This is a genomic window from Ornithinimicrobium flavum (genome assembly GCF_004526345.1).
In the GTDB taxonomy this organism is placed as follows: domain Bacteria; phylum Actinomycetota; class Actinomycetes; order Actinomycetales; family Dermatophilaceae; genus Ornithinicoccus; species Ornithinicoccus flavus.
In genome coordinates, this window is the sequence record NZ_CP038213.1 from 1758771 (window position 1) to 1982795 (window position 224025).

Here is a 224025-nt window from a genome sequence, read left to right on the forward strand (position 1 = left end):
ATCGGCGAGCCGGACGGCTTGCGGCGACGCGACGGCACCAGCGTGTACCGCCACACCGGCAGCGACCACTACACCAGCCTTCGGGTCCTTCAGGCTGAGCAGCGGATCACCTCGGCCGCCGGCCGGAGCGATGGTGCTGCGCTCGCCCGTGAGGACGCTCAGCTCGCGGTGCTCGAGGCGTCCGTGCAGGGCAGGGACCTCAACCGCGGGCAGGCGGACCTGGTCCTGGCGCTGGCCTGCAGCGGTCGCCGGGTGCAGCTCGTCCTGGCCCCGGCAGGCTCCGGGAAGACCACCGCCGTGCGGGTCCTCGCCGACGCATGGCGCGGCCACGTCGGTCCAGTGATCGGACTCGCCCCGTCCGCGGCCGCCGCCACCGTGCTCGCCGAGGCGACCGGCGTACCGTCCGAGACCTTGGCCAAGCTCGTCCACGACCTCGACCACGAGCGCCCCTCGCAGCTGGACGAGGCAATCGGCCCGGACACCCTCGTGGTCGTCGACGAGGCGGGTATGGCGGACACGCTCACCCTGGACCGGGTGATCAGCCACGTCCTGGCCCGGGGCGCCTGCGTCCGTCTCATCGGCGACGACCAGCAGCTGGCCGCCGTCGGTGCCGGCGGAGTGCTCCGCGACATCGCCACCGCCCACGGCGCCGTACGCCTGGATGAGGTGGTCCGGTTCGCCGACCCCGCCGAAGCGCAGGCGTCCCTGGCGTTGCGGGCCGGCGACGCCTCCGCGCTCGGGTTCTACCTGGACCGGGACCGGGTGCACGTCGGGGACCTCGCCACCACCGTCGACGCCGTCTTCACCGCCTGGTCCCGGGACCGCGCCAGCGGACGGGACAGCCTCATGCTCGCACCCACCCGCGAGCTCGTCACCAGCCTCAACACCCGCGCCCGGGCCGCGCGCCTGGGAAACAGCACCCCCGGCCGCCAGGTGGCCCTCGCCGACGGCACGCACGCCTCCGCCGAGGACGTCGTCATCACCCGGCGCAACGACCGCCGGCTGGGCGTCGGGCGCACCGACTGGGTCAAGAACGGTGACCGGTGGACCGTCACCGCCGTCGAAGGACGAGCCCTGCGCGTCCGTAACCTCAGCTCCGGTCTGCGGGCCAGGTTGCCGGCGGGCTACGTCGCCGAGCACGTCGAGCTCGGGTACGCCTCGACCGTCCACACGGCCCAGGGGCTCACCACCGACACTGTCCACGGCATCGCCACCGGCCAGGAGTCTCGGCAGCTGCTCTACACCATGCTCACCCGCGGCCGGAACGAGAACCACGTACATGTCGTGTCGGCCATCGACACCGACGGGCACACCCTGCCGTTGATCGAGACGACCGACCCGGCCACCGCGACCGAGGTCCTGCAGGGCGTGCTCGCACGTGACGGCGCCGCGGTCTCGGCGACCACCGAGAGGGCACGAGCAGCCGACCCGGTGGCGTTGCTCCACGACGCGACAACCAGGTACGAGGACGGGCTCCTCGCCGGCGCCGAGAGACTCCTCGGCCCCGGCTGGGGCGATCACCTGGAGTCTGCCGCCGGCGCCCTGGTCCCAGGCCTGCCTCACGCCCCGGCCTGGCCCAGCCTGCGTGCGCACCTGATGCTCACCCAGGCCGACGGCCGCGACGCCCTCCGGTCGCTCACGGAAGCGTCCACCTACCGGGGGCTCGGCGACGCCCACGACCCTGCCGCAGTCCTGCTCTCGCGTCTGGACCGCGCACCGGCGCTCGGTCCACTCCCGTGGCTGCCCGCCATCCCCAAGCGGTTGGCCACCGACCCCGTCTGGGTCGACTACCTCACCGCCCGCGGGGAACGGGTCCGGGCCCTGGCCGCCCAGGTGCGCCAAGAAACCACCCCCGGGCAACCGTGGGCCGCGCCCCTCGCGCACCACATCAGCCCTGACCTCCTCGCCGACCTCGCCGTGTGGCGGGCCGCCCGAGGCGTCGACCACACCGAATCGCGCCCGGTCGGACCCTTGGACGGCGGGGGAGCGGCCGGCCGGTACGCACGCGGCCTCCTGTGCCGGGTCACCGGCCAGCTGCCCGACGCGCTCCGGCACTGGGAGCGTCTCATCGTCGAGCACGTCGGACACCGGGACTGGTTCACCCCGCAGCTGGCCCAGCGTCTCGACAGACTGCACCGTGCCGGCGTAGACGTACCCGACCGGCTGGAGCAGGCGAGAGCCCAGGGCCCGCTCCCGGACGACGAGGCCACCTCGGCACTATGGTTCCGCATGATCGACCCCCAGCAACAGCCCGCACCGACTTCCCGCAGGACCGAGCCGAAACGGATGCGGATGCGGCCAGAGGATCGCAGTCCTGCCCCCTCCGGTCCCGCCGTGCACGGTCCCAGCCGCTGAGCCCCGGATGTCAGGGGTTGCTGAAGGTGACCGACCGGAAGCCATCCCGCGCGGCCAGTCACAGATCCATGAGCAGCGCAAGCGTCTCGCGCACCTCGCCGAGGACGACCGGCCCGACGTTCCCCGTACGTCCCTGTATGCGCGTCGTGGCGACGGAGCGCACATGCTGGCACTGCGCCGACGAGGGCGCCACCAGCCGGTTGCCCTCGTCGGGATCGATGACCACCTCGGTGCTGCTGTGACGCAGCGTCCGGGGCACATGACGACCTGAAGGACGTTTGGTTCCCCGCAAGACCCGACCCGCGGTCACAACGATGGCCGGCCGCCGGATTCCCGCCCGGCTCCCCGAGGGATTTCCAGGACCTAGTCCGACGACATCACCCGGCGTCAGCACCCAGCCACGCACTCTCTTCGGCCGTGAGGTCAGCCGCCAGGTCGCGCCCCATCGCGTCCTGACGCAGCGCCCGGACCGCGTTGCTCACGGTCTCATCGATCGTCTCGTGGCGCTCGGCCGCGAGCCGGGTCACCCGTGCGTGCGTGTCCCGCCTGATACGGATCGTCGTCGTCTCAGCCATAACATCAGCGTAGTCACCATCACTGGGTCGACCGGCGGAACGCCTCGAGGCCGGCGACGGCCCTGGCTGCCCGGCGGCGGACCGTGCGTGCCGACGCTGCGTAGTCCTCGGCGACGAGCTCGGCCACCGACGGGGTCATCAGCCCGCCCCGGCCCCGTCGTGCAGGTACGTCGAGCCGCGCCGCCTCCCGGGCCACGTCCAAGAGCAGGGCGCGGTCCTCGCGGGTCAGAGCGCCCGCCTGGGCAGCGTCCTCGAGAAGCTCAGCCAGCTCGCGCTCGGGGTCCGGCCCGGTCTCGAGGTCGGGCGCCTCCGGGACCGTCCCCATCGGGACCGTCGAGGCCCAGATGCGGTCGCGACGCAGCGCCGCCTCACCGACACCGAGGTCGGCCATCACCTCGCGCCGGGTCCGGGCCAGCAGCGTGGCCGCGACGCGTCGCGGCGGGTCGCCGCGGTAGGCCCGGACCGTCAGCCACAGCTGTCCGGCGACCAGAGCGTCGATGTCGGGGGAGAGGTCGGCCAGCTGCCGTGCCAGGTTCACGGCTCCCGGGACCAAGAGCCAGGTGGTCACCGAGACCGCTCCCGCGTCGTGCTCGGCCGTGCGCGCGAGTGCCGCCAGCACCGCATCCCTCCCTTCCGGTGCCGTGTGCCACAGCCAGCGCGGCAGGTCGAGCAGGTCCGAGACGACCAACAGCCCCGGTTCGGTCCGGCCCCAGTCATGCCAGTGGTCCCGCGCCCACCGCATGGGCGGTCGCTCGTGGGTGTCCACGCCAAGACAGATCGCTAAGCTCATCGTCGTCTCCTTCCACACCGCGTCGATGTGGCCCAGACGATGACGTGAGTGCGCTCCCGGTTACGTCTCCGGAAGCGTCCCCCCTGCGCTCCCGCCCGCGCCCCCAGACGGCGTCGTCCCGTCTCTCGCTGGGCATGCCCGCGTGACTCTGCTGCCGCCGTTTGCGCAGGTCACGGTGCGTCCCCCCCGACGTCCCTACCAACGTCTCCCCCCTGGTGCGGGCGCGTCTCTGGTCCTTCGTCAGGGCAGCCGTCGCCTGAGCTCCCCTGTTGAGCATCGCCGCAGGTCAGGGCCACGTCTCTGGGAAAGTCGGCTACGTCTCCGGGAAAGTCCCGTGACGTCCCTGGAAAAGTCGGCTACGTCCATGGAAAGTTGATGGAGGCCCGGTAGTGCGGGGCGACTTCGAGCCCTCAGGGCTGGCCCCTCGAGCCGGCGGGAATTCCGCCGGGGCCCTCTTCGTCCGGCGCGGGAGCGGGTCAGCGGTCGATGGAGCCCGTGAGGTCGTGGATCTTGCCGTCGGTCCGACACGCTGCGATGTGTACCATTTATGATACGCTTGCGGGGTTGTTAGAAGGTGAGGCGAATGACCAAGCACACCGCGTTCTGGGACGACCTGAACCGCGACCTCCAGGACCCAGAGTTCCTCCGCGAGTACGTGACGCACTCCGTGCGGATCTCCACCATCGACTCGGTCGTCAACGCCATCGACGCCGCGCGCGAGGCTGCGGGGCTGTCCAAGGCCGAGCTGGCACGGGCCATCCAGAAGGAACCAGCGACCATCCGTCGCCTGCTCTCCTCTGAGAGCGCCAACCCGACCCTGGGCACGCTGGCCGAGGTGGCGGCTGCCCTCGGGCTGCGCATCACCGTCGAACCCATTCCCCGGGCCGAGCGAGGCCTGATCACCCAGCCCTTGCTCGAAGGCCGGACAGCTGACCCGATGAAGCTCGCCGAGCACCTGGACACGCTGCGTGCGCCCAAGCTTCCCGCCTGACGGCCCTTAGATCACGGACCGGGGGTTCCGCTTGCGGTACTCCGCGCCCAGCCTGCGGACCGCGTCGTAGTCGGCATCCGACAACGTCGTCCGGAACGGCTTATCTCGCCCGTCGACGACAACGAGGAGCGGCTTGTCCTTACCCTTGGCGTCGTAGTCCAGGAGGCAGAAGAGCCGGTAGTGGTGACGTCTGGGCCCGTCCATCCGAACCTCGAACCAGCCGCTCATGTCGCCCTTCATCGCCTCCCAGTAGCCGCCGCCGGCGAACCTCTTCGGTGGTGCGGTCGCGACGGCGACCAGGGCGGCTCGCATTTTGGAGCGCACGCCGACCGGGTATGAGTTCAGCGCCTCCCGGCCTGGAGCGCGCTGTTCCGGGTCGTCGTCCTTGTGGCGCCTGAAGAAGACGATCGCATGCGCATCGTCGGACGACGGACCGGTGCGCACCTCGGGTGCCTTCGACATCGGCGTGGGCGCCTTGCGGCGACCACGCCGATCGGGACTCATCACGGAGCCGTCCTGCCGTGCAGCTCGGACAGCCGCCGCGCGATCTCGGCGTCGCGGTCGGCGGCGGCGTGCTGGTAGCGCATCGCCGCGCCTGGGGTGGAGTGACCGAGCCGCCCCATGAGCTCGGCAAGGGTCGCGCCGGTCTGGGCCGCGAGGACCGCGCCGGTATGGCGCAGGTCGTGCCAGCGCAGGTCCGGACGGCCGGCGGCCTTCCTCGCCGGGTAGTAGACCTTGTAGAGCGTGGACGGGGCCATGTGCCGGTCGCTGTCGGCCGCGGCGGGGAAGAGCAGCGCGTCCTTGCCGGTGGCGGTGTGCTGAGACAAATGCGCCTTGACCGTGGCGAGCAGATGTGGCGGGATCGCGACGTCGCGAACGCCCGCATCGCTCTTGGGTGGGCCAATGATGAACTCGCCGGCGACGCGCACGACGGCACGACGGACCTTGACCCGCCCCGTCCGCAGGTCGATGTCACCGCGGCGTAGCTCGGCCAGCTCTCCGAAGCGGAGTGCACACCATGCGGCCAGCAGCGCCATCAGGCGGTAGCGGTCGGGCAACTCCGTGACGATCCTCTCTAGTTCCTGCAGCGTCGCAGGCTCCACGTGGTGGGCCCGCTTCGCGTTTCCGGCACCGCGGATGTGAGCAGGGTTGTACGGGATGAGGGGAGTGGGCCGCACAGACGCGGCTCCGGCGAGGATCGTCCGCAGCAGGCTGTACGCCTGCGCCCTGACCGTGTCCCGGCCCAGAGCGACCTGGTCGTACCAGGCGTTGACGTCCTCGTGCGTGATCCGGTCGATCCGCTCCTCGCCGAACGTCGGATAGATGAACCGCTCCAGCAGCATCCGGTACTGCTGACCGGTCGTCGGGCGCAGCTCGCGGCCCCGGGTGCGGCGGGTCTCCAGCCACAGCTCGGCGTACGCGCGGAACGTCGGGGATTCCCGTCGCCGTGCGCCTTGAGCGGCGGCCTGTGGCGCCCAGACCTCCATCCCGATCTCGGCTCGGCGCGCGGACAGCCAGGCGATGGCGTCGTCCTTCGCGTCGAAGGTCATCGGCGCCCGGTAGAGACGACCGTCTGGCCCGGTGTAGGCAGTCCGGTAGCGCCCCGACCTGAGCCGCTCGACGCGCCCGAACCCACGTCGGGACCGATGGTCGCTGCGAGTCAACTTGTGTCCTCCCAGTATCGCCTTTCGAGGAATATACGAGGAACAACGGCGTCAAAACCTGTCCAGATCCGTCCATATGTGTCCGGCGCTGATATGCCCTCTGACATGCGACTTTATCAGCAAAGTGGACGACTCGAAGGGGTCTGTGGTAGCCCCCGTTCTCAAAAGTTCAAACCCAGTATCGCCCACCAGTACGACAAGGCCCCTGACCTGCGGATTAAGGTCGGGGGCCTTGTCGCTTCTCACTCGTCGTGTCGTCCCCGTGTCGTTCGTGGCGTGGTGCGGCGCCCGGTTGTGGATACGGCCCCGGCTCGACACTGGCCGAATAGCCGTTTCCCTCGCCCAATCACGCATCTTGCGAAGCTGCTCACGGCCGGTCGAGACGCCGCCATGGGCGCCCGGAGTGGCGACGCCCGACACGGCGAGCGGCGTCTGGTACTTCTGCATCGTGTTGGCGAACTCCTCCGCCTCCTGCTGCGAGAGGTCGATCTCATAGTCAGGACGAAAACCAAACTTGACGGCATGCCGGTCCTCGCCCAGCTCCTGACCCTCCATGTCGTGACGTCACCTGTGAGGTCGGCGGGCCGTGAGACCATGGCGCGTCACGACCGCTTTCGGGTGCATGAGCAAGGTACATCCCACGGACACGACACCGGCCGGCCGGCGTCAGTTTGAGTCTCTCGCCCAGGCTTCACGACGCACTGGTCTGAGTACTCGGACGCTGCGTCGGCGTATCGCGGAAGGGCAACTGCCGGCCTATCGCAGCGGTCCCCGCATTCTCCGGGTCGACCCTGAGGACGTCGATCAGTTGATGATTCGCGTTCCGACAGCAGGAGCGAGCCGCGTTTCCGTGTGACCCACTCGTGAGGGGCTGAACTGGGCGCCCCTCCGCCAGCTGGCACGCGCTCCAAGCATCCACATCTCCACGCGCAACGTCCGTTCTTTCGGCACGTGGGCTCACTGACAGGCCCCATGCTGCATCGCGCTGCTGGAAGGCGGCCTTGAGCGGAACGGCGTGGTTTCAGAGCCGTTCCGGCAGGTCGTGGAGATGGATCGAGATCACGGGTCACAGCTTCAAACCCGTAGCCATAGGGCGCAGCCGGCGCACACCATCTTCGTCTCAGATCACACGAGTCCTGATTGTCCCGTTCCAGACTTCTTGGCAGACCGGTTATGAGGGCATGATCGGCGTGACCATGAAGGAGATGAGCCGTGGGACGACCACCTGTGATCCCGGCGGAGCAGAAGACTCGTATCGTGCTCAGCGTTCTGGCTGGCGAGGTCTCGATCGCCGAGGCGGCGCGCAAGGAGAAGGTGTCCGAGCAGTCGATCGGCCGTTGGAAGGCTGACTTCCTCGAAGCGGGACGGACCGCGCTGGCCTCGGGCCGGACCGGGCCCTCGACCCGGGAGGAGCAGCTGGAGGCGGAGGTCACCGAGCTGACCACCGCGCTGGGAGAGGCGCACCTGCAGGCGCGGGTGTGGAAGAAGAGCGCGGAGGGCCGGCTGGGCCCTTCGAGGACCTCGAGGTAATCCGCACCGAGGCGGGGATGCCGACCACGAGGTTCTGCAAGCTGATCGGCGTCCCCGAGCGGACCTACCGCCGCTGGCAGGCGCACGCCCGTGCCGGGCGCCCGCGAGGGGCCCTGGCCCGGCCGGCGCGCCAGGCGTCCTGGGAGGTGGTGACCGGACTGGCGGCCAAGCACGCCGCGTGGGGCCACCGCAAGGTCTGGGCGATGGCTCGTCACTCGGGCCACCGGGTGTCGATGTCGACCACGGCGCGGATCCTCGACGACGCCGGGCTGCTGCTCAAGGCCGACTACCAGCGGGAACGACGCCAGCTCGCCCAGCAGCGCAAGGCCGCGTTCGCCAGGTCCCCGACCGGACCGAACATGGTGTGGCAGTTCGACTTCTCGCCAGTACGAGACCGCCGCTGGCGGGACCTGGCGGTGGCCGGGATCGCGGACTACTGGTCCAAGTACGAGTTCGGGTGGCACTGGTCGCCGACTGCGAACCAGCACGACGCAATCGCCGCGGTGCAGCTGGCCCTGGCCGAGGCCGAGTCGATGCTGCCTGCGGGGTTGGACCTGCTGGAGTACCTCGCCGACCCCGACACCGGTGAGGTCGTGCCCATCACCCTGGTCACCGACAACGGGGGACCGTTCCGCTCGGCACGGTTCGCTGCCTTCATCGAGGCCACCCCGCAGCTGGACCACGTGCGGACCCGGGTGCGCACCCCGGGTCAGAACGGGGTCCGCGAACGAGCGTTCCAGTCGCTGAAGTACGAGCGGCTCTACCGCGAGCAGATCGACGACATGCACGACCTTGTCGCTCACGGTGAGGACTTCCGCGTCGAGTTCAACGCCGTCCGCCCGCACGAGGCCCTGTCCTGGAACCGGCCGCGCGAGGTGCACCTGCGCCTGTCCGACCCCGGAACACCCAACTTTCCCGAGCCGGAAAACCTGCCAAGAACTTGACACGGGACACAGACCTTCCAAGGGGCGAGCAGGACCATCATGGCCAGGTCGTGACGGGTCAGCTTGGAGCGCATCACCCCGACCTCGTGCGTGATGACCGCCGCCGCTTGCTCCGGTCCCGGTTGCCCTGACCAGACCGCTTCGATCAAGCCTCTGCTCGCTACGACGGTGCGCCGGCCGAGCGCTGTGACGCCCACCTGCCGGCCAGGACCGACCAGCAGCTCCAGCCACTGCGGGGGGACGCCGTGTCGCAGCAGGACTTCCGCCACCGGCGCCAACGCGTGCCGCTGATGGAGCCGGGGCGCGCGGGCCTTCAGGAACACACGGGCCAGCCACCTCTCCATGGGCCCGGTGTCCGCGGCCGCGGCCAGCACGGCCACGACCACCAACGTCAAGGCCGCCGGCCCGTAGCGCCCCAGCTGACGGACAGGGTCGCACCAGCCCAGCACCAGCTCCCCGGCCACCAGCCACATCGGGGCACTCATGACGACCGGCACGACCAGCGCGCGCGCCCGTGCCCGCCGCGCCCTGCCCAGTGTCATCCCGCCACCTCCCACATGGCCCACCACCGCGTTGTCGACAGCCGCTTTCGGATCGGTGAGTCCCAGGCGTTCCGTCTCCCGCTTTAAGGGTCATGAACAGCGTGCACGCCGGCACCGACACGGCGCAGGGCTTGTCCACAGGCCGACCCATCCAGGCACTCCTCCCCAGGCGAAGCAGCACCAGGCCCCGCCCCCTCCCGGACCACGTAGCCATGAACCGGATGCCGTCACGAGCGGGACAACACAAGGAGATCGACCACATGAGCGACACGACACCCGAAGCCGCCCGGGTCCTGGTGCACATGCACCAGCTGCTGTGGCAGGCGGGCACCGAGGCCGACCGGCGGGCTCACCAGAGCCGCGACCTGGAAGCGGTGGCACTGGCGAACAACCTGACGTACGCCCGCGACTTGGTGTTCCACCTGGTTCCGGAGTGTTGTCGAGATGCGCTCCTGGACCTGCCGGTTGCGGACGGAGCCGATCCCGTCGAACTGGCCCGTCGGGCGGAGGAGCTGAGCCGGTCGACGCCGGTCCACCGCTATCCCCCCGGCGTCGTGTCGGTCGTCGACCTCCTCATCGAGACGGTGGGGGAGTTCTCATGAGCCGGCGACGCCAGCCCACGATCTACCCGCCCAGCGCCGGAGAGTTGATGGACCGGGCCAACGTCCGGGCCCGCGACCTGCTGTACGAGGCGCCCCATCGGGACGGTCGGGCGATGCTCCGGGCGTGGGGTGAGGTCGTCGAAGGAGCCAGCGAGCTGTGGCACCAGCTTCCGCAACGCTCGGACCTGCCGGGTAGCGGCAGGCAGGTCATCGATCAGCTCGAGCGATCGGCCAGGACGCTTCACCGCTCGGCCGGTGGGGCGATCGATGTTGACCCCACCGTGCGGGAGATCGGCCAGTTGTTCACCGAGGCTGCCGTACTGATCAACCGCAGCGGCGTCTCCGACCGGCGCGGGCCGAACCGGTGGACCGACGCCCAACTGCGCGACTCCTTCGCCGCGCGCGTCAACATCATGCACACCCTCTACGTCGCTTCCCACGCCGTCTCCGTGGGCCTTGCCAAGACCGCATCGGAGGAGCAGGGCGACCCCCGTGTGCGGGTCCACCGGGTCACCGCAGAGGAACTGCGCCACCAGGTCCTCGGCATCGAACAGATCACGCACTCCTACATCGACGGCCATTACCCGCAGGCGCTTGTGGGCAGGCATCGCGAGCCGACGGACGACACCAGGATTCCCGGCGCCATCGCGAGCTGGGACATCCACGCGCAACGGGCACTGACTCGCGAACCTACGACCCATGCGATGACCCGGGTGGCCGGAGCAGCGTTCAGCGCATCCGTGCACGTGCACGCGCTGTGGCGGGCCGCCGTCCAGACTGGACACGTGCACCCTCGAACTCTCGACAACGAGATCAGTCCCGCGCTGGAGACCATGATCGAGAAGTGGGGCGAGGCGCACACCTACTTCCAGCAGCTCACCACCCCCCACGACTCCAGCCCTCTCGCGTTGAGCAAGGCAGGGTGGGAACTGGTGGACTCCATGCGAGAGGTCACCGCGACCAGGCGCATGCCCGCCTCTGTCCAGGACATGAGTGATCGTGTCAACGGGGAGTCTCTGGTGAAGTCGCTCCACCGGTTCCACGCCACGATGAGCGGAGTGGCGGGGGTCTTTCACGAGGCCGCCCGAAACGCCCCGCTCCTGGTCGACGCCAGGGCAGCCAACGACATCGTGCGGGCCGCGCCCGAGGACAATGGTCCGGGCACTCCACCCGTCCAGGACGCCACAGTCGCCCCGCGTGACGTGCTCCACAGACGAGCCATCCCGCTGCCAAGAGCGATCCGGGGTCACGCGGAGGAGGTCGGTCGCCAAGCGGCCGTCGCGTCGCGCGCGGCCCTGCGTTCCACCCTGGCGGCGAGCGACGGCGTACGTGATGCCAAGGTCCTGCCGGTCGGCCGGTCCCGTCCCGAGAAGTCGATCCCCAGGCTGGCCGCTGCTCGGACGAGGGAGCAACAGGGCGCGACACCGAGATCCATGAACGTGGCACCTCTTTACCAGTCCCGGTGAAGACACGGGTCGTGTTGTTGTGGCTGTTCGGAGCTGTCCCTCGAGACGTGTCGGCGGCAAGACGGCTGTCGACGACGGCCTCGCGGTCAAGCCCTGCGATTGCACAGCAGCCGTGCACTGTTGGCGGCTCATCATCAAAGCCCGTCATCGCACGGATGTGAACTGTCACCCAGCTGACACGCGCTGTCCCGTGAAGCCTCCGGCCCAGGTCACGCACGCGCGAAAGAGATTCCCGTCATCTACGTCCTAGAGGCATCGGAAAACTGTGCGACCCCGATAGGACTGGGCTACCGGCGGTCGTCGTGCAGGCGATCTCAGTTGGCAGCGTGGTAGGCGTCCTGAACGTCTTGGGGGATGCGGCCCCGGCTTGACACGTTGTAGCCGTTCTTGCTCGCCCACTCGCGCATCTTGCGAAGTTGCTCACGGTCGGTCGGGGCGGTGGCACGGCCGCTCCCCGGCCGGCGTCGGCCACCGACACGGCGGGCGGCGTCGGTGTACTTCTGGAGGGCGTTGGCAAACTCGTCCGCCTCCTGCTGCGAGAGGTCAATCTCATACTCCGCGCCGAGGAAGCCGAACTTCACGGTGTGGCCTTCCTCGCCCAGCTCCTCGCCGCTCAGATCGGAGACAAGGATGGTCTGCACCTTCTGCGCCACTGTGGCTCCTACTGGCAGTGTGGAAATGAAGCTTGATCATATGCCTCACGGCGATGCTGGCGATGCTGTCGCTGAGTGAGTCACTGCGAAGGCGGTTCGTGCAGGGGGTTGAGGATGCGGTCGAGGAAGCGTCGGGTGCGTTCGTGCTGTGGTCGGGTGAACATCTGCTCGGGGGTTGCCCGTTCGACGATGACTCCCTGGTCCATGAAGAGCACTTCGTCGGCGGCGGCCCGGGCGAAGCTGACCTCATGGGTGACGACGACCATCGTCCACCCCTCGTCGGCGAGCTCCTTGATCACGGCCAGCACTTCCCCGACGAGCTCTGGGTCGAGGGCGGAGGTGGGTTCGTCGAAGAGGAGCAGGCTGGGGCGCAGCGCCAGGGCGCGGACGATGCCGACGCGCTGCTGCTGTCCGCCGGAGAGCTGGAAGGGGTAGACGTCACGCTTGTCCCGTAGCCCGACACGGTCGAGGAGCTGCTCGGCCGCGGCGACGGCCTCGTCCCTGCGCACTCCCTGGACGTGGACCGGTCCCTCGATGACGTTCTCCAGCACGGTGCGGTGGGGGAAGAGGTTGTGCTGCTGGAAGACCATGGCGGAACGGTCGCGCAGGGCCATCCGGTCCCTCTTCGGCAGCGGCCGGGAGAAGTCGAGGTCCGGGCCGCCGGCGAAGGTCAAGGTGCCACCGTCGGGCGTCTCCAGCCCGTTCAGGGACCGCAGCACCGTGGTCTTGCCCGAGCCGCTGGGGCCGATGAGGACCACGACCTCCCCCTTGGTCACGGTGAGGTCGACGGAGCGCAGCACGGACAGCTCACCGAAGCTCTTGCTCAGGCCATGCGCGCGCAGCAACACCTCCTCGCCGCTGGTCGCGGGGCCGCGGGTAGTGGGGTCAGTGGGCGACATAGCGGTCCAACCTCTTCTCCAGTGCGTTCTGCCCGGTGGACAGAGCGAGGCAGAAGACCCAGTAGACCAGGGCGGCCTGCATGTAGAGCAGCATGAACTCCTGGCTGAAGGCGGCGATCTTCTGAGCCTCGCGGAACAGCTCGGTCACCAGGATCAAGGAGGCCAGCGACGTGTCCTTCACCAGGGAGATGAACGTGTTGGACAGCGGGGGCACGGACACCCTGGCCGCCTGCGGCAGGATGACCCGGCGCAGGGTGAGCCGGTGTGACATGCCGGCCATGTACGCCGCCTCCCACTGCCCGCGGGGGACGGACAGGATGGCGGCTCTGATCACCTCGGCGGCATACCCGCCCACGTTCAGGGAGAAGGCGATGACCGCGCTGGGCCAGGGGTCGATGAGCAGACCGAGGGACGGCAGACCGTAGAAGATGACGAACAGCTGCACGAGCAAAGGGGTGCCACGGATCACCGAGATGTAGGCCCGCGCCAGCCCGGAGAGCACCCGGCTGCGGGACATCCGCATCAACGCCACGGCCAGCGCCAGCGCCAGGCCGACGATGAAGGACACGACGGCCAGCGGGATCGTCCCCAGCAGACCGCCGCGCACGATGGGCCACAGCGAGTCGACGAAGAGCGTCCACTCCTGGGTCATGGCCCCTCAGCCCGAGACGTCTTGCCCGAAGTACTTCTCACCCAGCTCGGCGAGGGTGCCGTCGGCCTGCAGCTCGGCCAGCGCCTCGTCGACCGCGGAGACCAACTCCGCTTTGTCCTTGGTGAAGGCGAACGCGTTCACGGAGGCGTCCTCGGTCTCCACAGCAATCTTGATCGGGCTGTCCGGCCGCTCGTTCGTGTAGTCGAGGAAGGTGAGCTTGTCGTTGACCGTGGCGTCCACCCGGCCCTGCTCCAGGAGCGCCACGGCCTGGGCCCAGCCCTCCACGGCCTCGACCTGGGCGCCGTTGCTCTCGGCGACCTCGTACCAGTTGCTGGTCAGCGACTGCGCCGAGGTCTTGCCCTCCAGGTCCTCCAGGCTGGTGATGTCATCGGTGTCCTCGCTGACCACCACCACGCCGGGGGAGACGGTGTAGGGCTCGCTGAACAGGTAGGCCTCTTCCCGCTCGGGGTTGATCGAGACCTGGTTCGCGATCACGTCGAAGCGACCGGCCTCCAGCCCGGCGAAGATCGCGTCCCACTGCGTCTCCTGGAACTGGACCTCTAGGTCGAGACGCTCCGCGACGGCCTCGATCACCTCGACGTCGTAACCGACGAGTTCACCGCTGCCGTCCTCGTGGTACGTGAACGGCCGGTACGTGCCTTCGGTGCCCACGACCAGCACACCCTCCTGCGCCAGGCCCAGCCCGGAACCGTCCCCGGTCTCGGCGGTGCCGCCGCCGCCACTGGTCTGACCTTCGCCGTTTCCTCCCTGCCCGCAGGCGGTAAGGGTCAGCGAAGCGGCAGCGGCGAGGGCGATCAATGTCTTGGTGCTCAAGATGAGGTCCTTCGTAGGAGATCGGGAAGAGGGATCGTGCTGGACGGCACGGGTCACACCTGACCTGAAACCATAGTCATTGCCTTGTTATTGCCACATAGAGCGTTATGTGAAGGAAGTCACGATGCGCCGAAGATCATCAGGAAGGTCAGCGAGATGCCAAGCAAGTTCTCACCCGGGTGCCCGCAGACCACTCCGTAGGACTCCACTCGAGTGATCTGCTCCCCCAGGCAGTAGGCCCGCATCTACCCGAGGAGGGCAGACGCCACGTGGCGCCGGTTCCGGCCCGACCGTGGTGCGCGACAGCGGCGCCGGGGAGGGAGGAAGCGCCGCTACCTCCGTGCCGGTGCCCAGGCTGCCTCTGGCGGTGCGCCCGGTACGGGCTCTATCGTGAGTAGGCTGGGCGCCCGCTCGGCATTCCCAGGGATCTCGGGGCCCGCACACGCCGGGGCAGACAGTCGGATCTGGCCCGCAAGGAGCCACCATGAAGAACCCTTACACCAAGGCTGCCGGCATCGCCGCTGCGGTCACGCTCACGGTCGCGGCCGCGGCACCGTCGGCCATGGCGGACGGTCACACCGCCCCCATCCCGCCGCACGGGCACATCCTCGTCCTCGGGGCGGAGGTGGGCTTCACCGAGGAGGGTCCCGTGCTGCTGGACTACCGCAAGTGCGTGGACGTCGCAGCCAACCAGGCTCTGCCGCTGAACTCCCACCACGAGCACGTGCACTTCGGCCAGGCCGGGATCGCGCTGACCGAGGCAGGGCACGCCTTCGTCCCGGTCGCGCCGGCCTTCGACCTGCCCTGGACCGACTGCGCCTCCTTCCTGGCGATCATGGGCCACTGACGGCCAGGGGGCGGCTCCCCACCGGCCGCAGCGCAGCGGATGGGGAGCCGTCGGCGAGCCCACGGGCGCCCGGATGCTATGGGTCGCACACGTTAGGTGGCCGTCCGGTCCGTCTCGCGAGTGAACGGGTCAGCCCACAGCTTCCCTTGGCGCGTCAAAGAACCCACCTCGACCTAGCGCTCTGATGTCTTGTGACCGGAAGGGGGCACCTTGGTGGTGATTTGCCCAAGGAGTCCAGTGGCGCAGCCCCCTCTCTCCGAGTCATCGGCGAGGGAGGGCCTGCGTCTGGAGGTGTCGTCAAGAGCTGCGAGCTCTGGACGGGGCTGTCAGCGAGTGGTGAAAAGCGGCCGGAAGGTTCGGGTCAGCGCGTCCCGCTGAGGGCGTAGTTGCCGGCCTCGGCCAGAGCCGCGCGGATCTGCTCGGCGCTGAGCTCCTTGGCGCTCGCGACGTGAACCGAGGACTCGCCTCCGGAGATGACGTCGACCTGGACCGAGCTGACGTCCTGGAGGGCCTCGAGCTCGTTGGTCACGGCGGTGGCGCAGTGGCCGCAGGTCATGCCGGTGACGAGATAGGTGGTCTGGACCGGGGAAGTGTCCGCCTCAGAGGTCGCGGCGCCGTTCTCAGTCTGGGTGGAGCAGCACGCGCAGGAGGGCTTCTCCTCGGCGCTGGTCTGCTCAGCGGTCTGGGTGGTGGTGTCGGTTCCGCACATGGTGTCGTCCTTTGCTGGTCGATACGGCTCTCGATCCCGGTTCGGTCCGAGCCGCGGGGATCTTGCTAATGCACCATACCCGAGCCCGGTATGGGTAAGAAGGGTGAACTCAGGCGACGTGCACGCTTCAGCTCACCAGTGCCCGGAGGTGGTGTGCGGCCGGCGCAGATGAGGGGTCAGCTGGGTGTGGAGGACGGCGTGGGCCTGGCGCAGGGCGGGCCCGGTGAGGTCGTTCAGGAGGGTTTCGATGACCCGCTCGTGACTCGCCTGGATCTGCTCGACACAGATCGAGCGGGCGGTGGGGACGTCCCGCCCGATGACGGCGTCGTACAGCTCGTGATGCTCGTGCATCTGCTCGCCGGCGGTGTCCTGGAAGCTCAGGCTTCGGAAGTACAGCCGTTGCAGGTCCTCCATCAGCCGCTCCAGGACCGAGGCCAGTCGTCGGTTGCCGTAGGCGGCCAGGCGTACATGGAACTGCCTGTTCTCCAGGACGAAGCGCTCGTAGGTCTCGCGGTCGCCGTGGTCGTAGGAAGCGTGCGCCAGGTCGTGCAGCGCCTCGAGCTCGGCATCGGTTGCTCGTTCGATGGCCAGCTCGACGGCCGCGGGTTCGAGCAACAGGCGCAGCTCGTGCGCCTCCCGGACGCCGACGGCGGTGATCTCCTGGACCCGGTATCCCTGCCGAGGCCGCACCTCGACCAGCCCTTCGTGGACCAGGCGGGTCAGCGCCTCGCGGATGGGTGTCCGACCGAAACCTGTGTCGGCGGCGAGCTCACCTGCGCGCAGCTCGGTCGAGGGTTCCAGCTCGCAGGTCAGGATCTGCCGCTTGAGCTGCTGGTAGGCGATCTCTCCGGCCGTACCGGCCTTTCCGTGCCATGCTCCGGGCCGACTGTCTCCGTTTCCCATCATTTTCCTCCACGCCCTTGACCGCCCCGCTGAAGCAACCTATTGTCCTGCTGCAACCGGCTGACATACTACTTGATATATCAGAGGAGCGCTTGTGCGCGAGCCGCTGTTGCAACTCTCCGATCTCCGCGTGACGTTCGTGTCCCGAGGCTCGGAGGTCCATGCCGTCCGCGGGGTCGACCTGCGCGTTCACCCCGAAGAGACAGTCGCCGTCGTGGGGGAGTCCGGGTCGGGCAAGAGTGTGACCGTGATGGCGGCCCTGGGCCTGCTGCCGGAAAACGCCGTGGTGGAGGGTCGCGTCACTTTTGCGGGACGTGACCTGGGCAGCGTCCCTGACGTCGACCTGCGCAGGATCCGCGGACGTGAGTGCGGTGTGGTGTTCCAGGACCCGATGTCCTCGCTCAACCCGGTTCAGCGCATCCGCGACCAGATCGCCGAGTCGCTCATCGTGCACATGAAGCAGACACGCAAGCAGGCTTACCTGCGAGCGGTCGACCTTCTGGAGGAAGTCGGTATACCGGACCCGGCGCGTCGGGCGGCCGCCTATCCGCATCAGTTCTCCGGAGGGATGCGCCAGCGCGTCATGATCGCGATGGCGCTGGCGTGTCGGCCGCGGCTCCTGATCGCCGACGAGCCGACGACGGCCCTGGACGTCACGGTCCAGGCGCAGATCACCGACCTGGTGCAGCGGCTGCAGCGCGAGCACGGGATGGCGGTCGTGTGGATCACCCACGATCTGGGTGTGGTCGCGCAGATGGCCGACCAGGTGAGTGTCATGTACGCCGGGCGCATCGTCGAGAGCGGTCCCTGCGCAGAGCTGTACTCAGCTCCTAACCACCCGTACACGGTGGGTCTGTTGACTGCCGTGCCACGGCTGGATGCCGCTCTGGGCAGGGACCTGGTGGAGATCCCCGGTACGCCGCCCGACCCCAAGCACGTCCCGAGCGGATGCTCCTTTGCCCCACGGTGCTTCATGGCGCACGAGGACTGCGTGACCGAGCGGCCTCCGTTGACCACGCGGGCAGGCAGGGCAGCCGCTTGCTGGTACGTCGAGGAGGTGCCGGCCCCCGTGGAACAGGCCGCTGTCGGAGCGCAGGTGGCTCTCGGTACCGGCTCCCACCCCTCGACGACCGCCTCAGAACTGTTGCGGGTCGATGGCCTGAAGGTGCACTTCGGGACCCACGGGAGATGGTTGGGCAAGAGTGCCCCCACCCGAGCGGTCGACGGGGTCGACCTGACGTTGGCCGCGGGCGAGACGCTGGGCCTGGTGGGGAGAGCGGGTCGGGCAAGTCGACGCTGGGCCGGACGGTGGTCGGCATTGAGCGGCCTACCGAGGGCTCGGTCTGCATCGACGGTGTGGACTGCTCGGATGCCTCCGGGGCCGACCTGCGCCGTCTGCGTCGCACGGCTCAGATGGTCTTCCAGGACCCCTCCAGCTCGATGAATCCCGCACTGTCGGTGGCGGAGATCATCCAGGAGCCGTTACGCATCAACGGGATCGGCACCCGCAAGGAGCGCCTGGAACGAAGCCGTGAGCTGCTGCAGCTGGTGGAGCTGCCCGAGAACGCCCTCGTGCGGTACCCGCACGAGTTCAGCGGCGGGCAGCGACAGCGGATCGCCATCGCCCGTGCCCTGGCGCTTGACCCGTCCCTGGTGGTGTGCGACGAGGCGGTGTCTGCGCTCGACGTCTCGGTCCAGGCGCAGATCATCAACCTGTTCGGCAAGCTCAAGCGGGAACTGGATCTCTCGCTGCTGTTCATCGCCCACGACCTGGCGGTGGTCCGGCACATTGCTGACCGCGTGGCGGTGATGTACGCGGGGAGGATCGTGGAGACGGGCACTCGGGCCGACATCTACGACAACCCCCAGCACCCCTACACCCGTGCCCTGCTGGCCGCGGTCCCCGTGGTCGACCCTGCCAGGCGCTCGACCCAGAGCTTCGCGCTCTCCGGCGACCTGCCCAATCCCGCGTCTCCCCCCGCAGGGTGCCGCTTCAGTACCAGATGCCCCTTTGCCGTGCCTGGCCTGTGCGACGTCAAGGAACCACCCCTCGCGTCCTGGGCACCCACCCATGCCGTCGCCTGCCACCTGGCAGGGGACCTCCCGGAAGACACGGGCCTCCCGCGCTCCTCCGACCCGTCCCTAGAGAGAGGAACCACCGATGAGACTGTGTCACTCCCGCGGTAGGGCCACCGTCGTTCTTGCCGCGGTGTCCCTGCTGACGCTCAGCGCGTGCGCCGGCGGCGATGCCGCGTCGTCCGACAACGGTGCGGCTACCGGGTCAGGCACCGCCGCCGACCCAGGTCAGGACGCTGCCGCCAGCGCCGAGCGTCTGCGCGTTGGCATCCTGAGCGAGGAAGGCAACCTGACCCCGTTCACCTACGAGACCGGCACGCCGGGTCTGAACCTGACCATGCTCAGCTACGACTCCCTCATGCAGATCGACACCGAGGGTGCCCCCCAGCCCTGGCTGGCCTCCAGCGTCGAGGCTGACGAAGAGGGCACCACCTACACCGTCCAGCTGGTCGACTCCGCGACCTGGCACGACGGGGAGGCCGTGGACGCCGAGGATGTCGCCTTCTCCATCGACTACTACCAGAACGGGCCGCCCGGTCGGTTCCAGACCGCGCTTCGTCTGGTCGAGTCGGTCCAGGTCGAGGACGAGCACACGCTCACCCTGACCCTGTCGGAGATCAGCCCGTCCTTCGAGCTGCGGACGCTGGCCGACGTGCCGATCCTGCCCCAGCACATCTGGGAGGGCATCGAGGACCCGGACACCGCGCCGTTCGACGAGGAGACGAACGTCGGCAGCGGCCCCTACCGCCTGGTCGACTCCAAGCCCGGCACCAGCTACACCTTCGAGGCGAACCCAGACTACTTCCGCGGTGAGCCGAAGGTGCAGGAGCTCGTCGTTATCAGGTTCGCCGACGACGCCGGCGCCATCGCCGCGCTGCGCTCCGGCGAGGTCGACACCCTCATGCGCACCATCTCCCCGGAGCAGATCAGTTCCCTGGAGGGCAGAGGAGGCCTGGAGGTGCTGCAGGCACCGGAGTACGCGACCACGCTGCTGGCCTACGACACCCAGCGCGCACCCTTCGACGACGTCGAGTTCCGGCGCGCTATCGCCCAGGCGGTCGACGTGGAGCTGCTGGTCAGCGACGTGTACCTCGGGGCTGCGGTTCCGGGCAACCCGGGGTGGGTCCACCCCGACTCCCCGTACTACAACTCCGAGGTCAGCCTCGCCCACGACCCGGAGGCAGCCCAGGCTGCCCTGGAGTCGGCGGGCTACACCGATGGCGACGGTGACGGTGTCCGCGAGGCGGACGGTGCGAACCTCGACCTGGAGCTGCTGGTCCACGGCAACAACGCCTTGCGCCTGCGGGTGGCCGAGCTGCTGTCTACCCAGCTGGAGGCGGTTGGGATCGGCGTCACGGTGTCCGCGGTCGAGGACCAGACCATCATCGACTCGGTGTGGCCCGACTACGACGTCAACCAGGGCCGCGACTACGACATGGCCATCTTCGGCTGGTCGGCCCCGACCCAGGCGGACATCGGGCAGATGGCGGCGCTGGTCTCCAGCGACACCACCGTGGGGAACCTCAACATCACCGGCTTCTCCGACCCGCAGAGCGACGACCTCGCCGAGCAGCTGCTCACGACGGCAGACGAGGACCAGCGGACCGAGGTCGCCCACCAGCTGCAGGCCCGTTTCGCCGAGACCCTGCCGCTTGTGCCGCTGCTCTACGCCAACGGCGCCTACGCCTACCAGTCGGAGGTCTTCGGCGACTGGGTCACCATCACCGGCCAGGGCCCGATGACCAAGCTGTCCTTCATCCCGAGCGACGGCCAGCCGTAACCGGCAGATGACCTCGTCCCGACCCTCGCCCGCCAGCACCCAAGGAGCACAGCCATGAGGGGCAAGAGCAGCACCGCGTCCCGTGCCGGCCAGTACGTCCTGGTCCTCATCGTCGCGGTCTCACTCAACTTCATGCTGCCGCGGATCATGCCCGGCAGTCCCCTGGCATTGCTGGCGGGCGAGGAAGTCGGGCGACTATCGCCCGAGGAACGCGCGCAGGTGATCGCCGATGCAGGCCTTGATCAACCGGTATGGATGCAGTACCTGACGTACTGGAAGAACATCTTCACGCTCGACTTCGGCTACTCCTTCCGCCTTGGCCAGCCCATCAACGAGCTGATCCTGGACCGTCTCCCGTGGACCCTGCTCGTCACGCTGATCGCCCTCGCGGTAGGCGCGGTCATCGGCACCGTGCTCGGCGCGTTCTCCGCGTGGCGGCACGGCCGACCCAGCGACGTAGGACTCCTGAGCGTCATGATCGCCCTGGAGTCCACCCCCTCGTTCTGGCTCGGGATGCTGCTCATCGCATTCTTCGCGGTCCAGCTGGGGTGGCTCCCGTCCTTCGGGGCGGAAACGCCCGCCGCGGGCCTGGACGGACTGGCCCGCCTGGCCGACATCGGCGAGCACGCGATCCTGCCAGTCCTGACCCTGTCCGTGCTGGCCGTGCCCAGCGTCTACCTCACGATGCGGTACTCCATGCTCTCCGTCATGGGGGAGGACTTCATCCGCACGGCCAACGCCAAAGGACTGTCCAGCCGACGCATCCTGTTCCGTCACGTGGCCCGCAACGCCATCATCCCGGTGGTCACCGTGCTCGCGCTGCGCGCCGGCTTCGCCTTCGGGGGCACGGTGATCGTGGAGACCGTCTTCTCCTACCCGGCCTTGGCCGCCTCGTCTTCGACGCGGTGTCCGGGCGCGACTACCCCGTCATGCAGGCCACCTTCCTGGTCTTCACCCTGGCCGTCCTGGCAGCCAACCTCATCGCCGACCTCATCTACCCGCAACTGGACCCGAGGGCCCGCCATGCCTGATGCGAACCTGACCAAGCGCGTCGCTGACCCGCAGCTCTTCGGAGCCCAACCACGCAGCCGCCGCGTGCCCCGCCGCGACTGGTCGCACCTCATCGGCCTCTTCGGCGTGACCATCGTGTCGGTCCTGACCTTCACGGCCCTGTTCGCCCCCTGGCTCGCGCCCTACGACCCGAGCCTGCGGGTCGCTACCCCGTTCAGCCCACCGTCCTCGGCCCACCTGCTCGGCACCAACGACGTCGGACAGGACCTGTTCAGCGAGCTCATCTACGGCACCCGGGTCTCCCTGCTCGTCGGCGTGGTCGCCGCCGGCGCGGCGCTGGTCATCGGCACCACCGCGGGTCTGCTGGGCGGGTTCTTCCCCCGCTTCGGCTCGGTCGTCATGCGCGGCGTTGACGTCGTCCTCATCCTGCCGTTCCTGCCTTTGCTCATCGTGCTGGCGGCCTACCTCGGCCGAAGCCTGACGACGACCATCGCGGTCATCGCTGCCCTGAGCTGGGCACCGACAGCCCGCGTCATCCACGGCCAGGTGATGACCCTGCGGCAGCGCGAGTACGTCTCTGCCGCCCGCGCCATGGGTGCCCGCAGCGGCTACCTGATCTGGCGGCACGTGCTGCCCAAGACCATGCTCCTGGCCATCGGCCAGTTCGTCGCGTCCGTCAGCGGCGCGATCCTCATGGAGTCCTCGCTCAGCTTCCTCGGGCTGGGTGACCCGCTGCAGAAGAGCTGGGGCTCGATCCTGTACTGGGCCCAGGTCCGCGGCGCCTTCCTGACCGAGGCCTGGAAGTGGTGGGTCCTCCCACCCGGGCTGCTCATCATGCTCGCCGCGCTCGGCTTCGCCCTTCTCGGCTTCGCCCTCGAGCACCGCATCAACCCCCGGCTGCGGCGCGGCTGAGCCCCCCAGAACCCCTCACAAATCACAGAGAGAAGGAAAAGTGCGAGTCCTCATGCTGGCCAGCTTCGGCCTGGAGATCGCGGAGTGCGGCGGCGCCCTGGCGCGCGCCCTGAAGAACGGCGACGAGGTCCATGCGGCCGTCCTCATGTGCCGGGAGGAGAGCCAGCCCCAGGTCAGCCAGGCGGCTGCGATCCTCGGGATCAAGGACGTCGAGTACCTGAACATCAGCTCCGGCGACGTGGAGCTGCACGGGGAGGCAAAAACCAAGGTGGTCGGCCTGATCCGCCGTACACGACCCGACATCATCATCATGCAGGACCCCCAGCACGCCCAGCACGACCTGGACCCCGACCGCCGCGTCATCGCCATCCTCTACGCCGAGGCCATGGCCGTGGCCTCCCGGGACTGGCGCATCCAGGAGTGCGGTGGCTATCCGCCGCACCCGGTCCCCACCATCTACTACATGACACCGGAGAACCCCAACTGCGTGGTCGAGATCAGCGACGTCCTGGACCTCAAGCTGCAGGCCGTGGACGTCCTGAGCTCTCAGAACACGTTCAGCGCAGCCCACTGGCGGGCCAGCGCCGCCGACGAGGTGCTCCAGGGGATCGTGCCGGCCTGGAACGGCCAGGACGACGAGAGCCTCGGTAAGGAAGGACAGCGGGTGATCTTCACCGCGCTGGCCCTCTCCCACGGGCTCGCCTCACACTCCGGCGCCACGCTGGGCGAGGCCTACCGCCGGGAGGGCACGTTCGTCATGGACCGGCTGACCGTCTGATGAGCACCCACCCCACCCGAAGCCACAACCACGGGCCGAGAGAGCCCCACGAGCCTGGCCACTCCCACGACCACAGCGGCCACGACCACCCCCACGAGAGCGAACACAGACACGGTTCAGGCCTGCGGGCCCGCATCGCCCACGCTCTGACCCCTCACTCCCACGATCACACCGAGGCGATCCAGACGGCGGAGGAGTCCAGCCGTGACGGGATCCGGGCTGCGTGGATCGGCCTGGCCGGCATGGGCGCGACCGCGCTCATGCAGATCGTCATCGTCGCGATCAGCGGGTCGATCGCGCTGCTGGCCGACACCCTGCACAACGTGGGTCACCTGGCCACCACCATCCCTCTCATCATCGCGTTCAAGCTCGGGCAGCGTCCGGCCACCCGCCGGTACAGCTTCGGGTACCGCAGGGCCGAGGACCTCGTGGGGCTGCTCATCGCCATGGTCATCGCCCTGTCGGCGGCGCTGATCATCTGGGAGTCGGTCCGGGCGCTGACCAACCCTCGCCCGCTGACGAACCTCGGATGGGTCTTCGCTGCCGGCCTGGTCGGGGCCGCCGGCAACGAGCTCGTCGCCTGGTACCGCATCCGGGCCGGGCGCCGCATCGGTTCTGCCGCGCTCATCGCCGAGGGGCAGCACGCCCGCACCGACGGTCTGACCTCCTTGGCGGTCGTCGTCGGCGTCGTCGGGGTCTGGCTCGGGTTTCCCCAGGCGGACGCCATCATCGGTCTGCTCATCGCCGCGGTCATCCTGTGGATCCTCATCAACTCCACCCGGGTGGTGGTGCGCCGCCTCATGGACGGCGTCGACGACGGGACCATCGAAAGCATCGAGACGGTGGTCGTGAGCGTGCCCGGCGTGGAGGCCGTCGACCGGGTGCGCGCACGCTGGAGCGGTCACCGCATGGAGGCCGACGTCAACGTCGCCGTGGACCCGGCCTTAACAGTCGAGGCGGGACACCGTATCGCCCAAGAGGTCCACCACACGCTGCTGCACCAGGTCCCGCACATGGACCACGCCTCGGTCCATCTGAACCCGGCCCGCACTGAGGGCGCGCACGAGCTCACCGATCATCACGTCAGCGCCGAGGCCCGTCGCGCCTACCGTGTCTCGACCCTGGCCGCCGCCGGCCCGCGCGTACCCGGCTCTGGCGACGACACGGACCACATGGCACACCACTGACAGAGCCAGGGCGGGGCGGCATCGGGTGTGTGCCCCAGACCCCGCCCACACTCTATTGGCATCATACCCCCTGGGGGTATAGGGTGGGGCGAACCCGAGAGGACAGACCTATGAGCACCGGTGGTACGAACGAAGAACGAGGCAGGCGCGATGCCTGCCCCGGCGGGGGCCGTCACCAGGCGTGCGAGGCCACGCCAGCCGTGGCTCCTCAGCTCGAGATGGGCAGCTGATGCGGGCGTCCGGCCGGCTTGCGGTCTACGCTGCCACTCTTGCCGGGGTTTTCGCTGTCGCGTTCGCGACCGCCGGTGCGGTCGTCCCGCCGGAGACGGTGAGCTCTTGGTCTTCTGGAACGGGGGACCACGCAGATGACCACGGGCCGCCGCAGCAGCAGGAGGGCCACCCCTCGAGCGCAGACGCAGACGGCCACGGCGAGCAGCGCGCCGCGATGCCGGCCGGGCTCTCCTTGCAGGCAGACGGTTACCGGCTCGCGGCGGTGGACGCGCCCACCACGCCGGGGACTTCGGGGGACCTCACCCTGACCGTGCTCGGTCCGGACGGTGAGCCGGCGACCGACTTCGAGGTCTCGCACGAGCAGGAGCTGCACCTGATCGTGGTGCGCACGGACGGCGGCGAGTTCCGCCACGTGCACCCCGAGGTCGACCCGCGGGGCCGGTGGTCGATCCCCTGGCAGTGGCAGAGCTCCGGCACGTACCGGGTGTACGCCGACTTCGTGCCGCATGAGGCCGAGGCCAGCACGACGCTGAGCGCCCTGGTCCACGTCGCTGGTGACTTCGAGCCTGTGCCCGTCGAGAAGACCTCACGCTCCACCGAGGCCGGCGGCTACCTCGTCACGATCACAGGTGACCTGGCGGCCGGCCGGGCATCGACCCTGACCGTCTCCGTGACACGGGGTGGGCAACCCGTCACCACCCTTGAGCCCTATCTCGGGGCTTACGGCCACCTCGTCGCCCTGCGCGCCGGTGACCTGGCCTACCTGCACGTCCACCCCCACGGACAGGGGCCCGAAGCTGGTGAGACCGCCGGGCCAGAGGTCGTCTTCGAGGCCACGGCGCCCACTGCCGGTCAGTACCTGCTCTACCTGGACTTCAAGGTCGACGGGCAGGTCCACACAGCCGCCTTCGTGCTGGACGCCGACGGTGTGTACCCACCCCCGTCCGCCGAACCCGGACCGGTCGAACCTGTGACTGAGGACGGCCCCGAGAGGACCACTGACGACGCCCACGGCAACGAGCACGACGAGGGAGCCGGACATGACCACGACCAGTGAGCCCATCCAGTCGGGGGTGAGCGTCGAGCTCAAGATCGGCGGCATGACGTGCGCCTCCTGCGCCAACCGCATCGAGAGGAAGCTCAACAAGCTCGACGGTGTCAGTGCCAGCGTCAACTACGCCACGGAGAAGGCGTCGGTCACTGGCCCCGAGGGTCTGGACGTGGCTGACCTCATCGCCGAGGTCGAGAAGACGGGGTACACCGCGACCCTTCCTGCACCGCCCCGGGCGGAGGTGGCGGGCGGGAACGCTGGGGACGCCCCCGACGACCGTGAGCTGCGCAGTCTGCGCCAGCGGGTGATCGGCTCGGCGGTCCTGGCGACCCCGGTCGTCGCGATGGCCATGGTCCCCGCGCTCCAGTTCGACTACTGGGGTTTTGCCTCCCTGGTGCTGGCCGCCCCCGTCGTGGTCTGGCCGGCTGGCCCTTCCACCGGGCGGCCCTGATGAACCTGCGCCATGGCGCGGCGACGATGGACACCCTCATCTCGGTGGGAACGACCGCTGCACTGCTGTGGTCGGTCGTGGCACTCTTCTTCGGCACCGCCGGCCAGCCCGGCGTGGTGCACCCCTTCGAGCTGACGATCTCGCGCTCGGACGGGATGAGCCACATCTACCTCGAGGTCGCCGCCGGAGTCATCACCTTCGTCCTGCTGGGCCGGTACTTCGAGAAGCGCTCCAAGCGCACCGCCGGCGCCGCACTGCGCGCCCTGCTCGAGCTGGGCGCCAAGGACGTGGCCGTGCTGGTCGACGGGCGCGAGCAACGCGTCCCGATCGAGGAGCTGTCCGTGGGCGACGAGTTCGTCGTCCGTCCCGGTGAGAAGATCGCCACCGACGGGGTGGTCACTGCAGGCACCAGCGCCGTCGACGCCTCCATGCTCACCGGGGAGTCGGTGCCGGTGGAGGTCGCCGAGGGCGACCCGGTGACCGGAGCCACCGTGAACGCCGGCGGCCGGCTCGTCGTCCGCGCCACACGGGTCGGCGCGGACACGCAGCTTGCGCAGATGGCCACCCTCGTCGAAGAGGCGCAGTCCGGGAAGGCCGAGATCCAGCGGCTGGCCGACCGCGTCTCCGGAGTGTTCGTCCCGATCGCCATCGCGATCGCCGTGGCCACCCTCGGGGCCTGGATCGGGGCCGGCTTCCCGCTCGCCGCCGGGTTCACCGCAGCTGTTGCCGTGCTCATCATCGCCTGCCCCTGTGCGCTCGGGCTGGCCACACCCACGGCGCTGCTGGTCGGCACCGGCCGCGGCGCCCAGATGGGGGTGCTGATCAAGGGACCGGAGGTGCTCGAGTCGACCAAACGGGTCGACACGATCGTCCTGGACAAGACCGGCACCGTCACCACCGGCAAGATGACGCTGATCGAAGCGCACGCCGAGCAGGGCGTGGACCGCAGCGAGCTGCTCCGCATCGCCGGATCGGTCGAGGACGCCTCCGAGCACCCCATCGCCCAGGCGATCGCCCGCGAGGCCACCGCGGAGGTGGGCGACCTGCCGGTACCCACCTCCTTCGAGAACATCCCGGGGCGCGGCGTCCGTGGCGTCGTCGACGGGCACACCGTGCTGGTCGGGCGGCAGTCGCTGCTCGAGGAAGACGGCCTGCACCTGAGCGCAGACCTGCAGGCGGCAAAGACGAAGGCCGAAACTCAGGGCAGCACAGTCGTCGTGGTCGGCTGGGACGACGCGGCACGAGGCATCCTCATCGTGGCCGACGAGGTCAAACCCACCAGCGCCCAGGCCATCACCCAGTTCCGTCAGCTCGGACTGGAGCCCGTGCTGCTGACCGGTGACAACGCTGCCGTCGCCCGGCAGGTCGCGGCCGAGGTCGGCATCGAGCACGTGATCGCCGAGGTGCTCCCGGCCGACAAGGTCGAGGTCGTTGCTCGGCTGCAGAGCGAGGGCAAGACCGTGGCGATGGTGGGAGACGGCGTCAACGACGCCCCCGCCCTCGCCCAGGCGCACCTGGGCCTGGCGATGGGCACGGGCACCGACGCCGCCATCGAGGCCGCGGACATCACTCTGGTCCGAGGCGACCTGCGCGCGGCCGCCGACGCGATCCGGCTGTCCCGTCGAACGTTGCGCACGATCAAGACCAACCTGTTCTGGGCCTTCGCCTACAACAGCGCCGCGATACCCCTCGCAGCACTCGGGCTGCTCAATCCCATGCTGGCAGGAGCCGCCATGGCCTTCTCCAGCGTCTTCGTCGTCAGCAACAGCCTGCGCCTGCGCAACTTCACCTCTCACGTCGATGAACCAACCGGTCACGGAGCCGCGCGGTAACGTTCGTGGATTACCGAGGATCTGATCGGCCGGCCGCGTACAACGAGCGGACACTCACCCCTGCAGGAGCACAAGCGATCATGCCGACAGAAGCAACTCCAGCCGGTACCGCGGCGCACGGATACATCTCCGACAAGGAGCGATACCTTGCCCGCCTCAGGCGGATCGAGGGCCAGGCACGAGGGCTCCACCGCATGGTCGACGAGGACGCGTACTGCATCGACATCCTGACCCAGGTCAGCGCGCTCACCGCCGCCCTGGAGAACGTCGCCCTCGGCCTGCTGGAGGACCACCTCAAGCACTGTGTCGTGCACGCCGCCAGGACAGGCGGCCCAGAGGCTGAACAGAAGATCGACGAGGCCTCCCGCGCGATCGCGAGACTTGTCAGGTCCTGAAGCCCTATGGGCCGAGTGCTCCGGTCGACGCAGGTCAGGGTCCACCGTCGCGGAGCGTCGTAAGCCACGGCTCGGAACTTGTCAGTACGGCACTCGACCGGAGAGCGCCGATCAGCGGCGCGTAGCTGCCCATGGCGGTGCGGGGAACCCACTCGAGCTCGCGGACGGTGATCGCCAGACAGGAGACCCACGGCCGTCGAGCACGCGGCGCAGCTGCGACGTCCTCAGGGGGATGCCGTGGCCAAGTCCCACCACCCAACACCGGACCGGCCGGTGGTCCCGCCGGTGGCCGCCGCGCAGTGGTGGCCGCGGTACAGCTCGCCGGGGCGCATTCCGGTAAGGAACCCGCGAGTCTCGGGCAGGTGCACGTCTGGGTTGGTCACGATGTCGTCGAAGCGCTCCACCAGCATCGCGTTCGTGAGCACGGGCAGGTCGCAGAGGGGCCCCTCGTCGAGGCCGTGGTGGAACTGCTGGTAGAACATCGAGGTAAACGTCTGGTACGGCCGCATCGGCTGACCCCGGACGCTCCTCAGCCCTCCGACCGCGGGCTCATGGCGATGTCGGTGTGTCGGCGGAGCCATGCTCGTACAGGCACTCCTGCTCGACCTGCAGGATTGAGAAGTCCCGTCGAGGGCCGGTGAACTGGTGTGTGGCGCCTCCTGCTGCACCCGGGCTGTGTCCGCAGCCTCGGTCACCCCGCAGGTGCGCGGAGAAGACCGTCCGCCCGGACGTCGGGCTCCGGGCCTGCCCGTGGTGCAGGTCCTCCACGCCGTTGGTGTCGCTCAGCGCCGTGAGGGCTGCTTCAGATCGAACCCTTCGGTCACGACTCCACCGGACAGCGACCGACAGCAGCACCGAGGTCGGCAGTTCGACCGGCTCGAAGAGCCGCACGGCACCCATCCACAGCAGGTAGCCGGCCATGAGGACCAGGAAGAGCCCGTTGAACAGCGCGCCGAGGATCTCCCCCCGGCTCCACCTGTACGTCTCCCTGGCCGTGGCCGGCCGCTGACTGAGCCGCTGCCCGGCCAGGGCGATGCGCGCACCCCGCCGACGGCGGAGAAGGTGTGGAACGCCGCGGAGATCACCGGATGACCACAGCTCTCCGGTCCTCCTCGGCTTCGGTGTGGGCGCCGTGCGACATCGTCATGAGGGTGACCTCCCTGCATCGGCGTCTCACGCACCGGGTGGACGACCGACCTTGACCAAAACTTCATCATCCGCCTGCTGAAACCGCAACCCGTGCGCAGGAGCCTGGCAGGACCACCACGAGTCGAGGAGCCCGGAAATGACCCAGTTCCCTCATGGTCCCGCGAATGGACCGCGCGACAGCGTCAGCGGCGTCCCGCCGCTGCCGACCGTGACGACACCTCACCACGAGCACCCTGCCCAGGCTCCGCACGGGCACGGCGGGCACGGGTGGGCGATGTGGCTGATGTGCGTGCCCATGCTGCTGATCGTGGGCCTGCTGATCCTCAGCGGCTCAGCAGGGTTCGGTGCCACCGTCTACGCCCTGGCCTGCCTGGGCATGATGGCCGCGATGATGCTGTTCATGCAGCACGGCACCCGCCGATGAACCGCGTCACCGGCGCGCGGGCCACCACCGGGCGGTCCAGGGACCCCGAGCCCGTGCCGCGAGCCACCCTGCTCACCACCACGGCGTGCCACCTGTGCGAGGACGCTCACCGGGAGCTGCGCCGTCGCGCAGAGCGCGGTGAGCTGTTCCTGGAGGTGGTGTCCATGGAGTCGGACGAGGGGCGCGGGCTGGTCGCCACCCACCGACCAGCCATGTTCCCGCTGGTGCTCCTCGACGGCCGCCCGCTGGGTCATGGCCGCCTCTCCAGGCGCCGGCTGGACGCGGCGCTGCGGTTGGGCGAGGTGCGCTGATGGGCACCGAGCTGCTGGCCACGGGCAGCATCCTGGCGGCCTTCTTCGCCGGCGCCGTCGCGCTCTTCGCCCCGTGCTGCATCGTCTTCCTCGCCCCGGCCTACCTCGCCGCGGCGGTGAAGAACAACAGGTGGCGCCTCCTCCCGCTCACCTTCGTGTTCGCCGCCGGGCTCGCCCTCGTCCTGGTGCCCATCACCCTGGGTGTCAGCCTGGTCGCCGGCGCGATCGCGCAGTACCACGTGCAGCTGTACTGGGCCGGCGGGCTGCTGATGATCGCGCTCGGTCTGCTGGCGCTGTCCGGGCGCATGTGGTCGATGCCCTCGGTGCTGCGCGCCCCGGACACCGCCCGGGGGGACTCGGCCACCTTCTTCAGCCTGGGAGTCTTCTCCGGGATCGCCTCCAGCTGCTGCGCCCCGGTCCTGGCCGGCGTGATGACCCTCTCGGCACTCTCCGGCAGCGCCGCCGGCGGCGCGCTGCTCGGTATGGCGTACGTCTTCGGCATGGTGATCCCGCTCTTCGTCATGGCCCTGGTCTGGGACGCAGCCGGGCTGGGGGAGCGCCGCTGGGGCAGGGCGAAGGCCCTGCGGTGGAGGGTCGCAGGGCGGACCCTGCACACCAACACCGTGAACGTGGCCGTCGCACTGGCCTTCGTCGCCATGGGGATCGCCGTGATCTCCCTCGCGGGATCGACCACCATGACCGGCGACGCCACCTGGTTCCAGCGCGTCGCCAGCGACGGGGTCACGCGCACCGCCGAGCAGGTCCTCGGCTGGCTCGCGCCCGTGCCCGAACCCCTGCTCGGTCTGGGGCTGCTCGCCCTCGCCGCGTCGTTCGTCTGGTTCACGCTGCGCGACCGGACACGCAGGACGACCGCGGCCGCCGACGGAACCGCCGACGATGCACCCACGCACCCGTGCCACGAGCACACGAACGCACCAAAGCAAGGAGCGGAGCAACCATGACCACCAAGCAGCAGCAGGCGCGCCGCCAGGCGCACGTCGCCCAGATCCGACTGGAGCAGCGGCGCCAGACGCACACCCAGCAGCGCCGACGGCTCGTGGGACTGGCCGGGCTGCTCGTCCTCGTCACCTTGGTCATCTTCGGCCTGTGGCAGGCGCGGCCCACCACCAACGAGGGCGGCGGCGGCGCAGCGCCGGACTTCACGCTGCCGAGCACGACCGGGCAGACCGTGTCCCTGTCCGACCACCGGGGCCGTCCGGTGATCCTCTACTTCAACGAGGGCGCCGGGTGCGGGTCGTGCACCCAGCAGATGGCCGAGATCGAGAAGAACCCTGGCTTCGCCGACGCCGGCATCGTCGTCCTGCCGATCGTGATGAACACCGCGGCCCAGATCCAGGCCGACCTGGACACGTTCGGCGTGAGCACCCCGTACCTGCTCGACGACGGGACCGTGTCCCAGGCCTACGGCACGCTCGGCAAAGGCATGCACGCCGGGCTCCCCGGACACGGGTTCGTCCTCGTCGACGCGGACGGCGTGCAACGCTGGCAGGGCGACTACCCCTCGATGTGGCTCGACCCCGACGATCTGCTGCGCGATGCCACCTCGCGTCTGTGAGCGCCCGGCGCGCGTGTGACGAAGGTCCTACGTCGGTTCGATGAAGGTTTCCTGAAGGACCCTGTCCTGGCTGGAACGACGCTGCGTGGTCACGTTTACTCATGGGGCACCGTCCCCGACCTCTTGGAGCTGGCCCCGATGACGATCACCCCTCGCCTCCGCCTCGCGACCGGCGCCCTGGCGCTGACCGTGGTCCTCGCCGGGTGCGGCGACTCCACCGAGCCCGCAGGCGGCGGCACCACCGCCGCCTCCACGACGGAAGGTGAGCAGGCCGCCCAGGAGCACGACGAGGCGGACACGATGTTCGCGCAGATGATGATCGTCCACCACGAAGGTGCCGTCGAGATGGCCCAGCTGGCCCAGGAGCAGGCGGTCACGCCGGAGGTGCAGGAGCTGGCCACGCAGATCGAGCAGGCCCAGGGCCCGGAGATCGAGCTCATGCAGTCCTGGCTGCAGCAGTGGGGCGAACCGACCGCCTCCGACGACGACATGGCAGGGATGGGCCACGGCGACTCCAGCGGTATGGAGATGGACGGGATGACCCAGGAGGAGGCGATGGCAGAGCTCCAGGGGCTGTCCGGCGAGGCCTTCGACGCCCGCTTCCTGGAGCTGATGATCGAGCACCACCGCGGCGCCGTCACCATGGCCCAGACCGCCCTGGCCGAGGGACAGCACCCCGACGTGCAGGAACTGGCAGAGCAGGTCGTGACCGACCAGGAGGCCGAGATCGAGCGGATGGAGCAGCTGCACAGGGCACTGTGACCCCCAACCCGGTATGCAGCCGAACCGGTTGCGAGAGGAGGCTGGAGCCATGACGTGGGTATGGACACCCCTGCTCATCACCGGCACCGCGCTGCTGGCCTACACGCTGGCGCGGGTACTCGCCGGCGGCCTCGTTCCCGGACCGAGCGGGGCCGGCGTTCCGGGTCGGTCCCGCAGGGAGCGGACCGAGGACACCGCACCTGCTGATGGGTCGAGCGCCCGGCGGATCCTGGACGAGCGCTACGCCTCCGGCGAGCTGAGCACGGAGGAGTACGAGGAGCGGCGGGCTGTGCTGGCCGGGCGCGAGGAGGAGTCGTGAGACCGGTCACCCGGCGCACGGCGCTGGCGATGGGCAGCCTGGGCCTGGCCGGCACCGTGGTGGGCGGCACGGGCCTGTGGCGTGACCTGACCACGCCCGGGGCGCCGGGAGACCCCGGCGGCGAGCTGGTGGAGCCGGAGGTGCTGGTCAGCAGCGGCGGGCGCCTGGAGGTGAGCCTGCAGGCACGGCTGGGCACGCACGAGGTGGCAGGGCGCCAGGCTCGGACGATGGGCTACAACGGCGGGGTGCCCGGTCCCACCCTGCGGCTGCGCCCCGGGGACCTGCTGCGGATCGAGCTGGACAACCAGCTGGACCACGTGACCAACCTGCATGTGCACGGGCTCCACGTGAGCCCGGAGGGGGCCGGCGACAACGTCTTCGTCGAGATCGCGCCCGGGGAGAGCCGTCAGTACGAGTACCAGCTGCCCGAGGACCACCCGACGGGCGTGTACTGGTACCACCCCCACCACCACGGCAGCGTGGCCGACCAGGTGTTCGCCGGGCTCTACGGCGCCATCGTCGTGGAGGAGGACGACCCGCCGGCCGTCGACCGCGAACGGGTGCTGGTCGTCTCCGACATCACCCTCTCCCAGGACGGGTCCGTCGTCGGCCCCTCGATGCCCGAGCGGATGATGGGCCGTGAGGGTGAGCTGCTCCTGCTCGACGGCCAGGTGGAGCCGGTCCTGACGGCACGGGGGGGCGATCGGGAGCGTTGGCGGGTCGTCAACGCCTGCTCCTCCCGCTTCGTGTCGCTGCGGCTGCCCGGGCAGGACGGGACCGCACGGGTGGTGGGCCGTGACGTCGGCCGCCTGCCCACGCCGGTGGGCCTGGAGGAGGTGGTCCTGGCCCCGGGGAACCGGATGGACCTGCTCGTCGACCTGGCCGAGGGCGAGAGCGAGCTGGTCGCCGTGCCCGTGGACCGCGGCCAGATGATGGGCGGGATGATGGGCAGCGCCGTCGGTCCGGAGGACTCCGAGCGGGTCCTGGCCCGCCTGGAGGTCGGCCGGGGTGGCCGGTCCTCGGCCGGTGAGGCCGGTGAGGCCGGGGACGGCGCCGACGGTGGGTCCGCGAGTCTGCTGGCCGACCTGCGCGACGCGCAGGTCGACCGGCGCCGTGAGCTGACCATGGAGATGTCCATGGGCGGCGGCATGATGGGCGGCGGCCGTGGTCCGGGCGGGATGATGGATCTCACCATCGACGGCCGGTCCTTCGACCCTGACCGCGTCGACCAGCGGGTGCGGCTGGGCACGGTCGAGGAGTGGACCATCGGCAACGTGGGCCCCATGGACCATCCCTTCCACCTGCACGTCTGGCCGATGCAGGTGCTCGACGTCGACGGACAGGCCCCGACGGACCCGCTGTGGCTGGACGTGGTCAACGTCCCGGCCGGCGGCAGTGTCACCGTGCGCGTCCGGTTCGCCGACTTCGGCGGACGGACGGTCTACCACTGCCACATCCTCGACCACGAGGACCTGGGCATGATGGGCACGATCGTGGCCGAGTGACCCTGCGACGTCCGGACCGACCGACCACGAAGGAGAGGAGAGAACGATGATGGGCAACGGCTGGGGAGCAGGTATGGGCTGGATGTGGATCTTCTGGCCCCTGGTCATCCTCGCCACCGTCGCCGTGGTGGCGCTGCTGGTCCGCTCCGGAGGGAGCGAGCGCACTCGCCCACCCGGGCCGGCGGACCACCCGCCGGCCCACGAGGCGGACGAGCCGACCGCGGCCGCAGGGCAGTCCGCGGCGCGCCGGATCCTGGACGAGCGCTACGCCCGCGGGGAGATCGACGAGGAGGACTACCGGACCCGACGTCGACGCCTCGGCGAGCCGGACGCCTGAGAAGCACCTAGCCTGACCGCATACCCCTGCACGTACCCACGAGCCGAGGAGGCACCGCCGATGTCCGAGCACGACCAGAGCCAGCAGACCGAGCAGGACCACCAGCAGCACCAGAAGCACGAGCGGAAGATGTACCTGGTCTTCGCCGCGATGATCACCACCTCGACGGTCACCATGTTCCTGCTGACCTACACCAATGCCTTCACCTGGTCGCACATGACGTTCAGCGAGGAGCGGGTCTACATGGCCCTGCTCATGGGCTCCGCGATGGCCATCATCATGCTCGGCTTCATGTGGGGGATGATGTACAAGAACGTCAAGGTCAACCTCGCGATCATCGCCGGTGCCCTCGTCCTGGGCCTGACCGCCCTGTGGCTCTCCCGCTCCCAGACGCTCGTCGACGACCAGGCCTACATGAACGGGATGATCCCCCACCACTCCATCGCCATCCTCACCAGCGAGCGCGCCGACATCGACGACGTCCGGGTCCGCGAGCTCGCCGACGAGATCATCAAGGCCCAGCGCAGGGAGATCGCCGAGATGAAGTGGCTCGTCGACGACATCGAGAGCAACGGCGAGGTCACCACCGAGCAGGAGGCCCAGCAGCGGCCCGTCCCCGAGTTCGAGGGCACGCCGTGAGAGGCACATCGTGATGGGGGTCGTGACGACCCTCGCCGGGATCGTGGTGATCGGCGTCGGTCTGCACGACATGTTCCACACGCCGCTGCACCCCACGGGTCAGGGGCGCCTGAGCCGGATGGTGCTGGCCGGGATGTGGAAAGTCTCGAAGGCGACCGGGCACCGCCTCGGCTCTACCGTGGGGCCGCTGGCGATGGTTGCGGTCATCCTGGTGTGGGTGCTGCTGCAGCTGCTCGGGTGGGCGTTGATCTACCTGCCGCACGTCCCCGGGGGGTTCATGTACTCCTCCGGGGTGGACCCGGCGGACTATCCCGACGTCGTCGAGGCGGTGTACCTGTCGGCTGTCACGCTGAGCACGCTGGGGTACGGGGACATGGTGGCGACGGACCTGTGGATCCGGACCACTTCCCCTCTGCAGGCCCTGACCGGGTTCGCCCTGCTCACCGCTGCCCTGACGTGGTTCACCCAGACCTATCCACCGCTGTCCCGCCGTCGCGCCCTCGCGCTCGAGCTCAAGGGCCTGGCCGACAGCGGGTGGGCAGACAGCGTTGACGACGCCGACCCCGCCGTGCTCACCCGGGTCCTTGACACCCTCGCGGCGGAGGTGGTCACGGTGGGATCGACTTCGCCCAGCACACCGAGGGCTTCTACTTCCAGGAACGTGACCCCGACCTCGCCCTGGCACGTCAGCTGCCCTACGTCCTGAGACTGCGCGACGCGGCCCTGGCTTCGTCGGAGCCTGTGGTGCGTCGCAGCGGGCGACAGCTGTCGCTGGCGATCGACCAGCTCAGTTCGGAGCTCGACGACAACCTCCTCCGCACCGGTGGTGATGCCAAGAAGGTGTTCGTCGCCTACGCGGCTGACCACCACCACGAACCACGTCTCTGAAAGCCGAGCCCGTCCGGCGGGGGGCGCGTCGTCGGGACGGCCCGCGGGCCCTGCGGGGCCGCCCGCTCGAGGCCGTGCCCGCCCACAGAGACACCCTGCGCACAGGCACGGCGCGCGAGGGACTGCTCAGGCGGTGCTGGTCGGGCGGCCGCCGGGTAGGGCGTACCACTCCCGCAGCCAGGTCTGCATCATCTCGATCTCGCCGAGCTGGACGCTCTTGATCTCCTCGCACTGGGCCAGCAGGTCCTCGTGCTCGGCCCGGTCGAGGCACTTCTCCGCCTCCCGGATCGCACCCCAGTGGTGTCGGATCATCGAGCGCATGAACGCGATCTCGAACTCTTCCCCGTCAAGGTCGTGGAGACGGTGCATCGACTCCATCCCCGTCATGTCGGGCATGTGCTCGAGGCCGTACCAGTCCATGAGCCAGCCCTGCATGGTCTCGATCTCCGCGGTCTGCGTGGCGATGATGGCCTCGCAGGTGGCGATCAGCTCGTCATGGACAGCCTTCTCCAGGCACATCTGACTCATCATGACGGCCATGTGGTGATGGTCGATCATGCCCGTGAGGAAGTCGACCTCGAACCGTTCCGCCTGCTCCGAGCTCGCCGGGCATCCGCGACCGCGGCCGGGGCGGCTGCGACCGCCACACCGGCCACCGGGGCGAGGGCCACAGCCAGGGCGGTCAGGATGGAACCGGTGCGTCGGCGGTTCTGTATCGCAGTCTTCACGTCGTTCTCCTTCTGTACGATGCCCGGTCCTTGTACCGGGCGGGATGGGGTGTCCCGAGAGGAAGTCCGGGCGCTGGAGGTATGAAGCTCCTGCTGGTTCAGCTGAGGCTGGCGAGGAGCTCGGCGCACGCGGTCTCGCAGCGTCGGCAGGTTTCTGCGCACACCCGGCAGTGCTCGTGCATCTGCGCGTGCTGCTCGCACTCCTCGGCGCAGGCCCGACACGCGGTGCGGCAGGCCTCCAGCGCCGCCCGGGTGGTCTCGACGTTGTTCCCGGTCTGCCGGGACAGGACGTTGCCGGTCGCGGCGCAGACGTCGGCGCAGTCCAGGTTCTTGCGGATGCAGGTGACCAGGTCGGCCACCATGTCCTCGGCCAGACACGCATCCGCGCAGGCGGTGCAGGTCTGGGCGCACTCGAAGCACGCCTCGATGCACTCGGCGAGCTTCTCCTGGTCGATCGAGCCGATGTCCTTGGGGTAGGTCTGCAGCATCGTGGTCACGTGGTGGGTCATCGTGTTGCTCCTTCTCTCATGGCCGGCATCGGTGCCGGCGTCTGGATCTGGTGTAGGGCCGGCCGGGAGCTGGCCACCTCCCGACGGTAGACCTGGGGGAGACGGGTCGCGAGCGGAACCGGCCGGTGCGAGGCAGCCGGGTCACAGGGAGAAGGTGGCCCAGAGGGCTCCGGCTCCGATGCCGAGGAGAAGGCTAAGCGCTGCGGTCCCGATCGCAGCGCTGCGCGACCACCGGCCTTCTGTGCCGGCGTCCTGCTGGTGGTGCCCCGCTGTCTCCTGGTGGGTGTAGAGGGGCGCGATCCAGCGCAGGTAGTAGAAGAGGCTGGCGACGGTGTTGACGAGGACGAGCACGGCCAGCCAGGCGTACCCGGCGTCCCAGGCCGCGGCGGTGGTGGTCAACTTTCCGACGAAGACCACGGTGGGCGGGGTGCCGACGAGGCCGAGGAGCGCCACGACCAGGGCTGCGCCCAGCCACGGATGGGCTCTGCCCATGCCCCGGTAGGAGCGCAGCTCGCGCCGCTGGGGGAAGGCGGTGGTGACCGCGAACGCCGAGAGGTTGGTGACGGTGTAGCCGGCGAGGTAGAGCAGCAGCGAGGGCAGGGCGAGGTCGCTGCGTCCGGCGACCGCGACCGGCACGAGCAGGTAGCCGACCTGGCTGACCGTGGACCAGCCCAGCAGGCGTCGCGGGTCGGTCTGCCAGTAGGCGGCGAGGTTGCCCAGCGTCATGCTGGCCACGGCCAGCAGCGCGACCAGCAACGGCCAGGCCAGGGTGTCGGGAAGCAGCTCGACGAGCCGGTATGCCGCGATCACGGCCCCGATCTTGGGCACGGTGGTGAGGAACGCCGCGACGGTCCCGCCGGCACCCTGGGCAGCGTCGGGGACCCAGAAGTGCGCGGGTGCTCCTCCGGCCTTGAACAGCAGCCCGCCCAGCACCGCCCGCCACGACGCCGGCGGCGACCACGCCTGCCGGTGCGTCGGCGAGCCGGTCGGTCAGCTCGGCGTAGGACGTGGTGGCTGTCACGCCGTAGAGGAGCGTGACCCCGGTCAGCAGCAGGATGCCGAAGAGGGCACCCAGCAGGTAGGTCTTCATCGCGGCCTCGGCGCCCAGGGGTGTGCGGGCGATCCCGATCAGGCCGTAGAGGGGGACGCTGGCCAGCAGGAACCCGACGGTGACGACGAGCAGGTCGTTCGCACCGGCCAGGATCAGGGTGCCGGTGGTGGAGAACAGCAGCAGCGCGTAGGTCTCGCTCTCCCGCGGGGTGCCGGCGATCTCGTCGGAGGCCAGCGCCAGCACGACGAGGGTGCCGAGCGCGGCGACGACCCGGGCGACCCCCGTGGTGGTGTCGACCGTGAAGGTGCCTTCCATCGCCACCTGCGCCGGGCCGGGCAGGTCCAGGGCGGCCAGGGCGGCCGCGACCAGCAGGGCGGCCGCGGCGACGGCACGGGTGACCCACTGGCGGGTCCGCGCCAGGAACGACCCGCCCAGCAGGGCCGCGAGCCCACCGAGGAACAGCACGATCTCCGGTGCGAGCAGGGCCGGCCGCATGGCCATGGACTCCACCGCGGTCTACCTCCCGACGAGCTGGACGAGGACCTGCGCCGCGGGCTCGATCACGTCGAGCAGCAGGCGGGGGAGGACCCCGATGAGCAGCGAGAGTGCCAGCAGCGGCCCGATGGCCCACAGCTCGGCGGGACGCAGGTCACCGAAACCGACGGAGGCGCCCTGGGTGGCGCCGGTGAAGATGCGTTGCAGCGCCCGTAGGAACAGGGCGGCGGTGATGAGGATGCCCAGCAGCGCGACCGCGGTGACCGGTGCCGCGGCGATGCTGCCGGTGAAGATCTGGAACTCGGCGATGAAGCCGGACAGGCCGGGCAGGCCGAGCGAGGCGAACGCCCCGACGGCGAACAGCGCCGCGAGCCTGGGGGCACGGTCGGCCAGACCGCCGTAAGCGCCCATGTCGTAGGTGCCGGCCCGCTCCCACATCACGCCGGCGATCAGGAACAGGGCGGCGGTGACCAGGCCGTGGCTGACCATCTGGGTGACGGCACCGGTGACCGCCACGGACCGCGCCTGCACGGTGTCGTCGGCGACGATCCCGGCGGCGCCGACGGCCAGCACGACGTAGCCCATGTGGTTGACCGAGGTGTAGGCGACCATGCGCTTGAAGTCGGTCTGGGCTAGCGCGACCAGGGCGCCGTAGACGACGGAGACGATGCCGACGACGACGATCACCCAGGCCCACGCCCGCCACGCCCCCGGCAGCATCGGCATCGCGATCCGGACGAACCCGTAGGTGCCCATCTTGAGCAGGACGCCGGCCAGGACGGCCGAGCCGATGGCTGGGGCGTCGGTGTGCGCCGGGGGCAGCCAGGTGTGGAACGGCACCGTGGGCGTCTTGACGGCCAGCCCGAGGAGGATCGCGCCCAGCACCCACGCCCCGGCGGTCGAGGACCCCTCCAGCGGGGTCTGCTCGGCCAGCTCCACCATGTCGAAGGTGTGCGGGTCGGCAGCGACGTAGAGGCCGATGAAACCGGCGAGCAGGGCTAGGGAGCCCAGGAAGGTGTAGAGGAAGAACTTCATCGCCGACCGGCCCGCATCCCCGTGTCCCCACCCGGCGATCACGAAGTACATGCCGACGATGGACAGGTCGAAGAAGAGGAAGAACAGGATCAGGTCGGCGGCGACGAAGAGCCCCAGGCTCACGCTCTGCAGGAACAGGAACAGCGCCGCCTGGGTCCTCGGCCGGTCGCCGCTGCGCAGCGCGAAGACCGCGCAGGCCAGGAAGACCACCGTCGTCATCGCCACCAGGGGCAGCGACAGCCCGTCCACCCCGACGTGGTAGCTGCTGTTCACCCCAGGGATCCACTGGGCGCGTTCCTCGAACGCCAGTCGACCTGCGGCCGGTGGCTCGTAGGCCAGCCACAGCGCAGCGACGAGGGCAACGTCTGCGGCGGCCACGGCCACCCAGGCCCACCGTGCCGCCCCGTCGCCCAGCCGTGGCAGGGCCATCAGAGCCAGCGCGGCGGCAAGGGGCAGGAAGACGATCAGACTGAGCACGTTCACCTCACCGTGAGCAGGAGCAGGACGCCGACCGCGAGGACCGCGACGGCCTGGACGTAGTAGTGGTGCAGCTGTCCGCTCTGCGGGCGTCGCGCCAGCCGGCCGAGCTGGCGTACCCGTGCCGCGAGCCGCTCCACGGCGCCGTCGAGCCACCGGTCGTCCGCGCGCCCGGCCCGCTGGGCCGCCTCCATGCTCGCCCGGGAGACGGACTCCACGGCGCCGTCGAGCACCCGGTCGTCGAACCCCGCTGCCCGGCGCGCCAGACCGAGGGCGCCCGCCGCGGACCCGGTCACGGCCCGGTCCAGAGCGTGGTCGTCGAAGTGCGCCGCCGCCTGTGCCAGCGCCAGGGTCGGCCGGACGACGAGAGCCCGGGTCGCCGGCTCCAGACCCAGCCAATCCTGCGCCCACCCGGGGCGGGGCGCTGGATGCCACCAGACGAGCGCCAGCACGGCCAGCGCGATCCCCGCCGAGGTGAGCATCTCCACGAGGGTGGGGTGCAGCGGTTCCTCCCCGAGCGCGCGGGCGAGCGTGTCGCCCACCGGTGGCAGTGCGAGCAGACCGAGGACCAGCGCACCCGCGGCGAGCACGACCATCGGTGCGCGTTCGAGCACTCCGACGCGGCCCGTGCCGCGCTCCTCCTCGTCGAGGTGCCCCTCGACCACGGCGCGCTCCGCGGCAGGGACGGGCCGCCACAGGACGACCAGGATCTTGCCGGCGTAGGCGGCCGACAGGGCGGCGGCGGCCAGTCCCACGGCATACAACCAGGGTGAGCGCGCCAGGGCCGCGGCCAGGACGGCGTCCTTGGTGGCCCACAGGGCCAGGGGTGCGACCCCGGCCAGCGAGAGCACCCCGAGCGTGCTGGCCCACCCCACCAGCGGCCAGCGCCGGCCGACCCCCCGCAGGCCGGTCAGGTGCTTGGTGCCCAGCGCGGTGAGCCAGGCGCCGGCGGCCAGGAACAGCAGCGCCTTGGTGGAGGCGTGCGCCACCAGGTGTGCCGCACCGCCGCCGACCGAGCCCAGCCCGGCGCCCATCACCACGAACCCCAGCTGGGCCGAGGTGGAGGCCGCCAGCAGCTGCTTGAGGTCCGCCTGGGCCAGCGCCACGGCGCCGAGCAGCAGCGCGGTCACCGCGCCGGTCCAGGCCGCGGCCGGGGCGGCCCAGCCCGTGGAGGCGAGCAGCGGCTCGGTGCGCAGCAGCAGGTAGCCGCCCATGGCGACCATCGCGGCCGAGTGCAGCAGCGCACTGACCGGGCTCGGGCCCTCCATCGCCCGGGACAGCCAGAACGAGAACGGCAGCTGGGCCGCCTTGCCCAGGGCCGCGACCAGGACACCGGCCGCCACCACGTGCCGCCACCCCTCGCTGCTCTCAGACAGGTCGGCCAGCGCCAGCCCGGCTCCACCGGCCAGGGCCGCCCCGGCCGCGAGGTAGAGACCGACGTCCGCCGCCCGGGTGGTCACGAAGGCGGTGATCCCCGCGGAAACCCGGTGCTGCTCGCGCCACCAGAACCCGATCAGCGCGAACGACGTCGCGCCCATGACCTCCCAGGCGAACAGCAGCGCGGGCAGCGTCTGCGCGGTGGCGGTCACCAGCGCGCTGGAGGCGAAGACGAGCATGAGCCCGTGGAACCGTGCCCGCGACCGCCGGATCTCACCGGCCGAGAAGAGCAGCACCAGCAGGGTGACGACCGCCACGGTCGGCACGACCAGCGCCGACAGCGCGTCCACACCGAGGGCCAGGTCACTGCCGGCCATGAACGGCATCGACACCTGCGGTCGGGCCAGGGCCACGAGCAGCGAGAGGGCAGTGGTGAGGCCGGCCGTGGCCAGGGACGTGGGCGCCGCGGCACGCTCGAGACGCGAGAGGGCCAGTGCGCCGCCGACGACCGCGGGCAGCAGCACGAGCAGCCAGAGAGCGGCCTGGGCCATCGACGGGCTCATCGGGTCAGGTCCGTGGCCATGTCGGTCACGTCGGCCTGCCGCTCCCGGTGCAGCAGGGTGGCGACCGCGAAGCCCATGGCCATCTCCAGGGTCATCGCCGCGATCACCACCAGGAGCAGGACCTGCCCGGTCGGGGCGGGCGCCAGGAACCACCAGAACCCGGCCGCGGCCAGGATGACCGCGTTGATCATCAGCTCCAGGCCCATCATCACCATCACCACGACCTGCTGGGAGATCGCGCCGTACAGGCCGACGGAGAAGATGGCGGCGGCGATGAGCAGGGTCGCCTCCAGGGTCATCGGCCCACACCTCCCGGCTGGGGGTCCTCGGGGGTGCGCTGCTTGAGGTCGTCGCCGAACCGGTCGTACCGGGTGCGGTGCGCCGCGAGCACGACGCCGGCCACGATGGTGGCGACCATGGCCGGGCTGATCACGGCCATTACGAGCATCTTGGGCCCCATCAGGGCCTCGCCGAGGGCCACGGTGACGTCCGGCGGGGGACTGGCGCGGCGGGTGGGCCAGTCCACCAGGAGGATGCCCGCCGCGAGCACCAGGAAGGTGAGGACCGCTGTCGCGACGGCCGTTCTGTTGCTGTGGACCATGCTCATCGGCATCAGGGCGGGGTTCATGCCCATGAACATGACCATGTAGACGGCCATGACAGCCATCTCCATGACCATCATCAGGACGGTCACCACGCCGACGTAGTTCTGCTGCAGGAAGAGCACCTGCAGGCCCACGGCGATAAAGGACAGTGCGAGCGCGTACGTGGCGCGGGCCATCGAGTCGACGTAGAAGACCGCGGCGCCGCTGATCACGGCGACCAGACCGAGGCCCCAGAAGGCGATGTCTGCGACCACGCTCAGGCCCTCCAGACGGCGATGACGGCGACGAGCAGGTCCTGGACCAGCACGGCCGGGAGCAGCACCATCCAGCCCACCTCCATGAACATGTCGGGCCGGAAGGCCGGCAACCGCCGCTGCAGCCAGACCAGCAAGGAGAGCACGGCCAGGGTCTTGACCAGTACCCACCCCAGTCAGGCAGCAGCGGACCAGCACCTCCGCCGAGGAACATCGGGACCGAGAACGCCGCACCGGCCCCCAACAGGGCGTAGCGACCCGTCTCGAACACCAGCCGGTCCACCCCGGACAGCTCGGCCCGCAGGCCGCCGGCGATGTCGCTGCCCAGCGCCGGGGCGAACGGGCCCCATACCGAGAAGGCCGCGACCCCGAGCAGGTAGACGAGGAAGGCCACCGGCATCCACACCGCGAACCACAGGCCGTCCTGGGCTGCGGCGACCGTGCCCACGTTGAGGCTCTGCGCCGCGATCGCCGGAGCGACTAGCGCAAACATCAGGGGCAGCTCGTAGCCCAGCCCGTGCGCCAGGAAGCGGTAGCCACCGACCAGCGAGTGCGCCGAGTTGGCGCCCCACCCGGTCAGCCACACCAGGGCCCAGACCAGGACGTCCATGGCGTTGAACCACATGACCCCCACGTCCAGGTCGAAGATCGTCCACCGCCCCAGCGGGACCACCGCCACCATCAGCGCAGCCGTGACGATCAGCCCTGCCCCGCCGACGCGCCACAGAAGGGTGTCGGCCTGCACGGTGGTGCGACGTCGTTGCCGCATCAGTCGCGCGGCCTCGCCAAAGGGGCGCGCCGCGCCGCTCGCGCCACCGCCCGGGCCGCCGCTGGAGCGTGCTGACAGGACGCCGTCGAGCATCCCTGCGACGAGGACCAGGGCACCCAGGATGGCCACCGCGGCCAGCGCCCAGCCGGGCGCCACGGTCACGACTGGGGAGTCCGGCACGCCTGGGCTCTGCACCAACGCCAGCTCACCCATGGGCCGCCTCGTGCTGGGCGTGGTGGGCCCGCAGCTCGTGGAGGTCGAGGCTGGCCAGGACCAGACGTGCAGCCGCGAGGTCCAGTCCGACGACCAGCTTCCCCAGGTGCTCGACACGGACAGCCGGGCGGTCGCCGAGTCGGGAGGCCGCTGCCGCACGGTCCACCATGCGGACCAGCCTGTCGTAGGTATCGCCCGCGGAGTCCGCGGGCAGCCCCTGGTGGCGGACCTCCTCCTCGGTCAGCGGACGTAACCCCCTCAACGACCAGCGCAGCAGCCGTGAACGACGCACCCGGCGCTGGAGCCGCTCAAGGCCCCTCAGGTCCACCGGGTCTTCCCCGGCCCCCAGTGCCGCGTCGCGGAGCGTCCGTGCCTGGGCCGCGGCATCCTCCCACCCCGCCAGCGCCAGGAAGGAGACGATGTTGTCGAGCGCGCGGGCCCGGGCGTCGGTCTCGTCGCCGGCCTCGTCCGCGGCGCCGAGGACCTCAGCGCGTGCCTCGGTCACGACGTCGCCCTGCAGCGAGCAGTGCAGCACCAGTCCTGCCGGCCAGTAAGGCAGCACCGGGCCGAGCCGGACCTTCAGGACGTCCATCTCCAGACCGTCCCTGTCCTCCCCGCCCCCCGCCAGAGGGATTCCGCCAGGGGACATGTCCATGCCGTCGTGGCCGCCGTGACCTCCGTGGTCGCCGTGGCCTTCGTGCCCACCGCCTCCACCGTGGCCTCCGTGCCCCTCTGCGTCCTCATGGGCGTCGGGCTCCTCGGGACCTGCAGGGTGCCTGTGGTCTCCCTCGTGGCCGGCATGCTCCTCGTGGCCGGCATGCTCCTCGTGGCCGGCATGCTCCTCGTGGCCGGCATGCTCCTCGTGGCCGGCATGCTCCTCGTGGCCGGCATGCTCCTCGTGGCCGGCATGCTCCTCGTGACCGGCATGACCCTGGTGCTCGCTGTCACCATGACCTGAGTCATCCGCGTCACCCGGCTCAACGTGGTGGTCGTGGCCACCGTGCGCGTGCTGGGCCTGGCTGTCGTGGGGCTGGCGTGCGAGCAGATCGTCTGTCCTGGGTCGGTCCGCCGCGTCGTGCCGGTGGCGGTCGGGGGAGAGAAGGAGTGCGTGTGCCTCGTCAAGGACGGCCGCGACGTCCTCGACGCGAAGGGCCTGGACGGTCACCCGCGGCCCTGGCATCTGATGCCACAACTGGTCGACGGCCTCGCTGAGCCGTGGCCCGGGAGTGCCGCACACGACGAGAACGTCAGCGTCTGCCGGGGAACGGGCCACTTGCCATCCACGCGCGAGCACGGCGTGCTCGGCCACCATGCGCGTGCGTCCCCATCCGGGCACCTCGACCAGCAGGGCGTGCGCGTACCGCGCGGCGACGCGCGAGCTCGCCTCGCTCAGACCCATCGCAGGGCACCTTCCCGCCACGCCCAGAGGACGGCGACGAACAACGCAGCGAGGAAGAGGAACATCTCGACGACCGCCGTGGTGCCGATCTCGGCGACGACGACGGCCCAGGGGTACATGAACAACATCTCGACGTCGAAGGCGAGAAAGAGGAGGGTCGCCAGGTACCACCGCACGTGGTACCGGGACAGCGCGTGCTGCTCGGGAATCCAGCCCGACTCGAACGGGAGCACTTCGAGGGGATCCGGCGTGACCGCCGTCCGACGGTGCAGCCCGTACAGCACAAGCACGGGTACGACGGCGGCGACGGCCATCACGACGACACCCAGGTACATGGACCTCCCTTCGGCGCCCTAGATCCTGCCTGACGGTCGAGCATCTGTCGACCTGGGCGTTTCGCCAACGTCGCGTGCTGGCCCTGGCCGCGCCCGCACGATCGCAGGGGTCTACAGGGTTGGGCCGAGACCACTGTCAGGACCAGCGCCAGGCACCAACCACCGAGAGTGCAACATCGGCGAGGGCGCCGGGGCTGAAGACCGTGCTGACCGGCCCCGCCGGAGTGGCCACACGGACCGGCGGGACCGCGCTGGCCGTTCCAGGGCGAGGCATCGCCTGGAAACGCCTGACCCGTGGGGTGTCGAGGCCCTTCCTGGAGTTCTACAGAAAGGGCATCCGGCCAGGAAAACCATCGCGCAGCTCACCGAAATGGTGCACAAGGATGAGCCCTTGGGCCACCTGGACGTTGCAGCCGGCGACGCGGTGATCCCCATCGGCAGTGCCGTTCCCTTCGCTGAGCTGCGGCGGCGTAGGCCAGCCCGCTGTGCGAAGGTCTTCATCAAAACTCCACCGTTCGGGAAGGCCTCACGCATGTCCGCCTGGTTCTCTGGGGCGGGACAGATGCCTTGGGTGTTGTGGAGGTGTGGAGCATGACCACGCAGACGTACCGGGTGCTCGGTCTGACCTGCGGTGAGTGCCTGGCCCGGATTCTGGACAGCGTGCGCAGCCTGAGCGGTGTGCAGGCGGTCGCCGTGAACCTTGTCGGAGGTGGTGGCCGCGCGCGCCTGAGGGTCGCAGCACGGCATGCTCTTGACACCGAGACCGTCACACGGGCCGTCGAGGGGGCCGGCTTCGTCATGGATGTCGCATCGTCGCGCCGGGCAGCTCCGATGGTCCGAGGCGCGGGAGCAGGCTCATCACCACCGCCGGGGGGTCCGGGGGACCGCCGTCACCCTCCGGGCGTTGATGCGCTGCCCGTCGCTGCGGGACGGCCCTTGTGAGACTGCTGACCGAGGTCCCCTACCCGGACCTGCCATCGTCGTTCGACGTCGGTCCCCTCACGGTGTACTGGTACGGCGTCATGTACGCCGTCGGGTTCCTGCTTGCCTGGGTCCTGGGAACTGTCCTGGCCAGACGAACCGGCTCAGGGTGGAGCGCTGACCAGGTCAGCGACCTGATCCTCTACAGCATCGTCGGTGTCGTCGTGGGCGGCCGCCTCGGGTACACCCTGTTCTACGGGCTCGAGAACGCGGTGGCCGACCCGGTCAGTGTCCTGCGCATCTATGAGGGAGGTATGTCCTTCCACGGGGGTCTGCTGGGCGTGCTGGTGGCGCTGGGGCTTTACGCACGTCGCGCCGGGCGCAGCTTCTTCGCTGTCAGCGACTTCGTGGCACCACTGGTTCCCCCGGGGCTGTTCTTCGGCCGGATCGGTAACTTCATCAACGCAGAGCTGTGGGGAAAGGAGACCGCCGTCCCGTGGGGCATGGTCTTTCCCGGCGCCGGAGGCGAGCCCCGCCACCCCACCATGCTGTACGAGGCCCTTCTCGAAGGTTTGCTCCTGTTCGGCGTCCTGTGGTGGTACACACGTCGCAGCCCCCCGGTTGGTGCTGTCTCGGGTCTGTTCCTCCTGCTCTACGGTGTGGTCCGCGTCCTCGTGGAGTTCCTCCGGGTGCCCGACGCCCACCTGGGTTACCTCGCCCTGGAGTGGGTCACCATGGGCCAGGTGCTCTCGGCGCCCATGGTCGTGGTGGGCGGCTACCTTCTGTGGAGCGCCCACCGGAAGCCGTCAACCATCGACCCACCAGGGGCGGCACGGGACCGTGGGCAGGCGCACCCTGACAAGTCAGTCAAGCGGGTGAGGCACGTTCGCGGGGGGCGCGATGCTGCTCACCGTACGGTCCACAGGAGCAGGGGATGACGGCCGCAGGGCCACCGGTTCCCGGCGACGTCCTGCGAGCGAGAAGGGGCACCGCACCGGGCGGCCGGGCGCTCACCGACGAGGCAAGCAGCGGCGCAGCACGGGCACGGCGCCGGGCACGGCGGGTCGAGGCGCATGGCGTCTCCGCTGCGCCAGGCTGGGTCGCTCGGCTGCTGCTGGGCCTGCTGGGAGGTGTCGCGCTGTGGCTGGCGTTCCCCGGGTATGACGTCTGGTGGCTGGCACCTGTCGGCTGTGCTGCCCTGGCCCTGGCGACCGCCGGCGCGCGACCGTGGGTAGGTGCAGCCGCGGGACTGCTGCTGGGGCTGACCTGGTTCGCCCCGATGTTCACCTGGGCCGCCACCTACGCCGGGGCCCCGGCCTGGCTGGCGATGAGCCTGCTGTCCGCGCTCTACCCGGCAGCGCTGGGGGCGCTGCTGGCCGGGTTGCAACGTGGGGGTGCGGTCCGGCCGGTCGTGGGCGCCGCCGCATGGGTGCTGATGGAGTGGGCCCGCTCGGTGACCCCCTTCGGCGGCTTCCCGTGGGCCAGGCTGGGGTTCAGCCAGGCTGACTCACCGATGCTGGGCGCCGCCAGCGTCGTGGCCGTCACGGGGCTCGGGTTTCTCATCGCCCTGGTCGGCGGCTTGCTGGCCCTGAGCGTGCAGGGGGCCCGAGCCCGCGAGGGCCGCGGCTGGCCGAGGATGGTGACCCCGCTGGGAGCGGCGGTCGTGTTGGTGGTGGCGCCGGCGCTGGTGCCACGCCCGGTCTCGGGGGAGACGCTGACCGTGGCGGCGGTGCAGGGCGACATCCCGGAGGGGTACGACCGGACCCTGTCTGCGGACCCGGGGACCATGCTGGCCCGCTACACCGAGCGCACGGAGGACCTGGCCGCTGGGGTCCGGTCAGGGGCGCTGCCCGCTCCCGACCTGGTGCTGTGGCCCGAGGGCGCCACCGACCTGGATCCCCTCGACCCCGGGGTCGGCCCGGTGGCGGAAGCGCGCATCAGGGTGGCCACGGACGCGGTGGACGCACCGGTGGTGCTCGGCGGCCTCTCCCGCAGGGCAGGGGCGGGCGCCGCGGCGAACATGGTCTTCAGCTACCTGCCCGACCAGGGACTGGACCAGACCTACCGCAAGGTCTACCTGGCGCCGTTCGGCGAGGTGATGCCCCTGCGCCCGCTGGTGCGCCATCTGAGCCCCTGGGTCGACCGCATCGAGGACCTCGTCCCGGGCGAGCGCCCCGGTGTCATGCCGGTTCCGGCGCGTGATGGCCGGCCGGTGGTTCTCGGCCTGGCGGTCTGCTTCGAGGTCGCGGTCGACCGGGCGCTGCGGGACGTGGTGATCGGCGGTGCCGAGCTGCTCGTCGTGCCCACGAGCAACGCCTGGTTCGGTCGGGGCGACCAGTCCGTGCAGCACCTGGCCATCTCGCGGGTGCGAGCCGTGGAGTACGGGCGGTCGGTCGCGCACGTCAGCAACGTCGGTGTCTCCGCCCTGATCGCCCCCGACGGCACCGTCACCGAACGCACGGCCGCCTTCACCGAGGCGACGCTGCTCGCCCGTCTCTCCTTGCGCACCGAAGCCACTCTGGCGGTGAGCACAGGACCGTGGGTCGTCCCCGGCGCCGCCGCCATCGTGGCGCTGGCCGCGGCCCAGCCCCGGAGGTCGCGCCGACAGGACCGAACGGGCACGCACTCGTCATGAGCCCGCCGTGGCGAGGCGTTCGCGGCCCGCGCCTTGCGGTTGGGCTTCCCTTGCTCGCGGGCCACGCACCCCTATCGCGGAAGGGCCGCGGGGTGCCCTGTGCCAATCGTGAGGCGCCTCTCCTGTCCGGCGCCGTACCCAAGCACGAAGGAACCCCAGGCGAGGCGGTCCCCCCGGATGGCGCGCCTACGCCACGCCGGAGTAGGAGTGGAGGCCGGTGATGAGCAGGTTGACCACGGTGTAGTTGATGATGACGCAGAGCATGCCGGTGAGCGCGACGTAGGTGGCTTGCCGCTTGGTCCAGCTGCTGGTGGCGCGCGAGTGCAGGTAGGCGGCGTACACGACCCAGATGACGAAGGTCCAGACCTCCTTGGGGTCCCAGCCCCAGTAGCGGCCCCAGGCGACCTCGGCCCAGATGGCGCCGGTGATGAGGGTGAAAGTCCACAGCGGGAAGGCGAAGATGTGCATCCCGTAGGTCATCGCCTCCAGCTTTTCGGCCTGGGGCAGCGCGGCCAGCCAGCCGCGGACCCGGCTCTTGCGCTCGGCCGCGTCCCGGAGCAGGTAGGTGACCGCGAGCGCGGCGCCGATGACGAACAGCGCGACCGACAGGGTGGCCAGGGTGACGTGGATTGTCAGCCACATGGTGTTGTCGAGGGCGGGCATCAGCTGGGAGGCCTCGGTGTACCAGATCTTGCCTGCGACGAGCACCACCATGACGGGCAGCACCACGAAGGGGCCGAGCCAGAGAAGGGGCCGAGCCAGAGCCGGTCCTGCTTCAGGCTCCAGGTGCAGAAGACGACGAGGGCGAAGGACGCGGCGACGATCGCGAACTCGTACATGTTGCCCAGGGGCCAGCGCTGCACCGACAGCCCGCGCATCAGGGTGCCCGCGAGCACTGCGAAGGTGGCCAGCCAGGTCAGCTGCATCCCCAGGACGCCCCAGCGGCGGGTGACGCCGGCCGGGTGGTCGACAGCCGGTGGCTCGAGCGCGGCGGAGGTCGGCGCGGCGTCGGGGAAGGTCGTCGACCCCTCCGTGCCGGTGCCCGTGCGCACGAGCAGGGCGGTCGGCTGGGGGACCGTGTCGTCGGACCGGCCCTGGCGGGCGGCTCCGGTGACCGCCAGGTGCGCGGAGAAGGAGATGAGAGCCAGGGCCAGCACGGCCAGGCCGGCCCAGATGGCGATGTCGCTGGCCAGCGCCAGCTGCGGGTCGGTCATGGGGTGTCCTCGTCGCTTCCTCGGGTGGGCGGCTGGGGTGGTGGCGGGGCGGTGGCGGTGATGCGGCCGAGGACGTCGTCGACGACGCCCTGCAGGGCAGGGTCGGTACCTTTCGGCAGCCCGCCGACCGTCACCACCACATGACCTCCGCCGACCGGCGTGGGGTTAGCGGGGTCGATGCGGACGTAGATCCGGCGGTGGCGAACACCGAGCATCAGGGCCAGCCCGGCGGCGGCGGTCAGTGCGAGAGCGAGTGCCGGCATCCGACCCGGGTCGTGCCGGACCAGCAGCCCGGCCCATCGGATGACGCCCTCGAGCTCCACGGTGGTTCCGTCGGGCAGCTCGAAGTACTCCCCGGGGCGTAGGAGCATCGCGACCGGGGCACCGTCGGCGTCGGTGATCTGGCTCATCTGCTCGGTGTCGATGGTGAAGACCGACTGGGGCCGGCCGTCGGCGAACAGGTCGCCCTCGAACGCGGTCAGCGCCAGGGCCGGGTCGGCCAGCCCCGGGAAGGAGGAGGTCATGCCGAGCTCGGGGTCGAGCCGGAGGGTGGGCAGGAAGCCACCGACCAGCCCGAGCCCGGGGTCGCGACCGGTGACCTTGATGGCTCCTTCGCTGGCGTAGTTGTTGTCCTGGGGCAGGAACGTCACGGCCTCGGAGTACAGGACCTGCCCGTCCGGGTCGCGGACGGTCACCACGGGCGCGTAGCCGTTGCCGAGCAGGAAGATGGAGTCCCCTCCGACGGAGACGGGATGGTTGACCGCGAACTGCTGCTGCTCGGGGGTGCGTCCGGGGATGTCGACGGTAGCGAGGCCGTCGAAGCGGCGGGGCTGGCCGAACTGGGCACCCTCGGCCTGGGTCTCGAATGCCACGTCGAGCCGGTCGAGCTGCACGGTGAAGGTCGGGATGTCGTCGGTGCTGGCCAGGGGTCCGAGGTTGAGGGTGTCGAAGCTGGCCGGTCCGGCGGTCCACGACTGGCCTTCCTTGATGATGATCTCGCCCCGCCAGCCGAGCAGGTGCCCGGCGGCGAACGCGACGATCACCCCCAGCATGGCGAGGTGGAAGAGCAGGTTGCCGGTCTCCTTCAGGTATCCCTTCTCGCCGGTGACGGACCGGTCACCGGCCCCGGCCGGGCTCAGCCGGTACCCCTTGGCGGTCAGGACGTCCCGGGCCGCCGCCAGAACGGTCTCCGGGGCGCCGGGAACGGTGGCCTCGGCCACGGCGGGCAGCCGGCTCAGGCGCCGTGGTGCCCGTGGTGGCCGGGACCGCAGGGCCCGGGCGTGCTGCGCGGTCCGCGGGACGATGCAGCCGACGAGGCTGATCATCAGGAGCAGGTAGATCGAGGCGAACCACGGGGAGGAGAAGACGTCGAAGAGGAACAGCCGGTCCAGCCAGGGGGCCAGGCCCGGGTGGTCCTCGACGAAGGCCCGTACCCGGACCGGGTCGACCGAACGCTGCGGGAACAGCGAGCCGGGGATGGCGGCGAGGGCGAGCAGCAGCAGCAGCAGGATCGCGGTGCGCATGCTGGTCAGCTGGCGCCAGCCCCAGCGGACCCACCCCAGCGGGCCCAGGCGTGGTCCGCCCATGGTGGTGCGGTCCTTGGGGTAGGCCGGCTCGATCCGCTGCGGCGCCTGGGTGTCGGGCACCTCAGATCACCGTGGTGAAGTTGCCGGTGAGCCGGGTCTGCACCCAGGCCATCGCCTCGGCCCAGACACCGAGGACCATGAGCACGCCCAGCAGGATCAGCAGGACCCCGCCGGCCCGCTGCACGAGCAGGTAGTGGCCGCGCAGCCAGCGCGAGCCACGACTGACCGACCCCATGCCGGCCGCGACCAGGACGAACGGCAGACCGAGGCCGACGCAGTACGCCACGGCGAGCACGACCGCCCGGCCGAGCGCGCCGTCACCGGGCAGGATCGAGGTGCCCAGGGTCTGGATCGCGGCGAGCGCGGGCCCGGTGCAGGCGGAGAAGCCCAGCCCGAAGACGACGCCCAGCAGAGGAGCGCCGGCCAGCCCGGACGCCGGGCGCCAGCGCACGGAGAAACGGGGGGAGACCTGCAGCAGCATGACCAGACCCAGCCCGGACGATGAGGCCGCCCACGCGCAGCAGCAGGTCCTGGTTGGCGGCCAGGACCATCCCGAGGGAGGAGATCACCACGCTCATCGCGATGAACACGACGGAGAACCCGGCCACGAACAGTCCTGAGCCGACGACGGGGCGCCACCGGGGCGGGGCCGGGGTCCGGGGGGCGCCGCCGCTCATGCCGGAGAGGTAGCCGATGTAGCCGGGGACCAGCGGCAGCACGCACGGGCTGGCGAAGGACACGAGGCCGGCCAGGGCCGCGATCGCGGCGGCCAGCAGCAGGGGGCCGGTGAGCACGACCTCACTCATCGCCGGCCTTCGCTGTCGAGCACGTCATCGACCAGGCCGCGCAGGGTGGTGGCGTCGACCGCGCCGCTGACCCGCGCGGCGACCCGTCCCTGCCCGTCCAGGATGATCGTGGAGGGCGTGGCGACCGCCAGCCCGCCCAGCTGGGCGCGGGTGCGCCCGCCGTCGTCCTGCAGGGAGGGGTAGGGGATGCCGTGCCTCTCCTGGAAGGCCAGGGCGCTGGGCACGGAGTCGCGGGAGTTGACGCCGACGAACTGCACCGGCTCACCGGCCTGCTCCAGGTCGGAGGCGACCCGGACCAGGTCCGGTGTCTCCTCGATGCACGGGGCGCACCAGGACCCCCACACGTTGATGACGACCACCTCGCCGTTGTGGTCCGCGGCGGACCACGGGTCCCCCTCGAGCGTGGTGCCCTCCAGCGCCAGCACGCTCCGGCGCTGCTCTGGTGCCAGGGACTCGATGGTGCCGTCGCCGGCCACGTAGCCCTTCTGGTCGCCCTGGCGCATCTGCTCGGAGATGCTTGAGCCGGACTGGCCGCAGGCGGCGAGCAGCAGGGCAGCGGCCGCCACCAGGGCGGCCATCCGCGAGGTCCGTCCCACCGGTGCTCCTCCTTCCCGCGTGGGCAGCCCGGGCACTGCCGAAGGCGTCGCCTCGCCGGTCCCGGCACGCGTGGAGGTCGTTGTCCGGCGCGGGGTTGTGCTGCTCCCCGGGAGGAGCCTGAGGGAACCCGGGTGGCGGTGCTGGCTGCTCATGGTGCCGCCTACCGCAGCTTCAGGGTGGTCAGGCAGGTGGGGGCGTCCGCTCCGGTGGTGATCGGCGTGCTGGCCGTGCGGCCCTCGTGCTCGACCGTGAGGGTGGCCGTCAGGTCGGCCGGGAGCCAGAGCCCGGCGAACCCGTTGTCCTGGGTCCGCACGGTCTGGTCGACCAGGACGGTGCCGTCCGGCTCGCTGACCACCCGGAGGGTGACGTCCTGGTTCGCGAGCTCACCACGGCAGGTGGTGAGGCTGTGGAAGTGGCATTCGTGGGTCTGGTCCAGGTAGGGGGCCACCGAGAGATAGAACGTGTCCTCGGGCAGCGGCAGCCGGGCCTCGCGTCCTTCGCCGTCGGAGAGCAGCACCGCCGCGGGCTGCACCGAGGCGATCAGCCCTGACTGACGCCCGGACACCGGGGTCGCCTCCAGCCGGTCGATGACCTCCCGCGCGTCCAGGCCCGGCAAGCCGTGCGCGGTCAACAGATCCTGCTGGCCCTCGACCGTCGGCGTGGTGGTCGCGGGGGTGCACCCGCTGAGGACCAGCAGGGTCAGGAGTACACCGGCGAGCGGCGGGAAAAGGGATGCTCGAGAACGCATGCGGGCCACCGTAACAACCCCTACCGGGTCGGGGTATGAGGGGTCTGGCCCGGCCGGGGCGGGGCGAGAGGTGTGGTCGCGGTTCCGGTGGCTGTCGTTGCCTGAAACGGAGGTCACAGGTTCTGCAGCAGCTGCTCCATCGTGGCGATCTCGGCCTCCTGGTCGGCGATGATCTTCTCGGCGAGCTCCAGCGCCTGCGGGTTGCGCCCGTCCTCCAGTTCAGCCTGTGCCATCTCGACGGCACCTCGGTGGTGGGCGATCATGAGCTCCAGGAAGCGTCGGTCGAAGTCGGTCCCGGAGAGGGTCTGAAGCTCGGCCATGGCCTCCTGCTGGTTCATCCCGTCCATCTCCATGCCGCCCATGTCCATGTCGCCGTGGTCCATGCCACCGGTCCCGCCCGCGGGGGTGCTCTCCTCGCCCCAGGCGCTGAGCCACGACTTCATCTTCTCGATCTCCGGGCCCTGGGCCGCGGAGATGTCCTCGCCGAGGGCACGCACCTCCTCCGAGCCGGCCTGCTGCACCGCGAGGTCGGCCATCTCGATGGCGCCCTCGTGGTGCACGATCATCATCTGCGCGAAGGTGGTGTCGGCGTCGTTGTGCGCCTCGTCGGTGGCCGTCTGCGTGGTGGCGGGGGCGCCGCCCCCGCCGGCCGTGCCGGATGGCGTGCCGGAGTCCTCGGCGCTCTCACCGCACCCGGCGAGGACGAGGGCCAGGGTGGCGATGGCAGCAGGGAGCAGGGTCTTGGGGCGGTTCATCAGGAGCCTCCGTGTGTGGGCGGGTGACCGTCGCTCCCGACGCCGCCGTGGACGAGGGTTGGGCGGACGGTCCTTTCCCTCCGACGCTAACCGACGGTGGAAGTGCGGCGAGACCGCAACGGGCCGGGCTCGGGACATCTCCATCAAGTCTCCACAGTTCCTCGGTCTCGCGCACGGACAGGCCCGGGGACCTGCGTGCCGGGCAGCCTCGACGAGCCTGAGCAACGGTCGCCGTGTGCGCGTGAGGGGTCGAGGTGTGTGACACGGAACGCCCGGTATGGTGCCCGGATCGTCACACAACCCCCGCCGTCCCTGAGGGTCACGCGGTCTGGGGAACCACGTGGTCCTGCGGCTGTCCGCCGGGGGGCTGCAGCCGCCCGGTGCCCAGGACCAGCGCCCCGCCGACGGCGACGCTGACCAGCGCCCAGAGCTGGGGCTGGGTCAGACCTGCGAGGACCGGGTCGTTGATGCGGACGAACTCCACCGACAGGCGCGCCAGGCCGGACAGGACCAGGTAGGCGCCGAACACCTGGACGGGGGCCCACCGGCGCCCGAGGTAGGCGAGGACCGCGACGATGAGGACGGCGGCGGCGGCCTCGTAGAGGGGGGTCGGGTGCACCGGGACGTCGGTGGGGACGACGCCGTTCGGGAACGCCATGCCCCAGGGCAGGTCCGTGGGGCGGCCGTAGGTCCCGTCCCCCGAAAGGAGGCATCCCAGGCGCCCGATCGCGTAGGCGACGGTGAGAGGGACCGCGACGGCCCCGGCGACGATGCCGCCGGGCAGCTGGTGGCGTCGGATGACGACGAGGGCGGCCGCGGTGCCGCCGAGGAGCCCGCCGTACCACGTGAAGCCCATGCCGCCCAGGTCGTGGAGGCTGATCGAGGGGAGCTGCTCGAGGAGGTAGTAGATCTTCGCGCCGACGAAGCCCCAGACGGTGGACCACAGCACCAGGGCATGTGCGGAGTCCTTGCTCAGGCCCCGTCGCTCGAAGGCCCGGCCGAGCAACCACGCCGCGACCAGCGCAGCTGCCGCCTTGCTGAGGCCGTAGGTCTGCACGTCGAAGCCGAGGATGGTGAACAGCACCGGACGCATCGTGTCTTCTCCCGTCGTGGTCAAACGAAGCTGTGAGCCGCCCGTCTTCACCGGTGGCCACCGCGCCTTCGACGCCATCATCACCGGGTTACACGGAGGTGGGCGGGGCTTTCGGTCGAGATTTGATGAAGACGCACCGCAGGCAGGTGGCGCGAGAAGAAGGTCTGGTCCACCGCGACCGGCGGGCGGTACCGGGATGCCGTGATCGAGGCTCCATCGAATCTCCACCGTCGCGGTGCCGGACCCCGACCATCCTGTGGTTTAGTGGCAGTCAACTGGTACCCCCCCACGGGGGTAGGCGGAGGTGGACGATGGCGGTGACACGGACCTACCGGGTCTGGGGACTGACCTGCGGTGCCTGCCTGGCCGTGGTCCTGGACGCCGTGCGTTCCCTGCCGGGCGTGCGGTCGGCGGCGGTGGACCTTGTCCGCGAGGGCGGGTCCCGGCTCGTCATCACCGCGACGAGGGAACCGCAGGTCGAGACCATCCGTGCCGCGGTGGAGCTAGGAGGGTTCGTCCTGGGCCGGTCCAGAGCCGGACGGGCCGGCTCCGGCTCGTCACCGGGAACCGGCACGGTGAACGGCCAGCCGGCCCTGACCGCCAACGGTCCTGTCGCGACCATGGTCCCCGACGCGGCGTATGCCTGATGGTTCGCGAGCCTGAGGTGGCAGCCACCAGGGCGGTCGTGCCGACGCCTGGGCCGCAGGAGCCCTGCCGTTCGCGACGGGGCGGGGGCGTCACAGGTGCCGACCGAGTTCGAAGACCGAGAAGACAAGAACGGAGACACAGATGAACGTCCAGGTTGCCGTCAACGGTTACGGCGTGATCGGGAAGCGGGTCGCAGACGCGGTGCGGGACATGCCGGACATGGACCTGGTCGGCGTCGCCGACATCGCCACCGACTGGCACGTGCGCACCGCCGCCGGCCTGGGAATCCCGGTGTTCGCCGCGACCCAGGAGACACGCGCCGCGATGCGCAGTGCCGGGGTGGAGGTGGCCGGCACCCTGGATGAGCTGCTGGCCCAGGCCGATGTCGTGGTGGACACCACCCCCAAGAAGGTCGCCGCCACCAACCTGGAGGTCTACCGCTCTGCCGGGGTCAGGGCCGTGTTCCAGGGCGGGGAGTCCCACGCCACCACCGGGCACTCCTTCGTCGCCCAGGCCAACTACGCCACCGCGCTCGGCCGGGACACCACCCGGGTGGTCTCCTGCAACACCACCAGCATCGTGCGCGTGCTCGGCGCGCTGCAGGATGCGGGCCTGCTCGCCCGTGCGCGTGGGGTGCTGATCAGGCGGGCCACCGACCCGGGCCAGTCCCACCAGCGCGGGATCATGAACACCGTGGTCCCCGAGGGTTCCATTCCCTCCCACCAGGGCCCCGACGCCCGTACCGTCCTGCCGGGGCTGGACGTGGTCACCATGGCCGCCAAGGCGGCCCACACCCAGACCCACAACCACTTCTGGACGCTGCAGCTGACCCGCCCGGCCAGCCGGGAAGAGGTCCTGGACGCGCTGCGGGCCGCACCCAGGATCGCGTTCATCCGCATGGCCGACGGCCTGACCGCGTTGAACACCACCGTCGAGCTCATGGGCGACCTGGGCCGGCCCCGCGGTGACATGTGGGAGGTCGCCGTGTGGGAAGACGTCCTGACCGTCGAGGGGGAGGAGGCCTACCTGACCTACCAGGTCAACAACGAGGCCATCGTCATCCCCGAGACCATCGATGCGATCCGGGCACTGGCCGGCACCGTGACCGACGGCGCCACCTCCATCGCGCTGACGGATCAGGTCCTGGGCATGCGCCGGGAGTTCCTGCCCCCCCGGTCCCGGCGACTATGGCCTGAGACACCACGGACGGGTCGGCATCCGGCCGGGGGCGTCCCTGCTTGCACGATCTGTCGGCCACGGGCCGGGAAGGAAGACCAACCATGAAGAATCGGACCACTGTCCTGGAGGTGGGTGGCCTGCACTGGGCCACCTCCGAGCCTGTCATCGAGAAGACGCTGCTGCGCCGCCCCGGCGTGCTCGCCGTCGAGGCCAGCGCCGCCTCCCAGAGCGCGACCGTCACCTACGACCCGGGCACGACGTCGGTGGCCCAGCTGGTGGGCTGGGTCAACGCCTGCGGCTACCACTGCGCCGGGCAGTCCATGCCGGACCACCTGTGCCACCCGATGACCGAACCGGCCCCGACGGCGCCAAACCGGGCACGACGCCCACGAGGGCCACGCCGGGCACAGCAGCCGGGCCGGGCACGAGGCGCACGCTGGGCACGCGGGCCACGGGGGCGGTGAGGAGGCGGACCGCTCCGCGCAGGCGGTGATGGGCCACGGCGGGCACCACGGCGGCGGGTCGATGGAGGACATGGCTCGCGACATGCGCAACCGGTTCCTGGTCGCCCTGGCGCTGGCTGTCCCCATCACGATCTGGTCCCCGCTCGGGCGGGATGTCCTGGGGTTGGACCCGCCGCTGGCGTTCGGGCTGCGCGACGACGTCTTCACCCTGGTCCTGTCGCTGCCGGTGGTCTTCTACTCGGCGTGGATCTTCTTCGACGGCGCCTACCGGGCGCTGCGGGCCAAGACGCTGGACATGATGGTCCTGGTGGCGGTCGCCGTGGGCGCGGGGTGGCTGTACAGCCTGGTCGTCACCCTCACCGGCGGTGGTGAGGTCTTCTACGAGGCGGTCACGGTCCTGACCACCTTCGTGCTCCTGGGGCACTGGCTGGAGATGCGGGCCCGGGGTGGTGCGAACGACGCGGTGCGCACGCTGCTGCAGCTGGCCCCCTCCCGAGCGGTCGTGATCCGGGACGGGCAGCCGGTGGAGGTTCCGACTTCAGAGGTCGTCGTCGGGGACTTGCTGCTGGTGCGGCCGGGGTCGAAGATCCCCACCGACGCGGTGGTGGAGGAAGGTGAGTCCGAGGTCGACGAGTCGATGGTGACCGGGGAGTCCATGCCGGTGGAGAAGGCACCCGGCGCGGAGGTGATCGGCGCGTCGATCAACACCACCGGCACCTTGCGGGCCCGGGCGACCAAGGTCGGGCGGACACCGCGCTGGCGCAGATCGTCAAGATGGTCCAGGAGGCCCAGAACTCCAAGGCCCCCGGTCAACGCCTGGCCGACCGGGCCGCGTTCTGGCTGGTGTTCGTCGCCCTCATCGGCGGCACCCTGACCTTCACCGTGTGGATGCTCGCCGGCGCCGGTGTACCGACCGCGATGCTCTTCGCGATCACCGTGGTGGTCGTCACCTGCCCCGACGCCCTGGGGCTGGCCACCCCGATGGCGATCATGGTCGGCACCGGGCTGGGCGCCCAGCGGGGGGTGCTGTTCAAGAACGCCACCGCCCTGGAGGGGACGGCGAAGATCGACACGGTGGTGATGGACAAGACCGGCACGCTGACCAAGGGCGAACCGGAGGTCACCGACGTCGTCGCGGCAGGCATGAGCGAGGAGGAGATGCTGGCCCTGGTCGCCGCGGTCGAGCGCGAGTCCGAGCACCCGCTGGCCCGGGCCATCGACAACCATGCCGCTTCGCGGGGCGTGCCCGTGCTGCCCGTGAGCGAGTTCCTCAACGTCCCCGGCCACGGCGCCACCGCCATCGTCGACGGACGCCGGGTCCTGGCGGGCAACCTGCGCCTGATGACCGCCGAGAACGTCGACCTCGGCGACCTGGCCGCGAGCCGGGACGAGCTGGCCGCGTCCGGACGCACCGCGGTGCTGGTCGCCGTCGACGGTCGTGCGGTCGGCGTGATCGCCCTGGCCGACGCCGCCCGGGACACCGCTGCCGCAGCCGTCGCCGCCCTGCACGAGTCCGGGATCGAGGTCGTCATGCTCACCGGCGACAACGAGGCCACCGCCCTGCGCATCGCCGACCAGCTCGGCATCGACACCGTCATCGCCGAGGTCCTGCCCGGGGACAAGGCGGAGAAGATCGCCGAGCTGCAGCAGGCCGGAAAGACGGTGGCGATGGTCGGGGACGGCGTCAACGACGCCCCGGCGCTGGCCAAGGCCGACATCGGTATCGCGATCGGCGCCGGGACGGACGTGGCCATCGAGACCGCGGACATCGTCCTGATGCGCTCCGACCCGTTGGACGTCTCCGTGGCCCTGCGCATCGGCAGGGGCACCGTGCGCAAGGAGCGCCAGAACCTGACCTGGGCCATCGGCTACAACGCCATCGCGCTGCCGATCGCCGCCGGGGTGTTCTACCCCGCCTTCGGACTGATGCTGCGCCCGGAGATCGCGGCACTGACGATGTCCGGGTCCACGGTGATCGTCACGATCAACGCCCTGCTGCTCAAGCGGCTCAGGCTGCCCGCGCAGCAGGTCCCCGGGGCACCGCAGCGCGCCGCCAGCGAGCCGGAGCCCACCGCACCGGTCCCGGCCGGCACCCGCTGACCGGGGCCGGCGTGGACGTCCCCGCGGGCACCACAGCTCCTGCCGCTGCGGCGGCCCGAGCGGTGACCGCGGCACCTCGGCGGCCGAAGCCGGTGCGGATGCTGTGGATCACCGCGGCCTGGGGTGCGTGCTTCGTGGCGATCGAGTGGGGCCTGCGCGACGCCCCGCTGCTGTGGTTCGCCGCCCTGCGGGCGGTGGTGGCCGGCGCCGCCCTGCTGGCGCTGGGTGGTCTGCAGCACCGCCCCGGCCCCACCGGTCGGCGGGCCTGGGGGCTCCTGACGGTCCTGGGCCTGGTCAACGTCACGGTCGCCTTCGCCGCCATGTTCGCCGGCGTCGCCGGCGGCGCTGCCGGCACCGCGGCGGTGCTGGCCAACGCCCAACCGCTGCTCATCCTGCTGCCGGCGTGGTGGATGTTCGGCGAGCGGCTGTCCCTGCGCACGGCTGCCGCCCTGGTGGTGGGGTTCGCCGGGCTGGTCCTGGTGGCGCTGCCCGGGGGCGGGGGCCGCGGGGCCGCCCTGTCGCTGCTGGCGGCGGCTGCCGTCACCGCAGGCACCCTGCTCTCCCGCCGACTGGCCGGGCTGGACCTGGTCACCGCCACGGCGTGGCACCTGCTGATCGGCGGGGCGGGCCTGGTGCTGCTGGCCGCGGCCGTGGAGGGCGCGCCGGTGATCTCCTGGACCCCCCGCTTCGTCGTCTCGCTGCTGTTCCTGGCCCTTGTCGGCACCGCGGCGACCACGGTGGCGTGGTTCACCGAGGCCCGCCACAGCCGGCTCGACACGTTGACCGCGTGGACGTTCCTGACGCCCGTCTTCGGCATCGCCCTGGCCTCGCTCGCCCTTGGCGAACGTCCGGGCGGGTGGACCGCCGTCGGCCTGGCTGCGGTGCTCATGGCCATGTGGGCCGCCCTGCACCCACCACGCCGGCCTCCCGCGCCCGCCGTGCGCGTCGCTAGCCCTGAACGCCGCGACGGCGACCGCCGCCCCGGGCGGGCGCACCCGCGGCGGCCCGGGGAGCGCCACCACACCTGAGCCACCGACCGGAGGAGAACCGTGCCACACCCGAGCACGCATCCTGCACCGCGCAGGCAGACGCCGGCCCCGACCGGGGCCGTACCGCCGCAGGAGGCGGTGATCTTCGACCTGGACGCGGTGGTGACGGACACCGCCACGGTGCACGCCGAGGCGTGGCGGGTCATGTTCGACAGCGCCCTGACCGATCCCCGGGCCGGGACAGGAAGCACCGGCGGACCGTTCGACGTCCAGACCGACTACCACCGCTACGTCGACGGGCGTCCCCGCGAGGAGGGCGTGCAGGCCCTCCTGCGCTCCCGCGGCCTCCACCTACCGGTGGGGACGGCCCAGGACCAGCCCGGATCGTGGACGGTGCACGGCCTGGCCGCCCGCAAGGACGAGATCTACCTCGAGCGGCTCCAGAAACAGGGGGAGCGAGCGTTCCCGGGGACGGTGGACCTGCTGCGCCGGCTCAAGGCCGGCGGGGTGCCGGTGGCGCTGGTCGGCGCCAGCCGCCACGCCCGGGCCGTGCTCGCCGCGACCGACCTGCAGGGCCTGTTCGACGTGGTGGTCGACGGCAACGACGCAGCCGAGCATGACCTCCCGGACAGGCCGGACCCGGCCGTGCTCCTGCGGACGGCCCGAGAGCTGGGAGTGGACCCTGGCCGGGTCGCGGTGGTGGACGACGCCGTGGCCGGTGTGCAGGCGGCCCGCCGTGGCGGGTTCGGCCTGGTGGTCGGGGTGGCCAGGGCCGGGCAGCGCGGCGCCCTGGAGGCGGCGGGGGCGCACCTGGTGGTCGAAGACGTCGCCCAGCTGGACCTCGGGGCGTTGCGCGCCGACCCCTGGGTCCTGGTCTACGAGGGCTTCGACCCGGCCCACGAGGGCCACCGGGAGGCGCTGACCACTCTGGGCAACGGCTACCTGGGCACCCGCGGCGCCGCCCCGGAGCGGGCCGCTGACGGCGTGCACTACCCCGGCACCTACCTGGCCGGGGTCTACAACCGGCTCACCTCCACCGTCCACGGTCGACGGATGGAGGACGAGCACATGGTCAACGCCCCGAGCTGGTTGCCGATGGACGTGGCCACGGAGACTGACCGCTGGTGGTCGACCGGCGGCCTGACCACCTCGCAGGAACGGCGCGAGCTGGACCTGCGCGCCGGCGTGCTGACCCGGACCGCGGTGCTCACCGACGGCACGGGACGCCGGCTGCGGCTGACCCAGCGACGCCTGGTCTCCATGGCCCGTCCGCACCTCGCCGCGCTGCAGACCACCCTCGTGGCCGAGGGGTGGGACGGCACCGTGCAGGTGAGGTCGGGCATCGACGCCGCAGTGGTGAACTCCAACGTCGCCGAGTACGCCGCCCTGGCCGACCGCCACCTGCGCACCGCCGCGGTCGAGACGCCGCAGGAGGGCACCCTGCTGGTGGAGGTGCGGACCACCCAGTCCGAGGTGAGGATCGCCACGGCCACCCGCACGGTGGTCACCGGCGCAGGGCCGGGGGGACCGGTGCTGGCTCACCAGGAACGGTACGCCCAGGTGTTCGAGGTCGACCTGCGTGACGGTGACCCCGTCACCGTCGACAAGACGGCCGCCATCTTCACCTCCCGGGACCGGGCCATCGCCTCCCCGCGCCTGGCGGCGCTGGAGGCCCTGGCCACCGTCCCGCGCGGGTTCAGGGACCTGCTGCCCGCGCACGAGGAGGCGTGGGCGAGGGTCTGGGACCGGTGCGGTGTCCAGCTGGAGACCGACGTCCAGACCCAGCTGGTGATCAACCTTCACCTGTTCCACGTGCTGCAGAGCCTGTCGGTGCACACCGCCGAGCTGGACGCCGGGGTGCCGGCCCGCGGACTGCACGGGGAGGGCTACCGGGGGCACGTGTTCTGGGACGAGCTGTTCGTGCTGCCGGTCCTCACAGCCCACCTGCCACAGGTCAGCCGTGGCCTGCTGGACTACCGGTGGCGGCGCCTGGACGCCGCCCGCCGGGCTGCCGACCGGGCGGGCCTGCCCGGGGCGATGTTCCCGTGGCAGTCCGGCAGCGACGGGCGGGAGGAAACCCCCGTCATGCTGTTCAACACCCCTCGGGGCGGTGGATGCCGGACAACTCGCGCCGCCAGCGCCACGTCGGGCTGGCCGTGGCGTTCAACGCCTGGCAGCACTACCAGGCCACCGGGGACGTGGCGTGGCTGGCCCGGCGCGGCGCCGACCTGATCGTGGAGGTCGCGCGGTTCTTCACCGCCCTGGCCACCCACGACGCCGCCACCGACCGCTACCACATCGCCGGGGTGATGGGCCCGGACGAGTACCACGACGGCTACCCGGACGCGCCCGGGGAGGGCCTGACCGACAACGCCTACACCAACGTCCTGACCGCCTGGGTGTGCCGACGTGCCGGGGAGATGCTCTCGATCGTGGCCGGCCACGAGTGCGACGACGTCCGCACCCGGTTGCACGTCCGCCCGGAGGAACCGGCCGCCTGGGACCGGCTCGGCAGGCGCCTGCACGTGCCCTTCCTGCCCGATGGCGTCATCGGACAGTTCGCCGGCTACGAGGACCTGGCCGAGCTGGACTGGGACGGCTACCGGGCCACCTACGGCAACATCGGCCGGCTCGACCTCATCCTGGAGGCAGAGAACGACTCCACCAACCGGTACAAGCTCGCCAAGCAGGCCGACGTGCTGATGCTGGTCTACCTGCTGGGACCCGAGGGCCTGCTCTCGACCCTGGAGCGGCTGGGCTACCCCACGAGCCACCAGCAGCTGGCCCGCACGGTCGAGTACTACCTGGCCCGCACCGCGCACGGCTCCACCCTCAGCCGGGTGGTGCACGCCAGCGTGCTGGCACGGATAGACCCCGGACGCGGGTGGGCCACGTTCCGGGAGGCGCTGGCCGCGGACCTGGACGACACCCAGGGCGGGACCACGCAGGAAGGCATCCACCTGGGCGCCATGGCGGGCACCATCGACATCATCACCCGGGCCTTCGCCGGATACCGCACCGAGGGTGACCGGGTCATCCTCGACCCGCGACTGCCGCACGGACTGGGCGCCGCACGCTTCCAGCTCCAGCACCGAGGCCAACGCCTCCACGTGACCGTGGACCGGGACACCTTGTCCGTCGGCGCCGACGCCTGCGCGGGGCGAGCACAGGTGCACCTGCAGGTCGCGGGCGCACCCGTGGTGGTGCCCAGCGGGCAGACCCGTTCCTGGCCCGCCCGCCCACGTACGTCCGTGCCCAGCACCGGGTCAGGGTGACGTCCGTCCCGGTCACGACCGGGACGGTGACCGTCGAGGCGCCGGCTGCGGGGCGGGTGCCCTGACCCGCTGCGTGCGCAAGGTGCGGCCGTGCTGGGAGCTCTTGGCCAGGTAGGTGCCCAGCACGCCGAGGGCGCCGGCACCAGCGACCACCAGCGGTCCCTGCAGCATCTTCTCCCGCCCGGTGTTGGCGGCCACGATGTGCCCGAGCCCGTCGATCAAGGCGGCGGCGATCATACCTGCGATGACCCGGTTGCCGATGCGGTCGGCCTCCCGGATGGCCTGGTGCAGGTCGGCGGTACGCAGGTGGACGTCGAACCCGCCGCGCTCCAGCACCTCGGCCAGACCGCGAAGGCTTCTCGGAGTCTGAGCCCCGGCGTCCAGCAGGTCGCGTGCCAGTTGAAGGACCCGGTCCACCATGGCGTCGGGGGAGTGGCGTCGCAGGGCGAGGCGTTCGGCATAGGGGGCGACCACGCTGCTGAGCTGGAAGTCCGGATCGAGGCGCCGCCCCAGCCCTTCGGCCATGAGCAGCATCTTGAACAGAAGAGCAGGTCTGTGGGCAGGCGCAGCTGGTGGCGCCGCACCAGCGCCAGGACGTCGGTGATCAGTCCGGTCAGCGCCAGGTCTGCCAACGGCACCCCGCCGAACCGCCCGACAAGGGGCGCCAGCCCGGCGCGCAGGGCTTGCCGGTCGACGCCGGGCGGGTTCCCGACCAGGTCGAGCATCGCCTCCGTGGTCCGGTCCAGGTCTCCTCGCAGAAGGGGAACGAGCAGGGCGATCAGCTGCTCTCGAAGGGCGTCGTCGAGCTCGCCCACCATGCCGAAGTCGATCACGCCCAGGCTGCCGTCGGGTGCGACAAAGAAGTTGCCCGGGTGCGGGTCAGCGTGGAAGAAGCCGTCCTCGAAGACCATCTGGCACAGCACCCCGGTGGCCCGCTCCGCAAGCTCCCGGCGGTCGATGCCGGCCGCGTCGAGGGCCGCCACGTCGTCGATCTTCAGGCCGTGGACGCGTTCGAGGGTCAGGACCCGGGAGGTCGTCGTTTCCCAGAACACCGCCGGGATCTGCACGTGGGGGTCGTCGGCGAAGTTGGTGGCGAACCGCTCGGCGTTGTGGGCCTCTGCGAGGTAGTCCAGCTCGGCGAGCAGTGTCGTGGAGAAGTCCTGCGCGATGCCGACCACGTCGTAGCCGCGGGCTACCTCTGAGTGACGGGCCGCGGTGACGGCGAGGTTCTGCAGGATCTCCAGGTCGGCTCGTACCGTCTCCACCGCCCCTGGCCGGCGGACCTTGACCACGACCTCCGTGCCGGCGAGGCTCGCGGCGTGCGCCTGACCGATCGACGCGCTGGCCAGCGGTGCGTCGTCGAAGCGGTCGAACACTCCCGGGTCGCCCACCTCCTCGGTGAGCGCCTTCAGGATCACCTTGGTCGGCACGGCCGCCGTGTCGTCCTGCAGCTTGGCCAGCTCCACGGTGTACTCGGAGGGCAGCAGGTCGGAGCGGGTCGAGAGGAGCTGGCCGAGCTTGACGAACGTGGGGCCGAGCTGCTCCAGGGCCAGCCGCAGGTGTTCGGGTTGGGTGTACGTGCGCCCCTGCTGGTGCCCGGGAAGGCCGCGGTGGAAAGGAAAGCGCCCCTGCAGCCCCATGGCCCCGATGGTGAACCCGAACCCGTGGACCGACAGGGTCTCCACGATCTCTCGGTACCGGTCCCGTCGCGAACCCACCGGTCACCTCCACGGACGTCCTTCTGGTCGCACCTCTGATCGAGGAGAGGCCCAGCCTACAGACGGGCGAGGAGCGGGGCCTAATCTTCATCAGATCACCACAGAAGAGCCGCCTCGTCCCCGGGTTCAAGAGGGACCCTGAAGGTGTCAAGAGAATGCGCTGTAGCAGCGAGCACACCTGAGCGCGAACGCGCAGGGTTGCGGAAAGAAGGAACCATGATGAACCACAGCGGTGCCGGTCACCTCAAGGGAATGGCCCTGCTCGTCGCAGGAGTGTTCGTCGTCCTGCTGCTGCTCGGCAGGGCACCGGGGGAGGCCCTGCTCCTCGCCGCCGTGCTGTCCTGCCCACTGATGATGGTGCTGATGATGGTCGGCGGCCACGGCGGCCACGGCGGCCACGGCGGTCACGCGGAGCACGGTCCGCAGGACCACGCCGACGACGCGTACCCGCTGGACCAGACGACGCCAGCCGGCGCGCGTCCGGGCACCGAAACCGGACGGCGCACGCACTGACACGCCTACCGCTGACAGGGGTGCGTGCACGGCGACCGGTGGGCGCGCAGCCTTGTCGACGAGCTGCCACCGCTCGCCCGCAGACTGGCGTCCTGCGTCACGGCCTGTGTCCTGTGCGGAAGCTCGCGGTTGTGTCCCGGAATGAACCCTCGGGGGGTATAGTTGTCCCGTAGCGGAAGGAGGTGCCCACCATGGCGCTCGAGGAGACGACCGCGGGCCCGGCAGGTCCCGGGTACGTGAACAACAAGGACGCCCAGCTCAACCGGCTGCGCCGGATCGAGGGTCAGGTCCGCGGGCTGCAGCGGATGGTGGACGCCGACTCGTACTGCATCGACATCCTCACCCAGGTCTCCGCGGCCACGAAAGCGCTCGAGGCGGTGGCCCTCGGCTTGCTCGAGGACCACCTGCGCCACTGCCTCGCGCACGCGAGCAACGACCCGGCACAGCTGGACCAGAAGGTGACCGAGGCCTCCGCGGCCGTCGCCCGGCTCATCCGCTCCTGATCAGACCCAACCCGCAACGACCGAGAGAAGAACCACATGGACACCGCAAGCACCCCCAGTACCCAGCTGCCGATGGCTCAGGCCGGCGGGTGCGCCTGCTGCGCAGCACCCGAGACCAGCCAGGCCACCACCACCGTCCAGGAGGACACGATGAACACCCAGACCTTCGCCGTCACCGGTATGACCTGTGGTCACTGCGCCAGCGCCGTGACCAGCGAGCTGCAGGGCCTGCCCGGCGTCACCGACGTCACCGTCGACCTGGTCGCCGGCGGCACGTCCACGGTCACGGTCGCCAGCGACGCTCCGCTGGCTGAGTCCGACGTCGCAGCCGCCCTCGACGAGGCCGGCGACTACCAGCTCGCCAGCAGTTGAGCACCCCTGCGGCCAACGGGCAGGAAGGAACAGGAGTGGCCACCCAGGTAGGGACGTCGGCCGAGCAGACGCGCGATGTCGAGCTGCTGGTCGGGGGGATGACGTGCGCATCCTGCGCCAGCCGCATCGAGAAGAAGCTGAACAAGCTGCCCGGCGTCACGGCCACCGTGAACTACGCCACCGAGAAGGCCAAGGTCAGCTTCGGTGGAGATGTCGAACCGGCCGACCTGCTCGCCACGGTGGAGGCGGCCGGGTACACCGCCTCCCTTCCGGCCCCGGCCCCTGCGAGGTCCGACGAGGATCAGGCGCCAGGGGCCGGGGACGGTGAGGCCGACGCCTGGCGCCAGCGGCTGCTGGTCTCGGGCGCGTTGACCGTGCCGGTGGTGCTGATGTCGATGGTCCCGGCGCTGCAGTTCGACAACTGGCAGTGGGTGTCCCTGACCCTGGCCTCCCCGGTCGTGGTGTGGGGCGCGCTGCCGTTCCACCGCGCGGCCTGGACCAACGCCCGCCACGGCGCCGCGACGATGGACACCCTGATCTCGGTGGGGGTGACCGCGGCCTACCTGTGGTCGCTGTGGGCGCTGCTGTTCACCCACGCCGGCACGACCGGGATGCGGATGCCGTTCGAGCTGCTGCCCAGCCGCTCTGGCGGCGAGGCGCACATCTACCTGGAGGTCGCGGCCGCGGTCACCACCTTCATCGTCGCCGGCCGCTACCTCGAGGCCCGCGCGAAGCGGGCCTCCGGTGCGGCGCTGCGGGCCTTGCTGGACCTGGGCGCCAAGGAGGTGGCCGTGCTGCGGGACGGCCCGGGCGGGCCCGTGGAGTCGCGGGTGCCGGTCGCCTCCCTCGCGGTCGGCGACCGGTTTGTCGTCCGGCCGGGTGAGAAGATCGCGACGGACGGTGCCGTGGTCAGCGGCACCTCGGCGGTCGACGCCTCCATGCTCACGGGTGAGTCGGTCCCGGTCGAGGTCGGCCCGGACGACAGCGTCGCCGGAGCCACCGTCAACGTTGGCGGGCGGCTGGTCGTCCGGGCCACCCGCGTCGGCTCCGACACGCTGCTGGCGCAGATGGCGCGCCTGGTCGAGGATGCCCAGAACGGCAAGGCCGAGGTGCAGCGCCTGGCCGACCGCATCTCCGCGGTGTTCGTGCCGATCGTGATCGGGCTGTCCCTGGCCACCCTGGTCGCCTGGCTGGTGGCCGGTGCCTCCGCGGCCGCGGCGTTCACCGCCGCCGTGGCCGTGCTGATCATCGCCTGCCCGTGCGCCCTGGGGTTGGCGACGCCCACGGCGCTGCTCGTCGGCACCGGCCGCGGCGCCCAGCTGGGAATCCTCATCAAGGGCCCCCAGATCCTGGAGTCCACCCGCCGGGTCGACACCGTGGTGCTGGACAAGACCGGCACGGTCACCACCGGCCGGATGGGCGTCCTCGGCGTCCACCCCGCTGACGGCGAGTCCGTCGAGGAGGTTCTGGCGCTGGCAGGCGCCTTGGAGGACGCCTCGGAGCACCCCATCGGCCGGGCGGTCGCTGACCACGCCCGGGCCGCCGGGCAGCACCTGGCCCCGGTGCACGACTTCGCCGCGCACGGCGGCAACGGCGTCTCCGGCGTCGTCGAGGGCCGGGGGGTCCTGGCAGGCCGCCGCTCCTGGTTGGCCACCGAGTGGGCGCTGAGCATGCCGGCGGACCTCCTCGAGGCCGCCGAACGGGCCGAGGCCGAGGGGCGCACCCCCGTCTGGGTCGCCTGGGACGGCCAGGTCCGCGCGGTGGTCGTCGTGGCCGACACGATCAAGGATACCTCGACGCAGGCGATCACCGAGCTGCGCCAGCTCGGGCTGCGACCGGTGCTGCTGACCGGCGACAACACCCGGGCGGCCCAGGCCGTGGCGCACGCGGTCGGCATCGCGCCCGGTGACGTGGTCGCCGAGGTGCTGCCGGCCGACAAGGTCGCCGCGGTCAGACGCCTGCAGGACCAGGGCGCGACCGTGGCCATGGTCGGCGACGGGGTCAACGACGCCGCCGCCCTGGCCCAGGCCGACCTGGGACTGGCGATGGGCACGGGCACCGACGCCGCCATCGAGGCCTCCGACCTGACCCTGGTCACCGGTGACCTGCGCGCCGCCGCTGACGCCATCCGCCTGGCCCGGGCCACCCTGCGCACCATCAAGGGCAACCTCTTCTGGGCGTTCGCGTACAACGTCGCAGCCCTGCCGCTCGCGGCGGCCGGCCTGCTCAACCCCCTCATCGCCGGCGCCGCGATGGCGTTCAGCTCGGTGTTTGTGGTCACCAACAGCCTGCGACTACGCCGTTTCGACCCCAGCCGCTGAACCGGGTCGCGACGCGGACACCGGAAGCCGCCCGGCGGACGTGAACTGTGGCGAAGTGATCGCGTCTGCCTCCTCACCGCCATGTGGTTGTGGGTAGGTCATGTCCGTCAGGACGTCTGCCTTGAACCGCCCCGTACCGCCCGGTCTGTCACCCAGCCCTCGCCATCGCGAATGAGCGTGACGCCGGGCGCACACGGCTCTCGTCCTGCTCTCGGCGAGAAGTTCACGCATGTGTCCGTTCGCCGGCGCGTGGCGCCGCGCTCAGGGTCCTGACGTCGCGAGTGGACCGGCGGTGCGGTCCGGGTCGCCGCCGGACGCGAGGAGCGGGCGGGTCGTCACGCCGAGCGCGGGACCGCAGGTGCGCCCTTCCGGCGGATCGGGCTGTATCCGCCGGCCGTCGATCACGGTGATCTGATCGTATTGCGGTCGACCGGAGGCGAGGTTGCGGTAGCTGTACCGGGTGATGCTCATGATCGAGCAGTCCTCGGCGAATCTCAGGACGTCGAAGCTGTAGGGGTGACCCTGCAGCTCACCGGCCGTCTCGGGTTCTTCGTCGTCCGCCGTCCGTGCCTGCTCGGTGAGCGGGGGCAGCCGGAACTGGTTCACGAGACCACCTCCGGTGAACGAGCTGACCTGGATGTGGCCGCGCTCCAGGAGGGGGCTATGCATGTGGCCGCTGAGCCTCGCCGCCCCGGCCTCGACGCGGCGCGCGGAGTAGGGCTGGTGGGCGATGACCAGGTCCGTCGGCTGCAGGCCCTCGGTCACCCCGCGAAAGCGCGCCGCGAGCTGTTCCTGCGCCGCACCGAAGTCCGCGCTTCGCTCGTTGTAGTAACGAGCGTCGTTGAAGCCGCTGACGGAGACGCCGTTGACCTCGACACGCACGAACTGTCCGGCTGTCGGCTCGACCGGCAGCACGTTCGGTACACGCGACACACGCCGCAGCACCGACTCATCCCCCGGGGAGGCGGCATCGTGGTTGCCGCGCACGTAGATGTAAGGCACACCAAGGCTCTCGATCCCTTCGTAGATGCCGGTGAGTACACCCTCCCGCGGCTGCCCGAAATTGAGGAGGTCCCCCAGGTCGATGACCGCGTCGACGCGCTCCCTGGCCACCACCTGACGCATGAGCGGGTACTGGTTCATCCCGTGCACGTCGCTGACGAGCAGGAACGTGGCCGCGACCGTACCTTGGCCGCTGGTCGGCGTGAACTCCTGCCGCAGGGCGTCCGAGAGGGCCAGCAGGTTGCTCACGTAGATCGCGCGCCCTGGTCGGCCCGCCCCGCCAGGTCGGCCAGCACACCGGCGTTGGTCTGTACCAGCGACAGCAGCGACGTTGTCCGGAACGCCGTGACGTTGTCTGAGCGGTACGCCAGGTATGCCGCCGCGCCCGGCCCGACGAGGGCCACCATGGTGGCGGTCGCCGCGGCGGCGGCGACCGTGGCCATGTGGTGGGGCCGCGCTACGGCGTAGGTGAGCAGGACGAGCAGGGAGCTCAGGAGCGCCCCCAGCGCGTAGGTCCACGCCACCTGGCGTACACCACCGTCGATCGCTTCGCGCAGTTCCTCTCGCCCGGGCTGCAGGCGGGGGTGTCGACTCGCCGCCCGGGCAGCAGCTCGGTGACCTCCTGGCGCACCGAGGGACGCGCCCTGAGGCCGGGTGCTGGCAGCGGGCCGTCAAAGGTCAGGACGACGTCGCCGACGACCATCGGCAGCCTCGCGGTGGAGTCCAGCGCGGGCGTCAGCGAGAGGTCAGCCGCGAAGTAGTCCGTCTGCGTGTGAACCGGCCATAGTTGCGTCGCCGTCACGCCGCCCAGGAACGCGACAGCCGCGAGCAATGACAAGGCCAGTGCGCGCCCCACGCTGGCGAGCACGCTGGTCGGCATGCGCGGCCGTCGCTCAGGGGTCGTCATGGACGAGACACCCACCACCGGCGGTGGCGGGCCGGGAACTGGCGCCAGGGCGCGAACTGCCTGACGTCGGCTCGCGGAAGTCGTCCGGGGGCACGTGCAGCGAGCAGGTGCCCCCGGACCCCGTGAGGGTCAGCCGATGCGGCCATACCAGACGTTGTCGGACAGCAGAGGGCCGTAGCGGACGTCGGTGCTGGGGTTGAGGGCTTCGTAGGTCATGCCGTTGCCGGCGTAGATACCGACGTGGTACCAGTCGTTGTAGAAGATGAGGTCGCCGGGCTGAGGGTCGGACACGGGGGTGACGGCGGCCTTCTGCCCGGCGACCGTGCGGGGGATGTCGATGCCGGCCTGCTTGAACACCCACCAGGTGTAGGCGGAGCAGTCGAATGCCTGGGGCGGGGTGCCGTAGAGCACATAGGGGTAGCCGACGTAGCTCGCCGCGATATCGAACAGCGAGCCACCCGCGGGGGTCGGCGCGGCCTGCTGGGTCGGTGCCGGCGCGGCGGGAGTTTCCAGCTGGGCACCGGCGGCCGGCTCCGGCTGCGGAGCGGGCGCGGCCTGCTGCGGCTGGGGGTCCTCCATGGGCTGCTCGGTAGGTGGCGCCGGCGCCACCGGAGCGGCCGGCGCAACGGGCGGGTGCTCGTGCTCGTCCACGATGGTAGTGCCGGTGAAGGAGGAGTGCCCGAGCATCGTCTCGACCGGTTCTGCGTGGTCGGGGGCGCTGCGAGCGATACTGCGGTCGGCGGCCGGCTGGGCCCGCAACTCTGCCAGGGACTGTCCGCCCAGCCGTTGCAGTGCCGGGTCGCGATCGCCGACCATCAGGGCGGCGGCGCCGGTACGGGGGAGCGTGCTGGGCGCACGGTGCTTGCCGGTGGACTTCATGGAACCTCCGGGTCGTGCAGGACGACCTGGTCAGGGACAGGGATCAGGGACAGGGGTGTCCCGCTGCGCGCCGTGGGACACGGGTGCGGCGCGAGCAGCGGGTTCTACGCTGAGCGCTCGACCTTGAGGTCCGGGACTGCTTGTGTTGAGATCTGATGGAGATGCGGGGCTCAGGCGGTGGGGGAGAGGTCCTCGCCCCGGTGGGTCCGCGCGGCGGCCGGAAGGGTCACGCTGAAGGCGGCACCCTGCCCCGGCCCGTCGCTGGTCGCGGTGATGGATCCGCAGTGGGCGTCGACGAGGGCCTTGCTGATGGTCAGCCCGATGCCGGAGCCCGAGCGGTCACGGTCGCGTGCGCTGTCGCCCCGGTAGAACCGTTCGAAGACGTGGGGCAGCTGGGCGGCGGGGATCCCTTCACCGTCGTCACGGACGGTGAGCACCACCTCGGGACCGTCGCGGCGGGCAGCCAGGGACACGGTGCCGCCGGCGGGCGTGTGCCGCAGCGCGTTGCTGAGCAGGTTGGTGAGCACCTGGCCGACCCGGGTGGGGTCGACCTCGACGACTGCCTCGAGTGCGCGGGAGGTCTCCAGCTGCAGGTTCACGCCCTTGGCCGCGTAGGGCTCGCGCAGGGCGTCGGCCGCGGCGGAGAACAGCTCGGCCACCCGGACCGGGCGGCGGTCGAGGAGGAGGCGTCCTTCCTCGGCCTTGGACACCTCGTCGATGTCGTCGGCCAGCCGCGCCAGGCGGGCGGTCTGCTCGGCCAGCACGGCCCTGGCCTCCGGTCCCAGGTCGATGACCCCGTCGGCAAGGCCCTCGTGATAGGCCGCCAGGGTCGCGATCGGGGTGCGCAGCTCGTGCGCGAGGTCGGACAGCAGGCGCCGGCGGGTGTCCTCGACACCTTGCAGGCGGTCGGCCATCACGTTGAAGGCGGCGGCGAGCGTGTCCAGCTCGGTGCCGGAGCCGGCGATGGCCACCCTCACGGCGTAGTGGCCCCGGGCCAGTTCGCGGGCGGCGTGCGTCAGCTCGGCCAGCGGTCGGCGCAGGAGCCGGGCCAGGACCCAGGTGACGGCACCGGCCGCCACGACGGAGATGAGCAGTCCCCAGCCCAGGGAGATCAGCGAGGCGTCCCGGTACGCCAGCTCGATGTGAACGAGCTCGGGGGAGTCGGCGGGGCGACCGGTCTGCAGCAGGTGGCCGTGGAAGATGCGCGGGCCGACCACCGCGGCGACCAGGCCGACCGTCAGGGCACCGGCGAGCAGCACGATCGTCTGGCCGATGAGCAGCCGGGTCGCCAGCCCTTGGTGCATCGCCGGTCGGCGGGGCCCGCTCATCCCTGACCCATGCGGTAGCCGACCCCACGCACGGTGGTGATATACCGGGCCGTCTCCGGGTCGTCGCCGAGCTTGCGGCGCAGATGGGCGATGTGGCTGTCGACCAGGTGCTCGTCCCCGACCCAGCCGCCGCCCCACACCTCCTCGATCAGCTGGCGCCGGGAGAAGGCGCTGCGGGGCCGGGAGGCCAGGGTGATGAGCAGGTCCCGTTGGATCGGGGTCAGGTCGACCCGTTCACCGGCCAGGTGAACCTCGAGGCCGGCCGAGTCGATGTGCAGGTCGCCGAAGACCCAGACCGGCTCGTGGGCGTAGGCGCGGGCCGCGGAACCGGTGCGGGGGCGGCGCAGCACGGCCTGCACGCGCGCGACGAGCTCGCGCACGCTGAACGGCTTGGTCACGTAGTCGTCGGCGCCCACGGACAGGCCGATGAGCCGGTCGACCTCGTCGGTGCGGGCCGTGACGACCAGGATGTAGCAGTCGGAGAAGGTCCGGATCTGCCGGCACACCTCGATGCCGTCCAGCCCCGGCAGGCCGAGGTCGAGCACGACGACGTCGGGGCTGTGCTCGCGCACGACGGCCAGCGCGTCCGGTCCGGTGTGGACCACGGTCGTCTCGTACCCGGCCTTGGACAGATAGGCCGCGACCATGCCGGCCAGGGCGCGCTCGTCCTCGACGACCAGGACCCGGGCGGCCGGGTCGGGGTTGCTTGCAGGTGCCATGCAAGCATCCTCCCGCACCGGCCACCGGCCGCCGACGCCGCGGGGGCCCTGAGGGGCGAGAACTTCACCAAACCTCCATCAACCGTGCGCCGCGCGCCAACCACCGAGGTCAAGACTGCTGGGTAGTGGCAACCGGAGGCAGGAGGTCGACATGCTGACGCACAGCATGGGCTGGGGCATGTGGCTGTTGATGGGTGTGAGCACGGTCGCGTTCTGGGCCCTCGTGCTCCTTGTCGTACGGGCGCTGCTGAACGTACCGTCGGCCGCCTCCCCGGACCCTGCCGGACCCGTCCTGCTGCTGCAGGAGCGCCTGGCCAGGGGAGAGCTCACCCCGGAGCAGTACGAGCAGCACCGTCGCCTCGTGGTCGACGGTCGCTGAGACGTCCCGACCCTTCCTGGAAGGAACCATGACCCGTCCCTCACGACGCCAGCTGCTCATTGCCGGCCTTGGCCTGGGCGCCTCGGCGACCCTGGCCGCCTGCTCCGGGGGCGCCTCGGCGACCTCGCGCCCGGCCGCCGGTTTCGCGCTCCCCGAGCCCGTGGCCCCCACGCCCGGGCAGCCCGTGGTGAGCACCCGCCTGACAGCTGCTCCGGTCACCCTGGACCTGGGCGGCAGGACGGTGCAGACGTGGGCCTACGGCGACTCCGTCCCCGGCACGACGTTGCGGGCGACCGCCGGGGACCTGCTGCGGGTCACCCTGGACAACCAGCTGCCCGCCGACACCACCGTCCACTGGCACGGTGTCCGGCTGCGGCCGCAGGCCGACGGCGTGCCCGGCCTGACGCAGGACCCGGTCGGGACGGGGAAGAGCTTCCTGTACGAGTTCACCGCGCCCGACCCGGGCACCTACTTCTTCCACCCCCACGTCGGCACCCAGCTCGACCGCGGCCTGTACGCGCCCCTGATCATCGACGACCCGGCCGAGCCCGGCGACTACGACCTGGAATGGGTCGTGGTCCTGGACGACTGGATCGACGGCACCGGCACCACCCCCGACGAGGTGCTGGAGCAGCTGGTCGCCGACGGCGCTTCCGGCACCGCCGGCATGGACCACGGGGCGATGACCGGCATGGACCACGGCTCGATGTCAGCAGGACAGGACGGGGCCCCCTGGGGCACCGACACCGGTGACGTGAGCTACCCCCACTACCTCATCAACGGCAGACTGCCCACCGACCCGACGGTCCTGCAGGGCAGGGCCGGGCAGCGGGTGCGGCTGCGCGTCATCAGCGCCGCCTCGGACACCATCTTCGCCGTGGCCCTGGGCGGGCACCGCATGACCCTGACCCACACCGACGGCTGGCCGGTCAGGCCGCAGCAGACCGACGCCTTCTACATCGGCATGGGGGAGCGCTACGACGCGGTCGTCACCCTGGAGCCGGGTGTCTTCCCGCTCGTGGCTCGCCCGGTCGGCCGGAGCACCGGCGGGCAGGGGCTGGCGGTGGTGCGCACCGCCACCGGCGCCGTGCCCGCGGCCGACGTGAGCCCGGGCGAGCTGGACGGGAACGTCCTGACCGCCTCGCAGCTGGAGCCGGACGACGCCGCCCGGCTCCCCGCCAAGGGCCCCGACCTCACCGCGGCGCTGACGCTCGGAGGGTCGATGGCGCCCTACCTCTGGACGATCAACGGCGCCCCGTACGGGCAGAACGAGCCGCTGCGGGTGGCGCCCGGGCAGCGCCTGCGGCTGAACGCGTCGAACATGACGATGATGCCGCACCCGCTGCACCTGCACGGGCACACCTTCGCCCTGCCCAACGGGCTGCGCAAGGACACCCTGCTCATGGCTCCCATGGAGTCCGTGGCGCTCGACCTCGACGCCGACAACCCCGGCGACTGGTTGATCCACTGCCACAACACCTACCACGCCGAGGCCGGGATGATGATCGACCTGAGGTACACATGAGCACCCGCGCGCGGCGCCCGCACCGGGGTCTGGCGGCGGTGGCGGCCGCGGCCCTCGGCCTCGCTCTCGCGGGGTGCGCCCCGACCGCCGACCAAGACTCTTCGGAGACAGGCGCGGGCATCGCGATCACCCACATCCACGCCGCCGTCCGCGACCCGGGCAGCGGCGACCTGTTGCTCGCGACGCACCAGGGCCTCTTCCGTCAGGACGGCGCCGACCTGGTGGCCGTCGGCCCGGTCATGGACCTGATGAGTTTCACCGTCGACGCCGACGGCACCTACTACGCCTCTGGCCACCCCGGCCTGCAGGCGGACCTGCCCGAGCCGCTCGGGCTGATCACCTCCGCAGACCAGGGCACGACCTGGACCGTGGCCTCCCGCGGAGGCGAGTCGGACTTCCATGCCCTGACCGCCTCCGGCAGCACGGTGGCAGGCTACGACGGGACGTTGCGCACCTCCTCCGACCGGCGCACCTGGCGGCAACGCCCGATCGCCGCGCCGCCACGCGCGCTGGCCGCCTCCCCGGACGGGACGCTGCTGGCCACCACGTCGGCAGGGCTGCTGCGCAGCACCGACGACGGTGCCACCTGGAGCACCCTGACACCGCCGGAACCGGCGGTCCTGGTGGCCTGGGCCGACACGAGCACCGTGGTGGCCCTGACCACCGGCGGCAGGATCGCCACGAGCACCGACGCGGGAAAGAGCTGGACCCTGGGAGCGACCGTGCTCGGCGAGGCCGGGGCGCTGTCCGCCGGGCGCACCAGCGAGGGGTCCCTGGAGGTGATCGCCGTGGTCGGCGACACCGTGATCCGCACCCTGGACGAGGGCGCCACCACCGAGGTCCTCGTGGGGTAACCACGCAACATGACGAAGGAGCAGCACCATGAGACACCACGACCACCCCGGCACCGCATACCCGGCCTCACCCGGCCCCCAGGGCCCGCCGCCACCACTGCCGCTGCCCCCGACGGACCGTCCCCGCCAGCGGCACCAGCACGGCTGGCTGATGTGGCTCATGTGCCTGCCGATGCTCGCCCTGGTCGGGGTCCTGCTCCTCACCGGCGCGGTGGGCGCCGGAGGCGTACTCTACGCCCTGGCCTGCGTGGGGATGATGGCGGCCATGATGCTGTGGATGAACCACGGAGGCGGGCCGAGGGACCGTTGAGCGGCTGCACGGCAGGCGCCACATTGCCTGTCCGATCGTGCACCGCCATCGAATCTCCACCGTCCGACCACCGGACGGACAGACGGACCGCTGTATCGTCGAGATACCCCCCGAGGGTATGGATGCCGGCGGGGGACTGTAGGAGCCCGAGAGAGGAAGCACGATCATGGATGTCCTGCTGACAGTGGCCACGGCGGCGGTGCTGACGGTCTTGACCGGCTGGTACTTCTTCGGCCCCAAGAAGTCCCGGCGCGCCGAGCTGGAGGGGGGACGCCAGGTCGTCACGGTGACCGTGAAGGGCGGCTACAGTCCCGACCTGGTCGAGGTCGTCCAGGGCGTGCCCGTCCGCCTGGTCTTCGACCGGCAGGAGAGCGGCGACTGCTCCTCTCGGGTGGTCCTTCCCGACTTCCGGGTCAACGAGATGCTCCCGGCGTACGCCAGCACCACCGTGGACTTCACCCCCCAGCAGACCGGAGACTTCGGGTTCGCCTGCGGGATGAACATGCTCCACGGCACGGTGAGGGTGGTGGCCGGTGACGCAGCCGAGCCGGGGGGTGAGGCGGCCGCGCCCCCTCGCATTGAGGGGGTACCAGAGCCGGCCGCCACCGCGGCTGGGCCGGCGACCGGGTCAGGCGCCGGGCAGGGCGACGACGCGGAAGCGGCCGAGCGGGCCGCGGAGATCGCCGACCTGCGCCGGCGGGTGATCATCGGCACGGTCCTGAGCCTGCCCCTGGTCTTCGCGGTGATGGCGCACGAGGTCTTCGGCGCCACCTGGGTGCCGGACCTGCTGATGAACCGCTGGTTCCAGCTGGCCCTGGTCACGCCCATCTTCTTCTACACGGGTTGGCCGATCCATCGCACCGGCTGGCTGGCCCTGTCCCACCGCACCGCCGAGATGAACTCGCTGATCACGCTGGGCACCATCGCCGCGTACGGGTACAGCCTCGTGGTCACCTTCGTCCCGTGGGTGCTGCCCGACATCGCCCAGGAGGTCTACTACGAGGCCGTCGCCGTCATCATCACGCTCATCCTGCTGGGCCGGCTGATCGAGACCAAGGCCAAGGCCGGCACCGGCGAGGCGATCCGGGCGCTGATGGGCCTGCAGCCGCGGACCGCGCGGGTGGTCCGCGCAGGACAGGAGGTGGAGGTCGGAATCGAGGAGGTCGTCGGCGGCGACGTCGTGGTGGTCCGCCCCGGGGAGAAGCTGCCGGTGGACGGGCAGGTGCTTCAGGGCTCCTCCGCGGTGGATGAGTCGATGGTCACCGGTGAGCCGATCCCGGTCACCAAGACGGTCGGCGACACGGTCATCGGCGCCACGATCAACCAGACGGGTGCGTTCCGGTACACGGCCACCAAGGTCGGCGCCGAGACGATGCTCGCCCAGATCATCCAGCTCGTGCGCCAGGCGCAGGGGTCCAAGGCGCCGATCCAGCGGGTGGTCGACAAGGTCTCCAGCTACTTCGTGCCGGCCGTGATGATGATCGCGATCTGGACCTTCGCTGTCTGGTCGCTCGTCGGCCCGCCGCCGGCCCTGATCTTCGCCCTGGTCGCGACGGTGTCGGTGCTGATCATCGCCTGCCCGTGCGCGCTGGGCCTGGCCACGCCCATGTCGATCACCGTCGGCACCGGCAAGGGCGCCACGAACGGCATCCTGATCCGCTCGGCCGAGGCGCTGGAGAGCGCGCACAAGCTCGACACCGTGGTGCTCGACAAGACGGGCACCATCACCAAGGGCGCCCCCTCGTTGACCGACGTGCTGCCGGCTCAGGGATTCTCACCCCAGGACCTCCTCACCCTGGTCGCCGCCGTCGAGGCATCCTCCGAGCACCCGCTGGCCACCGCCATCGTGACCGGGGCCAAGGAGCGCGGGCTGAGCCTGCCCGAGGCGACCGCCTTCGACTCCATCACCGGCCAGGGCGTGCGCGCGCTGGTAGGCGGCCGGGAGGTGCTGGTCGGCAACGACCGGCTCCTGTCCGCCGCGAGCATCGACGCGGCCGCGCTGCAGACCGACCTGCGACGGCTGGCCCAGGAGGGCAAGACCCCGATGCTGGTCGCGGTCGACGGTCAGGCCGCGGGCGTCATCGGCGTGGCCGACACCGTCAAGGACGGCTCCGTCGAGGCCATCGCGGCCCTGCAGGAGCGCGGCCTCGAGGTCGTCATGATGACCGGTGACAACCGCGACACCGCGGCCGCCATCGCCCGTGCCGTCGGCATCACGCGGGTGCTGGCCGAGGTCATGCCCGAGCACAAGGCCGCCGAGGTCAAGCGTCTGCAGGCGGAGGGCAACGTCGTGGGGATGGTCGGCGACGGCATCAACGACGCCCCGGCGCTGGCCCAGGCGGACGTCGGCTCGGCCATCGGCACCGGGACCGACGTGGCCATCGAGTCCAGCGACATCACCCTCATCTCGGGCAGCCTCGCCGGGCTGGTCACCGCCATCGACCTGTCGAAGGCCACCATGCGGAACATCCGGCAGAACCTGGTCTTCGCCTTCGGCTACAACGCCGTCGGCATCCCGATCGCCGCCGGCGTGCTCTACCCCACCCTCGGGCTGCTGCTCAGCCCGATCATCGCCGCCGCGGCCATGGCCCTCTCCTCGCTGTCCGTGGTCGCCAACGCCAACCGGCTGCGGAGCTTCACGCCCAGAGAGCTCCCCGCCGTCACGCACGTCCCGGCCACCGACCCGGTGGTCGAGCTCGGACACGACCCCACCCAGGAGGACACCATGACCCATCACGAGCAGCACCACGGGCACCAGCGCGAGACCACCGTCACCGACCCGGTGTGCGGCATGAGCATCGACCCGGCCACGGCCGCGGCCACCCGCGAGCACGGCGGCACCACGTTCCACTTCTGCTCCGGGCACTGCGCCACGACCTTCGACGCCGACCCTCACCGGTACGGGCACCCCAGCCCGACACCCTGACCCAAGCCTGGGCCAGGACCGACAGGAGCGGCACAATGACCACCGGCGCCCGCAGCAGCCCCGTCGCGCTCCAGGTGCGCCTGCACCGGATCGAGGGACAGGTCCGCGGCATCAGCGGCATGGTTGCTGACGAAAAGGACTGCATCGACATCCTCACCCAGGTCGCCGCGACGACCCGGGCCCTGCAGGCCGTCGCCCTGCTCCTGCTCGACGAGCACCTGCACCAGTGCCTGCGGCAGTCCGACCCCACCGGGCGGCCCCAGGAGGACCGGGTGGAGCAGGCCTCACGGGCGATCGCCAGGCTCGTGCGCAGCTGAGCAGGCCCGCACCGCCCGGGCTGCGCCTCCGTCCACCGGTGGAGCAGCCCGGGACGTGCCGCACCGGCGGCGCAGGCCCGCGGCCGAAGCGCGATCAGCAGAGGAGAACCCCAGCATGCACGACGCCCACCTGGACACCGCGGACCACCGCCGGGAACGCAGCGCCGGTGCCCTCCGGCGGTTCGTCGTGACAGAGAACTCCGGCGCGGTCGTCCTGCTGCTCGCCACGGTCGCCGCCCTGGTCTGGGCGAACTCACCGTGGCGGGCCGGGTACGAGGCGCTGTGGGCAGCCGAGGCGGGCCTGCACGTCGGACCGGTGAACCTGGTCCACACCCTGCGGGACTGGGTCAACGAGGGCCTGATGGCCATCTTCTTCTTCGTCGCCGGGCTGGAGATCCGGCGCGAGTTCGACGTCGGTGACCTGCGTGAGCGCCGGCGACTGGCGGCGCCGGTGATCGCTGCCCTCGGCGGGATGATCGTGCCCGCGCTGATCTTCGTGGCCCTGAACGCCGGCACCGACTCGGTGCGCGGCTGGGGCATCGTCGTGGGCACCGACACGGCGTTCGCGCTCGGCGTGCTCTCACTGTCACGCGGTGTCTCCGCCCGGGCACGCACGTTCCTGCTGACCCTCGTGGTGATCGACGACGTGATCGCCCTGAGCGTCATCGCCGTCGTGTACACCGAGAGGCTGTCGCTGGCGTGGCTGGCCGGGGCGGTCGCGGCCTTCGCGGCGATCCTGCTCCTGCGCGCCGCCGACGTCCGGGCGCTGCCCTGGTACGCCGGCCTCGCCGTCCTCATGTGGGTGGCGGTGTCCGAGTCGGGGCTGCACGCCACCGTCGCAGGCGTTGCGGCCGGTCTGCTGGCGACGGCGACGTCGCCAGGACGGGAGGAGCTGCGACGGGCCGGGCTCTGGTGGCGACGCTTCCGCATGACGCCCACGCCGCAGATGGCGCACCGCGCCAGCCGCTCCATGGCCCAGGCCGTCTCTCCGAACGACCGGCTGCAACGGATGTTCCATCCCTGGTCCAGCTACGTCATCGTCCCCCTGTTCGCCCTGGCCAACGCCGGCCTGAGCGTGGACACCGCCACGCTCTCGCGCGCGGCGACCTCACCGATCACCCTGGGGATCCTCCTGGGTCTGGTGGTCGGCAAGGCGGCGGGCGTGCTCGGGTCCACCTGGTTGGCAGCCCGCCCGGCCTTCGGCGGCCTGCCGCTGACCGTGCCCTGGTCCTCCCTGGCCGGTATCGGCATGGTCGCCGGCATCGGCTTCACCGTCTCCCTGCTCATCGCCGACATCAGCTTCGACGGGTCCGAGCTGGAGGAGGCCAAGATCGGCATCCTGACCGGGTCCACCCTCGCCGCACTCCTGGGCTGGCTGATCTTCCGGCTCCTGCCCCGGATGCCGGCGCGGGTCCGCACCGCCGGGGCCGGACGGGTGGCAGCTCCCCTTCTCGACCTGGCGGTGCCGCCCGACCCGGCCACCGACCACCGCACCGGCCCCCAGGACGCCGGTGCCGTCATCCTCTGGTACGGCGACTACCAGTGCGCCCACAGCGCGCACGCCCAGGCCGTGGTCGAGCAAGTCCGCCGCGAGCTCCCCGACAGCGTCGACGTCGTCTTCCGGCACCTGCCGCTGGCCGACATCCACCCGCACGCCCAGGTGGCCGCAGAGGCCGCAGAGGCCGCGGCAGTGCAGGGCCGGTTCTGGGCCATGCACGCCGAGCTGTACCGGCAGCACACCGACCTGACCCGCAGCCGCATCCACCAGATCGCCGCCAGCCTGGACCTTGACCTGGAGGCCTTCACCACCGCGCTGGACGCCGGCCTGCACGCATCGCGCGTCGCCCGGGACGTGGCCTCCGCCGACGCCTCCGACGCCGTGGGAACGCCCACGGTCTTCGTCAACGGCAGGCGCTACCGCGGACCCATGGAGCCCGGACCGCTAGCGCAGACGGTCACCGAAGCACTGCTGCTGGTCGCGCCGGCGCGCGGCACGAGCCGCAGCCCGTCGGCGGGCGACCGGACGGCTGAAGCATGACCGAGCACCACCACCATCACGGAGGAGCGACATGAACCAGACCGGCCACGGCACCCACATCCCTGGCGGAGGTGACCGACAAGCACTGGTGATCTCCGGTTGACTCACCGGCATCTACTTCGTCATCGAGCTGGCCGTCGGGCTGTGGTCCGGCTCGGTGGCCGTGATCTCCGATGCGTTCCACACCTTCTCGGCCGTCGGCGGGGTGCTCATCGCCCTCGTCGCGCAGCGGCTGAGCCGACGTCCCGCGACGCGCAGGAGACCTTCGGCTGGGGCCGGGCAGAGATCCTCGGCGCCCTCTTCAACGGCGTGTTCCTGGCCCTGATGGCGGCATACGTGTTCTGGATGGGCGCGATGCGCCTGGCAGACCCGATCGAGCTGCCCACCACCGTGATGCTGTGGGTCGCCGCAGGCGGGCTCCTCACCGAGGTGATCGCCTTCCGGCTCCTCTACCAGCGGCAGAAGACTAACCTCAACATCAAGGGCGCCTTCTGGCACATCCTGCAGACCTTCGTCGGCAGCCTCATCATCATCGTCTCGGCCCTGGTCATCCGCCTCACCGGCTTCCTGGCCATCGACCCGCTTCTCGGCATGGCCTTCGGCGTGGTGCTGCTCTGGGCGTCCTGGACCATCCTGCGCTCAGCGCTGCGCATCCTGCTGCAAGGCACCCCGGACAGCCTGGACCTCGACGCGGTGATCACCGCCCTGAGCCAGGTGCCAGGCGTTCGCGACGTCCACCACGTGCACGCCTGGACCATCACCTCCGGGCGCACCGTCTTCTCGGCGCACCTGCACGTTCCTGAGGCCGAACGCGATGGTGACGCGGTGCTCGAGCAGTCCGCGCGTGTCCTGCGGGACCGGTTCGACGTGTACTTCTCCACCCTGCAGGTCGAGCGGTCCTGCGCCGCCGAGGACGCAGCCGATCTCGACATCACACCTCCGTCCTGACCAGATTTGCGGGGCGACATCAGATCGGCACCGAACCGTCACCTGGGTGATGTGGACGAGGGTTCACGCTGGGGTGATGGCGGTGGCGACCGACCGTCCGTGTGGCTTCTCGGCGGTAGGCCCCGCGCGACCATCCGCCGCGCTGGCGAGGAGGTGCAGATGGACACCAGGTTGCTGCTGAAGGTGCTGGGTCGGCGGCGCGAGCTCGCAGCGCGCGACGGGTGGAGCCCATCTCAGGTGCGCACGTACCAGGCCCGGCGACTGGCGGCGTTGCGTGATCACAGTCAGCTGAGATCTCGGTTCTACCGCGAGTTCCACCGCGGCCTGACGCGGGCGCCGCTGGCTGAGCTGCCGATCCTGACCAAGGCGGTCCTCATGGACCGGTTCGACGACCTCATCACCCGGGGCGACCTGCGGCTGGCTGATGCACGGGCGCACCTGGCCGCCGAGGCCGGCGCGCAGCGGCTCATGGGTCGGTACTACGTCGCAGCCACGGCCGGCACCACGGGCGAGCCGGGCATCTTCGTCTGGGACGTCGAGGAGTGGGCGGAGGTCCTGGCCTCCTACAGTCGCGCCTACGGCTGGGCCGGGGCGTCGGTGCGGCTGACCGGACACACCAGGATGGCGGTGGTCAGCTCGACGGTGCCCTCGCACCAGTCCGCGCTGGTCGGGGCGAGCGTCGACAGCCGGTTCGTCCCGACACTGCGGATCGACTCCGGGGATCCGCTCGAGGACGTCGTCCGGCGGCTCAACCACTTCCGGCCCGACGTTCTGGTGGGTTACGCCAGCATGCTGGGGCTGCTGGCGGGGGAGCAGCGAGCAGGGCGCCTGCACGTGCAGCCGGGGGCCGTGCTCAGCGCGTCGGAGGTGCTGACCGCCGAGGCACGCCGTGACGTGGAGCACGCCTGGAACCGTCGTCCGTTCAACGTGTACGCGGCCACCGAGACCGCAGGCATCGCCGCCGAGTGCGGCCAGCACGCCGGCCTGCACCTCTTCGAGGACCTGGTCATCACCGAGGTCGTCGACGACGAGGGCCGACCGTTCACCCCCGGGGAGTACGGGAGCAGGCTGCTGGTCACCGTCCTGGGCTCGCGCACCCTGCCCCTCATCAGGTACGAGCTCAGCGACTCGGTGCGGATGCTCCCCGCCCCACCGTGCCCGTGCGGCCGGCCCTTCCTGCGCATCGGCGGCGTCCAGGGCAGGGCCGAGGAGGCGCTGCGCCTCCCCGCGGCCCGCGGCGGTGACATCCTCGTCCAGCCCAACGTCGTCCACCGGGCGATGGAGCTGCTGCCCCTCACCGGCTGGCAGGTCGTCCTGGACGACTCCGGGATCACCGTCTACGTCGCAGGTTTGGCCGAGCTTGCCGACACGGGCCAGGTCGCCCGGCGCCTGGCTGACGCGCTCGCCCTGGCGGGCGCTGTCGCACCTCCGGTCCGGGCGGTGCGGGTGCCGGCCGTCTCTCGGACCGCCCTCGGCAAGGCACCGTTGATCCGGTCCGTGCGCGGGGGCGGCGAGCACCCTGGGCGGGGACGGGACAAGGCTGCGGACACCGACTAACGGAATTCCATCCAATCACCACCGGAACGCCCGGTCGTCACCGCCCGGAGGACTCACAGTTGTGGCGGTACGGGCCCCCACCAGGTTGGCCCACGCAACAGGAGGTGTGTCATGGCAGACGAGCGACACGGCAGGACCGGTGATCCCCGCGACGGAGAGCACGGTTGGCCGCGGCGGCGGGCGACCGGCTGGGTGGTGGCCGGTGGACTGGCCATCGCCGTCGGAGGAACGGCGGCGGCTGTCGCGCTCGGGGGGGACGGTGAGACCGCGGGCACCGTGCCGGCGATGCCGGCGGTCGCCCCGGAGTCCGCCGCCGCAACCGTCGCCCCGTCAGCCGCCGCACCGTCCAGCGCGGCGCAGCATGCGGGGATGGTCACCGGAGCGGTGTGGGTGGCCAACGAGGAGGACGCCAGCCTGAGCGTCATCGACGCGGGGACGAACACCGTCGTCACCACGGTCCGCGGGGTGGAGGGGCCGCACAACGTGCAGGTCTCACCCGACAGCGCCAGCGTGTGGGCGGTGAGCGGTCACGACTCGCTCGCCGTCGCGCTCGACGCGCGGTCGCTGGACCTGACCCGCACGGTGACCACCGGCGGGGCGCCCGCCCACGTCGTGATCAGCCCGGACGGACGCACGGCATACACCAGCGACGGCGCCGACGGCACCGTGACCGTGATCGACACGACGTCCGGCGAGGTGGAAGCAACGATCCCGGTGGGTGCCGGGCCGCACGGGCTGCGCCCCAGCCCCGACGGCCGCTGGCTGGTCGTGGCCAACGTGGCGGGCAGCACGCTGAGCGTCATCGACACCAGCACCCGCACCACGGTGGCAGACATCGAGGTCGGCAGGGCGCCGGCACAGGTCGCCTTCTCCCCTGACGGGCGGTTCGTGTACGCCTCGGTCAGCGCCCAGGACGAGGTGGTCAAGGTCGACATGGCCAGCCGCGAGGTCGTCGGCCGGGTCACGGTCGGGGACGGGCCGATCCAGACCTACGTCAGCCCCGACGACCGCTACCTGCTGGCCGCCAACCAGGGCACCGAGGCGGCACCGGGAACGAGCCTGTCGGTCATCGACACCCGGACGTTCACGGTGACGGGGACCGTGGAGACCGGTCAGGGTGCCCACGGGGTCGTGGTCGACCCCTCCGGCCGCCACGCCTACGTCACCAACCTCTACGCCGACGACGTCGCCGTCGTCGACCTGGACGAGCTGGAGGTCGTCGCGCGCGTCCCGGTCGGGGACATGCCCAACGGCATCAGCTTCTCCAGCACGCCCGTACCAGCCCAGGCGCCGGTGACCCTGGACGTGCCGAAGGGTGCTGCCGAGGACGGCGGGGCAACGGACGGCCACGGCGGCCACTAGGGCCCGGAGCCCGGCCGGCCCAGGCCGGCCGGCCCAGCCCGGCCGGCCCAGGCCGGCCGGGCTGGACGCGCCCGCCCAGCGTAGGGGTGGTGGGGGACCGAGCGGCCCCGGGCAGGTCAGTGATGCCCGTCGTGCTCGGCGGGAGTCGTCACCGAGGGCGAAGGAATGGTGGGTGTCGGTGCGGGCGCGTCGGACGCGCCGATGCGCGGACCGATCACGAACGCGGACAGGGCGAACAGGGCGGTGAAGACGGCGACTCCCAGGGCCGGTGCCCACCCGGTGGCGAACCGTGTGCGGAGCCGCCGCAGCAGGGGGATGCTCAGCAGGAGACCCACGACGTAGAGGACGCCGTTGCCCAGCGCACCGGTCAGCAGGGCGGTCCCGGCGATCAGGCCGACGTGGTGCAGCACGTGGGGCACCAGCCCCAGGGCCGCCCCGAAACCGGCGCGGACCGTCGCCCACCAGGTACGGGGCCCTCGACGGGGCGGGGCGGACAGTTCGAGCGCAGACGTTGCCATGACCCCACTGTGCAGGCCCCGCCCGGTCTCCCGACGGCAGTTCTGTGGAGATCCGATGGCGAGCCCCAGCGACGACAGCAAAGCGCCATGAAACGGCCACGGCAGTCGCAGGGCGCGCCTGTGAGGCTGGTCCCGTCATCCCGGTGCAGGAGAGGAACCCCCGTGACCACAGTGCCGCGACCAGTGCAGGTCGCCGTCGTCGAGAACCCCGGCTGCCACTTCTGCGACGACGCGCACGCCGTGCTCGCCGGGCTCGCCCGGGACGGCCACGCGATCCAGGTCACCTCGCTCGACGCACGCGCCGCCGACGGTCAGGCCCTGATGCGCGAGCACCGGGCCGCGATGACGCCGCTGGTGCTGGTCGACGGGTCCTTCTTCAGCCAGGGCAGGCTGCCGCGCCGCAAGCTCCTGCGCCTGCTCGAGGCCTGAGATGGGCGAGCTGCTCACCACCGGCTCCGTCCTGGCGGCCTTCCTCGCCGGCGGGGTGGCGCTCTTCGCCCCCTGCTGCATCGTGTTCCTCGCCCCCAGCTACCTCGCCGCCGCCGTGAAGAACCGGCGGTGGCGGTTGCTGCCGCTGACCTTCCTCTTCGCCGCCGGGCTCGCGCTCGTGCTGGTGCCCATCACCCTGGGCATCAGCCTGGTGGCCTCCGCAGTGGCGAACTACCACACCCCCCTGTACTACGCCGGCGGCGCGCTGATGCTGGCCCTCGCCGCGCTCAGCGTCTCCGGCCGCATGCTCACCCTGCCCGCCTCCCTGCGCGCCCCCGACACCCGAGGCGGTGACGGGCTGAGCTTCTTCAGCCTCGGCGTGTTCTCCGGCATCGCCAGCGCCTGCTGCGCACCCGTGCTGGCCGGCGTCATGACCCTGTCCGCGCTCTCCGGGTCGGCGGTCGGCGGCCTCACCCTGGGTATGGCGTACACGTTCGGCATGGTCTTCCCCCTGTTCCTCATCGCCCTGGGCTGGGACCGCTTCCGGCTCGGCGAGCGCAAGCTGCTGCAGGCACGGGCGATCCGGCTGCGGCTGGGCACCCGCGTGCTGCACACCAACTCGATCAACCTGGTGGTGGCCGCCGGGTTCGCCGCGATGGGCGTCTTCGTCCTCTACCTCGCCGGCACCGGCACGATGACCAGCGGCCCGGGCGTCCAGGTCGCGGCCGGTCGAGGCCTCGCCGGCTTCTTCACCCGGCTGGAGCAGTGGACCTCCCCGGTGCCAGAGCCGGTGCTCGGCCTCGCCGTGCTCGCCCTGGCCGCCGTCTTCGTCGTCGCCACCCTCCGCGACCGCCGCCGACCGGGAGCCGACGCCCCATCGGGCGAGGGCACGGACGGTGCGGACACGGCCGCCCAGGGCCCTGCCGGCGAGGGCTGCCACTCCGGCGCAGCACCACATACCCCAGGCGTCCGCGCAGACGACGCACGCACCTGAAGGAGCCGACGTGTCCACCAGATCAGCCCGTGAGTCCCGACTGGCCCGCATCGCCGACGAGACGCGGTCCGAAGAGCGCCGTCGCCGAGTCCGTCGGTACGGCCTAATCGGCACCGCGCTGGTGCTCGTCGCCGCGGTCGTCACCGCCATGCTGCTGACCTCGCGCCCGGCGTCCACCGAGCTCGCCGACGCCGCGCCGGACTTCACCCTGAGCGACACCGCAGGCGGCACCGTCAGCCTGGATCAGTTCCGCGGTCGCAACGTGGTCCTGTACTTCAACGAGGGAGCCGGCTGCCAGTCCTGCCTCGTGCAGATGGCCGAGATCGAGAAGAACGCGGCGCTGTTCGAGGGTCTCGACATCACCTTCCTGCCGATCGTGATGAACACCCGCGAGCAGATCACCACCGACATGCAGGTCAACGGGGTCCGCACCCCGTTCCTGCTGGACGACGGCCGCGTCTCCCAGGCCTACGGGACCCTGGGCAAGGGCATGCACGCCGGGCTGCCGGGCCACAGCTTCGTCCTCATCGACGGCGAAGGGCAGCGGCGCTGGTACGGGGAGTACCCCTCCATGTGGCTGCCACCGGCCGACCTGCTCGCCCAGCTTCAGAAGTCTCTGTCGGCCTGAGGGCACGGGCGGACACACTCGGGGAAGCGGTCAGGTCCGGTCATCTCTGAGGCGCCTCGCGTAGCTGGGGCCGGTCACGTCGAGGTGAAGGAGCCGAGTCGTCTGGACCCGTCGACGCGCCACCGAACGTGGAACTGGTCCGCGCCGATGCCGATGTTCGGTTCTCTGGAACCGCTCTTGTAGTACACCTGGCCTGGTACGACCGCGCAGACCCCAGGGGCAGGGCGCCGGTCTGACCGCGCGGGGACCTACGACCGCCGCGACACCGCGCAGGTCGCGCACGACCGCTCGCGTTACTCTCCCACCGAGGGAGGACACATGCCGCGCATGTCCGCGATCGAAGCAGCGTTCTGCCGAGCGGCACCCTGGAAGGTGTTCTCGCAGCGGGTCCTCTTGCCGTGGGCGCTGGACGGTCACGTGATCTTCGGCGAGGTCTTGGAGGTCGGCGCGGGGAGCGGGGCCATGGCCGAGGCCGCTGCCCGCAGATTTCCGGAGGCCAGCATCACCGTGACGGACGTCGACGCGGCCATGGTCGCCGATGCGCGCGCCCGGCTTGCCCCCTTACCGAACCTGCGCGTACGGGCCGCAGACATGACCTCGCTGCCGTTCGCCACCGACCGGTTCGACGCAGTCATGTCGAACCTTGTGCTCCACCATGTCATCAGCTGGCGTGACGGTGCGGCCGAAGCCCTGCGGGTCCTCAAGCCCGGCGGTGTGCTTCTGGGGTACGACCTGACCAACACGCTCCTCGCACGGTTCGTGCACCACGCTGACCGATCGCCCCACCGCATGGTCTCCGCCGAGGAGCTCCTCGAGGGGCTGGCCGCTGCCGGCTTCACCGGCGTGAACGTCCAAGAGGCCGCACGGGATCACCTGATGCGGTTCCGCGCCTACAAGCCGGTCCGCACGCGTACGGGTGTCGATGCTCCTTTACCGCCGGGGTGACCCGTTGGCGGGCCTGATCCGCACTGTTCCGGTGCTGCTGCGGTCCTGGGCATCGCAGGCATGGATGGCTTCCCGCGCGCAGACGCGCTGCTCATGCCGGGTCCGGCGGGTAGGTGTCGACGTACGGCTCGGCCGCCTCGATCGGGTCGTGCGCGTCGACACCTCCGACTACTCCGTCGACCCCCGCGCCATCGGTGCCCGGGTCGACGTGGCCGCCGACCTGGACACCGTCCGGGTCCGGCACGCCGGCCGGCTGGTCGCCGAGCACCCACGCCGCTGGGCCCGGAGCATGACGGTGACCGACCCCGCCCACGTCGCCACCGCCGCCGCGCTGCGGCACGACTACCAGCACCCCACCCCAGCAGCACCGGAGGGGGACGCGATGGTGCGGGACCTGGCCGACTACGACCGCGCCTTCGGGCTGGGCGAGGTGAGCCAGCCATGACACCCAAACCCTCCGCCGGGTCTGAGTCGCTCAAGCAGATCACCCACCTGGCCGCCGCGCTGAAGACGCCGAGGATCACCGAGTCCGCCGCCCGCCTGGCCGACCACGCCCGCGACACCGGATGGACCCACGAGGACTACCTGGCCGCGGTCCTGGAACGCGAGGTCGCCGCCCGCAACGCCTCCGGCGCCCGGCTACGGATCCGCGCCGCCGGCTTCGGCGCGGTCAAGACCCTGGACGACTTCGACTTCGACCACCAACCCGGCGCCCGCACCCCCATCCAGGCCCTCGCCTCGGGTGCCTACCTGGCCGAGCACCGCAACGTCGTCCTCCTCGGGCCACCAGGCACCGGCAAGACCCACCTGGCCACCGCCCTGGGCGTCTCCGCCGCCCGCCAAGGGCACCGGGTGCTGTTCGCCACCGCCACCGACTGGGTCACCCGCCTCACCGAGGCCCACGACCGCGGCCGGCTCGCGGCCGAACTGACCCGGCTACGCCGCTACGGGCTGATCATCGTCGACGAGGTCGGCTACCTGCCCTTCGAGCAGGACGCCGCCAACCTCTTCTTCCAGCTCGTCTCCTCCCGCTACGAGCACGCCTCCCTCATCCTCACGTCGAACCTGCCGTTCAGCTCCTGGGCCGGCGTCTTCGGCGACCAGGTCGTCGCCGCCGCGATGATCGACCGCATCGTCCACCACGCCGACGTCATCGCCCTCAAAGGCGCCTCCTACCGCCTCCGCGACCGCGGCGTCGACACCCTGCCCAGCATCAAGGCCGAGCAAGAATCCCTAGACTGAACCCGCTCACTCTTCGACGGGTCTGTCCGATGAACGGTGTTTCTGGCGTTCATCTCAGAGGTTCTCCGCGGCCGGCATGCGGTCGGCGAAGGTGACGGCGAAAGCGTTGAGCGCGGGCTTCCACCGCATGGTCCATCGTGCCTGCCCCGTGCCCTTGGGGTCCAGCCCGCGGGTCACCAGGTAGAGGCACTTCAGGGCGGCCTGCTCGGTCGGGAAGTGCCCGCGCACGGTGACCGCGCGCCGGTACCTGGCGTGCAGGGACTCGATGGCGTTGGTGGAGAACAGCACGCGGCGGATCTCCACGTCGTAGGCCAGGAAGGGGATGAACTCCTCCCACGCTGCTCTCCACATCTTGGGGATGGCTGGGTAGGGCTTGCCCCATTTTTCCTCGAGCTCCTCGAACGCCGCCCACGCCGCCTCGACCGAGGGGGCGGTGTAGATGCGGCGCAGGTCCTTGGACAGCTGGTCCCAGTACTTCCGGCTGGCGTAGCGCAGCGTCGCCCGGATGAGGTGGATCACGCAGGCCTGCACGATCGCCTGCGGGAAGACGGCGTTGACGCTGTCGGGCAGTCCTTTGAGGCCGTCGCAGACGATGAAGAACACGTCCCGCACGCCGCGGTTCTTCAGGTCGGCCAGCACATTCATCCAGAACTTCGCCGACTCACCACCGCCCTGCCCTGCCCACAGCCCGAGGACGTCTCGCCGGCCGTTCAGGTCGACACCGATCGCGGCGTAGAAGGGCTGGTTGCCGACCTGCCCGTCGCGCACCTTGACGTAGATCGCATCGATGAAGATGGCCGCGTACACCGGTTGCAGCGGACGGGAGGACCAGGCGGCCATCTCCTCCAGCACCTTGTCCGTGATCCTCGAGACCGTGTCCTTGCTGATACTGGCGCCGTACACCTCGTGGAAGTGCGCGCTGATCTCACCGGTGGTCAGGCCCTTGGCGAACAGGCTGATCGCGACCGCGTCCACGTCCGAAAGCCGCCGTTGTCGCTTCTTGACGATGACCGGCTCGAACGTGCCGGCCCGGTCCCGCGGGACGGCGATCGTCACCTCCCCGGCGGCGTCAGTGAGGACCGTCTTGGGGCGGGTGCCGTTGCGGATGTTGCCGTTCCCGGCGGTGGGCACCTGGTGCTTCTCGTGGCCGAGGTGCTCGGTCAGCTCCTCCTCCAGCGCGGTCTCCAGGACGGTGGCGGTGATCGACTTGAGCAGCCCGTCCGGGCCGGTCAGGTCCTCACCGCGGGCCCGGGCGGCCTTGACCAGCTCCCGGACCGCCGCCTGTTCTGCCTCGCTGCGCGAGGTCGTCTTCTTCACCTTCTTGGGCATCGAGCTCATGCTCGAGATCTTCTCGGTCATCTCATGACCTTCCCCGCCAGCTGAGCCGGCGCGTCGGGCCAGAAACACCGTTTAGCGGACAGTCCCTCTTCGACCGCCGAAACTGCTCAGTTTTCGAGCGCCGTCGACAGAGGACGGTGATCATGAGGTGTGATCTCAAGACCCATCAACGGTGCATGCGGGTCGAGCGTCTGAAGGAGTGACGAGGGGATGACCACCCACCCAGTGGCGTGGGTGGGTGCGGCTGAGGGAAGGTTAGCTGCCCTAGACGCGTCCAGGCCGTCCCTGGGACAGGCAGGCGGTGCAGTTGCCACTCCGTTGATCACGGACCGCTAATGCGGCTCTTCGTCTTTGAGGGTGGGGTGAGGGCGGCGCGCCGACGCGCTGGGTGAGGCCGGGACGGGGTCGAGGTCCTCGATGATCAGGGGACTTCTACCTCTCCCGATCTCAAGGACCTCGACGTGTCTGAGCCTACGTCGTGCTGCCGCGCCCTGTGCGCCGGCGGCGCGTACTGCCACAACTGCGACCTGCTCGTGGGCCTGGACGGCCTGCACGTGACCGCCGTGCGGCGGGAACCGGACCTGCTCACCGTGACGGTCGAGTCAGCCCCGGTCCCGACCGGGTGCCCGACCTGCGGGACGGTGGCCGAGGCGCACAGCCGACGCGTGGTGCGCCTGGTCGACGCACCCTGCTTCGACACCCCGGTCGTGCTCATCTGGCGCAAGCGCCGCTACCGGTGCCGCGAGGACGCCTGCGAGATGGCCACGTTCACCGAGCAGCTGCCCGACCTGGTCCGCCCGCGCGGCCTCCTGACCACGAGGGCCGCTCGGTGGGCGATCGGAGATCCGCCGAGCACGCCTCGTGCAGGGCATGGCCCGCCAGCTCGGCGTGCGGTGGCGCACCGTCTGGTCCGCGATCAAGCCGATCCTCCGCCGCGGCCGAGGATGAGACCCGCTTCGCCGGTGTGTCCACCTGGGGTCGATGAGCACATCGTGCGCCACGAGGCGCTGTTGTTTCGGATGGAGGTGAGAGACCTGCATCGCCTGGTCGTCGTAGCGGCTGGGTGAAGTTGGCGGCAGCCTGAACCGGGGATCGCCGGGGAGGGTGGGAGCAGCCGCGACGAAGTCAGGGCGGTTCGGCACTACCGGACGGGCCGTGCCTGGTGAACGAGACGGGAAGGTGTACGCAAGGAACCGGTGTTGTGAAGCCTCTTCATCGTCGACCAGCTCGAACCCGGTGGATCTGGGCTGGTGTGCGGTGCGTACCTGCCCCTTGTGGTGGCTGCCAGCCAGGTGGCCGTCGGGGGTGGGGAACTGTCGGGACGGTTGTATGTGTCGGGCCTGGCAGGTCGTGGTGAAGGTCTACGGCGTAGCCACGACGAGACCGCAGGGGCAAAGCCGGGCGCCTCGCCCGTTGACCGAGCAACAGTGAACGTGGGAACCGCCCGTAGTCCGTTCCCCGCCCTCGTGGCGGGGATAGGTCCGATGCCGACCGAAGGGTGCGGGTGGGGCGGAGCCGTCGTAGTACTCCGAGGCCGGGAGAGCCGGTCGCATGGGGAAGGACGGCAGCGAGAGGAAGCAAGGAGGGACTGTGATGTCCGAAGACGCGTCGGTGAACACCGGCGCCGTGATCTGGCCCGAGCATGAGTGGGCGCAGGTGACGGTACGGAGGATGCAGACCAAGCTGCATTGTTGGGCGGTCGGGGACCCCGGCCGCCGGTTCGACGATCTGTACAACCTGGTCTGTGACCCGGCGTTCCTGGTGGTGGCGTGGCAACGCGTCGCGGGGAACAAGGGGTCGCGGACGCCGGGGGTGGACCGGGCCACGTGGCCTGGATCGCTTCCCGGATCGGGGTCGAGGAGTTCCTGAACGCGTCCGCGCGCAGTTACGGGCGCGGACGTTCTGTCCGGTCGAGGTACGTCAGGTGGAGATTCCCAAGGCCAGCGGCAAGGTCCGCAGGCTGGGGATCCCGACCGTGACCGACCGGGTGGTGCAGGCGGCTCTGAACTGGTGCTGGACCGATCTTCGAGGCGGACTTCGCGCCGTGCTCGTACGGTTTCCGCCCGAACCGGCGCGCGCAGGACGCCATCGCCGAGATCCATCACTTCACCACCAAGTCTACCACTGGGTGCTGGAGGCCGACATCGAGGCGTGCTTCGACAGGATCGATCACGTCGCGCTGTTGGACAGGGTCCGAACGCGGATCGGCGACAAGCGCGTGACCAGGCTGGTCAAGTCGTTCCTCAAGGCCGGGGTGATGACCACCACCGGCTCGCGGGAGGCGACGCACACCGGCACCCCGCAGGGCGGGATCTTGTCCCCGTTGCTGGCCAACATCGCCCTGTCCACGCTGGATGATCACTTCATCACCGCGTGGGAGCAACAGATGGGCACCGAGGTCCAGCGGCAGCGCCGCAAGCGACAAGGCAGGCCCAACTACCGTCTGGTCCGGTACGCCGACGACTTCGTCGTCCTGGTCACCGGGCAGCGGGAGCACGCCGAGCAGTTGCGGACGGAGGTGGCAGGCGTGCTGGCCCCGATGGGCCTGCGCCTGTCACCGGAGAAGACCCGTGTGGTCCACATCGAGGACGGGTTCGACTTCCTCGGCTTCAACGTCCGCAGGATGCGGAGGCGAGGGAGCAACAAGTGGTTCGTGTACACCAAGCCCTCGAGAAAGGCGATCGCCTCGATCAAGGGCCGGGTGAAGACCATGACGTACAGAGCGACCCTGCACCACGATCCCGGGTACTTGTTCGAGTACCTGGGCCGGGTGCTGCGAGGGTGGGCCAACTACTTCCGGCACGGCGTGTCCAAAGCGACTTCTCCGCGGTCGACTCCTACACGTGGGAGCGGATCACGGCCTGGTTGCGGGACAAGCACAAGATCGGATGGCCAGAGCTGCGGCGCAGGTTCTGCCTGCCCGGGACCTGGCGGCTCGCCGTCGACGGGCAACGGTTCCGGGGCGCAGCCAGCGTCTCCGTCGTCCGGTACCGCTACCGCGGCTACCGGATCCCGACCCCGTGGACACCGACAGCCACCACCGGCTGAGCAACAACCACCTCGTGGAGAGCCCGGTGCGGTGAAAATCGCACGCCGGGTTCGGCGGGCGGTCCGGGGAAACGGAGCGACAGCAATGCCGCCACCGCGCCCCGGACCGACCCAACTGGCACCACGTCTCCACCAAGCCCGTCGCCGACGGTGGCCGCGGACCGAAGGAGCTGACCGGCATGGTCGACCTGAGCACGGACGAGAACGGGCAGGTCAGGGCACGTCTGCTCGACCTCGTCCAGGGTCGCACCCGGGCCGCCTACGCCGACTGGCTGCAGGCCCGCGGGGAGCAGTTCAGAGCAGCCGTCGACGTCGCGACCCTGGATCCGTTCCAGGGGTACAAGTCCGCGATCGATGAGGAGCTGGCCGATGCGACCGCGGTGCTCGATGCGTTCCACGTCGTCGCTCTCGGCACCAGATGCGTCGATGAGGTGAGGCGTCGGGTGCAGCAGGCCACCACCGGGCACCGCGGCCGCAAGGGCGACCCGCTGTACGGGATCCAGACCATCCTGCGCGCCGGACAGGAGAACCTCACCGACAAGCAGCGTGCCCGGATCGAGCGGGCCTTCGCCGTCCGCGAGGAGCACGACGCCGTCGACCTGGCCTGGCAGTGCGCCCAACAGCTGCGCTCCGCGTACAAGCAGACCGACAAGAGCGAGGGCCGCAAGATCGCCGAGCGCATCGTCGCCTCGTTCCCCTCCTGCCCGATCCCCGAGGTCGCCCGCCTGGGTCGGACCCTGCGCAGGTGGAAGGAAGCGTTCCTGGCCTACTTCACCACCGGCGCCACCAACGGCGGCACCGAGGCCATCAACGGCCTCATCGAGCTCCACCGGCGGATCGCGCGAGGACTGACGAACTTCGAGAACTACCGCCTCCGCATGCTCCTCATCGGCGGAGGGCTGAACCTATGACCCCACCCTCAAAGACGAAGAGCCGCTAATGCGACTCTGCCTCTGCAATCCGGGAAAGCGCTTGAGCGATCTGTGCGTCACGTCCTTGGGCCGCGTGCTGATAGCGCAGTGCGGCCTGAGGGGTGGAATGTCCAAGGCGAGCCATGAGCTCGGCCAGAGTGGCCCCGGTCTGGGCAGCCAAGACGGCTCCTGTGTGGCGCAGGTCGTGCCAGCGTAGGTCGGGTCTGCCGGCGGTCTCCCGCGCGCGGTAGAAGATCCGGTACAGGGTCGATGGTGCGAGATGCGAGTGGCCGTCGGCGGCTGGGAACAGGAGCGTCTCCCGTCCGCCGGTCGTGAGGCGCTCCAGGTGCTCGCTCAGCATCGGGACCAAGTGGGGCGGGATTGCGACGTCTCGGCTGCCCGCTGCCGATTTGGGCGTGCCCACGATGACCTGACCGCCGGTGCGGACTACGCCACGTCTGACGTGGATCACACCGGCCTCGAGGTCGATGTCCTTCTTGCGTAGCTCTATGAGCTCCCCGAACCGGAGTGCGCACCATGACGACAGCAGGACCATCGGGCGGTACTTCTCCGGTATCGCCTGGGTGATGGCCTCGAGCTCGGCGAGTGTCGCAGGGCGGATCTTCTTGGTGCGCTCGGTGCTCCCGGCCCCACGGATGTGGCAGGGGTTCGACGAGATCTTCTCGTCCGTGACCGCGGTCCCCAATATCGTCCGGAGCAGCCCGTACGCGTGCGCTCGGAGGGTAGGCCGAGCCTTGTCCAGCTGCATGTACCACTCGCGCACCATCTCGCTCGTCAATCGCGTCAAGGGCACGCTGCCGAGCTGGGGGAGGATATGTCGGTCAAGGAGTGAACGGTAATGACCGCTGGTACGCGGTTTCAGGTCCCGCTGCTCCATCCAGCGTTCGGAGTACTCGGCTAGCGTAGTGGTCTGCGCTGCCTGCTCGCGAGTGACCCTGAGCCTTGGTGCCACCCATTCATCCCTTGCGATGAGTCGATGCTCACCGGCGAGCCACATCTCGGCGTCGATCTTGGACTCGAAGGTGGTGGGGGCGCTGTGCAGAACTGTGTCGGGCCCGAAGTACCGTGCGCGGAAGCGGCCGCTAGGCAACTTGGCAATCTGCCCGAAGGCTCGGCGCTTCGGCACCTGCCCACCTCCGCCTGCGTGTCGTCTGCGTGTCGTTCAGAAGTGTACGCGTGTCGTTTCGTGTCCACTCCCGGCCAGCGTCACTGGACGGCGTATTCGCAGGTCAGGGGTGGGTTTGTAAGTGTCTGCACGGGTTCCCTGGATGCCCTGGAATCGGTTTCAAACCCAGTATCGCCCACCATTTTGAGAGGGCCTCTGAGCAGCGGAAACGCTGCGCTGAGGCCCTTCTCCATTCCTGGGCGTGCCAGATACGTGCCAGATTGATTCGGTCGAGGGGTTGTCGCCTGCCATGGTCATGGGACCCCCGGCGCGCCCGGCCGGTGGCGCGAGCGGGTCGTCGGTTGTGCTGACGGTGGCCAGGCTCCACCGGTACATCGACGGCAAGCCCGGCGAGCGACTCCTGGACGACCAGGCCACCCTCCGGAAGCAGATCGGGGGCCACCAGCGCGCCACGATCAGCCCCGAGGCCCGCACACTATCGTCGCCCTGGCCGCGGCCCGCCAGCACGGCCTCATCACAGCGGAGTCCGACCGGTGAGCACGACCCACCAGGCACGAGAACGGGGACGGGAACGCTACCCCCGGCCCGACCTGACGGAGACGATCCCGTCGCCTGCGGGCCTATTCCGAGGCGGGCGCCGACTGCCTGTACGCACCGCGCCTGGAGTCGGTCGACCAGGCTCGGGCGATCATCGAGGCGGTGGCCCCGGCGCCGGTCAACCTCCTCGTCAACGCGCCGTTCGTCACCGTCGCCGAGGCCGCCGAGCTCGGCGTGCGCCGGATCAACGTCGGCGGCACGCTCGCCCGCGCCGCCTGGGGCGGGTGGCTCCAGGCCGCGCGCGAGATCGCCGGCGACGTCACGTTCACCGGCTTCCGCGACCTGCCCGACGTCGAGGGTCTGCAACACCGGTAACTGGGCTCGTGCGCTCGTCCGGGTTCGTGTCGTCGCGTCGTGAGACGTAGGCGGCCACGTCGCGGTATGCCGCGGCGCACCTCATCCCACCTCATCGGTGGCCTCTTCCGGGGGCTCCGGCCCGGCCCTGGTCACCCGGTCGGTCCGGGCGGCCAGGGCGGCGCCCGAGGCCGAGGTGACGATCTCCCCGGGCCCGGTGAGCGTGCGGAGGTCGGTCGGCGCGGTTCCGGCGTAGGTGCGGGAGAGCACGCGGTAGGCGGGGGAGCGCAGCGCCAGCAGCGCGGTCGCGACCATGACGAGCCCGGCCGCGAGGAAGACCACCGCGATCCCCCGGGAGACGGGTGTGCCGACGCCGAGGAGAGGCTCCAGCATCTCCCGCCCTCGTGCGGACGCGGCATACGGGATGATCCACCGGTCGGCCAGGGGCGCGACGAGGAAGGCCGTCACGGGGGCGGCCGCCGTCTCCGCCGCCATCGCGAACCCGAAGACCCGCCCCTGACGCTCCAGCGGCACCACCCGTTGCAGCACCGTCTGCTCGGCCGCCTCCACAGCCGGGATGAGGGCCATGTAGAGCAGGATCCCCCCGGCGTAGAGCCACCACCACTCCCGGAGGGTGAAGGCGCTTCCCAGGACGCCCATGGCGACCACGCTGACCAGGAGGGTGCGCACCGGGTTGCGCCCGAGCCCCACCTTCGCGATCACCGCGCCACCGAGGATGAAGCCCAGGGACGTCACTCCCAGCACGGCGCCCCACACCTCGACGGGGAACATCTCCAGCCCGTAGGGGTCCATGAGAGCGATGTAGACCCCGCCGATGAAGTTGTTGAAGGTCGAGAACAGGATGAGCGACATCAGGCCGGCCTGGGCGAGGATGACCCGCAGGGATCCAGCCAGGTCGACCTGGCCGTGACCCTCCGCCCCGGTGGAGGCCGGCTCCCGCTCCTGCGGCATGCGCACGATCAGCAGGTGCCCGAGGCCGATCCCGACGACGACGGTCGCGAGCGCGAGCGTCCAGCCCATGCCGAGGAGACCCACGGAGAGCCCGGACAGGAAGCTCGTGGCCATGAAGGAGATGCCCTGGGCCGTGCCCACCAGGCCGTTGGCCCGGTCCCGTTGCCCGTCGGGGACCAGGATCGTCACGCACGTCGACAGGGCGATGTTGCGCATGTGCTCCACGATGGCGCCGAGCAGGACGAGCACGACCAGCAGCCAGAACCACGGCTGCCCAAGGTCGGTCATCGCCTCGTCCGGGACGACGCGGTAGAGCAGAGCTGCCCCGGTGAAGAAGACGAGCGTCACGATGGTGGACAGCCGCATCACGGTGATCTTGCGGAACCGGTCCACGACCGCGCCCAGCAGGATGCTGCTCACGGAGACGAAGAGCATGTAGGTGCCGCCGATGATGCCGGTGGCGAGCACCGACCTCGTCTCCAGGTAGGCCCAGAAGGTGAGGGCGAACCACAGGAAGCTGGTGGTCAGTCCGGCCACGGCGGTGTTGACGAGGAGGTGCAGGAAGGTGCGTCCCACGAAGGTCGTGCGGCCCATGCCCCAGTGTGACCCCCGGCACCGACGGACCGCACCGATGATCGCGGAGGAGGGACGTTTGTCGGTACCCGGTGCCATGCTGGAGGAGCTCCGGCCCGCCCGGGCCGGAGCCGACGGTCGATGACGACAGGAGCAGATCATGGCGCACGGTGACATCACCCACATCGACATCCCGGTGTCCGACCCCAGCGCCGCCACGGCGTTCTACAGCGGCCTCTTCGGCTGGCAGATCGCCGAGGCGCCGGGGTTCGAGGGCTACCCCATGTGGCAGGCACCCAACAAGATCAGCGGCGGTGGGCTCGCGCCCCGTGAGGGGGACTTCACCCAGCCCCGCTCCTACGTCGAGGTCGACTCGATCGAGCAGGTGCTGGGGAAGGTCGTCGAGCTGGGCGGGGAGGTGGTGATGGACAAGCAGCCGATCAGCGAGACGAGCTGGTGGGCGATCTTCCGCGACCCCGACAGCAACGTGATCGGCCTGTACGAGGGCACGACGGACGTGTGAGCGACCGGGCGGCTCACGTCCCGTCGAGGTCAGGGCGGGAGAAGCTGAACCGGGTGCAGTCGGTCGGGAACGAGAACCACGCCATCGCCCTGGACGGCGAGATGACGCGCAGCCCGCCGCCGTCAGGACCGGCCCACGCGTCGGGGGCGGGGGAGTAGCCGGCGGCGGCATACTTGCCGAAGGCCCGCGCCAGACGCCCACCCAGGTCGTCCGGCTCGGCCCGGGTGGCGTGCGACTCGCCCTCGACGATGACGACCTCCGTGCCGCTCTCGAGGGTGAGCGTCACAGCCGGGTTCCGCTCGACGTTGCGGGTGTGGACGGTGGTGGGTGCCCCGTCGTACCAGAAGCGCCCGTCCAGCCACACCCCCCACCGGGGGACGGAGTGGGGTCGGCCGTCCGGCCGGACGCTGCTGATCCAGTAGTGCAACGAGTCACGCAGCCTGCTCTCCACCTGCGCCCAGGTCAGCAGCCCCTCCGACGTCTCCGGTATGCCGTAGCCGTCGGGGAAGGTCGGGCGCGCCCCGCCGTGGGTGTGTCCATGACTCGACGGTAGACCCGGCCGCCGTCGGGCGGAACCCGGACGCGCGGTCTTGCCACGAGGTGCCGGCAGGGTGGATCGTGACTCATGGCCACGCGGAGGGGGCTCGTCATCGGGGCGAGCGGGTTCGTCGGATCGCACGTCACGCGGCAGCTCGTGGAGCGGGGGGACGACGTCCGCGTGCTGGTGCGCCCGACCAGCTCCACGGTGGCGTTCGACGACCTCCCGGTCGACGTGCGCCGGGCCGAGCTCACCGACGACGCCGCGCTGGTGGACGTGATGGCTGACCGGGAGGTCGTCTTCCACTGCGCCGTGGACGCACGGGCGTGGCTGCGCGACCCCGCGCCGCTGTTCCGCGCCAACGTCGAGGGGCTGAGGCACGTCCTCGAGGCCGCGGTCTCGTCCCGGGTGGAGCGGTTCGTCTACACCAGCACCGTGGGGACGTGCGCGGTACGACCGGGGCCACCGGTGACCGAGGACGAGCCGTGCAACTGGGCCCACCTCGGCGGACCCTACATCCGCGCCCGCCTCCAGGGGGAGGAGATGGTCCTTGCCTACGCCCGGGACCGCGGACTTCCCGCGGTGGTGATGTGCGTGGCCACGACCGTCGGACCTCGCGACCACCGCCCCACACCCCACGGACGGCTCATCGACGAGGCCTCGCGTGGTCGGATCCCCGTCTACGTCCGAGGGGCCGGGCTGGAGATGGTGGGGATCGAGGACGCCGCCCGCGCCCTGCTCCTGGCGGCGGAGCGGGGGCGGGTGGGGGAGCGGTACATCGTGTCCGAGCGGCTGGTCCCGGTGCAGGAGCTCTTCGTGATGGCGGCGCGCGCCGGCGGGGTGCGGCCGCCCCGCGTCGGTCTGCCGCTGAGCCTGATGAAGGGCGTCGGGGCGCTGGGCCCGGTGCTGGCGCTCCTGCTCCGGCGCGACCTCACCCTCACCCCGGCGACGGTGCGCATGATGCACATCTGGACCCCCCTGGACCACGGAAAGGCCGAGCGTGAGCTCGGGTGGCGACCGGCACCTCTGATGGAGTCGGTGCGCGGGGCGGTGGCGTTCGCCCGGGAGCAGGACCGCCGCGCCGGGTCTCACGGTCCTTCGGCCAGCAGCTCCGGGACCGTGACGAAGCCGTAGCCCCGCGCCTGGAGATCGTCGATCACACCGGGCAGCGCGTCGGCGTCCAGGGTCGAGCCGTCCTCCGGGTGCGCGCCGACGTGCATGAGCACCACCTGGCCGGGCCGCAGCGTGTCCAGGACGCGCTGGCGCACGACCGCCGTGGTGATCCCTGCCTCCGTGCCCTGCCAGCCCAGCGTGTCGACGGTCCACCGGACGGGGACGTAGCCGGCCAGGTTGACCACCTCGATGTCCAGCGCGGTGCGGTCGCCGAACGGGAAGCGGAACAGCGGGGCCGTCGCCGTGCCGGTGAGGGCGGAGATCGAGGCGTCGGCGGCGCTCAGCTCCGCGCGGATCTCCTCGTTCGTGGCCAGCGGGAAGGGGGGTGCGTGTCGCTGTGGTTGCCGACGGGGTGGCCGGCGGCGGCGATGGACCGCACCTGGTCGGGGTACGTGCGCGCGAACTGGCCGGTCACGAAGAAGGTGGCCGGCACCCCCTCGTCCGCCAGCGTGCCGAGGATGTCCTGGACCGCGCTGTCGGAGGCGCCGCCGTCGAAGGTGAGGGCGACGACCCGGCGTCCGGTCCCGAAGGCCTCGATGTCCATCCCCCACCAGAGGTCGACGAGGTCGGTGACGGGGGAGGGCGAGGTCCTGGGCGACGGAGCCGGGGCAGGGGGAGAGGGCTCAGGGGGAGTGGGGGTCGGGGTGGTCGGCGCAGGTGTCGTGGGGGAGGGGACGGTCGGGGCCGCCGTGGGACTCTCGCTCGCCGGAGGACCCGGCGTGGGAGCGGGGTCGGTGGTCGTGGTCCCCGGCGGTGAGGTGGTGGTCGGCGCGCTCGGGGGCGTCGGTGCCGAGGTGGTGGCGGCGGAGGTCGTCGGGGCCGCCTCGTCCGGCTCGTCCGTCCCGCACCCGGCGAGGAGCAGCACGATCGCCGCCCCGGCTGCCACCACCCGCGGCGGGCGGACGGTCCTGGGGCGCGGTGACGGCCTCGGGGTGCGCATCGTCGGCCACTCCTTCCGGACGAGCCTTCACCCGGTATGTCGCTCCCGGGCGCCGGAAGGTTCACCCGGGCTGGGTGGCGACGATCACTCCCGCAGGGCGGCGACGAGCTCGTCCTTGGTCATGCTCGAGCGCCCCTCGATCTCCAGCTCGGCCGCCCGGCGACGCAGCTCCTCGACGGTCCACTCCTCGTAGGCCTCGCTCTCCCCACCCCGGCGCGCGACCTCCTCGCGCGAGGTGCGCGCCGCCTCGTTGGAGATCGCCGCGGCCTTGGCCTTCGACATCCCTTCCTCGCGCAGCGCCTCATACATCTCCGGGTCCTTGATGCTGGAACCCGGCCGGTCGTCCTTCTTCTTCTCAGCCATGACCCCACTGTCGTCCCCGGCCGGCACGCCGTCCACCGCAGCGGCCCGCAGGGTGGGCGGCCCGCCCGTCGCACGGCATGATGGCTGGCATGGACGCACCCGTGGTGGTCGAGCAGCTGCACAAGTCCTTCGGCCGCACGCAGGCGCTCGACGGCCTCGACCTGAGGATGGAGCCGGGAGAGGTCCACGGTTTCCTCGGGCCGAACGGCTCCGGCAAGTCGACCACGATCCGGGTGCTGCTCGGCCTGCTCCGGCCGGACGCCGGCCGCGTCAGCCTCCTGGGCGGCGACCCCTGGCGGGAGGCCGCCGAGCTGCACCGGCGTCTCGCCTACGTCCCCGGCGACGTCGACCTGTGGCCGGGGCTCTCCGGCGGCGAGGTCATCGACCTGCTCGGCCGCCTCAGGGGAGGGCTGGACCCGTCCCGCCGGGCGCAGCTGCTGGAGGACTTCGAGCTCGACCCCTCGCGCAAGGCCCGCACCTACTCCAAGGGCAACCGGCAGAAGGTGGCCCTCGTGGCGGCCCTCGCCTCCGATGTCGAGCTCTACGTGATGGACGAGCCCACCGCCGGCCTGGACCCGCTCATGGAGCAGGTCTTCCAGCACTGGGTGCGGCGGCTGAGGCAGGACGGGCGCACCGTGCTGCTCAGCAGTCACATCCTTGCCGAGGTCGAGGCCCTGTGCGACCGGGTCAGCATCATCCGGGCCGGGCGCACCGTGCAGAGCGGCTCCCTCGCCGACCTGCGCCATCTCACCAGCCCCGCGGTCACGGCTCAGACCGACCGCCCGGCGGACGCCCTGGTGCAGGTCCCGGGTGTGAGCGACCTGCAGCTCGAAGACGGCCGGGTGCAGTTCAAGGTCGACACCGACCACCTCCAGGAGGCGGTCACCCAGCTCACCCATCTGGGTCTGCGCTCCCTGCAGGCCCACCCGCCCACCCTGGAGGAGCTCTTCCTCACGCAGTACGGCGACCGGCTCCCGGCCGCGGAGAACGAAGGAGACCCGGACAGCGACGCGACCGGTCCCGGGTGGACACCAGCGCATCCCGTGCGCTGAGGTGGGGCCGTGACTGGAACGCCCGGCCCGCCCCCGCCCGACTCCTCCACCTCCGCAGCGCCGGCGTCACCGTCGTGCTGGAGCTCGCCGACGGCCTGCTCCGGTGGTGCTGCACTGGGGCGCAGACCTCGGCGACCTGTCCCCGGCCGACCTCGAGGCGCTCGCCCGGGCCTCCCGGGCCGCCCGGGGGGACAGCCCGTTCGACGTCGCCGACCGGGTGCCGGTCCTGCCCGAGCACGCCCGCGCCTGGATCGGCCGCCCCGGGGTGGAGGGGTCGCGGCACGGCCGGGACTGGTCGCCGGCGTTCCGCACCACCGAGGAGCCACGGACGGGGACCCGGGCCGACGGCACCCAGCACGTCCTCACCCGCGCGGCCGACCCCGTGGCGGGCCTGTCCGTCGAGCACGAGCTGGAGCTGCATACCGGAGGTCTGCTGCGGCAACGGCTCACCCTCACCAACGACGCCTCCGCGCCCTACGCCGTCGGCGCCGTCCGCCTCACCCTGCCGGTCCCCGAGCGGGCGGGCGAGCTGCTCGACTTCACCGGCCGTCACACGATGGAGCGGGTGCCGCAGCGCGCCCCCTTCGGCGCCGGGGTGCACAGCCGGGAGGTGCGCACCGGACGCACCGGTCTGGACGCCGTCCACCTCCTGTGCGCGGGCGAGCCCGGCTTCAGCTTCCGCCACGGCCAGGTCTGGGCCGTCCACCTGGGGTGGAGCGGGAACCAGACGACCTACGCCGAGCGCCTGCACAACGGCGCGCGCCTCCTCGGCAGCGGCGAGCTGCTCGAGCACGGGGAGGTCGAGCTCGCGGCGGGCGCCGCCCTGACGACCCCCTGGATGTATGCAGCCCACGGGACCGGTCTGGACGAGGTCGCCGCCCGCTTCCACGCCTTCCAGCGGTCCCGCCCACACCATCCCTCGCGCCCGCGTCCCGTGACCCTCAACAGCTGGGAGGCCACCTACTTCGACCACTCCCTGGACCGGCTCACGGCGCTGGCCGACCGGGCCGCCCAGGTCGGCGCCGAGCGCTTCGTGCTCGACGACGGCTGGTTCGGCGGGCGGAGGGACGACACCTCCAGCCTCGGTGACTGGGTGGTCTCCGAGGAGGTCTGGCCCGGGGGTCTCGGCCCGCTGGTGGACCACGTGCGCTCCCTCGGTATGGAGTTCGGCCTGTGGGTCGAGCCGGAGATGGTGTCCGCCGACTCGGACCTGGCGCGGGCGCACCCGGAGTGGCTCTTCAGCGCCGGGGGTCGGCGCGGTCTGGAGTCACGCCAGCAGCACGTCCTCGACCTGGCGCACCCCGGCGCCTACGCCCACGTCCGCGACCAGCTGCGGGACCTGCTGCGCGAGTACGACATCGCCTACCTCAAGTGGGACCACAACCGTTATCTCAACGACGCCGGGCACACCCCGGACGGCGTCCCGGGCGTGCGCGAGCACACCCTGGCGGCCTACCGGCTCATGGACGAGCTCCTCGGGGTCTCGCCCGGGCTGGAGATCGAGTCGTGCGCGGGCGGCGGGGGCCGGGTGGACCTGGGGGTGCTGGGTCGGACCGTGCGCGTGTGGGCCTCGGACTGCATCGACCCCCTGGAGCGCCAGCAGATCCAGCGCGGGACCTTCCTGCTGGTGCCGCCCGAGCTGGTCGGCACCCATGTCGCCTCGGGCCGCTCGCACACCACCGGCCGGCGCCACGACCTGGCCTTCCGGGCCGCCACCGCCCTGTGGGGCCACCTTGGCATCGAGTGGGACCTGTCGGCGTGCACGAGCCAGGAGCTGGATGAGCTCGCCGCCTGGGTCGCCCTGCACAAGGAGCACCGGAGCCTGCTCCACACCGGCAGGGTCGTCAACGGCGACCACCACGACGACGCGACCTGGGTCAGCGGGGTGGTCGCGCAGGACGACTCGGAGGCGCTCTTCCACGTCGTGTCCGTCCGGCGGACGGTCACGACCGGCCCGGACCGGGTGCGGCTGCCCGGGCTCGACCCGGCGCGGCGCTACCGCCTCACGCTGCTGCGCCCCGGTGGACCGCGGTTGGAGGCGGGGCGCGGCGTGGTGCCGTGGGCGGTCGACGGGATCGCGCTGCCCGGCGCGGTCCTGGTCGAGCAGGGTCTCCCCGTGCAGCCCATGCACCCGGAGCACTCACAGGTGTGGCACGTCCGCGAGGAGCGCGGGGCATGACGGACCAGACCTGGGTGGCCCCGCCCGACGACGCCGAGGTCGTGGCCGGGCTCGGGAGATCGTTCGCGGACCTGTTCGGCGGGAAGCCGGACGGGGTCTGGGCGGCGCCCGGCCGGGTCAACCTGATCGGCGAGCACACCGACTACAACGGCGGCTGGTGCCTCCCCCTCGCGCTCGCGCACCGAACCTACGCGGCCGTCCGCCACCGGGGGGACGGTCACCTGCGGGTCGCCTCGCGTCAGATGTCCGGCCTCGGGTATGACGGTCCCGTCCCCGGGGTCCGCCCGCGCGATCCGGGCGGCTGGGTCGCCTACCTCGCGGGGGTGGTCGCCATCCTCGCGGAGCGCGCCGGGCCGGACCGCTGCGGCGTGGATGTGCTCGTGGACGGCCGGGTGCCGCTGGGGGCTGGGCTCTCGTCCTCGGCCGCGCTGTCCTGCTCGGTCGCCGTCGCCCTCCGCGACGTGGTGCCGGGGCTGGCGGACCTGGGGGACGCGGAGCTCGTGGACGTCTGCGTCCGTGCGGAGAACGCCTACGCCGGTGCCGCCACCGGGGGCATGGACCAGACCGTGTCGGTCCGTGCGGTGGACGAGCACCTACTGCTGCTGGACGCCCGGGACGGCACGGTCACCCCGGTCGCGTGGACCCTGCCCGAGCACGAGGTCCTCGTCGTCGACACCCGGGCCTCGCACTCGCTGGCCGACGGGCAGTATGCCGCGCGGCGGGCCACCTGCGAGGCCGCCGCGGCGGCGCTGGGGCTGTCCTCGCTGCGTGAGCTGGGCCCCGGGAACGTCCAGGACCCCGAGGTGGTGGCCCGGCTGGTCGGGGTCCCGCACGGCCGTGAGCGGGTGCGGCACGTCGTCACCGAGAACGAGCGCGTCCTCGACCTGGTGGCCGCGCTCCGGGAGCGCGACGCCCGGGCGGTGGGGGCGCTGATGACCGCCTCGCACCTTTCGCTGCGCGACGACTACGAGGTCTCGTGCCATGAGCTGGACCTCGCCGTCGACGCGGCGCTGGGGGCCGGCGCCGTCGGGGCGCGAATGACCGGAGGCGGGTTCGGGGGCTCGGCGATCGCCCTGGTCCGCCGCGACTCCGTCGACCGGGTCGCCGTTGCGGTGGCGTCGGCCTTCGCGGAGGCGGGCCTCACGGCACCGCACTTCCTGTCGGCCGTGCCGAGCCGACCGGCCGGCCGGGTGCGCTGAGCCGCCCCGGAGGCAGACCGGCCGCGCCGGCGCCCGACCTCAGCCCGCCGCCACCACCTCGGCCGCCTGACGAGCGATCTCCCACTCCTCGTTGGTCGGGATCACGAGCGCGGCCACCCGGCTGTCCGCCGTGCTCACCCTCCCGGTCTCCCCCCGGGGCAGGCCGGTGTTGGCGTCCTCGTCGAGCTCGACCCCGAGGAAGGCCACCCGCTGCAGCACCGCCGCGCGCAGCTCAGGCGTGTGCTCCCCGATGCCCGCGGTGAAGACGATCGCGTCCACGCCACCCAGGACGGCCACGAACGCACCCACGTAGCGCACCAGGCGGTGCACCATGACGTCGAAGGCGAGGAGCGCCTCGGGCTGCCCGGCCTCCCGCGCCGCCACCAGCTCCCGCATGTCGGCCGACCCGGACAGGGCGAGCAGGCCGGACTCCTTGGACAGCGCCCGGTCGAACGCCTCCAGCGTCAGCCCGCCGTTGCGCACGAGGTGGCCGGCGAGGCCGGGGTCCAGGTCACCGCCCCGGGTGCCCATGACCAGCCCCTCGAGCGGGGTGAGGCCCATGGAGGTGTCGACGGAGCGGCCCCCGTCGACGGCGGTGGCGCTGGCGCCGTTGCCCAGGTGGAGCACCACGGTGCGCACCTCCTCCAGGGGCCGGCCGAGCAGTTCGGCGGCCCGGCGCGAAACGTAGGCGTGGGAGGTGCCGTGGAAGCCGTAGCGCCGCACCCGCAGCTCCTCGCGCCACCGTGCGGGGACGGCGTAGGTGTAGGCCTCCGGGGGCATGGTCTGGTGGAAGGCGGTGTCGAAGACCGCCACCTGGGGCACGTCGGGGAAGATGCGACGGGTCGCCGCGATGCCCTGGAGGTTGCCGGGGTTGTGCAGGGGCGCCAGCGGGATGAGCCGCTCGATGGTGGCCAGGACGGCGTCCCCGACGAGGACCGGGTCGGCGAAGTCCGCGCCGCCGTGGACGACCCGGTGCCCCACGGCCACCAGGTCGGCCTCCGACAGGTCGGGGCCGTGCTCGGAGAAGGCCCTGGTCACCAGGGCGATCGCCTGCTCGTGGTCGGGGACGGGGCCCTCCTCGCGCCAGGTGCCCTGCGGCGTCGTGTGCGTGATCACCCCCGTGTCGAGGCCGATCCGCTCGACCAGGCCCTTGGCGGAGGAGACGCCCGTCGCGGGGTCGACCAGCTGGTACTTCACCGACGAGGAGCCCGCGTTGATGACGAGCACGGCCTGCTGCATACCCCTCAGCCCTTCGCCTGGATGCCGGTGATGGCCACCGTGTTGATGATGTCGCGGACGGTGGCACCGCGGGACAGGTCGTTGACGGGGGCGTTGAGGCCCTGGAGCACCGGTCCGACGGCGACGGCGGAGGCGCTGCGCTGCACCGCCTTGTAGGTGTTGTTGCCGGTGTTGAGGTCGGGGAAGATCAGCACCGTGGCCCGGCCCGCGACGGGGGAGTCCTTGAGCTTGGTGCGGGCGACACCGGGGTCGACGGCCGCGTCGTACTGGATCGGCCCCTCCACCAGCAGGTCGGGCTCGCGCTCCCGGACGATGGCGGTCGCCTCGCGCACCTTCTCGACGTCGGCGCCCGACCCGGACCCGCCGGTGCTGTAGGAGAGCATCGCGACGCGGGGGTCGACGCCGAACTGGGCGGCCGTGCGCGCCGAGGAGACGGCGATGTCGGCGAGCTGCTCGGCGGTCGGGTCGGGGTTGATCGCGCAGTCGCCGTAGACGAGCACCCGGTCGGCGAGGCACATGAAGAAGACGCTGCTGACGACGGAGACGTCCGGCGAGGTGCGGATGACCTCCAGCGCCGGCCGGATCGTGTGCGCCGTCGTGGTGATCGAGCCGGAGACCATCCCGTCGGCCTCACCGGCCCGGACCATGAGGGTCCCGAAGTAGGCCCCGTCGGTGACCAGGTCGTGGGCCTGCTCCAGGGTCATGCCCTTGTGGGCGCGCAGCTCGGCGTAGGTCCGGGCGAACCCGTCCCGCAGGGGGCTGGTGCGGGGGTCGACGACCTGTGCCGCGGAGAGGTTGAGACCCAGGGCCGCCGCCCGCTCCCGCACCTGGGCCTCGTCCCCGAGGAGGGTGAGGCGGGCCACCCGGCGGGAGAGCAGGGTGTCGGCGGCCCGGAGGATGCGGTCCTCGCCGCCCTCGGGGAGCACGATGTGGGCGTCGGCGGCACGCGCCCGCCCGACGAGCTGGTGCTCGAACATCAGCGGCGTCACGACCCGGTGACCGCCCGCCACGACCGGCCCACCCACGGGGTCCGCCTCGCCCAGCAGCGCGTCGACCTCGAGGTGCTGGTGGACCAGCGCGCGGGCGTGCTCGATCTTGCGACCCGAGCGGACCGTGATCCGCCCCGTCACCTCGTGCAGCGTCATGGCGGTCGTCATGGTGCCCGTGCCGCAGGAGATGACCGGCAGCTCGACGCCTAGGCCCTCGATCAGCCGGGCGATCTGCTCCGAGGGCCGGAAACCCCCGTTGAGCACGATGCCGGACAGTGCCGGGAAGGTGGAGGAGCGGTGCGCCAAGATCGAGGCCAGGAGCACCTCCTCCCGGTCGCCGGGGCAGATGAGGACGTTGCCCTCGCGCAACCGGTCGAGCACGTGGGGCATGGTCATCGCCGCCACGACCAGCCCGGTGCTCTCCCGGTCCAGCAGCGCCTCGTCGCCAGCGATCAGCTCCCCGTCGACCGAGGCCAGCAGGTCGCGCACCGAGGGGGCGGCCAGCAACGGGTCGTGGGGGGCGGTGAAGACCATCGGCACGGGCATGTCGTCGGCCGTGCCGTCGGCGTCGTCGCTCAGCCGGGTCTCGATGTCGTCCTGCACGTCCTCCACGAGCTCGGGGGGCACGCGGTTGACCACGACCGCCGCCACCTCGGCGTGCCGCACCCTGGCCTCGTGCACCCCCACCAGCACCGCGGTGGCGGTGTCCTCCACCTGCCGCCCGGCGGCGGGGACCACGAGCACGAGCCGGGCACCCAGGTGCGCGGCGATCGCGGCGTTGGTGGCGAACTCCGCCGGCGCGGGCACCCCGGTGAAGTCGGAGCCCACGACCAGCACCGTGTCGTGCTGGGCCGCGAAGGCGTGGAAGCGCTCGACGACCGTGCTGATCGCCGCCTCCGTCCGCAGGTTGACCTCGTCGTAGGTCACCCCGACGGCTTCCTCCGGCGCGGCGGGGGAGGTCGACAACGGGTGGAGCAGCTCGACGATGGGGTCGGGGCCGCGGTCCTGGACGATCGGGCGGAAGACACCGACCCGGCCGCCGCGGGCGCACAGCTCGGCCAGCAGGCCCACGGCGACGGCGGACTTGCCCGAGACGGACTCGGCGGACGCGACATACAGGGTGCGGGTCACGGGCCCCACGATATCGACGTCGTAGATTGCCCCCATGACCCCAGTCCCCCCTGTCCCCAGCCCCGCCCCGCACCAGGAGGTGCGGGTGTGGGTCGACGGCGAGCTGCTCGGTGAGCGGGCCACGGTGGCGGCGCTCGACCACGGCGTCACCGTCGGCGACGGGGTCTTCGAGACCTGCAAGGTGGTCGACGGCACGCCCTTCGCCCTGACCCGCCACCACGCCCGGATGGACCGCTCCCTCGCCGGCCTGGGTCTGGAGCCGCTGGACCGGGGCCGCGTGCAGGAGGGCATCGAGGCGGTCCTGTCCCAGGGGGGTATGCCGTTCGGCCGGCTCCGCTACACCGTCACCGCCGGCGTCGGGCCGCTCGGGAGCGACCGCACCCCTGGTGCCGCGACCTACCTGGTCACCGCCGTCGCGCAGCAGCCGCCGCCGCGGACCACGACGGTCGCGGTGGTCCCGTGGACGCGCAACGAGCGCGGCGCCATGGCGGGGGTGAAGTCGACCTCCTACGCCGAGAACGTCGTGGCGCTGGCCGCGGCCAAGGGTCGGGGTCACACCGAGGCGATCTTCGCCAACACCGCCGGGATGCTGTGCGAGGGCACCGGAAGCAACGTCTTCGTGGTCCACGACGGGGTCGTGCGGACCCCGTCCTTGCGTGGCGGGCCGCTGGCGGGGGTGACCCGGGCGCTGACCATCGAGTGGCTGCGCGAGGAGGGGGTGGAGGTGGTGGAGGAGGACCTGCCTCTGTCCGTGCTCGCCGACGCCGAGGAGGTGTGGGTCACGAGCAGCACCCGCGACGTCTGTGCCGTGACGCAGGTCGACGTGGTGCCGCCGGCCACGCTCCTGACCGGGGAGCAGGTCAGCGTCCCCGGGCTGCACCCCCGGACGCTGGGGGAGGAGCCCGGACCCTTGGCCCGGGTCGCCCAGGACGTCTTCGCCCGTCGGTGCGCGGAGGACCTCGACCCCTGAGCGACGCGCCGAGGGCGGAATTATGTTCTGCCCACGGGGCCGCGTAAGATCGGTAGCCGCGCCAGGCGCGATCCGGACGTGTAGCTCAGTTGGTTAGAGCGTTCGCTTCACACGCGAGAGGTCAGGGGTTCGAGTCCCTTCACGTCCACCCGACTGTTCCTCAGTCACGAGGCCCCTGGCCTGCGGAGACGCAGGCGAGGGGCCTTCTTTGTGTCGCGGGTGTGCCGCGAGCGTGTCGGATACGTGTCGGATGAGGACCGGAGACGGGCCCTCCCACGGGTCGCTGTCGAGTCGGCACTCCCGCCTCCGCCGGGTCCGGGCTCACGCGCCGCGGGGATTGCGATGGCGTTCGAGCTCAGCGAGTCCGCCCAACGACGCCGGCGCGCGGTCAACGGCCGCACCCCGCGACCGCTTCCGCGCCGGTGCGGTCTACGAGAAGAGCAGACTCGTCGCACGCAGCGGCCGCGCCCGATCTGAGGCAGGATGAGCAAGCCCGCCACCGAAGCCGTGCACCACGTCGAGTCGTGGGTGCCCGACATGGACCGCATCACCGCACAGGGGGCTGACTGCTCGGCCCGCTTGGACACGGCCGTTCCAAGGACTGGCCCGAGGCCTCAGCCGGAAGCGTGCCGAGATCTCACCGCCTGGCGACGGGGCCGAGCTCATCTCACACGGATGAATGAATGAAGTCACCCACAGGTCTGGATAGTTCCTCGAGGTCGCTGTACCGTCTGACGAGCGGCGTGGCGACTCGGAAGCAGTCGCGCGAGAAGGGGGTCCAGTGCAAATTTCTGGGAGACACATTCCCTCAGACACGGTGGGTCAGACCGACCACCGGGTGACGAGCACTGATGACACCGCGCTCTCGAACGTGGCGAGAGTTCGTTGGCCGTTGGCAACGGTAGGGCTTTCCCTGGTGCTGAGTGGGTGCGCGCCGAGTTCGGGAACGGGCCCCCAAGGGGTCAGTCCAGAGGTCGCTCCCATCACCCATGATGAGGAGCTGGAACGCCTCGCCGTCCAGTTCGGCCTGGGCCCGGAGGGTCTGCCCCAGGTGGACGTGGTGCGGGAGATCAGTCCCGAGGAGTCCAAAGAGGTGACTGCGGAGTGCATGACCGAGCAGGGCTTTCCGCCGGACCAGGGCGGAGGTCCGATGAGCTGGACCACCCCGGACGGGCAGCTGCTCGGGTTGAACACTGCTCTGTACGTCTGCCAGGCCAAGTACCCAGTGGCCCACCGGTATCGCGAGTCCCTGTCGAGGGAGCAGCTGGAGCTGGTGTACGACCATCAGGTGGAGGTCATGGTCCCCTGCATCCGTGGCCTGGGTTACGACGTGCCGGAGCCACCGACCCCTGAGCGGTTCCTGGAGCGGAACGGCACGTGGGAGGAGCTCGCGCAGCTGGAGCCGCAGGTGGTGCAGGACGCTACCCGGACGGGCCGCTGGGAGTCGTACCAGGACTTCCTGGACGCCTGCCCGCCCATGCCTCCACACGATGTGCTCTACGGAGACTGACGGCTGAGCCTGGGCAGCCGTGCATCGGCGACGCCACGGAGTTGCGGCACCTCAGTCCGTCAGCAAAGCCGGGGGGAAATCGGGGCAACTCGCAATCCAAGCATTCATATGCTCTAACGCATCATCTGCAACCGCAGCTTGGAGCTGCACCTGGAACGTTGACGCATCGACCCATTGAGGGCTATTCATAAAAGCTTCCTGAGATGGCATTTGACCCAACTCAATACCAAACTGCTCCTGCATACAGGGTATCCACACATCGCGTTGATGGCGATACACGACCAGCCAATCCTCGGGCGTTGCGTCCCTTGCGAAGTCGGACTCGAGTGGGTACCGGGCCCTACACATCTCATCGACCCTGAGGAAACCTCATCTTGGGTTTCGGTGAACGGCCCATACTCCAGACTCCCGTCCGGCGCCACCCCCGATGACGGGAAGCCCTCGTCCTCCAAGCAGGACGCAATTGCCGCGGGAAGGTCTTCCTGCGACACGGGTCGGACCACCACTCCCACCCCGGCGGGATTCTCAGTCCCAGAGGCCTCCGACGCCCCCACTCCGCCGTTGGCGGAACATCCGGCCAAGAGCAGAGCCGACAGTATCCACAACTCTCCCCTCATCACGCTGGGCGTGGTAGTAGCCATCTGCTGTCCTCCGTCCGCATAGACACTTCAAATGGTCATTCGCTGACATCGCGCCCCCGCCCTTGCACTACGCGGGTTGCTTTCCCGTGACGTTGCCTGGTCGCCCGGTGCGAGGTCTCAGGGGTAGAGCACCTCATCCGGCGGTCCGGCACAGACGCCGTACAGCGCTTCGTCCATGGTCGCGATGCGTCCAGCCTTGACGTCTGCCCCGGCCTGCTCGGCAACCCGCTCGGTCGGTAGCCATTGCGGGTTGGCGAGAAACGCCTCACGCGTGGGTATCTCGCCGACGTCCCACCCCTGCTGCTCGAAGCACGGCACCGTGTGCTGGACCCACCAGTCGTACAGGACCGAGACGCTCGGTGGTCAACGGCTGGGTGTACTTCTCCTCGACGGGGTACTGCTGCAAGCAGACGTAGTAGGCCAGGTTGAATGACTCCTGCTGGCCCGCAGGAATCTCGATGCCCTCGTCCGGTCCTGACTCGCTCCAACCGGCGTCCTGCAGGCACCCCGTGTACACCTCCTGCGACTCGCGAGGGGTGATATGCCGCACCGGGGCAACTTCGGGTGGTTCGGTAAGCCCAAGATCCGAAGCCAGGCGCGCCTTGTCAGCTCCACCATGCTGAGTGCTGGAAGCACTCGTCGAGTCGGCCAGGGGCTCTGCCGTCACCGGTTGGGTGGGCTGAGAGCAAGCCCCCAGGAACAGGCTCGAGGCCACGACAAGCATGGGCCGCCCCAGTACGGACATGAACGCCACCCTACTCACCCCGGCGAGACGGCGCTGACACGCTCGTCGCACCATGGTCCCACCTAGATCGGAGGGTATGGTTGCCGCCCGGGGGAGGGGGCCGTGATTCACGAGAGTAGGGACGGCAACCAGAGGGCGCCTCATGAACGAGGTCTGGCGGCGTCGGGCGGCGGCGGTGAGGTGCTCGCTCACTGTGGTGGCTCGTGGGACTCGATGGCTTCCATGGCGGTGATTAAGCGCCCAGGTTCTCTGCGCTTTCGCAACCCACCAACTACCTCTCCCGCGCCCTCCTCGAGGCCGGCGGATTTCGACCCTGATTACACCTGGATTGTGCAGAGGCCCCTTGACCCGGCGAGCAGTCGTCGGATACGGTCACGAAACGGTCCTTCAATATCTCGGGCTCAATGAGGAGAACACCATGAAGAGGTATCGCCAGACGAGGAACGCCATCGTCGCGGCCGCCGCTGCCGTGGCCCTCGGCATCTCGATCCCTCTGCCAGCTCTAGCAGACATTAAGACGGGTCCCACCGTGTACTGCCCCTCGGCACGACGGTTGGCGCCTACAGCAGCACATCGACTTCGGAAACCGCCCCTTCGTATCAGACCCATAGTATACCAGCACGAGAGGTGAGGTGCGTACGTACAGCACCTTTACCGCGCCCTCCATCCACTCTTCGTCGTCCCCCTTCCGCAATGCTTCCACGCGGTGGTCATCGGATCGAACTATGTCAACTGGAGCAACCGCTGCGACTGATTCTGTGATGTTCCGCCCTTGTCCACGCGGTGGCTACGTCCTTGACGGTAGCAGTGGCGCTGGGGGCCTGTTCTGGGGCTGGGGTTAGCGCGGTCGACAGCCGTCGGAGTCTCCCGTCGCCATCGAGTCGGAATCTGCGGGGGTGTCGGCTACTGCGGCCACTGCGGACCTCCCAGAAGGGGTTCCGTCCAGCTACCACACGGACATGGCCGCGATCGCCGAGTCGATGGGCCTGGAGATCCGCCAGAGGTCACCCCCGAGCGGGCGGTCACCCCGGCGGATGTTGACGCCACCATGGTGGAGTGCCTTGCTGAGTTCGGATTCCAGGCTGAGTTGACCCCCTCGGGTGGTTACAACTTCGGTTACCACGTCTCGCAGGAGGATGCCGCCGTGCGTGCCGAGTACACCTGTATGGGCCGATATCCCATGGCGGCGCAGTACCGCGAACCGCTGACGGAGCAGCAGTTGAGGGTCTACTACGATTGGCACGTGGACGAGATCTTCCCCTGCATGGTGGACCTGGGGCACCCGGTCCCGGAGCCGCCGAGTTGGGAGGTCTACCGCAGCGAACGGGCTGGCGGCGGAAATCCGTTCTTTTTCGAGAATGCCCTGGATCAGACGACGCTCGTCAAGGATTTACAGGACATCATGACCAACTGCACTTACGTTCCGCCAGACGAGCTTCTCTATCCCCAAGAGTGACCCTTTCCGACGTCACCGTTCGCCGGCGAGCAGCGTGTCGCCGCCGAAGAGGACGGCCGCCCGGCTCGGGCTGGACCCGCCCAGAAGGGCCCGCGCGCGGCGCGGCCCGTGGCCAGCGCGAGGCCACCGCAGCCCTGAGGCCAGTTCCGGCGTGTGGCACCAGGGGGGCAGTTGCCTGCCTTGCACTCGACACCAACAAGCCAATTCGGGAGCGTAGGGACCATCACCTGGCTCTCGCCGCTGGAGCGCCGAGGTGCTCACGCGGAGGGCGTTGTCAGTGACGGCGTGGATCATGGCCTCTTGCCAGACCGCACGGGGGAGCGTACAGTTCTCTGTACAGGAGGTCATGCATGAAGACTATGAGCTACACCGAGTCGCGAGCTCGTTACGCAGAAGTGCTGGACGGGGTCACCAACGACCGTGAAGAGGTCGTCATCACGCGCGCGGGCCACGAGCCGGTCGTCATCGTCTCCCTGGCGGACTACGAGTCGCTGCGCGAGACGGCCTATCTGATGCGCTCACCCACCAACGCGCGTCGGCTGCTGGACGCCATGGAGCGGCTGGAGGCTGGCCGGGGGCAGTTGCGCGAGCTGGTCGAGACGGACTGACCGAGTGCTGCTGGTCTGGGACGAGAACGCCTGGGAGGACTACCTTTGGTGGCAGGCGCAGGACCGCAAGGTGCTCAAACGCATCAACCTGCTTCTGAAGGACGTCCAGCGCAACGGCAACGAGGGGATCGGCAAGCCTGAGGCGCTCAAGCACGACTTTGCCGGCTACTGGTCGCGCCGCATCACCGACGAGCACCGACTCGTGTACAAGATCGCCGGGCCGAGATCCGAGTCGCCGCTTGCCGCTACCACTACGGATAGGCACCGATCGGGCAAGAGCGGATGCCTCGGCGGGCGGAGCGAAACCTGGAGCGACACACACGACGGGCCAGGCGCACCCCCCACCCCGAGCCGGGGCCAGGGTTGACCCGCGCGTTCCCATCCCATAGTGTCGCGCTCTGACGCTGCCATCGTGGGCAACCGTCACCTGGACTAGGGAGGCATCATGCAGGGACAGGGCGGAAGATCGTAGGATCACTTCTGGGGGGATTACTTGTCGTAGGTTTAGCTATTCCAGCATTCGCTGCGCAGAAGGATGGGTACCTCTATCGGATCGACTGCATACAGCCGTCAGACCCCTGGGTGCAGGCCCGGACCTCGGGGACTACCCAGGTGAAAGGCCCGGGACAGAACTTCTATAGAGAGTTTGTCAACGGCACGCAGTATCAGACGCGATATGTGTACGGAACGTACAATGGCGGTTACTGGCATGTGACGACGCCGGCGAATCTCGACTCCAGCAACACGCGTGGCATCTGCCGCAATCCGTGATCGCCAGTGAAACTGAGAACGGCGATATTGGGTGCTGCCGCTCTCCCACTGCTTCTGGGAGCTTGTCTTGCTGGTCCAGAAGGTTCGGGGGAAGCTGGCGCGAACGCCCCTGTCCGCTCCACTGAGGTGAGCAGTGCAGACACTGCTTCCGCACCGGCGCCCGCTACGTCACCCGCGCACGGAGCCGCGCCGAGCGCTCCGGCCGCCCGGCCACGTAATCTGGAGGATCTACAGCGGGCCTGGCTTCAGACCAAGGGCGAATGCCTGCGGGAGGCAGGATTTAGGGCGCAGATGGCTGGGGACGGGCTCGACATTTGGGACCCGCCTCCGGAGCAGCGGGCTGCTTTCGAGAGGCCATCCAGGCGTGCGAAGCCGAGGCGGGCCAGTCCCGGGTGGCGATCCGATGACGCGGGAGGAGCTCGGCACCCTTTATGATCTTCAGCTCCAGGCGAGGGAATGCTTGTTGGCGGGGGGATACCCGGTGACCGATCCAAGCAGTCGTGAGATCTTTATTAGTTTGTACCTCGCGATGTACGAAGGTGGCACCGATATCCAACCTCCGTGGTTCGCCCACGAGGCGACCGATGCCTCGGGAGACCTCTCCGCGCGGGAAGCCTGCCCTGAACCGACCATGGCCGACGTGTACAGGGCGAACGCCTGACCTCCGCTGCCCACCAGGATCAGTTGGACTGGGCGTCTCGAGGCTACCCGTCCTGGCGTCGCCCGCGAATAACCCGGTGCAAGAATTGCGTTCGGAAAGCCCGGTCCGCGGGTCGCGGGCTTACGCAGACCAGGACTGGAGACTCTGCGTATCCGAGTTGGTCGTATCCCCCTGATGAGGGCCCCTCCCGGACGGGCAGATCTTGGAGCCAGTGGAGTCCACCAGAGTGGTGTACGACGACCACGGTGGTGAGTGTGTCCTGCTGATGTAGGCGCGGTCACCGCGTGATCCTTCGAGTGAACCTTCCACAGCACTCTCGAACGGAGCATCACGATGACCGCTCTCCCAGTATCGATCCTGAGGTCTTCCTGCACGAGCAGCTCGCGCAGGCGAGCCCGGACCTGATGCGGCACCTGCTGCAGTCCTTCATCAACACGCTGCTCTCGGGGCAGGCCGACGCGGTCTGCGGCGCCGACTACGGCACCCGCAGCACCGAGCGGACCAACCGGCGTAACGGGTACCGGCACCGCGACCTGGACACGCGTGTGGGCACCCTGGACGTGGCGATCCCCAAGCTGCGCGAGGGATCCTTCTTCCCCGAGTGGCTGCTCGAGCGTCGTAAGCGGGCCGAGGCCGCGCTGACCACGGTGGTCGCGACCTGCTACCTGCTCGGGGTCTCCACCCGGCGGATGGACAAGCTGGTCACCGCGCTGGGCATCACCGGCCTGTCCAAGTCGCAGGTGTCGGTGATGGCGGCCGAGCTCGACGAGCACGTGGAGTCCTTCCGCACCCGGCCCCTGGACGCCGGCCCGTACACGTTCGTGGCCGTCGACGCGCTCGTGCTCAAGGTGCGTGAGGGCGGGCGCGTGGTCAAGGTGTCCGCGCTGGTGGCCACCGGCGTCAACGCCGAGGGCTACCGGGAGATCCTGGGCATCCAGGTCGCCACCGGGGAGACCACGGCCTCCTGGCTGGGCTTCTTGCGCGACCTCGTCGCCCGCGGCCTCACCGCGGCCGGGCCGGTCGGACTGGTCACCTCCGACGCCCACGCCGGCCTGGTCGAGGCCATCGGCGCGACCCTGCCCGGGACCGCGTGGCAGCGGTGCCGCACCCACTACGCAGCCAACCTCATGGCCGCCACGCCCAAGTCGTCCTGGCCGTGGGTCAAGGCGCTGCTGCACAGCGTGTACGACCAGCCCGACGCGCCAGCTGTGCAGGCCCAGTTCGACCGGGTGTTGGACACCCTGGCCGGCAAGCTGCCCGCGGTCGCTGAGCATCTCGAGGATGCCCGTGCCGACATTCTGGCGTTCACCGCCTTCCCCAAGGAGGTGTGGCGCCAGATCTGGTCGAACAACCCCCAGGAGCGCCTCAACCGCGAGATCCGGCGGCGGACCGACGTCGTGGGCATCTTCCCGCACCGTGAGGCAATCATCCGCCTCGTCGGCGCCGTCCTGGCCGAGCAGCACGACGCCTGGGCCGAGCAGCGCCGTTACATCGGCATCGATGTCCTTACCCGCTGCCGACACTCCCTGGCACCCACCACCACCGGACAGGAGGAAACCGCTGCTACCATCCCCGCACTGACGGCCTGATCAACCCCACCCAGGGATCACGGTCGTACACCACTCCACCGGACTTGACCAATCTCCCGGAAGATCACGTGCATAACAAGCAGTAGCGGATGATTCATGTGTCCTTCAGCTGGAGCGTGGCGTGCCCCTAGGATCAGGTCATGTTGAGGAGTAGGTCAGTAGTTGGTTGATCAGTGTGACCAACCCAGCACGCGAACAACAGCAACCGATTAGCGGCTGGTCTGCTGAGGTTGCGTGACGGCGCCCAGAGGGCAACCCCACCGGCAGTGAGCCGATGTTGGGGCTACCGGGGCCTGGTCAACTGGGCCGCGAGGGTACCCGCCGCGAGGCCAAGGCTGGCACCCCGTGGCATGGAGCTGGACCCTCGATACTCGACAAAAGCCTTGAACGGGGGAGTACGTCTACTCATCACCGCTGAAGAGAAGGTCGTCCCCGGGGGACGCGGGACACCGCTGGAAGACGTCGTTGGTCGGCGTCCCGTCCACATCGAAGTACGGCATCCAGTGCCGATCGCTCGTGCTGGCGTCATGAAGCCACACCGCCCGAGAAGGTGGTTCGATGAGATACCCCTCCGCCTGTAGGCAGGGAGTGAGATCGTCTACGTAGTAGTCATACAGTCGTCCAAGTTGATCGTCGTCCAGTGGCCGAAGGTATTGCGCGAGCGGCGGGTAGGAAGCCCAGCACACATACCACGACTCGTTCAGCGCGGGCATCTGATGATCAGGGACAGAAGCCATGACCCCGCCGTCCGGGTCAACCTCGACGGGCCAGCCTCGGTCCTCCATGCACGTCGCTACCAAGTCTGACTGCTCCGCTGGGGCGACCCTGCGGATCACCGCGACGACAGGCGGCTCGCTCAGCCCGTGGAGCTCGGCTAGGCCGCTGCGGTACTGCTCAAGAAATCCTGCATCGGACTCAGGTGCACCCCTAGTAGCTGGATGCTGGGTGTGAGCCCCACGGTCCTGGTCACGAACTGGTGACCGGTCGGCCTCCCAGCGGGCATCCGCCCGTTCGGTGCTCAGGCCTGAGCAGCCAGACAGGAGCAACGTGAAGGCGCAGAGAGCGGCAGCGCCAGTGGAAAGTTTAGAGGCAGCCAGCATAGACAGAGTAGACGTCAATGCTCGCGTATGCCTGCCCTCCAGAGATCCACACACGATCGACATCTTGGAATGCGTTGTTGCGGTATGTCGAACTGTACGGAAATGTCTTTGACGTCGTAATCATGTGACCCCAGTGTTCTTTCTTGGCCGACCCCTTGTCGTATCCAGCGGTATAGACATTGCTGTTCGGGCACGATCTTTGTCCAAAGCCCCATGTATCGGCGTGCACCGTGACCGCACCTCCGACGGCGAGTGCTCCAACCAGCGTCAGTGTCAGCACGCTCCGCGCACAAGACCGCCTCATCTTCGTCGTCTCCTCAGGTGTGGGATTTTCCCCATCATGGGGGGGTGGTCCCGGTGTTGTCAAGGATGCCGTGCCCTTGCGCAAGGCTTGAGGGAATGATGCACTTGCCAATGCCGAGCCATCATCCGGATAGCGAGGAGGGTCATTCCGACATCCTCAAACGGCGAAGTCGCGATGTACGCACCTCCGCGCGCCCCGATCACCCACATATCCCTGATGGGTGCGCGCTCATCGGCGGTACAGCGATGTATCGACCACGCACTTCCGCCTCTCTCGTGTGACTGACGTTGGTCACAGCGAAGGACCAGACGGGGGCCTGGTAGCGCCGTCATGGTGTCGTTGACGCTCGGCTCGTCGCTGACTGGCTTGGAGCCCGTCGCGCGCGGCGTTTGCGGTGGGCGTGGAGGCGACCGGTGACGGCACCGCCAGCCGGTGGATGAGCCGAGTCTGGTGCCTGGCTGCCTGGGGTTCCTTGATGGGCGGACCTGTCGGGCTCGGCTCGGTGGGTGGGATGTCGTGGGCGGCGCGCCAGACGGCGAGGTCGCCGATGAGCTGGCCGTCGACGTCCGGGGGCAGGGTTCGCTGCCAGGGCACCCGGTCGGACGCACCCGCCCGCTGGGCTTCGTCGGCGACGCGCTGCTTGAGGTGGTCGATCCGCTGGGTGAGCCGGTCGAGGTAGGCGCTCGTGCCTGGCTGGTGTCGTAGGGCGGGTGGGATGTCGGGCAGCCACGGCAGTGGCGCATCCCGGTGCGCGGGTGGGGTGGCGCCTGCGATGCGCCAGGTGAGGGCGGCGGCGGGGTCGTCGGCCTTGGTGAGGGACTGCGTGCCGCGGTACCAGGTGGCCTGCTCGATCACGGGGCGGGGCGGGGTCCCGTCGACCCAGTGCAGCGCGAGCTGGCCCCGCAGGTGCGGGTAGGCCGGTTGCCCCGTGAGACCGGGCATCCACTTCTCTAGCGCGTCGTCCAACGCCGCCATCCGTTCGTGTCCGAGGTGGTGCTGGGCCAAGACGGGTAGGGCGTCCTGATAGGCCAGCACCGCCTGGCGCAGCAGGAGGGTGGCGTCACCGTGCTCGACGGTCTTGGCCGACTGTGTGCGGCCGTCGCGGGCGAGGATGTCGGTGAGCACCTGTCGCGGCTCCATGTTCGTGACCGGGACCTCGGGGCCGACACTGTCCAGCGAGGGGGTGGGCGTGGCCAGGTAGAGGTGGTTGGCCTGCCGGCCGCGCGAAAGGGCGACGTACAGGCCCTGACGGCTCTCGGTTCCGGTGAGGACGGTGTGGGTGGTGTCGACGGTGGCGCCCTGGGCGCCGTGGATGGTGCTGGCGTACCCCAGCTGGACGTGCTCGGACACGTACCCGGCCGGCAGGGTGACGTGAGGCCGCGTGCACTGACTGCCGCCGCGGTAACGTTCGACCGTCATGGTGCCGTCGGGATGGAAGGCGAGGAGACGCCATCGGTCACCGTTCTTGACCCAGGACCCGTTGCCGGTCCGCAGCGTGCGGTCGTTGCGGCGGGTGATCACGGTGTCGCCGGCACTGGCGCGGGTGCCGTCAGCCAGGGCCACCTCACGTCCGGGCGGCTGTCCCGTGTTGTCGAGGCGGTCCTGGCGGGCGCGCTGGTTGAGGTCACGGACGGTCTCCCGGGTGGCTGCCAGCAGCAGGCTGGACAACCCAGCGCGCTGGTCGGCCTTCCAGGCGGCGAACGCCGCCTCCATCACGTCCCCGGTGTCTCCGGTGTGGACGCGGTCGTAGTCGAGGTAGTGGTCCAGGGCGGCGGGGTCACCGTCGCGGACGCCGAGGGTGGCCGCGCCCTCGACGGGATCGGTGAACCGGTGCAGCTCGGTCAGCGTGGCGGTGGTGCCGTGCGCGTGGCCCTGCTCGGCCAGGTCGCGGAAGATCCCGCCGGCGGCCACGGCCGACAGCTGCTGGTCGTCCCCGACGAGGCGGACGCTGCCGCCGGCGTCGACGACGTGCCGGACCACGGCCGCCAGGTCGCGGGTGCCCGCCATGCCCGCCTCGTCGATCAGCACCAAGGTTCGGGGGCCGACTGCTCCGCCGACGGTGGTCGGTGGCCGAGCGTCGGTTGACGCCCCTGCCCGGGAGTTGGTGGTCTGGTGGAGGTGCTTGGCGAGGGTGTCGGCGGGGATGCCGGTGGCGCGGCCGAGCTCGTCGGCTGCGACCGCGGTGGGCGCCAGCCCGAGGACGGTCCCGCCGGAGGCCTCCCAGGCCCGGGCGAGCACGCGCAGCGCGGCGGTCTTGCCGGCGCCGGCCGGGGCCAGGGCGACCTGAACCCGGCACCCGCTCGTGGCCAGGGTGCGGACCATCGCCGTCTGCGAACGGTCCAGGCTCGGACCGTCCGCAGACTGGGCGGCCAGGACGGTCTCGACCACGTTCGGGTCGGCCTGGCGGCCGTCGCGGCGCAGCCCCAGGGTGAGTAGCTCGTCCTCGGCGGCCAGGATCGCGCGGGAGGTGTAGGCCTGGCTGCCGTGCACGATGTGGGCGGACTGTCCGTCCGGGCGGCGCAGAACCTCCGGCTCGCCCAGCTTCGGCGGCACACCGACCGGTACTGAGAAGCCCTGCAGCACCCACTTCTCGACCTCATGGGCGTGCTCCTCGAGCCTGTCCAGGGGCACCTGGGCGGTGCGGAGCTGGCGCAGCGTCTCTGCGCGCACGTGCCACACCTGCCACGTCGCCCGCGACCCCTCCAGCACCGACAGGACTCGGGCGGCGAGCACTTGGGGGCGCACGCCCCCACCCCGCCCCGGGCAGAGGCGCCCCTGCTGCGTCTCCACCCGCTGACCTGCGGCAATGGGCTCGTCTCCACCACGCTCCCGGGTGCGTCTCCACCCCGCCCCCACCGCGCTCTCGACGACCTCCTCCGGGCTTCGTCCTGCGGTGGCAAGTGCGGCGTTCGCCTGCTGCCGCCAGGTGACGCGCTGCTCGGCCTCGGAGCGGGGTTCGTGCTTGCCGGGCCGGGTCTCCAGGTTCGCCTGCTGCGCCAGGGCCAATGACTCGACGGTCGTGGGGGTCCGGCCGTGGTCGGCCCGGAAGGTGGCGGCGAGCTCGCGCTGCCGGACCTGGATCGCCTGCCGCCTCGACGACCAGGCACTGAGCAGGGCCGGGTCGATGCCGTCGATCTCCCGCACCGTCCGCTTGCCCTCCGGTGAGGGGCGGTCGACGAAGGAGACCCCGAGCCGGTCGACGAGGCCGGCCTCCAGGTGCGTGTTGTAATGCTCGGAGGCCATCACCTTCGCCTTGAACAGCATCCGCCCGTCCAGGGTCAACCACCGCCCGCCCTCCTCCGGCAGGGACTGGACCTTGTTTGAGACGACCACGTGGGTGTGCAGGTCCGGATCCCCGGTGCGGGAGTCGCGATGGTCGAAAGCCGCCGCCACCAGCCCGGTGACAGGAACCTGGCGGATGCCGCCCTTACCGACCCGGGTGAACGCCACCTCGCGCTCAAGCATCGCCAGCGTCGCGCGGACCGCATCCTGGTGCGCGGCCTCCACCTGTGCCGCGACGTCGGCCGGGGCGAGGGCCCACAGCGCCGAGACCGACTTCACCGGCGAGAACGTCAGGTCGAACCCCGCCACCGGCACCTGCGCCGGCCGCGACGCCTTGACGATAAACTTCGTGAGCTCGGCCTCGTCGACGGGGGCACGGCCGTGCCGCTGCTCGAACGCCTCCCGGGCGACCTGGGTGCGGATCCGCGCCCGCTCCTGCGCCGGGATGGGGGCGTTCCACGCCAGCCCGCGGGAGGTGTTGTGCTCGCTGAACGCGCGGGCCGTCACCTGCCGCAGAGACGTGGCGCCGAAGGTCGGGAACGCTCGCCCCAACGCGCCCCAGCCACGCTCGGCCGCCTCGCGCTCGCCGGAGCGTGGGTGGCGGCCCTCCCCGAACAACAGCTTCATCTGCTCCTCGGTGACCACGTCCCCGACGTTCAAGTCGAGGCTGCCCAGGCCGGTGCCCAGCCACCGCCCGGGCGCCTCGCCCTTCTCCTCGTAGTAGGACGCCAGCCCGGCCTGCCGCTTCTCCGTGGAATCGTGCACGGCGACCTGACGTGTCAGGTAGGTGTACCCGGACCCGGCCGAGAGCTTGTGCATCGTCATCATTTCCACCCCTAAAGCGGACGAGCGCACGCCTGGGTCTCACCCGCGAGCCGAGTGCAGTAGGTGTGTTCTTCGTCTTCGGCTCGACGCTCAGGTCGGCTGCGGGCTCATGTCGTGACGTCGCGGCTGGGGCGGCGCGAGGGGAAGGCGCGCGTCTGGCGGTCGCGGAGGGAGGCGATCAGGTCGGCTGGGCTGACGGTGATGGTTGACGCGCAGTCCATGTCGGTGCGCGGGGGTCCGTGTGATGAGAGTCGGAGCAGATCGATCAGCTGCTGGTTCCCGTTCGGACGGCTATTCGGCCTTGACGTGACGCAGTGGCGTCACGGTGCCGGCGGCTCGTAGCCGGTCGATCTGAGCCTGCAGCCTATCGGCGATGGCGCGGTCGCGTTCGGCGGTCGCCGCCTGGTAGCGCAGCGCCATCGTCGGCGTGGTGTGCCCGAGTCGGTGCTGCATCTCCCGCACGGTTGCCCCCGACTGCGCCCCCAATGTGGCGGCAGTCCTACGTAGGTCGTGCCAGTGAAGTTCCGGCTTGCCGACGACCTCCCGGGCGGCATAGAAGCCGTAGGCACGCTTCCTGTAGTCCTTCCCGCCGCGGTGCTCGACGCGTTCCTCGCGCCCGTACAGCGCCGAGGGGGCGAGCAACTCACCGTCCCGGCCCGGGAAGACGAGCGCTTCACGGCCCCGGACGGGATGCGCCGCCAGGTGATCCCGCAGCGCGTCCACCACCAGTGCCGGCATGGCCACCTCACGCTTGCCGGCAGGGGTCTTCGGGGCGTTCGTGGTCTTGGCCCCTCCGGCACGGACGGCGGTCCTCGCGACGGACACCACGCCTGACTCCAGGTCGACGTCTCGTCGGCGCAGGGCAACGGCCTCGCCGAAGCGCAGCCCGCACAGTCCGCACAGCAGCGTCAGGGCACGATGCTGGGGTGGCATGGCGTCAGCCAGGGCCAGCAGCTCCGCCAGGGTGAGCACCTCGGGCTCTCGTGCGACCGTGGTGCGCCCTCCGGCCTTGATGCGGCAGGGGTTGCGCATGATCAGCTCGTCCTGCTCCGCCTGCGCCATCACGGCGCCTAGGACCTGGTAAGCGTGGGCGCGCGCGGTCGGGGTCCGCTCGCCGTAGGACTGGAACCACGAACGGATCAGGCTCGCCGAGATCTCCGTCAGGGGGGTGCCACCGAAGGCGGGCACGAGATGGCGCTCTATGGCCGTCCGGTAGCTGGCGCGTGTCGTGGCCCTCAGGTCGTGGCGGCCGGCCAGCCATCCCCGGGCGTAGGGGGCGAAGACGCTGCGTCGACGCTCCAGCTCGGCCAGCTCGGCGGCGCGCAGTCTTGACGCAGGCGGCGTCCAGGTGCCCGCGCTGATGAGTCGTCGTTCGTCGGTGAGCCAGGCCTCGGCGTCCATCCGGGTGTCGAAGGTGCTCGGGGCGTTGTGGAGCACGGTGTCCGGCCCGGTGTAACGAGCCCGGTACCGCTTGCTCGGCAGTCGGGTGATCTGACCGAACGACCGCTTGCCCATGTGCCCCTCCGGCCCTGTCGTGTCGGATACGTGTCGGATGAGAGGCTACCAGTGCCCACTTCTGCCCTCCCGTGTCGTCCACTTCTCTGAGGTATAAATGCAGGTCAAACGGGCTTTACTCAGGTGGGGACGTGAAAGACACGCAGAGCGCGACACGCCGCGGATTCTTTTTCGAGTCCCTTCACGTCCACCCTACGCACAAGGCTCGAACCCTTGCCAACGGAAACGTTGGTCGAGGTTCGGGCCTTGTTCACGTCTGCGGCCCAGGTCAGAGCGTTGGCGTTGACCTGCGGATCGAGGAGCATCTCGAAGGGCCGGTTGTGCTCGACGCGCAGCTCGTCGTCCTCGTCGATGAAGACCTTGGTGAAGAACGCCTGGTTGCACAGGCGCCGGTTGGTGTCGTCGCACCTGCGGTAGATGTCGGCGCAGTCGGCGAGCAAGCCGAGCGCGTCGTCGAGGTGGGAGCGGGCGTCTGCGTAGTCACCGAAATGGGCGTCGATGCGACGGGTCACCTGGTCTAGCTCGGCGACGATGCGGTCCTGCTCGCGCTTGAGCACGGAGAGCGGGATCGCGTCTGCGTAGTGCGCCTGCATGAGGCGGTCCTGCTCGCCTTCGAGCCGGTCGCGGTTGGTGGTGAGGCGTTCCAGTTCCTCGGTTTCGGCGGCCATGAGCCGGTCGAACTCGTGGTGGAGCATCCCCGCGAGCGCGTCCTGCTGGGCGGGCGTGATCTGGACGCGGGTGTAGTAATCCTCGACGAGCTTTTCGACGTCCTCTATGAGCATCGCCTGGCGCGTGCAGTCGGTGCGCTTGGAGTGCCGACCGGAGCACACGAAGTAGCAGTACACGTTCCCGTGACGGTTCTTCGCGTTGGACACGATGAGCCGGGAGCCGCACTGGCCGCAGTGGATGGTGCCTTTGAGGTAGTGGCCGTGGACTTGGGTTGCCTCGACGGCGCACTGGTGCGCGGTGAGCACGGACTGGACCTGATACCAGACCTCGGCAGGCACGAGCGCTGGGTGGTTGCCCTTGTAGCGGGTGCCTCGATAGATGACATCGCCCTTGTAGTACGGGTTTGTCAGGAGCCGATGGATGGTGGACACAGCCAGCGGTTTCGCCGGCCGCTTCGGCGTGGGCAGGCTGCGCAGCCCGCGCGAGGTGAGCTCGTCGTGCAGCTGGCTGACACTCCAGTTGCCCGACGCGTACGCCTTGAACGCCCACTCGATCATCGGTGCCCGCTCCGGATCGAGTTCGATGGTGCGGACTTCGCGCCCGAGCTCATCGCGCTTGCGGACGTTCAGGTACCCGATGGGCGCGCGCCCGTTCGTGCCGCCGCCAATGGCCTTCTGGGTCATACCCTTGGCGACCTCGGTGGCGAGGTTGCGGGAGTAGAACTCGGCGATGGTGGACATGATGCCGTGCAGCAGCATCCCCGAGGGTGTCTCGTCGATGTTCTCCGACGCGGACACGAGCATGACCCCGCACTGTTGGAGCGCGAGGTGGATGCTCACGTCGTCGGCGCGGTTCCTGGCGAGCCGGTCGACCTTGTGAACGATGCAGTACGCGACCTTGTTGGCCTTGACGTACTGGATCATCCGCATCAGCTCGGGCCGGTCGGACGACTTGGCCGAGGCTCCCGCGTCGACGAACTCCTCGACGATGCCGGCGCCGAGCTGCTCGGCCTTGCGCCGGGTCGCTTCGCGTTGGGCCGGGATCGAGAAGCCCTCGTCCGTGCCGCCCTTCTCTGCCTGCTCGCGGGTCGAGACCCGCAGGTAGGACACGGCGGCGGCCATTGTCTTGGGCGGGTCGATGAGGCTGGCAGCCGGATCGTCGGCAATGGTGGTCATCGGGGGCTCCCTCTCACGCGGTTCGACCCTCGCGCTCCCACTGTTGGTGGGAGGGGTGTTGATCGTGAGAGCAGCCGGTGATGACTGTGGGGCGAGACCCGATGGTCTCGGTGCGTGTTGCCCGCCGGGCGGCGAGGTTTAGGCCACAACACCCCATCGCGAGGCTTGCACGGTTCATTCTACCGGGCGGCTTCAGAGGCGGCCAGGCCATCCGGTGCCGCCCGGTAGGTGTCGGGCACCCGCACGGCCGCGCGGACCGCGCGGCTCTCGCCGGTCTCCTGCAACGTCAGCCGGATGAGAACCTCGGCGAGCTTGTGCAGGTCGGCGCGTTCGCGGTGGACGGCCCGGACGGAGAACGACCGCTCCTCGTACGGGCGACGGTCGGTCTTCTTGGCATAGCGGCTCATCGGTCTACGGACCCTCGTCGTCGGCCAGGTTGGCGTAGAACTCGTCTTCGGCCTCTTGGCGCTTGCGGACTTGCGTGATGACGAACTCGATGAACTCGGTGTCCCGGTCGGTGAAGGTGAAGTCGTGGATCGTGGGTGCCGGGTCCTCACCGGGCCAAGCCGCTTGCCGGGTCGGGCGGTCACGGTCGCCACGAGTGCCGCAGGCGGTGACCCAATAGCGAAGCCGTTCTCGGGCGTCGGCGAAGTCGCGGTGCCAGCCGAGTGGCGCAGAGCCGTTCTGCTCGGGGTCGTAGGCCGCGAGCCAGTGCAGGTGCAGCGCCGACAGCTCCCAGACCATCTCCGGGTGGTGGTGCCAGAACGGCGGCACCACCGCGACGGTGAGGCCGTAGGTGCGTCGCAGCCAGTCAACCCACCGGTTCAGCGCGAGCCATTCCTGCTCCAGCTCGTGCGCTGTCAGCAGGTTCCAGTTCACGGGGTGAGGCGGCTCGGGCATGTCTGCGTTCGTGACGCGGGGCGGTCCGTCGAAGACGTCCGGCTCATCCATCTCATGCTGATCGTTCATGGTGCTGTGGCTCCCGAACTCACATGCTGACCGGGGCGTGCGCCGCGGTCGCTGCTCGCTGCGTCGGGTCGTACGCCGCTGCGTCCCGGCCGACTCCATTGCGCGGCGTGCGGTCCACCTCGTAGCGGGTTCGCGCGGCGTCATGGCCGATCTTCTTAGCGACGAACTCCTCGCCCTCGATCGCCTGACCGTTGCGCTCGTAGCTGACCGGCCGCGTGTAGCCCTCGGCGACGAAGTTGTCGCCCTGCGCGAAGTTCGCGTGCGCATGCTCAGCGGAACGCCCGAACATCACCAGGTGGTGGTAGGTCGTCTCGGTCTGCGTGAACGATCCGTCGTCCTCGCGGCGGAAGTGCTCCTTGCCGATACGGGCGAAGAACCTGGCGTCTCCCTTGGCCGTCTCGGTGAGCAACGGCTCCGAGGCGATGAAGCCTGACAGCGATTCCTGCGTGTGAATGGCCATGATGGCCTCCTCCTGACTCGGGCGACCAACTGCGTGTGGGTCGCTCTGTCAGGCAGGTGCACCCCGATTCCCAAGCGCCGTCAGGCTGAGGGGCGGTGGCGCAGCAGCGCTTCGAGTTCGTCGCGGTCGCTGCGGAGTTGCGCGGCGTCGGAGCGGGTCGGCCAAGCGCGCAGGTCGGTGACGATGGGCGGCGCAGAGCGCAGCATCATGATGCCCGTACCGAATGGCAGGGTGCGGATACGGTCTGGCGGCAGGATCGGGACGCGGCGGATCGAGCGCTGATTCGAGCGGGTGCCGTGGTCGCCGAGGGTCACGCTGTCGGTGTACTCGTCACGCTCGCCTATGAGAGTGGAGAGGTCTTGGAGGTCTCGGCTGTTGGATGCGCCGCCGAGGATGATCTTGACGATGCTGGCGTCCCAGATCGCGCCGGCCTGGTGTTCGCTCCACCTGTCGCGGGCTTGGGCGAGGGACTGCAAGACCGGCATCGTTGTGATCCCGGTGCCGCCGCCTTCGGCCATGAGGGTCGGCAGTGACGGCAGCGGGGCGAGATTGCCGATCTCGTCGAGCGCGAGGAGCAGTGGCGGGTCGAGCCGTGCTCCGGGTGAGCGGGCGGCGAGTCGGCGGGCCATTTCGATGAGGTCTTCGACGAACGCTGCGACCAGCGATGCGGAGGCTCCTGCTCCGGCACCGGTGGCGAGGAGGTAGAGGGTGCCTTGCTCGGTGAGGAAGGTCTCGGGGTCGAAATGTTCGTGCGGGCCTGGCGTGACGGCATCGAGCACGCGCGGGTCGGCCAGTGCGGCGAGGGCGAGGGAGACGCCTTGCCAGATGCTGTCGCGGGTCTTGGGGTCGGCGTCGATCATCGCGGCCAGGGAGTCGTCCCAGCCCATCGCCGCGTTCGGGTGCGAGTTGAGGATCGCGACGGCCTCCGACGCCGCGCTGGGATCAAGAGTCCACCGGAACAGCTCAACGGGCGAGCGGCCGTCGAGCGGCGGCGTGCAGCAGGCTCTGGAGTGCGGTGCGGGTCTTGCCCTCCCAGAACCCGCCGGACTCGACTCCTCCGGCGGACAGCCCGGTCGCGGCGGCGAGGCCGTTGGCGCGGATCATCGCGGTCAGCGGATCGTCGCAGCCGCGAATGGGTGACCATCGGAGCCCGGCGGGGATGCCTTCGGCGAGGTGTTGGGGGTCGAACACGGCGACCGGTCCGCCCTTGCGGCGTCGTGCGCGGAGGGTCGCGGTGAGGTTGTCGGGTCTCGTGCTGGTGGTGACGACCGCGCCGGGTGCGTCGAGGATCGTGTTGATGACGACGTGCAGGCCCTTGCCTGAGCGGGGTGGGCCGATCAGCAGGATCGAGTCTTCGACCGATGCCCAGACCTTCGTGCCACGGCTGGCACCGAGGAGGTAGCCGACGTCCTGTGGTGCTGGTGTCTGCAAGGAGGGTCGCAGGGTGGCGGCGCGGTGAAGTAACGCTTTCGCGGATGCTGCGGTCTTGACCTCGTGGCTTGTCGCGATCCCGGCGAGTCGGTGCGGGTCGGTCTCGGTCTTCCGCGTGTGGCGGCGTAGCACGATCCACACCCAGACGATCCCGGTGGCGAGTCCGCCGAGCAGTGCCGCGCTGACGAGCCAGTAGGCGACCGGGTTGAGACCGTCGGCACCGAGCGCGGTTGCCGGGTCGCCGGGGTTGAACAGCACGGCGAGTCCCGCCGCTGCGCCGGCGTCTGGCTGGGGTGTGCCGGTGAGGAACGCGGCGACACTGCCACCGGCGCGGAGAACGAGGGCGATCCCGAACATGCCGATCAGCCCAATGAGGGCGGCATTGGTGAGTTCGTCGCCCATGCCTCCGGCTTGCCGCTGGTTCATGTCAGCCGCCGCACCGCGAGCGTGCCCGAGATGCGCCCGAACAGGATCACCTCGTGTGTGCCGTCGGGTAGGTCGTCGAGGTCGATGAGCGTCCGCGCTTCGCCGGTTCCGGTGGCGTCGGTGTGGGAGGCGATCGTCGCGACGGCGACATCCTCGCCAGGCACGAACCCGTGAGCCGTGATCTCAGCCAAGCGCGGCACCCGTCGGGCGTGACGACTCCGGCGAGTCTCCGGCACAGGGTTCTGGGACGGTGCCACGGCGCGTCGTGGCTTGCGGGTGCGGAGGATGTCGGTGAAGACGCTGCCATCGTTCTCGCGCACCTCGACCCGGACCGCGATGGTGCGGTCCTTGGTGATGGCGTCCATGAGCGGCCCGAACGTCGCCCGCGTCCAAGCGCTCCCGTCCGGCGACGCGAACGGTGTTCCATCGACTGTCGCGGTGAGGGTGCCGTCTTCTGCGACGGTGACGAGGACGTGCGGCAACTCGACAGGAGCCGTCGTTTCGTCGTCGCCCGGGCCGGATCGGCGCGGGCCGGTGAGGTTCATCGGCTGGCCGTTCCGACAGTGGTCGGGGTGCCGAGGGTGTGGCGTAGGTGCAGGCTCATACCGGGCAGGTGCGCACGCTACCGCCGCCGAGGTCCGCGCGACCGGTGGGGACCCGCGTCGCCTCACCGACTTGTTCGGGTTGAGTATCGAGGGCACCACCTGCTACGTCGACACCCTCGAACACCCCGACCTGACGACGCCCACGTAGAACTCCGAGAACAGGCCCGATCGTCGGCTAAGCGAAGATGCTGAGGCCGTAGAGCACGAACACGAACAGGTGGGCTGCTCCGTGGAGCGCGGTCATGCGTTTCGAGCTGAAAGTGGTCAGGCTCAGCAGCAGGCTCACCCCGAGCAGGAGCAGATTCACCGGGCTTTCGGCGAGGATCACGGTCTGCCCGGTGAACAAGCCGATCGCGAGCACCACCGGCAGGGTCAGCCCCACGCAGGACACGAGTGCTCCGTGGGCGAGGTTCGTCACCCGTTGCGCTTCACCCATCCAGGCGGCGCGGACGTTGGTGATCGCTTCGGGGAGGAACACGATCATCGCGATGAGGATGCCCGAGAGCGCGATCGGGGCGCCGAGCCGGTCCAGGCCGTCGTCGAGGAAGACGGCCATGTCGTGGGAGAGCAGCACGATCGGGATCACCGTGGCCAGCAGCACGAGCACTCGCGCGATCACCTCGGCTGGTGCTCACGCAGCACGACCGTGGGGGGGGTGACGGCGGGCCGTGGCTTCGTCTCGCCGGTATAGGGCGTCGGGGTGGTGACTTCCTGGAAGTCGGTGTTCTGTGCTCCGGTCTGTCGGTAGAGGAAGAACCCGTAGAGCAGGATCGTGAGGATCAGGATCGGGATCGCCTGTCCCGGCGTGTACGCCCCGCCGGGGCCGATGACCGCGGGGAACGCGAACGCGACGGCGACAAGTACCACCAGAAGCGAGAGGTAGGCGGAGATCCCAGTGGGGTTGACGCGTAGGTTGTCGTGGCGGAGTCCGCCGATGAGGAGGGCGGCGCCGATGACGAGGGTGAGCACGATCATGGTCGCGGCCATGACGGAGTCGCGGGCGATGGTGGCGTGCTCGCCGGGGCCGAGCATGACCGCGGAGATGAGGATGACCTCGATGAGCACGATCGACAGTGTCAGCACGAGGGTGCCGTAGGGGTCGCCGAGGCGGTGTGCGAGGTGTTCGGCCTGGGTGACGACGCCGCCGGCGCAGACGATGATGACGGCCACGATCGCGGCGAGCACCAGGAACAGCACTGGGGTGGGCAGGTGCCCGCTAAGGAGCGGCTGGGCAAGGAGGAGGGATGCGAATGCGGCCCAGCCGAGCATGATCCGGAAGATCACCGACGGGGTAAGAATGGCTCGCAGGGTGGAGGCGTGTGGCACGGGGACGGCCTGTTCTGCAGGGTCGTCCCGGCTCATACTCGTCGCTGCCCGGGTCGTCCCGGCAGCACGTTCCAACCCCACTATTCTAGCCCGCACCCCGATATCCGGCTACTGGCAACCGTCGGCGGACGCACGGAGACGAGCGAGCCGGAGTGGTTGCTGAGATCCGTGCCCGCCCGCCCCGACGTTGAGCCGACAGATGGTGGGTACATCCGCCGCCACTACAACGCTTACATGGCCGAGGCTGGAAATCAGGCGCTCGGGTTCATCATGACCGTCTATCGCCGCCGACTGACCTCCTCGTTCGAAGCGATCAAACGGTCTCTTCGCCGTCGCCTGAGTGTGTTGGAGAACGGCAAGAACCTCGCCGAGCTGCTCACCGACGACGACAACGTAGATGTCGAAGGTTCGCTGTTCGAGCCAGAGGCCTTCGACACGAGAGCCGACCGCCTCCGTGACGAAATCGCAGAGCTCAAGTCGTTCCTCCAAGACCTCGATAGCATCACGGGCGAAGACAGCAAAGCGAGCAAACTTGTTGCCGACGTGACCGAGGCTCTGAACACGTACTCCTCTGTCGTCGTCTTCACCCAGTACGCCGACACGATGGACTACGTCCGCGAGCGGCTTCTCACAGCGGGGTACCGCCGCCTCGGCTGGGGTCTGTCCGATGAACGGTGTTTCTGGCGTTCATCTCAGAGGTTCTCCGCGGCCGGCATGCGGTCGGCGAAGGTGACGGCGAAAGCGTTGAGCGCGGGCTTCCACCGCATGGTCCATCGTGCCTGCCCCGTGCCCTTGGGGTCCAGCCCGCGGGTCACCAGGTAGAGGCACTTCAGGGCGGCCTGTTCGGTCGGGAAGTGCCCGCGCACGGTGACCGCGCGCCGGTACCTGGCGTGCAGGGACTCGATGGCGTTGGTGGAGAACAGCACGCGGCGGATCTCCACGTCGTAGGCCAGGAAGGGGATGAACTCCTCCCACGCTGCTCTCCACATCTTGGGGATGGCTGGGTAGGGCTTGCCCCATTTTTCCTCGAGCTCCTCGAACGCCGCCCACGCCGCCTCGACCGAGGGGGCGGTGTAGATGCGGCGCAGGTCCTTGGACAGCTGGTCCCAGTACTTCCGGCTGGCGTAGCGCAGCGTCGCCCGGATGAGGTGGATCACGCAGGCCTGCACGATCGCCTGCGGGAAGACGGCGTTGACGCTGTCGGGCAGTCCTTTGAGGCCGTCGCAGACGATGAAGAACACGTCGGCCACGCCGCGGTTCTTCAGGTCGGCCAGCACATTCATCCAGAACTTCGCCGACTCACCACCGCCCTGCCCTGCCCACAGCCCGAGGACGTCTCGCCGGCCGTTCAGGTCGACACCGATCGCGGCGTAGAAGGGCTGGTTGCCGACCTGCCCGTCGCGCACCTTGACGTAGATCGCATCGATGAAGATGGCCGCGTACACCGGTTGCAGCGGACGGGAGGACCAGGCGGCCATCTCCTCCAGCACCTTGTCCGTGATCCTCGAGACCGTGTCCTTGCTGATACTGGCGCCGTACACCTCGTGGAAGTGCGCGCTGATCTCACCGGTGGTCAGGCCCTTGGCGAACAGGCTGATCGCGACCGCGTCCACGTCCGAAAGCCGCCGTTGTCGCTTCTTGACGATGACCGGCTCGAACGTGCCGGCCCGGTCCCGCGGGACGGCGATCGTCACCTCCCCGGCGGCGTCAGTGAGGACCGTCTTGGGGCGGGTGCCGTTGCGGATGTTGCCGTTCCCGGCGGTGGGCACCTGGTGCTTCTCGTGGCCGAGGTGCTCGGTCAGCTCCTCCTCCAGCGCGGTCTCCAGGACGGTGGCGGTGATCGACTTGAGCAGCCCGTCCGGGCCGGTCAGGTCCTCACCGCGGGCCCGGGCGGCCTTGACCAGCTCCCGGACCGCCGCCTGTTCTGCCTCGCTGCGCGAGGTCGTCTTCTTCACCTTCTTGGGCATCGAGCTCATGCTCGAGATCTTCTCGGTCATCTCATGACCTTCCCCGCCAGCTGAGCCGGCGCGTCGGGCCAGAAACACCGTTTAGCGGACAGTCCCCTCGGCTGCTACTCGGGCCGAGGTGGGGAGGTCTACAACGTCGAGTCTGGAAGCTGGACCGAGGTTACGAAGTCGGAGATCAAGACCAGGTTCCGCAGTGGCGAGCTTGAAGTCCTCATCGGTACAGACTCCATGAGTGAAGGTCTGAACCTGCAAACGTCCGGGCGACTCATCAACTACGACATGCCCTGGAACCTCATGCGTGTCGAGCAGCGAATCGGGCGCGTCGATCGCATCGGCGCGTCGTACAAGGACATCCGCATCAGCAACTATTTCTACGCTGACACCGTTGAGGAGCAGGTGTACAAGGGCATCGCCGAGGACTATGGCGACTTCACCGACATCGTGGGCGACGCAGCCCCAGTGCTCGCCAATATTGAGAAGGCTATCGAGCGTCTGGCACTGACTGGCCACGCAACGACCACCGAGATTGACTCCGAAGTCGGACAGATTCGCCAGCAGGTCGAGGACATCAAGAGTGAGCCTGTCGGCAACGACGACATGGGCGAACCCGGCGGTGACGGTCGGATCAAGCAGCCGCCAACGCTGGAGGGCGGTACATCTCTGCGAGACCTGGAACGTGTACTCACCGCGAACGGCCTAACCAGTGATGCCTTCGAGCCCGACCCTTCCCGTCCTCGGGTGTATTGGCTCAAGCCTCCGGCGGAAGCACTCTCAGCTCTGTCCTTCCGAAAAGACGATGGCGTGCACGACATCGAGGAATACTTCGACCCGTCGCCGCTCGCCCCGCTGCCGGTGACGTTCGACCGTGCTACATGGGATGAGAGCGACGACGCTGACCTGGTCTTCCTCACCTACGGCACCCCCGAACTATCCGCGCTGCTGCCCGCCGCATCGCACGACGACTAGAGATCGCCCGACCGTCCCGAGAGTTTCAGCGTCCGCAGAGCAGCGACAGCGTGCAGCGGAAGCACTCCGTCGCCGAGCGCGGTGATCTGTTGATTCTGCGTCAGCTGGTCAGTATCGGTGACCCATCCAGTCGGCGGCAGACTCATGAGCCACTCCACGAACGCGGGTGCTGGGCGGGGGCCGTCCGCGTCGGTCAGGAGGGCTGGCGCTGGCGCGGGGCGTCCGGTGATGTGTTCCCACCGGGCGATGGCGTCGGCGTAGCGTCCCCAGCGCTGAACAGTCCGTCGATCAGGGACCACAGCGTCTCCGACTCGGCTCTCCTGCTCGGTGAGCCAGCCGGTCCGTGGAGCGCGAAGTCGATGATCTGGTGCGACAGCGCGATCGTCCCTCGTCTCGCTCGCACCTGGTCGAGAGTCTCTCCGCCGCGCGATGAGTCCGTCGCCAGCGGGGTGCGGAACAGTGCGCCGGGCGAGGGCGAAGATGCGGAAGCGTTGGTGAGGAGCTCCGACAAGGGAAGCCGGTAGGCCGATCCATCGTGCATCCAGCCGCAGGTCGGCCAGATCGCCGAGAACGGCGCCGAGAGCCCGTAGAGGTCGAGCTGCGTTGTCTCCCAGATGCCACGGGTCGGGTTCCATGCCGCGAAGGGTTGCGCCGTCGGGGGTTGCATCGTCCGGGTTGCGTCGGTCATGGTCGTCTCCTTCTGAGGGTGGCCGTATCGCGGGTGAGGACAGCAGCCCGCGGACGTTCTCGATGACGACCCATTCGGGCTGGAGCGCGTCGATGGCCACGGCCATGTGTGCCCAGAGCCCCGAGCGTGTTCCTGGCGCGAGGCCGGCGCGCTTGCCGACGGTGGACACGTCTTGGCAGGGGAACCCGCCGATGAGGATGTCCACGGGCTCGACCCAGCTCCAGTCGATGGTCGTGATGTCGCCGAGGTTCGGCGCGCCGGGCCAGTGGTGGGAGAAGAGGCGGGCGACGGTGGGAGAAGACGCGGGCGACGGGCTCGTTGAGTTCTGAGAACCACACGGTCTTGGCGTTGAATACCTGCTCGACGGCGAGATCGAGGCCGCCGTAGCCGCTGAACAGCGACCCGATCCTGAGTTCTGAGTCGCCGCTGGCGTCGAGGTCGTGCATGAAGTGCGCTCCGGTGACGGTCGTTCCCGGCATCGCCTCGTCACGAAGCTGATGTCGAGCTGGTCACCTGTCAGGTGCACGACACCCACACGCGCCTGCCGCCCGAGGTCCTCTACCTCCGGCCTTCGCTCCAACCGCACTCGGAGGTCAGACCTGGGATTCGCAAGGACACCGTGAACGTCCTGCCGATGGAGAGCTTCGCGGTCGATCTCCAGGCGGACAATCCGGGTGAGTGGTTGGTGCACTGCCACAACATCTATCACGGAGAGCTCGGCATGATGACGGTGCTGTCGTACGTCGCCTGATTCTGCCTGACCACGCACCGCAGGGAACCGCCCCTCGGGTCACGCTTCCCTGTACGTCCAGTCCGGCTGCTTGTCCAGGTACGTCTGGTCGTAGGTGAAGCCCTTTCCCGGTACGTAGTCGACCACCTTCGGCAGCATCAGGTCGTGACGGAGACTGCACTCGCCGTGGAGGTGAGCCCCGAAGTCCTCTGGAAAGGCGTCAAGGATGCTGCCCACGACCACGGACTCCGAAGTCGCCAGTGAACAACGCCCCCCGTTCGGCACCCAGGGCAGGATCGCCGCGATCTCGTCGAGGTCGCGGCGCTCGGCGGAACCGTCGATCAGCCGGGCCAGGTGTTCGGTGACGCGCTGGGACCCGAGCTTGCACGGCGGGCACTGCCCACAGGACTCGACGTGGAGGAAGTGCGAGAACATCCACGCGACCTGTACCATGCACGCGGTGTCGTCGTAGACGATGAAGGCGCCGGAGCCGAGTGCTGACCCGGCTTGGCGCATGGTGTCGAACCCCAGCGGCGTATCCAGTCGGTCGGGCGTGACGAGCGCGTTGGCGAGCCCCGGGAAGACCGCCTTCACACGTCGCCCAGGGCGTGGGCCGCCGGCAACGTCTTCGATGAGTTCCCGGAGCGTCAGCCCCAGCGGCCGCTCGGTCACGCACGGACTTTGCACATCACCGGAGACCGTGAACAGCATGGTGCCAGGGGTGTCGGGGGTGCCGAAGCCGCGGAACCACTCGGGCCCCCGACGCACGATCTGCGTGACGTGGGCCAGCGTCTCCAGGTTGTTGACCACCGTCGGGTTGTGCAGTTCTTGGCCCGAGGTGCCGTAGGCGGGGCCGAAGAGCCCATGAATGTGGGGCGGGAACAGGCGCGGTAGCGGGGGGCCACCCTCGATCACCGACAGCAGTGCCCGCTCCTCGCCGAAGAGGTATTCGTCGGGCCCGAGCACGAGCTCTATGGAGTCGGCCATTCCCGACTGGGCGAGTTCGTCCAAGGCGCGACGGACACGGGCGATCTCCGGTGAGAACGTGCCCTTGACACACAGGTAGGCGCGCTGCGCTCCGATCACGTGCCGCGCGATGGCCAGGCCCTCGATCACCTGGTACGGGTTCATCCGCAGCAGATAGCGGTCCTTGAAGGTGCCGGGCTCGCCCTCGGCGCCGTTGGCGCAGACGAATTTCGTCCCTGCCGCGTCGGCGCGGGCGCCGTCCCACTTGACGGCAGTGGGGAATCCCGCGCCGCCGCGGCCCCGCAGCCCGGCCCGGCGCAGTTCGTCCACGATTGCCTGCGGTTCGATCGCACGGGCTCGCTGGAACGCTTCGCCGCCGCCGCGCTGAAGGTATGCGTCGAGGGACTCCACCGGCTGGCCGCCCGGATCCAGGAGCACCGACGCCTGGCTGGTCACAGTCCACCCCGCTCAGGTCCGCCGGCGTGGCTCAGATGGTCTGCAACGCCGCTCGGCAAGCACGCGGCCACCGCGTCCTGTGAGCGCGCATCCACGCGTTGCCACAGCTCGTCGAGCACGGCACGCACCCGGGCCTGCCCCTCCACGCCGGCCGTGGCGGCGAGCGGGTCGTCACCGCCGAGCGTCTGGTCGGACCCGCCGGTCGTCTCGACCGAGGACATCACCCAACCGAGGAAGACCTCGCTGTCGATGAGGGGATCGGGCGTGCCCGGGCCACATCGTAGGCACCACACCAGATCCTCGGGCACGCAGGCGCAGACCGCGTCGATGTGTTCGGCGGGCAGGACATAGGCCAGCGCCTGAAGCACGCCCTCCAGCAGCCGTTTGCTCTCGCTGGTGGTCCGCAGTCCTGCCCTACGTTGGATCGCGGTCACCAGATCGTGCTCGCTCATCGCAGTTGCTCACCCCTACATGAACTGGTTCTTGAGGCCGTCGAACGCGGCCCGCTCTGTCAGGGATCGGCCGACCAGGGGTCCATCGCGCAGCGCCGGCAGCTGCTCCTCGTACGTGGGCACGCCGTCCTCGCGGTAGATGACACCGATCGGGATCCGGTCGTCCCACTCGACAGCCGCTCGCTCCGCCGCGGCGCGGTCCTGCGGATCGTGCCCCGCGTCGTCCAGCTTGTAGATGCGTTCGCTGTACCACTGGTAGGTGTTGATCCGATTGAAGACGACGCACGGTTGGAGCACGTCGATCAGCGCGTAGCCGCGATGGCTGACGGCCTGTTTGATCACGCCTGCCAGGTGAGTCGGCTCGCCGGCGAACGCCCGCGCCACGAACGTGGCGCCCATTGTGAGCGCGAGCGCGACAGGATTGACCGCCCGCTCGATCACGCCTTCGGGCGACGTGGTCGTCACTCGACCCTGCGGCGTCGTCGGAGAGTACTGGCCCTTCGTCAGGGCGTAGATCTGGTTGTTCTCCACGAGGTGTGTCACGTCGGTGTTGCGCCTCACCGTGTGGATGAAGTGGTTGCCGCCGATGCCGTAGGCGTCACCGTCGCCGTCCACGACCACAACGGTGAGCTGGTGGTTCGCCAGCTTGGCACCCGTCGCTACAGCCAAGGGCCGTCCGTGGAGCGTCTGGAACCCGTTGACGTGCATGTAGTCCGGCAGCTTGCTGCCGCAACCGATGCCTGAGACGACCAGAGTCTCGTGGGGTGCGATCGCCAGGTCCGTCAATGCGTGCTTGACCGCGGCCAGGATGCCGAAGTCGCCGCATCCTGGGCACCACGTCGGCTTGACCCACGTGTCGAAGCTGCTTGCCGTGGCGCTAGACATTGACGCCCACCTCGGTTTCCCGCGGCAGCGGCGGCTCCCCGGAAACCAGGTGGATCTCTTCGGCTCCGGCCAGGGCCTGCTCCACCGCCGTCAGGATTTCCTGCGGGGAGAAGGGACGCCCGTCGTAAGCGAGGATCTGACGGTCCAGCTGCCGCCCCGTCGACATCCGGATCAGCTTGGCGAGCTGGCCCGTGAAGTTCTGCTCGACGCCTATCGTGAGCCCGGCGACGTCCAAGGCGGCAGCGGCCGCCGCCGCCGGGAACGGCCACAGGTCGTGGAACTGCAGCACGGCGGCTGGACGCCCGGTCGCGGTGAACTGGGTGGCCACCTCGCGCGCCGCGCCTACGGTCGACCCCCAGCACACGAGCGTGAGCTCAGGTTCTTCCGGACCGAATCGGCGGGGTGCCCGGATGTCCTCCCGCAGAGCAGCCTGCTCTTTGCGCATCCGCTTGCGCATCATCGCCACCCGCGTGTGCACCTCCTCGGTGATGTGCCCGTCCTGGGTGTGCTCAGTGCTTGCTGCACCGAACACCGCCGCCGGATCACCTGGCAGCGGGCGCGGTGAGACCCCGCTGTCGGTGACCGCGTAGCGGGGATACGTGCCCGGCTCCCAGGCGTGCGCCGTTGCCGTTTTTCCCGCCGACCCGTCTCCGACGGTGCGGTGCGACGTCTCGCCCCCGAGGATCGACGCGGTCCCCGAGGCGACCAGGGCTCCTCGGTCAATGGGTACGGCGTCGAGATCGAATGCCCCCGGCTCGACCGTTTGCAGCGAGCTTGCGAGGAACAGGTCCGAGAGCACGATCACCGGGCACTGGTAGCGCTCGGCGAGGTTGAAGGCGCGCCAGCCGGCCTCGAAGCACTCCTCGACGCTGCCCGGCGCGATCACGATGCGGGGGAACTCCCCGTTGGAGGCATGAAGGGCGAACAGCAGGTCCGCCTGCTCGGTACGTGTGGACAGCCCGGTGGAGGGCCCACCCCGTTGCACGTTGACGACCACCAGGGGTGTCTCGGTGATTCCCGCGAGGCCGAGGGCCTCGGTCATCAGCGAGAAGCCGCCACCCGACGTTGCCGTCATCGCCCGGGCGCCGACGTGCGCCGCGCCGATCGCCATGCACACCGCCGCAATCTCGTCCTCGGCGTGCTTCGTCACCACATCGTGCTCCGCGGCGACGCTCGCCAGGTACTCCACGATCGACGTTGCGGGCGTCATCGGGTACGCGGCCATGAAACGGCACCCTCCGGCGAGGGCGCCGAGGGCGAAGGCGTGGTTTCCGTGCAACAGCATCCGCCGACGCCCATCGCCATGTGGCAGGGGAGACCCGAAGCCGCCGTGCCGCTGCTCGGCGACGCGATGCGCAGCAGCAGCCACTGCCAGGTTCGCGCCGACCACGTCCGCACCCTTCCGCGCGAACGTGTCCCGAGTCACCTCCGAGATCATGTCCAGCGGGACGCCCGTGACCCCGCCGAGCGCACCGAGCGCGGCGGTGCTCATCATCACCCGACTGCCATGGTCCGCGGCGATCCTGGCCAGTGGGACGGGCATCAGACGCAAGTCTCGGGCGCGCAGCTGCTCGGCATCCAGCCGGTACCGGATCCGGTCCTCGAGCCGGAGCGCCTCGTCGTAGAGCACGGCCGCCCCAGGTGGTAGCTGCGCCAGATGGACGTCGATCGTCTCCGGGGTCATCGCCACGAGCAGGTCGGCGGGAGTGCGTTGCGCGAAGATGGGGCGCACGCCAGCGCGGATTTGGTGGAAGTTGTGCCCTCCACGGATCCGTGAACGGTAGTCAGGCGCGGTGAAGACATGAAGTCCGGCGCGTGCCAGCGCCTTGGCGAAGCCCCCGGCGATGGACTCGACACCCTGGCCGGCGTCGCCGCCGATTCGCACGCTGATCTCGTCATCCATCGCGAACGACCCGTGTTCTCGGAGGCTGACGCGTCACGTCGGTTCCCACCAGTCGCCGACTCGCCTCAGTGCTGCGCACAGCAGCCGCCTACGACGGCCGGGCTCCGGTCTGCTTCATCGGCGCCGCGCTCGTCGGAGGGGGTTCCGGTCGGGTTGCCGGTGTCCGTGCAGCAAGAGCCGGATGCCTCGAGATCGGCTGCTACTTCGAACGTCGTCGCCTGTGGGTGCTCGTCCAGGATCTCGGCGAGCCGGGCCTGGGCGAGACGCGCCTGGTCCGTGTTGTGCATCGCCGCGAACGTTTCAGCACTCTCGTGCTCCACGACTGCTGAGTACGACCCGTCGGACCCACGCAGAAGCCGCCGCTGCCGCAGACCCGACGTCTCGCGCAGAGCTTCGTTGGACCAGTTGAACCAGTCCACGAATTCGCCATCGCGCTCAGTCGGGACGGTCGGGAAACGGACCAGTGCTACGAACATGGATCTTCTCCTCTGCAACGGGTCGAGGCCGGTACGTGAGCGACCACCTTCGGTTCCGGACCGTACCGGAACCATGATCACCTTTCAAGGGACAGCGAGAACTGCCCAGGGGCGGTCGTGAGAGCTGCCCGGTGACGGTCAGGAGATCTGCCCGGTGATGGCCATGGGATCTGCCCAATGCTGGCCATCACCGGACCGGGGTGTCAGGCCAACGGCTTCACTCCCCGACCGGACAGGGCCTGGGACAGGCGGACCGACTCGCCGCTGGTCTGGCAGACGTGAGCGTGGTGCAGCAGCCGGTCGACCGTGGCGGTTCGGGCTGACCGTCCTGGGGTCCCTCGGGCCCTTCCTGCTCGGTGCCCAGGCGGTGCTCATGCAGCAGGACCTGGGGTTCGGGGCGGCCCGGCTGGGTCTGGGCGTCAGCGTCTTCTTCGGGGTGGCCGCGCTGAGCACCATCCTGGGGATCGGTGCTTTCACCCGGCTGGGCCGGCGGGTGGGTCTGGTGACCGCCGGAGGCCTCGTGGGTGCCGGCGGACTGTTCATCGCGACCGTCGCCGACGGCTGGTGGGCGCTCGCCCTGGGCATGGCCGTTCTCGGCCTGGCGAACGCCGCGTGCCAGGGCACCGCCAACGCTGCGGTCTCCACCGCACTGCCCCAGCACCGACGCGGTCTGGGCTTCGGGATCAAGCAGAGCGCGGTGCCGCTGGCCATCATGTTCGGGGGGCTGGCCGTGCCCACCACCACGGTGCTCTTCGGCTGGCGCAGCACCTATCTGATCATCGGCCTCGTCGGCCTGGTCGTCGCCCTGGTGGGCCTGCTGCGGCGGGTGCCCGAGCCGGCTCCCGCACCCCGTGGGCGGAGTGGACCGCCGGCCGACAGTGCGCCCGTGCGTCCTCTGGTGATGTGCGGCCTGAGCATGATGTTCGCCAACGCCGGGGCCAACTTCTCGGGTGCCTACCTGGCCAGCTGGGCCTACGGGGTGGGCCTCACGGTGGAGGAGGCCGGGCTGCTGCTCGCGGTCGGAGCCGGCAGTTCGGCCCTGATGAGGGTTCTGGTCGGCCACGGGGCGGACCGCCGCCACGGCCGCAACCTTCCGGTGGTGGCCGGCCTGATGCTCTCGGGGGCCGGGTGCCTGGCGATCCTCGCCGCCGTCCCGCAGGTGTGGACCGTACTGATCTTCGGCTCGCTGGCTTTCGCGGTCGGCTGGTCGTGGCCCGGACTCCTCCTCTACGCGGTGGCGCGACTGGGGCGCGACGCCCCCGCCCAGGCATCCTCCCTGGTGCAGGCCGGGGCCTTCGCCGGCGGGGCCCTCGGTCCGGCGGCCTACGGGCTGGTGGTCGCCCTGATCGGCTTCCAGGCCGGTTGGTTCGTCGCCTCCGCCAGCTTCGTCCTGGCCGCCGTTCTGCTCCTGATCGCCCGCCAAGGGTTCGTGCGTGACCTGCAGGTCCGTCCGCCCAGGACACCCTTCGGCTACGGCGGGGGCCACGACCGACCGCGCTACACCACCAGATCGCCGGACACGTCCCCGTAGGAGAACACGATGCTGATCACCGCCCTCGACCACCTGGTCATGACCTGCTCCGACGTGGACCGGACCATCGACTGGTACACACGGGTGCTGGAGCTGCCCGTCATCACGTACGGTCCCGGCCGGCGCGCCCTCCTCGTCGGGCAGCAGAAGATCAACCTGCGTCCAGCGGTGGGGTCCGACGACTGGCTCACCGGTGCCACCTCCACACCAGGTGACCAGGACCTGTGCTTCCTCACCGACCTCTCGCCCCAGCAGGTGCTGGAACGGCTCGCGGCACTCGGTGTCGAGGTGACGAACGGGCCGATCACGCGCGACGGCGCACGCGGCACCCTCCGTTCCGTCTACTGCCTCGACCCTGACGGCTCGCTCGTCGAGATCTCGTCCTACGAGTGACCGCATCGCCCGCCAGGTCCCCAGGTGGGCGCCCTGGGCCGGTCAGGAGCGAGGGACGCGCGCACCCGCGAGGACGCCGCCGACGAAGGCGGTGACGCAGCCGGCCAGCACGAGGGCGGCGCCAGGCGCATACCGGACCGTCTCGCCCAGGGTCAGCGACGCCAGGAAGAGCACCAGGAGGACGGCGCAGAGTGCCGCGGCCCCTCGGGTCAACCGGCCCGTCGACCCGGTCAGGCCGAAGAGGACCAGCACGGCGAGCAGGATGCTGACCCACCCTGCCCTGACGATGGCGTTGATCGGCGCGAGCAGTCCTTGCTCCTCGAGGAAGGGGCGGGCCCACCGCGCCCGTTGACCCAGAGGTCGTCGAAGGGGGTGAAGTGGGTGACCAGCGCGTCGTAGGTCCACCCGATCCCCGTCGGCGGCGGGACCGTGGTCCACGGGAGCACTGACCCCAGCACCATCGCGACGGCCCCCAGGACGGTCAGGACGGCCCTGATGACGGGCCGCCGGTCGGAGCCGGCCTGCTCGAAGGTGCCGTCCGCCTCCCGGACCGTCTCACCGTTCCACACCGCCACGGTGACCAGCCGTGTGCACGTCTGCCCGACGTCCGGGCGGGGTGCCGTCATCGTGAGGTGCACACCCTCGGTCCGACCCGGAGGCACCTCCACCCGGTCCGCCGACAGCGAGAACCGGACCACCCCCTCGTCGTCGTCCACCGAGAGCTCCACCCACTGGGGTCGCGTGCCGGCCCGGTTGTCGAGGACGACGGTGGCGTGGCCGACCGCACCGTCCTTCACCCGGACGACGGAGGGATCCAACCGAACGGACACGGGCGGGTCCACCACGGGCGCGGAGGAGGTCTGGACGAAGGTGGCGCGGGCCTCGTACTCCGACCGTCCGTCCACCGCCACCACGTTCAGCGTGCGGGTGAGCTGCTCACCCGGCTCCGGCAGCGGTGCGTCCACGCGCAGCCGCGCGGCCACCGCGCCGCCCGGGGGCACCTCCAGGTGCTCCGGGGTGAACCCGAAGCGGGCGGCCAGCTCCGGGTCGCTGCCCGTCAGGTGCACCCGGCGCACCTCGTTGCTCCGACGGTTGTCCACGATCACCCGGAACAGCGCCGTGGTCGAGTCCCTCGCCCGGAGGGTGCTCGGCTCCAGGCGCAGCTGGGGCGGGGCGGCAACGGCACCCACGACCAGGTCGACCCCGACGTCCCGGCGGAGCTCCAGGGCCGACTCGGCCTGGACGCGCAGCCGCAGCCGGGCCCGCTGCACCGGCACCAGGTCCTCCGGTCGGATGCTGAGGTGCACCAGGACCTGCTCGTCCGCTCCGGGCAGCAGCTCCACGCGACCGTCGACGACGACCAGCCAGGGGGGAGCGTTGACGACGGTGACGTCGTAGGCCTGCACGATGGTGGAGGTGTTGACCACCCGCACCGCGGCGGCCGCTGGTGGACCACCGGGGGTCACGACGACCTCCGCCCCCAGGGCCTGCGCCTGCAGGCCCCTGTCCAGGTCCTCCTCATCCTCCGGGCCGGGTCGTCCGGGCAGCCGGAACACCGTCGTCGGGTCCTGCGGCTGCGCCCTGGGTCGATCCTGCGGCGGCCGGGGCCTCGTGCGGTCGTAGCCGGCGCGCGCGTGCTGCGGCACGGGGAACCGTGGCAGGCCGGCATCCTTTCCCGACTCTCCGGCGGCCGCCTCCTCCTGGGCGCCGCCCTCGGGCGAGCTCGGGGGGACCGGCTCGTGCCGGACCCGCTCCGCGACGGGCTCGTCGAGCAGGACCAGGCCCGTGGGCTCGTCCTCGTCGTCCCAGCCCAGGTAGGCGCCGCAGAAGGTGCAGAACTGGGCCCGGCCGGGGTTGCGTTCCCCGCAGACGGTGCACGGCTCGTCGGTCACCATCCACCCCCTCGTGGGCCTTCGCGCATCACGCACCTCCAGGTGTCCGGCACCGACAGCCTGGCAGCCTCGGGCACCGCCCGGCAGGGACCCTCAGCCACCCTCGGGGGCAACGCCACTGGCCCCTTGGGGCACCGCAGGACCCACATTCCCAGGATGCCGTCGGCGGACGCCGTTAGGCTGCGCGGTCATGAGGACGGGCAGCCCGGGATGGCGGATCGGATCGATCTCCGGCGTGCCGGTCTACCTCGGTCGCAGCTGGGTGCTGGTCGCCCTGCTCATGGTGGCCATCTTCGGGCCCACCGTGGACCGGCTCGTGCCGGGCCTCGGTGCGGGGGCGTATGTCGTCGCCCTAATCTTCGCGCTGCTCCTGCTGGTGTCGGTCCTCGTGCACGAGGCCGCCCATGCCGTCGTCGCCCAGCGGGTGGGCTTCAGGGTCTCCAGGATCGTGGCCGACTTCTGGGGCGGGCACACCGCGCACGACGGGGCCGGGGGCACACCGGGGCGCAGCGCGGCGGTCGCGGTCGTCGGGCCCCTGTCGAACGGCGTGCTGGCGGTCCTCGGCTGGTGGCTCTTCAGCGCGCTCGCCTCCCAGCCCCCGGGTATGGCGCCGGGCGAGTTCGGCGGGTCGACGACCAGTGCCGTGCTCTTCCTGCTCGCCTACGCCTTCGCCTGGGCCAACACCTTCGTGGGTGTCTTCAACCTGGTGCCGGGGCTCCCGCTCGACGGCGGCTTCCTCCTGGAGGCCCTGGTCTGGAAGGTCAGCGGCAACCGCCATCTCGGCACCATGGTCGCGGGGTGGGCCGGGCGGATGCTCGTGGTCCTCGTCGCGATCTACGCGCTCCTCCCCGTGCTCCAGGGCCAGCAGGTCTCGCTGACGCGGGTGCTGTGGGCCGTCATCATCGGCGCCTTCCTCTGGCAGGGCGCGAGCCAGGCCGTGACGGTGGGCCGGCACGGGGCGATCTCCTCCCGCCGCACCGTCGGGGAGGCGGCGCTGCGGCCGGGCGTGGTGCCGGCGGACACGCTCCTGGGGTCCGTGCCCTGGCCCGAGCACCCGATCTGGGTCGTGACGGGTGCGGACGGCAGGGCGGACGGCGTGGTGGACCCCCGCTCGCTGCAGCAGGTGCCCGTCGAGGCACGCGCGCGCACGGCGGTGTCCGCGGTCGCCGTCCGCCTCCCTGCGGGCTGGGCCGTCGAGATGGATCCGCAGACCCGCCTGGACACGGTCATCGAGGTCATGCGCTCCAGCGGCTCCGGCGTGGTGGGCCTGCTGGACCCGTCCGGGAGACCGTGGGGGGTCGTCATGGCCGACGCCCTGACCCGGCGCTCGTAGACTGGCCCGGTGACTCCTACCGGCGCCGACCTGCGGCGCGGCCCCTTCCGGCCCGGCGACCGCGTCCAGCTGACCGACCCCAAGGGGCGGCTGCACACCATCACGCTGGAGCCCGGCAAGGACTTCCACACCCACCGGGGCCACCTGCGTCACGACGACCTCATCGGTGCGCCCGACGGCACGGTGGTGCGGCACAGCTCCGGCGCGGAGTACCTCGCCCTGCGCCCCCTGCTCTCCGACTACGTGCTGTCCATGCCCCGCGGCGCCCAGGTGGTCTACCCCAAGGACGCCGGCCAGATCGTCACGTACGCCGACATCTTCCCGGGTGCCACGGTCGTCGAGGCCGGGGTGGGGTCGGGGGCGCTGTCCCTCTCGCTGCTGCGGGCGGTGGGGGACCAGGGCCGTCTCTTCAGCTTCGAGCGGCGGGAGGACTTCGCCGACATCGCCCGCGCCAACGGTCGCGCCTTCTTCGGCGGGGACCATCCTGCCTGGACGATCACCCTGGGCGACCTGGTCGAGATGCTCCCGCAGACCCTCGAGCCGGGTTCGGTCGACCGCGTGGTGCTCGACATGCTCGCCCCGTGGGAGTGCCTGGACGTCGTCGGGGAGGCGCTGGCCCCCGGTGGCGTGCTCATCTGCTACGTCGCCACCGCGACCCAGCTCTCCCGCGTCGCGGAGACGGCCCGCTCGCTCGGGGGCTGGACCGAGCCGCAGGCCTGGGAGTCCCTGGTGCGCGGCTGGCACCTCGAGGGGCTGGCGGTGCGTCCCGAGCACCGGATGCACGGACACACCGGCTTCCTGCTCACCACCCGCCGGCTGGCGCCGGGCACGAGCGCCCCGCTGCGCAAGCGTCGCCCCGCCCCCCCTGGTGCCTACGGGGAGGACTACACGCCCGCCGCCGAGGAGCACTGGTCGGCCGAGGACCTGGGGGAGCGCCCCGTCTCGGACAAGCGGCTGCGGCGCACGCGACGCGACGCCGAGGCGACCGCCCGGCACCGCGTGGAGGGCGAAGCACCGGTCGAGGACGAGCGGTCCTGACCCGGTCCGCACCTGGTCTTGACCGGGTCTTGACCGAATGCAGACCAACTCCTGACCTGCGCCAGACCCGCTCCTGACCTGCGGCTTCGTAGGGTTGCAGGCACCTGGCGACGGCGCCCGGGCGACCACGGCCCGGCCGCGTGCGCGACCTCATACTCGGGGGGTGTCGTCGCTCCGACCCACGAGATGGAGCACCGATGAGACGTCCCCCTGCCCTGGCCGCCTGCCTGGCCGTCCCCCTGTCCGTCGCCCTGCTGATGCCCGGCGGTGCGGCCGCGTCCCCGGACGCGGCGTCCGGGGACACGGCGGAGGGCGCGTCCTTCTTCCTCACCGAGCCCACCGACGCCGACCCGGTGACGGTCGCCGTCGACCTGCTGCGGCTGAAGGCAGGGAGCTACGGCGTGGCCGCCGCCGACCTCGCCGACCTGCAGGTGCTCTCGCAGCACACCTCCGACCACAACGGCGTCACCTACGTCAACCTGGTCCAGCACTACCAGGGCCGCGAGGTCCTGGGGGTGTCGCCACCGTCAGCGTGACCAGGGACGGCGTGGTCCTGCACGCCGCCGAATCGCTCGTCGCCAACCTCCGGGAGGCCGGAGGCGACGTCGTGCTCGACGCGCCCGACGCGCTCGGCGCCGCGGCGGAGGAGCTGGACCTGGCCCCCCGATCCGCCCGGGTGAAGAGCCGCGCCGGAGGGGCCGAGCAGGAGACCGTCCTGTCCGCCGCCGGCGTCTCGGAGCAGGACGTCCCTGCGCGTCTGGTCTGGCAGCCCACCGAGGACGGGCTCCGCCTGGCCTGGGAGGTCGTCATCGACGAGGAGGGCGCCGCCCACCTGTGGCAGGTCACGGTCGACGCGCAGACCGGGGAGACGCTGGAGGTCCAGGACTGGACCGACCACGACCACGCCGGCCACCTGCAGGGACTGGCCCGAGACCCGATGGCCTTCGCCCACACGGCCTCCGTCCAGCTGCCGACCGGGGTCGCCGACCCCGACGAGTACTCCACACCCACCCCGGTCCAGGACGGCTCCAGCTACCGCGTCTTCGCCTTCCCCAAGGAGAGCCCCAACGACGGGGACCGGTCCGTGGTCTCCAACCCCGCCGACGCGGTGGGTTCGCCCTTCGGATGGCACGACACGGACGGGCAGCCGGGCGCCGAGCACACGACCACGCGGGGCAACAACGCGCACGCCTACACCGACCGGGACAACAACGGCGTGCCGGACCCGGGCAGCGACCCGGACGGCGGCGCGTCGCTGAACTTCGACTTCCCGCTGGACCTGGACGAGCACGCCCTCAACCACGCCGACGCGGCGGTCACCAACCTCTTCTACGCCAACAACGTCATCCACGACGTGCTCCACCGCTACGGCTTCGACGAGGCCGCCGGCAACTTCCAGGTCACCAACTACACCGACGAGGGCGTCGGGGGCGACGACGTCCGGGCCGAGGCGATGGACGGCGGCGGCGTCAACAACGCCAACTTCTCCACCCCGGCGCGCGACGGCGGCCGCCCCCGTATGCAGATGTACCTCTGGCCCGGGGCACAGTTCGGCATGCCGAACGGCGTGACCGTGGGCACGGGTGAGGACGCCACGACCTACGACGCCAACTTCGCCTTCTTCACCCCGGCACCGACCAACGCCGGACTGCCCGGTGAGCCGGTCGTCGTGGAGGACAGCTGCTCGGCCTTCGAGGCACCGGGGGCCATCGTCGTCACCGCCCGCACCTCGAGCTGCGCGCCGGCCACGCAGGTCGCCAACGCCGAGGCCGGCGGGGCGCTCGCCGTGGTCATCAGCCACAACCAGCCGACCAACCCCGACAGCCCGGCACCGCCGCGGCTGACGGGGTCGATGGACCCGGCCGTCGGCATCCCGGCCGTGTCGATCACCCAGGAGGATGGCGTCGCCCTGCGGGAGCAGATCGCCGACGGGGCGAGCGCGGCGTCGGTCCACAAGATCTCGACCCACCCCGGCATCCGCGACGGGGACTACGAGAACGGCATCATCATCCACGAGTACGGCCACGGGGTCTCCAACCGGCTCACCGGCGGTCCGAACATCAACTGTCTCTCCGGCCAGGAGCAGATGGGTGAGGGCTGGAGCGACTACCTGGCGATCACCATGCTCATGGACCCCGCCGTCGACCGGCCCGAGCAGGCCCGAGGCATGGGTCCGTACGCGCTCTTCCAGGACGACCGCAGCGGCAACGGCATCCGCCCGCGGCCGTACTCCCGCAACATGGAGATCCAGCCCTTCACCTACGACCGCATCAGGACCGGTGGCTGGCTCGAGGGGGCGACCCTCGCGGCACCCCACGGTGTCGGTCACGCCTGGGCCGCTACGTTGTGGGACCTCAACTGGGACCTCGTCGACAAGCACGGCTTCAGCCCGAACCTCTACACCGAGTGGGACGCGGCCGGCAACACCCGGGCGCTGCAGTACGTCATGGACGGGATGAGCATCCAGGGCTGCCGCCCCGGCTTCGTCGACGGCCGCAACGGCATCATCGCCGCGGCCGAGGCCGTGGGCGGGGAGGACACCTGCAACGTGTGGGCGACCTTCGCGCGCCGTGGCCTGGGCTACAGCGCGGTCCAGGGCACCTCGGCCGACCGCAACGACAACGTCGAGGCCTTCGACGTGCCGCCGACCTGCGAGGCGCCCGGTGAGGGCTTCCTGAGCCCGCTGTCCGACACCGCCCTCAACACGGTCCGGGCCGGGAGCACCACCCCCGTCCGGTTCAACCTCGGTGGCGACCTCGGCGCCGAGCCGCTGCGCGCGGCGCACTCGCCGATGATCCAGGAGATCAGCTGCGACACCAGGGAGCCGATCCAGTACGCCATCACGGTGCCGACCGACACGACCGGCAACCGGGGCCTGAGCTACAGCCGTGGCCAGGACCGCTACCAGTACACCTGGAAGCCGGCGGACTCCCTCGCGGGCAGCTGCCAGCAGATGATCATCACGCTGGAGGACGGCACGCAGCACCGGGCGGACTTCCGCATCACCGGCTGACCCGGCCCGGCCGCCCGACCCCGGCCCCCGTCGACCTCACCACCTGGTGGGGCCGACGGGGGCCACGTCGTGCTCAGGGCTCCACGACCACGCGGATCTCCACCGTCCCGTCCGGCCCGTCCACCCGCACGACGGCCTCGCCCGCCCCGAGGGCGAGCAGGCCGTGCTCGGCATACCCCGGGTCGGCGAAGTGGTCGACGGGCACGAGCTCCACCACGCCGGGGTCCGAGACCTCCGGCGGGGTCGCGTCCCAGGGCGGCGGCAGGCGCAGGGTCGCCTCCTCGCCGGCACGCAGCCGCAGGGTCGCACCGTCGTCGTCGGGGGTGAGCACCGCGCCGGGGCCCAGGTCGGTCGTGCGGTCCTCGGGCATGGTCCCCCCGTCGTCGGTGGTGGTGGCCGGCCCCGACGTGGTCGTGCCGGCACCGTCGGCCGGACCGGCTCCGGTGGTGACCGGGCCGGAGGTCGTGCCGGTGCCGCACCCGGCGAGCGTCGTGACGGCCAGTGCGAGACCGGCGAGCACGACCGTGCCGCGGGGAGCGGGCGGGAGCGTCATACCCTGGGAATCTACCGCCCACCTGAAGGAGGACCGGTGACCCAACCGTCGACCGGCAGCCAGACCAGTGCCACCGAGCGGCACCTGCAGCAGCAGGTCCGCACGCTCACGGGGCGCCTGGCCGAGGCGAAGGCGCACAACGACCAGCTGACGAGCACGCTCACCAGGACGCGGGAGCAGATCGTGGCCCTCCGGGAGGACCTGGACGCGATGGCCGCCCCGCCGTTGTCCTTCGGCCAGGTGCTACGCCTCGTGGGCGACGGCACGGTGGACCTGTCGGTCGCGGGGCGCCGCATCCGGACGAAGGTGTCCTCCGAGGTCGACACCGACGAGCTGCGGCCCGGGCGCGAGGTGTTGCTCAACGAGGCGCAGGCGGTGGTCGCCGTCGCGACCTACGAGCGCGCCGGCGAGGTCGTCATCTGCAAGGAGCTGCTGGACGACGAGCGTGTGGTGGTCGTGGTGCGGGGGGAGGACGAGAGGGTCTGCCGGCGCGCCGGCTCCCTGCGCGAGGAGAAGGTGTGCGTGGGCGACGCCCTCCTCCTAGACACCCGCAACGGTTTCGTCACCGAGCGGATCCCACGACCGGAGGTGGCCGAGCTGGTGCTGGAGGAGGTGCCGGACATCTCCTACGACGACATCGGCGGGCTCACCGGGCAGATCGAGCAGATCCGGGACGCCGTGGAGCTCCCCTTCCTGCACCACGAGCTCTACGAGCAGCACCAGCTGCGGGCTCCGAAGGGCGTGCTGCTCTACGGCCCGCCGGGGTGCGGCAAGACGCTCATCGCCAAGGCGGTCGCGGCCTCCCTGGCCCGGCAGTCGGCGGAGCGACGCGGCACGGGCGACTCCCGCAGCTACTTCCTCAACATCAAAGGTCCCGAGCTGCTCAACAAGTACGTGGGTGAGACCGAGCGGCACATCCGCCTGATCTTCCAGCGGGCCCGCGAGAAGTCGGCCCTCGGCGACCCGGTCGTCGTCTTCTTCGACGAGATGGAGTCGCTCTTCCGCACCCGCGGCTCCGGCGTCTCCTCCGACGTCGAGACCACGATCGTGCCGCAGCTGCTGGCCGAGATCGACGGCGTCGAACGCCTCGACAACGTCATCGTCATCGGCGCCTCCAACCGCGAGGACATGATCGACCCCGCGATCCTGCGGCCCGGCCGCCTCGACGTGAAGATCAAGATCGAGCGCCCCGACGCCGAGGCCGCCCGCGACATCTTCACGAAGTACCTCACCGTCGACGTCCCCCTCCACGCCGACGAGCTGGCCCGGCACGGCGGGAACCGCGAGGCCACGGTGGCGGCGCTCATCGACGGCGTGGTCGGACGGATGTATGCCGTCACCCCCGAGAACGCCTTCCTCGAGGTCACCTACGCCGGTGGTGACCGGGAGGTGCTCTACTTCCGGGACTTCGCGTCCGGCGCGATGATCCACAACATCGTGGACCGGGCCAAGAAGCGCGCGATCAAGGCGTGGCTGACCGACGGGGAGTCGGGCCTGCGGGCCGAACACCTGGACCGGGCCTACCTCGACGAGTTCAAGGAGAACGAGGACCTCCCGAACACCACCAACCCCGACGACTGGGCCCGGATCTCGGGCAAGAAGGGGGAGCGGATCACCTACATCCGCACCCTCGTCGGCGGTGCCGGGGGCGTCTCGCCCGGCCGGTCGGTCGACCCGGGTGCGGGCCAGGGGCGGCACCTGTAGAAGTTTTCCTCGCCTACACTCGTGAACATGCGTTCACGAGGTGGGTCGGACCAGCCGGCCCCGTCCGGTGCTGCCACCACCGCCATCATCCTGGTCCTGGCCCTGTGCGGGACCCTGGTCTCCCTGCAGCAGACCCTGGTCCTGCCGCTGCTGCCGGACTTCCCCGAGATCCTGGGCACGACGAGCGACAACGCGTCCTGGCTGGTGACGGTCACCCTCCTCACCGCGGCCGTGGGCACGCCCATCGTCTCGCGCCTGGCCGACATGTTCGGCAAGCGGCTGATGCTCATCATCTGCATGTGGGCGGTCATCCTCGGCTCCGTCATCGCCGCGCTCAGCCCGAGCCTGCCCCTGGTGATCACCGGGCGCGGCCTCGCCGGCCTCGGCGCCTGCCTGGTGCCGGTCGGCATCAGCATCATGCGCGACCACCTGCCCGCGGACCGGGTGGGCTCCGGCGTCGCGCTCATGTCTGCCACCCTCGGGATCGGGGGAGCAGTCGGTATGCCGCTCGCCGGGGTCATCTACCAGTCCTTCGACTGGCACGCGCTCTTCGTCGTCTCGGGGGGCTTCGCGGTGGTCATGCTGGTGGCCGTCCACCTCGTGGTGCCCGAGTCGCTGGTCAAGACCCGCGGCCGCTTCGACTACGTGGGCGCGGTGCTGCTGTCGGTGGCCCTGACCTGCTTCCTGCTGGCCGTGAGCAAGGCCGGGAGCTGGGGCTGGTTCTCACCCATCACCCTCACCCTGCTCGTCGTGGCCGGTCTGGTCCTGGCCGCGTGGGTCCCCTGGGAGCTGCGCGCCGGGCAGCCCCTCGTGGACATCCGCACCTCGATGCGGCGCACGGTGCTGCTGACCAACACCGCCTCCGTGCTCGTGGGGTTCGCGATGTTCGCCAACTTCCTCACCTCCACCCAGCAGGTGCAGATGCCCCGGGAGACCGGCTACGGCTTCGGGCTGTCGGTCGTGTCGACCGGTCTGGTCATGCTTCCCGCCGGCATCGCCATGGTGCTGATGTCGCCGGTGTCCGCCTCGCTCATCCGCCGCTTCGGGCCGCGGGCGATCCTGATCGCCGGGTCGCTGCTCATGGTCGCCGGCTTCGTGGGGCGGTCCTTCCTCCACGCCTCGGTGGTCGAGGTCATGGTGACCTCCGGCATCGCCTCGATCGGGACGGCGCTGGCCTTCGCCGCGATGCCCACGCTCATCATGCGGGCGGTGCCGATCACGGAGACGGCCTCGGCCAACGGCCTCAACACCCTGCTGCGCTCGATCGGGACCTCGTCGGCCTCGGCCATGGTGGCCGCGGTCTTCGCCGCCTCGATGGTCACCACCGCGAGCGGGGAGGCGGCGCCGACGTTCGCCGCATACCAGCTCATCTTCTGGGCCGGCGCGGCCGCCGCCCTGGGCGGCGCCCTCATCACGGCCTTCATCCGGCGCCCGCAGCGGGTCACCGAGGACGCCCTGCAGCGGCCCGCCCGTGCACCGGCCGGGGAGCGGACGGAGATGAAGCCCCGCTCGGAGCTGCCGGAGCTGCTCGTGCGGGGGCAGGTCGTCGGTCCGCAGGGTCGTCCGCTGCGCCAGGCGGTGGCCACCGTCCTGCAGCCCGACGGCGAGCACGTCGACTGGGGTCGGACGGACAACGAGGGCAGGTTCGCCCTGGCCCTGCCGCACTCGGGGCGCTACCTGCTCGTGGTCTCCGCCGACGGGTGGGCGCCGCAGTCCACCCTGGTCGACCTCGACGACGAGGAGATCGAGCCCTTCACCCTCACCCGGCGCCTGCTGCTCTCGGGTCACGTCCTGGACCGGGGGATGCCGCTGCCCGGCGCCATGGTCTCGCTCATCCGCCACTCGGGGGAGTACGTCGGCACCACCCACGCGGACACCACCGGCACCTACGAGATCGGCCTGCCCCCGCCGGGCCGCTACGTCCTCACGGCGGTCGACCACGTGAGCGGACGGACCCGGTCGCGGGCGCTCACGGTGCACTCCACGTCCGCCACGCTCGACATCGACCTGGAGACGGGGATCCCTCGTCCGGTGGAGCCGAGCGGCTCGATGGGGAGGGTCGAGGCGTGACCACGCCCCAGACCGAGGGGGCCCGGGAACGGCGGGACCTGGTGCTGGTCGCCGCCCGACGGCTCTTCGGGGAGCGCGGGTATGCCGCGGTGACGATCCGTGAGATCGCGGCCGAGGCGGGTGTCTCGCCGGCGCTCGTCATGAAGGTGGGGGGCTCCAAGGAGCAGCTCTTCGCCCTCGCGGCCCCCACCGAGCCCGTCCCGCTCGACCCGGACGTCCCGCTGGCGGGCCTGGGCGAGCTGCTGGTGCGACGCATGGTCGACCGGCGGGCGTCCGAGGCCGCCGAGCCGTGGTTGCGGGCGCTGACCCTGCTCCACAGCGCGCCCGACCCCGCGGCGGCCCGACGGGACTTCCGCGAGCGTTTCCTGGGGCGCTTCCCGCAGGAGGGCGAGGCGGGACGGCATACCGACGAGGTCGCCTGCCTCCTCGTGGGACTCGCCGCCGGGCTGCGTTCCCTCCGGCTCCTGGAGCCGGGGTCGACCGACGAGGAGGCGCTCGTGCGGGAGTACGGCGCCTTCGTCCAGCTGGCCCTGGACCGGATGGACCGGATGGCAGGATCGACGCCATGAGCGTGCGGCGGGTCATGGGGATCGAGACCGAGCTGGGGATCACGAGCAGCCAGGTCGACGCGCGTGGCGTGCCCGTCACCCCCATGGTGCTGTCCGGCCAGGTGGTCCTGGCGTATGCCGCGGCCACCCCTGCCGGGAGCGCGCTCCCCGCGGGGGCCGGGTGGGACTACGCGGACGAGACACCGCTGCGGGACGCCCGCGGCTTTGAGATGGCCCGGGCGTTGGCCCACCGGTCCCAGCTGACCGATCTGGACGACCCCACGATCGCCAACTCGGTGCTGTCCAACGGGGCACGCTTCTACGTCGACCACGCCCACCCCGAGTACTCCTCGCCGGAGGTGACCTCGCCGCTGGCCGCCGTGCGGTGGGACCGGGCGGGGGAGCTCGTGGCGCGGGCGGCGGTGCACCACCTGGCCGAGCAGGGCCTGGACGTCCGGCTCTGGAAGAACAACGTCGACGGCAAGGGCGCCTCCTACGGCACGCACGAGAACTACCTCGTCCCCCGCTCCGTCCCTTTCGACCGGCTCGCGCGCCAGCTGATCCCCTTCCTCGTGGCGCGGCCGGTCATCGCCGGTGCCGGCCGGGTGGGGATCGGGCAGGCGAGCGAGAGACCCGGTTTCCAGCTCTCGCAGCGGGCCGACTACCTCGAGGCCGAGGTGGGTCTGGAGACGACGCTGCGCCGGCCGATCGTCAACACGCGGGACGAGCCGCACGCCACGCCCCACCTCTACCGCCGGCTCCACGTCATCGTCGGGGACGCGACCATGGCCGACGTCACGACCTACCTGGCGATGGGGTCGCTGTCAGCCGTCCTGCGAGTGATCGAGACCCATCCGCAGCTCCTGGAGGGGCTGGCACTGGCGCACCCGGTCGCTGCGGCCCAGACGATCTCGCACGATCCCTCGCTGCGGGCCACGGTCGCGCTCGCCGACGGCAGGACCCTCACCGGGCTGGACCTGCTGGAGGCCCACCTCGAGGCGGTGGAGCACGCCGCCGGGTCGGGGCACGAGGCGTGGGCTGACGACGCCGACGGGGAGTCCGACTCCCACAGTCCGCAGCCCGGCTCCGACGGCTCCGACGGTGGCGGGACCGGCTCGGCCACCGGTGACGTGCTGGCCCGCTGGCGCTCCGTCCTCGACCAGCTGCGGGCCGATCCGCGGGGGCGGCGGAGCAGGTGGAGTGGGTCGCGAAATACGCTCTGCTGCAACGGTTCCGGGAGCGGTCGGGCGCGGGCTGGGACGACCCGCGGATCGCGGCGATGGACATCCAGTGGCACGATCTCGACCCGGCCCGGGGTCTGGCCCAGAAGCTCAGGGCCGCAGGCCGGCTCGAGAGGTTGGTCAGCGACGAGGACATCGCCTCCGCGGTGACGGACCCGCCCGGAGACACCCGCGCCTGGTTCCGGGGCGAGTGCGTCCGCCGTTACGGCCCGCCCGGCGACGTGCGCGCCGCCTCGTGGGACTCGGTCGTCATGGTGGACGAGCGGGGAAGACTGCAGCGAGTGCGCATGGACGACCCGGCACACGGGACGCGCGACGAGGTGGGCGCGCTGCTCGACCGCCACGACCGCAGCGCCTCCCTGCTGCCCGAGCTCGTCGTCGAGGAGGCCTGACGGGCGGGCGGAGCGTCCGGGCCTCGCTGCCGACCACTCGTCGAGCCGTCGCCCCCTTCGCCTCCGTCAGTCGTGCGGGCCGCTGGCGCCGGTGCTCACACGGGTCAGCATCGGGGATCGCTGTCTCTCTGTTATCTATCGGGACATCGGTGACAGTTCTGCATCAGGACATCGGTGACGGTTCTGTCTCATCTGGTGGTGACACTTGTCACCGTCCGGGTGTTGCTGGACTTGGTCGATGCCCAGGAACGAGCCTGTCGATCCCCGCGTCCGTCTCGCGATCACGCAGTGGCCCGAGGACGCGCCTCGCGGGTCGGTGAGCACCTTCTGCATCGAGCACGGCATCTCGCGCAAGACGTTCTACGAGATCCGTCGACGCGCGCTGGTGGAGGGGCCGGCGGCAGCGTTGGAGCCCAGGTCTCGGCGCCCGAGGGCGAGCCCTTCCAGGATCACCGATGAGGTGAAGGAGCAGGCGATCGGGGTGCGGGCAGCGCTGGAACGTTCCGGGCTGGACCACGGGCCGATCAGCGTGCACGACAAGATGCACGCGATGGGCCTGGACCCGGTGCCCTCGACGGCGTCGCTGGCGCGGATCTTCCGCGAGGCTGGGGTCGCGAGGCTGGAGCCGAGGAAGAAGCCGCGCTCGGCGTGGCGACGCTTCGTCTACCCGGCGCCGAACGCGTGCTGGCAGCTGGACGGGACTGAGTACGTGCTGACCGGGGGCCGCCGGTGCGTGATCCTGCAGCTCATCGATGACCACTCCCGTTACGCCCTGGCCTCGCGTGTGGCCTGGGGTGAGACCAGCGAGGCGGCGATCGCGGTCTTTGACAAGGCCGTGGCCGCCCATGGGGTACCGCAGCGGCTGCTCACCGACAACGGGGCCGCGTTGAACCCCACCCGCCAGGGTCACATCGGTCAGCTCGTCGAGCACGCCGCAGTCCTGGGCGTGGAGGCGATCACCGGCAAGCCCGGCAGGCCGACCACCCAGGGCAAGAACGAACGTTTCCACCAGACCCTGTTCCGCTACCTGGACAAGCAACCCCTGGCGCGCACCTTGGAGGAGCTGCAGGCCCAGGTCGATGCCTTCGACCGCATCTACAACACCGAAAGAGGCCACCAGGGGCTGCCCGGGCGGATCACGCCCCAGGCAGCGTGGGAGGCCACACCGAAGGCGGAGCCACCACGTCCCCGACCCTTGCGACCGTTGTTCGAGCGGCCCGACCGGACCCACCGGCCCGCCCCACGCCAGCTCCGCCCGGCCCACCTGCCGCACGGGACCGTCGTGCGCACGCTCAGCTCGAACGGAACCTTCGCCCTCGACTCGGTCACCTACATGGTCACCGCCCTGCACGCGTTCGCCCGCGTGCTGGTCACCACCGACGAGGACCGGGTCATCGTCACCGACACCCATGGGGAGGTCCTGGCCGAGCGGACCCGACCCGCACCCGGCATCAAGTACGTCGGCAACGGACGACGCAGAGGCACCCAGCCCAAGAACCCTCCGTCACCGAAGTCCTGACACATCAACTGTTACCAAAGTCCTGACGCAGAACTGTCACCGATGTCCCGAGACATCACAGGATCGCTGTCTCTCACCTCGGGACTGTCCGCTAAACGGTGTTTCTGGCCCGACGCGCCGGCTCAGCTGGCGGGGAAGGTCATGAGATGACCGAGAAGATCTCGAGCATGAGCTCGATGCCCAAGAAGGTGAAGAAGACGACCTCGCGCAGCGAGGCAGAACAGGCGGCGGTCCGGGAGCTGGTCAAGGCCGCCCGGGCCCGCGGTGAGGACCTGACCGGCCCGGACGGGCTGCTCAAGTCGATCACCGCCACCGTCCTGGAGACCGCGCTGGAGGAGGAGCTGACCGAGCACCTCGGCCACGAGAAGCACCAGGTGCCCACCGCCGGGAACGGCAACATCCGCAACGGCACCCGCCCCAAGACGGTCCTCACTGACGCCGCCGGGGAGGTGACGATCGCCGTCCCGCGGGACCGGGCCGGCACGTTCGAGCCGGTCATCGTCAAGAAGCGACAACGGCGGCTTTCGGACGTGGACGCGGTCGCGATCAGCCTGTTCGCCAAGGGCCTGACCACCGGTGAGATCAGCGCGCACTTCCACGAGGTGTACGGCGCCAGTATCAGCAAGGACACGGTCTCGAGGATCACGGACAAGGTGCTGGAGGAGATGGCCGCCTGGTCCTCCCGTCCGCTGCAACCGGTGTACGCGGCCATCTTCATCGATGCGATCTACGTCAAGGTGCGCGACGGGCAGGTCGGCAACCAGCCCTTCTACGCCGCGATCGGTGTCGACCTGAACGGCCGGCGAGACGTCCTCGGGCTGTGGGCAGGGCAGGGCGGTGGTGAGTCGGCGAAGTTCTGGATGAATGTGCTGGCCGACCTGAAGAACCGCGGCGTGCGGGACGTGTTCTTCATCGTCTGCGACGGCCTCAAAGGACTGCCCGACAGCGTCAACGCCGTCTTCCCGCAGGCGATCGTGCAGGCCTGCGTGATCCACCTCATCCGGGCGACGCTGCGCTACGCCAGCCGGAAGTACTGGGACCAGCTGTCCAAGGACCTGCGCCGCATCTACACCGCCCCCTCGGTCGAGGCGGCGTGGGCGGCGTTCGAGGAGCTCGAGGAAAAATGGGGCAAGCCCTACCCAGCCATCCCCAAGATGTGGAGAGCAGCGTGGGAGGAGTTCATCCCCTTCCTGGCCTACGACGTGGAGATCCGCCGCGTGCTGTTCTCCACCAACGCCATCGAGTCCCTGCACGCCAGGTACCGGCGCGCGGTCACCGTGCGCGGGCACTTCCCGACCGAGCAGGCCGCCCTGAAGTGCCTCTACCTGGTGACCCGCGGGCTGGACCCCAAGGGCACGGGGCAGGCACGATGGACCATGCGGTGGAAGCCCGCGCTCAACGCTTTCGCCGTCACCTTCGCCGACCGCATGCCGGCCGCGGAGAACCTCTGAGATGAACGCCAGAAACACCGTTCATCGGACAGACCCCTCACCTCTTGCGCAGTTCGAACAGGTGTTCTAGTATGGGGTGATCGAGCAGCTCTTGGTGGGGACCGGGGGCGCGGGGGATCTGAGGGGGGTGCGGGGTTTGAGGAAGGAACCGGGGAGGGCGTCGTCCTCCGGTGGGGACTCCGGTACCGGGCCTGGGCCCGTGCCCGCTCCGGCTGCCCGGGAGGTGCTGCGGGCGGCCCTGGTGGGGGTGGGGCTGGACGAGGCCGCGGCGGCGGCGATCGGGGATGCGGCGGTGGTGCTGGGTGCGGTGGGCCGTGGCCGGCGGGTCGATCCCGGCGACCTCAGCTCCGCCGAGGCCAGGACGGCGCAGGGGCCGGGGCCGGATGCCTCCGGGGTGCCGGGGCAGGGTGGGGCCGGGGTGACGGGGTCGGTGGGGGCGTGCCTGGGGGAGGCGGACGTGGCGTTGGCGGCGATGGAGGCGCTCGCGCAGGCCTCGATGCGGCTGGACGCGGCCCTGGTGCTCACGGCGCGCAGCAGTCGACCGCGATCGGGGCGGCGTTGCTGGCGCAGCGGGACGTGGCCGACCCGGGGGAGCTGTCGGTGACCGCGCGGGAGCGGTGGCGGGCCCGGGCCAAGGCCCGCACGGGGCGAGATCGCCCCGGCGATCGGGTGGACCCCGGGGGAGACGGTCCACCTGGTCGCGTTGGCGTGCGCCCCGGCCGCCTTCCGGGCCCCGGTGGTGGACCAGATGGCCGGGGGGTGCTGCCGTGGCGGTTGGCGCGGTCGTTGTGGCGGGCCTGCCAGGGGTTGCCCGTGGCCGAGGCGGTGCACGTGGCCACGGTGATGTGCGGCGACGACCCCGACACGTGCGTGCCGGAACGGTTGACCCCCGAGGGCACCGTGGCGACCGGGCCGTGGGAGCACCGGGCGTTCTACGCCGCGCTGGAGCGGGAGGTCGCCAAGCTCACCCACGCCGACGACACCGACCCGCAGGACCGTGCGGCGGCGCGGGCGGTGCGGGACGCGGCGTGGGCCGGGCGGGGCGTGATCGCCCGGGTCGACCAGGACGGCACCGGCACCCTGACCGTGATCACCTCGGCGTTGTGGGTCGCCGGGATCAAGGACCGCCTGTCCGGGGCCGCCCGCACCGCCCGCGCCGCGGGCGACGGGCGCACCCTGGCCCAGCTGGAGTCCGACATCGCCCGCACCCTGCTCGCCCACGCCACCGTCGGCTTCGCCGACCAACCCCTACCCACCCCGACCACCCCACCCGACCAGGACACCCCCGCCGGCGGTAATGCTCCCGCCGGGGCCGGTGACACCCCCGCTGCCCAGGACGCTCCCGCGGTTCAGGGTGCTGTCGTCGGGGCGGGTCCTGCTGCGCAGGACCTGGCGCGGGCGGGGTGGAGCCCGCAGCTGATCCAGGCCCTGTCCGGGCTGCCGGCGGCCACCCTGCAGGTCATCGTGCCCCTGATCGGGCTGCACGACCCCGCCACCGCGCACACCCTGCCCACCCTGGGCCGCACCAGCACCCGCCCCATTGACCCCGACGGGTCCGGCGGGCCCGGGGACGACTATTCCCTCGGGCGCGACCCTGCCCTCGGGCAGGACCCGGGTGGCGGGCAGGACCCGGGTGGCGGGCACACGGGCCGGCCGGGATGCCCCGGCTGCCTGCCCAGCACCCGCCGCGACCACACCACCCGTGACCGCACCCGGAACCCCGATCCCGAGGAGAGCTCTGCCCACGAGGAAGCCCCTGCTCACCGGGATGGCCCTGCCACCGAGGGCGACTGCGCCCACGGGGAGGACTCTGCCCAGCAGGACGGTGAGGTCCAGGAGGGCGTCTGTGTCTGCGGGGGAGGTGGGGGCGGGCCCGGTGGGGACCCACCGGGCCAGGACCGCACCGGCACGGCCGGAGGCCGCCGGTTGTGGGTGGGAGAGCTGCTCGGCTCGTTCGGCACGTTCGTCTCCCCCGAGCAGGTCCGGGCCCTGGCCCTGGAACCAGGGACCACGATGGCCCGGCTGCTGGTCGACCCCGCCGACGGGCGGTGCGTGGAACGCTCCCTGACCACCTACCGGATGGACGCGGCGATGCGGGCCCAGCTGCTGGCCGCCGACGTGACCTGCCGCGCCCCCGGCTGCACCCGCACCGGCACCGTCTGCCAGGTCGACCACGTCACCGAGTACGGCACCCCCGGCGGGGCCACCGCCGAGACCAACGCCCAGCTGCTGCATACCGGCCACCACGAACCCAAGACCGCCAAGGACTGGGACGCCCACCTCGCCGCCAACCGGGACCTGACCTGGACCAGCCTGCTGGGCCGGATCTACCGCACCCGCGCCTGGGACTACCGCCGCTACCTCACCCTGCTCGTCGACGCCCTGGACACCGTCCACGACACCGCCCCCAGGACCGCGCCGACGAGATCAACCACCAGATCTACCTCGCCCTGACCCACCACGACCTCACCGAACCGCTCAACCCCGGCGACGACGACCCCGAACCCGACCTCATCCGGTACGGCGGATGGGCCCTGATCCAGCTCACCCACCGCGACCCCACCACCGGCCAACGCCTCCCCGGCCCCTCACCCCAGGCCACCACCCACGCCCTGGCCCACCACGCCACCGCCACCCCACCCCCCACCGGCCAGGAGCACACGCCCGCGACCGATACCCGCGGGACCAGCACCGGCGGCCCGGGCACGGGCAGGAGCCGCACGGGCCGGACAAGGGCGGCGGGCAGACGGGCGAGAAGACCAAGGAGCCACCCCGCCGGTGGGGCATGCAGTCCATGGACCGCTCCGGCGACGACAGAGCAGCCGAGGCCGCCTGGCGACTCATGACCGACGAAGACATCCCGCCCTTCTAAGGAGCAGCGATGGGATCGGACGACGGGCACTGCGGCCTGGGGACCTGCGGCCGGGACCTCTCAGGTGCCGCAGAAGGTAAGGTATGCGGCAGCGACGTCGGTGGGGGCCGGCTCGGCATACCGTTCGAGGCCGGGACGCTCCCGGTAGGGATCTGTGACCGCGCCCAGGAGCCGGGTCACGGGCTCCAGGTCTCCCTTCGTGCCGGCGGCCAGAGCCTCCTCGACGAGATGGTTGCGGGGGATGTAGACGGGATTGACGCGATCCATCAGCTCCCCGTCCGGAGCGAGGGTCCGCCAACGGGCCAGCCACCGGTCGAGAGCCGGTCGGTCGAGGACGAGGCTCCGCACAGGTTCGGTGTCCCCACGGGCTGCGACCCCCAGGGATCGGTAGAACGAGGTGTGGTCGACACGGTTGGCCTCGAGGACCTGCAGCAGGTCATCGGCGAGCGTCGAGACGGTCGCGTCGGTCGCGGACCCGTCGAGGCCGAGCTTGCTGCGCATCCCACGGAGCCACGCTCCGGCGTAGGTCTCGGGGAATGCCTCCAGGCACTCCGTGGCCAGCTCGACGGCACGCGACTCGTCGTCGTCCAGCAACGGCAGGAGTGCCTCGGCCAGACGCGCGAGGTTCCACCGGGCGATGACGGGCTGGTTGCCGTAGGCGTAGCGACCCTGGTCGTCGATGGAGCTGTAGACGGTCCTCGGGTCGAAAGCCTCGAGGAAGGCGCAGGGTCCGTAGTCGATGGTCTCTCCGGAGATCGTCGTGTTGTCCGTGTTCATCACCCCGTGGACGAAGCCGACGAGCATCCACCGCGCCACGAGTTCCGCCTGCGACGCGACGACGGAGCGCAGCAGGGCGAGGTAGGGCTGCTCGCTCGGTCCGTCGGGCGGACCATGACGGTCACGGGCGTGGTCGGCCAGGCGCCGCAGCAGCTCGAGGTCTCCGGTCGCCCGGGCGTACTGGAACGTCCCTACCCGGAGATGACTCGACGCGACCCTGCTCAGCACCGCCCCCGGCAGCATCCGCTCCCGGACCACGGGCCGTCCGGTGGCGACCACCGCCAGCGACCGTGTCGTGGGGATGCCGAGCGCGTGCATGGCCTCGCTGACGACATACTCGCGGAGCATCGGACCGACCGCGGCCAGGCCGTCCCCGCCCCGTGCGAACGGGGTGCGCCCCGACCCCTTGAGGTGGAGGTCCCGCAACCGTCCCTCCCGGTCGGTCAGCTCGCCCAGCAGGAGGGCCCGACCGTCCCCCAGCCGGGGGGAGTAGCCGCCGAACTGGTGGCCGGCGTAGGCCTGGGCGACAGGGGACGCCCCCTCGGGGACGAGCCGACCGATGAGCAGGCGCACGCCCTCGGGGCTGCTCAGCCAGCGCGGATCCAGCCCCAGCTCTTCCGCGAGGCCCTCGTTGAGCAGCAGCAGCCGGGGGTCGGGGGCGTCCACGGCCTGCCACGGCACCCCCAGCTCCGGCAGCTCGCGGGCGAAACGGGCCTCGAGCACGACGTCCGGCGGGGTGAGCACACTCATCCTGGCCACGGTACGCCAGCCGTCACCGGGAGGACCGACGGTGAGAGGATGGCCCCATGTCGCAGCAGCAGTTCGACCGCCGTCGGGACGACGCGGGCGGGGACGCCCCGGAGCCGGAGGCGCCGCCGGCCGCACCGGCGGCCCAGAGCGCCGAGCGGGACGCCGCCCTCGACTCGCTCCTGGACGAGATCGACGGGGTCCTGGAGAAGAACGCCTCCGACTTCGTGCACGGCTTCGTGCAGAAGGGCGGGCAGTGAGCCCGCAGGAGGCCTGACCCGTGGACCGGCGGATCATGGGGGTCGAGACCGAGTTCGGGGTCAACGCCACCTTCCGCGGCACCTCGCGGCTCTCCCCCGAGGAGGTGGCCCGCTACCTCTTCCGCAAGGTCGTGGCCTGGGGGCGGTCATCCAACGTCTTCCTGGCCAACGGCTCCCGGCTGTACCTCGACGTCGGATCGCACCCGGAGTACGCCACGGCCGAGTGCGCCGACCTGCTCGACCTGATCGCCCACGACCGGGCGGGGGAGCTCGTCGTCCAGGACCTCGCCGACGACGCGGAGCAGCGGCTCGCCGAGGAGGGTTTCGACGCGACCGTCTACGTCCTCAAGAACAACGTCGACTCCCGCGGCAACTCCTACGGGTCCCACGAGAACTACCTGATCGAGCGGAAGGGTCGGCTCGAGCGCATCACCGACACCCTCGTGCCGTTCCTGGTCACACGTCAGCTGGTGACGGGCGCCGGCCGGCTGCACGTGGTGGGGGAGCGGGCCACCTACCTCGTCTCCCAGCGTGCCGACCACATGTGGGAGGGGCTCTCCTCGGCGACCACCCGCTCGCGCCCGATCATCAACACCCGCGACGAGCCGCACGCCGACCCCGAGAAGCACCGCCGCCTGCACGTCATCGTCGGCGACTCCACGATGAGCCAGACGACGACCCTCATGCGGTTCGGCATGACCGACCTGGTCCTGCGCATGCTCGAGGCGGGGACGATCGTGCCCGACCTCACCCTGGCCAACCCGATCCAGGCGATCCGCGACGTGAGCCGCGACCGCACCGGGCGCCGCCCGATCCCTCTCGCGGACGGCACCACGATCACCGCCCTGGGTATGCAGCAGCGCCTGCTGGAGCTGGCCACCCGGCACGCGCAGGGGGCCGGCATCGCCGAGGTGCCGCCCTTCCGGGACGTGCTGGAGCTGTGGGGACGCACCCTGCAGGCGGTCGAGAGCGAGCAGCTGCACCTCGTCGACACCGAGATCGAGTGGGTGATGAAGAAGAAGCTGCTCGACCGGTATGCCGAGCGGCACGGTCTCGCGCCGCACGACGAGCGGCTGCAGCAGCTGGACCTGGCCTGGCACGACGTGCATCCGCAGCGCGGTCTGGTGCGCCTGCTGGAGCGGGCCGGGCAGGCACGCACACTGGTCGACGACGCGCGGATCCAGCGCGCCATGAGCGAGCCCCCGCAGACCCGGGCCAAGCTGCGCGGCGACTTCGTCCGTGCCGCCCAGGAGCACCGCCGCGACTTCACCGTGGACTGGGTGCACCTCAAGCTCAATGACGTCGCCGCCCGCACGGTCATCTGCAAGGACCCCTTCGCCAGCGTCGACCCCAGGGTGGACGAGCTCGTCGAGCACATCCGCACCAGCGGTCCTCCCGGCACCCCGCGCGGCGTCTGATCAGCGTCCTCGGACCCCGGCGGTGCACGGGTCACCCAGAGACGGACGATAGAGTGCGACGGTTTGCACCCCCGAGTAGCAAAGGATGCGCGCGTGCGCTCACCCCGGTTCAGGTTCCTCGCGGCTGCGGCCGCCCCCCTCCTGCTCGTCGTCGCGGCCTGCAGCCCCGGCACCGACGGTGACGACGTCGCCGCCACGAGCGGGGACGACGCGGCCGTGACCTCCGCCGGGCCCGCCGCGAGCCTGGCCGACGTCTCCGTCGAGAAGGACGGCGACACCCCCACCCTCACCTGGGACGGGCAGCCCTTCGCCGAGGGCGACCTGCCCTTCGTCACCTACGAGACCCAGACCGAGCAGGTCGCCGCGGGCGACGGCGACGAGGTGCCGGAGACCGCCGAGGTGGAGGTGCGCTACCTCGCGGTCAACGGGGCCAACGGTGAGCAGATCGTCTCCACGTTCGAGAACGAGGAGACGGTGACGATGGACCTCAACAACGAGTCCCTCTTCCCCGCCTTCCTGGAGAACCTGCCGGGCACCCAGGTCGGGGAGGCGCTGCTGATGGCACTGCCGGCGAGCGAGGCCTTCGGCCCGGCGGGCAACCCGCAGTTCGGCGTCGGCCCCGAGGACACGATGGTGTTCTACCTGGAGATCGAGGAGGCCAACGAGCCCCTGACCCAGGCCGAGGGGGAGCAGGTCGAGCCCGAGGACGGCCTGCCCACCGTCGAGGCGGACGGCCAGAGCCCCGCGCAGATCGACGTCGAGGGCGCCGACGCCCCCGAGGAGCTCGTCGTGCAGCCGCTCATCGAGGGCGAGCGCAAGGAGGTCCAGCCCGGTCAGCTGGTCCGCGTCCACTACACGGGCGTGACGCTCTCGGACGGTGAGCAGTTCGACACCTCCTACGAGCGCGGCGAGCCCTTCGAGTTCCAGGTCGGCGCCGGCCGGGTCATCCCCGGCTGGGAGGAGGGTCTGATCGGCCAGACCGTCGGCTCCCGCGTCCTGCTCGTCATCCCGGCGGCCCAGGCCTACGGCGAGGCCCCCGAGGGTGCCGACGACGCCGGCAGCACCGCGACCGCCGACCCCCAGGCCCACCCGCTCGAGGGTGAGGACCTGGTCTTCGTCGTCGACATCCTCGGCGCCTACTGACCGAGGCGTCCGCGCCACCCGCCCTCACCGCATACCCGAAGGAGACACCCATGACCGACTCCCCGTTCGGCAACGTCAAGAAGGCCAAGCCCGAGATCGACTTCCCGGGTGAGGCCCCGCCCGCCGAGCTCGTGCTCGAGGACATCGAGGTGGGCTCCGGCGCCGAGGCCACGGCCGGCGCCCAGATCTCGGCCCACTACGTGGGTGTCGCCTGGTCCACCGGCGAGGAGTTCGACGCCTCGTGGAACCGCGGCGAGCCGCTCACCTTCACCGTCGGTGTCGGCCAGGTCATCCAGGGCTGGGACCAGGGTCTGCTCGGGATGAAGGTCGGTGGCCGTCGCAAGATCGTCATCCCGCCGCACCTGGGCTACGGCGACCGCGGCGCCGGTGGCGCCATCAAGGGCGGCGAGACGCTGATCTTCGTCGTGGACCTCGTCGAGGTCCGCTGACCCTGGCTTCCGGGCACTCCTGCGCCCCCGTCACCCGTCGCGGTGGCGGGGGCGCAGCACGTGCAGGTCGAGCTCGGTGGACAGCTCCTCGAAGATGCGGGCGCCCCGCACGGAGTTGCCGTGCTCGTCCAGACGCGGGGAGTATGCGGCGATCCCGCCGCGTCCGGGGGAGGCGCCGATGATCCCGCCGCTGATGCCGCTCTTCGCGGGGATGCCGACAGTGGAGACCCAGTCACCCGCGGAGTCGTACATGCCGCAGGTCAGCATGACCGAGAGCACGTGCCGGGCGGCGACGTGGCTCAGCGCCCGGGTCTCGGTCCCCGGGACGAGCCCGTCGTTGGCGAGGGTCCCGGCGATGCGGGCCAGGTCGATCGTGCTCACGGCGATGGAGCACTGCCGGGAGTAGCCGTCCACGACGTCGTGGGGCTCGTCGGGCAGCTCAGCCAGCGCCCGCACCATGTGGGCGATCCCCAGGTTGCGGTCGGCGTTCTCCATCTCCTGGCGGTAGCACTCCTCGTCCAGCTCCAGCTCCCGCCCGGCCATGGTCGACAGCAGCTCGTGGATGCGGGCGTAGCGCTGCTCGGCGTCCGGCCCTCGCACCAGCGAGTGGGCGACGAGCGCGCCGGCGTTGATCATCGGGTTGTCCGGGCGGCGGGACCCCGGGTCCAGGCTGATCCGGTTGAAGGCGTCGCCGGACGGCTCGACGTCGATGTGCCGGAGCACCTCGTCCATCCCGACGTCGTCGACGGCCAGCCCGTAGACGAGAGCCTTGCTCATCGACTGGATGGGGAAGCGGTGCTCCGCGTCCCCGGCGCTGAACGTCTCACCCCCGTTGTCGACGACCGCCACGGCGAGCCGGTCCAGGTCGGCGGTGGCGTGGACCGGCAGCTCGTGGGGCTCGCCCGCGTCATCGTCCCGGACCCGGTCCAGGACGTCCTGCAGGATGGCGGTCACGTCGCGCTGGGTCATGGCGTCAGCCTACGGAGTGCTGCCCCGGCGCAGCCGGAGGACTCCACGAGCGAGACGCCGGCCGCGGCACGGCGGTGGCGCACCGGCAGCGGCGTGCCGTCCGGTGGCTGTGAGATCGGCGACGTCCCCGTCGGCTAGCCGAGGAGCTCCCGTGCGTGGACGCCCGCGACCGCCGCCGCCAGGAAGGCGGCCGGGTCCTCCGCCAGGCCTCGACCCATGGTCGACATCCGGACGGGCGCGTCGGCGAGGGCCTCCAGGATCCCGTCCGTGGCGACCTCGACCAGCCGGAGGTGCGGGGCCCTCCGCACGAGGTCGGACGCCTGCTCCCGGACCAGGGCCAGGCAGTCCCCGAGCCGGGCGTCGTCGGGTGGGACGGGAGCCACGAGGTCGGCGGGGCGGGCCAGGACGCGGCCGAAGGCGGTGCGGCTGTGGTGGGACAGGCCGCGGTGCCGCGGGCGGGCGTCGGCCTGGGAGACCCGGAGCGCGGCGACCGGGCGCCCGCCCAGCACCGCCGCCGCGTTGAGCGCCTCCCCGGCGGCGACGCCGGAGAAGCCCCACCGGGTGCCCGTGCCGAGGTTGCCCGGGCCCTGGGCGACGACGGCCAGGTCAGCCCCCAGGACGTGCCGGGCCGCCAGCAGCGCGGTGTGCACGGTGACGGCCTCGAGGTCGCCGCCGTAGGCCTGGCCGCAGGTGATCGACGCCGACATCCACCTCGCCTCCCGGAGGGCGGCGACAGTCCGGGAGAAGGCCAGGGGCAGCGCGCCTCCGTCGGTCATCACGTAGGCGATCCGGGGGGCCGCGGCACCCCGTCGCGACGCGGCCAGCCGGGCCCCGGCGAGCACGGCCGGGAGGGCGCTGTGCAGGTCGGCGGCCACGACCGGCATACCGTCGAGGGAGTCCGCCTCCTCCAGCACGGCGTGGTGCGCACCCTCCGGGTCGTCGACCCCGAGGACCATCGTCTGCAGCGGGGTGTAGCGCGCCTTGACGAGGTGCCCGGGTCGCTCGGGGTCGGTGGCCCAGCCCGCGGGCCACGCGCCGGGCCGGTCGGGGATCGCCGCCACCAGGGCGTAGCCGCCCGTGCCCAGGCCCCGGTCCAGCGCCGTCGTGTTCAGCAGCACCCGGTCGCCCGCCTCGGGCACCCCGACCACCTCGGTGTAGGAGAGGGCGCGCACGAGGCCGCTGCCGGCGACCTCAACGTCAACCTCGACGACCCCGGACCACCCCTCCCGGACCTCGCGCACCACGCCCTCACGCCACCGGATCACCCGGCAAGGCTAGCGGTGCGGGTCGTCCCGCCACGGCTCCCGGCAGCGGGTAGCCTCGGGGACCATGGCCCGCCCGTCACCGGCCGCCGCGAAGACCGAGCGGCTGCTCAACCTCGTCATCGCGCTGCTGCACACGCGCCAGCCGCTGTCCAAGGCGAGGCTGCGCCAGGCGGTGCCGGACTACGCGCAGGGCGGCGACGAGGCCTTCGAGCGGATGTTCGAGCGGGACAAGGACGAGCTCCGAGCCCTCGGGGTGCCCTTGCGCACCGAGCCCATCGACCCCTTCTTCGACGACGAGCCGGGTTACCGCATCGACCAGCGCGAGTACGCCCTCCCGCAGATCGACTTCGCCCCCGACGAGCTGGCGGTGCTGGGGCTGGCCAGCCGTGCGTGGAGCCAGGCGAGCCTGGCCGGCCCGGCCGCGCAGGCGCTTCGCAAGCTGGAGGCGGCGGGTCTCGTGCGCGACGAGAGCTCGGTCGCGGGCATCGAGCCGCTGCTGCACACCCGCGAGCCGGCCTTCGAGCCGGTGCGCGACGCCGTCCTGTCCCGGACCCCGCTGACCTTCGACTACCGCGGGGGCTCCGGCGACCTGGGGGAGCGGCACGTCCAGCCCTGGGGCCTGACCAGCTGGCACGGCCGGTGGTACCTCACCGCCCACGACCTCGACCGGGACGCCCCGCGGGTCTTCCGCCTCGACCGGATCGGGGATCCCCGGCGGGCCGGCCGGGCGGGCGGGTATGACGTGCCCCCCTCCCACGACGCGGTCACCATGATCCGGTCCTCGGTGGGGGACGACGCTGCGGCCCCCTCCACGACCGCACGGCTGCTCGTGCGGGAGGGTGTCGCGGCCTCGCTGCGCAAGCGGGGGGCGGAGGCCGCCGAGGAGGCGCCGGAGGGGTGGGACCTGGTCGAGGTCCCGACCGGGTCGCTGGTCGCGCTGGCCCAGGAGGTCGCGGCCTACGGGCCGGACGTGCGGGTGGTGGACCCGGCCGAGCTGGGCGAGCTGGTCGCCGAGCGGCTGCGGGCGGTCCTGCTCGCCCACGGGGGCGACCCGGCCCGGGGGGAGGGCGGCCGATGGTGACCTTCGAGAGCGCCACCTCGCGCCTGTCGCGACTGCTGACGATGGTGCCGTGGCTGCTCAACCGGCAGGGGATCGACCTCGCGCGCGCGGCCGTCGAGCTCGGCGTGAGCGAGGAGCAGGTCGTCGACGACCTCCAGCTGCTCTTCGTGTGCGGTCTGCCGGGGCACTACCCCGACGACCTCATCGAGGCCTCGTGGGAGGACGGCCGCGTCTTCGTCGGCAACGTCACGCAGGACACGATCGCCCGCCCGCTGCGGCTCGGCCGGGACGAGGCGCTGGCGCTCATCGTCGCCCTCCGGGCCCTGGCGGCCACGCCCGGTCTGGCGGAGCGGGACGCGATCGACCGGGCGCTGGCCAAGCTCGAGGCGGCCGCCGGGGACGCCGCAGCCTCCGCGGACCAGGTGCGGGTCGACCTGGAGCAGCCCCTGGACCCCGAGCTCGCCGGCCGCATCCGCACGGCGCTGACGCAGGGGCGCCGGCTGCACCTCACCTACACCTCCGCCAGCCGCGACCAGACGACCGAGCGCGACGTGGACCCCCTGCGGGCGCTGTCGGTCGACGGTCGCTGGTACCTCGAGGCGTGGTGCCACCGGGCCCAGGGCCTGCGGACCTTCCGACTCGACAGGGTCGAGGACGCCCGGGTCCTCGACGAGCCCGCCACCCCGCCGTCCGACCTGCCGGACACCGACGTGCGGCCGGGCGTCTTCCGCGGCGCCCCCGACGACCTCGTCGTCACCCTCGAGCTGGCTCCCGCGGCGGCATGGGTCGCCGAGTCGGTCCCCTCCGAGACGGTCGAGGAGCACGAGGACGGCAGCCGCACCATGGTGCTCCGCGTGGCCGACCCGTCCTGGCTGCAGCGGCTGGTCTGGCGCGAGGCCGGAGCGGTGCGCGTCGTGGACCCCCCGGAGCTGGTGCGGGCGGTCCGGGAGGGTGCGGCCCGGGCGCTAGACTGACCAGGTCCCCGTCCACGCGACGGGCGGGGGGTACCGAACCGAGAGCGAGCCGCACCCATGCGCATCCAGATCTGGCACGTCGTCGTCCTGATCGTCGCCTTCGTCCTGCTCTTCGGCTGGAAGAACCTCCCCAACATCGCCCGCTCGATGGGGGAGTCCATGCGGGTCTTCAAGTCCGAGGTCGACCAGATGAAGGACGAGGGGCAGGCGCGCAACGCGGAGAAGACCAGGCCGGCGATCGAGGACGAGGACACCGCCATGCGGGAGTACCGCGAGGCGAACGAGCGCCGTCCCGACGAGCCCCGCGCCTGAGACGGGCCCTCCGAGCCCGGCACCGCACCGTTCCGTGGCGCGCACCCGCACCCGTTCCCGCACCCGCCGGGTCAGGGACCCGGAAGGACGCATGTCCCTGGCCGAGCACCTCCGGGAGCTCCGCAACCGGCTGACCGTCTCCGTGCTGGCGGTCCTCGCGCTGGCCGTCGTCGGCTGGTACTTCTACGACCAGATCTTCGCCTGGGTCAACGCCCCCATCGTCGCCGTCGCGCAGGCCCGCGGCGAGGACGAGGTGATGCTGCGCTTCCAGAACATCACCGAACCCTTCGCCATGCAGCTCCGGGTGGCGGTCTTCAGCGGGATCATCCTGGCCAGCCCGGTGTGGCTGTGGCAGGCGTGGGCCTTCCTCCTGCCCGGCCTGACGCCGAAGGAGCGCAAGGTCTCGCTGGCCTACTTCTTCGTCGCGATCCCGCTCTTCTTCGCCGGTGCCGGCCTGGCCGCCTACACCTTCCCGCGCCTGGTGGCGATCCTGCTCGGCTTCACCCCGGAGGGGGCGGCCAACCTGCCGGGCGCCCAGGACTTCCTGTCCCTGTGGCTCTACTTCATGCTCGCCTTCGGGCTGGCCTTCCTCCTGCCCGTGGTGCTGGTGGGGCTGAACCAGATCGGCATCCTGCCCGCGCGGGCGATGCTGCGCAGCTGGCGGATCACCCTGTTCCTCATCCTCGTCTTCTCCGCCTTCATGACCCCCGACCCGAGCGCCTGGACCATGCTGGCCATGGCCGCCCCTGTCTTCTTCCTCTTCTGGTGCGCGGTGGGCTTCTCCTTCCTCCTCGAGCGGCGGCGGCGCCGCCGCGGGGACGACCCGCGCGACCGCTACGCGGGTCTGTCGCCGGGCGAGGCCACCCCCCTGCCATGAGGTATGCCGTCGCGCGGGGCCGGCGGACGCGCCGCCACCGCGGGGGCACGGCCGCGCTGGGGGCCGCGGCGGCCGCCCGGCTGCGCAGCGCCGGGCACGAGGTCACCGAGGTGGTGACCGACTCCCTGGAGCACGCCCGGGCGCGGTGCGGCGCGCTGGTCGCCGACGGCCTGGACGTGCTGGCGGTGGCCGGTGGCGACGGGGCCGTCAGCCTGGGGGCCGACCTGTGCGCCGTGACGTCCACGGCCCTGGCGATCCTGCCCTCGGGCACCGGCAACGACAGCGCCCGGTCGCTGGGGCTGGTCGGCGGGCAGCAGGGCACGGGCCCGCTGCAGGCGCTCATGGACGACCGCCGGCGGCGGATCGACACCCTGCACGTCCCCGAATTGGACCGGCACGTCCTGGGGTCGGTGCCGGCGGCGCTCGACGCCCGGATCTCGGCCCGCGCCAACGCCTGGCCCCGCCACCTGGGGCCGTTGACCTACACGCTCTCGGCCCTGGTGGAGATCGCACTGCTGCGGCGGCAGCCCCCGCTGCGCTACACCCTGACGGTCGACGACCGGCGCAGCGAGCTGGAGGCGCTGGTGGTCGTCCCGGCCAACCTGCCCTACTTCGGCGGCGGCCTGCCGATCGCCCCGGACGCCGACCCCGCCGACGGCCTGCTCGACCTGGTCGTCATCACCCCGGTGGCGCCGCTGGAGGCGCTGCGGCTGCTGCGGGCCGTCCGCGCCGGTCGGCACGCCGACCACCCGGCCGTGACGATCACCCGGGCCCGGCGGGTGCACCTCGAGGGACCGTCCGACATCGTCGCGCAGGCCGACGGGGACGAGCTGGGCCCGCTCCCGCTGACGGTGCAGGTCAGCCCCTCGTCCCTCCAGGTGGTGGCGCCCCCGCTGACGTAGCCTGGGATCATGTCCAGCCCCGCCGAGCGTTACGCCCGTTCCCGCGAGCGAGGGGCCTGGCAGTCCTCGCCGGCCGGCCGCTTCGCGAGCTCGCTGGACTTCGAGCTGGATCCCTTCCAGCGCGAGGGGATCGTGGCGGTCCAGGAGGGGCACGGGGTCCTCGTGGCCGCGCCGACCGGGGCCGGCAAGACGGTCGTGGGGGAGTTCGCCGTGGCCCTGGGGCTGGAGACCGGGCGCAAGACCTTCTACACGACCCCCATCAAGGCGCTGTCCAACCAGAAATACCACGACCTCGTGGCCCGCCACGGCGTCGGCAACGTCGGCCTGCTGACCGGTGACGCGTCGGTCAACGGCGAGGCGCCGGTGGTCGTCATGACCACCGAGGTGCTGCGCAACATGATGTATGCCGCCTCGCCCACCCTCACCGGGCTCGGCTACGTGGTCATGGACGAGGTGCACTACCTCGCCGACCGCTGGCGCGGTGCGGTCTGGGAGGAGGTCATCATCCACCTCCCCGCCTCGGTGCAGGTCGTCTCGCTGTCGGCGACGGTGAGCAACGCCGAGGAGTTCGGCGACTGGCTGCGCACCGTGCGCGGTGACGACACGCGGGTCATCGTCTCCGAGCACCGGCCGGTGCCCCTGTGGCAGCACATGATGGTCGGCAAGCAGCTCCTCGACCTGTTCGTCACCGACGGCAGCGGGGGAGGGACGGCGGCCCAGGGCGGCACGACGCGGGTCAACCCCCAGCTGCTGGAGCGGATCTCCGGCGCCGAGCGGGCCGCCCAGTCCCAGGGGTGGCGGCGCGAGGACGCCGGCGGTCCGCGGGGCCGTCGGGGGGCACCCCGCGGGCGCTCCCGGGGCACGGACTCCCGCGAACGCGGAGGTCGCGGCGGCACGGCATACCGGGACGACTCCCGGGCGGCGACCGGTTCCCTGCCCGGCGGTGCGCCGACCCGGGCGGAGGTCATCGACCAGCTCGACCGGCACGGCCTCCTGCCGGCGATCACGTTCATCTTCAGCCGGGCGGGGTGCGACGCCGCGGTGCAGCAGCTCCTCGGGCGCGGGGTGCGGCTGATCCCCGAGGAGGAGGGGCAGGCCGTCCGCGACCTCGTCACCCGCCGGGTGGCCGAGGTCGACCCCGCTGACCTGGGGGTCCTCGGCTATCACGACTTCGCCGAGGGGCTGGCCCGCGGGTATGCCGCCCACCACGCCGGGATGCTGCCGCTCTTCCGGGAGATCGTCGAGGAGCTCTTCACCGCCGGGCGCGTCAAGGCGGTCTTTGCCACCGAGACCCTCGCCCTGGGGATCAACATGCCGGCCCGCTCGGTGGTGCTGGAGAAGCTCGTCAAGTTCAACGGCGAGACCCACGCCCCGGTGACGCCCGCGGAGTACACCCAGCTCACCGGCCGCGCCGGGCGGCGCGGCATCGACGTGGAGGGCCATGCGGTCGTGCTGTGGCGCCGCGGGGTGGACCCGATGGACGTCGCCGGGCTGGCCTCCACCCGGACCTACCCGCTGCGCTCCTCCTTCCGGCCCAGCTCCAACATGGCCGTCAACCTGGTCTCGCAGTACGGCCGGGAGCGGGCCCACGAGCTGCTCCAGAGCTCGTTCGCGCAGTTCCAGGCCGACCGCTCGGTGGTCGGCCTGACCACCCAGGTCAGGGAGAACCTCGTCGCGCTCGACGGCTACGCCGAGGCGATGACCTGCGAGCGCGGCGACTTCCGGGAGTACGGCCGGCTGCGGCACGAGCTCTCCGAGCTGGAGAAGATGCAGGCCCGGCGTCTGCAGGCGCAGCGCCGGGCCGACATCGCCAGCGCGTTGGAGGAGCTCGAGCCCGGCCAGGTGATCCAGCTCGACGGGGGACGCAAGGGCTCCATGGCCGTCGTGCTGCGCGGGGCCCGCCGGACGGCGTCCCCGGAGCCGTCGGTCATCACCTCCAACGGGAGCCTGCAGCGGCTGACCGTCGCCGGCTTCCGCGACGTGCCCGAGGTGATCGGCACCCTGCGCGTCCCCGCGCACTTCAACCCGCGCAGTCCCAAGGCGCGCAAGGACCTCGCCTCCGCCCTGCGGGACACCGTCCGCGAGCCCCGGCCCGGCCGGGGCGGGCCGGGAGGAGGGGGGTGAAGGGCCGGGGGTGTCCCCGGGCAGCATCGAGGGTCAGGTGCAGGACCTGCGGGCCCGGATGCGGGCCCACCCCTGCCACAGCTGCCCCGAGCGGGAGGACCACGCGCGGTGGGCGGCACGGTGGTGGTCGCTGCGCAAGGAGACCGACGACCTGCAGCGGGGGTGGCGCACCGGACCAACACCGTGGCCACCACCTTCGAGCGGATCTGCGACCTGCTGAGCTCGATGGGCTACCTCACCGCCGACGGCCGGCACGTCACGCCCGAGGGGAGCACCTGCGGCGCATCTACACCGAGCTCGACCTGGTGGTCGCCGAGGCCGTGCGCCGCGGCGCCTGGCGCCGGCTCACCCCCGCCGACCTGGCGGCCGTGGTCTCGGCGCTCGTGCACGAGGCCCGCTCCGACGAGGTGAGCGACCCGCCCGTGCCCAGCGTCGAGGTGGCCGAGGCGCTCGGCGAGATGGAGGCCATCTGGCGGGAGGTGCAGGCCCGCAAGAGCGAGCACGACCTCACCGGTGACCGCGAGCTCGACCCCGGGATCTCCTGGATGGTCCACCGCTGGGCCTCCGGCCGCGGCCTCGAGGAGGTCCTGCGCGGCGGGGACCTGTCCGCCGGGGACTTCGTGCGCCGTGCGAAGCAGGTGGTCGACCTGCTGGGCCAGATCGCGCACGCCAGCGCCGGCGAGCTGTCGCGGACGGCGCGGGCGGCCTCCGACGCCGTGCTGCGCGGGGTCGTGGCCGCCGACCGTCTCGACTGAGGGCGCACGCCTAGACTCGCGGCATGACCGACGTCGTGATCTGCTCACCCCTGCGGACCCCGGTGGGGGGCTACCTGGGCTCGTTGTCCTCGCTGTCCGCCGCCGAGCTCGGCACCCAGCTGCTCACCGAGCTCCTGCGCCGCACCGGCCTGCAGGACGGGCAGGTCGACGACGTCATCGTCGGCAACGCCAACCCCTCCGGGGAGATCCCGGCGCTCGGCCGGATCCTGGCGCTCAACACCGGCCTGGACCGCGCCCGGGGATGCAGCTGGACCGCCGCTGCGGCTCCGGCCTGCAGGCGGTGCTCACCGCGGCGACCCAGGTCCGGGCCGGCGCCGCGCGCCTGGTCGTGGCGGGCGGCGCGGAGTCGATGAGCCAGGTCGAGCACTACGCCCTGCTGCGCCGGGGGGTCTCCGGCACCGGCGTGGAGCTGGCCGACCGGCTGGCGCGGGCCCGGACCACCGCCGGGGGCACCCACCACCCCATCCCCGGCGGGATGATCGAGACGGCGGAGAACCTCCGCCGCGACTACGGCATCACCCGCGAGGCCCAGGACGAGCTGGCGCTCCGGTCCCACCAGCGGGCCGCCGCGGCCCAGGCGGAGGGCCGCTTCGCCGAGGAGCTGGTCCCCGTCGAGGTGGCCACCCGCCGGGGGACGACGGTGGTCGACACCGACGAGCACGTGCGGCCCGACACCAGCCTGGAGGCCCTCGCGGGTCTCCGGCCGATCCTGGGCCGTCAGGACCCGGAGGCGACCGTGACCGCGGGCAACGCCAGCGGCCAGAACGACGCGGCCGCCCTGTGCGTCGTCACCACCCGCAGCCACGCGGAGAGCCTCGGCCTCACCCCGCTGCTGGCCCTGCGCTCCTGGGCCGTGGCCGGCGTCGCGCCCGAGACGATGGGCATCGGCCCGGTCCCCGCCAGCGCCGAGGCGCTGGCCCGGGCCGGTCTCTCCCTGGACGACATGGACCTCATCGAGCTCAACGAGGCCTTCGCGGCGCAGGCCCTGGCCGTCCTGGCCGAGTGGGGCATGGGCGACCCCTCCACCTGGGACCGGCTCAACGTCAACGGCTCGGGGATCTCCCTGGGGCATCCCGTCGGGGCCACCGGTGCCCGCATCCTGGCCACCGTGGCGCACGAGCTGCACCGCCGACAGGGGCGGTACGCCCTGGAGACGATGTGCATCGGTGGCGGGCAGGGCCTCGCCGCCGTCCTGGAACGGGTCGCCTAGGGGAGCACGGTCGATGCGTCTGGGTCGTCGTCACACCGCCGCCGTGATCGTCGGGGTCGCGGGGCTCGCCGGCGCCTTCCTGCTCGTGCCCGACGCCCCGGAGGTGGTGACGGTCTCGCCCGTGCCCGGCGAGGCGGCATACACCTCGGTCCAGGAGGCGGTCGACTCCCTGGGCCCGCGCGGGGGGACCGTGGAGGTGCACGAGGGGACGTATGCCGAGCGGCTCGTGCTGGACGGCCGGCGGGGCGTGTCCGTGCAGGCCCGCACCGGTGACCGGGTGGTGCTGGACGCCACCGGGACCGAGCCCCCCGAGGGCCTGAGCGGGGTCGTGGAGGTCCGGGGCGGAGGTCTGGTCGAGCTGGTCGGCCTGGAGCTGCGGGGCTACCGCACCGAGCGGACGGGCGCTGTCCCCGTGGGTCTGCTGGTGACCGGCAGCGTGGAGGGGTTGACGGTCGAGGACCTGGTCGTGCGCGAGCTGGGGACGACGGCCGGGGCCGGGTCGCAGGCCCACGGGGTCGCGGTCGTCGGCGACGAGCTGCGGGAGGCCACGACCGACCTGGTCCTCACCGGTGCCTACCTGAGCAACCTCTCGCTGGGGGAGGGGGCCGGCATCCTGGTGGACGGCAACGTCATGGGTTGGGAGGTCACCCGCAACCGGGTGCACCAGGTCGACCACGACGGGATCCGGGTGAGCGCCCCCGACGCGGCTCCGGACGCCTCCGCGGAGGACCCCCCGGTGCCACGACCCCGGGACGGGCTGCTGACCGGCAACAGCGTGGTCGACGTCGCCGGGGCGACCAACCTGGCCTACGGCCCGGAGGGCTGCGTGTGCGCCGCCGGCCTCAGCATCGCGGGGGGCCTGGACCTCACGCTCACCGACAACACCGTCTCCCGGGCCGACGTGGGGATCGAGGTGCGCGGCGACGGGACCACCGGGACCACCGAGGGCCTCGACGTCCTGGAGAACGTCGTGGAGGACGCCCGCCACGCGGCCATGGTGATCGGTGCCGACGAGGCCGGTGAGGGAGCCGTCACCCGGGTCCTGGCGAGGGGCAACCACCTGCGGGGAGCCACCACCGAGGTGATGGTCCTCCTGGGTCACGGGCTCGCGGACACGAGGTTCAGCAGCAACGACGTCGTCGTGGCCGAGCCCGGGCCGGTGCTGGTGCAGCTGGCCGGGACGGGGCCGGCGCTGGACCACAACAGCTATGTGGCCCCGTCACCGGTCTTCCGGCTGGGGCAGCGCGAGGTGGGGGAGCTGCGGGCCTGGCAGCTGCTCACCGGCGAGGAGTCGGTCAGCTCGCTGCGCTCGCCGTGACCGTCTCGCCGTGACCGGAGGCCTGGACCAGCAGCCCGGTGCCCCACCCGATCATGCCCACGCACGCCGAGGCGGCGATGTCGCTCAGCCGATGGTGGCCCAGGGTGATGAGCAGCAGGCCCATGACCCCCACCGCCGCGCTGCCCAGGATCAGCACGGCGCCTCGGGCCGACCGGGGGACAACCACCAGCAACGCGCACACCAGGGCCGCCACCGCGGCCGCGTGGCCGCTGGGCAGGGAGTTGGGCAGTGGCCACGGGTCCGCGAGCTGGGGCCGGGGCAGCGCCAGCTTGAGAACCTGCGGCGTGACCAGGCACACCACCGCGCCGGCGCCCGCCCCGAGCGCGGTGCGCCAGCCCCGCCGGAGCCCGGCCAGGCACACGAGCGCGCACAGGACGATCATGACCACCGGGCCGGCGAGCGTCAGCAGGGGCAGCAGCCGCTCCGCCAAGGCGGTGTCGGCCTCCAGCCGCCACAGCACGGCGTTGTCCAGCCGCTGGCCGGAGACGGTGCGCACCGCGAGCAGGTAGAGGCCCAGCAGTCCCGCCGTGCCCCCGGTGATGAGGACCCACGGGAGGGCCGGGGGCGGCAGGTCGTGGTCTGGCATGGCCGGACCAGGGTAGGTCCAGGCGCTGGGAGCAAGGTGGACGGCGCGCCGGACGGGCGGTCGGGTCAGGGTCGGATCCCGAGGGCCTGCAGCAGCCGACCGACGGGGCTGCCCAGGTCGTAGGTCTCGACCAGCTGCTGGAGCGTCTCGGGGTCGGCCAGCTCCCGGGGCAGGGTGAGCGGGACGTCGGCGACCGGGGCGTCGGGGGCCACCAGGACCACGAGCGGAGCGACGTCGAGGTAGGACGCGCCGGCCTCCAGGTTGGCGCGCCGGGCACCCTTGAGGGCCGGGTCCCCGGAGTCCACCGCGGCCCGCAGCGCCTCGAGCGAGCCGTAGTCGCGCAGCAGCTGGGCAGCCGTCTTGTCCCCGATCCCCTTCACCCCCGGCAGCCCGTCGCTGGCGTCGCCGCGCAGCATCGCCATCTCGGCGTACGCCCGACCGGTCGGCACGCCATACCGGGTGCGCAGGTCCTCCTGGGTGATGACCTCGGCGTCCCGCACCCCCGCCTTGGCGGTGTAGATGACGCGGACGGGGGCCTCGTCGTCGACCAGCTGGAAGAGGTCCCGGTCGCCGGTGACGATGTCGACCGGCATCCTGCCCCGGTGCCGCGCTGTGAGGGTGCCGATGACGTCGTCGGCCTCGTAGCCGGGCACCCCCAGCACCGGCAGCCCGAAGGCCTCGAGCGCGCACCGCAGGATCGGGACCTGCACCTCCAGCTCGGCCGGTGCCTCCTCCTTCTCCAGCGACCCCTCGACCAGGCGGTGCGCCTTGTAGGACGGGATCGCCTGCACCCGGAAGTCGGGTCGCCAGTCGTCGTCCCAGCAGCACACCAGGTGGGTGGGGGAGAAGCGCGTGGTCAGGGTGGCCACCATGTCGAGCAGCCCGCGCACGGCGTTGGTCGGGGTGCCGTCCGGCGCGGGCCGCTGCTCCTTCATGCCGAAGAAGGCCCGGAAGTACAGGCTCGCGGTGTCGAGCAGGAGCAGGCGCGCGGGAGGGGTGGGGCTCATGGCGGTCAGCGTAGTCGCGGCCGGCGGGCCCGACTGGGTTACGGTGGCGCCGTGACTGCACGGGAGACCTCGCTGCGCGACCGGCTGCCGTGGATCGCGGTCCTGGTCGCGCTGGGGACGGCTGCCGCCCTGCTCCTCGGGCCGCTGTGGGACGACGCGCGGGGTGAGAACCCCCTGCTGCGTCCGCCCGGGCCCGACTGGGAGGCCATCCTGCGCCTGGGCCTGCCGACGGTGATCGTGGCCGCCTGCTTGGCGCTCGCGCTCATGCTGCCCCGCCGACCCCTCGTCGGGGTCGGGGCGCTGCTCGTGCTCGGGTATGCCGTCGTGCAGGCGCCCGGGGTCATGACGCTGTGGTTCGTCCCCACGCTGCTGCTGGCGGGGGCCGGGTGGCTGGTGGCCTTGCTCGACCGGGGCCGGGGCCGTCGGGAGCCGGGGCGGGTCTAGGCTTCGGCCATGGAGGCGCTCGACCGGCACATCGTCCAGGTCCTGGCCCAGGACGGGCGGATCAGCTTCGCCGACCTCGGCCGGCAGGTCGGGCTGTCCACCTCGGCGGTGCACCAGCGGGTCAAGCGGCTCGAGGAGCGGGGGATCATCACCGGCTACCGGGCCGTCGTCGACTACACCAAGGTCGGTCTTCCGCTCACGGCCCTGATGTCGGTCAAGCCCTTCGACCCCGCCGCCGACGACGACGTCCCCGAGCGGTTGCACGACATCGAGGAGATCGTCGCCTGCTGGTCGGTCGCCGGCGACGAGAACTACGTGCTCCTCCTGCGCGTCGCCCGACCGCAAGACCTCGAGGAGCTCTTCGCCCGCATCCGCCAGCAGGCCTCCGTCTCCACCAACACCACCATCGTGCTGTCCACCCCCTGGGAGGACCGCCTGGGCCGCCTGCCGGACCCGCCCCCGCCCATCTGACCCACCGGCCGCCTCGCGTGGTTGCCCCCAGCCCCACCGGCCGCCTCGCGTGGTTGCCCCCAGCCCCACCGGCCGCCTCGCGTGGTTGCCCCCAGCCCCACCGGCCGCCTCGCGTGGTTGCCCCCAGCCCCACCGGCCGCCTCATGTGGTTGCCCCCAGCCCCACCGGCCGCCTCATGTGGTTGGCGCGGGCACGGCATACCCTGTGGCCGTGGCCAAGAAGAGGCATCCGACCGGCGGCACCCCCGCGACCGTGGCCCTGGACCGCGCCGGAGTCGCGTATGCCGTGCGGGCCTACGAGCACGACCCGGCGGCGCAGTCCTACGGGCTGGAAGCTGCCCAGGCGCTCGGCGTCGAACCTGCTCGCGTGTTTAAGACGCTCCTGGTCGACACCGAACAGGGGCTCGGCGTCGGGATCGTTCCGGTCGACGCGCTGCTCGACCTCAAGGCGATCGCCGCGTCGCTGTCGATGAAGAAGGTGACGATGGCCGACCCGAAGGTTGCCGAACGCACGACGGGTTACGTAGTGGGCGGCATCAGCCCGGTCGGTCAGAAGAAGGCGCTGCCGACGGTGCTCGACGAGTCGGCGACGACCTTCGAGACGATCCTGGTCAGCGGGGGCAAGCGCGGACTGGACATCGAGATCGCGCCGAAGGATCTGCTTCGCGTCACCGGGGGAAGGACGGCGTCGATCGCGCGACGCGGTTAGCCCAACCACACGACGCGGCCAGTGGGCGAGAGGTCAACCACACGGCGCGGCCAGTGGGCGAGAGGTCAACCACACGGCGCGGCCGGTGGGGCAGAGGCCAACCACACGGCGCGGCCAGTGGGCGAGAGGCCAACCACGCGAGGCGGCCAGTGGGGCAGAGACCAACCACACGACGCGGCCAGTGGGGGAGAAGCCAACCACGCGAGGCGGCCGGTGGGGCAGAGACCAACCACACGAGGCGGCCGGTGGGAGGGGTAGCCGTCAGCCCAGCTGGTCGACGGACGCCTGGCGGGAGGCGGCGGCGGCGGCCACGGCCTTCTGCTCGTGCGCCGTGACGTCCTCGCCGTGGATCTCGGTGCTGTGCTGGCGCCACCAATCCTGGCCGCTGGCGGGCAGGGTGTCGATCGGGTCGTAGTAGACGTACTCCGCGCTGGTGACGTCGACGTCCTCGCCCTCGATGGAGGTGCGGTAGTTCTTGCGCCAGTAGGAGATCCCGCGCTCGGTGTCGTAGGTGTCGACCTGGTGGACCCAACGCTTGCCGACGAAGGGCACGTCGCAGACGATCCGCGGGGTGGAGAACCCGGGCAGGTAGCCCAGCAGCGAGTGCTGGAGGTGCTGGGCGTGCGCCAGCGACACCCGCCAGTGCTCGCTGAAGGGGATCATGTCGCACATGTAGAAGTAGTAGGGGGTGATCATCGCGTCGTCGGCCAGCGCGAAGCACAGGTCGAGCAGCTGGTGGCTGTCGTCGTTGACGCCTCGCATGAGCACGCCCTGGTTGCGGACGTCGCGGATGCCCGCGTCGAGCATGGCACGGGAGGCCTGCGCGACGAGCGGCGTCACCGACTGCGCCGCGTTGACGTGCGTGTGGATGGCCAGGCCGACACCGCGAGCCCGGGCCTTGCCCGCCACGCGGGCCACACCCTCGACCACGTCCGGGGCCAACCAGTGCTGCGGCATGCCCATGAGGGCCTTGGTGGCCAGCCGCACGTCGCGGATGTTCTCGATCTCGAGCAGCTGGTCCAGCCACGCCTCGAGGTTCTTCCACGGCATGTTCGCCACGTCGCCGCCCGAGACCACGACGTCGCGGACCGACGGGGTCGACCGCAGGTAGTCCAGGATCGCGGTGTGCCGGTCCACCGGCTTGCCGGCCAGCTTGAGCTTGGTGACGGTCGGCGTGGAGTTGCCGACCAGGTCCATGCGGGTGCAGTGCCCGCAGTACTGCGGGCAGGTCGGCAGCATCTCGGCCAGCACCTTGGTGGGGTAGCGGTGCGTCAGACCCTCCGCCACCCACATGTCGTGCTCGTGCAGGCTGTCACGGGCGGCGTAGGGGTGGTTGGGCCAGTCGGTGCGGCGGTCGCTGAAGACCGGCAGCATGTAGCGCCGCACCGGGTCGGCGTAGAACGCCGCGGTGAACTCGGCGCCCGCCGCCGGCATCCGGCCGTCGGCCCAGGTGACCTCGCTGACCATCGTATTGAGCATCTGCGGGGGGACGAGCATCGACATCGTGGCCCGCTCGGCCTGGTCGCGCTCCAGGTCGGCGTAGAAGTCCTCGGTCAGCAGGTCGCCCATGACGGTGCGCAGCTGGCGGAGGTTCTTCACGCAGCTCACCCGCTGCCACTGCACGTCCGCCCACTGCTCGGCGGTGATCTCGCGCCAGCCGGGGAACCGGGTCCAGTCCGGCTCGACGAGCTCGCGCCGCCGGTAGGCGTAGGGCTGATCGATCTGAGAGGTCATGCGTGACATGCTACGGACATCATCCGGCAGAATGAAAGATCTGCAGGAAGATGTCTTGTCAGAGGCTCGAAAGTGAGGACAGATGACGGCCACGACCGCCCATTCGCCGTTCGGCATCCACCGGGTGCTGGAGCCGCGGGGCGACGCGGTGACCCTGCCGCAGACCGCGCTGCGGCTCGACCCGAGCCCGGACCTCGCGCCCGACGAGGTGCGGGTCGACGTCGAGGTGCTCAACCTCGACGCGGCCTCCTACCGCCAGCTGCGTGACAAGCACACCGGCCCCACCGGCCACGTGCACGGGCACTCCGTCCGCTCCGAGGTCCTGGAGATCATCGAGGACCGCGGCAAGATGCAGAACCCGGTCACCGGGTCCGGCGGGATGCTCATCGGCACCGTCGCGGAGGTGGGTCCGGAGAGCCCGCTCGGCCTGCAGGTGGGTGACCGGGTCGCGACCCTGGTCTCGCTCTCCCTCACCCCGCTGGCGGTCTCCGACCGGCTGGAGCGCTGGGACGGCCTGTCCGAGCGCGTGCCCACCGCCGGTCACGCCATCCTGTTCGGCCGCTCGATCGCCGCGGTCCTCCCCGAGGACATGGACCCCGAGCTGGCCCTCATGGTCATGGACGTCTGCGGGGCGCCGGCCATGGTCCGTCGGGTCGTGCAGGGGTATGCCGCACTCGGCCAGCGGGCGAGCGTGGCCGTCATCGGGGCGGCCGGCAAGTCCGGCTCGCTCTCGCTCGCCGCGGCCCGGGACGCCGGCGGCGGCCGGCTGGTCGGGGTGGTCCCTGTCCAGGGGGAGGCGGACGTGCTGGAGCGCAGCGGCCTCGCCGACCACGTCGTCCTGGCCGACGCGCGCCGGCCGATCGGGCTGAGCGAGGCGCTGGCCGGGGTGGGAGGACCGGTCGACGTCACCGTCGTCTGCGTCGACGTCCCGGGGGCCGAGCAGCCGGCGCTCCTCATCACCAAGCAGGGCGGCACCGTCATCTACTTCTCGATGGCCACCAGCTTCGCCGCGGCGGCCCTCGGGGCCGAGGGGCTGGCCGCCGACGTGACGATGCTCATCGGCAACGGCTACACCCCGGGTCACGCCGACTACGCCGTCGGGCTGGTGCGCGAGGTGCCCGCCGTGCGGCAGATCTTCGAGGACCGGCTCGCCTCCGAGCGCAGGGCCCACGTCCAGGACGGCGGCTCCGTCAGCGGCCACGTGGAGGTGGAGGCATGAGCCCCGCCACCCCGCCCCTGCTCGACCTCGACCCGAAGGTCGTGCGCAAGGCCCGCCGGCTGTCCGAGCGCCTGGGCCGCCCCGTCGTCGACCTGGCGCGCTCGCACACGACGGTCTCGGTGGAACGGGCGACGCTGCGCCTGGCCGGCCTCGCCGGCGCCGACCACGAGCGGGTCCCGTGGGTGAACCACCTCGTCGACGCGGTGCGCGAGCAGGTCGGCCTGGAGCACGGCGTGACCACGCCGGTCTGGGACGCCCTGCGGCGCGAGGAGGCCCCCGACCTGCTCACGCTCGCCCAGAAGGCCTCCACCGGGTCGGTGCGCTTCCGCATACCGGTGCGGAAGGGGGAGCGCAGCCGCGCCCGGCGCGCGGCGACCGCCGCCGTGCGTCCCGGCGTCCGGCAGATCGACCGCCAGCGGGCGGTCCGGGACCGGATGGTCGCCCGGCTGGGCGACCCGCCGCAGCGACCCTGGGTCTACCTCATCGTCGCCACCGGCGACATCTACGAGGACATCCCGCAGGCCCAGGCGGCGGCCCGCGCGGGGGCCGACGTCATCGCGGTCATCCGCTCCACCGGCCAGTCGTTGCTCGACTACGTGCCCGAGGGCGCCACCCGGGAGGGGTTCGCCGGCACCTACGCGACCCAGGAGAACTTCCGCCTCATGCGGGCCGCGCTGGACGAGGTGAGCAAGGAGCTGGGCCGCTACGTGCGGCTCACCAACTACGCCTCCGGGCTGTGCATGCCGGAGATCGCCGCGCTGGCCGGCCTGGAGCGGCTGGACATGATGCTCAACGACTCGATGTACGGCATCCTCTTCCGCGACATCAACCCGATCCGCACCTTCGTGGACCAGCGTTTCTCGCGTCAGGTGCACGCCCGGGCCGGGATCATCATCAACACCGGCGAGGACAACTACCTCACCACCGCCGACGCGGTCGAGGCGGCGCACACGGTGACCGTCAGCCAGCTGATGAACGAGTACTTCGCCCGCGAGGCCGGCCTGCCCGACGAGCTCATGGGCCTGGGCCACGCCTTCGAGATCAACCCGGAGGTGCCGGAGAGCTTCCGGATGGAGCTGGCCCACGCCCTCCTGGCCCGCCAGCTCTTCCCGGACGCGCCCCTGAAGTGGATGCCGCCCACCAAGCACATGACCGGCGACATCTTCATGGGCTACCTGCTGGACGGCTTCTTCAACCTCGTGGCGCCATGACGGGGCAGTCGATCCTGCTGGTCGGCATGATGACCGAGGCGGTCGTGACCCCCTGGCTCTCGGACCGCGACCTGGCGCTGCAGAACGTCCGCTACGTGCAGCGGGCCGCCGGCGGGCTCACCGAGGACTTCCACCCGCCCCGCGACGGCTTCATCCAGACGCGCGCCCGGCAGGTGCTCTCCGAGGCGGTCGACCTGCTCGAGCAGATCCTCGACGACACGCCGGGGGAGGTCGCACGCGGGGTCCCGCTGCTGCAGGCCATCGCCGACGGCACCTTCGGCCACATGAAGCGCCCCGCGGACCGGGGGAAGGGCCTGGACGGGGTGGCCGAGCACGCCGAGGACTACCACAACCCCGTGGTCGAGCTGCTGGAGGAGAAGCCATGAGCCAGGATCCGCCCCTACGGCGACACCACCGGGGACGGGATGGTCCAGGTGTCCTTCACCCTCCCGGTCCCGCACGACAAGCGGGCGGAGGGGCCGCGCTGCAGCTCGCCGGCAAGATGGGCCTGTCCCCCGCCCTGCTGGTGCACGCCAAGGCGGTCGGTCCGGCGCACACCTTCTTCGTCGTCTACGGCTCGGTCACCCACCTGGTCGAGCTGGACAAGGTCCAGGTGCACGAGCGCGACTTCCCCCTACTGGCGGCCAAGGAGATCAACGGGGCCATCAAGAAGGCGCTGCGCCGCCCGCTGGTCGTCGTCGGCGCGTGCATCGGCACGGACGCCCACACCGTGGGGATCGACGCGATCCTCAACATCAAGGGGTTCGCGGGGGAGAAGGGCCTGGAGTACTACTCCGAGATCCGGGTCGTGAACCTCGGGGCCCAGGTGCTCGTGCCCGAGCTGGTGGAGCGGGCCCGGGCCGAGCAGGCCGACGCCGTGCTGGTGTCCCAGGTCGTCACCCAGCGGGACGCGCACATCGCGAACACGACGCAGATGTCCGCCGCCTTCCGGGGCCTACCCCGCCGGGCAGGTCCCGCTGCTCGTCGTGGGCGGCCCCCGCTTCGAGGAGGGGACCGCCCCGGCGCTCGGCGTCGACCGCATCTTCGGCAAGGGCACCACGCCCGCGGAGGTGGCCTCATACCTCGTCCACGCCCTGTGCACCTCGAAGGAGCCCCGATGAGCACGACCCCCGGCACCTCGCACGACCCGGCTGCCCGACCCGCCGCCGTGGGGATGGGCGTCACGCACGCCCGCTACGTGCCCTACTCCCACGCCCACTACGCGGGCAACCTGGTGGACGGCGCCTACAGCCTCGCGCTGTTCGGCGACGTCGCGACGGAGCTGTGCATCCGCACCGACGGGGACGAGGGTCTGTTCGCCAGCTACAGCGACGTGCAGTTCCTCGCTCCCGTGCGGGCGGGGGACTGCCTGGAGGTCAGCGCCGTGCTGGCCCGGGTCGGGAGCCGCTCCCGCGAGATGGACTTCGAGGTGCGGGTGGTCGCGCGTGGCACCCCCGAGGCGGGAGTGTCGGCCGCCGAGGTCCTGGACCCCCCGGTGGTCGCCACCCGGGCCCGCGGCACCGTCGTGGTGCCCCCGGCCGGCTGATCCCGCGGCCCCCACCGGAGCCTTGTGTCGCACCCCGGCGTGTCGCCTCCCGACACGCCGGGGCCGGACACACATCACACCCCGAGGTGCCCGGAGCGAGCGGCGCGGTGACCTGCATACTTGCTGAAAACCGCAGGTCAGGGGGCTGTTGACAGGTCCGGGCCGACGGCCTAAGTTCGTCGAGTCCCTACACCCGCTCCGGCGAGCGGCCAGGGAGCCAGGGCCCCGTGCACCGAGTAGACAACGGGTCCGTGACGTCCGCCCGACGCCCCGGACCCGGCCCCAAAGGTGCCGGGGCCCGGCCGTCTCCCCGGCGTGCCACGGGCCCGGGGCCGCCGCGTACACTGGCCGGGTGCTGCCCCTCCGCCTGCTCCTCGCCGCGCTGGGCGGGGTGGCCCTGCTGCTGGCCTTCCCGGGGTACGACCAGTGGTGGCTGGCCGTCGTCGGTCCGCTGGCCCTGGCCCTGGCCACCGCAGGGGCCCGTCCTGGCACCGGGGTGCTCGCCGGCTTCCTGCTGGGGCTGACCTGGTTCACCCCGATGTTCACCTGGGCCGGCACCTACGCGGGCCCGTGGCCGTGGCTGGCCATGAGTGTCGCCTCCGCCCTCTACCCGGCGGCCCTCGGGGGTCTCCTGGCGCTCCTCCAGCGCGGGGGTGCCGTCCGACCGGTCGTCGGCGCCGGCGCCTGGGTGCTCATGGAATACGCCCGCTCGGTCACCCCGTTCGGCGGCTTCCCCTGGGGGCGGCTGGCCTTCAGCCAGGGCGACTCGCCGATGCTCGGCGCGGTCGCCTGGGTGTCCGTCCTCGGGCTCGGGTTCCTCGTCGCCCTCGTCGGGGGAGTGCTCGCCCGGGCGCTCCAGCTCGGTATGCGGCGCGGCACCCGGTCCCGCGGTCGGGCCGGCCGCGCCGTCGGCCTCGTCGCCCTCGCCGGCGCCCTGGTGCTGGCGCCGCTCCTGCTGCCGCGACCCACGGGCGGGGACACGGTGCGCGTCGCGGCGGTCCAGGGCGAGCTGCCCGACGACTTCACCCGGACCCTCACCGCCGAGCGGGGTGCCCTGCTGGAGCGCTACCTGGACCAGACCGGCGCGCTGGCCGAGGAGGTGGACGCCGGCCTGACCTCGCGGCCGGACCTGGTGCTGTGGCCCGAGGGGGCCAGCGACCTGGACCCCGTCTCGGCCGCCTCGGGGGAGGAGACGGTGGGGCGCATCCAGGAGGTCGTCGACGCGCTGGAGGCGCCGCTGCTCCTGGGCGCAACCTCCCGGACCGAGCAGGGCGCGCCGCGCAACATGGTCTACGGGATCGCCCCCGGGGAGGGGCTGGTGTCGGAGTACCAGAAGGTCTACCTGGCGCCCTTCGGCGAGTTCATGCCGCTGCGTCCCCTGATGCGGCACCTGTCACCGTGGGTGGACCGGATCCCCGACTGGGACGCGGGGGAGGAGGCCGGCGTGGTGCCCGTGACCCTCGCGGACGGCCGACAGCTCGATGTCGGCGTGGCCATCTGCTTCGAGAACGTCATGGACCAGGCCGTGCGGGACCTGGCCCTGGGTGGGGCGCAGCTGGTCGTCGTCCCCACCAGCAACGCCTGGTTCGGGGACGGCCACCAGTCCGTGGAGCACCTGGGGATCTCCCGGGTGCGGGCGGTGGAGCTGGGGCGCTCGGTGGTGCACATCAGCAACGTCGGTGTGTCCGGCCTCATCACCCCACCGGACGGCACGGTGCACGAGAGGACGGAGCTGTTCACCCAGGCGCTCCTGGAGGGGGAGCTCCCGGTCCGGGGGCGATCACCCCCGCGGTGCGGGTCGGGCCCTGGGTGCCGCCGGTGGCGCTGGTCCTGGTGCTGGCCGGGCTGGGAACCGCGTGGCGCCGGGGCGGGGCCGCCCGGGCCGCCGGATAGGCTGGTCCGATGACCTCCCCGGCCCAGGACCCCGCGTCCGCGCCCCCGGACCGCGGCCCGCTGGAGCGGGTTCTGGTCTGCGTGCCGACCTACGACGAACGCTCGTCGCTGCCCCGGGTCGTCGCCCGCATCCGGGCCAGCGTCCCGGGCGCGGACATCCTGGTCCTGGACGACAACAGCCCCGACGGCACCGGTGAGGTGGCCGACGCGCTCGCCGCCGCCGACCCGCACGTCCACGTGCTGCACCGCCCCGGCAAGCAGGGGCTGGGCCCGGCCTACCTCGCGGGGTTCGCCTGGGCGGACCGTCGCGGCTACGACGCGGTCGTCGAGATGGACGCGGACGGCTCGCACCAGCCCGAGCAGCTGCCCTCCCTCCTGGCCGCCGCCCAGGAGAGGAGGGTGCCGACCTGGTGATCGGGTCGCGGTGGGTCCCCGGGGGCTCGGTGCACCGCTGGCCGGCCCGGCGCAAGGCCCTGTCGGTGGGTGCCAACATCTACGCACGTTACGCCCTGGGGATCCCCGTGCGGGACGCCACCGCGGGCTACCGCGTCTACCGGCTCCCGGCGCTGCGCTCGATGGACACCGAGGCCGTCGCCTCGCAGGGCTACTGCTTCCAGATCGACCTCACCGTGCGGGCGATCGAGCGCGGGCTGCGGGTCGTGGAGGTGCCCATCGCCTTCGTGGAGCGGGAGGAGGGCACGTCCAAGATGAACGACGCCATCGTGCGTGAGGCCGTGGTCCGGGTCGGGGTATGGGGCCTCCGCCGGCGTGCGGCGCAGCTGCGGGCGATGCTGGGGGAACAGCGGGCACGCCGCAGCCGTTCACGTTGGCGAGACCTCGAGGAGGCCCGATGACACCGGGGAGCACCGCCCACCGTCCGCCCCGTCGGCGGGGCGTCCTGCGCTGGGTCCTGCTGGCGCTGCTCCTGCTCCCGTTCCTCGAGGTGGCCGTGCTGGTCCTCGTGGGCCGGGCCATCGGCTTCTGGTGGACCTTCGCGCTGGTCGTGGTGCTGGCCGTGGCCGGCCTCGCGCTGGCGCGACGGGAGACGGGTCGGACCTACCGCGCCCTCCAGCAGGCACTCACCTCCGGGCGGATGCCGGGGGACGAGGTCACCGACGCCATCCTGGTCATGGTCGGGGGAGCCCTGCTCGTCCTGCCCGGTTTCGTCAGCGACGTCGTGGGGCTGCTGCTCGTGCTGCCCTTCACGCGTCCCCTCGCCCGACGCCTGCTGCAGCTGATCGTGGCCCAGCGCGCGGTGTCCGCCCTCGGTGCGCAGGGCTCCCGTCCCACCCAGGGGGCTCAGCGTGCTCCCGGGCGGGGCCAGGTCATCGAGGGTGAGGTGGTCTCCGAGACACCGCCCCCCGGCCGCCCCGCCGACGGGACACCTCCGCACCTCGGCCCCTGACCTGCGCGACTGGCCCGCGACGCCGGACCTCGCTACCATGACATGTCCCCCTCCTGGCAGCCGGCCCGTCCACCGGAACGCGCCGGACCGCGCCCCGGGGGGAACACCGGCACGTGCACGGCGTTGAACAACGCAGGGCACGACGCACCATCTGCGAGCCCACGGCACCGACCACCCACCACCCGGATCAGCCGTGTCCCGGGACACGATAGGGAGTGCACACATATGGCAGAGAGGTCCCTGCGCGGAACCAACCTGAGCTGGCTGTCCTTCGAGAGCGACGAGGGCGTCACCTTCAGCGAGCGGGCGATCAGCCGCTACGTCTGCCCGGACGGGCACGTCAGCGAGCTGCCCTTCTCGTCGAGCCGAGATCCCGCCGCTGTGGGAGTGCCGTTGCGGCCTGGACGCCAAGCTGGAGAACGGCCCCGAGCCGGAGCTGAAGGCGACCAAGCCCCAGCGCACCCACTGGGACATGCTGCTGGAGCGTCGCTCCATCCCCGAGCTGGAGGAGCTGCTCGAGGAGCGGCTGGGCGTCCTGCGCGAGATGCGCGGTGAGAGCCCTCCCGCAAGCGCAGCGCCTGAGCGCACCGCATACCCCCCGACGGGCGTCACCTGCACCAGGTGGCGCCCCGTCGTCGTCCCACCGGACGCGCGTTCCTGCCACACCGGACGCGCGTTCCTGCCGGTCAGACCAGGCGCGGCTGCTCGTTGCCGGCCATCTCGATGCCCTTGCGCATGTCCACCCGCGTCAGGATGAGGCCACCGACGACGAAGAACGCGATCGTGACCAGGATGGCCGGCCGGTAGTCGCGGGTCAGCTGGTAGACGAGACCGAACGCCAGGGTGCCGAACCAGCTCGTACCGCGCTCCATCACCTGGTAGAAGCTGAAGAACTCCGACTCCTTGCCCGGTGGACGAGCTGGGAGTAGAGGGACCGGGACAGCGCCTGGGTGCCGCCCATGACCAGTCCGATGCCCACCGCGCAGACCAGCCACACGGTGAACGCCCCCTCGGGCACGAAGTAGGCGAAGCTCACCACCAGGGTCCACAGGACGATGCCGGCGAGGACCGTGCGCCGGGCCCCGACCCGGGAGGCGACGGCACCGAAGAGCAGGGCGCCTCCGAACGCCACGAACTGCACGAGCAGGATCGTGATGATCATCTGGCTGGTCTCGAACTTGAGGGCCTCGATGCCGTAGAGGCTGGCGGAGGCGATGACGGTCTGGATGCCGTCGTTGTAGAAGAGGTAGGCCAGCAGGAAGAGCAGGGTCTGCGGGTAGTGGCGCAGCTCGCGGAAGGTGGAGCCCAGCTGGCGCAGGGTGCCCCCGACCACGCCCGCCGACCGGTCCACGGGGTGGCGGTGGTGCCCACGATGCGCCGCATGCCGAGCACCGGGATGATGGTGAACACCCCCCACCACAGCCCCGCCGATAGCAGGCTGAGCCGGATGGCCATCTCGTAGCTCAGGCCGAGGGACTCGTACGTCGTCATAACGCCGAGGTTGAGCGCCAGCAGCAGGCCGCCGCCCAGGTAGCCGAGCGCCCAGGCGCGGGAGGAGACCCTGTCCCGGTCGTCCGGCTCGGCGACGCGGATGAGCAGCGCGTCGTAGACCACCTGGGAGGCGCCCAGGCACAGGTTGGCCACGACCACCAGGAGCACGCCGAGCTGCCAGTTGCTGCCGGAGAGGAAGAACATGAGGCTGGCGGCGACCGCACCCGTCCAGGCCAGCCCGCCGAGGAGCCGCACCGGGCGGGGGTGCCGGTCGGCGATCGCCCCGACGAAGAGCAGGGCCAGTGCCGAGACGACCGTGGCGACGGTGATGGTGTACGGCGCCAGGGCCCCCACCGCGATGGGCACGCCCAGCACGGACAGGTCGGTGGTGCACTCCGCGCCCGACGGCAGGTCGGGGCAGGCGTCGGCGCGCGCCAGCGCCGTGAGGTAGGGCGAGATGAGGACCGTACCCGTGGTGGTGACGTAGGCGGAGTTGGCCCAGTCGTACCACCCGAAGGCCCGCTGGTGGGCCCGGGTGCGTTCGCGGGAGGGGTCGGCCTTGAGCACCGGGACGGGGGCGGTCATGGGCATGACTGTCCCACACCGGGGGACGCTTCCGGTTGCGGCGCGGCAACGAGCACGGAAAGGTGGAGGGGTATCGCCCGACCACCACCTTCAGGAGGACACATGGGTCTCGGAGACAAGATCTCGAACGCCGCGCAGGATGCCAAGGGCAAGATCAAGGAAGGCACCGGCGACGCGATCGACAACGAGCAGATGGAGGCCGAGGGCAAGATGGACCAGGTCTCGGCCGACGCCAAGCAGGCCGGCGAGAACGTCAAGGACGGGTTCCGCGACGCGACCCGCTGACCTCCGACGAGAAGAGGCACCCACCGCCCGGTGGGTGCCTCTTCCTTGTATGGGGTGTGGGAGGGCTCAGGGGGAGGGCCGGGGCTCGTCCTCCTCGGGCTGCGGCCCGGTGTCCCGGTCGCCGTCCCGCCTCAGGATGGGGGACAGGAGCCGGTCGCGCAGCGAGGTGGCCAGGTCGGTCGTCCGCTCGAACATCGCCACCCGCGCCGCTCCCCGCTCACCCTCGGCCTGGAGGTAGGCACGCTTGGCGCGCATCTGGAACACCGGGGCGGACTGCTCGGCCAGGGCTGCGGCCTGGGCCCCCTCGGGGGTCAGGCTCCTGACCTCCTCGGCGTGCTTCTCGCCGGTGCGCAGGTCCAGCTGCTCGCTGCCGTAGCGGATGACCGAGAGCACGCACGCGATGATCGGCACCGCGAGGAACGCGCCGAGGATGCCCCAGATCGTGCCGCCGGCGGCCACGCCGAGCAGGACGAGCACGGGGTGGATGGACACGGCTCGGCTCTGCACGGTGGGGGAGACGAACGTGGACTCGGCCTGCTGGACGAAGAGGACGACCGCCAGGGTCCACAGCGCGGTCGTGAAGCCCTGCGAGACCAGGGCCACGAGCACGGCCAAGGCCCCCGCCACGACGGCACCCACGATCGGGATGAAGGACAGGAAGAAGGTGATGATCGCCAGGGGGATGGCCAGGGGCACCCCCAGGATGACCAGACCGATGCCGATGAAGACGGCGTCGATCGCCGCCACGATGGCCTGGCCGCGCAGGAAGCCACCGAGCGTGGTCCACACCCGGGTCAGGGCCTCGGTGAGGTGGCGGCCGGCCGTGCGCCCGGTGATCCGCCGCACGAACGGGAGGAAGCCCGGACCGTCCTTGAGGAAGAAGAAGGTGAGCACCAGGGCCAGCAGGAAGGTGGTGACGGCCGAGCCGACCGTCGTGAGGGTCGAGAGGGCGCCCGAGGCCAGGGCGCTGGCCTGGGACTGCAGCCAGGTGGTGACCTGCTCGACATACCCGTCCAGCTGGTCGCTCTGCAGGTTGACCGGGGGGCCCGCCAGCCAGGCGAGGATGGAGTCGAGGCCCTCGCCGGCCTGCGCGGCGACCTCCCGGCTCTGACCGGCCACGGAGGGGCTGATCCCGGCGATGATGGCCGCGAAGACCCCCAGGGCGCCCAGGAGCACCACGACGGAGGCCAGTCCGGCGGGGACCCGGTGGCCGCGCAGCCACCGCACGGGCGGCCACAGCACCGAGCTGATGATGAGGGCCAGCAGGATCGGGAGGACCCCGACCCAGACCTGGGCGATGACGTAGAGGATGACGGCCAGGGCGGCCACGACGAGCAGGAAGCGCCACGACCAGGCGGCGACCCCCCGCAGCCCCTCCAGGATGAGGGCACCACGGTCGACCGTGTCATCACCCTCGGCGTGCAGGTCCTGCTCCCCGGGGTCGCTCACGGTGCCGTCCGGGACGTCGTCGTCCACCGTGCGGGGCGGTTCGGCCTCCGGCGGCGGCCGCTCCTCCTGCGACGGCCGCACCTCGTCCGGCGTCCGCGCCGCCTCGGTGTCGCCGTCGACCGGGTGCGCCCCGGCCCTCGTCTCGTCCTGCATACCGACCTGCCTGACCCCGCTGCCGCCGCCCGTGCCCGTCACGAACGCCCCCAGGGTGTCACGACGCGTCACCGGTCCGCACCGCGAGGCGGAAACCCACCTGCACGGAGCCATCAGGAGGGACCTCCAGGGCGTGGATCCCCGTCGCCGCCACCTCGACGCAGACGAAGTCCCGCCACAGACCGGGCCCGACGTCGTCGACCTCCGCCGCCTGGTCGGGGCCGGGGTTCCACACCACCGTCTGGGTCGTCCCGAACGGGGTGATCGCCATCCGACGGCCACCTCCGTCCAGGAGGACCGGTCGGGGTTCACCGGGGGAGTCGTAGACGTTGTCGGTCTCGCCGCGGAACAGGACGGGGCCCTCCTGCACCCGCCTGCTCCCCGCCACCTTGTCGAGGTAGGGCGCCCCGTCCAGGCCGTGCACCTCGGCGGCGTCCAGGTCCGCCACCGCGAGGTAGGTGTGCAGGGCCACCTCCGCCCGGTACGCGACCGAGCCCGGGTTGTGCACCGACATCCGGAGGGTCACCTCGCCATCACCCAGGGACACCGCGGAACGCAGGCGGAACGGGCCGGGCAGGTGCTCCGCCCCCGGCACGTGGGCGACGTCCTCCGAGCTCAGAGCCCACGCCCACACCTCCCCGTCCTCGGTCGCGGAGGGACGCCAGGTGGCGGTCCGCACGACACCGTGGCTGGGGCGGAGGTCACCCGTCGGCCCGTCGGCGAACCACGGGAAGCAGATCGGCACCCCACCCCGGATGGCTCGGGTCCCGTCCAGCACGGCCCGTGGGCTCAACCAGATCACCGGGCGCCCGTCCAGCTCCCAGGAGGCCAGCGTGGCCCCGTGGTCGTAGGCGACCAGGCGGGACCGGCCGTCCTCGTGGGTGCGGGGCTGCAGGGCGCTCATGGGCCCAGGGTAGACACCCCCACCGACGGGTGGTGCCGCTCGACGGTCGCCGCAGGTCCCGGTCACTCGGTCAGGTCGACCGACCGCAGCGCGCTGGCCTCGACCTCGTAGCGGGAGACGGCGCCCGAGCCGGTGCGGAAGAAGCGGCGACGCAGGGCGCCCTCGACCTGGACCCCCGACCCGTCGGTCAGTCGCAGCGCAGCAGCGCGGGTCCGGGCGGTCCAGCAGGCGACGTCGATGGTGTCGACCTGCCGGCGGGTGCCGGTGCTCCCGGTGGTGTCCCGGGACCGGGCTCTGCGGAGCGGGCGCGGGACGACCACCCGCAGCTGGACCAGGCGGTCGCCGCTGGGCATCTCCCGCTCCGTGGGCTCTCCGCTCACCCGCCCGGTGAGCTGCACCTCGTTGGCCGGTGCCGCCGTCTGCCTGGACATGGACCCGACCGTGCTGCGCCGGCGCCCACTCCGGAAGGGCAGCTCATCCACCTGTGGGCGAGGCGGTGCGCCGGAGCCCCCGGTGTGGACGAGGGTGCACGGCGGGGCTCAGGCCCGCCCGGCCCGTCTCCGGCCGGCGACCTCGAGGAAGGGGGTCAGCAGGTCCGGGTCGTCCACGGCGGTGCGCTGGAGCACGCTGTCGGGGTCGGCGCCCTGCAGGATGCGCTTGACCGGCACCTCCAGACGCTTGCCGGTCCGGGTGTGCGGCAGCGCCGGCACCTGGATGATCTCGTCCGGGACGTGGCGCGGGGACACCCGGTGCCGGATCGCGTCGGTGATGCGGCCCCGCAGCCCGGCGTCCAAGGACGCGGCGTCGGCCAGGACGACGAACAGGGGCATCCAGTACCCCCCGTCCGGCTCCTCGACCCCCAGCACCAGGGACTCGAGCACCCCCTCCACGTCCTCCACGGCGTGGTAGATGTCGGCGCTGCCCATTCGGACACCGTGCCGGTTCAGCGTGGCGTCCGAGCGTCCGTGGATGACCACGCTGTCCCGGTCGGTGATGGTGATCCAGTCCCCGTGCCGCCACACGCCGGGGTAGGTCTCGAAGTAGGACTCGCGGTAGCGCTCCCCGTCGGGGTCGTCCCAGAAGAACACCGGCATCGACGGCAGCGGGCGCGTCATGACCAGCTCGCCGACCTCGCCGCGTAGCGGCCGGCCCTCGGGGTCCCACGCGTCCATCGCCACGCCCAGGTGGCGCACCGAGAGCTCGCCCGGCCACACCGGGACGGTCCGCAGCCCCCCGCAGAAGCCGCTGCAGATGTCGGTGCCGCCGCTGATGGAGTAGACCGGGAGGCCACCGGTGGAGGCCACGGCCCAGGCGTGGGTGGCCGGCCCGATGGGTGCGCCGGTCGTGGCGACGGCACGCAGCGCGGACAGGTCGAGGTCCCGACCGGGCTCGATCCCCGTGGCCCGGGACGCGTCGAGGTAGCCGGGGCTGCAGCCGAAGACGGTCACGCCGTGGTCGGCCGCCAACCGCCACAGGCGGGTGGCGTCGGGATGGTGCGGTGCGCCGTCGACGCAGACGATCGAGGCCCCCGTCGCCAGGGCGGAGGCCTGGATGTTCCACATCACCCAGGACGGGGAGGTGAACCAGAAGAGGCGGTCCCGGGGCCCGAGATCGAGGTGGAGGCCCAGCAGCTTGAGCTGCTCGATCAGGATGCCGCCGTGGGACTGGACGATGCCCTTGGGCCGCCCGGTCGTGCCGGAGGAGAAGAGCACCCAGAGCGGGTCGTCGAAGCCGACCGGCTCGAAGGACGGCTCCGCCTGCCCCGCCACCACCCGGGCCCAGTCGTGCGCCGACACCCCGTCGAGTCGCTCGCCGTCCTCGCCGGACCTGCGGACCATCACCACGTCGGTGACCGTGGGCAGCGAGCCCAGGACCTCCCGGACCGCCGCCCGGCGGTCGACGTCCCGTCCCCCATACCGATAGCCCTCCGCCGCGACGAGCACCGTGGCCTCCAGCGGCCCCAGCCGGTCCACGACGGCCGCGGGGGAGTAGTCCTGACCCACGCTGGACCAGACCGCGCCGACCGAGGCGGTGGCGAGCAGGGCGACCACGGCCTCGGGGACGTTGGGCAGGTAGCCGACGACCCGGTCCCCGCGGCCCACCCCGTGCTCCCGCAGCCACCGCGCCAGGACGGCGACCTCCTGACGGAGCCGACCCCACGTCATACCGGAGGTCGCGCCCGTCTCGTCGACGCCCACGACCGCCACGTCCTGGTCCCGGCCGCGGGACAGGACGTACTGCGCATAGTTGACGCGCACGTCAGGGAACCACGTCGACCCCGGCATGCGCTCCTGCGTCAGGACGCGCCCGTGGTCACCGAAGACGGTGCCCAGCTCGAAGAAGTCCCACACCGCGGCCCAGAACTCCTCCAGCTCGGTCGTGGACCACGTCCACAGCTGGTCGTACGTCGCGAAGCTGCGACCGGTGCGCTCCGCGGCGAATGTCGCGAAGGCCGTCACCCGGGCCTCCGCGACGTCCTCCGCGGTGGGCTCCCACAGGGGAGCGGGGGAGTGGGGGTCGGCTGCCATGTCGTGTTCTCCTTGCACCGTCGGGGCTCGGGCCTAGTCTGGCGACGACCGACCGCCACGCTCGCGACCGACCCGGTCGAAGCGGGGGTCGAGCTCGGGGATGAGCGAGCCGGTGACCTGGTGGTGCGGCCACTCGAGAGTATGTGGTGCGCTCATCGTGACGTAGTTGGGCTGTTCCTTCGCGTGGACGGTGTCCGGGTGCACCGGCACGTGCGCCGCCGGCGGGTTGGCGGTCCACGCCGCGACGAACAGCAGCCAGCGCAGCGCCAGGTTGAGGGTGACCAGCACCGTGGCGACGGCGGCGAAGGTGGACAGCAGCGGGCCGGCGGAGATCGCACCGACCAGGGAGGTGCCACCCACCCGCAGCAGTCCGAAGCCCACGGCGCCCATGACCATGCCCTGCCGCATGTCCTCCCAGGGCACGCGCACCTTGCTCGTCACCCGGATGACCAGCCAGACCAGCAGGGCGTCCAGGACGGCGACGAGGACCAGGGCGGACCCCGCCACCAGCCACCCGGCCACCGAGCTGCGCAGGCCCAGCCAGTCCATGGCCGTGGTCCCCAGGAGGGTCACGGCCGACACGGCCGCGGACGAGGCGAGGAAGGTGAGGGCGATGAGGAAGAAGCCCCAGAGGTCGATGAGCTTGCCCCGGACGAAGCGGAGCGGGGCCCCGCCGAGGCCGAACATCTGGCGCACGGTCCGCCGCAGCCCGGTCATGACCGCCATCGCCGTCCAGACGATGACGACGGTGGACACCGCCGTGGTCCAGCCCCAGCTCCCGTCACGGATGAGCTGGTCGGGCCGGATCAGACCGTCGTTGCCGCCGTCGTCGATGATCCCGGGGATGACCGAGTTGACGACCGCGATGACCTCGCCGACCAGCTCGGGTCGGTCACCGAGGAAGGCCCGCGCGATGTTGACGATGATCGTCAGCGCGGCCGTGAGCGACAGCATCGCCGTGAACGTGACCCCACCGGCGCCGAGGTGCCCCCAGGCCACGACATACCGGAGGGCGGCCCGCACGAGGCGGGGCTGCCGGCCCACGTCGAGCAGGTCGTACCAGCGCTCACGCAGCCGAGCGCGCCGGTCCGGGCTCGGTGGACCGTCGTCCCAGCTTGCCTCGGGGTCCTTGCGCGGCTCAGACATGGGCCCATTGTCACGGCTGGTGGGCGAGACTCGGGGAGGCAGACGTCCCTGCGGGGATGCCGGGGGCCGGTGGGCGTTATGTCAAATAGAAGACGCCTGGCAGCGGCGCGTATACCGAAAACTGCAGATACGGTTCCGCCCATGGACGAGAGCACCGTGCAGCAGGCCTGCATCGACGCCTACCTGTCAGGGGCTGACGCGAGGCCGGATCACCTCGCCTACGGGGCCGTCCTGGTTCTCGCCGGCCTGGCCGACAACGCCGGCCTGGTGGGCGGCATCGGTGAGCTGCTCATCACAGAGTCTCCGGGCGCCATCGTCGATGGTGTGGCGGGCTGCGCGGCTTCGACCTGATCGACGTCGCGGACCTGGTGGAACGCGCCACGGGCGAGTACCGCGCCGTATGCGTCCCACCGGTGAGGAGGAGATCGGCGCGGACGGAAGGATCGACGAGGCGATCACTCGGACGCTGCGGCGGTGAGAGAACGCCGATAAGCAACATTATGTAAAGTGTTGCCAAGATCGCCCTGCTCACGACACAGGCGCCGGTGTCGCCCGCCAAGACGCATGGCAGTACTGCCACCTAATCGGTCAGTTCGGGATTCTGGGCTTCTGTGTCACGGCAAGCGTCAAAGGCTTAACGGTCCCGTGGTCTCTATGTCGTCGATCTCGGCCTCAAGGGCGGTGGAAGCTTCCTCATCGCTCGAAACGGACGCGGCGACAGCTCAGCCTTCGCCATTGACTACGTACAGATCCACGAGACCGGCACCTCCTTAACGACCCAAGTTCGACGCCCGAGCACCGCACCGCCCAGGTCGAGGGCGCGGGTCCGTACCGTGACGCCGAGGGGTTCAAGGAGGCTCTGACGTCCGAGCTTGCTGTGTCACGGGCGCGAGCCGGGCGGCTCCCCCGCGCTCTGGCATGCAGGGACTTGACGGTCCTAGTTTGGGACCGTTAGTGTAAGACGCAGGTCACGGCACCAGGCCACGACCGACTCCCATGAAGGGGCGCATACATGAGCCATCAGTTCACGTCTTGCCCGCAGTGCGCGAGCAATGACATCAAGACCGACATGTTCCGGGTGCGGTGCGGGGGGTGCGGTTGGTCGCTCCAGGACCCCGACCCTCAGTACGAGGCACACGTCCAGGAACTTGGATGGGCGAACATCGAACCCAACACACCAATCATCCGAGCCATCGACGCTCTGCCGCCCGATTTCGGCGCGAGCCTGACAACGACCCGAAGCGCATTCCCGGCGAACCATCCCGTCCACGCCGATTGGCCCTCGCTGACGGCAGCAGAGTTTCGAATCCGCCGAGAGACTTTCGGGCTCAGTGCAGAGTGGCTTGCCGAACGTCTGGGCGTGGCCCTCAAGACCGTCCAGAGATGGGAGAACGGCCACCGACCCATTCCCGACGGGGTCGCGGAGGACATGGATCTGATTTCCACGGCGATGGGTGAGGTCGCGGCACGCAACTGCGCTGAGCACCTGCTCAGGACCGAAGACCCCGTCATGAGTATTCCTCGTGCCGGGACCCATTTCGGGTTCCCCGCCTCCTGGTACCGCGCCTTGGTGGATCAGGTCAGACATCTCCTCATGGCCGAGTATGGCGATCCCGGCCTTGCCGCCGCCACCTTTCGGGTTGTTTACTTCGACGAGGGGGGCGACCAGTCATGACCAGGGTCGAGGGCACGGGTCCGTACCGTGACGTCGAGGGGTTCAAGGAGGCTCTGACGTCGCTGCGATCCATGACCAGGGGCGACGACGCCCGACCGGCTATGCGCTCTCCCGTCCAACTGATCACCCACCTTGCGTGGCGGTCACCGGACGACACCGTCAGCTGGTACGAGAGCAGCACCCCGCAGAGCGTCATGGACTACGCCGACTTCCTCGCGGTGGGCACGGGAACCGTGATCCGTGAGGCCATGGAGGTCGCCCTCAGGCACGCCGAGGCTGCGACCAAGGACGGACAGGCCGAAGGCGTGGCCGTCCTGGCCGGGATCATCCGTCAGCACGGGGCTGACCCCGACGGCACGACCAGCAGACACCCTGGTGCGACTCCGAGGCAGGCACCGAGTCCGCCACTGGGGCGGACCGACCACACGGAGCTGGGGGTTTACGAGGGAGAAGGCTTGGTCGAAGGTGACGATGTCCGCAAGTCTCGAGGGCTGCACCACAGGATCTACCCCTACATGGAGTCCGTGACGCAGTACGCCAACGACCGGGGCAAGGACGTTGGACCCTGGGTAGTCAGGGACAGGTCCACCGCCCTCCGCGCCGAGCGGCGCGGCAGGGGCCGTGCGATGGTCCGCGTGTGGGGCCCGAGCGCGTGGGCCTACGTAAACGATGGGTCGGAGTCAGAGCACGGATGATCGTCCACGTCGTCTCCGCGCTCACCGTCACGGCATGGGTCGCCATGTGGTCATGACCGGGCCGGGGCCAGTCTGAGCGGCAGCGGTGACGGACACGCGCTCAGGCGAAAGCCCCATCCGTCGCGCGAGCGTGAGCGTGGCCCTTCGGCCCTGTGACACTTTCTGTCACTTCTCCATAGGGAACTCCTGGCGACACCACTTGACATCAGCGGTGTAGCGAACGTGACCGGACGGGATCATGACATGTTAAATGGCAGATGATCCGACGGACTTGTGCCAATCAACGCGTCATCTCGGTGTAGAACACTGACGTTTGTATTGGCGGGCGACAGCCGGCTCGGTGCGCACGACTCCCCTCCCCGCTCACACCGGTCGGCTCTCCTCCCGCAGCCGCGGCTCGACGCGCAGCTCGGGCCGGAATCCTGCCTTGTCGGCGTAGAACGCCCGGATGCAGTCCATGTCGGCAGGGACGTCCCCGGTCAGCTCCAGGGTCGGGCCCAGGCCGGTCGTCATGGTGGTGCGGTCGACGTAGCCGAGCGTCACCGGCATACCCGTCTCCCGGGCGATGCGGTAGCAGCCGGACTTCCAGCGGCTGTGGCCCCCACGGGTCCCGTCCTTGGTGACCACGAGGCCGAAGACCTCGCCCGAGCGGATGCGTCCGCACCGGACGCTACGTTAAGCGAGGGTCCGGCACCAGTCGAGATCCCCATCCAGGGGGCCATCATGCGCAAGAAGACCATCGCTGCCGCCGTGATCGCGCTGGCCCTCGCCGCCACGGCGCTCCCCGCGACGGCGGCAGCGCGCGGTCCCGTCGTCAACGGGTACGTGAGCGGCGTCTGAGGTCCTGCGGACGTCACCTGTCCGCCATCTCCCCCATGCTGGGCTCATGAGCGAGCACGCGGGGCCGTTGACGGCGCGAGAGTTCCAGCTGGCGGGGGGCACCGGGGACTGGAGGGTGCTCGGGTCGGGGGCCAGCGCCTGGTATGCCGCCTCCTCCCACCGCGCCGGTGCTGCGCTCGCGGCGGCGGTGACCGAGCTGGATCTCGCCGTAGACCTCGACCTCGACGTCCGGGCCACCGGGGTCCGGGCTCGCCTTCCCCTCGGCCCGCAGGACGGAGGTTTCCGGGCCGAGCATGTCGAGGCCGCCCGCGCCGTGGCGCGGGCGGCCGAGGGTGTCGGCCTCGCGGCCGACCCCACGGTCCTGCAGGACGTCCAGCTGACCTTCGACGTGCTCGACCAGGCGACCGTGAGCGCCTTCTGGGAGGCCGCCCTCGGCTACGTCCAGGTCGGGGACGAGGACGTGATGGACCCCGGTCGGCGCCATCCGCCCATCTGGTTCCAGGACATGGACGCGCCACGACCCCTGCGCAACCGGATCCACCTCGACGCGGTGACGACCCAGCCGGTCGCGGCCGCGACGCTCGGGAGCCTTCGCACCGGGCCGGCCCGGCACGTCGCCGAGCACGGCTACTACGCCACCGTCGCGGACGCCGAGGGCAACGAGGTGGACGTGCTCCCCCTGCCGGAGGGGTCCGACCGCTGGGAGGGGCAGGACACCGAGGACTGGCGGCTGCCGTTCGCGGCGATGGCCTGCTACCCCGTCCCCACGCCCCGAGCGGCCGCGCAGCTCACGGAGGCGGTCGCCGCCCTGGCCGACGAGGCGAACCTGCCCGTCGGGATCGACGTGCGGCCGGGTCTGGTCACGATCGACACCGGCAAGGACCGCTGGGAGATGCACGAGGGCTACCGGCCCCTGGCGGCCAGGATCCAGCAGGCCGCCCGGGACCTGGGTCTGACCGCGGACGTCACGCTCCCCCGCTTCGTCCAGGTGGGCGTCGACGCCGTCGACATCCCCGCGGTCCGATCCTTCTGGCGGGCCGCGCTGGCCTACGAGGAGGACCCTCGCCCCGGTGTCACCGACCTCGTCGACCCGCGTCGGCTCAACGTCGTGCTCTTCCTCCAGGACCTCGACCCGGCCGACGAGGCGCGCCGGAGCCAGCGCAACCGCATACACCTCGACGTCTTCGTCCCCGACGACCGCGTCACCGAGAGGGTGGCCACAGCCGTCGCCGCCGGCGGGCGTGTGGTCCGCGAGGCGGTCGAGGACGGCTGCTGGACGATCGCCGACCCGGAGGGCAACGAGCTCGACATCGCGGTCTCCCCGGGTCGGGAGGAGGCGTGGCGCGCGAGGCAGGAGGCGCTGCGGGCAGACTGACCGGATGGACCTGAGGATCTTCACCGAGCCGCAGCAGGGAGCGACCTACGAGGACCAGCTGCGCCTGGCCCGCACGGCCGAGGACTGCGGCTACTCCGCCTTCTTCCGCTCTGACCACTTCCTCGCGATGGGCCGCGACGGGAGCCCCGGGCCCACGGACTCGTGGATCACCCTCGGCGCCCTGGCGCGCGAGACGAGCACCATCAGGCTGGGCACCCTGGTCACGTCGGTCACCTTCCGGCACCCGGGTCTGCTCGCGGTCGGCGTCGCTCAGGTCGACCAGATGAGCGGGGGCCGGGTCGAGCTGGGACTGGGCGCCGGGTGGTACGCCGAGGAGCACGAGGCCTACGGCGTGCCGTTCCCGGACGCGCGGGGACGTTTCGACCTGCTCGAGGACGCTCTGGAGGTCATCACCGGGATGTGGGGCACCCCGCCGGGTCAGCACTACGACTACGCGGGGCGCACGCTGAGGATCAGCCACTCCCCCGCCCTGCCCAAGCCGGTCCAGGACCCCCGGCCGCCCATCGTCATGGGCGGCGGGGGCAGACGGCGCACCCCCGAGCTGACGGCACGCTTCGCCGACGAGTTCAACATGGCGTTCCCCACGATCGAGGCGACCGTCGCGCAGTACCGCCGGGTCGACGAGGCCTGCCGGGCCGTGGGCCGTGACCCCGCCAGCGTCCTACGCTCGGTCGCGCTCGTGGCCTGCGTCGGTCGCGACGAGGCCGAGCTCCGCCGACGCGCGAAGGCCATCGGCCGCGACCTGGGAGAGCTGCGTGACAACGGCCTGGCCGGCACCCCCTCGGAGGTCGTCGACCGCCTCGGGGTGTGGCGCGAGCGGACCGGCGCCGAGCGGGTCTACCTGCAGATGCTCGACCTGTCCGACCTCGCCCACACCGAGCTCGTCGCCTCCGAGGTCGTGCCGCAGCTGGACGGTGCCCGCCGCCCGCCCACGTAGGGTTCGCCCATGCGGTGGCGAACGATCGAGACCTTCCGGCACGGCGACCGCACCATGCTCGTCCACCGGCCCCCGCACGAGAGCGACACCGGGCCACACTTCGTGCTGGTGCACGGCATCGGCGTCTCGGCGCTCTACCACGCGCGGCTCGCCCGGGCCCTGGCGCCGTCCGGGAGCGTGCACGTCGTCGACCTCCCCGGTTTCGGCCAGGCACCCCGCCCGGGCAGGCCGCTGGGCATCGAGGACCACGCCGGGGTGCTGAACGCCTACGTCCGGACGGCCGGACTCCCCCACCCGCACCTCGTCGGTCACTCGATGGGAACGCAGGTGGTCGTGGAGGCGGCCCTGCAGGAGCCTGACCTGTATGCAGGTGTCGTGGCGATCGGCGGCGTCGTCGACCCCGAGGCGCGGTCTGCGGCCCGCCAGGCCCTGCGGCTCGCCCACGACGTGCTGCGCGAGCCGCCGACGACCAACTGGACGGTTCTGAGCGGCTACGCGAGGACCGGCCTGCGGTGGTATCTCCGGACGCTCCCGGTCATGCTCGACTACCGGACCGAGGAGGCCCTGCCCCGCCTGCGCGTCCCGCTGCTCGTGGTGCGGGGGGACCGCGACCCGATCGCCACCGGGCCCTGGGCCGCACACATGGGCCGCCTGGCGGGCACCCGGGTCGTGGAGATCGAGGGTGCCGCGCACGTCGCGATGCACACCCACCCCGACCAGGTCGCCTCCGCCGTCCTCGAGCACGCCCGGGCGGTGGCCGGGCAGTGTCCGGCGTGAGGGGCTTCGGCGCCCTGCACCGCCACGCGTGGTCGTGGCTGCTGGACTACGGGTATGTCGTGCGCCACCAGGTGGCGGGACTGGTCCGGCGCTCCGACCCGGCCGCCTATCTCGAGGGCCGCTCCCCCACCGCCGCGCCCCCGTCCTGCTGCTGCCCGGCATCTACGAGCGGTGGCAGTTCCTGCGGCCCGTGGCCGACCTGCTGTCGGAGGCCGGTCATCCGGTGCACGTCCTGACCCGGCTGCGGTGGAACACCGCACCGGTCGCCGCGAGCGCCGCCCACGTGGCGGCATACCTGCGGGAGCACGACCTCCGGGACGTCCTGGTCGTCGCCCACAGCAAGGGCGGGCTCATCGGCAAGTACGCCATGCTGCACGAGGACCCCGAGGGCAGGATCGCACGCATGATCGCCATCGCGAGCCCCTTCGCGGGCTCGCTCTACGCCCGGTTCCTCCCGCACCCGCACCTGCGCCCCTTCTCGCCGCGGGACGCGACGGTGCGCTCCCTCGGCGAGCAGGTCGACCTCAACGCCCGGATCACCTCCATATGGGGTGCTTTCGACCCGCACATCCCCGGCGGCAGCCGCCTGCCGCGAGCGGTGAACCTGCCGCTGCGCACGTCCGGTCACTTCCGGATCATCGGCCAGCCCGAGCTGCTCGACGCGGTGGCCCGTGCCGCGGCCGACGTCCCAGGAGCGTCACCCGGCCCTGCCGGGGGCGCCCCGGGGCGGTCACGGCCCGGGATGCGCTCCCGTGCCGCTCGCCCTACCGTCGGACCCATGGACGACATCCTCAGCACCCACCCGGCCAAGGACACCTTCGACCTGCCGCAGCTGCGGGCCGCCATCGAGGCCGCGGCCCGGTGCGCCTCCAGCTGCGCGACGTGCGCGGACGCCTGCCTGCACGGGGACCACGTGGAGCACATGGTCCGCTGCATCGACCTCGACAACCAGTGCGCGGAGATCTGCCGCACGACCGCCGACGTCCTGTCCCGCCCCGGTCCGAACGGCGACTCCTGGGAGGAGATCGTGCGCGCCTGCATCGCCGTCTGTCGCGAGTGCGCGGCGGAGTGTGGCCAGCACGAGCACGACCACTGCCAGATGTGCGCCCGGGACTGCACGGCCTGCGCCGACGCCTGCGAGGCCCTGCTCTCCGTCGCCGACTGACCGGGAACACCGCGGGAACACTCCCTCCCTACGTTCCTCCTACCGGCACGGTGCCGGGGAGGAACCGAGGGAGGACGACATGGACAACTACTCGACCGGGGTGAGGTCGGCGGCGGTCGCGGCGGCGTTGGCGATGACGGGAGTGACGGCGGCGGCCGGCGGCGCAGCAGCGGCCCCGCCGGACCCCTGCACCCGGGGATCCGCCCAGCAGGTCGTCAACGCGGGCATCGTGGCGGCCAACCAGATCCGCGAGGGGCGGACCCACACAGGCATCGTCACCTCATACCGGGAGTGTGCCTACACCCTCTACGAGGACGGGGCCACCTACACCTTCTCCGACGACGACGTCTTCGCCGGGGTGACCGCCTTCACCTGGTGGCGGTGGGAGGAGGAGGACGGGATGACGCGCGACGAGGTCGTGGACATCATTGCGGGGACGGACTACCGCGTGGAGCTGGCGCAGGTCTCGCCCGACGGGACCGTCGGGGACCTCGTCGAGGTCCCAGTCCTGCGGCCTCCGGTGCGGTTCCACCCGATGCTCGGGCAGGGACTGACCGCCTACCAGACGGCCGGGGTTATCCTCGACCTCGACCCCGGCACCTACGTGAGCCGGTTCGAGGCGGTCTTCCCGGACCTCGAGGACGAGATCTTCAGCGCCGAGGTCACCCTGGTGGTGACGGACTGACCGACGGGCGTCGCGCCGGGGTCGGCGCACCCTGCCGTGCCCCCGCCGCGCCGCTAGGCTCGGCCCATGGCTCCGGCGGGGGCCGGTAGGACCCTCGAGGTCCGACTGGTCGGCAGGGTGGCGGTCCGCACCACGGCTGGGTGGCGCGACGACTGGCCGCGCCCGGCTGCCCGTCGCCTCGTAGCCCTCCTGGCTCTCTCCCCCACCCGTTCCGTGCCGCGCGAGGTGGTGGCCGACCGTCTCTTCGGGCACCTGCCGCCGGAGCGGGGGCTGCGCAACGTCTCCAAGGCACTGAGCCAGGCCCGGGTGGTGCTCGGGCCCGGACTGCTCGAGGGAGACTCGGCCACCGTGTGGATCACCGGGTCGGTGCAGGTGCGCACCGACCTTGACTCTGACGTGGCCCTGGCCGAACGCGTCCTGGACGGACGCGCGGGGCCGGTGGAGTGGGCCGATCTGCGGGCGGTGTTGGCGCGTGCCGACCAGCTGCTCTCCGAGGATCTCTACGAGGACTGGGCCCAGGAGCCGCGGCGCAGGCACGAGGCCCTCATCAGCGAGGCCGCGCTCGCCCTCGCCCGCGGCAGCGGCCTGGCCAGCGACTGGGGCCGGGTGCTGACCCTCGAGCCCTGCCACGTCGAGGCCTGGTCGGAGGTGCTGGACGCCGCGGCCGCCCGCGGTGCCTCCGAGCTGGGCATCGCCTGGGAGGAGTGCCGCCTGGTGCACGCCCAGGAGCTGCAGCGGCCCCCACCGCCGGAGTTGCGCCGCCTGGCGGACCGGCTGCGCTCCGGCCCCGGCAGCCCCGCCGCCGTCGACCCCACGGTGGGTCACCGGGACGAGCTGCGGTGGATCGAGGCCCGGCTGCCGACGACGGCCCGGGGCGGCGACAGCTGGGTGCTCTTCGGGCCGGCGGGCATCGGCAAGACCCACCTCCTGCGACGCGCCGTCGACGGTCTGCGCGAGCGCGGCTGCCTCGTGCTGCAGGCCACGTGCGTGAGCGAGGACGCGGGCGGGCCCTTCACCGCGCTCCTCCCGGCCCTCCGTCCGGCGGCACGGGCGGGATCCCACCCCCTGGTCGACGTCCTCGAGCGCGGAGGCTCCGGAGGACCTGAGGGGTGGTCGGCCGTGCGCCTCGCCGACGACGTGGCGGACCTGCTCGACGAATGCGCGGAGCCCCTGGTGCTGGTCGTGGACGACGTGCACTGGGCGCACCCGGCGCTGCGCTCGCTGCTGTCCCGGCTGTGCGCGCTCGTGGCCGGGCGCCGCTGGAGCCTCGTCCTGGCCGGGCGCAGCGACGAGACGGACCACCCGCTGCCGAGCGTGCCCTCCGCGACGTTCGCACTCCGGGTCTCCCCGCTGAGCCCGCAGGACGCCTCCGAGCTGGCACGTCGGCTGCTCTGGGAGAACGACACGGACGACGCGGGGCGCGAGGGGGTGGTCTGCGAGCTGGTCGCGCGCAGCGCCGGCAACCCCTTCTTCCTCATCGAGCTCGCCCGCAGCGCGGGCAGCTCACCCGCCGGCGGCCACGACGTGCCGGAGCGGGTGCAGGAGCTGCTGCGCCGACGGCTGGCCGAGGTGGACGCGTCGTCCAGACACACGCTCGTGCTCGTGGCGCTGTCCGGCGAGCGGGCCACGCTGCCCCTGCTCGCCAGGATGGTCGGCGAGGAGCGAGCCGAGCGGTCGGTCCGGGTGCTGCAGGCGCGCTCGTTGCTGACCTCGGGGCCGTCCGGCCCGCGCCCGATCCACCCCCTGCTCAGGGAGGTGGTCATCGCCGACCTGAGCGCGGTCGAGGCCTGCGCGGCGCACGACCAGCTGGCCGCGGCCCTTGGAGCACTTTCCCGGGAGTCCGGCCGGCCCGACCTGGAGGAGGCCGCGGCCGGCCACACCCTGACGGCCTGGACCGCATACCCCTCCCCCGACCGGGCGCCCGGTGCCGCCGCGGCAGGCCTCGCGGCAGGCGGCCGGGCCCTGCGCTCCTTCGCCCCCGACACGGCGGCCGGCGTGCTGGAGCGAGCCCTGGCCGCCTTCGGGGAGAGCCCGCCCGAGGCTCGGGCCGCTCTGGTGCCGGCCGCGGTGGAGGGCTGGCTCGACCTGGCCCGGTGCCGGGAGCTGCTGGGGAACCCGGTGGGGGCCGAGGAGGCCCTGCGTGCCGGGCTGGCCCTCGCGGACCGGCCGCTGGACCGGGCCCGGTGCTCCCGGCGGCTGGCCGCGCTGCACTACCGCAGCGGGCGGATGGCGGACGCGGCCGGTGTCCTGGAGCTGGCTCTGGCCGAGACCACCGACGACCTGGCCAGGGCGATGCTCGAGACCGAGATCGGCTGGACCCTGCACCGCCGGGGGCGGGCCCGGGAGGCCCTGCCCCTGCTCCGGCGGGCCGCCCAGGTCTTCGAGGACGGCGGCAGCTGGGACCTCGCGGCGTGGGCGCTGGACTACCTGGCCATGACCCACGTCGCCCTGGACGAGCCCGCACAGGGCCTGTCGGTCCTCGACCGGGCCCTGGCCCGCGACGGCGTCGGCCAGGACCACCTGCGGCGTGGTGTCATCGTCATCCACCGAGCGCGGGTGCTCCTCCTGCTCCGGCGGCCCGAGGAGGCCCTGGGGGCGGTGAACGAGGGGATGAGGATCCTGCGGCGCACGCGGGACCGCTACACCCTGAGCGTCGGCTGCCGGATCGCCGCCGACGTCCACGAGACGCTGGGCGACCTGTCGTCCGCCGTGGCCGCGCGCACGGAGGAGATCGCCCTCCTGCGGGGGTCGCACAACGCCCGTCACCTCGCCGTGGCGCACGCGCACCTGGCCAGCCTGCACCGGCGGCAGGGTCGCCACGCCGACAGCCGCACGGCGACGGCCGCCGCCCGGGCCGCGGTGGCGCAGGCCGGCGACGCGGACGTCGAGCAGGCCGTCTCCGCCCGGCTCGGCTCCGGGAACACCGCGGGAACACCCGGCTCCTAGCGTCCGAGGGACCCGGCACGACGCCGGGAGACCAGAAGGAGGAGCCATGAGCATCCAGGAGACGCATCCCGTCCGGCGGGAGCAGTCCGTCGAGGAGACCCGGCGCGTGCTGGACGCCTACACGAGCAGCCACGATCCGTCGTTCATCGCCCCGGACGCGGTCTTCCACGACGTCGCATCCGGGCAGGACCACCTCGGGCGCGAGGCCGTGGCGGGGATGCTGCACCACGTCTACCACGTCGCGCTCGACGCCCGCGCCGAGACGGTCCGGACCACCGTGGGCGAGGGCGTCGCCGTCCTCGAGGCGGCCGTCGTGGGCACCCACACCGGGGACTTCGCGGGGGTCCCCGCGACCGGGCGCGAGGTCCGGATCCCCCTGGTGGTGAGCTACCGCATCGCGGGCGGGCTCGTGCAGGAGGGTCACGTCTACCTGCTGGTCGCCTCCTTCCTGCAGCAGGTCGGGGCCCTCGACGGGGGGCGGGCGTCATGATCGTGCGCCTCGTCGGCACGGCGGTACTCACCTGTGGTCTGGGCCTGGCGCCGGCGGTCCCGGCCGTGGCCGGCCCCGCACCCTCGTGGACGAACGAGCGGCTCCTGCAGTGCGAGGAGGGTGAGGTGCGCACCTTCCTCACACCGGCCGGTTTCGGCAGCCCCTTCCACGTGGTGGGCAGCACCGAGGTCATCGTCCCGAAGTACGTGGAGGTCGTCCTGCCCGGTGGCGAGGGTCCGTTCGTGACGGTGGACGTGCCCGGCTTCGACCCGACGGCCGACGGTGCCGTGCACTGCTGGTACGTCGACCCCGTGGGCCTGCAGGTCGACCTCCGGGGGCTGCGTCGCTAGCTGCCTGCCGGAACAGGCAGCGCCGCGGGTCCGGTGACGGGCCGGGCCCGCGGCTCCCTCATCCCCCGACGGGGTCCTTCCGGTTGGCGGCGAAGGCCACCCGGAGGCGGGCGCGGAAACCGGTGCCCTCCACGTCGAGGTACCACCCCGGTCGCGACTTGATCTCCTGCAGGTGCTGGACCGGGGCCTTGACGCCGAGGTGGGCCTGCTCAGCGGCGATCGCGGCCAGGGCCGCCGCGTCCTTGGCGTTGCGCTGCCCGAGGTACTGCTCGCCCGTGTGCAGGAACAGCTCGGCCCGCGTCTCGCCGGGGAACACCTGGACGTAGTACTGCTTGCGGAAGATGACGTTGTCGGAGAAACCGATGCCGAATCCGTCGCGCTCCCCCACGTAGACGTCGAGCCGGAAGACGATGCCCTGCGAGGTGGACGGGCGGATCCGCCCGTCGATCCACCCCTCCCAGACCAGCCGGTCCGGACCGGCCCACCCCCGGGTGTCGTCACCGCGCTCGGCGAGCGGCTTGCGCAGCTCGGTCGCCAGGTCGGGCAGCTCGTCAGCCAGGTCGCTGCGGCTGAAGGGGCCGTAGCAGTTCTCCGCCTCGGGGCTCTGGTGGAAGAGCTCGAAGTCGACGTACCGGGGCTTGATGCTGACGCCGAAGTAGAACTCGCTCTCCCCGAACCAGTCCTTCCCGCGCGTGATCTGCGCCTCCTCCAGCCACAGGCTCACCTTGTGGGTGCCGTGCAGGAAGCGCATCGCGATCTCGTAGGTCTCGCGGGAGTTGACGATGGAGTCGAGACCGCCGTGGCTCTTGTGCACGAAGGTGCGGGGAGCGCCCGGCAGCTGGGCCGAGGAGTGCTTGACCAGACCGTCGCTGCGGTTGGTCGCCAGCGTCCCCTCGTCCATGAGGCTGGAGAGGCGGTTGAGCACGCTGGCCCCGCCGACGCTGTAGCTGCGGTGGTTGGTGCCGACGACGGTGAGGATCCGCTCCATCGGGAAGACCTTCTCGATCTCCCGGAAGCGGGTGCTCTCCGGGGAGAAGGAGACCAGCTCGTCCGAGCCCTCCCGGGCCCCGGGCAGCGAGGTGACCAGCCAGGCGGGCAGCCGCTGGAAGGCGATCCCCCGGTGCGGGGTGCCGAGGGTCACGATGCGGTGGACCAGGTCGGGCGCGGAACCGGGCCGGTCGGCCTCCATGGCCAGGAGCGCCTCGCGCATCACCAGGCCGCCCATGCTGTGGCACACCAGGTCGACCCCGGTGAAGGAGCCCGGCTCGCGTCGCTCGACCGCCTTGCGGATCAGCCCGATGAGGTGGACCAGGCCCTCGCCGTAGCGCTGCAGCGACCTCGGGGACAGGTCGTAGAAGCGGTAGACCCACAGGGTGCCCTTGGTGGCCTCGGCCAGGACACGCCGGGCCACGTGGTGGTCGATGACGACGGTCCCCTCGGTGTCCTCGGGATCCCAGCCGTCCAGGTCACCGCCGGGCGAGGTCACCGGGGAGGAGTAGTAGCCCACCACGTTGGTGGCGTCCTCGTAGGGATAGTCGCGGGACTTCAGGGCGCGCAGGAGGAAGCCCTCGTAGATGTAGTTGTCCCCGCGCCGCCCGGGGTAGACCGTCCCCTCGTTGAAACCCTGGTAGGCGTTGGCCTGCTCGGCCCCGATGTCCAGCCCCCCGAAACCCCGCACCAGGATCAGCGGCCGGGTGACCACCTCGCTCATCGGACGGGTCCCGTCCGCACCGCTGCTGCCATGACCGCTCCGCCCTCCGACGCGCCTGTCCTGCAGTATGGCGCCGCCACGTCACCCCCGGCAAGGGGTCGTGCCGGCCCGCTCAGGTGGGGTCGTCCGTGACCGCGCCCGCGGTCCGGACTCGCGCCGGCACCTGCTGGGACGCCGCGTAGGCAGGGCCGCGCAGGCGCTCCCAGGCAGGGTGCGTCCAGGTGCCGACGGGTGGGTGGCCGACGGGGTCGTGCCGGCGCGTGCAGTCGTCCTCGGTCCACCCGATCCGCAGCTCGCCCCGCTGGTGCCACGGCCGCCCGGGGGAGGCCACGAGCATCCGGTATGCGGTCGGCGGGCCGTCCGCCGCCCCGCCCCGCCCCACGGGGTCCAGGCGCACCAGCAGGGACCCCCGCGCCGTCTCCAGCGGCAGCAGCGTCGTCAGGGTGCCGTGCCGCCGGGGGCGCCGCAGGACCAGGAGGTGCCGTCCCAGCACGCCCGTCCCGGTCGAGGCGAGGAGCAGGTCACCCGCGCCGGTCCCCTGGAGCCGCAGCGCCAGCCCCTCGACGTCGAGGCCCTCCTGCCGCCCCGTGGCCCTTGACCACCGGACCTGGCACGGGTGCGGGCCGGGGTCGTCGAGCACGGCCACCCCGCTGGTCGGTCCGGGGGCCGTCGTCAGCACCCCGGTCCCGCAGACACCCACCGGGTGCAGGGCACGGGTGCCCCGCAGGCGTGCGGTGAGGCCGAACACGGCGGCGAACGCCGCTCCCCCGGCCCGGGCGAGCAGGTGGTGGCCCATCCGCCCAGGGTAGGCGGCCCGTCAGGTGCGAGCATGTCGGTCATGCTCGACGTCCTGGCCGACACCCCCCTGCTGACGATCATGATCGTCCTCGCGCTCGGCACCCTCGTCGGTCTGGTCCCGTTCGGCCCGGTGCGCTTCGGCCCGGCGGGAGCCCTCTTCGTGGGGCTGGCGGTGGGAGGGCTGGACCCTCGGCTGGGTGAGGGCCTGGCCCTGCTCCAGACGCTCGGTCTGGCCCTGTTCGTCTACACGGTCGGCGTGGCCGCGGGCGCCGGTTTCTTCCGTGACCTGCGGCGGCAGTTGCCCCTCATGGGAGGCGGTGTGCTCGTCCTGGCCGTCGTCGCGGGCGTCGCCGTGGCCGGGGCCCGGGTGCTCGACCTGTCACCCGCCCTGACGGCGGGGGCCTACGCGGGGTCGCTCACCTCCACACCCGCCCTGGCCGCGGCGGCCGCGCAGGCCGGCGGCCAGGAACCGGCCGTGGGCTACGCCATCTCCTACCCGGTCGGCGTGGTCGGGACGATCCTCGTGGTCTCCTGGGTCCTCGCCCGCCGGTGGCCCGCCCCCCGCGACCGGGACGCCGCCGCCGGCGAGGGGCTGGTCGACATCAGCGTTGAGGTGACGCGTCCCGGCCCCGTCGAGGCCGTGCCCGGGTCCCGGGACGGGACGGTGCGCTTCTCCTACCTGCGCCGGGACGGCCGCACCCGGGTGGTCGGTGACGAGCACCTGCTCGTCGGTGACCGGGTCGTGGTCGTCGGCCCGGAGGACGCCGTGCGTCGCGCCGCGGACCACCTCGGCCACCGGGTCGACGAGCACCTGGCCCACGACCGTCGCGAGGTGGACTACCGGCGCTTCCTGGTCTCCCGGCCCGCCGTCGCCGGGCGCACGGTCGGTGAGCTCGACTTCCCGGCCCGGTTCGAGGGGGTGGTCACCCGGGTGCGGCGCGGGGACCTCGACCTGCTGGCCACCGACGACCTGGTGCTGGAGCTGGGCGACCGCGTGCGCGTCGTGGTGCCACGGGGTCGGCTGCGTGACGTCAGCACCTTCCTGGGAGACTCCGAGCGTCGCGTGAGCGAGGTCGACGCCTTCTCCCTGGGGGTGGGCCTCGCGCTCGGCCTGGCGGTCGGCCTGGTCAGCATCCCCCTGCCCGGCGGCGTCACCCTCGCGCTCGGGTCCGCGGCCGGCCCGCTCGTGGTCGGGATGGTGCTCGGTCGCCTGGAGCGCACCGGGCCCCTCGTCTGGGGGTTGCCCGGGCCGGCGAACCTCACGATCCGCCAGCTCGGGCTGCTGCTCTTCCTCGGGGCCACGGGCCTGTCGGCCGGACAGGCCTTCACCTCCGAGGCGTTCACGCTGCTCGGGCTGCGCACGGCGATCCTGGCCGCGGCGGTCGTCGGGACGGGCGCGCTCCTCATGGTCCTCGTGGCCCGCGTCGTGGGCGTCAGCCCGGCCCGGGCCGCCGGAGGTCTGGCCGGTCTCGTCGGGCAGCCGGCCATCCTGGCCTACGCCAACGGCCGCAGCGCCGATGAACGGATCGACTCCGGGTATGCGGCGCTCTTCGCCCTGGGGATCATCGTCAAGATCGTCCTGGTACAGGTGGTGGGCGCCTCCTGACCTGCTACCGCCAGGCGAAGAGGTCGGGCCGGGGAGCGCGGCAGGATCGTCGCGCACCGTCGTCGCACTACTGTGAGGGACCATGGCGACCCTCTTCACCAAGATCATCGACGGCCAGATCCCCGGGCAGCTGGTGTGGAAGGACGACGTCTGCGCCGCCTTCCTCGACATCGAGCCGCTGACCCCGGGGCACGTCCTGGTCGTGACCCGGGAGGAGATCGACCACTGGGTGGATCTCCCGGAGGAGACCCTGGCGCACGTCATGGACGTCGCGGCCACCGTGGGCCGCGCCCAGCAGGCCGCCTTCGGCTCGGCCCGGGTCGGCCTCATCGTGCAGGGCTTCGAGATCCCGCACGCCCACGTGCACGTCTTCCCCGCGAACGACCCGGGGGACTTCGAGCTGTCCCGTCGCCGGGCCCGCTCCCCGCAGGAGGTCGCGGAGGACGCGGACCGCATCCGCCGGGCGCTCCGGGACCAGGGCGCCGGGGCGCACGTGCCCGACGCCGCCACCTGACACCTGTCCCTGTCGCCTGCCCCTGTCACCGGCCCGCCGGGGGTCCGCGGCCGGGACACGCCGCGACCGCAGCCGTCAGCGGCGCCTGCCCGGTGCCACAGTGGTGCGATGGACCGCGACCAGGACGTCCGCGGCGGCGCCGCGCACGACCCACGCCGCGACCCGACCGGTGACGCCTACCACCACGAGATCGACGACCCGCCGGCGTGGGACGACGACACCTACGCGGTGACGGGACCCGTGGAGGCCCACGGGCGGTCGCTCGACCTGGGGCTGCTGCTGCTCCGGCTGGCCGGTCTGCCGCTCGTGCTGCACGGCATCGCCAAGGCCGTGGACATGCCCGCCTTCACCCAGGTGGTGTCCGACAACCTCGTCGGCGGGCAGGCCCCCGACTTCTTCGCCTGGCTGGTCATGCTCTCCCAGGTCGCCCTCCCCCTGCTGGTCGCCATCGGCTTGTTCACGCGTCCGGCCGCCTTCCTGCTGGCGGGCATGATGTCGGCGATCTGGGCCCTCGTGGTCTACCTGGACCGCGACTACACGCTGGTCGGCGCCCAGGGCGAGCTCACCGGGGAGAACGCCCTGCTCTACGTCGGGCTGGCGCTGCCCCTGGTCTTCACCGGCGCCGGCCGGTGGTCGGTGGACGGCCTGCGCACCGGCGGCCGTCCCTGAGCGTCGGAGCCGCGGCCCTAGGCTGACGCCCGTGCAGTGCGACTACTTCGACGCCGGACGGTGCCGCTCGTGCACCCTCATGGGAGTCCCGTACGCCGCACAGCTCGCGTCCGGGCAGCGGCGGGTCGCCGAGACCCTCGAGCGCCACGTGCCGGCCGAGGTCTGGCTGCCGCCGGTCAGCGGCCCCGAGTCGCACTTCCGCAACAAGGCCAAGCTGGTGGTGGGCGGCCGCAAGGGGGCCCCGACCCTCGGCATCCTCGACGACGGGGGCCGTGGGGTCGACCTGCGGCACTGCGGCCTGCACGAGGAGCCGTTGCACCGGGCGATCCTCGCCCTGGCCGACCTGCTTCCCGGATCCGGTCTGACGCCCTACGACGTGCCCTCGCGCCAGGGCGAGCTCAAGCACGTCCTGCTGTCGGTCTCGCCGGACGCCGAGCTCATGGCCCGCTTCGTGCTCCGCTCCCCCGGCCAGCGGGCGCGGGTCGAGGAGCTGTTGGCGCGGCTGCGGACCGCCCTGCCGGGGCTGCGGGTCGCCAGCATCAACCTGCAGCCCGAGCACAAGGCCGTGCTGGAGGGGCCCGAGGAGGTCGTCCTCACCCCGGAGCGGACCCTGCCGATGCGGGTGGGAGCCATGACCCTCCACCTGGGCACCCGCAGCTTCTTCCAGACCAACACGCAGGTGGCCGGGGCGCTCTACGCCCAGGTGGCGCAGTGGGTCGCGGCGGAGCGACCGAGGTCGGTGTGGGACCTGTACTGCGGCGTGGGCGGCTTCGCCCTGGCCTGCGCCACGGCGGCCCCCGGGTGGACCCCTGACGTGCTGGGGGTGGAGGTCTCGGCCGAGGCGGTCGCGAGCGCCCGGCTCGGGGCGGAGCAGCTCGGTCTCACCGACCACGTCCACTTCCGCACCGGTGACGCGACCGCCCAGCTCGACGCGGCCGCCCCGCTCGACGCCGACGCCGGTCCTGATCCTGAGGCGGGCCGCGCGGATCCGCAGACGCTGGTGGTGAACCCACCCCGTCGCGGGATCGGCCCCCGCCTGGCGGGCGCGCTGGAACGGTCCGGGGCGGCGACGGTCGTCTACTCCAGCTGCAACCCGTCGTCCCTGGCCACGGACCTGTCGCGGCTGCCGTCGTGGCGGGTCGAGCGGGCCAGGCTCTTCGACATGTTCCCGCAGACGTCGCACCACGAGGTCGCCGTCCTGCTGCACCGTCGCTGACGGCCCCTGCCCGAGCCTGCGGGCCCTCTGTCATGATGTGGGAGCACGACGACGCCGTCCCCGCAGACACCGAAGGTGGCCCGACACCCATGCCGAACACGTTCGACGCCGTTCCCGAGTCCCGACACGAGCGCAGCGTGGCCTTCCTGCCGCTGGACCAGCCCGCCGAGCGGCTGGAGACCATCATGGAGGAGGCGCAGCTGCACCGCGGGTCGCTGCGGGAGCAGGACGGCTACACGATCCCCTTCCGCGAGGGTGGACAGGTGCGGATCAAGGTGGAGCAGGAGGGCCGGTCCGGCCTCCGCTTCGAGGTCGACGCACCGACGCAGGAGCGCCGGACCTACATCGAGCGCGACATCGTCGAGACCGCCCGCACCCAGCTCGGCGCGCAGACCGACCTGGAGTGGCAGCACTGACCTGGAGCTGAGGGCCGGGCCCGGACCCCTCGGGGACCCCGGCCCCCGTCAGGGCTCGACGATGGGCAGGCCCGAGGTGCGGGCGTGCTCGTCGAACGAGTCGTCCACGGCCACGACCCGCCGCTCCTCGCGGGCCAGCACCGAGGCGGCGATCGAGGAGCGGTAGCCGCTGGCGCAGTGCACCCACACCTCACCCGACGGGACCTCCCCGAGCCGGCCAGGCAGCTGGCCCAGGGGGATGTTGAGCGCCCCGTCGACGTGACCGGAGGCGTACTCCTTCGGGTTGCGCACGTCGAGCACCTCGACCCGGCGATGGTGCCGCACCTGGGCCAGGTCGGCGAAGGTGGCGCGCTCCAGGGTGGACAACGGGTCGTCGGTCCAGTCCTGCGGGCCACCGGTGGCCTGGGCGGCGACCTCGTCGATGCCGATCCGCGCGAGCTCCCGCTGGGCCTCGGCCACCTGCTCCTCGGTCTCGCCGAGCAGGGTGACCGGCGTGCCCCACGGGATCATCCAGCCGAGCCAGGTCGAGAACTGTCCGTCCAGTCCGATGTTGTAGGTGCCGCGGACGAACCCCTGGGCGAAGGCCGTCCGGGTGCGCAGGTCGACCAGCCACTCCCCCGCGGCCAGGCGCGTGCGCAGGACCTCCTTGTCCGCCCTCCCAGGCAGCCCGAGGTCGGCCGGTGCGGGACCGTCGGCGTTGAGCGGCATCATGTGGGCGTAGTAGGCCGGGTAGAGGTCCAGCCCGTCGAGGATCTCCTCGACGTAGGCGTCGACGTCCTTGAGCAGGGCGGGGTTCTGCTGCTTCTCCTGCCCGATGGTCGAGGCGTCGCCCTGGGTCTGGGTCGCCGAGCAGAAGGAGCCGAAA

At 71.2% G+C, this 224025-nt stretch carries 215 protein-coding genes, 1 tRNA gene and 20 pseudogenes (2 of these 236 running past the window's edge); 143 read left to right on the plus strand and 93 right to left on the minus strand.

All coding sequences use genetic code 11. The annotated features are described in order from the left end of the window. Nucleotides 1–2355, plus strand: partial view of a MobF family relaxase gene (gene mobF, locus E3Z34_RS08195; RefSeq protein WP_134773210.1) — the 3' portion only. The gene continues 1458 nt to the left of window position 1, outside the view; the window shows 2355 of its 3813 coding nt (coding positions 1459–3813); its start codon lies off the left edge, out of view; it ends in the stop codon at nt 2353–2355. 58 nt (nt 2356–2413) lie between these two features. Here mobF (E3Z34_RS08195) and E3Z34_RS08200 read toward each other — a convergent pair whose 3' ends face one another. Genes E3Z34_RS08200 through E3Z34_RS17680 form a run of 3 tightly spaced genes read right to left on the minus strand, consistent with a single transcriptional unit; the run spans nt 2414 to nt 3720 of the window. Next, a complete protein-coding gene (locus E3Z34_RS08200) occupies nt 2414–2761 on the minus strand; it encodes a type II toxin-antitoxin system PemK/MazF family toxin (protein ID WP_338043798.1) in 348 nt (115 codons plus the stop codon). Then, complete coding sequence (locus tag E3Z34_RS08205) at nt 2733–2930, minus strand: hypothetical protein (protein WP_134773212.1); 198 nt, start codon at nt 2928–2930, stop codon at nt 2733–2735. The genes E3Z34_RS08200 and E3Z34_RS08205 overlap by 29 nt, the downstream gene beginning before the upstream one ends. A 19-nt stretch (nt 2931–2949) precedes the next feature. Beyond that, nucleotides 2950–3720: a hypothetical protein gene (locus tag E3Z34_RS17680; RefSeq protein WP_158288646.1), complete on the minus strand. Its 771-nt coding sequence runs from the start codon at nt 3718–3720 to the stop codon at nt 2950–2952. 583 nt (nt 3721–4303) lie between these two features. Between E3Z34_RS17680 and E3Z34_RS08210 the strand changes: the two genes are divergently transcribed. Then, nucleotides 4304–4711 carry a helix-turn-helix domain-containing transcriptional regulator gene (locus tag E3Z34_RS08210; protein WP_134773213.1) on the plus strand — a complete coding sequence of 136 codons (408 nt, stop codon included), beginning with the start codon at nt 4304–4306 and terminating at the stop codon, nt 4709–4711. Between the two features lie 6 nt (nt 4712–4717). Here E3Z34_RS08210 and E3Z34_RS08215 read toward each other — a convergent pair whose 3' ends face one another. Genes E3Z34_RS08215 through E3Z34_RS08225 form a run of 3 tightly spaced genes read right to left on the minus strand, consistent with a single transcriptional unit; the run spans nt 4718 to nt 6930 of the window. Next, on the minus strand, nt 4718–5155 hold the full coding sequence (locus E3Z34_RS08215; protein ID WP_134773214.1) for a hypothetical protein: 438 nt from the start codon (nt 5153–5155) through the stop codon (nt 4718–4720). Between the two features lie 59 nt (nt 5156–5214). Next, a complete protein-coding gene (locus E3Z34_RS08220; protein ID WP_134773215.1) occupies nt 5215–6375 on the minus strand; it encodes a tyrosine-type recombinase/integrase in 1161 nt (386 codons plus the stop codon). A 51-nt stretch (nt 6376–6426) separates the two neighbouring features. Continuing rightward, nucleotides 6427–6930 carry an Lsr2 dimerization domain-containing protein gene (locus E3Z34_RS08225; RefSeq protein ID WP_134773216.1) on the minus strand — a complete coding sequence of 168 codons (504 nt, stop codon included), beginning with the start codon at nt 6928–6930 and terminating at the stop codon, nt 6427–6429. 67 nt (nt 6931–6997) lie between these two features. Between E3Z34_RS08225 and E3Z34_RS08230 the strand changes: the two genes are divergently transcribed. The 5 genes from E3Z34_RS08230 to E3Z34_RS08250 all read left to right on the plus strand — a co-directional run bounded on the left by E3Z34_RS08230 (nt 6998) and on the right by E3Z34_RS08250 (nt 11459). Next, on the plus strand, nt 6998–7231 hold the full coding sequence (locus tag E3Z34_RS08230) for a helix-turn-helix transcriptional regulator (RefSeq protein WP_134773217.1): 234 nt from the start codon (nt 6998–7000) through the stop codon (nt 7229–7231). A gap of 401 nt (nt 7232–7632) precedes the next feature. Next, complete coding sequence (locus E3Z34_RS08235; RefSeq protein WP_238695211.1) at nt 7633–7905, plus strand: helix-turn-helix domain-containing protein; 273 nt, start codon at nt 7633–7635, stop codon at nt 7903–7905. Nucleotides 7906–7922: 17 nt separating this feature from the next. Further along, nucleotides 7923–8849: an integrase core domain-containing protein gene (locus E3Z34_RS08240; protein WP_134773219.1), complete on the plus strand. Its 927-nt coding sequence runs from the start codon at nt 7923–7925 to the stop codon at nt 8847–8849. An 802-nt stretch (nt 8850–9651) separates the two neighbouring features. After that, nucleotides 9652–9993, plus strand: a complete 342-nt coding sequence (locus E3Z34_RS08245; RefSeq protein ID WP_134773220.1) for a hypothetical protein — start codon at nt 9652–9654, stop codon at nt 9991–9993. Further along, nucleotides 9990–11459, plus strand: a complete 1470-nt coding sequence (locus tag E3Z34_RS08250) for a hypothetical protein (protein ID WP_134773221.1) — start codon at nt 9990–9992, stop codon at nt 11457–11459. Before E3Z34_RS08245 ends, E3Z34_RS08250 begins: the two co-directional genes overlap by 4 nt. Before the next feature lie 314 nt (nt 11460–11773). On the opposite strand, the gene E3Z34_RS08255 is transcribed toward E3Z34_RS08250, so the two are convergent. The 4 genes from E3Z34_RS08255 to E3Z34_RS08270 form a co-directional block, all read right to left on the minus strand. Then, nucleotides 11774–12112 (minus strand): histone-like nucleoid-structuring protein Lsr2, encoded by a 339-nt coding sequence (locus E3Z34_RS08255; protein ID WP_134773222.1) that lies wholly within the window; start codon nt 12110–12112, stop codon nt 11774–11776. Between the two features lie 80 nt (nt 12113–12192). Continuing rightward, nucleotides 12193–13011: an amino acid ABC transporter ATP-binding protein gene (locus E3Z34_RS08260; protein WP_134773223.1), complete on the minus strand. Its 819-nt coding sequence runs from the start codon at nt 13009–13011 to the stop codon at nt 12193–12195. Further along, complete coding sequence (locus tag E3Z34_RS08265; RefSeq protein WP_058890333.1) at nt 12998–13663, minus strand: amino acid ABC transporter permease; 666 nt, start codon at nt 13661–13663, stop codon at nt 12998–13000. Before E3Z34_RS08265 ends, E3Z34_RS08260 begins: the two co-directional genes overlap by 14 nt. A gap of 6 nt (nt 13664–13669) precedes the next feature. After that, on the minus strand, nt 13670–14497 hold the full coding sequence (locus E3Z34_RS08270) for an amino acid ABC transporter substrate-binding protein (protein WP_058890334.1): 828 nt from the start codon (nt 14495–14497) through the stop codon (nt 13670–13672). Between the two features lie 484 nt (nt 14498–14981). Here E3Z34_RS08270 and E3Z34_RS08275 point away from each other — a divergent pair, with 484 nt between their 5' ends. Continuing rightward, a complete protein-coding gene (locus E3Z34_RS08275) occupies nt 14982–15344 on the plus strand; it encodes a hypothetical protein (protein ID WP_058890335.1) in 363 nt (120 codons plus the stop codon). A gap of 361 nt (nt 15345–15705) precedes the next feature. Here E3Z34_RS08275 and E3Z34_RS08280 read toward each other — a convergent pair whose 3' ends face one another. Further along, nucleotides 15706–16053: a heavy-metal-associated domain-containing protein gene (locus tag E3Z34_RS08280; RefSeq protein ID WP_134773224.1), complete on the minus strand. Its 348-nt coding sequence runs from the start codon at nt 16051–16053 to the stop codon at nt 15706–15708. Nucleotides 16054–16185: 132 nt separating this feature from the next. Next, a complete protein-coding gene (locus E3Z34_RS08285; protein WP_134773225.1) occupies nt 16186–16959 on the minus strand; it encodes a GntR family transcriptional regulator in 774 nt (257 codons plus the stop codon). 211 nt (nt 16960–17170) lie between these two features. On the opposite strand from E3Z34_RS08285, the gene E3Z34_RS18805 reads away from it, so the two are divergent. The 12 genes and pseudogenes from E3Z34_RS18805 (at nt 17171) to E3Z34_RS08330 (ending at nt 28660) form a co-directional block, all read left to right on the plus strand. Continuing rightward, nucleotides 17171–18400 (plus strand): ABC transporter ATP-binding protein, encoded by a 1230-nt coding sequence (locus E3Z34_RS18805; protein ID WP_238695470.1) that lies wholly within the window; start codon nt 17171–17173, stop codon nt 18398–18400. Then, a pseudogene (locus tag E3Z34_RS18810) lies at nt 18286–18570 on the plus strand (ATP-binding cassette domain-containing protein); the annotation flags it as partial. The gene E3Z34_RS18805 and the pseudogene E3Z34_RS18810, both read left to right, overlap by 115 nt. Nucleotides 18571–18765: 195 nt before the next feature. After that, nucleotides 18766–19143 carry an oligopeptide/dipeptide ABC transporter ATP-binding protein gene (locus E3Z34_RS18815; protein WP_238695471.1) on the plus strand — a complete coding sequence of 126 codons (378 nt, stop codon included), beginning with the start codon at nt 18766–18768 and terminating at the stop codon, nt 19141–19143. 22 nt (nt 19144–19165) lie between these two features. After that, on the plus strand, nt 19166–20812 hold the full coding sequence (locus E3Z34_RS08295; RefSeq protein WP_158288647.1) for an ABC transporter substrate-binding protein: 1647 nt from the start codon (nt 19166–19168) through the stop codon (nt 20810–20812). A gap of 147 nt (nt 20813–20959) precedes the next feature. Beyond that, nucleotides 20960–21640 (plus strand): annotated as a pseudogene (locus E3Z34_RS20230) (ABC transporter permease); the annotation flags it as partial. Nucleotides 21641–21741: 101 nt separating this feature from the next. After that, nucleotides 21742–21843: a hypothetical protein gene (locus E3Z34_RS20235; RefSeq protein WP_420818995.1), complete on the plus strand. Its 102-nt coding sequence runs from the start codon at nt 21742–21744 to the stop codon at nt 21841–21843. 130 nt (nt 21844–21973) lie between these two features. Continuing rightward, nucleotides 21974–22735, plus strand: a pseudogene (locus tag E3Z34_RS20240) (ABC transporter permease); the annotation flags it as partial. Nucleotides 22736–22775: 40 nt separating this feature from the next. Next, nucleotides 22776–23513 (plus strand): PIG-L deacetylase family protein, encoded by a 738-nt coding sequence (locus tag E3Z34_RS08310; RefSeq protein ID WP_134773228.1) that lies wholly within the window; start codon nt 22776–22778, stop codon nt 23511–23513. Nucleotides 23514–23755: 242 nt separating this feature from the next. Continuing rightward, nucleotides 23756–24700: a cation diffusion facilitator family transporter gene (locus tag E3Z34_RS08315; protein ID WP_238695417.1), complete on the plus strand. Its 945-nt coding sequence runs from the start codon at nt 23756–23758 to the stop codon at nt 24698–24700. A 445-nt stretch (nt 24701–25145) separates the two neighbouring features. Beyond that, nucleotides 25146–25988 carry a hypothetical protein gene (locus E3Z34_RS08320; protein ID WP_238695418.1) on the plus strand — a complete coding sequence of 281 codons (843 nt, stop codon included), beginning with the start codon at nt 25146–25148 and terminating at the stop codon, nt 25986–25988. Further along, nucleotides 25972–28265 (plus strand): annotated as a pseudogene (locus E3Z34_RS08325) (heavy metal translocating P-type ATPase). Before E3Z34_RS08320 ends, E3Z34_RS08325 begins: the two are co-directional and overlap by 17 nt. Nucleotides 28266–28345: 80 nt before the next feature. Further along, nucleotides 28346–28660 (plus strand): metal-sensitive transcriptional regulator, encoded by a 315-nt coding sequence (locus E3Z34_RS08330; RefSeq protein ID WP_134774819.1) that lies wholly within the window; start codon nt 28346–28348, stop codon nt 28658–28660. 224 nt (nt 28661–28884) lie between these two features. Here E3Z34_RS08330 and E3Z34_RS08335 read toward each other — a convergent pair whose 3' ends face one another. Then, on the minus strand, nt 28885–29142 hold the full coding sequence (locus tag E3Z34_RS08335; RefSeq protein ID WP_134773231.1) for a hypothetical protein: 258 nt from the start codon (nt 29140–29142) through the stop codon (nt 28885–28887). Between the two features lie 67 nt (nt 29143–29209). Further along, nucleotides 29210–29758, minus strand: coding sequence for a cation efflux transmembrane domain-containing protein (locus tag E3Z34_RS08340; protein ID WP_202977092.1), 549 nt, complete (start codon nt 29756–29758; stop codon nt 29210–29212). A gap of 259 nt (nt 29759–30017) precedes the next feature. Here E3Z34_RS08340 and E3Z34_RS08345 point away from each other — a divergent pair, with 259 nt between their 5' ends. From E3Z34_RS08345 to E3Z34_RS18820, 11 genes are all read left to right on the plus strand, one after another. Continuing rightward, nucleotides 30018–30233 carry a hypothetical protein gene (locus E3Z34_RS08345; protein WP_134773232.1) on the plus strand — a complete coding sequence of 72 codons (216 nt, stop codon included), beginning with the start codon at nt 30018–30020 and terminating at the stop codon, nt 30231–30233. Continuing rightward, complete coding sequence (locus E3Z34_RS08350) at nt 30230–30544, plus strand: thioredoxin domain-containing protein (protein WP_202977059.1); 315 nt, start codon at nt 30230–30232, stop codon at nt 30542–30544. The genes E3Z34_RS08345 and E3Z34_RS08350 overlap by 4 nt, the downstream gene beginning before the upstream one ends. Continuing rightward, nucleotides 30544–31506, plus strand: coding sequence for a cytochrome c biogenesis CcdA family protein (locus E3Z34_RS08355; RefSeq protein WP_134773233.1), 963 nt, complete (start codon nt 30544–30546; stop codon nt 31504–31506). The genes E3Z34_RS08350 and E3Z34_RS08355 overlap by 1 nt, the downstream gene beginning before the upstream one ends. Further along, nucleotides 31503–32120 (plus strand): peroxiredoxin family protein, encoded by a 618-nt coding sequence (locus tag E3Z34_RS08360; RefSeq protein ID WP_134773234.1) that lies wholly within the window; start codon nt 31503–31505, stop codon nt 32118–32120. The genes E3Z34_RS08355 and E3Z34_RS08360 overlap by 4 nt, the downstream gene beginning before the upstream one ends. A gap of 138 nt (nt 32121–32258) precedes the next feature. Continuing rightward, a complete protein-coding gene (locus tag E3Z34_RS08365; protein WP_134773235.1) occupies nt 32259–32882 on the plus strand; it encodes a DUF305 domain-containing protein in 624 nt (207 codons plus the stop codon). 49 nt (nt 32883–32931) lie between these two features. After that, nucleotides 32932–33201 (plus strand): SHOCT domain-containing protein, encoded by a 270-nt coding sequence (locus E3Z34_RS08370; protein ID WP_134773236.1) that lies wholly within the window; start codon nt 32932–32934, stop codon nt 33199–33201. Next, on the plus strand, nt 33198–34706 hold the full coding sequence (locus E3Z34_RS08375) for a multicopper oxidase family protein (protein WP_134773237.1): 1509 nt from the start codon (nt 33198–33200) through the stop codon (nt 34704–34706). The genes E3Z34_RS08370 and E3Z34_RS08375 overlap by 4 nt, the downstream gene beginning before the upstream one ends. 46 nt (nt 34707–34752) lie before the next feature. After that, nucleotides 34753–35043 (plus strand): SHOCT domain-containing protein, encoded by a 291-nt coding sequence (locus E3Z34_RS08380; protein ID WP_202977061.1) that lies wholly within the window; start codon nt 34753–34755, stop codon nt 35041–35043. A gap of 60 nt (nt 35044–35103) precedes the next feature. Then, a complete protein-coding gene (locus E3Z34_RS08385; RefSeq protein WP_202977062.1) occupies nt 35104–35682 on the plus strand; it encodes a DUF305 domain-containing protein in 579 nt (192 codons plus the stop codon). Between the two features lie 22 nt (nt 35683–35704). Further along, entirely contained in the window at nt 35705–36388 is a 684-nt protein-coding gene (locus E3Z34_RS08390) for a potassium channel family protein (RefSeq protein ID WP_238695419.1), read from the plus strand. A 38-nt stretch (nt 36389–36426) separates the two neighbouring features. Further along, nucleotides 36427–36570, plus strand: a complete 144-nt coding sequence (locus E3Z34_RS18820) for a hypothetical protein (RefSeq protein WP_238695420.1) — start codon at nt 36427–36429, stop codon at nt 36568–36570. 126 nt (nt 36571–36696) lie between these two features. Here the strand turns inward: E3Z34_RS18820 and E3Z34_RS08395 are convergent, their stop codons facing one another. The 11 genes and pseudogenes from E3Z34_RS08395 to E3Z34_RS18230 form a co-directional block, all read right to left on the minus strand. Next, a complete protein-coding gene (locus E3Z34_RS08395) occupies nt 36697–37110 on the minus strand; it encodes a DUF305 domain-containing protein (RefSeq protein ID WP_158288648.1) in 414 nt (137 codons plus the stop codon). A 286-nt stretch (nt 37111–37396) separates the two neighbouring features. Beyond that, nucleotides 37397–37807 (minus strand): four-helix bundle copper-binding protein, encoded by a 411-nt coding sequence (locus tag E3Z34_RS08400; RefSeq protein ID WP_075812221.1) that lies wholly within the window; start codon nt 37805–37807, stop codon nt 37397–37399. 141 nt (nt 37808–37948) lie between these two features. Beyond that, entirely contained in the window at nt 37949–38740 is a 792-nt protein-coding gene (locus E3Z34_RS19460; protein ID WP_275106679.1) for an NADH-quinone oxidoreductase subunit N, read from the minus strand. A 109-nt stretch (nt 38741–38849) separates the two neighbouring features. Further along, nucleotides 38850–39359: pseudogene (locus E3Z34_RS19750) on the minus strand (NADH-quinone oxidoreductase subunit N); the annotation flags it as partial. Nucleotides 39360–39374: 15 nt separating this feature from the next. Further along, nucleotides 39375–40865 carry a complex I subunit 4 family protein gene (locus E3Z34_RS08410; protein ID WP_134773239.1) on the minus strand — a complete coding sequence of 497 codons (1491 nt, stop codon included), beginning with the start codon at nt 40863–40865 and terminating at the stop codon, nt 39375–39377. A gap of 2 nt (nt 40866–40867) precedes the next feature. Next, a complete protein-coding gene (locus tag E3Z34_RS08415) occupies nt 40868–42805 on the minus strand; it encodes a proton-conducting transporter transmembrane domain-containing protein (protein ID WP_170212993.1) in 1938 nt (645 codons plus the stop codon). Then, complete coding sequence (locus E3Z34_RS08420) at nt 42802–43104, minus strand: NADH-quinone oxidoreductase subunit NuoK (RefSeq protein ID WP_134773240.1); 303 nt, start codon at nt 43102–43104, stop codon at nt 42802–42804. Before E3Z34_RS08420 ends, E3Z34_RS08415 begins: the two co-directional genes overlap by 4 nt. Further along, the gene (locus E3Z34_RS08425) at nt 43101–43664 is read right to left on the minus strand and encodes an NADH-quinone oxidoreductase subunit J (RefSeq protein ID WP_134773241.1); all 564 of its coding nucleotides are present in this window, start codon (nt 43662–43664) and stop codon (nt 43101–43103) included. The genes E3Z34_RS08420 and E3Z34_RS08425 overlap by 4 nt, the downstream gene beginning before the upstream one ends. 2 nt (nt 43665–43666) lie before the next feature. Further along, nucleotides 43667–43810 carry a hypothetical protein gene (locus E3Z34_RS19470; RefSeq protein ID WP_275106680.1) on the minus strand — a complete coding sequence of 48 codons (144 nt, stop codon included), beginning with the start codon at nt 43808–43810 and terminating at the stop codon, nt 43667–43669. Nucleotides 43811–43905: 95 nt separating this feature from the next. Beyond that, a pseudogene (locus E3Z34_RS08430) lies at nt 43906–44646 on the minus strand (NADH-quinone oxidoreductase subunit H); the annotation flags it as partial. After that, nucleotides 44639–45238 carry a hypothetical protein gene (locus E3Z34_RS18230; RefSeq protein WP_134773242.1) on the minus strand — a complete coding sequence of 200 codons (600 nt, stop codon included), beginning with the start codon at nt 45236–45238 and terminating at the stop codon, nt 44639–44641. The pseudogene E3Z34_RS08430 and the gene E3Z34_RS18230, both read right to left, overlap by 8 nt. 78 nt (nt 45239–45316) lie before the next feature. Here E3Z34_RS18230 and E3Z34_RS08440 point away from each other — a divergent pair, with 78 nt between their 5' ends. Continuing rightward, the gene (locus E3Z34_RS08440; RefSeq protein WP_134773243.1) at nt 45317–45604 is read left to right on the plus strand and encodes a hypothetical protein; all 288 of its coding nucleotides are present in this window, start codon (nt 45317–45319) and stop codon (nt 45602–45604) included. Between the two features lie 431 nt (nt 45605–46035). Here E3Z34_RS08440 and E3Z34_RS08445 read toward each other — a convergent pair whose 3' ends face one another. Further along, nucleotides 46036–46380: an NADH-quinone oxidoreductase subunit A gene (locus tag E3Z34_RS08445; RefSeq protein ID WP_058889656.1), complete on the minus strand. Its 345-nt coding sequence runs from the start codon at nt 46378–46380 to the stop codon at nt 46036–46038. Between the two features lie 591 nt (nt 46381–46971). On the opposite strand from E3Z34_RS08445, the gene E3Z34_RS20245 reads away from it, so the two are divergent. The 3 genes from E3Z34_RS20245 to lnt (E3Z34_RS08460) are packed head-to-tail and all read left to right on the plus strand — an operon-like array spanning nt 46972 to nt 49936. Then, a complete protein-coding gene (locus tag E3Z34_RS20245; RefSeq protein WP_153011578.1) occupies nt 46972–47322 on the plus strand; it encodes a heavy-metal-associated domain-containing protein in 351 nt (116 codons plus the stop codon). Continuing rightward, nucleotides 47319–48239, plus strand: a complete 921-nt coding sequence (lgt, locus tag E3Z34_RS08455; protein ID WP_238695421.1) for a prolipoprotein diacylglyceryl transferase — start codon at nt 47319–47321, stop codon at nt 48237–48239. The genes E3Z34_RS20245 and lgt overlap by 4 nt, the downstream gene beginning before the upstream one ends. After that, the gene (lnt, locus tag E3Z34_RS08460) at nt 48236–49936 is read left to right on the plus strand and encodes an apolipoprotein N-acyltransferase (RefSeq protein ID WP_134773244.1); all 1701 of its coding nucleotides are present in this window, start codon (nt 48236–48238) and stop codon (nt 49934–49936) included. Before lgt ends, lnt (E3Z34_RS08460) begins: the two co-directional genes overlap by 4 nt. Nucleotides 49937–50122: 186 nt before the next feature. Here the strand turns inward: lnt (E3Z34_RS08460) and ccsA are convergent, their stop codons facing one another. The 8 genes from ccsA to E3Z34_RS08495 form a co-directional block, all read right to left on the minus strand. After that, nucleotides 50123–50650 (minus strand): cytochrome c biogenesis protein CcsA, encoded by a 528-nt coding sequence (gene ccsA / locus E3Z34_RS18825; protein ID WP_238695422.1) that lies wholly within the window; start codon nt 50648–50650, stop codon nt 50123–50125. Continuing rightward, a complete protein-coding gene (locus E3Z34_RS18830) occupies nt 50599–51150 on the minus strand; it encodes a hypothetical protein (protein ID WP_238695423.1) in 552 nt (183 codons plus the stop codon). Before E3Z34_RS18830 ends, ccsA begins: the two co-directional genes overlap by 52 nt. Continuing rightward, on the minus strand, nt 51147–52796 hold the full coding sequence (gene resB, locus E3Z34_RS08470) for a cytochrome c biogenesis protein ResB (RefSeq protein ID WP_134773245.1): 1650 nt from the start codon (nt 52794–52796) through the stop codon (nt 51147–51149). The genes E3Z34_RS18830 and resB overlap by 4 nt, the downstream gene beginning before the upstream one ends. Nucleotide 52797: 1 nt before the next feature. Beyond that, on the minus strand, nt 52798–53217 hold the full coding sequence (locus tag E3Z34_RS19755; RefSeq protein ID WP_338043799.1) for a cytochrome c biogenesis CcdA family protein: 420 nt from the start codon (nt 53215–53217) through the stop codon (nt 52798–52800). Between the two features lie 321 nt (nt 53218–53538). After that, entirely contained in the window at nt 53539–54138 is a 600-nt protein-coding gene (locus E3Z34_RS08480) for a TlpA family protein disulfide reductase (protein WP_235585442.1), read from the minus strand. Nucleotides 54139–54299: 161 nt separating this feature from the next. After that, nucleotides 54300–54887 (minus strand): CueP family metal-binding protein, encoded by a 588-nt coding sequence (locus tag E3Z34_RS08485; RefSeq protein ID WP_134773246.1) that lies wholly within the window; start codon nt 54885–54887, stop codon nt 54300–54302. A 113-nt stretch (nt 54888–55000) separates the two neighbouring features. Next, a complete protein-coding gene (locus tag E3Z34_RS08490; RefSeq protein WP_134773247.1) occupies nt 55001–55642 on the minus strand; it encodes a DUF305 domain-containing protein in 642 nt (213 codons plus the stop codon). Between the two features lie 319 nt (nt 55643–55961). Further along, nucleotides 55962–56735: a prolipoprotein diacylglyceryl transferase gene (locus E3Z34_RS08495; protein WP_058889662.1), complete on the minus strand. Its 774-nt coding sequence runs from the start codon at nt 56733–56735 to the stop codon at nt 55962–55964. A 311-nt stretch (nt 56736–57046) separates the two neighbouring features. On the opposite strand from E3Z34_RS08495, the gene E3Z34_RS17685 reads away from it, so the two are divergent. The 8 genes and pseudogenes from E3Z34_RS17685 (at nt 57047) to E3Z34_RS18840 (ending at nt 65390) form a co-directional block, all read left to right on the plus strand. Further along, nucleotides 57047–57382: a heavy-metal-associated domain-containing protein gene (locus E3Z34_RS17685; protein ID WP_058889663.1), complete on the plus strand. Its 336-nt coding sequence runs from the start codon at nt 57047–57049 to the stop codon at nt 57380–57382. 142 nt (nt 57383–57524) lie between these two features. Further along, the gene (locus E3Z34_RS08505) at nt 57525–58667 is read left to right on the plus strand and encodes a type II glyceraldehyde-3-phosphate dehydrogenase (protein ID WP_134773249.1); all 1143 of its coding nucleotides are present in this window, start codon (nt 57525–57527) and stop codon (nt 58665–58667) included. Then, nucleotides 58664–59026, plus strand: a complete 363-nt coding sequence (locus E3Z34_RS18835) for a cation transporter (RefSeq protein ID WP_238695424.1) — start codon at nt 58664–58666, stop codon at nt 59024–59026. The genes E3Z34_RS08505 and E3Z34_RS18835 overlap by 4 nt, the downstream gene beginning before the upstream one ends. 70 nt (nt 59027–59096) lie before the next feature. Continuing rightward, the gene (locus tag E3Z34_RS20430; RefSeq protein ID WP_476703876.1) at nt 59097–59900 is read left to right on the plus strand and encodes an HAD-IC family P-type ATPase; all 804 of its coding nucleotides are present in this window, start codon (nt 59097–59099) and stop codon (nt 59898–59900) included. After that, entirely contained in the window at nt 59801–61126 is a 1326-nt protein-coding gene (locus E3Z34_RS08510) for a heavy metal translocating P-type ATPase (protein ID WP_476703877.1), read from the plus strand. Before E3Z34_RS20430 ends, E3Z34_RS08510 begins: the two co-directional genes overlap by 100 nt. Before the next feature lie 98 nt (nt 61127–61224). Then, nucleotides 61225–62154 (plus strand): DMT family transporter, encoded by a 930-nt coding sequence (locus E3Z34_RS08515; RefSeq protein WP_134773250.1) that lies wholly within the window; start codon nt 61225–61227, stop codon nt 62152–62154. 141 nt (nt 62155–62295) lie between these two features. After that, nucleotides 62296–65039, plus strand: a pseudogene (locus tag E3Z34_RS08520) (HAD-IA family hydrolase); the annotation flags it as partial. Nucleotides 65040–65084: 45 nt separating this feature from the next. Continuing rightward, nucleotides 65085–65390, plus strand: coding sequence for a glycosyl hydrolase family 65 domain-containing protein (locus E3Z34_RS18840; RefSeq protein WP_238695473.1), 306 nt, complete (start codon nt 65085–65087; stop codon nt 65388–65390). A 12-nt stretch (nt 65391–65402) separates the two neighbouring features. On the opposite strand, the gene E3Z34_RS18845 is transcribed toward E3Z34_RS18840, so the two are convergent. Continuing rightward, nucleotides 65403–65627, minus strand: coding sequence for a hypothetical protein (locus tag E3Z34_RS18845; RefSeq protein WP_238695425.1), 225 nt, complete (start codon nt 65625–65627; stop codon nt 65403–65405). Continuing rightward, the gene (locus E3Z34_RS08525) at nt 65624–67075 is read right to left on the minus strand and encodes an ABC1 kinase family protein (protein WP_238695426.1); all 1452 of its coding nucleotides are present in this window, start codon (nt 67073–67075) and stop codon (nt 65624–65626) included. Before E3Z34_RS08525 ends, E3Z34_RS18845 begins: the two co-directional genes overlap by 4 nt. 249 nt (nt 67076–67324) lie before the next feature. On the opposite strand from E3Z34_RS08525, the gene E3Z34_RS08530 reads away from it, so the two are divergent. The 4 genes from E3Z34_RS08530 to E3Z34_RS08545 all read left to right on the plus strand — a co-directional run bounded on the left by E3Z34_RS08530 (nt 67325) and on the right by E3Z34_RS08545 (nt 70817). Next, entirely contained in the window at nt 67325–67621 is a 297-nt protein-coding gene (locus E3Z34_RS08530) for a hypothetical protein (protein ID WP_134773251.1), read from the plus strand. A 191-nt stretch (nt 67622–67812) separates the two neighbouring features. After that, complete coding sequence (locus tag E3Z34_RS08535; protein WP_134773252.1) at nt 67813–68124, plus strand: metal-sensitive transcriptional regulator; 312 nt, start codon at nt 67813–67815, stop codon at nt 68122–68124. A gap of 36 nt (nt 68125–68160) precedes the next feature. Further along, nucleotides 68161–68496 (plus strand): heavy-metal-associated domain-containing protein, encoded by a 336-nt coding sequence (locus E3Z34_RS08540; RefSeq protein ID WP_327281024.1) that lies wholly within the window; start codon nt 68161–68163, stop codon nt 68494–68496. 98 nt (nt 68497–68594) lie between these two features. Then, nucleotides 68595–70817, plus strand: a complete 2223-nt coding sequence (locus tag E3Z34_RS08545; protein WP_134774824.1) for a heavy metal translocating P-type ATPase — start codon at nt 68595–68597, stop codon at nt 70815–70817. A 261-nt stretch (nt 70818–71078) separates the two neighbouring features. Here E3Z34_RS08545 and E3Z34_RS08550 read toward each other — a convergent pair whose 3' ends face one another. From E3Z34_RS08550 to E3Z34_RS08575, 6 genes are all read right to left on the minus strand, one after another. Next, the gene (locus tag E3Z34_RS08550) at nt 71079–71942 is read right to left on the minus strand and encodes a metallophosphoesterase family protein (RefSeq protein ID WP_238695427.1); all 864 of its coding nucleotides are present in this window, start codon (nt 71940–71942) and stop codon (nt 71079–71081) included. Nucleotides 71943–72064: 122 nt separating this feature from the next. Further along, nucleotides 72065–72343 (minus strand): hypothetical protein, encoded by a 279-nt coding sequence (locus E3Z34_RS08555; protein ID WP_134773254.1) that lies wholly within the window; start codon nt 72341–72343, stop codon nt 72065–72067. Further along, nucleotides 72310–72699 carry a hypothetical protein gene (locus E3Z34_RS08560; RefSeq protein ID WP_134773255.1) on the minus strand — a complete coding sequence of 130 codons (390 nt, stop codon included), beginning with the start codon at nt 72697–72699 and terminating at the stop codon, nt 72310–72312. Before E3Z34_RS08560 ends, E3Z34_RS08555 begins: the two co-directional genes overlap by 34 nt. 156 nt (nt 72700–72855) lie before the next feature. Continuing rightward, nucleotides 72856–73605: a C40 family peptidase gene (locus tag E3Z34_RS08565; protein ID WP_058889670.1), complete on the minus strand. Its 750-nt coding sequence runs from the start codon at nt 73603–73605 to the stop codon at nt 72856–72858. 170 nt (nt 73606–73775) lie between these two features. Beyond that, complete coding sequence (locus E3Z34_RS08570) at nt 73776–74933, minus strand: sensor histidine kinase (RefSeq protein ID WP_134773256.1); 1158 nt, start codon at nt 74931–74933, stop codon at nt 73776–73778. Continuing rightward, complete coding sequence (locus tag E3Z34_RS08575) at nt 74930–75652, minus strand: response regulator transcription factor (RefSeq protein ID WP_134773257.1); 723 nt, start codon at nt 75650–75652, stop codon at nt 74930–74932. Before E3Z34_RS08575 ends, E3Z34_RS08570 begins: the two co-directional genes overlap by 4 nt. Before the next feature lie 151 nt (nt 75653–75803). On the opposite strand from E3Z34_RS08575, the gene E3Z34_RS08580 reads away from it, so the two are divergent. From E3Z34_RS08580 to E3Z34_RS08625, 10 genes and pseudogenes are all read left to right on the plus strand, one after another. Continuing rightward, nucleotides 75804–76031, plus strand: a complete 228-nt coding sequence (locus E3Z34_RS08580; RefSeq protein WP_134773258.1) for an SHOCT domain-containing protein — start codon at nt 75804–75806, stop codon at nt 76029–76031. A 28-nt stretch (nt 76032–76059) separates the two neighbouring features. Beyond that, nucleotides 76060–77556 (plus strand): multicopper oxidase family protein, encoded by a 1497-nt coding sequence (locus tag E3Z34_RS08585; RefSeq protein WP_134773259.1) that lies wholly within the window; start codon nt 76060–76062, stop codon nt 77554–77556. Then, on the plus strand, nt 77553–78410 hold the full coding sequence (locus E3Z34_RS08590) for a F510_1955 family glycosylhydrolase (RefSeq protein WP_058889675.1): 858 nt from the start codon (nt 77553–77555) through the stop codon (nt 78408–78410). Before E3Z34_RS08585 ends, E3Z34_RS08590 begins: the two co-directional genes overlap by 4 nt. A 28-nt stretch (nt 78411–78438) precedes the next feature. Next, the gene (locus E3Z34_RS08595; protein WP_134773260.1) at nt 78439–78720 is read left to right on the plus strand and encodes a hypothetical protein; all 282 of its coding nucleotides are present in this window, start codon (nt 78439–78441) and stop codon (nt 78718–78720) included. A 166-nt stretch (nt 78721–78886) separates the two neighbouring features. Continuing rightward, complete coding sequence (locus E3Z34_RS08600) at nt 78887–81646, plus strand: heavy metal translocating P-type ATPase (RefSeq protein WP_134773261.1); 2760 nt, start codon at nt 78887–78889, stop codon at nt 81644–81646. A 35-nt stretch (nt 81647–81681) separates the two neighbouring features. After that, entirely contained in the window at nt 81682–81963 is a 282-nt protein-coding gene (locus tag E3Z34_RS08605) for a metal-sensitive transcriptional regulator (RefSeq protein ID WP_058889678.1), read from the plus strand. A 115-nt stretch (nt 81964–82078) separates the two neighbouring features. Further along, nucleotides 82079–84001 carry a Na+/H+ antiporter NhaA gene (nhaA, locus tag E3Z34_RS08610; protein ID WP_134773262.1) on the plus strand — a complete coding sequence of 641 codons (1923 nt, stop codon included), beginning with the start codon at nt 82079–82081 and terminating at the stop codon, nt 83999–84001. Nucleotides 84002–84167: 166 nt separating this feature from the next. Continuing rightward, nucleotides 84168–84949: pseudogene (locus E3Z34_RS08615) on the plus strand (cation diffusion facilitator family transporter). 159 nt (nt 84950–85108) lie between these two features. Beyond that, on the plus strand, nt 85109–86506 hold the full coding sequence (locus E3Z34_RS08620) for a phenylacetate--CoA ligase family protein (RefSeq protein WP_134773263.1): 1398 nt from the start codon (nt 85109–85111) through the stop codon (nt 86504–86506). Nucleotides 86507–86617: 111 nt separating this feature from the next. Next, nucleotides 86618–87868, plus strand: a complete 1251-nt coding sequence (locus E3Z34_RS08625) for a YVTN family beta-propeller repeat protein (protein WP_238695428.1) — start codon at nt 86618–86620, stop codon at nt 87866–87868. A gap of 116 nt (nt 87869–87984) precedes the next feature. On the opposite strand, the gene E3Z34_RS08630 is transcribed toward E3Z34_RS08625, so the two are convergent. Then, nucleotides 87985–88386, minus strand: a complete 402-nt coding sequence (locus tag E3Z34_RS08630; RefSeq protein ID WP_238695429.1) for a hypothetical protein — start codon at nt 88384–88386, stop codon at nt 87985–87987. A gap of 162 nt (nt 88387–88548) precedes the next feature. Here E3Z34_RS08630 and E3Z34_RS08635 point away from each other — a divergent pair, with 162 nt between their 5' ends. The 6 genes from E3Z34_RS08635 to istB all read left to right on the plus strand — a co-directional run bounded on the left by E3Z34_RS08635 (nt 88549) and on the right by istB (nt 92624). After that, on the plus strand, nt 88549–88815 hold the full coding sequence (locus E3Z34_RS08635; RefSeq protein WP_134773265.1) for a glutaredoxin: 267 nt from the start codon (nt 88549–88551) through the stop codon (nt 88813–88815). A gap of 1 nt (nt 88816) precedes the next feature. After that, nucleotides 88817–89809 carry a cytochrome c biogenesis CcdA family protein gene (locus E3Z34_RS08640; RefSeq protein ID WP_134773266.1) on the plus strand — a complete coding sequence of 331 codons (993 nt, stop codon included), beginning with the start codon at nt 88817–88819 and terminating at the stop codon, nt 89807–89809. Nucleotides 89810–89819: 10 nt separating this feature from the next. Further along, nucleotides 89820–90437, plus strand: a complete 618-nt coding sequence (locus E3Z34_RS08645; RefSeq protein ID WP_238695430.1) for a peroxiredoxin family protein — start codon at nt 89820–89822, stop codon at nt 90435–90437. Nucleotides 90438–90755: 318 nt separating this feature from the next. Beyond that, nucleotides 90756–91382, plus strand: a complete 627-nt coding sequence (locus tag E3Z34_RS08650; RefSeq protein ID WP_134773267.1) for a class I SAM-dependent methyltransferase — start codon at nt 90756–90758, stop codon at nt 91380–91382. A 148-nt stretch (nt 91383–91530) separates the two neighbouring features. Further along, entirely contained in the window at nt 91531–91827 is a 297-nt protein-coding gene (locus tag E3Z34_RS20250) for a Mu transposase domain-containing protein (RefSeq protein ID WP_134773268.1), read from the plus strand. Then, nucleotides 91824–92624: an IS21-like element helper ATPase IstB gene (istB, locus tag E3Z34_RS08660; RefSeq protein WP_134773269.1), complete on the plus strand. Its 801-nt coding sequence runs from the start codon at nt 91824–91826 to the stop codon at nt 92622–92624. The genes E3Z34_RS20250 and istB overlap by 4 nt, the downstream gene beginning before the upstream one ends. Before the next feature lie 54 nt (nt 92625–92678). On the opposite strand, the gene E3Z34_RS08665 is transcribed toward istB, so the two are convergent. After that, the gene (locus E3Z34_RS08665; RefSeq protein ID WP_238695474.1) at nt 92679–93953 is read right to left on the minus strand and encodes an IS256 family transposase; all 1275 of its coding nucleotides are present in this window, start codon (nt 93951–93953) and stop codon (nt 92679–92681) included. A 470-nt stretch (nt 93954–94423) separates the two neighbouring features. On the opposite strand from E3Z34_RS08665, the gene E3Z34_RS08670 reads away from it, so the two are divergent. The 5 genes and pseudogenes from E3Z34_RS08670 to E3Z34_RS18865 form a co-directional block, all read left to right on the plus strand. Then, nucleotides 94424–95029 (plus strand): transposase family protein, encoded by a 606-nt coding sequence (locus E3Z34_RS08670; protein ID WP_134773271.1) that lies wholly within the window; start codon nt 94424–94426, stop codon nt 95027–95029. Between the two features lie 484 nt (nt 95030–95513). Next, on the plus strand, nt 95514–95831 hold the full coding sequence (locus tag E3Z34_RS18235) for a hypothetical protein (RefSeq protein ID WP_202977063.1): 318 nt from the start codon (nt 95514–95516) through the stop codon (nt 95829–95831). A 121-nt stretch (nt 95832–95952) separates the two neighbouring features. Next, a pseudogene (locus tag E3Z34_RS20255) lies at nt 95953–96723 on the plus strand (reverse transcriptase domain-containing protein); the annotation flags it as partial. A 20-nt stretch (nt 96724–96743) separates the two neighbouring features. Then, nucleotides 96744–97010, plus strand: coding sequence for a hypothetical protein (locus tag E3Z34_RS18860; protein WP_238695432.1), 267 nt, complete (start codon nt 96744–96746; stop codon nt 97008–97010). Nucleotides 97011–97114: 104 nt separating this feature from the next. Further along, a pseudogene (locus E3Z34_RS18865) lies at nt 97115–97921 on the plus strand (ISL3 family transposase); the annotation flags it as partial. Between the two features lie 25 nt (nt 97922–97946). On the opposite strand, the gene E3Z34_RS08685 reads toward E3Z34_RS18865, so the two are convergent. Continuing rightward, nucleotides 97947–99068 (minus strand): tyrosine-type recombinase/integrase, encoded by a 1122-nt coding sequence (locus tag E3Z34_RS08685; RefSeq protein ID WP_134773272.1) that lies wholly within the window; start codon nt 99066–99068, stop codon nt 97947–97949. A 660-nt stretch (nt 99069–99728) separates the two neighbouring features. Between E3Z34_RS08685 and E3Z34_RS08690 the strand changes: the two genes are divergently transcribed. After that, on the plus strand, nt 99729–99980 hold the full coding sequence (locus E3Z34_RS08690) for an isocitrate lyase/phosphoenolpyruvate mutase family protein (protein WP_238695475.1): 252 nt from the start codon (nt 99729–99731) through the stop codon (nt 99978–99980). Between the two features lie 81 nt (nt 99981–100061). Here the strand turns inward: E3Z34_RS08690 and E3Z34_RS08695 are convergent, their stop codons facing one another. Next, nucleotides 100062–101525: an MFS transporter gene (locus tag E3Z34_RS08695; protein ID WP_134773274.1), complete on the minus strand. Its 1464-nt coding sequence runs from the start codon at nt 101523–101525 to the stop codon at nt 100062–100064. Between the two features lie 139 nt (nt 101526–101664). Here E3Z34_RS08695 and E3Z34_RS08700 point away from each other — a divergent pair, with 139 nt between their 5' ends. Further along, nucleotides 101665–102027: a VOC family protein gene (locus E3Z34_RS08700; RefSeq protein ID WP_134773275.1), complete on the plus strand. Its 363-nt coding sequence runs from the start codon at nt 101665–101667 to the stop codon at nt 102025–102027. A gap of 13 nt (nt 102028–102040) precedes the next feature. On the opposite strand, the gene E3Z34_RS08705 is transcribed toward E3Z34_RS08700, so the two are convergent. Next, on the minus strand, nt 102041–102478 hold the full coding sequence (locus tag E3Z34_RS08705; protein ID WP_238695090.1) for a pyridoxamine 5'-phosphate oxidase family protein: 438 nt from the start codon (nt 102476–102478) through the stop codon (nt 102041–102043). A gap of 174 nt (nt 102479–102652) precedes the next feature. Between E3Z34_RS08705 and E3Z34_RS08710 the strand changes: the two genes are divergently transcribed. After that, nucleotides 102653–103699 (plus strand): NAD-dependent epimerase/dehydratase family protein, encoded by a 1047-nt coding sequence (locus E3Z34_RS08710; RefSeq protein ID WP_134773276.1) that lies wholly within the window; start codon nt 102653–102655, stop codon nt 103697–103699. Here E3Z34_RS08710 and E3Z34_RS18245 read toward each other — a convergent pair. From E3Z34_RS18245 to E3Z34_RS08720, 4 genes are all read right to left on the minus strand, one after another. Beyond that, nucleotides 103654–103923, minus strand: coding sequence for a polysaccharide deacetylase family protein (locus tag E3Z34_RS18245; protein WP_202976932.1), 270 nt, complete (start codon nt 103921–103923; stop codon nt 103654–103656). The genes E3Z34_RS08710 and E3Z34_RS18245 overlap by 46 nt on opposite strands. A gap of 95 nt (nt 103924–104018) precedes the next feature. Further along, nucleotides 104019–104282, minus strand: a complete 264-nt coding sequence (locus tag E3Z34_RS18250) for a polysaccharide deacetylase family protein (protein WP_202976933.1) — start codon at nt 104280–104282, stop codon at nt 104019–104021. Nucleotides 104283–104361: 79 nt separating this feature from the next. Further along, nucleotides 104362–104709, minus strand: a complete 348-nt coding sequence (locus E3Z34_RS18255; RefSeq protein ID WP_202976934.1) for a hypothetical protein — start codon at nt 104707–104709, stop codon at nt 104362–104364. A 53-nt stretch (nt 104710–104762) separates the two neighbouring features. Beyond that, a complete protein-coding gene (locus tag E3Z34_RS08720) occupies nt 104763–105041 on the minus strand; it encodes a DUF7218 family protein (RefSeq protein ID WP_134773277.1) in 279 nt (92 codons plus the stop codon). Between the two features lie 89 nt (nt 105042–105130). On the opposite strand from E3Z34_RS08720, the gene E3Z34_RS08725 reads away from it, so the two are divergent. The 3 genes from E3Z34_RS08725 to galK all read left to right on the plus strand — a co-directional run bounded on the left by E3Z34_RS08725 (nt 105131) and on the right by galK (nt 109471). Next, entirely contained in the window at nt 105131–106093 is a 963-nt protein-coding gene (locus tag E3Z34_RS08725; RefSeq protein WP_134773278.1) for an ABC transporter ATP-binding protein, read from the plus strand. Between the two features lie 103 nt (nt 106094–106196). Beyond that, a complete protein-coding gene (locus tag E3Z34_RS08730) occupies nt 106197–108272 on the plus strand; it encodes an alpha-galactosidase (RefSeq protein WP_134773279.1) in 2076 nt (691 codons plus the stop codon). Further along, entirely contained in the window at nt 108269–109471 is a 1203-nt protein-coding gene (gene galK / locus E3Z34_RS08735; RefSeq protein ID WP_134773280.1) for a galactokinase, read from the plus strand. The genes E3Z34_RS08730 and galK overlap by 4 nt, the downstream gene beginning before the upstream one ends. Nucleotides 109472–109510: 39 nt before the next feature. Here the strand turns inward: galK and E3Z34_RS08740 are convergent, their stop codons facing one another. Together E3Z34_RS08740 and pta are read right to left on the minus strand one after the other, a co-directional pair. Further along, the gene (locus tag E3Z34_RS08740; RefSeq protein ID WP_134773281.1) at nt 109511–110710 is read right to left on the minus strand and encodes an acetate/propionate family kinase; all 1200 of its coding nucleotides are present in this window, start codon (nt 110708–110710) and stop codon (nt 109511–109513) included. 5 nt (nt 110711–110715) lie between these two features. After that, the gene (gene pta / locus E3Z34_RS08745; RefSeq protein ID WP_194092403.1) at nt 110716–112830 is read right to left on the minus strand and encodes a phosphate acetyltransferase; all 2115 of its coding nucleotides are present in this window, start codon (nt 112828–112830) and stop codon (nt 110716–110718) included. Between the two features lie 34 nt (nt 112831–112864). Between pta and E3Z34_RS08750 the strand changes: the two genes are divergently transcribed. From E3Z34_RS08750 to E3Z34_RS08765, 3 genes are all read left to right on the plus strand, one after another. Continuing rightward, nucleotides 112865–113800 (plus strand): aminotransferase class IV, encoded by a 936-nt coding sequence (locus E3Z34_RS08750; RefSeq protein WP_134773283.1) that lies wholly within the window; start codon nt 112865–112867, stop codon nt 113798–113800. Between the two features lie 74 nt (nt 113801–113874). Next, nucleotides 113875–113948, plus strand: a tRNA-Val gene (locus E3Z34_RS08755). 1002 nt (nt 113949–114950) lie between these two features. Next, complete coding sequence (locus tag E3Z34_RS08765; protein WP_134773285.1) at nt 114951–115310, plus strand: hypothetical protein; 360 nt, start codon at nt 114951–114953, stop codon at nt 115308–115310. A gap of 758 nt (nt 115311–116068) precedes the next feature. Here the strand turns inward: E3Z34_RS08765 and E3Z34_RS08770 are convergent. Next, nucleotides 116069–116269 carry a hypothetical protein gene (locus E3Z34_RS08770; protein WP_134773286.1) on the minus strand — a complete coding sequence of 67 codons (201 nt, stop codon included), beginning with the start codon at nt 116267–116269 and terminating at the stop codon, nt 116069–116071. Nucleotides 116270–117744: 1475 nt separating this feature from the next. On the opposite strand from E3Z34_RS08770, the gene E3Z34_RS08775 reads away from it, so the two are divergent. From E3Z34_RS08775 to E3Z34_RS08795, 5 genes and pseudogenes are all read left to right on the plus strand, one after another. Further along, nucleotides 117745–118152 (plus strand): hypothetical protein, encoded by a 408-nt coding sequence (locus tag E3Z34_RS08775; protein WP_134773287.1) that lies wholly within the window; start codon nt 117745–117747, stop codon nt 118150–118152. Between the two features lie 350 nt (nt 118153–118502). Beyond that, the gene (locus E3Z34_RS08780) at nt 118503–118760 is read left to right on the plus strand and encodes a type II toxin-antitoxin system Phd/YefM family antitoxin (protein ID WP_134773288.1); all 258 of its coding nucleotides are present in this window, start codon (nt 118503–118505) and stop codon (nt 118758–118760) included. Between the two features lie 4 nt (nt 118761–118764). Then, nucleotides 118765–119021: pseudogene (locus E3Z34_RS08785) on the plus strand (Txe/YoeB family addiction module toxin). Nucleotides 119022–119934: 913 nt separating this feature from the next. Then, nucleotides 119935–120192 carry a hypothetical protein gene (locus E3Z34_RS08790; protein ID WP_134773289.1) on the plus strand — a complete coding sequence of 86 codons (258 nt, stop codon included), beginning with the start codon at nt 119935–119937 and terminating at the stop codon, nt 120190–120192. A 350-nt stretch (nt 120193–120542) separates the two neighbouring features. Next, the gene (locus E3Z34_RS08795) at nt 120543–121781 is read left to right on the plus strand and encodes an IS256 family transposase (protein WP_134774828.1); all 1239 of its coding nucleotides are present in this window, start codon (nt 120543–120545) and stop codon (nt 121779–121781) included. A gap of 1695 nt (nt 121782–123476) precedes the next feature. Here E3Z34_RS08795 and mobF (E3Z34_RS08800) read toward each other — a convergent pair. The 11 genes and pseudogenes from mobF (E3Z34_RS08800) to E3Z34_RS08850 all read right to left on the minus strand — a co-directional run bounded on the left by mobF (E3Z34_RS08800) (nt 123477) and on the right by E3Z34_RS08850 (nt 137835). Further along, nucleotides 123477–127292: a MobF family relaxase gene (mobF, locus tag E3Z34_RS08800; RefSeq protein ID WP_158288649.1), complete on the minus strand. Its 3816-nt coding sequence runs from the start codon at nt 127290–127292 to the stop codon at nt 123477–123479. 291 nt (nt 127293–127583) lie between these two features. Next, complete coding sequence (locus E3Z34_RS08805) at nt 127584–128807, minus strand: tyrosine-type recombinase/integrase (protein ID WP_134773291.1); 1224 nt, start codon at nt 128805–128807, stop codon at nt 127584–127586. A gap of 119 nt (nt 128808–128926) precedes the next feature. Beyond that, complete coding sequence (locus E3Z34_RS08810; protein ID WP_158288650.1) at nt 128927–130651, minus strand: recombinase family protein; 1725 nt, start codon at nt 130649–130651, stop codon at nt 128927–128929. Nucleotides 130652–130830: 179 nt separating this feature from the next. Continuing rightward, complete coding sequence (locus E3Z34_RS08815; RefSeq protein ID WP_134773292.1) at nt 130831–131058, minus strand: hypothetical protein; 228 nt, start codon at nt 131056–131058, stop codon at nt 130831–130833. A 4-nt stretch (nt 131059–131062) separates the two neighbouring features. Next, nucleotides 131063–131602, minus strand: coding sequence for a hypothetical protein (locus E3Z34_RS08820; RefSeq protein ID WP_134774830.1), 540 nt, complete (start codon nt 131600–131602; stop codon nt 131063–131065). 37 nt (nt 131603–131639) lie between these two features. Then, nucleotides 131640–132080, minus strand: coding sequence for a single-stranded DNA-binding protein (locus tag E3Z34_RS08825; RefSeq protein WP_134773293.1), 441 nt, complete (start codon nt 132078–132080; stop codon nt 131640–131642). 80 nt (nt 132081–132160) lie between these two features. After that, nucleotides 132161–133937 (minus strand): annotated as a pseudogene (locus E3Z34_RS08830) (type IV secretory system conjugative DNA transfer family protein). After that, nucleotides 133934–134482, minus strand: a complete 549-nt coding sequence (locus E3Z34_RS08835) for a hypothetical protein (RefSeq protein WP_134773294.1) — start codon at nt 134480–134482, stop codon at nt 133934–133936. Before E3Z34_RS08835 ends, E3Z34_RS08830 begins: the two are co-directional and overlap by 4 nt. 235 nt (nt 134483–134717) lie before the next feature. Beyond that, entirely contained in the window at nt 134718–135149 is a 432-nt protein-coding gene (locus E3Z34_RS19765; protein ID WP_338043696.1) for a calcium:cation antiporter, read from the minus strand. 8 nt (nt 135150–135157) lie between these two features. Further along, complete coding sequence (locus tag E3Z34_RS19770; RefSeq protein WP_338043697.1) at nt 135158–135904, minus strand: calcium:cation antiporter; 747 nt, start codon at nt 135902–135904, stop codon at nt 135158–135160. Nucleotides 135905–136560: 656 nt separating this feature from the next. Then, a complete protein-coding gene (locus tag E3Z34_RS08850) occupies nt 136561–137835 on the minus strand; it encodes an IS256 family transposase (protein ID WP_238695476.1) in 1275 nt (424 codons plus the stop codon). A 174-nt stretch (nt 137836–138009) separates the two neighbouring features. Here E3Z34_RS08850 and E3Z34_RS08855 point away from each other — a divergent pair, with 174 nt between their 5' ends. Then, nucleotides 138010–138801, plus strand: a complete 792-nt coding sequence (locus E3Z34_RS08855) for a helicase-related protein (protein ID WP_134773297.1) — start codon at nt 138010–138012, stop codon at nt 138799–138801. A 193-nt stretch (nt 138802–138994) separates the two neighbouring features. Here the strand turns inward: E3Z34_RS08855 and E3Z34_RS18875 are convergent, their stop codons facing one another. Both E3Z34_RS18875 and E3Z34_RS18880 read right to left on the minus strand, forming a co-directional pair. Next, nucleotides 138995–139489 (minus strand): hypothetical protein, encoded by a 495-nt coding sequence (locus E3Z34_RS18875; protein ID WP_238695541.1) that lies wholly within the window; start codon nt 139487–139489, stop codon nt 138995–138997. 94 nt (nt 139490–139583) lie between these two features. Then, nucleotides 139584–139727 (minus strand): annotated as a pseudogene (locus E3Z34_RS18880) (DNA cytosine methyltransferase); the annotation flags it as partial. Between E3Z34_RS18880 and E3Z34_RS18885 the strand changes: the two are divergent. Together E3Z34_RS18885 and E3Z34_RS08865 are read left to right on the plus strand one after the other, a co-directional pair. Further along, nucleotides 139681–139818, plus strand: a complete 138-nt coding sequence (locus E3Z34_RS18885; protein ID WP_238695542.1) for a hypothetical protein — start codon at nt 139681–139683, stop codon at nt 139816–139818. The pseudogene E3Z34_RS18880 and the gene E3Z34_RS18885 overlap by 47 nt on opposite strands. A gap of 290 nt (nt 139819–140108) precedes the next feature. Beyond that, nucleotides 140109–140240, plus strand: a complete 132-nt coding sequence (locus tag E3Z34_RS08865; RefSeq protein ID WP_238695091.1) for a multicopper oxidase domain-containing protein — start codon at nt 140109–140111, stop codon at nt 140238–140240. 39 nt (nt 140241–140279) lie between these two features. On the opposite strand, the gene E3Z34_RS08870 is transcribed toward E3Z34_RS08865, so the two are convergent. The 6 genes from E3Z34_RS08870 to E3Z34_RS20260 form a co-directional block, all read right to left on the minus strand. Next, a complete protein-coding gene (locus E3Z34_RS08870) occupies nt 140280–141641 on the minus strand; it encodes an NADH-ubiquinone oxidoreductase-F iron-sulfur binding region domain-containing protein (protein WP_134773298.1) in 1362 nt (453 codons plus the stop codon). Continuing rightward, a complete protein-coding gene (locus tag E3Z34_RS08875; RefSeq protein ID WP_134773299.1) occupies nt 141638–142093 on the minus strand; it encodes a DUF2267 domain-containing protein in 456 nt (151 codons plus the stop codon). The genes E3Z34_RS08870 and E3Z34_RS08875 overlap by 4 nt, the downstream gene beginning before the upstream one ends. A 15-nt stretch (nt 142094–142108) precedes the next feature. After that, nucleotides 142109–142978 carry a 2-oxoacid:ferredoxin oxidoreductase subunit beta gene (locus tag E3Z34_RS08880; RefSeq protein ID WP_134773300.1) on the minus strand — a complete coding sequence of 290 codons (870 nt, stop codon included), beginning with the start codon at nt 142976–142978 and terminating at the stop codon, nt 142109–142111. Then, nucleotides 142971–144881 carry a 2-oxoacid:acceptor oxidoreductase subunit alpha gene (locus E3Z34_RS08885; RefSeq protein ID WP_134773301.1) on the minus strand — a complete coding sequence of 637 codons (1911 nt, stop codon included), beginning with the start codon at nt 144879–144881 and terminating at the stop codon, nt 142971–142973. Before E3Z34_RS08885 ends, E3Z34_RS08880 begins: the two co-directional genes overlap by 8 nt. A gap of 65 nt (nt 144882–144946) precedes the next feature. Then, complete coding sequence (locus tag E3Z34_RS08890) at nt 144947–145357, minus strand: antibiotic biosynthesis monooxygenase family protein (protein ID WP_134773302.1); 411 nt, start codon at nt 145355–145357, stop codon at nt 144947–144949. A gap of 203 nt (nt 145358–145560) precedes the next feature. Continuing rightward, entirely contained in the window at nt 145561–145653 is a 93-nt protein-coding gene (locus E3Z34_RS20260; RefSeq protein ID WP_420818996.1) for a hypothetical protein, read from the minus strand. A gap of 77 nt (nt 145654–145730) precedes the next feature. Between E3Z34_RS20260 and E3Z34_RS08900 the strand changes: the two genes are divergently transcribed. After that, nucleotides 145731–146888, plus strand: coding sequence for an MFS transporter (locus tag E3Z34_RS08900; RefSeq protein WP_134773303.1), 1158 nt, complete (start codon nt 145731–145733; stop codon nt 146886–146888). 9 nt (nt 146889–146897) lie between these two features. After that, entirely contained in the window at nt 146898–147281 is a 384-nt protein-coding gene (locus E3Z34_RS08905; RefSeq protein WP_134773304.1) for a VOC family protein, read from the plus strand. A 42-nt stretch (nt 147282–147323) separates the two neighbouring features. On the opposite strand, the gene E3Z34_RS08910 is transcribed toward E3Z34_RS08905, so the two are convergent. Both E3Z34_RS08910 and E3Z34_RS08915 read right to left on the minus strand, forming a co-directional pair. After that, nucleotides 147324–147533: a hypothetical protein gene (locus tag E3Z34_RS08910; RefSeq protein ID WP_134773305.1), complete on the minus strand. Its 210-nt coding sequence runs from the start codon at nt 147531–147533 to the stop codon at nt 147324–147326. Further along, nucleotides 147512–149173: a zinc ribbon domain-containing protein gene (locus tag E3Z34_RS08915; RefSeq protein WP_134773306.1), complete on the minus strand. Its 1662-nt coding sequence runs from the start codon at nt 149171–149173 to the stop codon at nt 147512–147514. Before E3Z34_RS08915 ends, E3Z34_RS08910 begins: the two co-directional genes overlap by 22 nt. Before the next feature lie 190 nt (nt 149174–149363). Here E3Z34_RS08915 and E3Z34_RS08920 point away from each other — a divergent pair, with 190 nt between their 5' ends. The 4 genes from E3Z34_RS08920 to E3Z34_RS08935 all read left to right on the plus strand — a co-directional run bounded on the left by E3Z34_RS08920 (nt 149364) and on the right by E3Z34_RS08935 (nt 154557). Continuing rightward, the gene (locus E3Z34_RS08920) at nt 149364–150506 is read left to right on the plus strand and encodes a site-2 protease family protein (protein WP_134773307.1); all 1143 of its coding nucleotides are present in this window, start codon (nt 149364–149366) and stop codon (nt 150504–150506) included. Nucleotides 150507–150515: 9 nt separating this feature from the next. Beyond that, the gene (locus E3Z34_RS08925; RefSeq protein WP_134773308.1) at nt 150516–151544 is read left to right on the plus strand and encodes a tRNA (adenine-N1)-methyltransferase; all 1029 of its coding nucleotides are present in this window, start codon (nt 150516–150518) and stop codon (nt 151542–151544) included. A gap of 197 nt (nt 151545–151741) precedes the next feature. Beyond that, complete coding sequence (locus E3Z34_RS08930) at nt 151742–152080, plus strand: hypothetical protein (RefSeq protein WP_134773309.1); 339 nt, start codon at nt 151742–151744, stop codon at nt 152078–152080. Further along, the gene (locus E3Z34_RS08935; RefSeq protein ID WP_134773310.1) at nt 152077–154557 is read left to right on the plus strand and encodes a M36 family metallopeptidase; all 2481 of its coding nucleotides are present in this window, start codon (nt 152077–152079) and stop codon (nt 154555–154557) included. Before E3Z34_RS08930 ends, E3Z34_RS08935 begins: the two co-directional genes overlap by 4 nt. A gap of 73 nt (nt 154558–154630) precedes the next feature. Here the strand turns inward: E3Z34_RS08935 and E3Z34_RS17980 are convergent, their stop codons facing one another. Then, the gene (locus E3Z34_RS17980) at nt 154631–155110 is read right to left on the minus strand and encodes a hypothetical protein (protein ID WP_194092468.1); all 480 of its coding nucleotides are present in this window, start codon (nt 155108–155110) and stop codon (nt 154631–154633) included. Nucleotides 155111–155146: 36 nt separating this feature from the next. Here E3Z34_RS17980 and arc point away from each other — a divergent pair, with 36 nt between their 5' ends. The 8 genes and pseudogenes from arc (at nt 155147) to E3Z34_RS08975 (ending at nt 166489) form a co-directional block, all read left to right on the plus strand. Beyond that, nucleotides 155147–156814, plus strand: a complete 1668-nt coding sequence (arc, locus tag E3Z34_RS08940; RefSeq protein WP_238695092.1) for a proteasome ATPase — start codon at nt 155147–155149, stop codon at nt 156812–156814. Nucleotides 156815–156841: 27 nt separating this feature from the next. Further along, complete coding sequence (locus E3Z34_RS08945; RefSeq protein ID WP_134773311.1) at nt 156842–158884, plus strand: MFS transporter; 2043 nt, start codon at nt 156842–156844, stop codon at nt 158882–158884. Next, nucleotides 158881–159453, plus strand: coding sequence for a TetR/AcrR family transcriptional regulator (locus E3Z34_RS08950; protein ID WP_134773312.1), 573 nt, complete (start codon nt 158881–158883; stop codon nt 159451–159453). The genes E3Z34_RS08945 and E3Z34_RS08950 overlap by 4 nt, the downstream gene beginning before the upstream one ends. After that, nucleotides 159450–161065, plus strand: a pseudogene (gene dop / locus E3Z34_RS08955) (depupylase/deamidase Dop). Before E3Z34_RS08950 ends, dop begins: the two are co-directional and overlap by 4 nt. 238 nt (nt 161066–161303) lie before the next feature. Continuing rightward, complete coding sequence (locus tag E3Z34_RS08960) at nt 161304–162584, plus strand: integrase core domain-containing protein (protein WP_134773313.1); 1281 nt, start codon at nt 161304–161306, stop codon at nt 162582–162584. Nucleotides 162585–162760: 176 nt separating this feature from the next. Then, on the plus strand, nt 162761–164035 hold the full coding sequence (locus E3Z34_RS08965) for an IS256 family transposase (protein ID WP_238695474.1): 1275 nt from the start codon (nt 162761–162763) through the stop codon (nt 164033–164035). Between the two features lie 199 nt (nt 164036–164234). After that, entirely contained in the window at nt 164235–164639 is a 405-nt protein-coding gene (locus tag E3Z34_RS08970) for a hypothetical protein (protein WP_134773314.1), read from the plus strand. 155 nt (nt 164640–164794) lie between these two features. Continuing rightward, entirely contained in the window at nt 164795–166489 is a 1695-nt protein-coding gene (locus tag E3Z34_RS08975; RefSeq protein WP_158288651.1) for an HNH endonuclease signature motif containing protein, read from the plus strand. A 478-nt stretch (nt 166490–166967) separates the two neighbouring features. On the opposite strand, the gene E3Z34_RS08980 is transcribed toward E3Z34_RS08975, so the two are convergent. Beyond that, the gene (locus tag E3Z34_RS08980; protein ID WP_134773316.1) at nt 166968–168434 is read right to left on the minus strand and encodes a protein adenylyltransferase SelO; all 1467 of its coding nucleotides are present in this window, start codon (nt 168432–168434) and stop codon (nt 166968–166970) included. A gap of 56 nt (nt 168435–168490) precedes the next feature. Here E3Z34_RS08980 and E3Z34_RS08985 point away from each other — a divergent pair, with 56 nt between their 5' ends. The 4 genes from E3Z34_RS08985 to E3Z34_RS09000 all read left to right on the plus strand — a co-directional run bounded on the left by E3Z34_RS08985 (nt 168491) and on the right by E3Z34_RS09000 (nt 171701). Next, on the plus strand, nt 168491–168691 hold the full coding sequence (locus tag E3Z34_RS08985; RefSeq protein WP_134773317.1) for a ubiquitin-like protein Pup: 201 nt from the start codon (nt 168491–168493) through the stop codon (nt 168689–168691). A 20-nt stretch (nt 168692–168711) separates the two neighbouring features. Further along, nucleotides 168712–170109: a Pup--protein ligase gene (gene pafA, locus E3Z34_RS08990; protein ID WP_134773318.1), complete on the plus strand. Its 1398-nt coding sequence runs from the start codon at nt 168712–168714 to the stop codon at nt 170107–170109. 93 nt (nt 170110–170202) lie between these two features. Continuing rightward, nucleotides 170203–171252: an FKBP-type peptidyl-prolyl cis-trans isomerase gene (locus E3Z34_RS08995; protein ID WP_134773319.1), complete on the plus strand. Its 1050-nt coding sequence runs from the start codon at nt 170203–170205 to the stop codon at nt 171250–171252. Nucleotides 171253–171302: 50 nt separating this feature from the next. After that, nucleotides 171303–171701: an FKBP-type peptidyl-prolyl cis-trans isomerase gene (locus E3Z34_RS09000; protein WP_134773320.1), complete on the plus strand. Its 399-nt coding sequence runs from the start codon at nt 171303–171305 to the stop codon at nt 171699–171701. A gap of 30 nt (nt 171702–171731) precedes the next feature. On the opposite strand, the gene glsA is transcribed toward E3Z34_RS09000, so the two are convergent. Both glsA and E3Z34_RS09010 read right to left on the minus strand, forming a co-directional pair. After that, nucleotides 171732–172670, minus strand: coding sequence for a glutaminase A (gene glsA / locus E3Z34_RS09005; RefSeq protein WP_134773321.1), 939 nt, complete (start codon nt 172668–172670; stop codon nt 171732–171734). A gap of 134 nt (nt 172671–172804) precedes the next feature. After that, nucleotides 172805–173935 carry a DUF3866 family protein gene (locus tag E3Z34_RS09010; protein ID WP_134773322.1) on the minus strand — a complete coding sequence of 377 codons (1131 nt, stop codon included), beginning with the start codon at nt 173933–173935 and terminating at the stop codon, nt 172805–172807. Between the two features lie 64 nt (nt 173936–173999). On the opposite strand from E3Z34_RS09010, the gene E3Z34_RS09015 reads away from it, so the two are divergent. From E3Z34_RS09015 to E3Z34_RS09050, 11 genes are all read left to right on the plus strand, one after another. Next, nucleotides 174000–175016, plus strand: coding sequence for a helix-turn-helix transcriptional regulator (locus E3Z34_RS09015; protein ID WP_134773323.1), 1017 nt, complete (start codon nt 174000–174002; stop codon nt 175014–175016). Continuing rightward, entirely contained in the window at nt 175010–175969 is a 960-nt protein-coding gene (locus tag E3Z34_RS09020) for a helix-turn-helix transcriptional regulator (RefSeq protein ID WP_134773324.1), read from the plus strand. Before E3Z34_RS09015 ends, E3Z34_RS09020 begins: the two co-directional genes overlap by 7 nt. Before the next feature lie 57 nt (nt 175970–176026). Beyond that, nucleotides 176027–176281, plus strand: a complete 255-nt coding sequence (gene tatA / locus E3Z34_RS09025; RefSeq protein ID WP_134773325.1) for a Sec-independent protein translocase subunit TatA — start codon at nt 176027–176029, stop codon at nt 176279–176281. A 91-nt stretch (nt 176282–176372) separates the two neighbouring features. After that, nucleotides 176373–177158 carry a twin-arginine translocase subunit TatC gene (tatC, locus tag E3Z34_RS09030; protein WP_134773326.1) on the plus strand — a complete coding sequence of 262 codons (786 nt, stop codon included), beginning with the start codon at nt 176373–176375 and terminating at the stop codon, nt 177156–177158. Next, nucleotides 177155–178060, plus strand: coding sequence for a diacylglycerol/lipid kinase family protein (locus E3Z34_RS09035; RefSeq protein WP_134773327.1), 906 nt, complete (start codon nt 177155–177157; stop codon nt 178058–178060). The genes tatC and E3Z34_RS09035 overlap by 4 nt, the downstream gene beginning before the upstream one ends. A 9-nt stretch (nt 178061–178069) precedes the next feature. Next, nucleotides 178070–180184 carry a DEAD/DEAH box helicase gene (locus tag E3Z34_RS09040; protein ID WP_338043698.1) on the plus strand — a complete coding sequence of 705 codons (2115 nt, stop codon included), beginning with the start codon at nt 178070–178072 and terminating at the stop codon, nt 180182–180184. Nucleotides 180185–180194: 10 nt separating this feature from the next. Continuing rightward, entirely contained in the window at nt 180195–180404 is a 210-nt protein-coding gene (locus tag E3Z34_RS19775; RefSeq protein WP_338043699.1) for a hypothetical protein, read from the plus strand. An 85-nt stretch (nt 180405–180489) separates the two neighbouring features. Then, on the plus strand, nt 180490–180939 hold the full coding sequence (locus E3Z34_RS19780; RefSeq protein WP_338043700.1) for a hypothetical protein: 450 nt from the start codon (nt 180490–180492) through the stop codon (nt 180937–180939). Nucleotides 180940–180962: 23 nt separating this feature from the next. Beyond that, complete coding sequence (locus tag E3Z34_RS19475; protein WP_275106653.1) at nt 180963–181313, plus strand: thiolase family protein; 351 nt, start codon at nt 180963–180965, stop codon at nt 181311–181313. Continuing rightward, nucleotides 181202–182170: an acetyl-CoA C-acyltransferase gene (locus tag E3Z34_RS09045; RefSeq protein ID WP_275106654.1), complete on the plus strand. Its 969-nt coding sequence runs from the start codon at nt 181202–181204 to the stop codon at nt 182168–182170. Before E3Z34_RS19475 ends, E3Z34_RS09045 begins: the two co-directional genes overlap by 112 nt. Nucleotides 182171–182183: 13 nt before the next feature. Next, nucleotides 182184–183488 (plus strand): right-handed parallel beta-helix repeat-containing protein, encoded by a 1305-nt coding sequence (locus E3Z34_RS09050; RefSeq protein WP_134773328.1) that lies wholly within the window; start codon nt 182184–182186, stop codon nt 183486–183488. Here the strand turns inward: E3Z34_RS09050 and E3Z34_RS09055 are convergent. Further along, nucleotides 183466–184095: a phosphatase PAP2 family protein gene (locus tag E3Z34_RS09055; RefSeq protein WP_134773329.1), complete on the minus strand. Its 630-nt coding sequence runs from the start codon at nt 184093–184095 to the stop codon at nt 183466–183468. The two genes, E3Z34_RS09050 and E3Z34_RS09055, sit on opposite strands and share 23 nt — an antisense overlap. Nucleotides 184096–184160: 65 nt before the next feature. After that, nucleotides 184161–185102, minus strand: coding sequence for a 5'-3' exonuclease (locus E3Z34_RS09060; RefSeq protein WP_134773330.1), 942 nt, complete (start codon nt 185100–185102; stop codon nt 184161–184163). 51 nt (nt 185103–185153) lie between these two features. Between E3Z34_RS09060 and E3Z34_RS09065 the strand changes: the two genes are divergently transcribed. From E3Z34_RS09065 to ybaK, 3 genes are all read left to right on the plus strand, one after another. Continuing rightward, on the plus strand, nt 185154–185546 hold the full coding sequence (locus tag E3Z34_RS09065; protein ID WP_134773331.1) for a hypothetical protein: 393 nt from the start codon (nt 185154–185156) through the stop codon (nt 185544–185546). Between the two features lie 9 nt (nt 185547–185555). Then, nucleotides 185556–186017, plus strand: coding sequence for an Lrp/AsnC family transcriptional regulator (locus tag E3Z34_RS09070; RefSeq protein ID WP_134773332.1), 462 nt, complete (start codon nt 185556–185558; stop codon nt 186015–186017). 210 nt (nt 186018–186227) lie between these two features. Continuing rightward, entirely contained in the window at nt 186228–186725 is a 498-nt protein-coding gene (gene ybaK / locus E3Z34_RS09075) for a Cys-tRNA(Pro) deacylase (RefSeq protein WP_134773333.1), read from the plus strand. 261 nt (nt 186726–186986) lie between these two features. Here the strand turns inward: ybaK and E3Z34_RS09080 are convergent, their stop codons facing one another. Further along, on the minus strand, nt 186987–188459 hold the full coding sequence (locus E3Z34_RS09080; RefSeq protein WP_134773334.1) for a KamA family radical SAM protein: 1473 nt from the start codon (nt 188457–188459) through the stop codon (nt 186987–186989). An 82-nt stretch (nt 188460–188541) separates the two neighbouring features. Between E3Z34_RS09080 and kdd the strand changes: the two genes are divergently transcribed. The 8 genes and pseudogenes from kdd to E3Z34_RS09120 form a co-directional block, all read left to right on the plus strand. After that, a complete protein-coding gene (gene kdd, locus E3Z34_RS09085; protein ID WP_134773335.1) occupies nt 188542–189678 on the plus strand; it encodes an L-erythro-3,5-diaminohexanoate dehydrogenase in 1137 nt (378 codons plus the stop codon). After that, a pseudogene (gene kamD, locus E3Z34_RS09090) lies at nt 189675–191275 on the plus strand (lysine 5,6-aminomutase subunit alpha). Before kdd ends, kamD begins: the two are co-directional and overlap by 4 nt. Before the next feature lie 39 nt (nt 191276–191314). Continuing rightward, nucleotides 191315–191766, plus strand: a pseudogene (locus E3Z34_RS09095) (OAM dimerization domain-containing protein); the annotation flags it as partial. A gap of 57 nt (nt 191767–191823) precedes the next feature. Beyond that, a complete protein-coding gene (gene kal, locus E3Z34_RS20435) occupies nt 191824–192435 on the plus strand; it encodes a 3-aminobutyryl-CoA ammonia lyase (protein ID WP_476703879.1) in 612 nt (203 codons plus the stop codon). Nucleotides 192436–192787: 352 nt separating this feature from the next. After that, nucleotides 192788–194341, plus strand: a complete 1554-nt coding sequence (lnt, locus tag E3Z34_RS09105; protein ID WP_238695093.1) for an apolipoprotein N-acyltransferase — start codon at nt 192788–192790, stop codon at nt 194339–194341. Continuing rightward, a pseudogene (locus E3Z34_RS09110) lies at nt 194338–195182 on the plus strand (polyprenol monophosphomannose synthase). The gene lnt (E3Z34_RS09105) and the pseudogene E3Z34_RS09110 overlap by 4 nt, the downstream one beginning before the upstream one ends. Then, nucleotides 195179–195733, plus strand: coding sequence for an FxsA family protein (locus tag E3Z34_RS09115; RefSeq protein WP_134773337.1), 555 nt, complete (start codon nt 195179–195181; stop codon nt 195731–195733). Before E3Z34_RS09110 ends, E3Z34_RS09115 begins: the two are co-directional and overlap by 4 nt. Nucleotides 195734–195958: 225 nt before the next feature. Continuing rightward, nucleotides 195959–196289, plus strand: a pseudogene (locus tag E3Z34_RS09120) (RNA polymerase-binding protein RbpA); the annotation flags it as partial. A gap of 130 nt (nt 196290–196419) precedes the next feature. Here E3Z34_RS09120 and E3Z34_RS19785 read toward each other — a convergent pair. After that, nucleotides 196420–197009 (minus strand): annotated as a pseudogene (locus E3Z34_RS19785) (MFS transporter); the annotation flags it as partial. Continuing rightward, nucleotides 196892–197815: an MFS transporter gene (locus E3Z34_RS19790; RefSeq protein ID WP_420818946.1), complete on the minus strand. Its 924-nt coding sequence runs from the start codon at nt 197813–197815 to the stop codon at nt 196892–196894. The pseudogene E3Z34_RS19785 and the gene E3Z34_RS19790, both read right to left, overlap by 118 nt. A gap of 96 nt (nt 197816–197911) precedes the next feature. Between E3Z34_RS19790 and E3Z34_RS09130 the strand changes: the two genes are divergently transcribed. Further along, nucleotides 197912–198094: a CsbD family protein gene (locus tag E3Z34_RS09130; protein ID WP_134773338.1), complete on the plus strand. Its 183-nt coding sequence runs from the start codon at nt 197912–197914 to the stop codon at nt 198092–198094. Between the two features lie 66 nt (nt 198095–198160). Here the strand turns inward: E3Z34_RS09130 and E3Z34_RS09135 are convergent, their stop codons facing one another. From E3Z34_RS09135 to E3Z34_RS09155, 5 genes are all read right to left on the minus strand, one after another. Next, nucleotides 198161–199768, minus strand: coding sequence for an AI-2E family transporter (locus E3Z34_RS09135; protein WP_238695094.1), 1608 nt, complete (start codon nt 199766–199768; stop codon nt 198161–198163). After that, nucleotides 199755–200600 (minus strand): aldose epimerase family protein, encoded by an 846-nt coding sequence (locus E3Z34_RS09140; RefSeq protein WP_134773339.1) that lies wholly within the window; start codon nt 200598–200600, stop codon nt 199755–199757. Before E3Z34_RS09140 ends, E3Z34_RS09135 begins: the two co-directional genes overlap by 14 nt. Nucleotides 200601–200662: 62 nt before the next feature. Further along, complete coding sequence (locus tag E3Z34_RS09145; protein WP_134773340.1) at nt 200663–201031, minus strand: single-stranded DNA-binding protein; 369 nt, start codon at nt 201029–201031, stop codon at nt 200663–200665. 108 nt (nt 201032–201139) lie between these two features. After that, on the minus strand, nt 201140–203128 hold the full coding sequence (locus E3Z34_RS09150; protein WP_134773341.1) for an acetoacetate--CoA ligase: 1989 nt from the start codon (nt 203126–203128) through the stop codon (nt 201140–201142). Between the two features lie 33 nt (nt 203129–203161). Then, nucleotides 203162–204274, minus strand: coding sequence for a YihY/virulence factor BrkB family protein (locus tag E3Z34_RS09155; RefSeq protein WP_134773342.1), 1113 nt, complete (start codon nt 204272–204274; stop codon nt 203162–203164). Between the two features lie 141 nt (nt 204275–204415). On the opposite strand from E3Z34_RS09155, the gene E3Z34_RS09160 reads away from it, so the two are divergent. The 3 genes from E3Z34_RS09160 to E3Z34_RS09170 all read left to right on the plus strand — a co-directional run bounded on the left by E3Z34_RS09160 (nt 204416) and on the right by E3Z34_RS09170 (nt 206644). Continuing rightward, on the plus strand, nt 204416–204625 hold the full coding sequence (locus E3Z34_RS09160; protein ID WP_134773343.1) for a hypothetical protein: 210 nt from the start codon (nt 204416–204418) through the stop codon (nt 204623–204625). A 661-nt stretch (nt 204626–205286) separates the two neighbouring features. Further along, on the plus strand, nt 205287–205949 hold the full coding sequence (locus E3Z34_RS09165; RefSeq protein WP_202976935.1) for a helix-turn-helix domain-containing protein: 663 nt from the start codon (nt 205287–205289) through the stop codon (nt 205947–205949). Beyond that, nucleotides 205946–206644 carry a hypothetical protein gene (locus tag E3Z34_RS09170; protein WP_134773344.1) on the plus strand — a complete coding sequence of 233 codons (699 nt, stop codon included), beginning with the start codon at nt 205946–205948 and terminating at the stop codon, nt 206642–206644. Before E3Z34_RS09165 ends, E3Z34_RS09170 begins: the two co-directional genes overlap by 4 nt. Nucleotides 206645–207007: 363 nt before the next feature. Here E3Z34_RS09170 and E3Z34_RS09175 read toward each other — a convergent pair. Next, a pseudogene (locus tag E3Z34_RS09175) lies at nt 207008–207301 on the minus strand (lysophospholipid acyltransferase family protein); the annotation flags it as partial. 229 nt (nt 207302–207530) lie between these two features. Between E3Z34_RS09175 and E3Z34_RS09180 the strand changes: the two are divergent. From E3Z34_RS09180 to E3Z34_RS09220, 9 genes are all read left to right on the plus strand, one after another. Then, nucleotides 207531–208859 carry a VOC family protein gene (locus E3Z34_RS09180; protein ID WP_158288652.1) on the plus strand — a complete coding sequence of 443 codons (1329 nt, stop codon included), beginning with the start codon at nt 207531–207533 and terminating at the stop codon, nt 208857–208859. 4 nt (nt 208860–208863) lie between these two features. Beyond that, entirely contained in the window at nt 208864–209817 is a 954-nt protein-coding gene (locus E3Z34_RS09185) for an LLM class F420-dependent oxidoreductase (RefSeq protein WP_134773345.1), read from the plus strand. Between the two features lie 9 nt (nt 209818–209826). Next, a complete protein-coding gene (locus tag E3Z34_RS09190; RefSeq protein WP_134773346.1) occupies nt 209827–210594 on the plus strand; it encodes an alpha/beta fold hydrolase in 768 nt (255 codons plus the stop codon). Next, on the plus strand, nt 210591–210830 hold the full coding sequence (locus E3Z34_RS17985; RefSeq protein WP_194092404.1) for a hypothetical protein: 240 nt from the start codon (nt 210591–210593) through the stop codon (nt 210828–210830). The genes E3Z34_RS09190 and E3Z34_RS17985 overlap by 4 nt, the downstream gene beginning before the upstream one ends. Beyond that, on the plus strand, nt 210785–211759 hold the full coding sequence (locus E3Z34_RS18895) for a four-helix bundle copper-binding protein (protein ID WP_238695095.1): 975 nt from the start codon (nt 210785–210787) through the stop codon (nt 211757–211759). Before E3Z34_RS17985 ends, E3Z34_RS18895 begins: the two co-directional genes overlap by 46 nt. Before the next feature lie 79 nt (nt 211760–211838). Beyond that, nucleotides 211839–212444, plus strand: coding sequence for a hypothetical protein (locus E3Z34_RS09205; protein ID WP_134773347.1), 606 nt, complete (start codon nt 211839–211841; stop codon nt 212442–212444). Nucleotides 212445–212510: 66 nt separating this feature from the next. After that, nucleotides 212511–215390, plus strand: a complete 2880-nt coding sequence (locus E3Z34_RS09210) for an ATP-binding protein (protein ID WP_134773348.1) — start codon at nt 212511–212513, stop codon at nt 215388–215390. Nucleotides 215391–215436: 46 nt separating this feature from the next. Beyond that, entirely contained in the window at nt 215437–215880 is a 444-nt protein-coding gene (locus E3Z34_RS09215; protein WP_134773349.1) for an ester cyclase, read from the plus strand. Then, nucleotides 215877–216230 carry a hypothetical protein gene (locus E3Z34_RS09220; RefSeq protein ID WP_134773350.1) on the plus strand — a complete coding sequence of 118 codons (354 nt, stop codon included), beginning with the start codon at nt 215877–215879 and terminating at the stop codon, nt 216228–216230. Before E3Z34_RS09215 ends, E3Z34_RS09220 begins: the two co-directional genes overlap by 4 nt. Before the next feature lie 58 nt (nt 216231–216288). Here E3Z34_RS09220 and E3Z34_RS09225 read toward each other — a convergent pair whose 3' ends face one another. Next, nucleotides 216289–217941: an esterase/lipase family protein gene (locus tag E3Z34_RS09225; protein ID WP_134773351.1), complete on the minus strand. Its 1653-nt coding sequence runs from the start codon at nt 217939–217941 to the stop codon at nt 216289–216291. Nucleotides 217942–218053: 112 nt separating this feature from the next. Beyond that, nucleotides 218054–218737 (minus strand): hypothetical protein, encoded by a 684-nt coding sequence (locus E3Z34_RS09230; protein ID WP_134773352.1) that lies wholly within the window; start codon nt 218735–218737, stop codon nt 218054–218056. 33 nt (nt 218738–218770) lie between these two features. Here E3Z34_RS09230 and E3Z34_RS09235 point away from each other — a divergent pair, with 33 nt between their 5' ends. The 5 genes from E3Z34_RS09235 (at nt 218771) to E3Z34_RS09255 (ending at nt 223160) form a co-directional block, all read left to right on the plus strand. Next, a complete protein-coding gene (locus tag E3Z34_RS09235; protein ID WP_134773353.1) occupies nt 218771–220345 on the plus strand; it encodes an aspartate-alanine antiporter-like transporter in 1575 nt (524 codons plus the stop codon). A gap of 82 nt (nt 220346–220427) precedes the next feature. Then, on the plus strand, nt 220428–220859 hold the full coding sequence (locus tag E3Z34_RS09240) for an HIT family protein (RefSeq protein WP_134773354.1): 432 nt from the start codon (nt 220428–220430) through the stop codon (nt 220857–220859). A gap of 108 nt (nt 220860–220967) precedes the next feature. Beyond that, nucleotides 220968–221528 carry a DoxX family protein gene (locus E3Z34_RS09245; protein WP_134773355.1) on the plus strand — a complete coding sequence of 187 codons (561 nt, stop codon included), beginning with the start codon at nt 220968–220970 and terminating at the stop codon, nt 221526–221528. A 31-nt stretch (nt 221529–221559) separates the two neighbouring features. After that, nucleotides 221560–222744 (plus strand): methyltransferase domain-containing protein, encoded by a 1185-nt coding sequence (locus tag E3Z34_RS09250; RefSeq protein WP_134773356.1) that lies wholly within the window; start codon nt 221560–221562, stop codon nt 222742–222744. Between the two features lie 89 nt (nt 222745–222833). Continuing rightward, entirely contained in the window at nt 222834–223160 is a 327-nt protein-coding gene (locus tag E3Z34_RS09255) for a hypothetical protein (protein ID WP_134773357.1), read from the plus strand. A gap of 48 nt (nt 223161–223208) precedes the next feature. On the opposite strand, the gene E3Z34_RS09260 is transcribed toward E3Z34_RS09255, so the two are convergent. After that, a protein-coding gene (locus E3Z34_RS09260; RefSeq protein WP_134773358.1) for a rhodanese-like domain-containing protein crosses the window boundary here: on the minus strand, nt 223209–224025 show its 3' portion. Its footprint extends 548 nt past the window's final position; the window shows 817 of its 1365 coding nt (coding positions 549–1365); its start codon lies off the right edge, out of view — the gene reads right to left on this strand; it ends in the stop codon at nt 223209–223211.

Excerpts from the sequence above, each read along its gene's own strand:
- E3Z34_RS08560 (WP_134773255.1), bottom strand. The coding sequence starts at position 72,699 with ATGCCGACCAGCGTGCTCGCCAGCGTGGGGCGCGCACTGGCCTTGTCA.
- E3Z34_RS08540 (WP_327281024.1), top strand. The coding sequence starts at position 68,161 with ATGGACACCGCAAGCACCCCCAGTACCCAGCTGCCGATGGCTCAGGCC.
- E3Z34_RS09000 (WP_134773320.1), top strand. The coding sequence starts at position 171,303 with ATGACCGACTCCCCGTTCGGCAACGTCAAGAAGGCCAAGCCCGAGATC.
- E3Z34_RS08620 (WP_134773263.1), top strand. The coding sequence starts at position 85,109 with ATGGACACCAGGTTGCTGCTGAAGGTGCTGGGTCGGCGGCGCGAGCTC.
- E3Z34_RS20430 (WP_476703876.1), top strand. The coding sequence starts at position 59,097 with ATGGCTCGCGACATGCGCAACCGGTTCCTGGTCGCCCTGGCGCTGGCT.
- E3Z34_RS08580 (WP_134773258.1), top strand. The coding sequence starts at position 75,804 with ATGCTGACGCACAGCATGGGCTGGGGCATGTGGCTGTTGATGGGTGTG.
- E3Z34_RS08370 (WP_134773236.1), top strand. The coding sequence starts at position 32,932 with ATGACGTGGGTATGGACACCCCTGCTCATCACCGGCACCGCGCTGCTG.
- E3Z34_RS08265 (WP_058890333.1), bottom strand. The coding sequence starts at position 13,663 with ATGACCCAGGAGTGGACGCTCTTCGTCGACTCGCTGTGGCCCATCGTG.
- kdd (WP_134773335.1), top strand. The coding sequence starts at position 188,542 with ATGACGGCCACGACCGCCCATTCGCCGTTCGGCATCCACCGGGTGCTG.
- E3Z34_RS08725 (WP_134773278.1), top strand. The coding sequence starts at position 105,131 with ATGGACGCACCCGTGGTGGTCGAGCAGCTGCACAAGTCCTTCGGCCGC.
- ccsA (WP_238695422.1), bottom strand. The coding sequence starts at position 50,650 with ATGGTGGTGCTCGTCGCAGGCAAGATCTGGTACACCGAGGCCTCCCAG.
- E3Z34_RS08210 (WP_134773213.1), top strand. The coding sequence starts at position 4,304 with ATGACCAAGCACACCGCGTTCTGGGACGACCTGAACCGCGACCTCCAG.
- E3Z34_RS08695 (WP_134773274.1), bottom strand. The coding sequence starts at position 101,525 with ATGGGCCGCACGACCTTCGTGGGACGCACCTTCCTGCACCTCCTCGTC.
- E3Z34_RS08515 (WP_134773250.1), top strand. The coding sequence starts at position 61,225 with ATGCTGTGGATCACCGCGGCCTGGGGTGCGTGCTTCGTGGCGATCGAG.
- E3Z34_RS09160 (WP_134773343.1), top strand. The coding sequence starts at position 204,416 with ATGGACGAGAGCACCGTGCAGCAGGCCTGCATCGACGCCTACCTGTCA.
- E3Z34_RS09255 (WP_134773357.1), top strand. The coding sequence starts at position 222,834 with ATGCCGAACACGTTCGACGCCGTTCCCGAGTCCCGACACGAGCGCAGC.
- E3Z34_RS08380 (WP_202977061.1), top strand. The coding sequence starts at position 34,753 with ATGATGGGCAACGGCTGGGGAGCAGGTATGGGCTGGATGTGGATCTTC.
- E3Z34_RS08505 (WP_134773249.1), top strand. The coding sequence starts at position 57,525 with ATGAACGTCCAGGTTGCCGTCAACGGTTACGGCGTGATCGGGAAGCGG.
- E3Z34_RS08665 (WP_238695474.1), bottom strand. The coding sequence starts at position 93,953 with ATGCCCAAGAAGGTGAAGAAGACGACCTCGCGCAGCGAGGCAGAACAG.
- E3Z34_RS18235 (WP_202977063.1), top strand. The coding sequence starts at position 95,514 with ATGGGGAAGGACGGCAGCGAGAGGAAGCAAGGAGGGACTGTGATGTCC.
- E3Z34_RS08880 (WP_134773300.1), bottom strand. The coding sequence starts at position 142,978 with ATGTCTAGCGCCACGGCAAGCAGCTTCGACACGTGGGTCAAGCCGACG.
- E3Z34_RS09155 (WP_134773342.1), bottom strand. The coding sequence starts at position 204,274 with ATGTCTGAGCCGCGCAAGGACCCCGAGGCAAGCTGGGACGACGGTCCA.
- E3Z34_RS08205 (WP_134773212.1), bottom strand. The coding sequence starts at position 2,930 with ATGGCTGAGACGACGACGATCCGTATCAGGCGGGACACGCACGCACGG.
- kal (WP_476703879.1), top strand. The coding sequence starts at position 191,824 with ATGTCCGCCGCCTTCCGGGGCCTACCCCGCCGGGCAGGTCCCGCTGCT.
- E3Z34_RS18250 (WP_202976933.1), bottom strand. The coding sequence starts at position 104,282 with ATGGACATCGAGGCCTTCGGGACCGGACGCCGGGTCGTCGCCCTCACC.
- E3Z34_RS08900 (WP_134773303.1), top strand. The coding sequence starts at position 145,731 with ATGCAGCAGGACCTGGGGTTCGGGGCGGCCCGGCTGGGTCTGGGCGTC.
- E3Z34_RS08820 (WP_134774830.1), bottom strand. The coding sequence starts at position 131,602 with ATGGATGAGCCGGACGTCTTCGACGGACCGCCCCGCGTCACGAACGCA.
- E3Z34_RS08700 (WP_134773275.1), top strand. The coding sequence starts at position 101,665 with ATGGCGCACGGTGACATCACCCACATCGACATCCCGGTGTCCGACCCC.
- E3Z34_RS08385 (WP_202977062.1), top strand. The coding sequence starts at position 35,104 with ATGTCCGAGCACGACCAGAGCCAGCAGACCGAGCAGGACCACCAGCAG.
- E3Z34_RS08720 (WP_134773277.1), bottom strand. The coding sequence starts at position 105,041 with ATGGCTGAGAAGAAGAAGGACGACCGGCCGGGTTCCAGCATCAAGGAC.
- E3Z34_RS08875 (WP_134773299.1), bottom strand. The coding sequence starts at position 142,093 with ATGAGCGAGCACGATCTGGTGACCGCGATCCAACGTAGGGCAGGACTG.
- E3Z34_RS08545 (WP_134774824.1), top strand. The coding sequence starts at position 68,595 with ATGACGTGCGCATCCTGCGCCAGCCGCATCGAGAAGAAGCTGAACAAG.
- E3Z34_RS08575 (WP_134773257.1), bottom strand. The coding sequence starts at position 75,652 with ATGGCACCTGCAAGCAACCCCGACCCGGCCGCCCGGGTCCTGGTCGTC.
- E3Z34_RS19770 (WP_338043697.1), bottom strand. The coding sequence starts at position 135,904 with ATGAGCCGGGACGACCCTGCAGAACAGGCCGTCCCCGTGCCACACGCC.
- E3Z34_RS08810 (WP_158288650.1), bottom strand. The coding sequence starts at position 130,651 with ATGACCACCATTGCCGACGATCCGGCTGCCAGCCTCATCGACCCGCCC.
- E3Z34_RS08790 (WP_134773289.1), top strand. The coding sequence starts at position 119,935 with ATGACGCGGGAGGAGCTCGGCACCCTTTATGATCTTCAGCTCCAGGCG.
- E3Z34_RS08355 (WP_134773233.1), top strand. The coding sequence starts at position 30,544 with ATGGGCACCGAGCTGCTGGCCACGGGCAGCATCCTGGCGGCCTTCTTC.
- E3Z34_RS09150 (WP_134773341.1), bottom strand. The coding sequence starts at position 203,128 with ATGGCAGCCGACCCCCACTCCCCCGCTCCCCTGTGGGAGCCCACCGCG.
- E3Z34_RS09215 (WP_134773349.1), top strand. The coding sequence starts at position 215,437 with ATGAGCATCCAGGAGACGCATCCCGTCCGGCGGGAGCAGTCCGTCGAG.
- E3Z34_RS09060 (WP_134773330.1), bottom strand. The coding sequence starts at position 185,102 with ATGAGCCCCACCCCTCCCGCGCGCCTGCTCCTGCTCGACACCGCGAGC.
- E3Z34_RS08240 (WP_134773219.1), top strand. The coding sequence starts at position 7,923 with ATGCCGACCACGAGGTTCTGCAAGCTGATCGGCGTCCCCGAGCGGACC.
- E3Z34_RS08815 (WP_134773292.1), bottom strand. The coding sequence starts at position 131,058 with ATGAGCCGCTATGCCAAGAAGACCGACCGTCGCCCGTACGAGGAGCGG.
- E3Z34_RS08650 (WP_134773267.1), top strand. The coding sequence starts at position 90,756 with ATGCCGCGCATGTCCGCGATCGAAGCAGCGTTCTGCCGAGCGGCACCC.
- E3Z34_RS08630 (WP_238695429.1), bottom strand. The coding sequence starts at position 88,386 with ATGGCAACGTCTGCGCTCGAACTGTCCGCCCCGCCCCGTCGAGGGCCC.
- E3Z34_RS09165 (WP_202976935.1), top strand. The coding sequence starts at position 205,287 with ATGAGCCATCAGTTCACGTCTTGCCCGCAGTGCGCGAGCAATGACATC.
- E3Z34_RS08825 (WP_134773293.1), bottom strand. The coding sequence starts at position 132,080 with ATGGCCATTCACACGCAGGAATCGCTGTCAGGCTTCATCGCCTCGGAG.
- E3Z34_RS08985 (WP_134773317.1), top strand. The coding sequence starts at position 168,491 with ATGTCGCAGCAGCAGTTCGACCGCCGTCGGGACGACGCGGGCGGGGAC.
- E3Z34_RS08260 (WP_134773223.1), bottom strand. The coding sequence starts at position 13,011 with ATGTCGCCCACTGACCCCACTACCCGCGGCCCCGCGACCAGCGGCGAG.
- E3Z34_RS08850 (WP_238695476.1), bottom strand. The coding sequence starts at position 137,835 with ATGCCCAAGAAGGTGAAGAAGACGACCTCGCGCAGCGAGGCAGAACAG.
- E3Z34_RS09045 (WP_275106654.1), top strand. The coding sequence starts at position 181,202 with ATGCAGCTGGACCGCCGCTGCGGCTCCGGCCTGCAGGCGGTGCTCACC.
- E3Z34_RS08595 (WP_134773260.1), top strand. The coding sequence starts at position 78,439 with ATGAGACACCACGACCACCCCGGCACCGCATACCCGGCCTCACCCGGC.
- E3Z34_RS09190 (WP_134773346.1), top strand. The coding sequence starts at position 209,827 with ATGCGGTGGCGAACGATCGAGACCTTCCGGCACGGCGACCGCACCATG.
- E3Z34_RS18835 (WP_238695424.1), top strand. The coding sequence starts at position 58,664 with ATGAAGAATCGGACCACTGTCCTGGAGGTGGGTGGCCTGCACTGGGCC.
- E3Z34_RS08565 (WP_058889670.1), bottom strand. The coding sequence starts at position 73,605 with ATGAAGTCCACCGGCAAGCACCGTGCGCCCAGCACGCTCCCCCGTACC.
- E3Z34_RS18815 (WP_238695471.1), top strand. The coding sequence starts at position 18,766 with ATGTACGCGGGGAGGATCGTGGAGACGGGCACTCGGGCCGACATCTAC.
- E3Z34_RS08400 (WP_075812221.1), bottom strand. The coding sequence starts at position 37,807 with ATGACCCACCACGTGACCACGATGCTGCAGACCTACCCCAAGGACATC.
- E3Z34_RS08605 (WP_058889678.1), top strand. The coding sequence starts at position 81,682 with ATGACCACCGGCGCCCGCAGCAGCCCCGTCGCGCTCCAGGTGCGCCTG.
- E3Z34_RS08920 (WP_134773307.1), top strand. The coding sequence starts at position 149,364 with ATGAGGACGGGCAGCCCGGGATGGCGGATCGGATCGATCTCCGGCGTG.
- E3Z34_RS18845 (WP_238695425.1), bottom strand. The coding sequence starts at position 65,627 with ATGATCGCCGCCGCCTTGATCGACGGGCTCGGGCACATCGTGGCCGCC.
- E3Z34_RS09020 (WP_134773324.1), top strand. The coding sequence starts at position 175,010 with ATGGTGACCTTCGAGAGCGCCACCTCGCGCCTGTCGCGACTGCTGACG.
- E3Z34_RS08280 (WP_134773224.1), bottom strand. The coding sequence starts at position 16,053 with ATGTGCGGAACCGACACCACCACCCAGACCGCTGAGCAGACCAGCGCC.
- E3Z34_RS08490 (WP_134773247.1), bottom strand. The coding sequence starts at position 55,642 with ATGAACCGCCCCAAGACCCTGCTCCCTGCTGCCATCGCCACCCTGGCC.
- E3Z34_RS08275 (WP_058890335.1), top strand. The coding sequence starts at position 14,982 with ATGAAGAACCCTTACACCAAGGCTGCCGGCATCGCCGCTGCGGTCACG.
- E3Z34_RS09080 (WP_134773334.1), bottom strand. The coding sequence starts at position 188,459 with ATGACCTCTCAGATCGATCAGCCCTACGCCTACCGGCGGCGCGAGCTC.
- E3Z34_RS18830 (WP_238695423.1), bottom strand. The coding sequence starts at position 51,150 with ATGACCGACCCGCAGCTGGCGCTGGCCAGCGACATCGCCATCTGGGCC.
- E3Z34_RS08775 (WP_134773287.1), top strand. The coding sequence starts at position 117,745 with ATGGTGGAGTGCCTTGCTGAGTTCGGATTCCAGGCTGAGTTGACCCCC.
- E3Z34_RS08335 (WP_134773231.1), bottom strand. The coding sequence starts at position 29,142 with ATGTTCTACCAGCAGTTCCACCACGGCCTCGACGAGGGGCCCCTCTGC.
- E3Z34_RS08740 (WP_134773281.1), bottom strand. The coding sequence starts at position 110,710 with ATGCAGCAGGCCGTGCTCGTCATCAACGCGGGCTCCTCGTCGGTGAAG.
- E3Z34_RS08765 (WP_134773285.1), top strand. The coding sequence starts at position 114,951 with ATGAGCTGGACCACCCCGGACGGGCAGCTGCTCGGGTTGAACACTGCT.
- E3Z34_RS19755 (WP_338043799.1), bottom strand. The coding sequence starts at position 53,217 with ATGCTGCTGCAGGTCTCCCCCCGTTTCTCCGTGCGCTGGCGCCCGGCG.
- E3Z34_RS09205 (WP_134773347.1), top strand. The coding sequence starts at position 211,839 with ATGGACAACTACTCGACCGGGGTGAGGTCGGCGGCGGTCGCGGCGGCG.
- E3Z34_RS08315 (WP_238695417.1), top strand. The coding sequence starts at position 23,756 with ATGGGCGCGACCGCGCTCATGCAGATCGTCATCGTCGCGATCAGCGGG.
- E3Z34_RS08445 (WP_058889656.1), bottom strand. The coding sequence starts at position 46,380 with ATGTACCTGGGTGTCGTCGTGATGGCCGTCGCCGCCGTCGTACCCGTG.
- E3Z34_RS08945 (WP_134773311.1), top strand. The coding sequence starts at position 156,842 with ATGCGTTCACGAGGTGGGTCGGACCAGCCGGCCCCGTCCGGTGCTGCC.
- E3Z34_RS19790 (WP_420818946.1), bottom strand. The coding sequence starts at position 197,815 with ATGCCCATGACCGCCCCCGTCCCGGTGCTCAAGGCCGACCCCTCCCGC.
- E3Z34_RS08230 (WP_134773217.1), top strand. The coding sequence starts at position 6,998 with ATGAGCAAGGTACATCCCACGGACACGACACCGGCCGGCCGGCGTCAG.
- E3Z34_RS08420 (WP_134773240.1), bottom strand. The coding sequence starts at position 43,104 with ATGACCCTGGAGGCGACCCTGCTCATCGCCGCCGCCATCTTCTCCGTC.
- E3Z34_RS08640 (WP_134773266.1), top strand. The coding sequence starts at position 88,817 with ATGGGCGAGCTGCTCACCACCGGCTCCGTCCTGGCGGCCTTCCTCGCC.
- E3Z34_RS08750 (WP_134773283.1), top strand. The coding sequence starts at position 112,865 with ATGACCCCAGTCCCCCCTGTCCCCAGCCCCGCCCCGCACCAGGAGGTG.
- E3Z34_RS08885 (WP_134773301.1), bottom strand. The coding sequence starts at position 144,881 with ATGGATGACGAGATCAGCGTGCGAATCGGCGGCGACGCCGGCCAGGGT.
- E3Z34_RS08570 (WP_134773256.1), bottom strand. The coding sequence starts at position 74,933 with ATGAGCGGGCCCCGCCGACCGGCGATGCACCAAGGGCTGGCGACCCGG.
- E3Z34_RS08495 (WP_058889662.1), bottom strand. The coding sequence starts at position 56,735 with ATGCGTCCGGTGCTGTTCACCATCCTCGGCTTCGACGTGCAGACCTAC.
- E3Z34_RS08805 (WP_134773291.1), bottom strand. The coding sequence starts at position 128,807 with ATGGGCAAGCGGTCGTTCGGTCAGATCACCCGACTGCCGAGCAAGCGG.
- E3Z34_RS08600 (WP_134773261.1), top strand. The coding sequence starts at position 78,887 with ATGGATGTCCTGCTGACAGTGGCCACGGCGGCGGTGCTGACGGTCTTG.
- E3Z34_RS09070 (WP_134773332.1), top strand. The coding sequence starts at position 185,556 with ATGGAGGCGCTCGACCGGCACATCGTCCAGGTCCTGGCCCAGGACGGG.
- E3Z34_RS09170 (WP_134773344.1), top strand. The coding sequence starts at position 205,946 with ATGACCAGGGTCGAGGGCACGGGTCCGTACCGTGACGTCGAGGGGTTC.
- E3Z34_RS08245 (WP_134773220.1), top strand. The coding sequence starts at position 9,652 with ATGAGCGACACGACACCCGAAGCCGCCCGGGTCCTGGTGCACATGCAC.
- E3Z34_RS08905 (WP_134773304.1), top strand. The coding sequence starts at position 146,898 with ATGCTGATCACCGCCCTCGACCACCTGGTCATGACCTGCTCCGACGTG.
- E3Z34_RS09235 (WP_134773353.1), top strand. The coding sequence starts at position 218,771 with ATGTCGGTCATGCTCGACGTCCTGGCCGACACCCCCCTGCTGACGATC.
- E3Z34_RS08225 (WP_134773216.1), bottom strand. The coding sequence starts at position 6,930 with ATGGAGGGTCAGGAGCTGGGCGAGGACCGGCATGCCGTCAAGTTTGGT.
- glsA (WP_134773321.1), bottom strand. The coding sequence starts at position 172,670 with ATGACCCAGCGCGACGTGACCGCCATCCTGCAGGACGTCCTGGACCGG.
- mobF (WP_158288649.1), bottom strand. The coding sequence starts at position 127,292 with ATGACGATGCACAAGCTCTCGGCCGGGTCCGGGTACACCTACCTGACA.
- E3Z34_RS08365 (WP_134773235.1), top strand. The coding sequence starts at position 32,259 with ATGACGATCACCCCTCGCCTCCGCCTCGCGACCGGCGCCCTGGCGCTG.
- galK (WP_134773280.1), top strand. The coding sequence starts at position 108,269 with ATGACGGACCAGACCTGGGTGGCCCCGCCCGACGACGCCGAGGTCGTG.
- E3Z34_RS08585 (WP_134773259.1), top strand. The coding sequence starts at position 76,060 with ATGACCCGTCCCTCACGACGCCAGCTGCTCATTGCCGGCCTTGGCCTG.
- E3Z34_RS08415 (WP_170212993.1), bottom strand. The coding sequence starts at position 42,805 with ATGAGCCCGTCGATGGCCCAGGCCGCTCTCTGGCTGCTCGTGCTGCTG.
- E3Z34_RS08530 (WP_134773251.1), top strand. The coding sequence starts at position 67,325 with ATGATGAACCACAGCGGTGCCGGTCACCTCAAGGGAATGGCCCTGCTC.
- E3Z34_RS08625 (WP_238695428.1), top strand. The coding sequence starts at position 86,618 with ATGGCAGACGAGCGACACGGCAGGACCGGTGATCCCCGCGACGGAGAG.
- E3Z34_RS19475 (WP_275106653.1), top strand. The coding sequence starts at position 180,963 with ATGACCGACGTCGTGATCTGCTCACCCCTGCGGACCCCGGTGGGGGGC.
- E3Z34_RS08320 (WP_238695418.1), top strand. The coding sequence starts at position 25,146 with ATGCCGGCCGGGCTCTCCTTGCAGGCAGACGGTTACCGGCTCGCGGCG.
- E3Z34_RS09180 (WP_158288652.1), top strand. The coding sequence starts at position 207,531 with ATGAGCGAGCACGCGGGGCCGTTGACGGCGCGAGAGTTCCAGCTGGCG.
- E3Z34_RS08780 (WP_134773288.1), top strand. The coding sequence starts at position 118,503 with ATGAAGACTATGAGCTACACCGAGTCGCGAGCTCGTTACGCAGAAGTG.
- E3Z34_RS20245 (WP_153011578.1), top strand. The coding sequence starts at position 46,972 with ATGACCACGCAGACGTACCGGGTGCTCGGTCTGACCTGCGGTGAGTGC.
- E3Z34_RS17680 (WP_158288646.1), bottom strand. The coding sequence starts at position 3,720 with ATGAGCTTAGCGATCTGTCTTGGCGTGGACACCCACGAGCGACCGCCC.
- E3Z34_RS08960 (WP_134773313.1), top strand. The coding sequence starts at position 161,304 with ATGCCCAGGAACGAGCCTGTCGATCCCCGCGTCCGTCTCGCGATCACG.
- E3Z34_RS09040 (WP_338043698.1), top strand. The coding sequence starts at position 178,070 with ATGTCCAGCCCCGCCGAGCGTTACGCCCGTTCCCGCGAGCGAGGGGCC.
- E3Z34_RS18840 (WP_238695473.1), top strand. The coding sequence starts at position 65,085 with ATGGCGGGCACCATCGACATCATCACCCGGGCCTTCGCCGGATACCGC.
- E3Z34_RS08330 (WP_134774819.1), top strand. The coding sequence starts at position 28,346 with ATGCCGACAGAAGCAACTCCAGCCGGTACCGCGGCGCACGGATACATC.
- E3Z34_RS09035 (WP_134773327.1), top strand. The coding sequence starts at position 177,155 with ATGAGGTATGCCGTCGCGCGGGGCCGGCGGACGCGCCGCCACCGCGGG.
- istB (WP_134773269.1), top strand. The coding sequence starts at position 91,824 with ATGACACCCAAACCCTCCGCCGGGTCTGAGTCGCTCAAGCAGATCACC.
- E3Z34_RS18230 (WP_134773242.1), bottom strand. The coding sequence starts at position 45,238 with ATGGACGTCCTGAAGGTCCGGCTCGGCCCGGTGCTGCCTTACTGGCCG.
- E3Z34_RS08360 (WP_134773234.1), top strand. The coding sequence starts at position 31,503 with ATGACCACCAAGCAGCAGCAGGCGCGCCGCCAGGCGCACGTCGCCCAG.
- E3Z34_RS09145 (WP_134773340.1), bottom strand. The coding sequence starts at position 201,031 with ATGTCCAGGCAGACGGCGGCACCGGCCAACGAGGTGCAGCTCACCGGG.
- E3Z34_RS08485 (WP_134773246.1), bottom strand. The coding sequence starts at position 54,887 with ATGCGTTCTCGAGCATCCCTTTTCCCGCCGCTCGCCGGTGTACTCCTG.
- E3Z34_RS08980 (WP_134773316.1), bottom strand. The coding sequence starts at position 168,434 with ATGAGTGTGCTCACCCCGCCGGACGTCGTGCTCGAGGCCCGTTTCGCC.
- E3Z34_RS09220 (WP_134773350.1), top strand. The coding sequence starts at position 215,877 with ATGATCGTGCGCCTCGTCGGCACGGCGGTACTCACCTGTGGTCTGGGC.
- E3Z34_RS08550 (WP_238695427.1), bottom strand. The coding sequence starts at position 71,942 with ATGCGTCAGGTGGTGGCCAGGGAGCGCGTCGACGCGGTCATCGACCTG.
- E3Z34_RS08965 (WP_238695474.1), top strand. The coding sequence starts at position 162,761 with ATGCCCAAGAAGGTGAAGAAGACGACCTCGCGCAGCGAGGCAGAACAG.
- E3Z34_RS08510 (WP_476703877.1), top strand. The coding sequence starts at position 59,801 with ATGGTCCAGGAGGCCCAGAACTCCAAGGCCCCCGGTCAACGCCTGGCC.
- E3Z34_RS08285 (WP_134773225.1), bottom strand. The coding sequence starts at position 16,959 with ATGATGGGAAACGGAGACAGTCGGCCCGGAGCATGGCACGGAAAGGCC.
- E3Z34_RS09230 (WP_134773352.1), bottom strand. The coding sequence starts at position 218,737 with ATGGGCCACCACCTGCTCGCCCGGGCCGGGGGAGCGGCGTTCGCCGCC.
- E3Z34_RS17685 (WP_058889663.1), top strand. The coding sequence starts at position 57,047 with ATGGCGGTGACACGGACCTACCGGGTCTGGGGACTGACCTGCGGTGCC.
- E3Z34_RS09130 (WP_134773338.1), top strand. The coding sequence starts at position 197,912 with ATGGGTCTCGGAGACAAGATCTCGAACGCCGCGCAGGATGCCAAGGGC.
- E3Z34_RS08930 (WP_134773309.1), top strand. The coding sequence starts at position 151,742 with ATGAGACGTCCCCCTGCCCTGGCCGCCTGCCTGGCCGTCCCCCTGTCC.
- E3Z34_RS09140 (WP_134773339.1), bottom strand. The coding sequence starts at position 200,600 with ATGAGCGCCCTGCAGCCCCGCACCCACGAGGACGGCCGGTCCCGCCTG.
- tatC (WP_134773326.1), top strand. The coding sequence starts at position 176,373 with ATGTCCCTGGCCGAGCACCTCCGGGAGCTCCGCAACCGGCTGACCGTC.
- E3Z34_RS08590 (WP_058889675.1), top strand. The coding sequence starts at position 77,553 with ATGAGCACCCGCGCGCGGCGCCCGCACCGGGGTCTGGCGGCGGTGGCG.
- lnt (WP_134773244.1), top strand. The coding sequence starts at position 48,236 with ATGACGGCCGCAGGGCCACCGGTTCCCGGCGACGTCCTGCGAGCGAGA.
- E3Z34_RS08710 (WP_134773276.1), top strand. The coding sequence starts at position 102,653 with ATGGCCACGCGGAGGGGGCTCGTCATCGGGGCGAGCGGGTTCGTCGGA.
- E3Z34_RS08250 (WP_134773221.1), top strand. The coding sequence starts at position 9,990 with ATGAGCCGGCGACGCCAGCCCACGATCTACCCGCCCAGCGCCGGAGAG.
- E3Z34_RS08350 (WP_202977059.1), top strand. The coding sequence starts at position 30,230 with ATGAACCGCGTCACCGGCGCGCGGGCCACCACCGGGCGGTCCAGGGAC.
- E3Z34_RS09225 (WP_134773351.1), bottom strand. The coding sequence starts at position 217,941 with ATGAGCGAGGTGGTCACCCGGCCGCTGATCCTGGTGCGGGGTTTCGGG.
- E3Z34_RS09245 (WP_134773355.1), top strand. The coding sequence starts at position 220,968 with ATGGACCGCGACCAGGACGTCCGCGGCGGCGCCGCGCACGACCCACGC.
- tatA (WP_134773325.1), top strand. The coding sequence starts at position 176,027 with ATGCGCATCCAGATCTGGCACGTCGTCGTCCTGATCGTCGCCTTCGTC.
- E3Z34_RS08535 (WP_134773252.1), top strand. The coding sequence starts at position 67,813 with ATGGCGCTCGAGGAGACGACCGCGGGCCCGGCAGGTCCCGGGTACGTG.
- E3Z34_RS18875 (WP_238695541.1), bottom strand. The coding sequence starts at position 139,489 with ATGACCGACGCAACCCGGACGATGCAACCCCCGACGGCGCAACCCTTC.
- E3Z34_RS09015 (WP_134773323.1), top strand. The coding sequence starts at position 174,000 with ATGGCCCGCCCGTCACCGGCCGCCGCGAAGACCGAGCGGCTGCTCAAC.
- E3Z34_RS09210 (WP_134773348.1), top strand. The coding sequence starts at position 212,511 with ATGGCTCCGGCGGGGGCCGGTAGGACCCTCGAGGTCCGACTGGTCGGC.
- nhaA (WP_134773262.1), top strand. The coding sequence starts at position 82,079 with ATGCACGACGCCCACCTGGACACCGCGGACCACCGCCGGGAACGCAGC.
- E3Z34_RS09240 (WP_134773354.1), top strand. The coding sequence starts at position 220,428 with ATGGCGACCCTCTTCACCAAGATCATCGACGGCCAGATCCCCGGGCAG.
- E3Z34_RS08890 (WP_134773302.1), bottom strand. The coding sequence starts at position 145,357 with ATGTTCGTAGCACTGGTCCGTTTCCCGACCGTCCCGACTGAGCGCGAT.
- E3Z34_RS09050 (WP_134773328.1), top strand. The coding sequence starts at position 182,184 with ATGCGTCTGGGTCGTCGTCACACCGCCGCCGTGATCGTCGGGGTCGCG.
- E3Z34_RS09185 (WP_134773345.1), top strand. The coding sequence starts at position 208,864 with ATGGACCTGAGGATCTTCACCGAGCCGCAGCAGGGAGCGACCTACGAG.
- E3Z34_RS17980 (WP_194092468.1), bottom strand. The coding sequence starts at position 155,110 with ATGACGCTCCCGCCCGCTCCCCGCGGCACGGTCGTGCTCGCCGGTCTC.
- E3Z34_RS18885 (WP_238695542.1), top strand. The coding sequence starts at position 139,681 with ATGAGGATGTCCACGGGCTCGACCCAGCTCCAGTCGATGGTCGTGATG.
- E3Z34_RS08835 (WP_134773294.1), bottom strand. The coding sequence starts at position 134,482 with ATGAACCTCACCGGCCCGCGCCGATCCGGCCCGGGCGACGACGAAACG.
- E3Z34_RS20235 (WP_420818995.1), top strand. The coding sequence starts at position 21,742 with ATGCAGGCCACCTTCCTGGTCTTCACCCTGGCCGTCCTGGCAGCCAAC.
- E3Z34_RS09115 (WP_134773337.1), top strand. The coding sequence starts at position 195,179 with ATGACACCGGGGAGCACCGCCCACCGTCCGCCCCGTCGGCGGGGCGTC.
- E3Z34_RS08395 (WP_158288648.1), bottom strand. The coding sequence starts at position 37,110 with ATGGCCGTCATGATGAGTCAGATGTGCCTGGAGAAGGCTGTCCATGAC.
- E3Z34_RS09055 (WP_134773329.1), bottom strand. The coding sequence starts at position 184,095 with ATGCCAGACCACGACCTGCCGCCCCCGGCCCTCCCGTGGGTCCTCATC.